At 72.2% G+C, this 222635-nt stretch carries 212 protein-coding genes and 1 pseudogene (2 of these 213 only partly in view); 101 read left to right on the forward strand and 112 right to left on the reverse strand.

Going from position 1 to position 222635, the window contains the following annotated elements:
- The 5 genes from ACVHNB_RS16800 to ACVHNB_RS16820 form a co-directional block, all read left to right on the forward strand.
- Positions 1-700, forward strand: the 3' portion of a protein-coding gene (locus ACVHNB_RS16800) for an ABC transporter substrate-binding protein (RefSeq protein ID WP_428950343.1). Its footprint begins 674 nt before the window's first position; 700 of the gene's 1374 nt are visible here — the last part of the coding sequence; its start codon lies off the left edge, out of view; it ends in the stop codon at positions 698-700.
- 152 nt (positions 701-852) lie between these two features.
- Positions 853-1815, forward strand: coding sequence for a carbohydrate ABC transporter permease (locus ACVHNB_RS16805; protein ID WP_456228485.1), 963 nt, complete (start codon positions 853-855; stop codon positions 1813-1815).
- An 11-nt stretch (positions 1816-1826) separates the two neighbouring features.
- Entirely contained in the window at positions 1827-2738 is a 912-nt protein-coding gene (locus ACVHNB_RS16810) for a carbohydrate ABC transporter permease (RefSeq protein ID WP_456228486.1), read from the forward strand.
- A gap of 142 nt (positions 2739-2880) precedes the next feature.
- Positions 2881-4530, forward strand: a complete 1650-nt coding sequence (locus ACVHNB_RS16815) for a glycoside hydrolase family 13 protein (RefSeq protein ID WP_456228487.1) — start codon at positions 2881-2883, stop codon at positions 4528-4530.
- Positions 4531-4612: 82 nt separating this feature from the next.
- Complete coding sequence (locus tag ACVHNB_RS16820; RefSeq protein ID WP_456228488.1) at positions 4613-5659, forward strand: LacI family DNA-binding transcriptional regulator; 1047 nt, start codon at positions 4613-4615, stop codon at positions 5657-5659.
- 46 nt (positions 5660-5705) lie between these two features.
- On the opposite strand, the gene ACVHNB_RS16825 is transcribed toward ACVHNB_RS16820, so the two are convergent.
- Positions 5706-6785, reverse strand: a complete 1080-nt coding sequence (locus ACVHNB_RS16825) for an AMP-binding protein (RefSeq protein ID WP_456228489.1) — start codon at positions 6783-6785, stop codon at positions 5706-5708.
- On the opposite strand from ACVHNB_RS16825, the gene ACVHNB_RS16830 reads away from it, so the two are divergent.
- Positions 6751-7179, forward strand: a complete 429-nt coding sequence (locus ACVHNB_RS16830) for an AMP-binding enzyme (RefSeq protein WP_428950337.1) — start codon at positions 6751-6753, stop codon at positions 7177-7179. The two genes, ACVHNB_RS16825 and ACVHNB_RS16830, sit on opposite strands and share 35 nt — an antisense overlap.
- A 282-nt stretch (positions 7180-7461) precedes the next feature.
- On the opposite strand, the gene ACVHNB_RS16835 is transcribed toward ACVHNB_RS16830, so the two are convergent.
- From ACVHNB_RS16835 to ACVHNB_RS16845, 3 genes are all read right to left on the reverse strand, one after another.
- Positions 7462-7866, reverse strand: a complete 405-nt coding sequence (locus ACVHNB_RS16835; protein WP_428950336.1) for an FKBP-type peptidyl-prolyl cis-trans isomerase — start codon at positions 7864-7866, stop codon at positions 7462-7464.
- 403 nt (positions 7867-8269) lie between these two features.
- Positions 8270-8947 carry an RNA 2',3'-cyclic phosphodiesterase gene (thpR, locus tag ACVHNB_RS16840; protein WP_428950335.1) on the reverse strand — a complete coding sequence of 226 codons (678 nt, stop codon included), beginning with the start codon at positions 8945-8947 and terminating at the stop codon, positions 8270-8272.
- An 841-nt stretch (positions 8948-9788) separates the two neighbouring features.
- Positions 9789-10196 carry a RidA family protein gene (locus ACVHNB_RS16845; protein WP_456228490.1) on the reverse strand — a complete coding sequence of 136 codons (408 nt, stop codon included), beginning with the start codon at positions 10194-10196 and terminating at the stop codon, positions 9789-9791.
- A gap of 142 nt (positions 10197-10338) precedes the next feature.
- Here ACVHNB_RS16845 and ACVHNB_RS16850 point away from each other — a divergent pair, with 142 nt between their 5' ends.
- The gene (locus ACVHNB_RS16850; protein WP_456228491.1) at positions 10339-10719 is read left to right on the forward strand and encodes a winged helix-turn-helix transcriptional regulator; all 381 of its coding nucleotides are present in this window, start codon (positions 10339-10341) and stop codon (positions 10717-10719) included.
- Positions 10720-10790: 71 nt separating this feature from the next.
- Here the strand turns inward: ACVHNB_RS16850 and ACVHNB_RS16855 are convergent.
- Positions 10791-11097, reverse strand: a pseudogene (locus ACVHNB_RS16855) (SDR family oxidoreductase); the annotation flags it as partial.
- Positions 11098-11394: 297 nt separating this feature from the next.
- On the opposite strand from ACVHNB_RS16855, the gene ACVHNB_RS16860 reads away from it, so the two are divergent.
- The 5 genes from ACVHNB_RS16860 (at position 11395) to ACVHNB_RS16880 (ending at position 16942) form a co-directional block, all read left to right on the forward strand.
- Positions 11395-13644 (forward strand): ATP-binding protein, encoded by a 2250-nt coding sequence (locus ACVHNB_RS16860; RefSeq protein ID WP_456228492.1) that lies wholly within the window; start codon positions 11395-11397, stop codon positions 13642-13644.
- 160 nt (positions 13645-13804) lie between these two features.
- A complete protein-coding gene (locus ACVHNB_RS16865; RefSeq protein ID WP_456228493.1) occupies positions 13805-14599 on the forward strand; it encodes an alpha/beta fold hydrolase in 795 nt (264 codons plus the stop codon).
- The gene (locus ACVHNB_RS16870; protein ID WP_456228494.1) at positions 14596-15423 is read left to right on the forward strand and encodes an alpha/beta fold hydrolase; all 828 of its coding nucleotides are present in this window, start codon (positions 14596-14598) and stop codon (positions 15421-15423) included. Before ACVHNB_RS16865 ends, ACVHNB_RS16870 begins: the two co-directional genes overlap by 4 nt.
- On the forward strand, positions 15420-16217 hold the full coding sequence (locus tag ACVHNB_RS16875) for an alpha/beta hydrolase (RefSeq protein ID WP_456228495.1): 798 nt from the start codon (positions 15420-15422) through the stop codon (positions 16215-16217). Before ACVHNB_RS16870 ends, ACVHNB_RS16875 begins: the two co-directional genes overlap by 4 nt.
- A 254-nt stretch (positions 16218-16471) precedes the next feature.
- A complete protein-coding gene (locus ACVHNB_RS16880) occupies positions 16472-16942 on the forward strand; it encodes a Dps family protein (protein ID WP_456228496.1) in 471 nt (156 codons plus the stop codon).
- Between the two features lie 245 nt (positions 16943-17187).
- Here ACVHNB_RS16880 and exaC read toward each other — a convergent pair whose 3' ends face one another.
- From exaC to xylB, 6 genes are all read right to left on the reverse strand, one after another.
- Positions 17188-18711 carry an acetaldehyde dehydrogenase ExaC gene (gene exaC, locus ACVHNB_RS16885; protein WP_456228497.1) on the reverse strand — a complete coding sequence of 508 codons (1524 nt, stop codon included), beginning with the start codon at positions 18709-18711 and terminating at the stop codon, positions 17188-17190.
- 76 nt (positions 18712-18787) lie between these two features.
- Positions 18788-20056: a GAF domain-containing protein gene (locus ACVHNB_RS16890; protein ID WP_456228896.1), complete on the reverse strand. Its 1269-nt coding sequence runs from the start codon at positions 20054-20056 to the stop codon at positions 18788-18790.
- 111 nt (positions 20057-20167) lie between these two features.
- Positions 20168-20782, reverse strand: a complete 615-nt coding sequence (locus tag ACVHNB_RS16895) for an N-acetylmuramoyl-L-alanine amidase (protein WP_428950332.1) — start codon at positions 20780-20782, stop codon at positions 20168-20170.
- A 92-nt stretch (positions 20783-20874) separates the two neighbouring features.
- Positions 20875-21303 (reverse strand): hypothetical protein, encoded by a 429-nt coding sequence (locus ACVHNB_RS16900; RefSeq protein WP_456228498.1) that lies wholly within the window; start codon positions 21301-21303, stop codon positions 20875-20877.
- 248 nt (positions 21304-21551) lie between these two features.
- Positions 21552-22745, reverse strand: a complete 1194-nt coding sequence (locus ACVHNB_RS16905; protein WP_428950330.1) for an ROK family protein — start codon at positions 22743-22745, stop codon at positions 21552-21554.
- A 90-nt stretch (positions 22746-22835) separates the two neighbouring features.
- Entirely contained in the window at positions 22836-24272 is a 1437-nt protein-coding gene (gene xylB / locus ACVHNB_RS16910) for a xylulokinase (protein WP_456228499.1), read from the reverse strand.
- Positions 24273-24433: 161 nt separating this feature from the next.
- On the opposite strand from xylB, the gene xylA reads away from it, so the two are divergent.
- The 3 genes from xylA to ACVHNB_RS16925 all read left to right on the forward strand — a co-directional run bounded on the left by xylA (position 24434) and on the right by ACVHNB_RS16925 (position 26595).
- Positions 24434-25600: a xylose isomerase gene (gene xylA / locus ACVHNB_RS16915; RefSeq protein ID WP_428950328.1), complete on the forward strand. Its 1167-nt coding sequence runs from the start codon at positions 24434-24436 to the stop codon at positions 25598-25600.
- 76 nt (positions 25601-25676) lie between these two features.
- Positions 25677-26090 (forward strand): hypothetical protein, encoded by a 414-nt coding sequence (locus ACVHNB_RS16920; RefSeq protein ID WP_428950327.1) that lies wholly within the window; start codon positions 25677-25679, stop codon positions 26088-26090.
- Between the two features lie 43 nt (positions 26091-26133).
- Positions 26134-26595 carry a VOC family protein gene (locus ACVHNB_RS16925; RefSeq protein WP_456228500.1) on the forward strand — a complete coding sequence of 154 codons (462 nt, stop codon included), beginning with the start codon at positions 26134-26136 and terminating at the stop codon, positions 26593-26595.
- A 20-nt stretch (positions 26596-26615) separates the two neighbouring features.
- On the opposite strand, the gene ACVHNB_RS16930 is transcribed toward ACVHNB_RS16925, so the two are convergent.
- A complete protein-coding gene (locus ACVHNB_RS16930; protein ID WP_456228501.1) occupies positions 26616-27974 on the reverse strand; it encodes an esterase-like activity of phytase family protein in 1359 nt (452 codons plus the stop codon).
- Between the two features lie 257 nt (positions 27975-28231).
- Between ACVHNB_RS16930 and ACVHNB_RS16935 the strand changes: the two genes are divergently transcribed.
- Both ACVHNB_RS16935 and ACVHNB_RS16940 read left to right on the forward strand, forming a co-directional pair.
- Positions 28232-28723 carry a GNAT family N-acetyltransferase gene (locus ACVHNB_RS16935; protein WP_428950324.1) on the forward strand — a complete coding sequence of 164 codons (492 nt, stop codon included), beginning with the start codon at positions 28232-28234 and terminating at the stop codon, positions 28721-28723.
- A gap of 82 nt (positions 28724-28805) precedes the next feature.
- Positions 28806-29924, forward strand: coding sequence for a substrate-binding domain-containing protein (locus ACVHNB_RS16940; RefSeq protein WP_456228502.1), 1119 nt, complete (start codon positions 28806-28808; stop codon positions 29922-29924).
- Here ACVHNB_RS16940 and ACVHNB_RS16945 read toward each other — a convergent pair.
- The 7 genes from ACVHNB_RS16945 to ACVHNB_RS16975 all read right to left on the reverse strand — a co-directional run bounded on the left by ACVHNB_RS16945 (position 29893) and on the right by ACVHNB_RS16975 (position 38194).
- Positions 29893-32385: a polysaccharide lyase 8 family protein gene (locus ACVHNB_RS16945; RefSeq protein ID WP_456228503.1), complete on the reverse strand. Its 2493-nt coding sequence runs from the start codon at positions 32383-32385 to the stop codon at positions 29893-29895. The two genes, ACVHNB_RS16940 and ACVHNB_RS16945, sit on opposite strands and share 32 nt — an antisense overlap.
- 122 nt (positions 32386-32507) lie before the next feature.
- On the reverse strand, positions 32508-33902 hold the full coding sequence (locus ACVHNB_RS16950; RefSeq protein WP_456228504.1) for an NADP-dependent succinic semialdehyde dehydrogenase: 1395 nt from the start codon (positions 33900-33902) through the stop codon (positions 32508-32510).
- Between the two features lie 93 nt (positions 33903-33995).
- On the reverse strand, positions 33996-34472 hold the full coding sequence (locus ACVHNB_RS16955; protein WP_428950320.1) for an NUDIX domain-containing protein: 477 nt from the start codon (positions 34470-34472) through the stop codon (positions 33996-33998).
- 75 nt (positions 34473-34547) lie between these two features.
- Positions 34548-35075 carry a GAF domain-containing protein gene (locus ACVHNB_RS16960; RefSeq protein ID WP_428950319.1) on the reverse strand — a complete coding sequence of 176 codons (528 nt, stop codon included), beginning with the start codon at positions 35073-35075 and terminating at the stop codon, positions 34548-34550.
- A 130-nt stretch (positions 35076-35205) separates the two neighbouring features.
- Positions 35206-36744, reverse strand: a complete 1539-nt coding sequence (locus tag ACVHNB_RS16965; RefSeq protein ID WP_428950318.1) for an MFS transporter — start codon at positions 36742-36744, stop codon at positions 35206-35208.
- Positions 36745-36907: 163 nt separating this feature from the next.
- The gene (locus tag ACVHNB_RS16970; protein WP_428950317.1) at positions 36908-37510 is read right to left on the reverse strand and encodes a sigma-70 family RNA polymerase sigma factor; all 603 of its coding nucleotides are present in this window, start codon (positions 37508-37510) and stop codon (positions 36908-36910) included.
- Between the two features lie 63 nt (positions 37511-37573).
- The gene (locus ACVHNB_RS16975; protein ID WP_428950316.1) at positions 37574-38194 is read right to left on the reverse strand and encodes a hypothetical protein; all 621 of its coding nucleotides are present in this window, start codon (positions 38192-38194) and stop codon (positions 37574-37576) included.
- A 166-nt stretch (positions 38195-38360) separates the two neighbouring features.
- Between ACVHNB_RS16975 and ACVHNB_RS16980 the strand changes: the two genes are divergently transcribed.
- Positions 38361-39776: a PepSY-associated TM helix domain-containing protein gene (locus ACVHNB_RS16980; RefSeq protein ID WP_456228505.1), complete on the forward strand. Its 1416-nt coding sequence runs from the start codon at positions 38361-38363 to the stop codon at positions 39774-39776.
- A 25-nt stretch (positions 39777-39801) separates the two neighbouring features.
- Here the strand turns inward: ACVHNB_RS16980 and ACVHNB_RS16985 are convergent, their stop codons facing one another.
- The 4 genes from ACVHNB_RS16985 to ACVHNB_RS17000 all read right to left on the reverse strand — a co-directional run bounded on the left by ACVHNB_RS16985 (position 39802) and on the right by ACVHNB_RS17000 (position 44922).
- Positions 39802-41040, reverse strand: coding sequence for a cation:proton antiporter (locus ACVHNB_RS16985; protein ID WP_428950314.1), 1239 nt, complete (start codon positions 41038-41040; stop codon positions 39802-39804).
- Positions 41041-41044: 4 nt separating this feature from the next.
- Positions 41045-41530 (reverse strand): cation:proton antiporter regulatory subunit, encoded by a 486-nt coding sequence (locus ACVHNB_RS16990; RefSeq protein ID WP_428950313.1) that lies wholly within the window; start codon positions 41528-41530, stop codon positions 41045-41047.
- A gap of 115 nt (positions 41531-41645) precedes the next feature.
- Positions 41646-43193 carry an ATP-dependent DNA ligase gene (locus ACVHNB_RS16995; RefSeq protein ID WP_456228506.1) on the reverse strand — a complete coding sequence of 516 codons (1548 nt, stop codon included), beginning with the start codon at positions 43191-43193 and terminating at the stop codon, positions 41646-41648.
- A 70-nt stretch (positions 43194-43263) separates the two neighbouring features.
- Positions 43264-44922 carry a sigma factor gene (locus ACVHNB_RS17000; protein WP_428950311.1) on the reverse strand — a complete coding sequence of 553 codons (1659 nt, stop codon included), beginning with the start codon at positions 44920-44922 and terminating at the stop codon, positions 43264-43266.
- Positions 44923-45126: 204 nt separating this feature from the next.
- Here ACVHNB_RS17000 and ACVHNB_RS17005 point away from each other — a divergent pair, with 204 nt between their 5' ends.
- A complete protein-coding gene (locus ACVHNB_RS17005) occupies positions 45127-45564 on the forward strand; it encodes an SsgA family sporulation/cell division regulator (RefSeq protein WP_428950310.1) in 438 nt (145 codons plus the stop codon).
- On the opposite strand, the gene ACVHNB_RS17010 is transcribed toward ACVHNB_RS17005, so the two are convergent.
- Positions 45512-47083, reverse strand: coding sequence for an MFS transporter (locus ACVHNB_RS17010; protein WP_428950309.1), 1572 nt, complete (start codon positions 47081-47083; stop codon positions 45512-45514). The genes ACVHNB_RS17005 and ACVHNB_RS17010 overlap by 53 nt on opposite strands.
- Positions 47084-47136: 53 nt before the next feature.
- A complete protein-coding gene (locus ACVHNB_RS17015) occupies positions 47137-47760 on the reverse strand; it encodes a chloramphenicol phosphotransferase CPT family protein (protein ID WP_456228507.1) in 624 nt (207 codons plus the stop codon).
- 79 nt (positions 47761-47839) lie between these two features.
- On the opposite strand from ACVHNB_RS17015, the gene ACVHNB_RS17020 reads away from it, so the two are divergent.
- Positions 47840-48388, forward strand: a complete 549-nt coding sequence (locus tag ACVHNB_RS17020; protein ID WP_428950307.1) for a YciI family protein — start codon at positions 47840-47842, stop codon at positions 48386-48388.
- Between the two features lie 85 nt (positions 48389-48473).
- Entirely contained in the window at positions 48474-48668 is a 195-nt protein-coding gene (locus tag ACVHNB_RS17025) for a hypothetical protein (protein ID WP_428950306.1), read from the forward strand.
- Here ACVHNB_RS17025 and ACVHNB_RS17030 read toward each other — a convergent pair whose 3' ends face one another.
- On the reverse strand, positions 48669-49448 hold the full coding sequence (locus ACVHNB_RS17030) for an ABC transporter permease (RefSeq protein ID WP_456228508.1): 780 nt from the start codon (positions 49446-49448) through the stop codon (positions 48669-48671).
- Positions 49449-49559: 111 nt separating this feature from the next.
- Here ACVHNB_RS17030 and ACVHNB_RS17035 point away from each other — a divergent pair, with 111 nt between their 5' ends.
- Both ACVHNB_RS17035 and ACVHNB_RS17040 read left to right on the forward strand, forming a co-directional pair.
- Positions 49560-50645 carry an S-(hydroxymethyl)mycothiol dehydrogenase gene (locus ACVHNB_RS17035; RefSeq protein ID WP_428950304.1) on the forward strand — a complete coding sequence of 362 codons (1086 nt, stop codon included), beginning with the start codon at positions 49560-49562 and terminating at the stop codon, positions 50643-50645.
- On the forward strand, positions 50645-51292 hold the full coding sequence (locus tag ACVHNB_RS17040) for an MBL fold metallo-hydrolase (RefSeq protein WP_428950302.1): 648 nt from the start codon (positions 50645-50647) through the stop codon (positions 51290-51292). Before ACVHNB_RS17035 ends, ACVHNB_RS17040 begins: the two co-directional genes overlap by 1 nt.
- Positions 51293-51398: 106 nt before the next feature.
- On the opposite strand, the gene ACVHNB_RS17045 is transcribed toward ACVHNB_RS17040, so the two are convergent.
- The 4 genes from ACVHNB_RS17045 to ACVHNB_RS17060 all read right to left on the reverse strand — a co-directional run bounded on the left by ACVHNB_RS17045 (position 51399) and on the right by ACVHNB_RS17060 (position 54386).
- Entirely contained in the window at positions 51399-51800 is a 402-nt protein-coding gene (locus ACVHNB_RS17045; RefSeq protein ID WP_428950301.1) for an ATP-binding protein, read from the reverse strand.
- Positions 51801-51805: 5 nt separating this feature from the next.
- Entirely contained in the window at positions 51806-52408 is a 603-nt protein-coding gene (locus tag ACVHNB_RS17050; RefSeq protein WP_456228509.1) for a VanZ family protein, read from the reverse strand.
- A 39-nt stretch (positions 52409-52447) separates the two neighbouring features.
- Positions 52448-52735, reverse strand: coding sequence for a hypothetical protein (locus tag ACVHNB_RS17055; protein ID WP_428950299.1), 288 nt, complete (start codon positions 52733-52735; stop codon positions 52448-52450).
- An 88-nt stretch (positions 52736-52823) separates the two neighbouring features.
- Positions 52824-54386, reverse strand: coding sequence for an FMN-binding glutamate synthase family protein (locus ACVHNB_RS17060; RefSeq protein ID WP_428957437.1), 1563 nt, complete (start codon positions 54384-54386; stop codon positions 52824-52826).
- A 132-nt stretch (positions 54387-54518) separates the two neighbouring features.
- On the opposite strand from ACVHNB_RS17060, the gene ACVHNB_RS17065 reads away from it, so the two are divergent.
- A complete protein-coding gene (locus tag ACVHNB_RS17065; protein WP_456228510.1) occupies positions 54519-55223 on the forward strand; it encodes a DUF2470 domain-containing protein in 705 nt (234 codons plus the stop codon).
- Here ACVHNB_RS17065 and ACVHNB_RS17070 read toward each other — a convergent pair.
- From ACVHNB_RS17070 to ACVHNB_RS17090, 5 genes are all read right to left on the reverse strand, one after another.
- Positions 55204-56298, reverse strand: a complete 1095-nt coding sequence (locus ACVHNB_RS17070) for an acyltransferase family protein (RefSeq protein ID WP_456228511.1) — start codon at positions 56296-56298, stop codon at positions 55204-55206. The two genes, ACVHNB_RS17065 and ACVHNB_RS17070, sit on opposite strands and share 20 nt — an antisense overlap.
- Before the next feature lie 233 nt (positions 56299-56531).
- Positions 56532-57323, reverse strand: coding sequence for an SDR family NAD(P)-dependent oxidoreductase (locus ACVHNB_RS17075; protein WP_456228512.1), 792 nt, complete (start codon positions 57321-57323; stop codon positions 56532-56534).
- 8 nt (positions 57324-57331) lie between these two features.
- Positions 57332-58006 (reverse strand): TetR/AcrR family transcriptional regulator, encoded by a 675-nt coding sequence (locus ACVHNB_RS17080; protein WP_428950296.1) that lies wholly within the window; start codon positions 58004-58006, stop codon positions 57332-57334.
- A gap of 60 nt (positions 58007-58066) precedes the next feature.
- Positions 58067-59107, reverse strand: a complete 1041-nt coding sequence (locus tag ACVHNB_RS17085; RefSeq protein WP_428950295.1) for a thiolase family protein — start codon at positions 59105-59107, stop codon at positions 58067-58069.
- 87 nt (positions 59108-59194) lie between these two features.
- The gene (locus tag ACVHNB_RS17090; RefSeq protein WP_428950294.1) at positions 59195-60016 is read right to left on the reverse strand and encodes an MmyB family transcriptional regulator; all 822 of its coding nucleotides are present in this window, start codon (positions 60014-60016) and stop codon (positions 59195-59197) included.
- Positions 60017-60465: 449 nt separating this feature from the next.
- Here ACVHNB_RS17090 and ACVHNB_RS17095 point away from each other — a divergent pair, with 449 nt between their 5' ends.
- Positions 60466-61023, forward strand: coding sequence for a hypothetical protein (locus ACVHNB_RS17095; RefSeq protein WP_428950293.1), 558 nt, complete (start codon positions 60466-60468; stop codon positions 61021-61023).
- A gap of 13 nt (positions 61024-61036) precedes the next feature.
- Here the strand turns inward: ACVHNB_RS17095 and ACVHNB_RS17100 are convergent, their stop codons facing one another.
- Entirely contained in the window at positions 61037-62227 is a 1191-nt protein-coding gene (locus ACVHNB_RS17100; RefSeq protein WP_456228513.1) for a DUF4032 domain-containing protein, read from the reverse strand.
- 165 nt (positions 62228-62392) lie between these two features.
- Between ACVHNB_RS17100 and ACVHNB_RS17105 the strand changes: the two genes are divergently transcribed.
- Positions 62393-62608, forward strand: coding sequence for a hypothetical protein (locus tag ACVHNB_RS17105; protein ID WP_456228514.1), 216 nt, complete (start codon positions 62393-62395; stop codon positions 62606-62608).
- A gap of 132 nt (positions 62609-62740) precedes the next feature.
- Here ACVHNB_RS17105 and ACVHNB_RS17110 read toward each other — a convergent pair whose 3' ends face one another.
- Together ACVHNB_RS17110 and ACVHNB_RS17115 are read right to left on the reverse strand one after the other, a co-directional pair.
- Complete coding sequence (locus ACVHNB_RS17110; RefSeq protein ID WP_456228515.1) at positions 62741-63667, reverse strand: Gfo/Idh/MocA family protein; 927 nt, start codon at positions 63665-63667, stop codon at positions 62741-62743.
- On the reverse strand, positions 63664-64563 hold the full coding sequence (locus ACVHNB_RS17115) for a DMT family transporter (RefSeq protein WP_428957435.1): 900 nt from the start codon (positions 64561-64563) through the stop codon (positions 63664-63666). Before ACVHNB_RS17115 ends, ACVHNB_RS17110 begins: the two co-directional genes overlap by 4 nt.
- Before the next feature lie 116 nt (positions 64564-64679).
- Between ACVHNB_RS17115 and ACVHNB_RS17120 the strand changes: the two genes are divergently transcribed.
- From ACVHNB_RS17120 to ACVHNB_RS17130, 3 genes are all read left to right on the forward strand, one after another.
- Positions 64680-65573, forward strand: a complete 894-nt coding sequence (locus ACVHNB_RS17120; RefSeq protein WP_428950289.1) for a LysR family transcriptional regulator — start codon at positions 64680-64682, stop codon at positions 65571-65573.
- Positions 65574-65709: 136 nt separating this feature from the next.
- Positions 65710-67173: an MFS transporter gene (locus ACVHNB_RS17125; protein ID WP_456228516.1), complete on the forward strand. Its 1464-nt coding sequence runs from the start codon at positions 65710-65712 to the stop codon at positions 67171-67173.
- Positions 67174-67177: 4 nt separating this feature from the next.
- Positions 67178-67807 (forward strand): TetR/AcrR family transcriptional regulator, encoded by a 630-nt coding sequence (locus ACVHNB_RS17130; protein ID WP_456228517.1) that lies wholly within the window; start codon positions 67178-67180, stop codon positions 67805-67807.
- On the opposite strand, the gene ACVHNB_RS17135 is transcribed toward ACVHNB_RS17130, so the two are convergent.
- The 9 genes from ACVHNB_RS17135 to ACVHNB_RS17175 form a co-directional block, all read right to left on the reverse strand.
- Entirely contained in the window at positions 67795-69666 is a 1872-nt protein-coding gene (locus tag ACVHNB_RS17135) for a DUF2264 domain-containing protein (protein ID WP_456228518.1), read from the reverse strand. The two genes, ACVHNB_RS17130 and ACVHNB_RS17135, sit on opposite strands and share 13 nt — an antisense overlap.
- A complete protein-coding gene (locus tag ACVHNB_RS17140) occupies positions 69663-70643 on the reverse strand; it encodes a hydroxyacid dehydrogenase (protein ID WP_456228897.1) in 981 nt (326 codons plus the stop codon). Before ACVHNB_RS17140 ends, ACVHNB_RS17135 begins: the two co-directional genes overlap by 4 nt.
- A gap of 23 nt (positions 70644-70666) precedes the next feature.
- A complete protein-coding gene (locus ACVHNB_RS17145) occupies positions 70667-71539 on the reverse strand; it encodes a carbohydrate ABC transporter permease (RefSeq protein ID WP_456228519.1) in 873 nt (290 codons plus the stop codon).
- Positions 71536-72519, reverse strand: a complete 984-nt coding sequence (locus ACVHNB_RS17150) for a carbohydrate ABC transporter permease (RefSeq protein ID WP_428950284.1) — start codon at positions 72517-72519, stop codon at positions 71536-71538. Before ACVHNB_RS17150 ends, ACVHNB_RS17145 begins: the two co-directional genes overlap by 4 nt.
- 31 nt (positions 72520-72550) lie before the next feature.
- Positions 72551-73903, reverse strand: a complete 1353-nt coding sequence (locus ACVHNB_RS17155) for an ABC transporter substrate-binding protein (RefSeq protein WP_428950283.1) — start codon at positions 73901-73903, stop codon at positions 72551-72553.
- A gap of 103 nt (positions 73904-74006) precedes the next feature.
- Entirely contained in the window at positions 74007-75158 is a 1152-nt protein-coding gene (locus tag ACVHNB_RS17160) for a substrate-binding domain-containing protein (protein WP_456228520.1), read from the reverse strand.
- An 87-nt stretch (positions 75159-75245) separates the two neighbouring features.
- Positions 75246-76034, reverse strand: coding sequence for an arylamine N-acetyltransferase family protein (locus tag ACVHNB_RS17165; RefSeq protein ID WP_456228898.1), 789 nt, complete (start codon positions 76032-76034; stop codon positions 75246-75248).
- A 19-nt stretch (positions 76035-76053) separates the two neighbouring features.
- On the reverse strand, positions 76054-77343 hold the full coding sequence (locus tag ACVHNB_RS17170; protein WP_456228521.1) for a cytochrome P450 family protein: 1290 nt from the start codon (positions 77341-77343) through the stop codon (positions 76054-76056).
- A gap of 92 nt (positions 77344-77435) precedes the next feature.
- On the reverse strand, positions 77436-77693 hold the full coding sequence (locus ACVHNB_RS17175) for a hypothetical protein (protein ID WP_428950280.1): 258 nt from the start codon (positions 77691-77693) through the stop codon (positions 77436-77438).
- A 112-nt stretch (positions 77694-77805) separates the two neighbouring features.
- Between ACVHNB_RS17175 and ACVHNB_RS17180 the strand changes: the two genes are divergently transcribed.
- Positions 77806-78549 carry an MgtC/SapB family protein gene (locus tag ACVHNB_RS17180; RefSeq protein WP_456228522.1) on the forward strand — a complete coding sequence of 248 codons (744 nt, stop codon included), beginning with the start codon at positions 77806-77808 and terminating at the stop codon, positions 78547-78549.
- 236 nt (positions 78550-78785) lie between these two features.
- On the opposite strand, the gene ACVHNB_RS17185 is transcribed toward ACVHNB_RS17180, so the two are convergent.
- Positions 78786-80228: a cytochrome P450 gene (locus ACVHNB_RS17185; RefSeq protein WP_428950278.1), complete on the reverse strand. Its 1443-nt coding sequence runs from the start codon at positions 80226-80228 to the stop codon at positions 78786-78788.
- Positions 80229-80369: 141 nt separating this feature from the next.
- Here ACVHNB_RS17185 and ACVHNB_RS17190 point away from each other — a divergent pair, with 141 nt between their 5' ends.
- The 3 genes from ACVHNB_RS17190 (at position 80370) to ACVHNB_RS17200 (ending at position 82938) form a co-directional block, all read left to right on the forward strand.
- A complete protein-coding gene (locus ACVHNB_RS17190; RefSeq protein WP_428950277.1) occupies positions 80370-80996 on the forward strand; it encodes a TetR/AcrR family transcriptional regulator in 627 nt (208 codons plus the stop codon).
- Positions 80997-81064: 68 nt separating this feature from the next.
- On the forward strand, positions 81065-81520 hold the full coding sequence (locus tag ACVHNB_RS17195; protein ID WP_428950276.1) for a MarR family winged helix-turn-helix transcriptional regulator: 456 nt from the start codon (positions 81065-81067) through the stop codon (positions 81518-81520).
- The gene (locus tag ACVHNB_RS17200) at positions 81517-82938 is read left to right on the forward strand and encodes an MFS transporter (RefSeq protein WP_456228523.1); all 1422 of its coding nucleotides are present in this window, start codon (positions 81517-81519) and stop codon (positions 82936-82938) included. The genes ACVHNB_RS17195 and ACVHNB_RS17200 overlap by 4 nt, the downstream gene beginning before the upstream one ends.
- On the opposite strand, the gene ACVHNB_RS17205 is transcribed toward ACVHNB_RS17200, so the two are convergent.
- Together ACVHNB_RS17205 and ACVHNB_RS17210 are read right to left on the reverse strand one after the other, a co-directional pair.
- Positions 82898-83719, reverse strand: coding sequence for a slipin family protein (locus tag ACVHNB_RS17205; RefSeq protein ID WP_456228524.1), 822 nt, complete (start codon positions 83717-83719; stop codon positions 82898-82900). The two genes, ACVHNB_RS17200 and ACVHNB_RS17205, sit on opposite strands and share 41 nt — an antisense overlap.
- A gap of 99 nt (positions 83720-83818) precedes the next feature.
- Complete coding sequence (locus ACVHNB_RS17210) at positions 83819-84547, reverse strand: 2OG-Fe(II) oxygenase (RefSeq protein ID WP_456228525.1); 729 nt, start codon at positions 84545-84547, stop codon at positions 83819-83821.
- 300 nt (positions 84548-84847) lie between these two features.
- Here ACVHNB_RS17210 and ACVHNB_RS17215 point away from each other — a divergent pair, with 300 nt between their 5' ends.
- Positions 84848-85669 carry a putative protein N(5)-glutamine methyltransferase gene (locus ACVHNB_RS17215; protein WP_456228526.1) on the forward strand — a complete coding sequence of 274 codons (822 nt, stop codon included), beginning with the start codon at positions 84848-84850 and terminating at the stop codon, positions 85667-85669.
- 46 nt (positions 85670-85715) lie between these two features.
- Here ACVHNB_RS17215 and ACVHNB_RS17220 read toward each other — a convergent pair whose 3' ends face one another.
- The 4 genes from ACVHNB_RS17220 to ACVHNB_RS17235 all read right to left on the reverse strand — a co-directional run bounded on the left by ACVHNB_RS17220 (position 85716) and on the right by ACVHNB_RS17235 (position 89512).
- A complete protein-coding gene (locus ACVHNB_RS17220; protein WP_428950271.1) occupies positions 85716-86357 on the reverse strand; it encodes a DUF4230 domain-containing protein in 642 nt (213 codons plus the stop codon).
- 48 nt (positions 86358-86405) lie between these two features.
- Positions 86406-88328, reverse strand: a complete 1923-nt coding sequence (otr(A), locus tag ACVHNB_RS17225; protein WP_456228527.1) for a tetracycline resistance ribosomal protection protein Otr(A) — start codon at positions 88326-88328, stop codon at positions 86406-86408.
- Between the two features lie 135 nt (positions 88329-88463).
- Positions 88464-88898 (reverse strand): protein-tyrosine phosphatase family protein, encoded by a 435-nt coding sequence (locus tag ACVHNB_RS17230; RefSeq protein ID WP_428950269.1) that lies wholly within the window; start codon positions 88896-88898, stop codon positions 88464-88466.
- Entirely contained in the window at positions 88895-89512 is a 618-nt protein-coding gene (locus tag ACVHNB_RS17235; protein ID WP_428950268.1) for a TetR/AcrR family transcriptional regulator, read from the reverse strand. The genes ACVHNB_RS17230 and ACVHNB_RS17235 overlap by 4 nt, the downstream gene beginning before the upstream one ends.
- A gap of 125 nt (positions 89513-89637) precedes the next feature.
- On the opposite strand from ACVHNB_RS17235, the gene ACVHNB_RS17240 reads away from it, so the two are divergent.
- Positions 89638-90537, forward strand: a complete 900-nt coding sequence (locus ACVHNB_RS17240; RefSeq protein ID WP_456228899.1) for a DMT family transporter — start codon at positions 89638-89640, stop codon at positions 90535-90537.
- On the opposite strand, the gene ACVHNB_RS17245 is transcribed toward ACVHNB_RS17240, so the two are convergent.
- A complete protein-coding gene (locus tag ACVHNB_RS17245) occupies positions 90528-91682 on the reverse strand; it encodes a dihydrofolate reductase family protein (protein WP_456228528.1) in 1155 nt (384 codons plus the stop codon). The genes ACVHNB_RS17240 and ACVHNB_RS17245 overlap by 10 nt on opposite strands.
- 36 nt (positions 91683-91718) lie before the next feature.
- The gene (locus tag ACVHNB_RS17250; protein ID WP_456228529.1) at positions 91719-92717 is read right to left on the reverse strand and encodes a glutathione S-transferase family protein; all 999 of its coding nucleotides are present in this window, start codon (positions 92715-92717) and stop codon (positions 91719-91721) included.
- Positions 92718-92864: 147 nt separating this feature from the next.
- On the opposite strand from ACVHNB_RS17250, the gene ACVHNB_RS17255 reads away from it, so the two are divergent.
- Positions 92865-93407 (forward strand): SRPBCC family protein, encoded by a 543-nt coding sequence (locus ACVHNB_RS17255; RefSeq protein ID WP_456228530.1) that lies wholly within the window; start codon positions 92865-92867, stop codon positions 93405-93407.
- On the opposite strand, the gene ACVHNB_RS17260 is transcribed toward ACVHNB_RS17255, so the two are convergent.
- Positions 93347-93979: a PAS domain-containing protein gene (locus ACVHNB_RS17260; RefSeq protein WP_428957431.1), complete on the reverse strand. Its 633-nt coding sequence runs from the start codon at positions 93977-93979 to the stop codon at positions 93347-93349. The two genes, ACVHNB_RS17255 and ACVHNB_RS17260, sit on opposite strands and share 61 nt — an antisense overlap.
- A 196-nt stretch (positions 93980-94175) precedes the next feature.
- On the opposite strand from ACVHNB_RS17260, the gene ACVHNB_RS17265 reads away from it, so the two are divergent.
- Positions 94176-97352, forward strand: a complete 3177-nt coding sequence (locus ACVHNB_RS17265) for a cytochrome P450 (protein ID WP_456228531.1) — start codon at positions 94176-94178, stop codon at positions 97350-97352.
- A 15-nt stretch (positions 97353-97367) separates the two neighbouring features.
- Here the strand turns inward: ACVHNB_RS17265 and ACVHNB_RS17270 are convergent, their stop codons facing one another.
- Together ACVHNB_RS17270 and ACVHNB_RS17275 are read right to left on the reverse strand one after the other, a co-directional pair.
- Positions 97368-97796 (reverse strand): pyridoxamine 5'-phosphate oxidase family protein, encoded by a 429-nt coding sequence (locus ACVHNB_RS17270; protein WP_456228532.1) that lies wholly within the window; start codon positions 97794-97796, stop codon positions 97368-97370.
- Between the two features lie 58 nt (positions 97797-97854).
- Complete coding sequence (locus ACVHNB_RS17275; RefSeq protein ID WP_428950262.1) at positions 97855-98493, reverse strand: peptidoglycan DD-metalloendopeptidase family protein; 639 nt, start codon at positions 98491-98493, stop codon at positions 97855-97857.
- A 124-nt stretch (positions 98494-98617) separates the two neighbouring features.
- Here ACVHNB_RS17275 and ACVHNB_RS17280 point away from each other — a divergent pair, with 124 nt between their 5' ends.
- Together ACVHNB_RS17280 and ACVHNB_RS17285 are read left to right on the forward strand one after the other, a co-directional pair.
- Positions 98618-99208 (forward strand): N-acetylmuramoyl-L-alanine amidase, encoded by a 591-nt coding sequence (locus ACVHNB_RS17280; RefSeq protein WP_456228900.1) that lies wholly within the window; start codon positions 98618-98620, stop codon positions 99206-99208.
- A 66-nt stretch (positions 99209-99274) separates the two neighbouring features.
- Positions 99275-99511: a hypothetical protein gene (locus tag ACVHNB_RS17285; protein ID WP_428950261.1), complete on the forward strand. Its 237-nt coding sequence runs from the start codon at positions 99275-99277 to the stop codon at positions 99509-99511.
- A gap of 81 nt (positions 99512-99592) precedes the next feature.
- Here the strand turns inward: ACVHNB_RS17285 and ACVHNB_RS17290 are convergent, their stop codons facing one another.
- Both ACVHNB_RS17290 and asnB read right to left on the reverse strand, forming a co-directional pair.
- Positions 99593-99982, reverse strand: coding sequence for a VOC family protein (locus ACVHNB_RS17290; protein WP_456228533.1), 390 nt, complete (start codon positions 99980-99982; stop codon positions 99593-99595).
- A 129-nt stretch (positions 99983-100111) separates the two neighbouring features.
- Positions 100112-101953 (reverse strand): asparagine synthase (glutamine-hydrolyzing), encoded by a 1842-nt coding sequence (gene asnB / locus ACVHNB_RS17295; RefSeq protein ID WP_428950259.1) that lies wholly within the window; start codon positions 101951-101953, stop codon positions 100112-100114.
- 333 nt (positions 101954-102286) lie between these two features.
- Here asnB and ACVHNB_RS17300 point away from each other — a divergent pair, with 333 nt between their 5' ends.
- Positions 102287-102517: a hypothetical protein gene (locus ACVHNB_RS17300; protein WP_456228534.1), complete on the forward strand. Its 231-nt coding sequence runs from the start codon at positions 102287-102289 to the stop codon at positions 102515-102517.
- On the opposite strand, the gene ACVHNB_RS17305 is transcribed toward ACVHNB_RS17300, so the two are convergent.
- Together ACVHNB_RS17305 and ACVHNB_RS17310 are read right to left on the reverse strand one after the other, a co-directional pair.
- Positions 102462-103145 carry a flavin reductase family protein gene (locus tag ACVHNB_RS17305; RefSeq protein WP_456228535.1) on the reverse strand — a complete coding sequence of 228 codons (684 nt, stop codon included), beginning with the start codon at positions 103143-103145 and terminating at the stop codon, positions 102462-102464. The two genes, ACVHNB_RS17300 and ACVHNB_RS17305, sit on opposite strands and share 56 nt — an antisense overlap.
- An 84-nt stretch (positions 103146-103229) precedes the next feature.
- Entirely contained in the window at positions 103230-104177 is a 948-nt protein-coding gene (locus ACVHNB_RS17310) for a helix-turn-helix domain-containing protein (RefSeq protein ID WP_428950256.1), read from the reverse strand.
- 91 nt (positions 104178-104268) lie between these two features.
- On the opposite strand from ACVHNB_RS17310, the gene ACVHNB_RS17315 reads away from it, so the two are divergent.
- Positions 104269-108504: a S8 family serine peptidase gene (locus tag ACVHNB_RS17315; RefSeq protein WP_456228536.1), complete on the forward strand. Its 4236-nt coding sequence runs from the start codon at positions 104269-104271 to the stop codon at positions 108502-108504.
- A 75-nt stretch (positions 108505-108579) separates the two neighbouring features.
- Here the strand turns inward: ACVHNB_RS17315 and ACVHNB_RS17320 are convergent, their stop codons facing one another.
- Complete coding sequence (locus ACVHNB_RS17320) at positions 108580-109755, reverse strand: TIGR03364 family FAD-dependent oxidoreductase (protein ID WP_456228537.1); 1176 nt, start codon at positions 109753-109755, stop codon at positions 108580-108582.
- Between the two features lie 127 nt (positions 109756-109882).
- Here ACVHNB_RS17320 and ACVHNB_RS17325 point away from each other — a divergent pair, with 127 nt between their 5' ends.
- Positions 109883-110674 carry a GntR family transcriptional regulator gene (locus ACVHNB_RS17325; RefSeq protein WP_428950253.1) on the forward strand — a complete coding sequence of 264 codons (792 nt, stop codon included), beginning with the start codon at positions 109883-109885 and terminating at the stop codon, positions 110672-110674.
- Positions 110671-111357 carry a phosphonatase-like hydrolase gene (locus tag ACVHNB_RS17330; protein WP_428950252.1) on the forward strand — a complete coding sequence of 229 codons (687 nt, stop codon included), beginning with the start codon at positions 110671-110673 and terminating at the stop codon, positions 111355-111357. The genes ACVHNB_RS17325 and ACVHNB_RS17330 overlap by 4 nt, the downstream gene beginning before the upstream one ends.
- A gap of 6 nt (positions 111358-111363) precedes the next feature.
- Here ACVHNB_RS17330 and pgm read toward each other — a convergent pair whose 3' ends face one another.
- The 4 genes from pgm to ACVHNB_RS17350 all read right to left on the reverse strand — a co-directional run bounded on the left by pgm (position 111364) and on the right by ACVHNB_RS17350 (position 119393).
- A complete protein-coding gene (gene pgm, locus ACVHNB_RS17335) occupies positions 111364-112986 on the reverse strand; it encodes a phosphoglucomutase (alpha-D-glucose-1,6-bisphosphate-dependent) (RefSeq protein WP_456228538.1) in 1623 nt (540 codons plus the stop codon).
- 73 nt (positions 112987-113059) lie between these two features.
- Positions 113060-113779 (reverse strand): Clp protease N-terminal domain-containing protein, encoded by a 720-nt coding sequence (locus tag ACVHNB_RS17340; protein WP_428950250.1) that lies wholly within the window; start codon positions 113777-113779, stop codon positions 113060-113062.
- A gap of 66 nt (positions 113780-113845) precedes the next feature.
- Positions 113846-114880 carry an aldo/keto reductase gene (locus tag ACVHNB_RS17345; protein WP_456228539.1) on the reverse strand — a complete coding sequence of 345 codons (1035 nt, stop codon included), beginning with the start codon at positions 114878-114880 and terminating at the stop codon, positions 113846-113848.
- A gap of 199 nt (positions 114881-115079) precedes the next feature.
- Entirely contained in the window at positions 115080-119393 is a 4314-nt protein-coding gene (locus tag ACVHNB_RS17350) for a discoidin domain-containing protein (RefSeq protein WP_456228540.1), read from the reverse strand.
- 153 nt (positions 119394-119546) lie between these two features.
- On the opposite strand from ACVHNB_RS17350, the gene ACVHNB_RS17355 reads away from it, so the two are divergent.
- The 3 genes from ACVHNB_RS17355 to ACVHNB_RS17365 all read left to right on the forward strand — a co-directional run bounded on the left by ACVHNB_RS17355 (position 119547) and on the right by ACVHNB_RS17365 (position 122492).
- Positions 119547-120344, forward strand: coding sequence for an alpha/beta fold hydrolase (locus ACVHNB_RS17355; protein WP_456228541.1), 798 nt, complete (start codon positions 119547-119549; stop codon positions 120342-120344).
- 71 nt (positions 120345-120415) lie between these two features.
- Positions 120416-121972, forward strand: a complete 1557-nt coding sequence (gene murJ, locus ACVHNB_RS17360) for a murein biosynthesis integral membrane protein MurJ (protein WP_456228901.1) — start codon at positions 120416-120418, stop codon at positions 121970-121972.
- Between the two features lie 22 nt (positions 121973-121994).
- Positions 121995-122492 carry a cupin domain-containing protein gene (locus ACVHNB_RS17365; protein WP_456228542.1) on the forward strand — a complete coding sequence of 166 codons (498 nt, stop codon included), beginning with the start codon at positions 121995-121997 and terminating at the stop codon, positions 122490-122492.
- Positions 122493-122767: 275 nt separating this feature from the next.
- On the opposite strand, the gene ACVHNB_RS17370 is transcribed toward ACVHNB_RS17365, so the two are convergent.
- Genes ACVHNB_RS17370 through ACVHNB_RS17390 form a run of 5 tightly spaced genes read right to left on the reverse strand, consistent with a single transcriptional unit; the run spans position 122768 to position 128898 of the window.
- Positions 122768-124201 carry a cellulose binding domain-containing protein gene (locus tag ACVHNB_RS17370; RefSeq protein ID WP_456228543.1) on the reverse strand — a complete coding sequence of 478 codons (1434 nt, stop codon included), beginning with the start codon at positions 124199-124201 and terminating at the stop codon, positions 122768-122770.
- Positions 124198-125763: a beta-N-acetylhexosaminidase gene (locus tag ACVHNB_RS17375; RefSeq protein ID WP_456228544.1), complete on the reverse strand. Its 1566-nt coding sequence runs from the start codon at positions 125761-125763 to the stop codon at positions 124198-124200. The genes ACVHNB_RS17370 and ACVHNB_RS17375 overlap by 4 nt, the downstream gene beginning before the upstream one ends.
- A gap of 24 nt (positions 125764-125787) precedes the next feature.
- Complete coding sequence (locus ACVHNB_RS17380) at positions 125788-126624, reverse strand: carbohydrate ABC transporter permease (protein WP_456228545.1); 837 nt, start codon at positions 126622-126624, stop codon at positions 125788-125790.
- The gene (locus tag ACVHNB_RS17385) at positions 126621-127589 is read right to left on the reverse strand and encodes a carbohydrate ABC transporter permease (protein ID WP_428950242.1); all 969 of its coding nucleotides are present in this window, start codon (positions 127587-127589) and stop codon (positions 126621-126623) included. The genes ACVHNB_RS17380 and ACVHNB_RS17385 overlap by 4 nt, the downstream gene beginning before the upstream one ends.
- 37 nt (positions 127590-127626) lie before the next feature.
- The gene (locus ACVHNB_RS17390; protein WP_456228546.1) at positions 127627-128898 is read right to left on the reverse strand and encodes an extracellular solute-binding protein; all 1272 of its coding nucleotides are present in this window, start codon (positions 128896-128898) and stop codon (positions 127627-127629) included.
- A 185-nt stretch (positions 128899-129083) separates the two neighbouring features.
- Between ACVHNB_RS17390 and ACVHNB_RS17395 the strand changes: the two genes are divergently transcribed.
- Entirely contained in the window at positions 129084-129944 is an 861-nt protein-coding gene (locus tag ACVHNB_RS17395) for a GntR family transcriptional regulator (RefSeq protein WP_428950240.1), read from the forward strand.
- Positions 129945-129996: 52 nt separating this feature from the next.
- Entirely contained in the window at positions 129997-130437 is a 441-nt protein-coding gene (locus ACVHNB_RS17400; protein WP_428950239.1) for an OsmC family protein, read from the forward strand.
- Positions 130438-130461: 24 nt separating this feature from the next.
- On the opposite strand, the gene ACVHNB_RS17405 is transcribed toward ACVHNB_RS17400, so the two are convergent.
- Both ACVHNB_RS17405 and ACVHNB_RS17410 read right to left on the reverse strand, forming a co-directional pair.
- A complete protein-coding gene (locus ACVHNB_RS17405; protein ID WP_428950238.1) occupies positions 130462-130599 on the reverse strand; it encodes a hypothetical protein in 138 nt (45 codons plus the stop codon).
- Positions 130600-130712: 113 nt separating this feature from the next.
- Positions 130713-132422, reverse strand: a complete 1710-nt coding sequence (locus ACVHNB_RS17410; protein WP_428950237.1) for a chitinase — start codon at positions 132420-132422, stop codon at positions 130713-130715.
- A 218-nt stretch (positions 132423-132640) separates the two neighbouring features.
- Here ACVHNB_RS17410 and ACVHNB_RS17415 point away from each other — a divergent pair, with 218 nt between their 5' ends.
- The gene (locus ACVHNB_RS17415; protein WP_428950236.1) at positions 132641-132937 is read left to right on the forward strand and encodes a DUF1905 domain-containing protein; all 297 of its coding nucleotides are present in this window, start codon (positions 132641-132643) and stop codon (positions 132935-132937) included.
- Positions 132938-132941: 4 nt separating this feature from the next.
- On the opposite strand, the gene ACVHNB_RS17420 is transcribed toward ACVHNB_RS17415, so the two are convergent.
- On the reverse strand, positions 132942-133439 hold the full coding sequence (locus ACVHNB_RS17420; RefSeq protein ID WP_428950235.1) for a mycothiol transferase: 498 nt from the start codon (positions 133437-133439) through the stop codon (positions 132942-132944).
- A gap of 246 nt (positions 133440-133685) precedes the next feature.
- On the opposite strand from ACVHNB_RS17420, the gene ACVHNB_RS17425 reads away from it, so the two are divergent.
- From ACVHNB_RS17425 to ACVHNB_RS17440, 4 genes are all read left to right on the forward strand, one after another.
- Positions 133686-134099: a hypothetical protein gene (locus ACVHNB_RS17425; RefSeq protein WP_428957428.1), complete on the forward strand. Its 414-nt coding sequence runs from the start codon at positions 133686-133688 to the stop codon at positions 134097-134099.
- 104 nt (positions 134100-134203) lie between these two features.
- On the forward strand, positions 134204-134563 hold the full coding sequence (locus ACVHNB_RS17430; protein WP_428950234.1) for a hypothetical protein: 360 nt from the start codon (positions 134204-134206) through the stop codon (positions 134561-134563).
- Positions 134564-134605: 42 nt separating this feature from the next.
- Positions 134606-135088: a hypothetical protein gene (locus ACVHNB_RS17435; protein WP_428950233.1), complete on the forward strand. Its 483-nt coding sequence runs from the start codon at positions 134606-134608 to the stop codon at positions 135086-135088.
- Positions 135089-135127: 39 nt separating this feature from the next.
- Positions 135128-135502 (forward strand): peptidase inhibitor family I36 protein, encoded by a 375-nt coding sequence (locus ACVHNB_RS17440; protein WP_428950232.1) that lies wholly within the window; start codon positions 135128-135130, stop codon positions 135500-135502.
- A gap of 23 nt (positions 135503-135525) precedes the next feature.
- Here ACVHNB_RS17440 and ACVHNB_RS17445 read toward each other — a convergent pair whose 3' ends face one another.
- Positions 135526-136758, reverse strand: a complete 1233-nt coding sequence (locus ACVHNB_RS17445) for a GNAT family N-acetyltransferase (protein WP_456228547.1) — start codon at positions 136756-136758, stop codon at positions 135526-135528.
- Positions 136759-136924: 166 nt separating this feature from the next.
- Positions 136925-137542, reverse strand: a complete 618-nt coding sequence (locus tag ACVHNB_RS17450) for an RNA polymerase sigma factor (protein WP_428950230.1) — start codon at positions 137540-137542, stop codon at positions 136925-136927.
- 155 nt (positions 137543-137697) lie between these two features.
- Here ACVHNB_RS17450 and ACVHNB_RS17455 point away from each other — a divergent pair, with 155 nt between their 5' ends.
- On the forward strand, positions 137698-138690 hold the full coding sequence (locus tag ACVHNB_RS17455) for a MerR family transcriptional regulator (protein ID WP_428950229.1): 993 nt from the start codon (positions 137698-137700) through the stop codon (positions 138688-138690).
- On the opposite strand, the gene ACVHNB_RS17460 is transcribed toward ACVHNB_RS17455, so the two are convergent.
- Together ACVHNB_RS17460 and ACVHNB_RS17465 are read right to left on the reverse strand one after the other, a co-directional pair.
- A complete protein-coding gene (locus ACVHNB_RS17460; protein WP_428950228.1) occupies positions 138665-140038 on the reverse strand; it encodes a cryptochrome/photolyase family protein in 1374 nt (457 codons plus the stop codon). The genes ACVHNB_RS17455 and ACVHNB_RS17460 overlap by 26 nt on opposite strands.
- 497 nt (positions 140039-140535) lie before the next feature.
- Complete coding sequence (locus ACVHNB_RS17465) at positions 140536-142491, reverse strand: hypothetical protein (RefSeq protein ID WP_456228548.1); 1956 nt, start codon at positions 142489-142491, stop codon at positions 140536-140538.
- A 166-nt stretch (positions 142492-142657) separates the two neighbouring features.
- Here ACVHNB_RS17465 and ACVHNB_RS17470 point away from each other — a divergent pair, with 166 nt between their 5' ends.
- Positions 142658-143107, forward strand: a complete 450-nt coding sequence (locus ACVHNB_RS17470) for an ATP-binding protein (protein ID WP_428950226.1) — start codon at positions 142658-142660, stop codon at positions 143105-143107.
- Between the two features lie 25 nt (positions 143108-143132).
- On the opposite strand, the gene ACVHNB_RS17475 is transcribed toward ACVHNB_RS17470, so the two are convergent.
- Entirely contained in the window at positions 143133-144002 is an 870-nt protein-coding gene (locus ACVHNB_RS17475; RefSeq protein WP_428950225.1) for a SigB/SigF/SigG family RNA polymerase sigma factor, read from the reverse strand.
- 143 nt (positions 144003-144145) lie between these two features.
- Here ACVHNB_RS17475 and ACVHNB_RS17480 point away from each other — a divergent pair, with 143 nt between their 5' ends.
- Positions 144146-145531 (forward strand): FAD-binding oxidoreductase, encoded by a 1386-nt coding sequence (locus ACVHNB_RS17480; RefSeq protein WP_428950224.1) that lies wholly within the window; start codon positions 144146-144148, stop codon positions 145529-145531.
- 27 nt (positions 145532-145558) lie between these two features.
- On the opposite strand, the gene ACVHNB_RS17485 is transcribed toward ACVHNB_RS17480, so the two are convergent.
- Positions 145559-147973 (reverse strand): GH92 family glycosyl hydrolase, encoded by a 2415-nt coding sequence (locus ACVHNB_RS17485; RefSeq protein ID WP_456228549.1) that lies wholly within the window; start codon positions 147971-147973, stop codon positions 145559-145561.
- A 273-nt stretch (positions 147974-148246) separates the two neighbouring features.
- Here ACVHNB_RS17485 and ACVHNB_RS17490 point away from each other — a divergent pair, with 273 nt between their 5' ends.
- On the forward strand, positions 148247-149530 hold the full coding sequence (locus ACVHNB_RS17490) for a hypothetical protein (protein WP_456228550.1): 1284 nt from the start codon (positions 148247-148249) through the stop codon (positions 149528-149530).
- 64 nt (positions 149531-149594) lie between these two features.
- The gene (locus ACVHNB_RS17495; RefSeq protein ID WP_428950221.1) at positions 149595-150470 is read left to right on the forward strand and encodes a universal stress protein; all 876 of its coding nucleotides are present in this window, start codon (positions 149595-149597) and stop codon (positions 150468-150470) included.
- Between the two features lie 22 nt (positions 150471-150492).
- Here the strand turns inward: ACVHNB_RS17495 and ACVHNB_RS17500 are convergent, their stop codons facing one another.
- The 4 genes from ACVHNB_RS17500 to ACVHNB_RS17515 form a co-directional block, all read right to left on the reverse strand.
- Positions 150493-150690, reverse strand: a complete 198-nt coding sequence (locus tag ACVHNB_RS17500) for a ferredoxin (protein WP_428950220.1) — start codon at positions 150688-150690, stop codon at positions 150493-150495.
- A 5-nt stretch (positions 150691-150695) separates the two neighbouring features.
- Complete coding sequence (locus ACVHNB_RS17505) at positions 150696-151943, reverse strand: cytochrome P450 (protein ID WP_456228551.1); 1248 nt, start codon at positions 151941-151943, stop codon at positions 150696-150698.
- Positions 151944-152252: 309 nt separating this feature from the next.
- Entirely contained in the window at positions 152253-153068 is an 816-nt protein-coding gene (locus ACVHNB_RS17510) for a family 1 encapsulin nanocompartment shell protein (RefSeq protein ID WP_456228552.1), read from the reverse strand.
- Complete coding sequence (locus tag ACVHNB_RS17515; protein WP_456228553.1) at positions 153065-154060, reverse strand: Dyp-type peroxidase; 996 nt, start codon at positions 154058-154060, stop codon at positions 153065-153067. The genes ACVHNB_RS17510 and ACVHNB_RS17515 overlap by 4 nt, the downstream gene beginning before the upstream one ends.
- 794 nt (positions 154061-154854) lie before the next feature.
- Here ACVHNB_RS17515 and ACVHNB_RS17520 point away from each other — a divergent pair.
- The 3 genes from ACVHNB_RS17520 to trpS all read left to right on the forward strand — a co-directional run bounded on the left by ACVHNB_RS17520 (position 154855) and on the right by trpS (position 158504).
- The gene (locus tag ACVHNB_RS17520) at positions 154855-155895 is read left to right on the forward strand and encodes an NAD(P)-dependent alcohol dehydrogenase (RefSeq protein WP_456228554.1); all 1041 of its coding nucleotides are present in this window, start codon (positions 154855-154857) and stop codon (positions 155893-155895) included.
- Between the two features lie 134 nt (positions 155896-156029).
- Positions 156030-157253 carry a cytochrome P450 gene (locus tag ACVHNB_RS17525; protein WP_428950215.1) on the forward strand — a complete coding sequence of 408 codons (1224 nt, stop codon included), beginning with the start codon at positions 156030-156032 and terminating at the stop codon, positions 157251-157253.
- 183 nt (positions 157254-157436) lie between these two features.
- Complete coding sequence (trpS, locus tag ACVHNB_RS17530) at positions 157437-158504, forward strand: tryptophan--tRNA ligase (RefSeq protein ID WP_456228555.1); 1068 nt, start codon at positions 157437-157439, stop codon at positions 158502-158504.
- Between the two features lie 39 nt (positions 158505-158543).
- Here trpS and ACVHNB_RS17535 read toward each other — a convergent pair whose 3' ends face one another.
- The 7 genes from ACVHNB_RS17535 to ACVHNB_RS17565 all read right to left on the reverse strand — a co-directional run bounded on the left by ACVHNB_RS17535 (position 158544) and on the right by ACVHNB_RS17565 (position 164920).
- Positions 158544-159809: a cytochrome P450 gene (locus tag ACVHNB_RS17535; protein WP_428950213.1), complete on the reverse strand. Its 1266-nt coding sequence runs from the start codon at positions 159807-159809 to the stop codon at positions 158544-158546.
- Positions 159806-160423, reverse strand: coding sequence for a GTP-binding protein (locus ACVHNB_RS17540; RefSeq protein WP_428950212.1), 618 nt, complete (start codon positions 160421-160423; stop codon positions 159806-159808). Before ACVHNB_RS17540 ends, ACVHNB_RS17535 begins: the two co-directional genes overlap by 4 nt.
- A complete protein-coding gene (locus tag ACVHNB_RS17545; RefSeq protein WP_428950211.1) occupies positions 160404-160763 on the reverse strand; it encodes a DUF742 domain-containing protein in 360 nt (119 codons plus the stop codon). Before ACVHNB_RS17545 ends, ACVHNB_RS17540 begins: the two co-directional genes overlap by 20 nt.
- Positions 160760-161179, reverse strand: a complete 420-nt coding sequence (locus tag ACVHNB_RS17550; RefSeq protein WP_428950210.1) for a roadblock/LC7 domain-containing protein — start codon at positions 161177-161179, stop codon at positions 160760-160762. Before ACVHNB_RS17550 ends, ACVHNB_RS17545 begins: the two co-directional genes overlap by 4 nt.
- A 104-nt stretch (positions 161180-161283) precedes the next feature.
- Positions 161284-162966, reverse strand: coding sequence for a sensor histidine kinase (locus tag ACVHNB_RS17555; protein ID WP_428950209.1), 1683 nt, complete (start codon positions 162964-162966; stop codon positions 161284-161286).
- Positions 162967-163322: 356 nt separating this feature from the next.
- Positions 163323-163514, reverse strand: coding sequence for a hypothetical protein (locus ACVHNB_RS17560; RefSeq protein ID WP_428950208.1), 192 nt, complete (start codon positions 163512-163514; stop codon positions 163323-163325).
- Positions 163515-163768: 254 nt separating this feature from the next.
- Entirely contained in the window at positions 163769-164920 is a 1152-nt protein-coding gene (locus ACVHNB_RS17565; protein ID WP_456228556.1) for an ROK family protein, read from the reverse strand.
- A 151-nt stretch (positions 164921-165071) separates the two neighbouring features.
- Between ACVHNB_RS17565 and ACVHNB_RS17570 the strand changes: the two genes are divergently transcribed.
- Positions 165072-166268 (forward strand): Gfo/Idh/MocA family protein, encoded by a 1197-nt coding sequence (locus ACVHNB_RS17570; RefSeq protein WP_428950206.1) that lies wholly within the window; start codon positions 165072-165074, stop codon positions 166266-166268.
- A gap of 15 nt (positions 166269-166283) precedes the next feature.
- Here ACVHNB_RS17570 and ACVHNB_RS17575 read toward each other — a convergent pair whose 3' ends face one another.
- A complete protein-coding gene (locus tag ACVHNB_RS17575; protein ID WP_428950205.1) occupies positions 166284-166577 on the reverse strand; it encodes a zinc ribbon domain-containing protein in 294 nt (97 codons plus the stop codon).
- Between the two features lie 241 nt (positions 166578-166818).
- On the opposite strand from ACVHNB_RS17575, the gene ACVHNB_RS17580 reads away from it, so the two are divergent.
- Positions 166819-167316 (forward strand): peptidylprolyl isomerase, encoded by a 498-nt coding sequence (locus tag ACVHNB_RS17580; protein ID WP_428950204.1) that lies wholly within the window; start codon positions 166819-166821, stop codon positions 167314-167316.
- Between the two features lie 195 nt (positions 167317-167511).
- The gene (locus tag ACVHNB_RS17585) at positions 167512-168840 is read left to right on the forward strand and encodes a S28 family serine protease (RefSeq protein ID WP_456228557.1); all 1329 of its coding nucleotides are present in this window, start codon (positions 167512-167514) and stop codon (positions 168838-168840) included.
- A gap of 29 nt (positions 168841-168869) precedes the next feature.
- Here the strand turns inward: ACVHNB_RS17585 and ACVHNB_RS17590 are convergent, their stop codons facing one another.
- Positions 168870-171050, reverse strand: a complete 2181-nt coding sequence (locus tag ACVHNB_RS17590) for an FUSC family protein (protein WP_428957427.1) — start codon at positions 171048-171050, stop codon at positions 168870-168872.
- 387 nt (positions 171051-171437) lie between these two features.
- Between ACVHNB_RS17590 and ACVHNB_RS17595 the strand changes: the two genes are divergently transcribed.
- Positions 171438-172565, forward strand: a complete 1128-nt coding sequence (locus ACVHNB_RS17595; protein WP_456228558.1) for a glycoside hydrolase family 88 protein — start codon at positions 171438-171440, stop codon at positions 172563-172565.
- Positions 172566-172654: 89 nt separating this feature from the next.
- Entirely contained in the window at positions 172655-172855 is a 201-nt protein-coding gene (locus ACVHNB_RS17600; RefSeq protein WP_428950201.1) for a hypothetical protein, read from the forward strand.
- On the opposite strand, the gene ACVHNB_RS17605 is transcribed toward ACVHNB_RS17600, so the two are convergent.
- Positions 172849-174474 carry a penicillin-binding transpeptidase domain-containing protein gene (locus ACVHNB_RS17605; protein ID WP_428950200.1) on the reverse strand — a complete coding sequence of 542 codons (1626 nt, stop codon included), beginning with the start codon at positions 174472-174474 and terminating at the stop codon, positions 172849-172851. The genes ACVHNB_RS17600 and ACVHNB_RS17605 overlap by 7 nt on opposite strands.
- Positions 174475-174678: 204 nt before the next feature.
- On the opposite strand from ACVHNB_RS17605, the gene ACVHNB_RS17610 reads away from it, so the two are divergent.
- Entirely contained in the window at positions 174679-175926 is a 1248-nt protein-coding gene (locus ACVHNB_RS17610) for a hydrolase (RefSeq protein WP_456228559.1), read from the forward strand.
- A gap of 46 nt (positions 175927-175972) precedes the next feature.
- On the opposite strand, the gene ACVHNB_RS17615 is transcribed toward ACVHNB_RS17610, so the two are convergent.
- Both ACVHNB_RS17615 and ACVHNB_RS17620 read right to left on the reverse strand, forming a co-directional pair.
- Positions 175973-176848 carry an SGNH/GDSL hydrolase family protein gene (locus ACVHNB_RS17615; protein ID WP_428950198.1) on the reverse strand — a complete coding sequence of 292 codons (876 nt, stop codon included), beginning with the start codon at positions 176846-176848 and terminating at the stop codon, positions 175973-175975.
- Positions 176849-177420: 572 nt separating this feature from the next.
- Positions 177421-177582 (reverse strand): hypothetical protein, encoded by a 162-nt coding sequence (locus ACVHNB_RS17620; protein ID WP_456228560.1) that lies wholly within the window; start codon positions 177580-177582, stop codon positions 177421-177423.
- A 166-nt stretch (positions 177583-177748) separates the two neighbouring features.
- Between ACVHNB_RS17620 and ACVHNB_RS17625 the strand changes: the two genes are divergently transcribed.
- Positions 177749-178153: a tautomerase family protein gene (locus ACVHNB_RS17625; protein ID WP_428950196.1), complete on the forward strand. Its 405-nt coding sequence runs from the start codon at positions 177749-177751 to the stop codon at positions 178151-178153.
- A 469-nt stretch (positions 178154-178622) separates the two neighbouring features.
- On the forward strand, positions 178623-178832 hold the full coding sequence (locus tag ACVHNB_RS17630) for a hypothetical protein (protein ID WP_428950195.1): 210 nt from the start codon (positions 178623-178625) through the stop codon (positions 178830-178832).
- A gap of 4 nt (positions 178833-178836) precedes the next feature.
- Here ACVHNB_RS17630 and ACVHNB_RS17635 read toward each other — a convergent pair whose 3' ends face one another.
- Positions 178837-179745, reverse strand: coding sequence for a LysR family transcriptional regulator (locus tag ACVHNB_RS17635; RefSeq protein ID WP_456228561.1), 909 nt, complete (start codon positions 179743-179745; stop codon positions 178837-178839).
- A gap of 100 nt (positions 179746-179845) precedes the next feature.
- On the opposite strand from ACVHNB_RS17635, the gene mdlC reads away from it, so the two are divergent.
- The 4 genes from mdlC to ACVHNB_RS17655 all read left to right on the forward strand — a co-directional run bounded on the left by mdlC (position 179846) and on the right by ACVHNB_RS17655 (position 185912).
- Entirely contained in the window at positions 179846-181426 is a 1581-nt protein-coding gene (gene mdlC / locus ACVHNB_RS17640; protein ID WP_456228562.1) for a benzoylformate decarboxylase, read from the forward strand.
- Between the two features lie 2 nt (positions 181427-181428).
- Positions 181429-182886, forward strand: coding sequence for an aldehyde dehydrogenase family protein (locus ACVHNB_RS17645; RefSeq protein WP_428950192.1), 1458 nt, complete (start codon positions 181429-181431; stop codon positions 182884-182886).
- A 103-nt stretch (positions 182887-182989) separates the two neighbouring features.
- Positions 182990-184213, forward strand: coding sequence for an MFS transporter (locus ACVHNB_RS17650; protein WP_456228563.1), 1224 nt, complete (start codon positions 182990-182992; stop codon positions 184211-184213).
- Between the two features lie 160 nt (positions 184214-184373).
- Complete coding sequence (locus ACVHNB_RS17655) at positions 184374-185912, forward strand: DHA2 family efflux MFS transporter permease subunit (RefSeq protein WP_456228564.1); 1539 nt, start codon at positions 184374-184376, stop codon at positions 185910-185912.
- A gap of 73 nt (positions 185913-185985) precedes the next feature.
- Here ACVHNB_RS17655 and ACVHNB_RS17660 read toward each other — a convergent pair whose 3' ends face one another.
- Positions 185986-186798 carry an alpha/beta fold hydrolase gene (locus ACVHNB_RS17660; protein ID WP_428950189.1) on the reverse strand — a complete coding sequence of 271 codons (813 nt, stop codon included), beginning with the start codon at positions 186796-186798 and terminating at the stop codon, positions 185986-185988.
- Between the two features lie 168 nt (positions 186799-186966).
- On the opposite strand from ACVHNB_RS17660, the gene ACVHNB_RS17665 reads away from it, so the two are divergent.
- Both ACVHNB_RS17665 and ACVHNB_RS17670 read left to right on the forward strand, forming a co-directional pair.
- On the forward strand, positions 186967-188088 hold the full coding sequence (locus ACVHNB_RS17665; RefSeq protein ID WP_456228565.1) for an ROK family transcriptional regulator: 1122 nt from the start codon (positions 186967-186969) through the stop codon (positions 188086-188088).
- 70 nt (positions 188089-188158) lie between these two features.
- A complete protein-coding gene (locus ACVHNB_RS17670; protein WP_456228902.1) occupies positions 188159-188947 on the forward strand; it encodes a Cof-type HAD-IIB family hydrolase in 789 nt (262 codons plus the stop codon).
- Positions 188948-189003: 56 nt separating this feature from the next.
- On the opposite strand, the gene ACVHNB_RS17675 is transcribed toward ACVHNB_RS17670, so the two are convergent.
- Positions 189004-189525: a hypothetical protein gene (locus tag ACVHNB_RS17675; RefSeq protein ID WP_428950186.1), complete on the reverse strand. Its 522-nt coding sequence runs from the start codon at positions 189523-189525 to the stop codon at positions 189004-189006.
- Between the two features lie 41 nt (positions 189526-189566).
- Here ACVHNB_RS17675 and ACVHNB_RS17680 point away from each other — a divergent pair, with 41 nt between their 5' ends.
- The 5 genes from ACVHNB_RS17680 (at position 189567) to ACVHNB_RS17700 (ending at position 194339) form a co-directional block, all read left to right on the forward strand.
- A complete protein-coding gene (locus ACVHNB_RS17680) occupies positions 189567-190040 on the forward strand; it encodes an HIT family protein (RefSeq protein ID WP_456228566.1) in 474 nt (157 codons plus the stop codon).
- A gap of 195 nt (positions 190041-190235) precedes the next feature.
- Positions 190236-191390 (forward strand): S1 family peptidase, encoded by a 1155-nt coding sequence (locus ACVHNB_RS17685; RefSeq protein WP_456228567.1) that lies wholly within the window; start codon positions 190236-190238, stop codon positions 191388-191390.
- A gap of 180 nt (positions 191391-191570) precedes the next feature.
- Positions 191571-192338 carry an NPP1 family protein gene (locus tag ACVHNB_RS17690; protein WP_428950183.1) on the forward strand — a complete coding sequence of 256 codons (768 nt, stop codon included), beginning with the start codon at positions 191571-191573 and terminating at the stop codon, positions 192336-192338.
- A gap of 196 nt (positions 192339-192534) precedes the next feature.
- A complete protein-coding gene (locus ACVHNB_RS17695; protein ID WP_428950182.1) occupies positions 192535-193860 on the forward strand; it encodes a lipase family protein in 1326 nt (441 codons plus the stop codon).
- 68 nt (positions 193861-193928) lie between these two features.
- The gene (locus tag ACVHNB_RS17700; RefSeq protein WP_456228568.1) at positions 193929-194339 is read left to right on the forward strand and encodes a RidA family protein; all 411 of its coding nucleotides are present in this window, start codon (positions 193929-193931) and stop codon (positions 194337-194339) included.
- A gap of 62 nt (positions 194340-194401) precedes the next feature.
- On the opposite strand, the gene ACVHNB_RS17705 is transcribed toward ACVHNB_RS17700, so the two are convergent.
- The 7 genes from ACVHNB_RS17705 to ACVHNB_RS17735 all read right to left on the reverse strand — a co-directional run bounded on the left by ACVHNB_RS17705 (position 194402) and on the right by ACVHNB_RS17735 (position 201948).
- On the reverse strand, positions 194402-195856 hold the full coding sequence (locus ACVHNB_RS17705) for a SulP family inorganic anion transporter (protein WP_456228569.1): 1455 nt from the start codon (positions 195854-195856) through the stop codon (positions 194402-194404).
- An 8-nt stretch (positions 195857-195864) separates the two neighbouring features.
- Positions 195865-196446 (reverse strand): carbonic anhydrase, encoded by a 582-nt coding sequence (locus tag ACVHNB_RS17710; RefSeq protein ID WP_428950179.1) that lies wholly within the window; start codon positions 196444-196446, stop codon positions 195865-195867.
- Between the two features lie 75 nt (positions 196447-196521).
- Positions 196522-196902 (reverse strand): hypothetical protein, encoded by a 381-nt coding sequence (locus ACVHNB_RS17715; protein ID WP_428950178.1) that lies wholly within the window; start codon positions 196900-196902, stop codon positions 196522-196524.
- Between the two features lie 231 nt (positions 196903-197133).
- Positions 197134-198771 (reverse strand): ABC-F family ATP-binding cassette domain-containing protein, encoded by a 1638-nt coding sequence (locus ACVHNB_RS17720; protein WP_456228570.1) that lies wholly within the window; start codon positions 198769-198771, stop codon positions 197134-197136.
- A gap of 314 nt (positions 198772-199085) precedes the next feature.
- A complete protein-coding gene (locus tag ACVHNB_RS17725) occupies positions 199086-199577 on the reverse strand; it encodes an HPP family protein (protein WP_456228571.1) in 492 nt (163 codons plus the stop codon).
- Positions 199578-199692: 115 nt separating this feature from the next.
- Complete coding sequence (locus tag ACVHNB_RS17730) at positions 199693-201414, reverse strand: MFS transporter (protein WP_456228572.1); 1722 nt, start codon at positions 201412-201414, stop codon at positions 199693-199695.
- Between the two features lie 75 nt (positions 201415-201489).
- A complete protein-coding gene (locus ACVHNB_RS17735; RefSeq protein ID WP_456228573.1) occupies positions 201490-201948 on the reverse strand; it encodes a MarR family winged helix-turn-helix transcriptional regulator in 459 nt (152 codons plus the stop codon).
- 115 nt (positions 201949-202063) lie between these two features.
- On the opposite strand from ACVHNB_RS17735, the gene ACVHNB_RS17740 reads away from it, so the two are divergent.
- The 3 genes from ACVHNB_RS17740 to ACVHNB_RS17750 are packed head-to-tail and all read left to right on the forward strand — an operon-like array spanning position 202064 to position 205978.
- Positions 202064-202936: an ABC transporter ATP-binding protein gene (locus tag ACVHNB_RS17740; protein ID WP_456228574.1), complete on the forward strand. Its 873-nt coding sequence runs from the start codon at positions 202064-202066 to the stop codon at positions 202934-202936.
- Positions 202933-203907: an ABC transporter substrate-binding protein gene (locus ACVHNB_RS17745; RefSeq protein WP_428950173.1), complete on the forward strand. Its 975-nt coding sequence runs from the start codon at positions 202933-202935 to the stop codon at positions 203905-203907. The genes ACVHNB_RS17740 and ACVHNB_RS17745 overlap by 4 nt, the downstream gene beginning before the upstream one ends.
- A gap of 4 nt (positions 203908-203911) precedes the next feature.
- Positions 203912-205978, forward strand: coding sequence for an iron ABC transporter permease (locus ACVHNB_RS17750; RefSeq protein ID WP_456228575.1), 2067 nt, complete (start codon positions 203912-203914; stop codon positions 205976-205978).
- An 11-nt stretch (positions 205979-205989) separates the two neighbouring features.
- On the opposite strand, the gene ACVHNB_RS17755 is transcribed toward ACVHNB_RS17750, so the two are convergent.
- A complete protein-coding gene (locus tag ACVHNB_RS17755; RefSeq protein ID WP_428950171.1) occupies positions 205990-206463 on the reverse strand; it encodes a peroxiredoxin in 474 nt (157 codons plus the stop codon).
- A 209-nt stretch (positions 206464-206672) separates the two neighbouring features.
- Here ACVHNB_RS17755 and ACVHNB_RS17760 point away from each other — a divergent pair, with 209 nt between their 5' ends.
- The 4 genes from ACVHNB_RS17760 (at position 206673) to ACVHNB_RS17775 (ending at position 210262) form a co-directional block, all read left to right on the forward strand.
- Positions 206673-207476: an isocitrate lyase/PEP mutase family protein gene (locus ACVHNB_RS17760; RefSeq protein ID WP_456228576.1), complete on the forward strand. Its 804-nt coding sequence runs from the start codon at positions 206673-206675 to the stop codon at positions 207474-207476.
- Positions 207477-207556: 80 nt separating this feature from the next.
- Positions 207557-209614, forward strand: a complete 2058-nt coding sequence (locus ACVHNB_RS17765) for an ATP-binding protein (protein WP_456228577.1) — start codon at positions 207557-207559, stop codon at positions 209612-209614.
- Positions 209615-209676: 62 nt separating this feature from the next.
- Complete coding sequence (locus ACVHNB_RS17770; RefSeq protein ID WP_428950168.1) at positions 209677-209925, forward strand: hypothetical protein; 249 nt, start codon at positions 209677-209679, stop codon at positions 209923-209925.
- A 109-nt stretch (positions 209926-210034) separates the two neighbouring features.
- Positions 210035-210262, forward strand: a complete 228-nt coding sequence (locus tag ACVHNB_RS17775) for a hypothetical protein (protein ID WP_428950167.1) — start codon at positions 210035-210037, stop codon at positions 210260-210262.
- Positions 210263-210338: 76 nt separating this feature from the next.
- Here ACVHNB_RS17775 and ACVHNB_RS17780 read toward each other — a convergent pair whose 3' ends face one another.
- A complete protein-coding gene (locus tag ACVHNB_RS17780) occupies positions 210339-211085 on the reverse strand; it encodes an IclR family transcriptional regulator (RefSeq protein ID WP_456228578.1) in 747 nt (248 codons plus the stop codon).
- A gap of 202 nt (positions 211086-211287) precedes the next feature.
- On the opposite strand from ACVHNB_RS17780, the gene ACVHNB_RS17785 reads away from it, so the two are divergent.
- The 11 genes from ACVHNB_RS17785 (at position 211288) to ACVHNB_RS17835 (ending at position 218371) form a co-directional block, all read left to right on the forward strand.
- Entirely contained in the window at positions 211288-212418 is a 1131-nt protein-coding gene (locus tag ACVHNB_RS17785) for an amidohydrolase/deacetylase family metallohydrolase (RefSeq protein WP_456228579.1), read from the forward strand.
- A 45-nt stretch (positions 212419-212463) separates the two neighbouring features.
- Positions 212464-212859, forward strand: a complete 396-nt coding sequence (locus ACVHNB_RS17790; protein WP_428950164.1) for a hypothetical protein — start codon at positions 212464-212466, stop codon at positions 212857-212859.
- Between the two features lie 23 nt (positions 212860-212882).
- A complete protein-coding gene (locus ACVHNB_RS17795; protein WP_428950163.1) occupies positions 212883-213251 on the forward strand; it encodes an SFCGS family glycine-rich protein in 369 nt (122 codons plus the stop codon).
- Entirely contained in the window at positions 213248-213583 is a 336-nt protein-coding gene (locus tag ACVHNB_RS17800) for a DUF4312 family protein (RefSeq protein WP_456228580.1), read from the forward strand. Before ACVHNB_RS17795 ends, ACVHNB_RS17800 begins: the two co-directional genes overlap by 4 nt.
- 4 nt (positions 213584-213587) lie before the next feature.
- Positions 213588-214376, forward strand: a complete 789-nt coding sequence (locus ACVHNB_RS17805; protein ID WP_456228581.1) for a DUF4311 domain-containing protein — start codon at positions 213588-213590, stop codon at positions 214374-214376.
- Between the two features lie 13 nt (positions 214377-214389).
- A complete protein-coding gene (locus ACVHNB_RS17810; protein WP_428950160.1) occupies positions 214390-215142 on the forward strand; it encodes a DUF4310 family protein in 753 nt (250 codons plus the stop codon).
- A 29-nt stretch (positions 215143-215171) separates the two neighbouring features.
- Entirely contained in the window at positions 215172-216272 is a 1101-nt protein-coding gene (locus tag ACVHNB_RS17815; protein WP_456228582.1) for a DgaE family pyridoxal phosphate-dependent ammonia lyase, read from the forward strand.
- Positions 216269-216532, forward strand: coding sequence for an HPr family phosphocarrier protein (locus tag ACVHNB_RS17820; protein ID WP_428950158.1), 264 nt, complete (start codon positions 216269-216271; stop codon positions 216530-216532). Before ACVHNB_RS17815 ends, ACVHNB_RS17820 begins: the two co-directional genes overlap by 4 nt.
- Positions 216533-216564: 32 nt before the next feature.
- Positions 216565-217170 carry a bifunctional 4-hydroxy-2-oxoglutarate aldolase/2-dehydro-3-deoxy-phosphogluconate aldolase gene (locus ACVHNB_RS17825; protein WP_456228583.1) on the forward strand — a complete coding sequence of 202 codons (606 nt, stop codon included), beginning with the start codon at positions 216565-216567 and terminating at the stop codon, positions 217168-217170.
- A 75-nt stretch (positions 217171-217245) separates the two neighbouring features.
- On the forward strand, positions 217246-217767 hold the full coding sequence (gene msrA, locus ACVHNB_RS17830; protein WP_456228584.1) for a peptide-methionine (S)-S-oxide reductase MsrA: 522 nt from the start codon (positions 217246-217248) through the stop codon (positions 217765-217767).
- Positions 217768-217960: 193 nt separating this feature from the next.
- A complete protein-coding gene (locus ACVHNB_RS17835; RefSeq protein ID WP_456228585.1) occupies positions 217961-218371 on the forward strand; it encodes a hypothetical protein in 411 nt (136 codons plus the stop codon).
- A 17-nt stretch (positions 218372-218388) separates the two neighbouring features.
- Here ACVHNB_RS17835 and ACVHNB_RS17840 read toward each other — a convergent pair whose 3' ends face one another.
- Positions 218389-219003 (reverse strand): TetR/AcrR family transcriptional regulator, encoded by a 615-nt coding sequence (locus ACVHNB_RS17840; protein ID WP_456228586.1) that lies wholly within the window; start codon positions 219001-219003, stop codon positions 218389-218391.
- Between the two features lie 193 nt (positions 219004-219196).
- Between ACVHNB_RS17840 and ACVHNB_RS17845 the strand changes: the two genes are divergently transcribed.
- A complete protein-coding gene (locus ACVHNB_RS17845) occupies positions 219197-219931 on the forward strand; it encodes an SDR family oxidoreductase (RefSeq protein WP_428950153.1) in 735 nt (244 codons plus the stop codon).
- A 113-nt stretch (positions 219932-220044) separates the two neighbouring features.
- Here ACVHNB_RS17845 and ACVHNB_RS17850 read toward each other — a convergent pair whose 3' ends face one another.
- Positions 220045-221409, reverse strand: coding sequence for an FAD-dependent oxidoreductase (locus ACVHNB_RS17850; protein WP_428950152.1), 1365 nt, complete (start codon positions 221407-221409; stop codon positions 220045-220047).
- 211 nt (positions 221410-221620) lie between these two features.
- On the opposite strand from ACVHNB_RS17850, the gene ACVHNB_RS17855 reads away from it, so the two are divergent.
- Together ACVHNB_RS17855 and ACVHNB_RS17860 are read left to right on the forward strand one after the other, a co-directional pair.
- Positions 221621-222070: a GNAT family N-acetyltransferase gene (locus ACVHNB_RS17855; RefSeq protein WP_428950151.1), complete on the forward strand. Its 450-nt coding sequence runs from the start codon at positions 221621-221623 to the stop codon at positions 222068-222070.
- Positions 222071-222132: 62 nt separating this feature from the next.
- Positions 222133-222635, forward strand: partial view of a maleylpyruvate isomerase N-terminal domain-containing protein gene (locus ACVHNB_RS17860; protein WP_428950150.1) — the 5' portion only. Its footprint extends 154 nt past the window's final position; only the first 503 of its 657 coding nucleotides appear in the window; it begins with the start codon at positions 222133-222135; the stop codon falls past the right edge of the window.

Raw genomic sequence — 222635 nt, forward strand, 5'->3', positions numbered from 1 at the left:
CGACGTCGCCGAGCAGCAGTCCGACGGGACGTGGAAGGCCGACTTCGACAACGCCACCGGCCGCGCGGTCCTCCAGCAGCTGCACGACATGCGCTGGACCGACAACTCCATGGGGCAGCGCCAACTCCTCGAATGGGCCGACCTGTTGCAGATGATGGGCTCGGGCAAGCTGGGCATGTACCTGGCCACCTCCGACAACATCACCACCATCGCCGCGCAGTACAAGGGCGACCCGAAGGAGTACGGCCTCGGCCCCATGCCGGAGGGCAAGGGCACCCTGGCCGGCGGTGGCGGGTTCATGTTCAACCCGAAGAACACCGCGGCGCAGACCAAGGCCGCTCTCGCCTGGATCATGTTCAAGTACGAGAACCCGGACCGGATCACGCTCGGCCAGAAGCGCGCCGCCGACCACGACCAGCCCGTCGGCCTGCCCGAGCCCAACATCTGGGCCGGTGCCGCGCAGAAGACCAAGGCGGCGGCCGACAAGAAGTACGCGAACCAGCCCGTCGCCAACTACGCGCCGTTCGCCGCCTCGATCGGCAAGGTTCCGCTGAAGCTGGAACCGCCGCAGGCACAGAAGGTCTATGCCGTGCTGGACACCGCCATGGCCAAGGTCCTCACGCAGAAGGGCGCCGACATCGACAAGCTCCTCGAGGACGCCTCGAAGCAGGTCGACTCGCTGCTCGCCGCCCAGCAGTAGCGGCCCGTACGTCACTGACAGGGCCGTGCCGCCGCCCTGACCCGCGGCACGGCCCCCGCGGATCCACCACCAGCGCACCCGATGTGTCCGACCCGAACAGCCCTGAACAGCCCTGAACAGCCCTGAACCACCCTGAACCACAAGGAGAACCCATGGCGACGTCCCTCGCGCCGCGTCGCAGCGAGGTCCACCCGCCCGCGCCCGCCGACATCGCGGCCGGCCCGCCCGGCCGGTGGCCCCATCTGCGCCGACGGATCACGGACAACGTCTGGGCCTACGGCTTCCTCACGGCAGGGATCCTCAGCTTCGCCTACTTCTCCTGGTACCCGCTGGTCCGCGGCATCGTCCTCAGCTTCCAGCGGGACAACCTCATCACCGACCCGCAGTGGATCGGCCTCGGCAACTACCGCACCCTGTTCGCCGACCCGCTGTTCTGGACCGCGTGGAAGAACACCGCCGAGTTCACCGGCCTCGCCCTGGTCTTCGGCTACGCGATGCCGTTCGTCATCGCGGTCCTCCTCAACGAACTGCGCCACTTCAAGGCCTATTTCCGCATCGCCGTGTACCTGCCGGTGATGCTGCCGCCGATCGTCAGCGTCATGCTCTGGCAGTACTTCTACGATCCGGGGCAGGGCCTCTTCAACACCCTCCTGCACGGCGCGCACCTGCCCACGTCGCAGTGGGTGCAGTCCCCGCACACGGCGATGATCTCCCTCGTCCTCGTCTCGACCTGGGCGAACATGGGCGGAGCCACGCTGATGTACCTCGCCGCGCTGCAGTCCATCCCCGGCGAGCTGTACGAGGCCGCCGAACTGGACGGGGCCGGCATGTGGGCCCGGCTGCGCCACGTCACCGTCCCGCAGATGCGGTTCGTGATGCTGGTCCTGCTGCTGCTCCAGATCATCTCGACGATGCAGGTGTTCATCGAGCCGTTCCAGATGACCGGGTTCACCAACCCCTCGACCATCACCGTGATGACGCTGATCTACCGCTACGCCTTCGCCGTCAACAACGACTTCGGCCTGGCCGCCGCGATGAGCGTCCTCCTCTTCGTCGTACTCGCCGTCTTCGCCGCCGTCTACCTGCGCCTGACCCGCGACGGCGACCAGGGCTGAGGGAGAAACACATGTCCAGGGCCACCCCCTCCGCCGAGCCGGCGCAGCGCAGCCTGATCTCCGCCAAGGAGCTCGCACGCCCCCGCAACCGGCGTCTCTACTACGCGATCCTCACGCTCACGGTGCTCGCCTTCGCGGCCGCGTTCCTCTACCCGCTGTACTGGATGGCCAGTGCCGCGCTGGAGACACCCCGGCAGTTCGCCGAGCAGACTCCGACCCTGCTGCCCGAGTCCGTCCACCTCAGCGCCTACAAGGACGCCTGGACACAGATGGACATCGCCCACTTCTTCCTGAACACCGTGTACTACGCGGCCGGGGGCTGGGCCATCCAGATGGCGGTCGACGTCTGTGCCGCGTACGCGCTGTCGAAACTGCGCCCGGCCTTCGGCAACATCGTCTTCGCCGGCATGCTCGCCAGCCTCATGCTCCCGGCCGCGGCGCTCCTCGTGCCCGCCTACCTGACGGTCAACGACCTGCCGCTGCTCCACCTCAACCTCATCAACACCCCCTGGGTGCTGTGGCTGCCCGGCGCGGCCAACGCCTTCAACATCTACGTGCTGCGGCGCTTCTTCGACCAGATCCCCACCGACATCCTCGACGCCGCGGCCATCGACGGCGCCTCCCGCCTCCAGGTGCTGCTGCGCATCGTGCTGCCCCTGTCCCGCCCCGTGCTGGCCGTGGTCTCGATCTTCTCGGTCGTCGGTATGTGGAAGGACTTCCTGTGGCCGCTGCTGGTCCTGCAGGACCCGGACAAGCAGACGCTGTCCGTCGCCCTGCACCGGCTGTCCACGTCCACCACCCAGGTCCCGCCCACCGAGATGATCGCCGGTCTGGCCATCGCCGCCGTCCCGATGATCGTGCTGTTCCTCTTCTTCCAGCGCCACATCATCAGCGGCCTGTCCGCCGGCGCCCTCAAGGGATGACCCGCACCCGACGCCCCGGCAGCCGCGGGCACACCCCCGGGCTGTCCCGGTCGCGTGGGCACATCCCGGGCCGCTCCGGCGCGCGGGCACACCTCAGACCTCCCACACCTCATCCGCACTTTGCATCCAAGGAGTCTGCTCCGTGGTCCGATCCGCCGACGCCCACGACGAGTGGTGGCGCCACGCCGTCATCTACCAGGTCTACCCGCGCTCGTTCGCCGATGCCGACGGCGACGGCGTCGGCGACCTCGCCGGTGTCCGCCGACACCTGCCCTACCTGGCCGAACTCGGCGTCAACGCCCTCTGGTTCAGCCCCTGGTACGCCTCGCCGCAGGCCGACGCCGGCTACGACGTCGCCGACTACCGGCGCATCGACGCCGCCTTCGGGGACCTGGCGGAGGCCGAGGCCCTCATCGCCGAAGCGCATGACCTGGGCCTGCGCATCATCGTCGACATCGTTCCCAATCACGTGTCCGACCAGCACGCCTGGTTCAAGGAGGCCGTCGCCGCGGCGCCCGGCGCCGAGGCCCGCGACCTGTTCTGGTTCCGGCCCGGCCGGGGCGAGGACGGCGAACTGCCGCCCAACGACTGGCAGTCCGTCTTCGGCGGCCCCGCGTGGACACGCGTCACCCACCCGGACGGAACGCCGGGGGAGTGGTACCTGCACCTCTTCGCGCCCGAGCAGCCCGACGTGAACTGGAACAACCCGAAGGTCCGCGAGGAGCACGAGGACGTCCTCAGGTTCTGGTTCGACCGCGGGGCCGACGGCGTACGCATCGACTCGGCCACCATGCCCGCCAAGGACCCCGCCCTGCCCGACTTCGACGCGGACGCGACACCGCCCGACCACCCCTACATCGACCGGGACGACGTCCACTCCATCTATCGCTCCTGGCGCGCCATCGCCGACGGCTACCGGCCGGCCCGGGCTCTCATCGGCGAGGTCTGGCTCGCCGACCCCGAACGCTTCGCCCGCTACCTGCGCAGCGACGAGATGCACACCGCCTTCAACTTCGACTACCTCAACAGCCCCTGGGAGCCGGGCGCCCTGCGCACCGTCATCCAGGACACCCTCGACGCCCACGCCGGCGTGGGCGCCTCGCCCACCTGGGTGCTCTCCAACCACGACGTGACGCGGCACGTCACCCGTTACGGCCGCGCGGACTCCTCGTACGGGCACGCGCTGCGCCAGCACGGCACCCCCACCGACCTCGCCCTCGGCACCCGCCGGGCCCGCGCGGCCCTGCTCCTCGCCCTGGCCCTGCCGGGTGCGCACTACCTGTACCAGGGGGAGGAACTGGGCCTGGGGGAGGTCGAGGACATTCCCGCCGGGCTGCGGCAGGACCCGATCTTCCACCGCACCGCGGGCCGGGACATCGGCCGCGACGGATGCCGCGTCCCCCTGCCCTGGTCGGGCCAGGAGCCGCCGTTCGGATTCAGCCCCACCGCCACGGCGCGGACCTGGCTGCCCCAGCCCGCGGACTGGGCCGGCCTCACCGTCGAGGCCCAGCAGGCCGACCCCGACTCCATGCTCGCCTTCTACCGGGGCGCGCTCGCGGCCCGCCACCACCACGCCGCGAGCCTGCGCGGCGACGGCTTCCGCTGGCTCGACGCGGACCCACACGTCCTCGCCTTCCAGCGCGACGCGGGCCTCGTCTGCGTCACCAACCTGTCCGCCGCCGAACAGCCCCTGCCGCCCCACAGCGACGTCCTCCTCAGCAGCGCGACCGGCGCCGCCTCCTCCGACCGCACGGTGGCTCCCGACACCACGGTCTGGCTGCGCACCGGATGACACCGCACGCCGTCGGGGCCGGTGACCGCCGGCCCCGACGGTGCCCTCACATCCAGCGTCACCTACAGAAGGCACCCCTCTCATGGCTCGTAAGCTCTCCGAAGTGGCCCGCCGCGTCGGCGTCAGCGAAGCGACCGTCAGCCGCGTCCTGAACAGCAAACCCGGAGTCTCCGACGCCACCCGCAAGGCCGTCCTCACCGCCGTCGACGTCCTCGGCTACGAACGGCCCACCCAACTGCGCGGCAGCAGCTCCCGCCTCGTCGGACTCGTCCTGCCCGAGCTGCAGAACCCCATCTTCCCCGCGCTGGCCGAAGTCGCGGGCGGCGCACTGGTCCAGCTGGGCTTCACTCCCGTGCTCTGTACGCGGACCGCCGGCGGCCTCACCGAGGCCGAATACGTGTCCATGCTGCTCGACCAACAGGTGAGCGGGGTGATCTTCTGCGGAGGCCTCAACGCGCAGGAGTACGAGGCTCTCGCGCAGCGCGGCGTGCCCGTCGTGCTGCTCAACGCCGCCGTCAGCCAGCCGCCCGCGAGCCAGGGCGGCCCGGGCTTCCCCCAGGTCTCCACCGACGACGCCACCGCGGTCGAACAGGCCTACGCACATCTCACCGCACTCGGCCACACCCGGATCGGTCTCCTCGTCGGCCCCTCCGACCACGGCCCCTCACGCCGGAAGGCCGACGCCTTCGCACGACTGACAGCACGTCACGCTCCGCACCTCCGCGAACAGCTCGTGGGGCACGCCCTGTTCTCCTTCGAAGGCGGACAGGCGGCGGCCCACGAACTCCTGCGGCAGCAGATCACCGGGCTCATCTGCGGCAGCGACATCCTGGCCCTCGGCGCCATCCGGGCGGCCCGCCGCGCGGATCTGTCCGTCCCCGAAGACCTCTCGGTGGTCGGCTACGACGATTCCGCGTTCATGAACTACACCAACCCGCCTCTGACGACCCTGCGCCAGCCCATCGACGCCATGTCCCGCTCCGCCGTCACCCTCCTGGCCAACCAGATAGGGGGAGTCCCCACCAGCTCCAACGAACTCCTGCACGAGCCCGAACTGGTGGTGCGCAACTCCACCGCACCGCCGTCACGCCAGCGCAGGATGCGCCCCGTCTCAGGGGTGGCCAGTTGAGGACCTCTCGCAGGGCTCGGCTGATGAGGGAGCACGGTCCGCTCCGTCAGACCACAGGACGTGCGGGCTGCTCGATCACGATGGCCCGCTTGAGAATCTTGCCCGTGGCCCCCTTGGGCAGAGCGTCGACCAGCCGCACGATCCGGGGGTACTTGTACGCCGCCACCCGTTCCTTGACGTGGGAGCGCAGCGACTCCGCCGTGGTGGCGGAGCCCGGCCGAAGGACCACCACGGCGGCGATCTCCTCGCCGTGCGTGGGGTCGGGCACACCGACCACCGCGGCTTCCACGACGTCCGGATGGCGGTACAGGACCTCCTCGATCTCGCGCGGATAGACGTTGTAGCCCCCGCGGATGACGAGGTCCTTCGTGCGGTCGACGACGAAGTAGTAGCCGTCCTCGTCGACCCGTGCGAGATCGCCGGTGCGGAACCAGCCGTCCCGGAACGCGAGCCGGGTGGCGTCGGGGCGATTCCAGTACCCCTTCATGACGTTCTCGCCCCGGACGGCCAGCTCGCCGACCTCGCCCGGGCCGACGACGCGGCCGTCCTTGCCGACGAGCCGCAGCTCGACCCCGTGCACCGGGAGCCCGATGGAGCCGGCCTTGCGCGGTCGATCCGGGGGATTGAAGCAGGCCACCGGCGATGTCTCCGAGAGACCGTAGCCCTCCAGCACGGTGACGCCGAGCTCTCGTTCGGTGGAGTGCAGCAGCTCCACGGGGAGCGAGGCACCGCCCGAGACCGCGAGACGCAAGTGCGGCATCGCGCCCGGGACGCCTGCCTGAAGCAGCGCGGTGTACATCGTGGGCACGCCCAGGAAGACGGTCACTGCGTCCCGGCGCAGGGTCTCCAGGGCCCTCGCCGCGTCGAAGCGCGGCAGCAGTGTCAGGCAGGCCCCCGAGGCGATCGCGGTGTTGAGGGCGCAGGTCTGGCCGAACGCGTGGAACAGCGGGAGACCACCGAACAGAACGTCGTCGGGTCCCACCCGCAACAGGGTCCGTGCCGTCGTCAGCGCGTTGGTCACCAGATTGCGGTGCGTCAGCTCCGCGCCTTTCGGGGTGCCCGTCGTGCCGGACGTGTAGAGGATCACCGCGGTGTCGCCGTCGGCTGCCTCGACCGCCCCGGCCATCGGCGGCGTCGCCCGCAACAGCGCGTCGAACTCCTCGGGAACGGCGACCAGGCACGCGGCTCCGGCCCGGTCCGCCGCCGACGTCGCCTGGCCCGACGGCCGCTACTACATGCCGCTGTTCGTCGTCCCCGCGGACGGAGAACGGTTCGACGACACCCTGCGCGCCGAGCTGGTCAGCGCGATCAGACAACACCTCTCTCCCCGCCACGTACCCGACACCATCGTCCCCATCGCGGCCGTACCCCGCACACTCACGGGCAAGAAGCTGGAGGTCCCGGTCAAACGCATCCTCCAGGGCGCGAGGATCACCGACGTCGCCGCCGAGGGATCCGTGACCAGGCCCGACATGCTGAACTGGTTCGCGAACTTCAGCGCCGAACTGGGCCACCTCTGAGGAGGCGCACGCACGGACCCCGGCTGCTTCGCGCTGTACGAAACAAGAAGGTTCTTCGCCTGCTGGTGGCACAGCGGCTGCACCCAGCCTGACCGGTGAAAACGGCCGTAGCTGTGGTTCTCGAGAGGTTGCTGGTCCGGAGATGGTCCGGATCTTGGCGCGTGTGGCGCTGGGGAGGGCAGGCTTCGGGCGCAGAGGGGCGACCGGTCGGGCACGCACGGGTCAGCGGAATCCCCGGAGCGTCCGCGAAGGATCCGACGGTCTCTTCCGTGCCGCAGGGGGCTAGGCGTTGCTCCACCCGGCTGTGCTGGAATACGAGTCAAGCAGGTCCACGACGAAGACGAGGGTCGAGCCCGCCGGGATCAACGGTGATGGCGACTGATTGCCGTAGCCGAGACGTGGGGGAATGATGATCTCGCGTCGCCCGCCGACCTTCATGCCCTTCACTCCCCGGTCCCAGCCCTTGATGACCCTGCCACTGCCCAGGGCGAACTTGAACGGCTGGCCCCGTTCCCAGGAGGCGTCGAACTCCTTCCCGGACTCGAAGGCCACCCCGACGTAGTGGACCCTGACCACCATGCCCGGCTTCACCTCGACCCCGTCCCCGACGACCAGGTCCCGGATGGTCAACTCGGTAGGAGCGTCACCCTCCGGAACGTTCACCTCGGGCTTCGTCAGTTCACTCATTGCACCCTCATAGCTCTCCGCCGAATGCCCTCCGCACAGGCCGGATGGACACATGGACACCCCATGCGGCAGAGGGACACGCTATCGGGAATGCCGAATCCGCCTGGAGGCAACTTCCCATGTGGCCGGCAACCCCGCTCGGCGCCCCCCGGCCAGGGACAGACGTGTCGGACCGTTCAGCAGTCGACTAGGTGATTGCGGAATTTCTGACGGACCAGGAGCAAGCGGCGGCGCCGTAGCTCATGCCGGCTGGCCTGCGAGTCGTACGCCTTATCGCCCAGGACGGACTTGGACCGCCGTCGTGGCCGTCCGGCGACGGACCGGTTGCGGCACCCCCCTCTGCAACCAGAGGCACATGCGATGGCCGGACTCCCTGACTGGCGGGATGACCGTCTGAGCGGGCTCAGGGCGCGTTGGGTCGAGGCGGCATCATCTTGAGGCCCGAGGCGTCCTTGTGCTCATGCACAGCAGTCTGTGGCGGTTTCGGATCGGAATGCTCTTGCCCAGTGACCAGGCCCCAGGCGTCGATGTCCTGATAGCGCCGTGGGCCCGGGTGGCCTTTTACCGTACTGCCGACCAGGTGGAGGCGTTCGGCCTGCCAAGGGCGTCCAGTAAAGCCGTCGAGGCAGGCGGCCGCCGCCGTCACGGACGCGTTGTCGTAGCGGCGAGCGCGGGCCAGCGTGAGGTGGGGACGCAGCGGACGTTCGGCGAAGACGACGTCGCAGTCCCTGATCCGCGCACGTACCGCTTCGGCCAGCTCGTGCAGTCTGTCGAGATCGCCCTCGATGCCGCTCCACAGCACTCGCTCGTCGAAGTGTCCGCCACCGAGCAGCGCCAGTTCGGGAGACGGGCGGGCAGCCGCCAGGTCGGCGAGGGGTGCACGAAGCCGCTGAACGGCCTGTACCGGCAGCTCGCCCAGGAACGCCAGGGTGATGTGCCAGTCCTCGATGCGGTTCCAGCGCAGACCGGGATAGGCGGCGTAGGCCGGGCTCAGCGCGTGCGCCAGCTCGTTCTTCGCATGGTCGGGCGGCGCGAGGGCGACAAAGGCGTGCTGGGTGGCGGTCTGGGGTGGTTCTGTCACGGATGTTTTCTTACCTCATGCGTTCACCCGTTCTCGTCGAAGGCCAAGGCCGGGAAACTCGCCGACGGCTCCAAGCATCAAGGAGCGGGCTGATACGAGTACGCCCTTCGTGTCCGCCGGAGGCGCCGCGAGGTAGAGCGAGAAACCCCATCGACGACAGACGGTAGGCACCCAAGCGGGTTGTCTGGAGGGGGTCACCGAAACGCAGATCTGTGAGCAGCACGGTGCGTACGGTATGGCGCTCATCGGCATCGGCAGCTTCACGGAAGCCCTTCTCCTCGACGTAGTAACCCACAGAGATCCAGTGCTGCAACGAGGCTTCCCCCAGGGTGAGAGGCGCGTTGCCCCTGAACGGGCAAGCTTTGCCCTGCTGCTCGACACCGCTCGTACCCGAGGGTGGATTCAGACGGACGCCCATGACTTCATGGCGATCGGTCGTGAGTATCGAAACCTCGTCCACCTCCGCAAGCAACGAGAACGCGGCGTATCCCGGACCGAGACACCGTCGGCATGTGCTGGGGACCAGTCCTCGCGGTGCTCAACGACCTCGAGACCACCCGTGAGCACATTGCCGTGTGATCACGCCCGCCACGCGACGTCGTCTGCTCTTCGTCGCATGCTTCGCACCACTGAGGCCGCCGCAACGTAGCGCCCCAGTTGGCCCGTGGCTGGTCCGGGACGGCTCTAGAAGAACCCAAGTTTCTTTGGGCTGTACCAACGAAGAACGTTCCTCGTCTGCTGGTGGTACAGGCTCGCCGTAGCCGACCAACTCGGCGCGGTCCCAGTCAGATCCGCCCGTAGCCACAGGCCGGTTCGAGCCCGGACCGATCTGGACCGGAGCTCAGTCGAGGACCGCGATCGCTTCGATCTCGACCAGATGCTCGGGTACGTCCAGTGCCGCGACGCCCAGCAGCGTCGCCGGTGGGACCGGCGTGGCGCCGAGTCTCGAGGTTGCCCGGGACATCCCTTCCAGGAGCAGAGGCATTTTGTCGGGCGACCAGTCCACGACGTAGGCGGTCAGTTTGGTCACGTCGTCGAAGGAGCCGCCGGCCGCGGCCAGTGCGGTGGCGATGTTGAGGTAGCACTGTTCGACCTGTGCGGTGAGGTCGTGCTCGCCGACCGTGGTTCCCTCAGCGTCCCAGGCGACCTGGCCGGCGACGAAGACCAGTTGCGTTCCGGATGCGATCGCCACCTGCCGGTAGATGTCGATCGTGGGCAGTCCTTCGGGGTTCATCAGAGTGACGGGCATGGCGCCTGCCTCCTTGTCGTAGAGCCGGTGGCTCGCTGCCACCGGCTCCAGGGCTGTTCCTGGTCTCTTGTGGTGACTCAGGAACCGTAGGAGAGTGACGCGCGACGTGGAAGAACGCACTTTTCGGTGACGGGGGAACCTCATGGTGACCAAGCAGTTCGCGGGCTCGCCCGACGAAGCGGACCTTCGGCGGGCCGACTCCCTGGCGCGGGAGATCTTCTCGGACATCGCCAACAAATGGGCGTTCCTGATCATCGAGGCGCTGGGGGAGGACACCCTGCGCTTCAGCGAGCTGCGGGACGCGATCGAGGGCATCAGCCACAAGATGCTCACGCAGAACCTGCGCATGCTGGAGCGCAACGGGCTGATCGACCGGACCGTGCACCCCGAGGTACCGCCACGCGTCGAATACACCCTCACCGCGCCCGGCCGGGCCCTTCGGGCCACCATCGACGGGATGTGCGACTGGACTCACCGGTACGTCGGTGACATCGAGAACTCTCGTCGCCGCTTCGACAGTTGACCAGCGCGGTGTCGCCCCGCCGGCTGAGGTGAACCGCGCGGACCCACGGCTGATGCACAGGGTGACCGAGGTCAGTTCTGGGCGGTGGGCCGGACCACGACCTCGTTCACGTCGACGGTCGCGGGCTGCTCGACGGCGAACGCGACGGCCCGGGCGATCGCCTCGGACGGGATCGCGATCCGATCCCGCATCTCGGTGATCTCTGCCCTGACCCGCGCATGCGTCGACGCCTCGGCGAAGCCGGTCGCCACGGGACCCCGGGGAGACGATGGTGACGCGCAGGGAGTCGCCCGCTTCCTGCCGTAGCCCTTCGCAGATGGCGCGGACCGCGAACTTCGTGCCGGCATGGACGACCATGGCGGGCACCATGCGATAGGCGTGCTGTCGCGCTGGTCCGCTCCAACAACCAACCCCATGCAGCCTGATGCCGCGGCATGCTCGGACCGGCCCGCATCGGCGGGTGAGGGCGGCCTCGATCGTCGCTGGGGCCGAGGGAGTCACCTGAACGTCGAATCGGGGTGCGGCTTCCTGGTTGATGTGTCGGAGAACAACGAGCGCGGCTGAGCGTCCTCCGAGCAGCGGCGTTCGTGGCCCGGTTCCACTGGATCGCCCCTCGCCGAGGACCGCCGGGCTCACCTAGGATCGGCTCGATCGGTCGATCGAGCGGGGGGGCTCATGACACTGGGGAAGCGGCTGCGGCAGTTACGGCGCGTGGCCGGGATGACCTTGGAGGAGCTGGCCGAGGCGTCGGGGGTCAGTGCCCGGGCCATCAGCGACATGGAGCGGGGGCACAGCCGGGCGCCGCAGCCCCGGACGCTCGCCGCGCTCGCCGGCTCGCTGGGGGTCGCTGAGGACGAACGCCGGCGGCTGGAGGAGGATGCCCGCGCGCTGCGCCGGAGTTCGGCCGCCGCGCGGCCGGGCCCGTGCGAACTGCCCCGTGCGGTACGCGATTTCACGGGCCGGGTGCGTGAACTGGACGTGCTCCGCCGGGCGGCGGCCGACGGTGCCCGCGGCGGGCCGACACCGGTCGTCCTGGTGCACGGGCAGGCCGGCGTCGGCAAGACCACTGTCGTGCTGCGGGCCGCCGAAGCGATACGCGACGATTATCCCGGTGGCTGCCTCTACGTCGATCTGCGTGGTGTCGATCCCGCCCCGCCCGCCGCGGGTGATGTCGCGGTACGGCTGCTGCGGGCCCTGGACATCTCGGCCCGCGCCGTCGCGGCCTCGGACGAGGAGCGGTGCGCACAGTTGCGGGCGGTACTGCGTGAGCGGCGCTGCCTGGTGATCCTGGACAATGCCGCCGACGAAGCGCAGGTGCGACCGCTGTTGCCGGGCGAGGGGGCCGGGCTGGTGCTGATGACCTGCCGACGCGTGCTCAGCGGCCTGGAGGGCGTCCGGCGGCTGGCTCTTTCTCCCTTCACGCCGCAGGAGTCGGCGGCCCTGCTGCGGACGGTCGCCGACCAGGCGGCGGAGCCCTCGGCCGCAGACGACGTCGCGGAGGTGTCCCTGCTCTGCGGGCACCTGCCGTTGGCACTGCGCATCGCCGGCACCCGCTTGTCCACCCGGTCCGGCTGGTCGGTGCGCCACTTGGTCGAGCGGCTTGCGGGGGAGGACCGGCGACTGGCCGCCCTGCGCAGTGGTGACGTCAGCGTGGTGGCCGCCTTCACGCTCTCCCACACCCAGCTCTCCATCGCGGCACGCCGGGTGTTCCGGCGGCTGGCACATCTCCCGGGCCCGGACTTCTCCGCCCCGCTGGCCGCCCTGGTGACCGAGGACGGCCTGGCGGACACCGTGGATGTGCTGGATGAACTCGTGGAGCTGGGGTTGCTCCAGCCGCGGGGCGCCGACCGGTACCAACTCCACGACCTGCTGCGGCTGTTCGCCGGAGAGCGTCTGCGGGGCGAGGAGCCGGAGGGGGAACGCGCAGCCGTCCGGCTCGACATGGCCCGGCGGCTGCTGGACATCACGGTCACCGCGGGCCGCTGGTTCGAACCCGGTCACGGCGCCCCGCCCGCGGACTGGAGAGGACCGGTCCCGCTGGCCACCTCCGACGAGGCCGCCTACTGGCTGCGGGCCGAGGCGGAGAACTGGCTCGGCGCGCTGCGGATCGCCGCCGGGGCCGGTGAGCACCGGCGGGTGGTGGAGACCGCTGAGGCGCTGCACTGGTACTCCGACATCACCATCGCCTGGCGCGGTTGGTACGAGGTGTACGGGCTCTCCCGGGCGGCGGCCGCAGGGCTGGGCGACCGCCGTCTGAAGATCGTGCACCTCAATTACCTGTCGTGGGCCGCCTCGAATTGCGCCCGCCGCTGGGAGGAGGGACTGCAGTCGGCTTTGGCGGCGCGGGATCTCGCCGCGGAAGAGGGTGACCTGAAGGAGGAGGCGTGGGCGCTGCAGTACGCGGCGGACGCCCTGAATCGTGCCGGGCGGTACGCCGAGGCGCTGGAAATGGTTCGCGCGGCTCTGCTCCCGGCCGACCTCGCCGGCGACCACGACGGGTACGTCCAGTTGTTCATCCGCATCGGGGCGATTCACATGCAACTCGGTCGCCTCGAGCAGGCTCTGGCCACCTATCAGGAGGGACTGCGTGAGGTGGCGGCCCGCCCGGTGGCGGCACGCCCGCGGCTCAGCGCGCAGGCTGGGGCCCGGGTGCACGCCGCGTATGCGCTGGCCCTTCTCGGCCGGTGGACCGAGGTGCTCGACGAGGCCGCGCGTGCGGAGCCGCTCGCGGCCGCATGCGGCGTTCCCGCACTGATCTGCCGTCTCCACCTCGCCAGAGGGCTCGCCCTGGCCGGCCTGGGCCAACACGACCGAGGAAAAGCGGAGTTGACGCGGGCACAGGAGGTGATCGCCGGCCACACGTGGCATCCGGTGGCCGGTGAGGTGCGCTCGGCACTGGGGAACCTCACCGCGCCGAGCGGCTGAGGACCGGCCGGGGCGAGCGATCCCCGGCGCGGGTCGGCGCTGCGGTTCTGCGTGCCGTTCTGCATGGTCCGGCGGGGCGGGCGCTGATTTCCTCGTCGTACGGCCGCGCAGGCCGCTTTCCGAGAGAGCCCGGATGCCCGAGAAAGGGGCGCGTTCCCTCATGCCTCCTCCTGTTACCCGTAGAACCGTACTGGCCGGAGCAGCCGCTGCCGCCACGACCGTCGGCGTTGCCGGCGCGGCCGCAGCAACCGGCCGCTCCGCGCGGCCGAAGCCGACGATCGTGCTGGTCCACGGCGCCTTCGCCGACGCGAGCGGCTGGTCCCGGGTGATCACGTGCCTGACCCGCGACGGCCACTCCGTCATCGCCCCGCCCAACCCGCTGCGCGGCGTGCACGCCGACTCCGCCTATCTCGCCGCCTTCCTCGACAGCCTGCCCGGCCCCCTCGTCCTCGTCGGGCATTCCTACGGAGGCATGCTGATCACCAATGCCGCCCACGGCAACGAACGGGTACGGGCGCTGGTCTATGTGGCGGCCTTCGCCCCCGACGCGGGCGAGACGGTGCCCGACCTCCAGACGAAGTTCCCCGGCACCCGGCTCACCGAGGCCGCGCTGGACTTCCGCCCCCACCCGCAGGGCGTCGACGGTTACGTGAAGCGGTCCGCGTTCCGCGAGGTGTTCGCCGGTGATCTGTCCCGGTCGGAGGCCGACCTGCTGTGGGCGACGCAGCGGCCCGGCGACACCGCGACCCTCTCCGAGAAGTCCGGCCCGCCCGCCTGGCAGACCGTTCCGTCCTCCTACCTGGTCGCCCGCGACGACAACCTCATTCCGGCCGCCGCCCAGCGCTTCATGGCCGAGCGGGCCGGCGCGCACACCGTCGAGGCCGGGGCCTCGCACGTCGCGATGATCTCCCAGCCGCGGACCACCGCCGCCCTCATCGGAAAGGCAGCACGATGACAAATGTGACCACCTCCGACGGCACCCGGATCTTCTACAAGGACTGGGGGACCGGACGCCCCGTCGTGCTCAGTCACGGCTGGCCGCTGAACTCCGACAGCTGGGAGGCGCAGCAGCTCTTCCTCGCCGAGCACGGCTATCGCGCCATAGCCCACGACCGCCGTGGCCACGGCCGCTCCACGCAGACCTGGCACGGCAACGAGATGGACACCTACGCCGACGACCTCGCCGCCCTTCTGGACCACCTGGACCTCCAGGAGGTGACCCTGGTCGGGTTCTCCACCGGCGGCGGCGAGATCACCCGCTACATCGGTCGGCACGGCACGGCCCGAGTCGCCCAGGCGGTGCTGGTGGCCGCGGTGCCACCGCTGATGGTCCGCCGGGACGACAACCCGGGCGGGGTGCCGGTGGAGGTGTTCGACGGCCTGCGCTCCGGCTCGCTCGCCGACCGCTCCCAGCTCTACAAGGACCTCGCCGACGGCCCGTTCTTCAACCACCCCACCACTCCGGTCTCCCAGGGTGTCCGCGACGCCTTCTGGCTGCAGTCGATGGCCGCCGGACACCGCAACGCCTACGAGTCGATCGCCGCCTTCTCCGCCACCGACTTCCGCGCCGACCTGGCCCGTTTCGACGTGCCCACGCTGGTGATCCACGGCGACGCCGACCAGGTCGTGCCGTTCGAGGTGGGCGGCAAGGCGTCGGCGTCGCTGGTCAAGGACGCCGAACTGCTCGTCTACCCGGACGCGCCGCACGGCCTGACCGACACCCACAAACAGACCCTCGGTGAGGACCTGCTCGCCTTTTTGGAGGGGTACGGAAAATGAGCACGATCGTGCTGATCCACGGACTGTGGGTGACCCCGCGCAGCTGGGAGCGGTGGATCCCGTACTACGAGGCGAAGGGGCACACGGTGCTCGCGCCGGCGTACCCCGGCTTCGAGGCCGAGGTGGAGGCGCTGCGGGCCGACCCTTCCCCCATCGCGTCGCTGACCGTGCCCGAGACCGTTGCCCACCTGGAGAAGGTGATCACCGCGCTGCCGGAGAAGCCGGTCCTCATCGGTCACTCCTTCGGCGGGGTGCTCACCCAGCTCCTGCTCGACCGGGGCCACGGCTCGGCAGGAGTCGTGATCGACTCGGCGCCGCCCCAGGGCATCCGCGTCAACCCGCCCTCACAGCTCCGTTCCCTCTTCCCGATCCTCAACAACCCGGCCAAGCGGCACCGGGCGGCGGGCTTCACCCCCGAGCAGTTCCACTACGCGTTCACCAACACCCTCCCGGAGGACGAGGCACGAACGGCCTACGACCGCTACGCCATCCCCGCTCCGGGCAGCTGGGTGTGGACGTACGGGCTGATCGCCAACCTCACCCCCGGCAGACGGGAGACCTGGGTCGACTTTCACAATCCCGACCGGGCCCCGCTGCTCTTCATCGCCGGGGGGCGGGACCACATCATGCCGCCCGCGGTGAACAAGTCCAACGCCCGCCACTACAAGGCACCAGGGACTGTCACGGACTACCACGAGTTCCCCGAGCGGTCCCACTGGACGTGTGCGGAGCCGGGCTGGGAAGAGGTCGCCGACCGGGCGCTGGACTGGGCACTGCGTCACGCAGAAGCCTGAACCGAGCCGCTGACCCGGGCACGGAGGCTCTCGGCCCGGGCCGCGCGGCCGGCCCCTCCCGACCACAAGCACGGCGCCGGGCCATTCCTCAGGCCCGGCGCCGCCATCTCCTACGCCTTTGCTCCTACCCGGAAGGGGCGCGCCTGGCCGCGACACCTTCCGGCACGGCAGCGCTGCACTCCTGCCCACTGACTTCCGCACGCCCTCGACGCGCAGGGCGTGCCCACCTTCGACACTCACGCCAGCGAGGACTGATGGCCATGCCCGACGTCAAGAACGACCGCAAGATCGCAGGTGACGCCCTGCAAGGTGCTCTGGTGGACCTCCTGGACCTGTCGCTGCTCGCCAAGCAGGCCCACTGGAATCTCTACGGCCCACGGTTCCACTCTCTCCACCTCAGGCTCGACGACGTGGTCGCCATGGTCCGCACCCGAGCCGACGAGGTGGCCGAACGCGCCGCGACCATCGGAGTGAGCCCGGACGGGCAAGCAGCCACCGTCGCCGCCACCAGCGTCCTGTCCGCCTTCGCCCCGGGCTGGATCAAGGACACCGAAGCGCTCACCGCCCTCAGCTCGGCGTTGTTCACCGTCATAGGTCGCATGCGGGACCGGATCACAGTCTTCGGCGCCGCTGATCCAGTCACCCAGGATCTCCTGATCGGCGTCGTCGCCGACCTGGAGAAGCACCACTGGATGTTCCGCGCCGAATCAGGCATCCCCGCATAGAGCTCGTGACACGATCACGCTCCGCGATTCTTGAGGCGTCTCCACGCAGGAACGGGTCGCCGGCGGCGGGCACGATATGAGTCAACAACCACCAAGGCAATGGGCCGCTTGGCCCGCCACTGGTCCGGGAGAATCCGCTCAAGACGTCAATCGTGTCGCGAGGCACCCGGGCGATCGCAGAGGACAGTACACGTGTACAGGTTGCCTGGAGTGCAACGGAGCCTCCAGGCAACCGACTTGAGGCTCTAGAAGAACCCAAGCTTCTTCACGCTGTACGACACCAGAAGATTCTTCGTCTGCTGGTAGTGCTCCAGCATCATCTTGTGGTTCTCCCGTCCGATCCCCGACTGCTTGTACCCGCCGAACGCCGCGTGCGCCGGGTACGCGTGGTAGCAGTTCGTCCAGACGCGGCCCGCCTGGATCGAACGGCCCGCGCGGTAGGCCGTGTTGATGTCGCGGGTCCACACGCCCGCGCCGAGCCCGTACAGCGTGTCGTTGGCGATCTTGATGGCGTCGTCGTAGTCGGCGAACGAGGCGACCGAGACGACCGGGCCGAAGATCTCCTCCTGGAAGATCCGCATGCGGTTGGAGCCCTCGAAGATGGTCGGCTGGACGTAGTAGCCGCCCGCCAGTTCGCCGTCGTGCTCGATGCGCTGTCCGCCCGTGAGGACCTTCGCGCCCTCCTGCTGGCCGATGTCCAGGTACGAGAGGATCTTCTGCAGCTGGTCGTTGGAGGCCTGGGCGCCGATCATCGTGTCGGTGTCCAGCGGGTGGCCCGGCTTGATGGCCTCCGTGCGGGCGATCGCCGCCTCGAGGAACTCGCTGTAGTGGCCCTGCTGGATGAGTGCCCGGGACGGGCAGGTGCAGACCTCGCCCTGGTTGAGCGCGAACATCGTGAAGCCTTCGAGGGCCTTGTCGCGGAAGTCGTCGTCCTTCGCCCAGACGTCGTCGAAGAAGATGTTGGGGGACTTGCCGCCGAGTTCGAGGGTGACCGGCTTGATGTTCTCGGACGCGTACTGCATGATCAGGCGGCCCGTCGTGGTCTCGCCCGTGAACGCGACCTTCGCCACGCGCGAGCTGGAGGCCAGCGGCTTGCCCGCCTCGACGCCGAAGCCGTTGACGACGTTGACGACGCCCGGCGGGATCAGGTCCGCGACCAGGCTCAGCCAGAAGTGGATCGAGGCGGGTGTCTGCTCGGCCGGCTTGATGACGACCGCGTTGCCGGCCGCGAGCGCCGGGGCCAGCTTCCATGTCGCCATCAGGATCGGGAAGTTCCACGGGATGATCTGCGCGACGACGCCCAGCGGCTCGTGGAAGTGGTACGCGACCGTGTCGTCGTCGATCTCGGAGAGGCTGCCCTCCTGCGCGCGGACCGCGCCCGCGAAGTAGCGGAAGTGGTCGATCGCGAGCGGGATGTCGGCGGCGAGGGTCTCGCGGACCGGCTTGCCGTTCTCCCAGCTCTCCGCGACGGCGAGCTGCTCGAGGTTCGCCTCCATCCGGTCGGCGATCTTGAGGAGGATGTCGGCGCGGGCACCGGCGGAGGTGCGGCCCCAGGCGGGCGCGGCGGCGTGCGCGGCGTCGAGGGCGGCCTCGACGTCCTCGACGGTGCCGCGCGCGATCTCGGTGAACGGCTGTCCGTTCACCGGGCTCGGGTTCTCGAAGTACTGGCCGCGGGCGGGCGGCACGTACTCGCCGCCGATGAAATGGTCGTAGCGGGCCTGGTAGGAGACGACGGAGCCCTCGGTGCCGGGCGCGGTGTAACGGGTCATCTTGGCTGGCCTCCAGTGCGGGCTGCCCGCCGTTGGGCAGCTTTCGCCCGGGAGGCTAGGGACCAGGACGTTGCAGCTACGTTGCGTACGGGTCCGGGGCGCGCTGTTCCTCGTCCAGCGCCGCGAGGCGGGTCAGGACCGGCGGAGTCGGACGGGCCGCGGCGAGCGCCTGCCAGACGGCGAGGTCGTCCTCGCCCCAGGGGGCGTGCGCCCAGTCCGCGAGCAGGTCCGGGTCACCCCGCGCGATGAGCGCCGCCCGCAGCCCGTCGGCGAGCCTGCGTCGTATACGGGCCACCGCCGGCGCCTGCGAGGCCGGCAGCAGCGGACCCGTGTACGCGGACGCCGCCGCGGTCACCGCGCCGGAGCCGAGGCGCCGCTCCACCGTGGTGAGGTCCGAGTCGACCGGGACGGCGAGGCGGTAGGGGCGGGACGTGAGGACATCCGGGCCCAGCACTCTGCGCAGCCGGGCGAGTTCGGCCCGCAGGGTCACCGGCGTGACCCGTTCGTCGTCGTACAGGAAACACATCAGCTCGTCGCCGCTCAGGCCCTCCGGATGGCGGGACAGGAGGACGACCAGTTCGCTGTGGCGGCGGCTCAGGCGGATCTTGTGGCCGGATGCGGTGACCAGCAGCGCCTCGTCGCGGCCGAGCGCGTTCAGCCGCAGACCCGGCCCGGCCGTCGGTCCGGGGGCGAGCAGCGCGAGCTGGGACTCGGCGGCGCGGGCCACCGCCTGCACGAACGCGAGGCTGTGCGGATGCGCGAGGCCGTCCCCGCCGGTGATGTCGACCGCGCCGAGCAGCCGCCCGGAGTGCGGATCGTGCACGGGAGCCGCCGCGCACGTCCACGGCTGCACCTCGCGGATGAAGTGCTCGGCGGCGAACACCTGCACCGGGCGGTCCACGGCGACCGCCGTCCCCGGCGCGTTCGTCCCCATCGCCGACTCCGACCAGCGGGCCCCCGGCACGAAGTTCATCCCGTCCGCCCGCCGCCGGGTGGCCGGATGACCCTCGACCCACAGCAGCCGGCCCTGCGCGTCGCACACGGCCAGGAGATGCTCTCCGTCCGACGCGAACGTGCCCATCAGCTCGCGGAACAACGGCATCACCCGGGACAGCGGATGCTCCGCGCGATACGCCCCGAGGTCGCCGTCGGTCAGCTCCACCGCCGCCGACGCGTCCGGGCTCACGTGCGCCCCGGCCGAGCGGCGCCAGGAATCGGCGACCACCGGACGCACCGGACGGGCGACGGTGCCCGCCGCGGTGAACCGGTCATGGGCGTGACGCAGCGCCCGCACCCGCTCGGAGGGATCGGCGCCCGGCTCCAGGGCGACCCAGGGATCGGTCAACTCGGCCTCCAGACGGCGATGCGGTGGGGACATCGTCGCTCCGGCGGCGCGGGTCGACAAGGAGCCGGGCACGGATCGTCCGAGGTGGCACATGCCGCCCCGGACGCGGCGTCAGGCGAAGTTCACCATCCGGATGTAGCGCGTCCAGTCCCAGTACGGGCCCGGATCGGTGTGGTCGGTGCCGGGAACCTCCACGTGGCCGATGATGTGCTCGCGATCCATCGGAATGCCGTACCGGGCACAGATCGACGCGGTCAGCGCCGCCGACTGCTCGTACATCGCGTCGGTGAAGTACTCGGGCTTGTCGACCCAGCCCTCGTGCTCGATACCGATGCTGCGCGTGTTGTAGTCCCAGTTCCCCGCGTGCCAGGCGACGTTCTTCTCGCGCACGCACTGCGCGATGTGTCCGTCGGCCGAGCGCACGAGATAGTGCGGGGAGACCTGCTTCGCGGAGTTCTTGAAGATGGCGACGGCGTCGGCATAGGTCTCCTGCGTGACGTGGACGACGACGTAGTCGACGGGATACGACGACGGGCGGCTGGACACGGTGTAGTTGGAGGTGCTCGCGGGGACGGACTCGGCCGGCGGGTAGTCGACCGCCTGTGCCCCGGCGCCGGCCCGGCCCGCTGGCAGCAGCGCGGCGGGCACCGCGGCCAGCGCCCCGGCCTGGAGCAGACGGCGGCGGCTGGGGCGGCCGGGGGAGTGTGCTCCTCTTGCTCGGTCCATGACGATCCTGCCTCTCGAATGGCTCGGACGGTGGGGGGAACCGGCAGCGCCTGGACGCTGCCGCAGAGCTCGGGGCTGCGGTGCCCGGTGGTTCAACGCTCGGGGCGCGGCAGGGTCGCCGTGCTCTCGCGCGGCCGTGCGTGCAGTCCGCGGTGCGTCTCGCGCGCCGGCGGCCGCTCCTCGCGGAGCTCGGCGACGCAGGTGTCATCGGTGTCGCAGACGTTCGCCAGCGGTGACCCGACGGTCCGCGTGGCGAACCGGTGGGCGTCCAACTCGCTGACGCCGTAGTCCCGTACGAGCCACCGCACCAGGTCGAGCCGGGACACCCGGAAGGCGTTCTCCAGCCCGGCCAGGCGTGGCGGATGACGTCGCGTCGGCACGAGCCGGACGACGACCCCGAGGGCGAGCCAGGTGCCGACGACGGGACCCGCGTACGGAACGGGGGCGGGGATGCCCGCCGCGGACAGCAGCGCGGGCACGAACGCGACGGTCCCGAGCAGCGGGCACAACAGGTGCTGCACAGGACTGCTTCCGATCGCCAGCCTCTGGTCTCCGACGGCGTCCCCCGACACAGGAATCCCCTTCCCGTGCGCACGCCGCCACCCGTCGGACGGACAGGAGTCCGGCGCCTCGCGTGAAGTACGGTACGGCGCCCGCAGGTTGGCGCGAAAGAGGGCGCGACGCCCCTGTGGAGAACCCACGGAATGTGCACAACCGCACGTCAGAGGTCCGAACCACTGGCAGCGGCGGGCCCGGCCGGGGCGGCGCGCTACGCCTCCTGCGCGACTCCCATCGGGTCGTCGAGCACCGCCCGCACTACGGAATGCGCCGCGCCGAGCAGCGGCCCGTCCGAGCCGAACCGGGAGACGGCGACCCCGTCGGCCGGAGTCGCCGTGCGGCGCGTCAACTCACGCTCCAGGGACGGCAGAAGCCACGGCGCGAGACGGGACAGCGCGCCGCCCAGCACCACCGCGCGCGGATCGAGCAGATTCACCGCGCCGGTCAGCGCGATGCCCAGCGCGGTGCCGGCGCCGCGCAGCGCACGGCGGGTGGCCGTGTCGCCCGCCTCGGCCCGCTCGGCCAGCAGCGACACCCGGTCCGCGCCCGGCGCGACGCCCGCCGCCCGCAGCACCGCCTCCTCGCCCGCGTACTGCTCCAGGCAGCCGCGCCCGCCGCACGGGCAGGCCGGACCCTCGGGGCGTACCGGAACATGCCCGAGCTCGCCCGCGAACCCCCTTGCCCCGCGCAGCAGTTGACCGTCGACGACCAGGGCGGCGCCGATACCGATCTCCGCCGACACATGAAGGAAGTCCGCCGGGGACTCCGCGGCGAGCCACAGCTCGGCGAGCGCGCCGAAGTTCGCCTCGTTGTCGACGCTCAGCGGCACCTCGCAGGGCAGCAGCGCGGCGACGTCCGTGTCGTGCCAGTCCAGGTTGGGGGCGCGGACGACGGTCTGGGTGCCCCGCGCCACGAGTCCGGGCACCGCGACGGCGAGCCCCGCCGGGCGCAGCCCCTCCGCCGCGGCCTCCTCGGTCACCTGCCGCACCAGCTCCGCGAGGTCGAGCAGCACGGGGCCCGGCGCGCGCCCCCGGTTGCCGACCCGCAGCTCCGCGCGCGCCCGCACCTCGCCGCGCAGGTCCACCGCGCACACCGCGAGATGGTCGACGCCCACCTCGGCGCCCAGCCCGGCGGGGCCCCGGCCGCTGACCGCGAGCGCGGAGCCCGGCCGGCCCACACCGCCGGGCCGCTGCGGCCCGAGCTCCTCCAGGAGACCGGCCCGGATCAGCTCGTCGACGAGCGTGGAGACGGCGGCCCGGGTCAGCCCGATGCGGCCCGCCACCGACGCCCGGGACAGAGGGCCCGCGGCGGCGACCGCGTGCATCACGCGGGACAGGTTGCGGCGGCGCATGCCCTGCTGGGTGTCGGGCGTCCCCGGCCGGGGACGGTGCAGTGGTGCGGTCATGCGGTCATGCTCCCAGGATGTGCGACGGGCGATGCGCGCAGGTCGACGTGAGCGGCCCGGCCGCGCGGCCGGGCGGGCACGGCGTCCCGGTCACGGCCGCTCCAGCAGCGGCGCCGCGCCCGCCAGCACCCCCGAGAGCCGCTCCAGGGTCGCCTCGTCCCGTTCCACCGCGTCGAGGACAGGACCGCGCGCGGTCTCCCAGCGCCGGGCCACGGCCCCCGGGTCCTCGCCGGTGAGCAGGCCCGCGGCCTGCGCGGCGGCGCCGAGCGCCACCAGCTCGCGGGCCTCGGGGACCTGGACGGCCCGCCCCGACAGCCGGCGCACGGTCTCCTGCCAGGCCGTGCCGCGCGCGCCGCCACCGATCAGCAGCAGGGGAGCGGACCGGTCGGCCTCGTCGTCCAGGACCCGGTCGAGGGCGCCGAGCAGCGCGTGCACCGCCCCGTCGTACGCCGCCTGCAGCAGCTGCCCGCCGGTCGTGTCGTGCCGCAGACCGGTCAACAGGCCGGAGGCGTGCGGGAGATCGGGGGTCCGCTCGCTGTCGAGGTAGGGCAGGATCGTCGCGGTGCCGCCCGTCTCGACGGCCTCCCGGTCCAGGCCGAGCAGCGCGGCGATCCGGTCCACGGCGAGGGTGCAGTTCAGCGTGCAGGCCAGCGGCAGCCAGTCGCCGCGCGCGTCCGCGAACCCGGCGACGGTGCCGCTCGCGTCCGCGGGCCGGCGCCGGGACACCGCGTACACCGTGCCGGACGTGCCGAGGCTCAGTACGGGCGTGCCCGGCAGCAGGCCGAGGCCGAGCGCGGCGGCGGCGTTGTCCCCGGTGCCGGCGGCCACCAGCGTGCCCTTGGAGAAGGGCAGTCCGTCCGCCGCGTCGCGGACCGTGCCCGCGACCTCGCCGGGCGCGACCACGCTGGGCAGCAGCGCGGGATCGAGCCCGACCCGCCCGAGGATGTCCTCGTCGTACGCCTCGGTCGCCGACGCCCACCATCCCGTACCGGACGCGTCGCCCCGGTCCGTCGTGCCCGCACCCGTCAGCCGCCCGGTCAGGTAGTCGTGCGGCAGCCGCACCGCCGCCGTCGCGCGTACGGCCTCCGGCTCGTGCTCGGCCAGCCACGCCCACTTCGACACCGTGAAGGAGGCCCCGGGTACGCTCCCGAACCGGTCCGCCCACACCTTCGCCCCGCCCAGCTCGTCCACCAGACGGCGGGCCTGCGGCGCGGAGCGCACGTCGTTCCACAACAGCGCCGGACGCACCGGCCGCCCCTGGGCGTCGAGCGTCACCAGGCCGTGCTGCTGCCCGCCCACCGACACGGCCGACGCGCGGCGTGCCGCGTCGCCGCACTGGGCGAGCGCCGAGGTCAGCGCGGTGTACCACTCCTCGGGGTCGCTCTCGCGGCCCGCGCCCGAGGTCACCGTGTGCGGCGCCTGCCCGCTGGCCACGACCGCGCCCGTGGCGACATCGACGACCAGGGCCTTCGTGGACTGCGTGGAACTGTCGACCCCGACGACAAGGGGGCCCTCGGCAGCTGACATGCGGCTCTCCTGATTTCCGGTGATCCCGTGATCGTGAAAGGTCCGATCCGGGTCGGCTCTTCCCAGCGGCGTGCCCGCATACTAATTTGTAAAGCGCCATGACGAAATAGGCGGGCGACATGACATGCCATGCCGCCCGCGATCGGCGAGGGAGCCGCGAGATGACGTACCAGCCCACCCCCGACGACAAGTTCAGCTTCGGCCTCTGGACGGTCGGCTGGCAGGGCCGCGACCCGTTCGGCGACGCGACCCGCCCCGCGCTCGACCCGGTCGAGTCCGTGCAGCGCCTGGCCGAGCTCGGTGCCTACGGCGTCACGTTCCACGACGACGACCTGATCCCCTTCGGTGCCTCCGACACCGAGCGCGAGTCCCACATCAAGCGCTTCCGCCAGGCACTCGACACCACCGGCCTGGTCGTCCCGATGGCGACGACGAACCTCTTCACGCACCCGGTCTTCAAGGACGGCGGCTTCACCGCCAACGACCGCGACGTGCGCCGCTACGCGCTGCGCAAGACCATGCGCAACATCGACCTCGCCGCCGAGCTGGGCGCGCAGACCTACGTCGCATGGGGCGGCCGCGAGGGTGCCGAGTCCGGCGGTGCCAAGGACGTCCGGCACGCGCTCGACCGGATGAAGGAGGCCTTCGACCTCCTCGGCGAGTACGTCATCGAGAAGGGCTACGACCTCAAGTTCGCCATCGAGCCCAAGCCGAACGAGCCCCGCGGCGACATCCTCCTGCCCACCGTCGGCCACGCCCTCGCCTTCATCGAGCGCCTGGAGCGCCCGGAGATGTACGGCGTGAACCCGGAGGTCGGCCACGAGCAGATGGCCGGCCTGAACTTCCCGCACGGCATCGCCCAGGCCCTGTGGGCGGGCAAGCTGTTCCACATCGACCTCAACGGCCAGTCCGGCATCAAGTACGACCAGGACCTGCGCTTCGGCGCCGGTGACCTGCGCTCCGCCTTCTGGCTCGTCGACCTCCTGGAGACGGCCGGCTACGCGGGCCCGCGGCACTTCGACTTCAAGCCGCCGCGGACCGAGGACTTCGACGGTGTCTGGGCGTCCGCCGCGGGCTGCATGCGCAACTACCTGATCCTCAAGGACCGTGCCGCCGCCTTCCGCGCCGACCCCGAGGTGCAGGAAGCGCTGCGCGCGTCGCGCCTGGACGAGCTGGCGCAGCCGACGGCGGCCGACGGCGTCGCCGCGCTCCTCGCGGACAAGAGCGCCTACGAGGAGTTCGACGTGAACGCCGCCGCCGAGCGCGGCATGGCCTTCGAGCGCCTGGACCAGCTGGCCATGGACCACCTGCTGGCCGCCCGCGGCTGACCGCACACGGGTCAGGGGAGACCACAACTTCCCTCCGGGGGTCGCGTGTTGGACCGTCGACGGGGACCCTGGGGGTATGTCCGTACCCCCGCCCCCGTCGCAGCCGCCCCCGCCGCCCAGCGATCGACCGCCCTCGGGCGACGGGTTCGGCCCGCCGCCCGGGGGCTCCTACGGTGCACCGCCACCCGAGGAACCGCGGCGCCCCGGGCGACGCCCCCTCCTCCTGCTCGCCGTGCTCGTCGCCCTCGTGGTGATCGTCGGCGCCGTCGTGCTCGTGGCGACGCGCGACACCGGCGGCGACGGCCGGCCCTCGCCGGCCAGCAGCAGCCAACGAGGCACGCCCTCACCGTCGTTGAGCATCCCGAGCGAGCTCCCGAGCGCGCTGCCCAGCGAACTTCCCAGCGGCCTGCCGTCCGGGATCCCGACCGAACTGCCCAGCGAGCTCCCCAGCGGCCTGCTGCCGAGCGACGTGGAGTCCCTGCTGCCGTGACGCTCCGCCCGGAGGACCGGGACGGGTGTTACAGGATGGACGGATGACTGCCTTCTACCATGTGTGCTTCGCCGTTCCCGACATCGAGCCGGCGATGCGGGACCTCCAACGGGCGGCCGGGGTGACCTGGAGCGACCCGGTGTCCGACCGGCTCGGCGCGTGGGACTACCGCATCGCCTTCACCCAGGGCGGGCCGCCCTTCATCGAGCTGATCGCAGGCGCGCGCGGCAGCCCGTGGGACGCTGCCGCGGGACCCCGGTTCGATCACCTGGGCTTCTGGTCGAGCGATGTCGACCGAGGATCCCGTCGCCTGACGGACGCCGGTTTCTCCGTGGACTTCTCGGGCTGCCCCTACGGCCGGCCCTTCGCCTACCACCGGATGGACAGCATCGGTGCCCGCGTCGAACTCGTCGACCTCGGCCGCCAGTCCGGCTTCCTCCGCGCCTGGCATCCGGACGGCGCACCGATGCCGGCCATCGACGAGACGGCCGGCGAACAGCCCTGAAGCAGTGACCGGGGCGCTCGTCAGAGAGCGCCCTTCGGCAACTTCACGTACGTCACGCGCGTCTCGATGCCGCTGTCCACGAGCCGCCCGTTCGCGTCGAACGCGCCCGCGCCGTCGGTCATCCCGAAGTCGTTGTCGTTGATCAGAGCGAGCGTGCCGTGCCCGGCGAGCGCCACGCCCTCGATCTTGTCCTGCACCCCCTCGACCGTGTTCAGGTCCACCACGAGCCGCTTGCCGAGCACCGGCACCCCGGAGGCCGCCGGGTCCTCGAGCTGCTCCAGCGACGGTGACGTACCGGCGTCGTCCCACGCTCCGCCCAGGATGTCCGCGCGACGGGTGAGCCGGACCTCCTGGAGGCGGGCCGCCTTGTCGGTGCGCTCCTCCACCAGCAGCCGGTCGCGGCCGAGCGCCACCACGGAGGAGATCTTCAGCTCGGAGGTGTCGTCCTCGCCCGGGTCGACGTCACCGACCGCATCGAAGCGGTACGCGTACTCGGCCGTGACCGCCTTCTTCTGCGGCGAGAAGCGGAAGAGCCGCGTGGTGCGCGAGGCGTCCCCCGCATCCCCGTCGGGCAGCGACAGCGGGCTCTGCAGGGCCAGCACCAGGTCACCGCCCGGCAGTTGGGCGAGCCCCTCGAAGCCTCGGTTGATCTTGCGGTGCAGCAGCACGGACGGCAGGGACTCGACGACGGGGTAGTCGGCGCCCTTCAGGTTCAGGCCCTTCGGTACGTGCCGGGCGAGCACCTTTCCGTGCGCCGAGACGTGCACCAGCGACGGCCCGTACTCGTCGATGAGCCAGAACGTCCCGTCCGCGGCCCGCACGATGCCCTCGGTGTCGAGCCCGTTCGGGTCGTACGCGAGCGGGGACCCCGCGTCGTACGTGTACGGCTTCTCGTCGCGGCCCTCCTGGTTCGACAGGCCGGTGACGGGCTTGCCGGACGTCGTCGTCAGCGGGATCGACCGCAGGACCTTCACCCGGTCGCCGGTGACACGGATCTTCACGATCGCCGGGTCGAAGCCGGGGACGGGGAAGGTGCGGCGCTTGGTGCCGTCGACCTTGATCTGGCCGTTCGGGCCGCGGTCGGTGACCGTCCAGTAATCGCCCTCGCGTCCCGCCGGGAAGATGTCGGAGCCGATGCCGCCCAGGTCGACACCGCGGTCGTCGTCCACCGTGCCCGGCAGCAGACCGTTGCTGAACGTGCCCAGCGGTATGTCGCCGAGCGTCGCGCTGCCCGTCACCTCGGCCGTGCGGGACCCGCCGTGGCCGGCCGGGGCACCCGTCGCGGTCCCGGCCACGGCGATCGCGGCCAGCGCGGCGAGCGGCACCCCCGCGGCGACGGTGCGGCGGACGCGGCGCTTGCCGGTGACGTGCGGGGACATGGAGCCTCCTGAGGCGCTGAAAGGTGAACTGCGCACACGGTCGGCCCCGGCGCCGAACTCCCGGTGACGGCGAGGTGAATGCGGGTGAACGCACGGACGGCGTGTGCCCGTACCGGCTCAGGCTCGCGCTTTTCGTGTACGCGAGGCGCACGCGGGCGAGAGCGTGCGGATGTGCGCGGACCGGTCCCGTTCCTCGATGGTGGACACCATGCGAGACCGGGTCGAGGAGGTGCGCGAGGGTCTGCGAGACTGCGGAAGTGAACGACAGTGCGAATCCTGCCGCCCTCCCCGCCTGGGAACTGCGCCCCGCCCTCGTCGCCGACATCGAGGTCATCGTCGAGTTGCGCGCCGCGGTGATGCGCGCCGATCTCGAACGGCTCGGGCGGTACGACCCGCACCGTGTGCGGCAGCGGTTCCGGGACTCCTTCGCCCCGATGCACACCCTCGTCGTCGAGGCCGACGGCGCGTTCGCGGGCTGCGTCACGCTGCGACCCGACGGGGACGACCTTCGGTTGGAGCACTTCTACCTCGCACCGGTCCACCAGGGCCGTGGCCTCGGGTCGGCGGTGCTGGGCGCCCTCCTGGACCGGGCGGACGCCGACGCCCGGGCCGTCCGCCTCGACGTGCTGCAGGGCAGCGCCGCGCGACGGCTGTACGAGCGGCACGGCTTCACCATGGAGTCACAGGACCCGGTGGACGTCCACATGATCCGCAAGCCCAACTCCGGCCCTCCCGCCGGATCGTTGTGAGCGCACTCGATCGATACGATGACGCGGCCGACGCCGACGGCGCGCTGATCGGGGCAGGGGACCACGGGGAGGGGCCGGAACCATGCGGCTGCACGTCGACCGGCGCCACGCGCGCGTCCTCGAACTGCTCCGGGAACGCGGCACCCTCCGCGTCGCCGACCTCGCCCACGAACTGGGTGTCTCCCCGGTCACCCTGCGCCGTGACGTCGAGTCCCTCGCCGCCCAGGGCAGACTCCACCGGCTGCACGGCGCCGTCGTGTGGCCCGGAGAGACGGGGGAGCTCCCGGAGCAGACGGGCCGGCCGGCTGAGGGAGTCGTCGTCGGCATGGTGGTGCCGACCACCGAGTACTACTACGCGGAAGTGGTGCGCGGCGCCCGGGAGGCCGTGGAGGAGCGCGGCGCCCGCCTCGTGGTGGCGCTCTCCCAGTACCTGCCCGGCGAGGACTCCGTACAGGTCGACCGGCTGCTCGCGGCGGGCGTCGACGGGCTTCTCCTGACGCCCAGTTGGGACCGCGGGGTACCGGGTCCGGGGGAGGGGCTGCGGATCACCGAGCGGCCCGTGCCGACGGTCCTCGTCGAGCGGTCGGCGCCGCACGGGCACCCCGCAGCCGCCCTCGACCGGGTCCGTTCCGACCATGCCCACGGCGCCGCCGAGGCCGTCCGGCACCTGGCCTCGCTCGGTCACCGCACCGTCGCCCTCGCGGCCCAGGAGTCGCCCACCAGCGCCCAGTTGAGGCGCGGCTACGAGGCGGCCGTGGAGGCGCTCGGCCTGCGCCCCGCACCCGAGTCGTCGCTCGCGCGGCGGCCCGCGGCCACCGAGGCCGAGCGTTTCGAGCGGACCTTCGCGTTTCTGCGCGATGCGGTCGAGGAGCACGGGGTGAGCGCGGCGATCCTGCACAGCGACGCCGACGCGATCGTCCTCGTCCCCCGGCTGCGGGCACACGGCGTGCGCGTGCCCGAGGACCTGTCCGTCATCACCTACGACGACGAGGTCGCCGCGCTCGCCGATCTGCCGCTGACGGCGGTCGCCCCGGCCAAGCGGACCGTGGGGCGTCGCGCCGCGGAGCTGCTGCTGTCCCGGCTCGCCGAGCCGTCAGGCACCCGCGAACCGGGACAACACCTCGACATCCTCCCGGAGTTGAACCTCCGGGCCTCGTGCGGCGCGCCGGTCAGCCGAGCCGGACGGTCACCTTCTGCGTGAGGCCGCCGGTCGCGCTCAGGTCGCCGAACGTGAGCTTCAGCTCCCGGCCCGGCTCGGCGCCGGTGACCGTCCCCGGCTTCGACGTCACCGACCGGACCGGGCGCCGCCAGGTCAGCGTGGCCGCCTTCACCGCGCGGTTCGGGTCACTGACCGACACCGTCGCCGTGCCGTCCCGCTTCTCCCGGATCTGCACGATCAGCGGCGCGTCCACCGTCACCCGGCCCACCGATCCGGGCTCCCAGAACGTCACCCCGGTGAAGCCGAGTGACGGCACCCGAACGCCCTGCCGCGCACCGGAGTTGACGTCGACGTCCAGCCACCCCCGGTCCAACGCCCGCGCTGCTGTGCGCAGTTCGCTCGCGCCGGGCATGAGGATGTAGGCGTACGCCGCGTCCGAGGGGTCGGTGCCGTGGTCGGCCAGCAGGGTCACGTACCGTCGCGTCACCGGATCGGTCGAGCCGCCGCCGTTGATGCTCCGCCACGTGCCCGTACGCTCCTCGCGCAGCGTCGTCAGGGAGGTGCCGCCGGGGAAGACGTAGCCGCCGTGACCCGCGACATGGGCCCAACGGGCGTGCGGATGGGCAGCGTTCCAGGGGTGGCTCGTCGGCTGCGGGCGGCCGTCGACCGTCAGGCGCGCTGTGCCCGCAGCCCCGAGGTTGCGGCTGTCGAAGACGCTCTCCACCGCGGCGCCGTCCGTGCTCGTGATGCCCGCGCCCAGGCACACCACCGCGTCGTCGAGGAAGAACCACGACTTCTTCGCCCGAAGCGTCGACGACAGGCCGCGCACGTCCTGCGCGAGGGCCGCGTACGTGCCGTCCGTCGCGCCGCCCACCCACGTCGTGTCGGGCCTGGCCGCACCCCATGTCCCGCCCTCGGCGTCCGCGAGCTGCTTGCGGGAGACCGTCGTGCCGGGCAGCCGGTAGGGGTCCGCGGTGGGCCAGTAGCCGTCGCTGTACTGGCCGCCGCCGTCGCTGTCGTCCGCGGCCCACCAGGAGAGCATGCCCGAACCGGTGTGCCAGCCGCGGACGTTCTCGCCGTTGCCGTTCTCGTAGAACGTGATCGCCTTCGAGGACATCGACACCGACGCCGTGAACCGCTTCGTGCGGTGGGTGGCCCGCGCCATCGACGGGAAGACGTGGTGGCCGGTCGGTTCGGCCGCCGGTTTCACGGTGGAGTCGTCGAGCAGCGACGTCACGCGGGACAGCGCGGCGACACCGAGCGTGCGGCCCGTCGTCACGTCGCTGTAGTGGTCGCGGGTGAACCAGCCCTTGGCGAGCGCCCGCCACCGCGCGTTCTCCTCGGCGCTCGCCCCCAGACCGAGCAGCACGATCGAGGCGATCACCCCGTGCCCGCGCGCGTGGTCGTCCTGCTGGATCTTCAGCGGATCGGTGGCGACCAGGCCCCGGCTGATCGCCCGCCCCGACACGTTGTCCATCATCAGCCCGTCGTGCAGGAACGGCGCGTACGCGTCCTCCACGGAGTCCAGGAAGATCTGCCGTCCGCTGTCGGTGATCGCCCAGGTGGAGTCGCCGAGCAGCGCGAACAGCTTGCTCAGGCCGTCGATCAGGACCGCGCCGTACGAGCCCGTGTACGGCACGTACGTGTGCTGGATCAGCGAGCCGTCCGCGTACAGGCCGTCGCCCGAGGTGACGTACGGGAAGACCGGCGACACGGCGTCCCTGGCCAGCGCGACCTTCGCCGCGGTGCCGTCGAGGATGCCGCGCAGCGCGAGCACGCGGCACAGGTCGATGCGGTTGGCGCCGGTGCTGGTGCCCGTGTACTTGGCGACCAGCGAGTCCGGTACGAAGTGGTCGATCGCCTCGACCGCCGCCGTCAGCTGCTCGGCGCTCAGGTGCTCGTACATCAGGATCGCGATGTCGAGCAGCCGCTGCGGGGCGCCTATCTGGAAGTTGTACCAATTGCCGTACTGGGCCTGGGACTTGTTGTAGACCTGTGTGCCCAGGTGGTCCACGGCGGTCAGGACGGCCGTCTTGAGGGACGCGTCGCCGGTGAGGCCGGTGCCGGGCTGGCAGAACGCCTCGGCCATGGCCCGCACGCGCTCGTAACTCGTCTGGATCTTCTCCGAGTAGCCGTACGACTCGGTGTCCGTGTCGGGGTCCGGGTCGCCGAACACGGCGTCCGGCCACAGCGAACCGTCCGTCGGGGCCATCGCGTCGTGCCAGGACTTCGCCTGCGCCCCGAGCGTCGCGAGCTTCGACTTGAACGGCTCGGCGGTCGGGCTGAAGCCCTCGCCGAGGTACAGCGTCCGCCACTTCGCCCGCAGCGCCGCGAACTCGTCGTCGGCCGCGGCCGCGCCGCCCGCGCCGGCGGCCACGGCCTGCTGGGGGAGTCCGACGGCGAGCGCGGCACCGGCGGCCGCGGTCGAGGCGAGGAAGCCGCGACGGGACCAGGAGGGAGCCGACGGGAGGAACGAGGGCGAAGGGGGTGTCTGCGACGTCATGAAGGGCTCCGGGATGCTGGAGTGACCGCTGGGAGTAAGCGGTTTCTAGCACCCGGAGTTTCAAACGCTCAAGAGGATCGCCCAAGTTGAGCGTTTCGATCGTTCTGTGGAGGTGGATGAACTCAGGCGCCGATCCACACCGTCGTGATGTTGCAGAACTCCTTGATGCCGTGGTCCGCGAGCTCCCGGCCGTACCCGGACCGTTTGGCGCCGCCGAAGGGAAGCGCCGGATGCGAGGCCGTCATGCCGTTCACGAAGACGCCGCCCGCCGCGCTGTCGCGGGCGAACCGCTCGATCTCGTCCTCGTCGCCGGTCCACAGATTGGAACTCAGCCCGAAGGATGTGTCGTTCGCGACGGCGAGCGCCTCGTCCAGGTCCCCGACCCGGTACAGCGTGGCGACCGGCCCGAACGTCTCCTCCTGGTGGATGCGCATCTGCGGCGTGATGTCGGCCAGCACCGTCGGCTCGTAGTACCAGCCGCGCTCCGCGAGGCCCTTCGGCCGCTGACCGCCGCACAGCACGGTGGCCCCGGCCTCCACGGCGTCGTCGACCAACTCCTCCAGGTCGGCCCGGCCCTGCTCGCTGGAGAGCGGGCCCACGTCCGTCGACTCGTCGAGCGGATCGCCGACGCGCAGCGCCCGCATACCGTCCACGAAAGCGTCCCTGAACTGCTCGAAGACGTCCTCGTGCACGATGAACCGCTTCGCCGCGATGCACGACTGGCCGTTGTTCTGCACCCGGGCCGTCACGGCCGTCCTCGCCGCCTTGGCGACGTCCGCCGACGGCATGACCACGTACGGGTCGCTGCCGCCCAGCTCCAGGACCGTCTTCTTCACCTCGTCACCGGCGATCGCGGCGACGGACCGCCCGGCCGGCTCGCTGCCGGTCAGCGTCGCCGCGGCGACCCGCTCGTCGCGCAGGATGCCCGCCACGGCGCCGGACCCCACGAGCAGCGTCTGGAAACAGCCCTCGGGGAACCCGGCCCGGCGGAACAGGTCCTCCAGGTAGAGGGCGGTCTGCGGGACGTTCGAGGCGTGCTTGAGCAGGCCCACGTTCCCGGCCATCAGAGCGGGCGCCGCGAACCGGACGACCTGCCACAGCGGGAAGTTCCACGGCATCACCGCGAGCACCACGCCCAGCGGCCGGTAGCGGACGTGCGCCCGGACCGCACCGGAGTCCTTCACGTCCTGCTCGGCCGGGTGCTCGTCGGCCAGCAGCCGCGCCGCGTTCTCCGCGTACCAGCGCATCGTCCGCGCGCACTTCGCCGCCTCCGCGCGGGCCGCCGCTACCGGCTTGCCCATCTCCGTCGTCATGACGCGCGCGATGTCCGGGGTGTCCGCGTCCAGCAGATCGGCGGCCTGCTGGAGCAGCCTGGCCCGGTCGAAGAACGTCGTGGTGCGGTACGTGTCGAACGTCCGGGCCGCCAGGGCCACCTTCTGCTCGATGTCCTCGGGGGAGAGGGCGTCGTACGTCCTCAGCGTCTCGCCGTTCGCGGGGTTGACCGTCGCGATGGGCATGGGGGCGACCTCCTGTGCGCGGTTCCTTCGACCTTCCCGCGCGGCGCGGGGCCGCGCAACGCGGGGTCCTCCGCGTACCCGGACGGACCGGTGTCAGACCTGCTCGGCCAGCCGGTCCAGGAACACCGTCTGCGCCGTGACGACGACGGCCCGCGCCGCGTCCAGGCCGAACCACGCCACCCGGTCCAGCTCGGGGAACTCGGCGGTGCGCCCCGAACCGCGCGGCCACTCCATCGTGAACGTGCCGGGCACCACGTCCGCCGGGTCGAGGTCCGCCTCCACGGCCCACACCGTGACGTGCTTCCCGCCGGACTGCACCGTCTCGCCGAGCGGCAGCGGCGTGCCGTCCGGGGCGGGCAGTCCCAGCTCCTCGCGGAACTCGCGGCGTGCCGCGTCCCAGGGCGGCTCGTCCGGCCCGTACTCGCCCTTCGGGACGCTCCACGCCCCCGCGTCCTTGTGCGCCCAGAACGGGCCGCCCATGTGACCGAGCAGCACCTCGGGCCCCGCGGGGGTGCGGCGGAAGAGGAGCAGACCCGCGCTGCGTTTCGTTCGCTTCGTCCCGTCAGCCATACCGCCAGTCTCGGTGCAGATGCCGGACGACCGCGAGGGCACGGCGGTCCCGGGGATCCACGGTCCGGGCCGGGTTCAGCAGCGGGTGAGAGGCCGGATGCCGAGGGCCGTGGCGTCCGCCAGGTGCTGGCCCAGGCGCAGTTGCAGCGGTCCCGGCGGGCCGGCCCGCTCCGACAGCAGGCTGAGCGAGCCGACCGCCCGTTCCGCCGTGCGCAGCGGCACCGCCACCACGCACGCGAAGCCCAGCGAGCGCGCCATCGCCGTGTACGACGGCCAGTTGGCCCGCGCGTACGGATGCGCCAGCGGCACACCGCGGATCGGCTGCTCCGAGGCCCGGCAGTCCGCTCCGGGGCCCTCGCCCCAGGACAGCGAGGCCCGCTCCAGACGCAGCCCCCGAGGGTCGGAGGCGGCCATCTCGACCCGCCCGGTCGGCGGCTTGAGCACCGCCGCCGCCGAGGGCACGCCGAGCAGGGACACACAGCAGCCGACCAGGGCGGACAGGGCCTGCGATCCGCCCTGCGCGGCGGCGTCCGCCACTTCGACGAACGCCGTCGCGAGCCGCTCGCTGTCCACCTGGTACGCCTCGTACGGCACGCCGCGCATGGTCGGTCCCCCTTGACCCTCGCCCCTGATTCCGCCACCCCGCGCAAGCGCCGTCGCCCGCCCGGCACACGGCCGGGCGGGCGGACTTTGCAGAAGGGGTATGCCCCGTGGATGGGCGGCCCGAACCGTCTCACATGTGGACGGCGCCCTCGGCCGAAGCCGACGCCGACTTCGGTACGCCCGGCCGGTACAGCACCAGCGTCACCACGAAGCCCACCGCGAAGAACAGCGCCGACCACGTGAACGCGGTCGAGTAGCTCTCCATCGACGCCTGCGCCTGCACCTGGGGCGAGGGCTGCTTGCCGGAGAGATAGCTCGTCGCGGCGCTCGTCGCGAGCGTGTTCAGCAGCGCCGTGCCGATCGAACCGCCCACCTGCTGGCTGGTGTTGACCATCGCGGAGGCCACGCCCGCGTCGTGCGCGGCGATTCCCGCCGTGGCCAGGTTCATGGCGGTCGCGAAGATGAGACCGAGGCCGATACCGGCGACGAGCAGCGGCGGCAGCACATGCGCCGCGTAACTGCTGTGCAGGTCGAGCGCGGTGAGCCAGGCCATGCCGCCGGCCGCGAGCGCCATGCCGAGCGGCACGATCGGTTTCGGCCCGAGCCGCGGCACCAGATAGTTCGTGGTGACGATCGACGAGAACACCATGCAGGCGACCATCGGCAGGAACGCCACACCGGTGATCACCGGCGAGTACGCGAGGATCTGCTGCAGGTAGTACGTCAGGAACAGGAACACGCCGAACATGCCCGCGCCGGAGATGAACATCGCGAGGTACGACGCCCCGCGGTCCCGGTCGAGCACCACGCGCAGCGGCAGCAACGGGTGCGCGGCCCGCGTCTCCCACCAGGCGAACGCCACGAGCAGCAGCGCGCCGACCACGAGGAAACCCCACGTCTGCACATCGCCCCAGGCATGCGTCTCGGCGTTCGAGAACCCGTAGACGATGCAGAACAGGCCGACCGAGACGAGGATCGTGCCCGGCACGTCCAGCTTCGGCCGGTCCGCGGGGCGGCCGCCGTGCAGCAGCCGCATGCCGCCGAGGATCGCGACGACCGCGAACGCCAGGTTCACGTACAGACACCAGCGCCAGTCCAGGTACTCGGTCAGCACACCGCCCAGCAGCAGGCCGACCGCGCCGCCGGCGCCCGCGATGGCGCCGTAGATGCCGAACGCCTTGGCGCGCTCGCGCGGGTCCGTGAACGTCGTGGTCAGCAGTGACAGCGCGGCCGGCGCGAGCAGCGCGCCGAACACGCCCTGCAGGGCCCGCGCGAACACCAGCATCCCGAAACTCGTCGCCGCGCCGCCCAGCGCCGAGGCCGCCGCGAAGCCGATCAGACCGGCGATGAAGACGGCCTTGCGGCCCACCAGGTCGGCGATGCGGCCGCCGAGCAGCAGCAGGCTGCCGAACGCGAGGGCGTAGGCGGTGACGATCCACTGCCGGTTGCCGTCCGTGAAGCCCAGGTCCTGCTGGGCGGAGGGCAGCGCGATGTTCACGATCGTCGCGTCGAGAACGACCATCAGCTGAGCGATGCCGATGACGGCGAGGATCAGCCATCGGTGCTCATGGGCGCCACCGCCCGCGTACGGCGCCGAGCCGCCGTCGGGCGGCGTGGTCCGTATGCCGGATTCGGCTGATGCCTCGGCGGAGTCGGGCGAGCGATCCATGGTGGCCTCCAGACAACCAGGTGCACCCCCCGATCTACCTCGCCCACCACGCTAAGCGCCCGGCTCACGGACGGCGACCGGGAGAGAACGGGACCGTTCACGGGGCCCGCCGCTGTCCGTGCCGCTCCGGTCCCCGTGCGCCACGGGGACCGGAGCGGCGGGATCAGGCCGTGTGCTCGGCCGCGGACAGCAGGGCCGTCACGTGCGCACGGGCCCGGGAGACCCGCGAGCGGACCGTGCCGACCGGGCAGCCGACGGCCGCCGCCGCGTCCTCGTACGGCAGCCCGGCCAGCTGGGTCAGCAGGAACGCCTCCCGGCGCGGCGCGTCGATCCGGGCCAGCAGATCGAGCAGCGCGACCCCCTCGTCGAAGCCGGGCAGACCGGGCGCCTGGGCCCGCTCCACCGCCGCCTGCCAGTCGTCGGTGTCGGCGATCCGCGGCCGGGCCGCCGCCGAGCGGAACCGGTCCGCGACGGTGCGCCGCGCGATCGACAGGAGCCAGACGCGGGCGCTGGAGCGCGCCGCGAACCGCGGCAGCGCTGTCAGCGCCCGCAGATAGGTCTCCTGCGTCAGATCGTCGGCGCCGTGCACGTCGCCGCTCAGGTGCAGCACATAGCGGCGCACGTCCTGACGGGTCGCGAGCACGAAGCGCTCGACCGCCGGCGGATCGCCGTCCCGCGCGGCGAGCGCGAGCGCGGTGATCCGTTCGTCGTCGGCCGCGCGCGCCGCGGCCGGCGGGGGAGAGGGGTGTACGAGGGCAGGGGTCATCGCCGGACGTCCTTCGGTGGTGCGGGCGTGGGGAAGCCGCCCGTCACCCCGAGGCGCGAGCGGTCACATGAGGACGGGCGAGCGGGGCGGCCCCCGACGCGAGACGACGTGCTGCAGCAACACCGTGCGCAGCCGCCGCGGCGCCGCGAACAGGCCCGCGCGCGGCGGCCGTCCGGGCACCGCGACGACCCGCGGCACCCCGAGCGCCCGGCGCAGCGGTACGAACAGGGCGGCGGCGAGCGCCCGCCCCGTCCGGTACGCGGCGGCTTCTCCGCGCCACAGCCACAGGCCGCACACCACCGCGGCGGCGACGTGGGCGAGGAACATCCCGGTCGTCGAACCCGGCGACATGAAGGCGAGGTGTCCGTGCGCCTCCGGCATGGGCATGGCGCCCATGTCCGTCATGGGTGAGTCCGCCGTCGGGGCCGTCAACTTCTGGGCGAGAGCGAACAGTTCGTGCAGCGTCAGCTGGGTGACCACGGTCGCCCCGGTCACCGCCCGGCCGCCGCGTTCACGCCCGGTCAGCCACCACGCGGCCGCGGTCGTCGCCGCGCCCGCGTATCCGACCGCCCACCAGGGAAGGGCGGTCGCGGACATCAGGGCGTGTCCCGTCGCCGTCGCCGACACGCACACGGCCGCGAACACGGCGGCGCGAGCGAGGCGGAAAGCGGGCCCTGACGTCATGGCGAGCATCGTGCCAGGAGCCTGCCCAGCGCGACCGGCCACCTCCCCAACTCCCGCCCGCCCGGCCGTAGATGTGACGCACACCACAAGAGGCGCCGGGAACTCAGGGCTGAACCGCCCCGACTCCTGACCCGTACCGACCCGAAGCCCCGAGGAGTTGCCGCCCATGTCAGCACCGCCGACGACGCCACCCCTCACCGAAGGCGTCCCGCCCGTCGCCCGCCGCGGCGCCCTGCGCACCCTGCGCCCGATGGTGCGCCGCCTGCACTTCTACGCGGGCGTCTGCGTCGCCCCCTTCCTGCTCGTGGCGGCCTTCTCCGGATTCCTGTACGCGGCCTCCTTCCAGGCCGAGAAGGTCGTGTACGCGCATGAGCTGCGGGTGCCCGAAGGCGACCGCAAGCTCTCGGTGTCGCGCCAGGTGGCCGCGGCCCGCGCGGCGCACCCGGAGGGCACCGTGGCGGCGGTCCGCCCGTCGCCCGAGCCCGGCGCCACCACCCGCGTCCTGCTGGCCGGGGTACCGGGCGTCGCCGCGGACCACACCCTCGCCGTGTTCGTCGACCCGTACAAGGGCACCGTGCGCGGAGCGCTGGAGCAGTACGGATCGACGGGCGCGCTGCCCCTGCGGACCTGGATCGACGGCCTGCACCGCGACCTCCACCTCGGTGAGAACGGGCGCCTCTACGGGGAGTTCGCGGCGAGCTGGCTGTGGGTCATCGCGGGCGGCGGAGTGGTGCTCTGGTGCGGCCGGGCCCGCGCCCGACGCAAGGTGCGCGGCAGCACGGGCCGACGCCGCAGCCTCGGCCTGCACGGGACGGTCGGGGTGTGGGCGGCCGTGGGCCTGGTCTTCCTGTCCGCCACGGGCCTGACCTGGTCGACGTACGCGGGCAAGAGCATCGAGGACCTGCGGGTGGCGATCGGGCAGACGACACCCGCGGTGACGGCCACCGTGCCGGGGTCGGATGCCGGCTCGGGTACGGGCGCGGGTTCGGGCGAGCACGCGGAACACGGCGGGGGCGCTGCGGCCGGTGCCCCTGTCGAGGGCGTCGGGGTCGACCGGGTCCTGGCCTCCGCGCGGGCCGAGGGGCTGGGCGACCCCGTCGAGATCGTGCCCCCGGCCGACGCGTCGTCGGCGTACGTCGTCAAGCAGATCCAGCGCAGCTGGCCGGTGAAGCAGGACGCGGTCGCGGTCGATCCGGCCACCGGGAAGGTCACCGACGTGCTGCGGTTCGCTGACTATCCGGTGCTCGCCAAGCTGACCCGCTGGGGCATCGACGCGCACACCGGCACCCTGTTCGGCCTCGTCAACCAGATCGTCCTCGCCGCGCTGGCGCTGAGCGTGATCTTCCTGATCCTCTGGGGCTACCGCATGTGGTGGCAGCGCGGCAGGGGCTCCCGTTTCGGGAAGCCCCTGCCGCGTGGCGCCTGGCAGCACGTGCCGCCGTACGTCCTGGTGCCGTCGATGGCGCTGATCGCCGTCCTCGGCTACTTCGTCCCGCTCCTGGGCATCCCCCTGGCCGCGTTCCTGGCGGTGGACATCGCACTGGGCGAGATCGCCTACCGGAAGGGGAAGGCGCGCGCCTGAGCGGCACGGCCCGGGGGCCGGGCGGTCAGCCGATCTGTTCGTCGACCGGCGTCGTGTTCTCGGAGGCCCGCGGTGCCGGCACGGTGCCCGCCGCGGGCGCCGCCGCCCGCTGCCGGGGGAACAGCCGCTGGGCGATCGGCTCCGTGTACCGCGCGGTCAGCGGGCCCACGATCACCAGGATCAGCACGTACGCGGTCGCCAGCGGACCGAGCCGCGGCTCGATCCCGGACGTCACCGCGAGGCCCGCGATCACGATGGAGAACTCGCCGCGCGCCACGAGCGCGCCACCGGCCCGCCAGCGCCCCTTGACGGAGACACCGGCGCGGCGGGACGCCCAGTACCCGGTGAAGATCTTCGTGCAGGCCGTGACCACGGCGAGCAGCAGCGCGGGCAGCAGCACCGGCGGAATGCTCGCCGGATCGGTGTGCAGCCCGAAGAAGACGAAGAACACGGCGGCGAACAGATCCCGCAGCGGGGACAGCAGCGTGTGCGTCCCCTCCGCGACCTCACCCGACAGCGCGATACCGACGAGGAAGGCGCCGACGGCGGCGGAGACCTGGAGCTGCTGGGCGAGCCCGGCGACGAGAATCGTCAGACCGAGCACCACCAGGAGCAGCTTCTCGGGGTCGTCGCTCGACACGAACCGGGAGATGTGCCGCCCGTACCGCACGGCCACGAACAGGACGAGGCCCGCCGCACCCAGCGCGATGGCCAGCGTCAGACCGCCCGCCGCCCAGCCGACCCCGGCCAGCAGCGCGGTGATGATGGGCAGGTACACCGCCATCGCCAGGTCCTCCAGGACCAGGATGCTCAGGATGACCGGCGTCTCCCGGTTGCCGAGCCGCCCGAGGTCCCCGAGCACCTTGGCGATGACGCCCGACGACGAGATCCAGGTGACACCGGCGAGCACGACGGCCGCCACCGGACCCCAGCCCATCAGCAGCGCGGCGGCCGCGCCGGGCAGCGCGTTGCACGTCATGTCGACGAGCCCCGCCGGGTACTGCGTCTTCAGATTGCTGACGAGGTCGCTCGCCGTGTACTCCAGGCCGAGCATCAACAGCAGCAGGATCACGCCTATCTCGGCGCCGATCGCCACGAACTCCTCGCTCGCGCCGAGCGGGAGCAGCCCGCCCTCGCCGAACGCCAGCCCCGCGAGGAGATAGAGCGGGATGGGCGAGAAGCGCAGCCGCCCGGCGAGCCGGCCCAGCAGGCCGAGCGCCAGGATGATCGCCCCGAACTCGATGAGAAAGACAGCGGAGTGCATCCGATCACTCCCGACCCAGGATCGTGGCCGCCGCCTCGACGCCCTCGCGGGTACCGATCACGATGACGGTGTCGCCGCCCGCCAGCCGGAAGTCCGGGGTCGGCGACGGGATCGCCTCCGCCCGGCGCAGCACGGCGACGATCGACGCGCCGGTCTCGGTGCGCATCTGCGTCTCCCCGAGCAGCCGGCCGTTCCAGTGCGACACCCCCGGGATCTCGATGCGCTCGGCGACCAGGCCCAGATCGGTGGTGTGCAGGAGGTTCGGGCTGTGGTGCGACGGCATCAGCGCGTCGATCAGATACGCCGCTTCCCCCGAGGTCAGCTTGAGCGACAGGGCGCAGGCGTCGGGATCGTCGGCCTGGTAGGCGTTGAGCGTGCGACCCCCGTCCCGGTGCGCGACGACCGACAGTTGGCGTTGCTCTCGCGTCGTGAGGTCGTAGCGGAATCCGATCCCCGGCAATGGTGTCCTGCTCAGGCGTGAAGCGGGCACGTCTCTCCCCTTGTCCGTGCATGTCCGGGCGGCGGTCCCGGCGGCCGTTACGTGGCTGATGCATCTTTCAGTGCGGGTGTCACCCTATACGGCTCATGTTTTGGCAAAGAAATGCTCAGGCGTCGAGGGCGGGGTGGGCCGCCAGCACCGTTGTCACGGTGTCCGCCTGTTCGGCCGTTTTGTCCTCGCGATAGCGCACCACGCGCGCGAAGCGCAGCGTGACGCCCGCCGGATAGCGCGAGGACCGCTGCAGCCCGTCGTACGCGATCTCGACAACCAGCTCGGGCCGCACCGTCACCACGTGCCCGTCGTCGCCCACGGCCAGCTCCCGCAGCCGCTCGGTCTGCCAGGTGAGCAGCGCGTCGGTGAGCCCCTTGAACGTCTTGCCGAGCATCGCGAACGAGCCGTCCTCGCGGCGCGCGCCCAGGTGCAGGTTGGACAGCTTGCCGGTGCGCCGCCCGTGCCCCCACTCGGCGGCGAGCACCACCAGGTCGAGGGTGTGCACCGGCTTCACCTTGAGCCAGGACGCGCCCCGCCGCCCGGCGCTGTACGGCGCTTCGAGGCCCTTGAGGACGACGCCTTCGTGCCCGCGCTCCAGCGTCGCGGTGAAGAAGTCCTCGGCCGCGGCCCGCTGCTCCTGGTCGGCGGCGTCCTCGACGACGGTCCGCCGCACCCGCATCGGCTCGGGCACGAGCCGCGTCAGCCGCTCGTGCCGCCGGGCGAACGGCAGATCCAGCAGGTCGACCCCGTCGACGTACAGCACGTCGAAGAAGACGGGCGAGACGGGCAGGGCCGCGGCTGCCCGTGCCACGTCCACCCGCGATCCGACCCGCCCGGCGACCTCCTGGAACGCCTTCGGCCGCCCGGCGTCGTCCAGCGCGATCACCTCGCCGTCCAGGATGAACCGATCGCTCGGCAACTCCCTGGCCACCGCGATCACTTCGGGCAGCCGGTCGGTGATGTCGTCGAGGGTGCGGGTGTAGACCCGGATCTCTTCTCCGTCCCGGTGTACCTGGACGCGGATGCCGTCGAGCTTCTCCTCCACGGCGCACGCCCCCAGCTTGTCCAGGCCCTCGCCGACCGAGCCCGCGCTGTGGGCGAGCATCGGCAGCACGGGGTGCCCGACGGTCAGCCGGAAGTCCGCGAGCGCGGCGGGCCCCCGGGAGAGCAGTGCCTGCGCGACCGGCTGCAACCCGCCCGCCAGCATCACCGCACGCCGTACGTCCGCCGGGGGAGCGTCGGTCGCCCGGGCGAGCCCTTCGAGCGCGACCGCGTCCAGGGCGCCCTGCCGCACCTCGCCGGTCACCAGGCCGAACAGGAACCGCTGCTCGTCCTCCGTCGCCGCCCCCATCAACTCGCCCACCAGGCGCCGCCGTTCGGCTTGTGACCCGGCGCCGGACACATCGCCCAGCACGGTCAGCGCCGCGTCGACGTCCTGCACGCTCAGCCGTGGTTCGGCCGTGGGCTCCACCCGCTCGCCCAGCACGCGCCAGCCGACGCCGAGCCGCCCCTGGGGGAGCCGACCCGCCAGATACGGGATGACGATCGGCACGTCGTCGGGCTCCGCTCCCCGGAACAGCTCGGCGAGCAGCTCGATCTTCCGGGACCGCGCCGAGGTGGCGGCGACCTCCTGTGACACCTGTGCGAGCCGGGCGAACAGCATGCAGCCATGGTGCAACGCGGGGGAGCACGGCGCACCAGTACGGTCCTGTCGCCGCCCGGGGCGCCCGTGGTCAGCCGAAGTGGCACACGTAGATCGGACCCAGCCAGGGTTCGCAGGCCGGAGCGGGTTCAGTCGGTTCAGCGGGTGCACTGGGCTCGGCCGGCTGGGTCGGTTCGGTGGGCTGCGTCGGCGGGGTGGGGCCGGTGGGCCGGGCGGGTTCCGTGGGCTGCGGCGGCTGGGTGGGTTCGGCCGGTTCGGTGGGCTGTGTGGGCTGCGTCGGCTGGGCGGGTCCAGTCGGTTCGGTGGGTGTCGTGGTCTCGGGGCCGGTGGGTGCGGGCGGTGTCGTCGGGGATGTGGCGCTCGGCGGCGGGGCCGCGGGCGCGGTCGGGGTGGCCGGGGCTGCCGGTGTGTCCGGTGTCTGCGGCGGAGCCGCCGGGGCCTCGGGTGCCGTCGGCTGGACGGGAGCCGTCGGAGTCGCCGGACCCTGTCGCTGCGCTGGAGGCCTGGGTGCCGTGGACGCGGTCGGTTGCCCGGGCTCGGCCGGTGCGGACGGTCGGTCCGGCGGCTTCGGAGCACTCGGTGCCGCGGGCGGGTCCTGCCGGGAGTCAGGAGTTACAGGATCAGGAGCAGCGGACCCGGGCGAAGGGGGAGTTGACGGCGCGGGCTGCGCCTGGCGCGGGGCCGGTGCCTGCGTTCCCTCCCGATCGGCGGCGGGGCTGTCCGCGACCGTCGCCGCACGCTGCGGCGGCACCGGGTCGCCGGGCCCGCTGAACACGAGCCCGGCTGCGACGGCCGCCCCCGCGACCGAGACCCCGAGCACCCCGGCCACCGCGCCCGGCGCTTTGGACCCGCCGGTCAGGACGTGCCGCATCCCGTGCAGGAGGCCGGACCCGTGACCGCCGGACGCGACGCCCGCCCCCGCCCCGGTCGCCAGTGGCAGCAGGAACGTGCCCGCGCCGCCGAGCGCGAAGACCAGCAGCGCCGGACCCGCCAGAGCGGGCAGCCGGTCGTTGGCGCGCAGCAGGACCGCGAGCCGTGCCCGGCAGTCGTCGCAGGTGTCGATGTGCGCGAGGAGCTTCTCCGATTGCCGTGCGGACGCCTCGTCGCGTACGTGCGCGGGCATCCTGTCCCAGTGGGCCTCGCAGGCCGGATCCTCAGGGGTGCCGGGATGGGCCCGCAGGAACGCCTGGCGCATGCCCTCCCGCGCCCGGTGCAGCAGGACCGCCGTCGCCCCGCTGCCCGCGCCGATGCGCCGGCCCACCGCCTCCAGCGGCTGCCCCTCCGCCTCGGCGAGCCACAACGCCTTCACCCAGCGCTCGGGGAGCTGGCCCAGCACCCGGGCCAGCAGGTCCACGCCCGCCGCCCGCACGGCCGGGTCCTGGTCCTCGTGCGCGCCGAAGGCCGCAGGCGCCGACTCCACGCCGTCGTGCGGATCGAGCGGTGTCTCGCGGGCGGCGCCGCGCCCCGCCGTCGCCGCGAGATGACGCACGGTCGTCGTCAGATAGGCGGCCACGTTGTCGATGGCGTGCCCGGCGGCGAGGCGTCGCCACACCCGGAAGTGCGCCTCGGCGACGAGATCGTCGGCGAGCCAGGGGTTCGCGGTCAGGGAGCGGGCGTACGCGACGAGGCGCGGCTGCTCCGCCTCGTAGATCCGGGCGTACCCGGCCGGGCTGAGGCCGCCCTCCGTGGCGGCTGCGGATATCGGCGCGGCGGCGGGGCCGTCGGTCATGGCAGGACTCTTCCGTCCGACGTCAGCGGAAAGGCCCGACTGCGATCGGGCGGGCGGATTGACACGTTAATTGACGAATGTCGGATTATGGAGGGGTGAGTGGCGCAGGTCACATCAACCTCTCCGGGCTTTGCCGTAATGCGTCGCCCCACTGCCGCGTCGAACGGGTATCAGGAACCACGCAGCGCAGAAAGAGAGCCCGCCATGCCGACCACGCTGCCCGTCACTCTCGAACAGCCCGCTCGCGCCCGCCTCGTCACCGCCGAGGGGCCGGGCGGCCCGGAGCGCGCGCTGACCGTCACGCTCCGCTACTCCTCCGCCGACCCGCTCGCGATACGGCTGGTGTTCCCGGCTGCGGCCACGCTGGCCGGTGCCGAGGTGACGTGGGCGTTCTCGCGCGCCCTCCTCGACGAGGGGCTCCGCACCCCGACCGGCACCGGTGACGTGCACGTCTGGCCGTGCGGTCGCGCCCGCACCGTCGTGGAACTGCACGCGCCGGAGGGTCTCGCCGTGGTCCAGTTCGACACCTCGGCCCTGCGTCGCTTCCTGCGGCGCTCGTACGCCCTGGTGCCTGCCGGCGACGAGGACGTCACCGCCGTCGTGGACCGCGCGATCGCCGCGCTGCTCGGCCGTCAGGAGTGAGGGACGCCCGGCGGTCGTCACCGGACTCCAACGCCGGTGCGCAGACGCCGAGATGGGACCGGCACTGCGGCTGCGGGGCCTCGGCGATGCGGGGCCGCACGTGCCGTGGCCGCACGAACAGGGCCGCCGTCGCGGACGCCAGGACGAACAGCAGGGCGCAGCCGTACGCCGCCCGGTGGAACGAGGTGTTCACGGCGGCGGGCCGGGTGTACGCCTCGCCCGACAGTCCGACGGCGAGCGGCAGACCGGCGACGACCAGCAGCTGCGCGACGCGTGCCGCTGTGTTGTTCACACCGCTGGCGAGCCCGGCGCGCTCCGGCTCCACCGACGCCAGGACGGTCGCCGTCAGCGGGGCCACGAACAGGCTCATGCCGAGCCCCAGCACGGCGACCGCGGGGAGCACCTCCGTGACGTACGAGGCCCCTGGCTCGATCCGCAGCATCAGCAGCACCCCCACCGCGGCGACGAGCGGGCCGGTCACGAGCGGCGGTGTCGGCCCGACCCGGCGCGCCAGATCACCGGCCCGGGCGGACAGCAGCAGCATCAACGCGGTCACCGGCAGCGTCGCCGTCCCGGCCTGCAGTGCGTCGTAGCCCAACGTGGTCTGCAGCTGCACCGGCAGCAGGAAAAGGATGCCGCCGATCCCCGCGTACAGGCAGAGCGTCATCCCGTTCGTGGCGCTGAACAGCCGCGAGGAGAAGAGCGAGAGCGGCAGCATGGGGGCGGCCCGGCGTCGCTCGACCAGCACGAACGCGACACCGGCGACGACGCCCAGGAGCGCGGGAAGCCCGGTGGACACGGCGGACGCGCCGCCGGACGAGCCGATGAGCGCGTAACTCACGCCCGCCAGGCACAGCGCCGCGAGTGCCGCGCCGGCCACGTCGAACGGCGTGTCGGCGGCGTGGGCATCGCGGCTCTCGGGCACGAACCGCAGCGCGACCACGAGCACGGCCGCGGCGATCGGCACGTTGATGAGGAAGATCCACCGCCACCCGGGCCCGTCGATCAGCCAACCGCCGAGGAACGGTCCGAGCGCGCCCGCCACCCCGGTCAGCCCGGACCAGGCGCCGACCGCCCGCGCCTGGTCGTCCGGATGGAACACGGACCGCACCAGCGCCAGCGACCCCGGGGTCAGCAGCGCGCCCCCGACGCCCTGCAGCGCACGCGCCGCGATCAACGTCCCCTCGTTCGGGGCCAGGCCGCACAGGGCCGACGCTGCCGCGAACCCCGCGACCCCCAGCACGAGCGTCCGCCGTCGGCCGATCCGGTCGCCCAGCGCGCCGCCCCACAGCAGCAGCGCGGACAGCGTCAGCATGTAGGCGTTGACGACCCACTGCAGGGTGGACAAGGAGGCCCCGAGGTCGCGCCCCATGGTCGGGAGCGCGACGTTCACGACGGTCCCGTCGAGCATCGCCATGCCGGAGGCGAGCACCACGCACGCCAGGATCCACCGCCCGTGCGCGGAGGAGAGCCGTACGCCCGGGGCGGCGCCGGGTCCGTGATGCGCCGTCGCAGTCATCGCGGCCCATTCTCGGGGACGGGACCCGCGGCCGCGACCCCCACGGCGGCGACTCAGCCGTGCCGGCGTCGCGGCGGCAGGGCGGCGATCTGGTCGCGCCCCGGCCCCGGCGGCTCCTGGCTCTGCGCCGGGCGGCGCCCCCGCAGGCGCGTGAAGGCGGTCGGGCTGGGGTGCACCGGAAGGAAGTCCCTGATCCGCTCGGCGCAGGCGCGCGGACTCGCCGTACCGGTGTCGCACTCCAGGTCGTAGTCGCCGTGCCGGTGCACCAGGTGGTACTGGTGCGCGGCGAGGCCCGGCGGGCGGTCGCCCCGCGCCCGTTCCCGGCGGGTCAGTTCGTCGAGGGGGCAATGGACGCCGACGAACAGCACGTTCTCCGGGGGCAGTACCGCGAGGCAGTCGAGCAGTCGCCACGGCTCGCTGAGCACATGGTCGACGACGACGTCGTTGCCCACCTCGGACATGGCCGCGACCGAGCGGTGGAAGCCCATCCGGGTCCGGCGCAGCGCGGCGTCGAGTTGCTCCGGATCGAGCTTCCGCTTCGTGCGCATCGCGTTGAAACCGTCCACCGCCAGATGGAAGAACACACCGTCGTCGAGGATGTCGAGCAGTTCCCGGGCGATGCTCGACTTTCCCGAACTGGACGTCCCGTTGAGGAAGATGATGCGGCCCGCTGTCATCCCCGCATGCTCACACGGCGACGCTCGCGGCAGGAAAACCCGATGCGGGTTCGCCGCCCGTTGGGGAGAGTCTGGGGCCATGGAGTTCTTCTGCTACCACCGTGACCGTCCCGGCTCCCTCGAACTGCGCGACGAACTGCTGGAGGACCACTGGTCCTACATGGACCGGTACGCCAAGGAGCTGATCGCGCGCGGCCCGACCTTCGCCGAGGACGGCGAGACGCCCACGGGCAGCGTGCACATCGTCGACCTGCCGGATGCCGCCGCCGCCCGCGCGTTCGCCTTCGACGAGCCGGGCCACCAGGCGGGCGTGTACCGGGACGTGCTGCTGCGCCGCTGGCGCAATCTGCTGGGGCGCACCATGTGGGAGTTCCCCGGCGGCCTGACCGGCGGCGATCGGTATCTGGTGCTGGGCCTCGGATCGGGCCGGGCGGCCGACCTCGACGTGCCGCCGGACCGGGACGAGCTCCTCGCGTACGGCCCGCTGCTCTCCGACGACGGCACCACCTGGCTGGGCACGGCGGTGCTGCTCCGGGCCCCGGACCCGGACACGGCGCGCGCCGTCCTGACCGCGGACCGGTATGCCGACATCGAGGTCCACGACTGGGAGTGCGGCGGGCGGCGGTGATCCCAGAGTGGCGGCAAGCGCGGAGGGGGAGGGCGTGGCGCGTGTCGTTTGCACAGAAAATCGAACACGCGCTCTAATTGGTTGTATGCGGAACACGATCACGGAGGACCTCGTACAGACGCGGCGGGAATGGGACGCGACCTATCGGCAGCTCGCCGAGCAGCCCGGCCGCACCGCACTGCGACGGCGTCTCCTGCACCTGTCGCGGGTGCTCGCCGGAGAGCGGCTGAGCCCGGCGGCGAAAGCCGAGCTGCGCCGGCGGGCACGGGAGAGCCGCTGATCAGGAGCGGCGCAGCCGGCCTCGGGCCACCAGCTCGACCGTCGTCGCCACCGCGATCGTCTGGACGGCCAGCAGCGCCACGAGAACGAACAGCTGGGCCGCGCCCGCCATGAGCGGGGACGCGCCGCCCAGGAGCATGCCGACGAACGCGCCGGGCAGCGTGACCAGGCCGACCGTGCGGGTCTGGTCGAGGCCGGGGAGCAGCGCGTCGGACGCCGCGGGCCGGGCGATCTCCAGACGGGCGTCGTGCGGGAGGAAACCCAGGGCCAGACAGGCCTCCACCTCACCGCTGCGCACGGTGAGTTCGTCCAGGGCGCGCCGCCCCGCGAGCACGGTCGCCGTCAGCGCGCCGCCGATGAGGATCCCGGTCACCGGGATCACGGCGATGCCACGGGGTGGCAGCAGACCCGAGGCGACGAGTGCGCCGACGACCGGTGCCACCGGCGCCGCGATCGGCAGCGCCGCCCACACCCCACTGCGATGCGGGGTGACACGGCGGCCCGCGGTGATCGCCGCCACGCAGAACATGAGCAGGATGAACGCGAGCAGCGCCGCACCGTGCCGGATCACCCAGCCGATCAACAGGGAGACCACGCCCAGTTGGACCGCCGCGCGCACGCCCGCGACCGCGACGTCCCGGGCCCGTCGCCACGAGCCGTCCGGCGCGAGCCGGAACACCGCCGCCACCGCCACGGCCACCAGCAGCAGGACGACGAGCGTCACCGCGAGGACGCCGTTGACGGGCAGGAGGGTGGACGCGGCCACCGTTCGGTCAGGCACCCACGCAGCCTAGAACGCTCCGACCTGGGCACCGGTGCTGTCCCGCGCTCCGCGCGTGCGCGACCATGGGTGCGTAGAGAGACGACGCCGAGAGAAAGAAGGCTGACCGTCATGGCACAGCAGGTGCAAGGTGTGATCGCGCGAGCCAAGGGCGCACCGGTGGCGATCGAGACGATCACGGTGCCGGATCCGGGGCCGGGCGAGGCCGTCGTGAAGATCCAGGCGTGCGGCGTCTGCCACACCGACTTGCACTACCGGGAGGGCGGGATCAACGACGAGTTCCCGTTCCTGCTCGGGCACGAGGCGGCGGGCGTCGTGGAATCGGTGGGCGAGGGAGTGAGCGAGGTCGCCCCCGGCGACTTCGTGATCCTCAACTGGCGTGCGGTGTGCGGCCAGTGCCGTGCCTGTCGGCGCGGCCGGCCCCAGTACTGTTTCGCCACGCACAACGCGAAGCAGAAGATGACTCTCGCCGACGGCACCGAGCTCAGCCCCGCGCTCGGCATCGGCGCGTTCGCCGAGAAGACCCTGGTCGCCGCCGGACAGTGCACCAAGGTCGACCCGGCCGCCTCGCCGGCCGCGGCCGGTCTGCTCGGCTGCGGTGTGATGGCGGGCCTCGGCGCCGCCATCAACACCGGTGAGGTCGGACGGGGCGACTCCGTCGCCGTCATCGGCTGCGGCGGCGTCGGGAACGCGTCGGTGGTCGGGGCCCGGCTGGCCGGCGCCGCGAAGATCATCGCCGTCGACATCGACGACAAGAAGCTGGAGACGGCCCGCTCGCTCGGCGCGACGCACACCGTCAACTCCCGCTCCACCGACCCGATCGAGGCCGTGCGCCAGCTCACCGGCGGCTTCGGCGCGGACGTGGTCATCGACGCGGTCGGCCGCCCGGAGACCTATGAACAGGCCTTCTACGCACGCGACCTGGCGGGCACGGTGGTCCTCGTCGGTGTGCCCACGCCCGAGATGCGGCTCGAACTGCCCCTGCTCGACGTGTTCGGACGCGGTGGCGCGCTCAAGTCGTCCTGGTACGGCGACTGCCTGCCCTCCCGCGACTTCCCGATGCTCATCGACCTCTATCTGCAAGGACGTCTCGACCTCGACGCGTTCGTCACCGAGACCATCGCGCTCGAGGACGTGGAGAAGGCGTTCGAGCGGATGCACCACGGCGACGTGCTCCGCTCGGTGGTGATGTTCTGATGGCCGGCTCCACGGACGGCGGCGCCCGCATCGAGCACCTCGTCACCTCCGGCACGTTCTCCCTCGACGGCGGCACTTGGGACGTCGACAACAACGTGTGGATCGTCGGTGACGACTCCGAGGCCGTCGTGATCGACGCGGCGCACGACGCCGACGCCATCGCCGCGGCCGTCGGGGACCGACGCCTCGTCGCGATCGTCTGCACCCACGCCCACGACGACCACATCGACGCCGCGCCCGCGCTCGCCGCGCGGACCGGAGCGCCGATCCTGCTGCACCCCGCCGACACGGAGCTGTGGAAGCGGACGCACCCGGACCGCGCACCCGACGCCGAGCTGGCGGACGGGCAGCGAGTGAGCGTCGCGGGCGTCGAGCTGACGGTCCTGCACACCCCGGGGCACTGCCACGGGGCGGTCAGCCTGTACGCGCCCGCGCTCGGGACCGTCTTCACGGGGGACACCCTGTTCCAGGGCGGTCCCGGGGCGACCGGGCGCACGTTCAGCGACTTCCCGACCATCGTCGAGTCCATCCGCGAACGGCTGCTGACCCTGCCGGCCGAGACCGTCGTCCGCACCGGGCACGGTGACAGCACGACGATCGGGGCGGAGGCTCCGCACCTGGAGGAGTGGATCGCCCGCGGCCACTGAGCCAGGGCACCGGACACGTCGGGCCGGACGGCAGGCCGAGCGCTGCCGCCCGGCCCGACGAAGTCTCTCCCCGTCACGCCTTCGGGCCCGAATGGCGGAGGACCCGTCAGGACGGCGTCAGCACCGCGCGCACCGTCTTGCCGCCCCGCGGATCGGGCTCGATGCTCCACCGCTCGGCGAGTGCGTGGACCAGAGCGATGCCACGGCCCGACTCGGCCGAGTCCGACGCGGGCTTGAGACGGGGCAGGCCCGGACCGTCGTCGTGCACCGCCACGGTCAGCTCGCCCGCGTCGAGCCGCAGACTCATCCGGCAGCGGCTGTGCGACGCCCGGTTGGCGTTGGTGACGAGCTCCGACACCACCAGTTCGGCGTCCGCCGCCGTCTCGCCCGGGCGCCCGGCCAGGAACGACCTGGTCAGGCGACGGGCCCAGCGAGCAGCGCCGGTGCCGTGCGGCATCAGGTACTCCACGCGTGCGGCACGCCGTTCGGCGCCCCTGGACGCACGCATGTCGATCACTTCCTCTCGTTGTCTCCTGCATGGGTCTTGTCCCGGTAACGAGCCCCATTCCCGCGGAACATGATCCGCAAGCGGCTCTGCTCCTTCGGTCCCGCCAGCGCGTGGTACCCGCGACCGATGCGCCGGCCGACCAGGAGGTACGCGATCAGCGCGCCCGCCGTGTTGAGGATGACGTCGTCGATGTCGAACGCACGGCCCTGGACGAGGGCGCCCTGCGCCAGCTCCACGAGCACCATGACCGTCCCGGTCAGCAGCAGGACCCGCACCATCCGCATCCGGCGCGCCACGAGCACCGGCAGCAACAGCCCGAACGGCGCCCCGAGCAGAAGATTTCCGCCGATCTGCTTGCACGCGCCCAGGAAGGTGTACGACTCCGCGTACTGCCGCAGCGAGGCGCCGGGCCGCAGATTGGACCCGGCGATCTGGTCGGACGCCGGCGACGGGGTGAGCGTGAGCCGGGCCAGCACGGCGGAGAACAGCACGAGGCCGAGAAACGCGACGAGCGCGACCACGGCCCGTACGAGCATCCGCCCCCAGCGTCTCGTGGGGGTCCGCTCCGCCTTCGTGGGCCGTGCCGTCACCGTTGTCATGAACTGCATGTGCCCCGGCAATGCGGGATCACGCGGAGTGACCGTGCGTCAGTCTCCCTCGCTGGGGTGCGCCAGCGTGTCCAGGAACCGCTTCAGCGCGGGCGAGGACGCGTCGGCCCCGCAGCGCGCCCGGTCGACCTGCGGTATCGACAACTTCCCGAAGTGCAGGGCCTGGGCCTCGATCGCCTCCGTCAAGTGCAGTTGTTCGAGAGCTCGTTCGGCAGCCGTGCGGCACACGTACTCGACGACCGTCACGCCCAGATGATCGGCGTGCCTGCTGACCGCGTCGTATTCGTCGGGCGTGAAGAGCTCCCGCAGAAGCGCAGTACCGTCCATGGCGGGCATGATGCCTCTCCGGATCCCGGCGCGGGGGCGGATGGCATATTCACCCCTCGTTCGCGTGGAGTTGGGACATGCGGGTGGCTCAGAAGCGGTCGGGGTGCGCGGCGGCCCAGTCGGCGGCCCAGGACGCGGGCGGTTCGTCGAGCAGCCGGCCCGGCTCCAGCCACTCGTAGAGCCGCGCGTACGAGAGCACCTCGTGCGGCGCGATACGGCGCATCAGCAGGTCGGGGCGGAGCTGCCGGGGGTCCTGGACCCCCATCGCCGCCATGATCTGCGCCGCGCTGCGCACCGTCGCCCGCTGGTAGTCGCGGACCCGGGCGGCCTTGTCGGCGACGTCCAACGCCCGGGCGCGGCGCGGGTCCTGGGTGGCGACCCCTACCGGGCAGGTGTTGGTGTGACAGCGCTGCGCCTGGATGCAGCCGACCGCGAACATCATGGCGCGGGCCGCGTTCGTGAAGTCGGCGCCCTGAAGCAGGCGCTTGACGATGTCGGCGCCGGTGGCGACCTTGCCGCTCGCGCCGATCCGGATCCGGGGCCGCAGTCCCGTCCCCACCAGGGCGTTGTGTACCGTGATCAGCCCTTCGGTGAGCGGCGCGCCGAGGTGGTCGGCGAACTCGAGCGGCGCGGCGCCCGTGCCGCCCTCCGCGCCGTCCACGATCACGAAGTCCGGCGTCACCCCCTCCTCGAGCATCGCCTTGCACACCGAGAGGAACTGGACCCGGGAGCCCACGCACAGCTTGAACCCGACCGGTTTGCCGCCGGTGAGGCTTCTCAGTTCGGCCAGGAAGAGCACCAGTTGGCGTGGCGTGCCGAACTCCCGGTGGTACGGCGGGGAGATCACCGTCTCGCCCTCGGGCACGTCCCGCACGCGCGCGATCTCCGCGGTCACCTTGCCGCCCGGCAGCACCCCGCCGATACCCGGCTTGGCGCCCTGCGACAGCTTCAGCGACACACATCTGACCTGCGCGCGGGCCGCCTTGTCGGCGAACTCGGCGCGGTCGAAACCGCCGTCGGCGGTGCGGCACCCGAAGTAGCCCGTGCCGATCTCCCAGATCAGATCGCCGCCGGGCGCCAGATGGTGGTCGGACAGGCCGCCCTCGCCGGTGTCGTGCGCGAACCCGCCCAGGGCGGCGCCCTTGTTCAGGGCCCGGATCGCGGGCGCCGACAGAGCACCGAAGCTCATCGCCGAGACGTTCAGGAGCGCCATGTCGTACGGCTGCGTGCAGTCGGGCCCGCCGATCCGCACACGGGGAGGCTGCTCGGGCGTGTCGCGCGGGCGCATCGACGGCACCAGGTACTCGTACCCCTCCTCGTACACGTCCCGTTCCGTGCCGAACGGCTCCTCCGCCTCCTCGCCCTTCGCCCGCTCGTAGACGATGCTGCGCACGTCCCGGTCGTAGGGCCGCCCGTCGTAGTTGCGCTCCACGAAGTACTGCTGGACCTCGGGGCGCAGGGCCTCCATCAGGAAGCGGAGACGGCCGAGCAGCGGGTAGTTCCGCAGCACCGAGTGGCGGGGCTGGGCCAGGTCCCGCACCCCGAGCGCGGCGAGCGCGAGCAGCGGGCCCGCCGCGCACCACCACCAGGGCGAGAGCAGCAGCGACAGGACCAGCGTCCCGGCCGCACCGGCGACGACGAACAGGAACACGAGAAAACGGCGCACCCGGCGAGTCAATCGCACCGGGGACCACACGGCTCGCCGACGACACCGGGCGATGGGGTGGACCCCCACCGACGATCTCCGATAAGTTAGGCAAGGCTTACCTAATGGAGGTTCGGGATGGGTGTCCGACAGATCGCTAGCGCCGTGCCCACCACGGCGGTCCGCGCACGCTCCGTACTCGCCGCCGCGTGGACCTGCGGCGTCACCACCGACGTGGGACAGGACGACCTCGTCGGCGCGCACTGCGTCACCGACGGCGGCACCGTCCGGATCGCGCCGCCCCCGGACAGCGTGCTCGCCGCCGCCGTTCTCTGCTCACCGCACGGCAGGCCCACGGCCCTCCTGGAGTTCGCCGACGCCGCCCCCGTCCCGGTGCGCGACCGGGTCCGCGCCCGGCTGTGGCTGTCGGGCGAACTCGTGCCCGAGGGCCCCATCGGCTCGGAGATGGTGCTGCACCTGCGGCGCGCCGTGCTGCAGACCCGCACCGAACGCATCGGCGTCGAACTCGACGAACTCGCCGCGGCCGCACCCGATCCGCTGGCCCTCGCCGAGCCCCGCCTGCTGACGCATCTCGCCGACGCACACCCCGAGGCCATCGAGCAGCTCACCCGGCTCATCACCCCCGACAGCCTGCACGGCGTCGTCCGCGTCCAGCCGCTCGCCGTCGACCGGCACGGCCTGACGCTGCGTCTGGAGCGCACCCGCGGACAGGCCGACGTGCGTATCCCGTTCCACAGCCCCGCCGACGACCTGACGGCGCTCACCGAGCGCATGCACTGCCTGCTCGCCTCGGCCCAGGCGGTCAGCCGCCGCCGGAGGTGACCGTCTCCCGCTCGGCCGGCCGCTCGGCACCGGGCCGCGGCCGGGGCCGCCGGAACGCCCAGTCCATGCGCGGCTCGACCACGAAGTGGAAGACCCGTCGCACCGGATTCGTGCAGAGCAGAGTGATGCCGGTGACCGCCGTCGCCGTCACCGTCAGCTCACCTGCCGGGGTGTGCAGCCACGGATGGTCGTACCAGCCCCCGAAGCGCGAGGACTTGATGACGAAACCGTGCAGCAGATACGCGTAGATGGTCCCGGTCCCCAGGGCCGTGAACCACAGCCTGCGCCCCGGCACCCACGCCAGGAAGCAGGCGGTGAGCACGAGCGCGAGGACGAACAGGGTGGGTGTCGCGAACAGCCCCGCCCACGCGGGCACCCCGCGGCCCACCACGCTGCCGCGGTGATAGAACCAGCCCGCGTCGAACCACGGCGCCACCCAGTACGCCGCCCCCACCGCGACCAGCGCCACCGGCGCCGCCGCCGCGCGCACCCGCCAGGTGCGCAGCCGCGCGAAGTGCTCGGGCCGCAGCACCAGACCCACCACGAAGAACGGCAGGAACTGGATCACCCGCTGCAGGGCCAGGTCGCCGCCCGCGTCCGGCATCATCGACACGCCCGTCGCCAGCGCGAGCGACACGGGCACGGGGTGACGCATCTGCAGCCACAGCGGCGTCGAGAGCCGCCAGATGAACAAGGCGGCCAGGAACCACATCAGATACCAGGGGTCCAGCAGGCTGATCGGATACCCGGGATCGTCCTGCGCCCACCGGTAGAACAGCGTGTACGCGACCTCGAAGACGACGTACGGCACGACGACCCCGGTCACCAGCCGCTTCAGCCGCCCCGGAGCCATGTCGAAACTGCGGGAGAAGTACCCCGACACCAGCGCGAACGCCGGCATGTGGAAGGCGTACACGGTGAGGTACACCGCCGTCACCGCGCGACTGCCGTACGTCAGCGGTTCCCATGCGTGCCCGCACGCGACGAGCACGATGGTCAGGAACTTCACGTTGTCGAAGTACGACTCGCGTGCCTTGCCGCCGCCCGATGCCCCTTGCGCTGCCTGCCGTTCCATGGTGCCCCCGCGCCCCTCCTCGAGCTGATCCACGCCCCCCCGCCTGCCCGACACCGACGGTTCCATTACTCATGCCGTGACACAAGCGCCTTGACGTGACGCGTGAGACATAAGGGGATCCGGCCGCAGAACGACCACAACGGTGCCGGAGAGCCGAACGGGCTCCCGGTGACGCATTCGAGAGCGTCACCGGGAGCCCATCAGGAGAGCTGTGCCGCCGGGGCGGAGGCGGCTCACACGGCGGTGTAGGCGCCGTCCACCAGGTGGTAGCTGCCCGCGATGAACGAGGCGCGGTCCGAGAGCAGGAACGCGATCAGCTCGGCGACCTCCTCGGACTGCCCGAGCCGGCCCGCCGGGTGCAGGGAGACGAGCCCGTCGTAGGCGGCCTTGTCCATCTCCTTGAGCAGCGGGGTCTCGATGAAGCCCGGGCCGACCGCGTTGACGCGGACGCCCTTCGCCGCGTACTCGGCGGCGGCCGCCTTCGTCAGGCCGACCACGCCGTGCTTGGCGGCGACATAGGCGGGGGAGCCCGCGAAGCCGACCGAGCCGAGGATCGAGGCGACGTTCACGATCGCGCCGCCCTGGCCCGCGGCCTCGATGACGGGGAGTTCGTAGCGCATCGAGTAGAAGACGCCGTCGAGGTTCGTGCGGACGACCCGGTTGTACACGTCGATGTCGTACTCGCCGGTGGGGGCGCTGGCGCCGCCGATACCGGCGTTGTTCACGGCCAGGTCGAGTCCGCCGAACGTGTCGACGGCGAACTGCACGGCCGCCTCGACGGAGGCGGGCTGCGTCACGTCGAGCGCGACGGCCGCGGCCTCGACGCCCTCGCCCTTCAGCGTCTCGGCGGCCTCCTTCGCGCCCTGCTCGTTGTAGTCGGCGATGACGACGTTCGCGCCGCCGTGGCCCAGGCGGCGGGCGGTGGCCAGGCCGATGCCGGAGGCGGCGCCGGTGACCAGGGCGGTCTTTCCGGCGAACTCGGCGGCGTACTCGGTGATCTGACCGGTGGTGGGGGTGGTGCTCATGGTGCGTGTCACTCTCTGGTTGCGATGTCGGAGGTCGCCGCCGATCGGGCGGCCTCCCCGATGAGGGCGTCGTAGGCCCGCGCCACCAGATCGGCGAGGTCCTCGGCGTCCGTGCCCGTGCCGCCGCGCGCCCAGGTGCGCAGCGCGGCGGTCAGCACGCCGGCGGCGGCACCGACGACGACCTCGGGACGCAGGTCCCGGGCCGGGTCGGTGCCGAGCCGGTCGGCGATGATGCGGACGGACTCGTCCTGGGCGTCGACCCGGATCCGCTCGTACGCGGCGAACAGGGCGGGTTCCTCGTCCACGGCGGCGTACAGCTCGCGCAGCCGCGGGCGGTGGTGCCAGCCCGGGGTCTCCCGGTCGGCCAGCCAGTCCGCGACGGCCCTGCGGTACGCGAGGAGCGGGGGTTCGTCCCCGGGCCGGGCGCGCAGCGCCGCGTTGATGCGGGCGCCGTCCGCGCGGGTGAAGTCCAGTGCCGCGTCCTCCTTGCCGGCGAAGTGCCGGCTGAAGGTGCGGCGCGTGACGTCCGCGCGCTCGGCGATCGCCTCGACGGTCACGTCCCCGAGCCCACGCTCGAGCACCAGCTCGACGGCCGCCTCCGCCAGCGCCTCACGCGTCCGGCGGGCCTTGACCTGTCGACGGTCCTCGGGGAGCCGGGTGGGAGTGGGCTCGTTCGCCTTCATGCCCCCAGGGTACACCTTTGTGTCCCGGTGGGACATGAGTCCCGGCGGGACATTCTTGGCTCAGCCGTGCCAGTGGCCGTGCAGGGCTGCCGTGGTGAACCCGGGGCCGTAGGCGACCATCGTGCCGCGGGAGCCCGGCGCGGGGGGTTCGTCGTGTGTGCGCTCCAATATGCGGAGCACGCTCGGTGCGCCCAGGTTCCCTTCGTCGGCCAGGGTGGCCGTCGAGTGACGCGCGTCGACCCCGGACAGGCCGAGCGCCGCCGCCGTGTCGGCGATGATGCGGGGGCTGCCTGGATGAATGACGGGAAAGTCGGTGTGCCGAGGGCCGAGCCACGTGACCAGTGACGGCAGGACGTCGTCCGCGGCCGTCAGCGCCTCCTTGGTGGAGTCGAAGTGGAAACCGTCAGCGGCGATGCGCCCGCTGTAGCGGTCGACGCTTTCCGGGAGGAGGTACTCGAAGCTGTCCTCGATCGCCAGGCCCGGCGTCAGGGGTTGCGAGGTGACGACGGCGGCGGAAGCCGAGTCGCCGAAGAGGACCTTGTAGACCATCGACTGCATGCTGGTGTCGCCGTGGTGGTAGACGCCGGAGATCGCCTCGGCCCCGACGACGAGCACCTTGGCGGACGGTCGAGCGGTGACGTGGTCGGCCGCCAGTATCAGGGCCTGGGTGCCGCCTGCGCAGGCCAGTGTGGTCAGGGCCAGGCGGCGGACCGTGGGACGCAGCCCCAGCCGCCCCGCGAGATGCACGTCGAGATTCGGCACGGACCACCCCGTGGAGTGGGAGGTGATGACGGCATCGATGTCGAGCGCCGTGAGCCCGGCCGAGTCGAGTGCCGCTGCGGCGGCCCTCTCCGCCAGGTCCAGGGCGTCCTGGAAAGTGGCTCGAGCACGTTCGCCGACATCGGCGGTGCCCGACACGGTCGGTGACTGCAGCGGCCTGGCGAAGAACCGTGTGCGGACACCGCAGTTGTTCACCACGCGCACGATGGCGCCGAGGCGCGGATGCTCGGCGTGGTGGGAGCGGATGTCGTCGACTATCTCGGCGGTACTGATCTTGTGGGCACCGAAGACTGTCCGAGGTCTGGATATGTAGGCGGGCACGGAGCGACTCCCACTTGGCTGAGATGGGGTGTGGGGGGTAGCGCTCAACGTACTTCACGGTAGTGGAGTGCTGACCAGGGCCTGCGCTCAGGTGAACCGGAGGTTGGGCGCCCGCAAGTGTGATCGCTGGGCCCCGGGGTGGAACACGAGGATGATCAGGCGGGCCCCGGGAGCCGTGAGCGGCTGCGCCGCGCACGTGGTGACCCAGCCCGGTCCCCGCTCCGCGTGCAGCAGCGGACGCTCGTCTCCGTCGGGGTGGACGGATGCGCCACCTGCCTCGTACATCTGGGCCGTCTCCTGGTCGGCGAGGATCTCCTTCTCGATCTGGAGCAACGTGTCGTCGTCCGGCCGTGACGCGATCGCCGCGCGCAACTGAGGCATGACCAGAGGGGCCCACGCCGTGTGCCAATCCGTGAGGGACGAGCGCGCTTCCCGGTCGAGCAGCATCCAGCGCATGGTGTTCGACGGCACGCGCTGTCCCGGGAACAGCCTCGCGAACGGCTCGTTGCAGGCCAGCAGATCCCACGACGCGTCCGTGACGTAGGCCATGTGACCGATGCTCTCCACCGCTTCCTGCCAGACGCCCGGGACCTCCTTGCCCGACGAAAGGTGCAGAGGCCCAGGAGGATCCTGCAGCACGGCGTATCTGCAGAGCAGCACCCATTCCGTCTCGTTGAGGCCGAAAAGGTGCGCCACGTCGCGCAGGAGATCGGTCGGCGGATTCGGGTAACTCCCCGACTCCAGCCGGTGATACGTCCCCAGCGTCCGGTGCAGCAACTGGTCGACCTGGTGCTGCGACAGGCCGGGCGCGCGGCGGCCCTGCCCGGTCGGGCGGGTGAAGCCGTGGGACTCGGGGGCTATGAGGGCGCGCCGTTCACGGAGCAGGGCGCGGAGCGCCTTCTTGTTCATGGTGGGTAATCCCTCTTCGTACACGCCGAGTTGAGCGTGAGCAGTCTAAATACTCCCATCGTCTTTGGTAATAAACATTGCCCGAAGAAAACGATCAGACGGTCCGTCATGATGGGGCATGCGGGGCTACCCACCTGCCGGTTTCATCGTCTGTGAGCACGTAGGCACAGCGATGTGGCACCTGTGCCAGGCCGCTCGAAAATGGCCGAAATTTCCCGGCGTCGGGTATCCCACGCGCCTTCGGGCTGTTTGCGGGAGAGAGCGGGACCGGGCCACCCAATTGTTCGATGTGGCCGGAAAATGCGTTGCACGACGCACGTCCCGCGCTGGCCCGTGAGCGGCACCCGGGGGTCACTGGCTGCGGCCGGTGCCGTCACTCGCCATTACGTAGCGGCCACGGCACCGGCCGCGCCCGGTCCTGTGCGACCGCCCCGGGCATACTCGGGCCCATGACCATACGAAGACCCCTCGCCGCTGCCTGTCTCGTGCTCACGACGGGCCTGTCCCTCGTCGGCTGCGGAGACGAGAAGGCCGCCGACACGGCCCGCGCCGTGGCCCCCTCGACACAGCCGCCCTCAACTCCGGCGCCGTCCGCGACCGCCGCCGACTGCGCGACTCCCACGGCCTCGGGCCCACCTGCCGAGCAGCCCTCGGCGGCCGGCGACGCCAACCCGAAGTACCGCGAGAACCATGCCTTCCAGAGCACGCTCGAACTCAAGGGCGCCTCCTTGTGCACGGCCCTCCGGGAGGAGGAGCGAGTGAAGGGGGCGCTCGCGAGACTTGCCGGTAAGGGCGGAGTGACCAGCACACAGGTCACGTCGGCCCTGACGAAACTCGGCTACGCGCCGGACAAGGTGAGCACGACGGGCAGCGGCGGCCTGGTGGCCTACGTCGTCGATCTCTCCCCGGTGTGCGTCGAGGGCTCCGTCGGCGACGTGGTGAACGTCGAGACGCACGGCGTGTACATCGAGGGCACCGGCTGCGTGAAGCCGCAGGGCGGGCACTGACCCCGGACCGGCGTCAGCCCTGCTTGGACATGCTGCGTACGTAGTCCTCGGCCGCCGCTTCCAGCCCGATGTCGTGCTGGGCGCGCTCCGACAGGTACCAGCGGTGCTCCAGCAGCTCGTGGTACAGCTCGGCCGGATCCGTCGGAGCCGGGAGACGGTCGCGGACCGCGCGGACCGTCGGCCGGAACACGTCGCGCACCCAGCGATGGGCGAGGACCTCGGGCCGGGCGCCCTGCGCGTCGTCCTGTGTCGCCATCCAGCTCTCCAGATCGCCGAGCAGCCGCCGCGCCTGGTTCTCCTCCGCGTCCAGGCCGGTGAGGCGCAGCAGCTGGCGCTGGTGGTGCCCGGCGTCGACGACCTTCGGCACGAACGTGACCGTGTCGCCGTGCGGCGAGCGCGATATCTGCATCTCGGCCACGTCGAAGCCCAGGTCGTTCAGCCGGCGGATGCGGCGCTCCATGTAGTGGTGCTTGCCCGCCGGGTACACCGACGTGCGGGTCAGCTCGCTCCACAGGTTCGTGTACCGCTGCCCGATCTCCGTGCCGAACTCGATCGGGTCGATGGACGGGTGCAGGGCCCCCGACGCCTCCAGGTCGAGCATCTCGCCGCTGATGTTCACCCGGGCCAGATCGATGTCGTACTCGCGCTGCCCCTGACTCAGCTTCGGATGCAGCTCGCCGGTCTCCGCGTCCACGAGGTACGCGGCGTACGCGCCCGCGTCGCGCCGGAAGAGGGTGTTGGAGAGCGAGCAGTCGCCCCACGCGAAACCGGCGAGATGCAGCCGGACCAGCAGCACGGCCAGCGCGTCCATCAGCCGGTGGACCGTGGACGGGCGCAGCGTCGTCTCGAACATGGAGCGGTAGGGCTGGGAGCCGCCCAGGAACCGGGTGATCAGCACCGGTTCGAGCGGGCTGCCGTCCGGCTGTTCGCGGCCCGTGACGACGGCCAGCGGGTCGACCGAGGGGATCCCCAGCCGGTCGAGGGTGCGCAGCAGTTCGTACTCGCGCAGGGCCGGTCGCTCGGCCAGCTCCTTCACGGCGACGACCTCGTCGCCGGCGCGCGCGTAGCGGACCACGTGTCGCGAGATGCCGCGCGGCAGCGGCACCAGGTACTCCTCGGGCCACTCCTCCAGCGGAATGTGCCACGGCAGGGCGAGCAGGAGCACCGGGTGCTCGGGGTTGGTGGCGCTGATCTGGAGCGGCATGGTCACCAGCGTAAAGGGCCCGAGCCAGGGCCCGTCATGCGTGGGAGGCGCTGGTGGGCGGCGTTCTTGAGTGCCCGGCACGCTGTCGCTCTTGGAGACCGACGCGCAGGGGGAGTGCGTCGTCCCGTCCCGACGAGGCCTGTTGCGGCCCGGCGTGCTCGACCTGTGCCGACGGCTGGGGCCGCCCGACGCCGCACCCGCGCGGTTCACCGCGGCACCCAGCCGGTGTACGCCGTCGACGACGGGCACGCCCCGACGCTGTTCCCCGCCGCGGCGGTCGGGGACGGCATGCGCGAGGCCCGCGTGCTGGAGTTCCTGCACGGCCGACTTCCCGTCGCCACGCCGGAGTTGCGCGCCGCGGGGGAGTGCGAGAACGCATGACGCTTCGCCGCGGCGTACGGACGCACCGTCGACCCGCGCACCGCCATGGCGTACACGCTGCTCCCCGAGTACGCCGATCTCCCTTGGTATCTGCTCGAGTTGCCGCCGCCGCAAGGGGTGAGCGAGCTCGATTCACTCGCCGATGTCTGGTTCGGTACCGGATGAGGACAGGGACCGCTCCGCCGTCGCGAGGATCTCCGTGAGCCGTAGGCCGAAGCGTGCGTCGCACGCCGACGGCACGCCCGTACGGGCCGATTCCAGCAGGGTGTCGACGGCCAGGGCGAGGGACTCCTGCGCCGCGCCGCCCGTCGGCATCGTGAACACCCCGGCCGCGCCGCGCAGTTCGACCGAGACGCCGCCCGCGGCCTTCGGGGTCGTCAGGCTCAGGGCCGCCGTGCTGGACGCGCCGTCCGCGTGCCGCAGGACGAGATGCACGGTGTCGCCGGGGCCGCGGCGGGCCGTCACCGCCACCGCGTCGCCGAGGACGGGCAGCAGCACCGACAGGGCGTGCGGGCCCACGTCCCACAGGGCGCCCCGTTCGGCCCGCCACGGTGTCGAGGCCCGGACCTCGGCGTCGTCGCCGGGCGTGTACAGCGCGCCGTACCAGTCGGCGCGGCCGGTGAACCAGCCCTCCACAGCGGCCTGTTCGGCGATCCAGGCCGAGGCGGCGGGTGCGTAGCGCAGGGTGCAGAAGACGGCCGAGGCGACCCCTGCCGCGTCGGCGGCCTCGACCACGGCGCGGGCCGCGGCCGGCTCCGTGGCGAGCGGCTTGTCGAGCAGCAGGTGACAGCCGGCCGTCGCGGCCCGGACCGCCAGCGGTGCCTGCACGTCCGGCGGCACGGCGAACGCCACCGCGTCGCACGCCGCGAACAGCGCCTCCACGTCGTCGTATGCCGTCGTGCCGTACTCGCCCGCGAGCTCGGTGGCGGCCTGCGGGCGGCGCCCCCAGACACCGGTGAAGAGGGCGTGCGGATGGGCGGCGAGCGTGGGGGCGTAGGTCCGCCGGGCCCAGGGGCCCGTGCCGACAAGCCCGAAGCGGAGCGCGTCAGTCGAGGTCATGATCGGCAGTATCGCCCGGACGCGGCGGCAAGCGAAGGCGTCCCGGCGCCCGTCGCGCGGCGGGTCAGCGCCACTCCGGCCAGCACCACCGCCATGCCGGCGATCACCCGGGGCGACAGGGCCTCGTCGAGCACCAGGGCGCCCAGGCCCACCGAGACGACCGGCAGCAGATAGCCGACCGTCGCCGCGCTGGTCGGCCCCTCGTCCTCGATGAGCCGGTAGTTGAGGTAGAAGGTGACGCCCGTGCCGAGGACACCCAGGATCAGCACCGCCGCCACACCGGTCACGTCCACCGAACCGGGTGCCCCGATGCCCGTCACCGGCAGCGCCGACGCGGTCAGGCCCGTCGCCGTGAGCAATTGGGCCGCCGACACCGCCACGGAGCCCGCGCCGTGCCCGGCCAGCTTGCGGCCCATGTACGCGAACGCCACCGCGTAGCTCACCGCGGCGGCGAGCAGGGCGAGGGCGCCCCAGCTCGCCAGGCCCGCACGCTGCCACGGAGCGAAGATCAGGGCGGTGCCGCCGAAGCCGAGGACGAGCCCCGCCAGCCGGGCCGGCGACAGTCCGCGCTCCGAACCGAGAAGCAGCCCGATCAGCAGCGACCACAGGGGAGTCGTGGCATTGAGCACCCCGGCGACACCCGAGTCGACGGTCTGCTCGCCGATGCTGAACAGCGCGAAGGGCAGCGCGTTGCAGAACAGTGCGGCCACCACCAGCCGCCCCCAGACGGTCCGCCCGCGCGGCAGCCGCTGACGCGCCCCCAGCGCCAGGACCAGCAGTGTCACGGCGCCGATCGCACAGCGCAGCACCGTCACCTCGACCGGCGAGAAACCGTGCTCCAACGCCACCTTGATCCACAGGAACGCCGAACCCCACAACAGGGCCAGCACCGCCATCCGCACCCCGACACGCACGTCCGCCTCCACATCCCTCGTCCGGTGCGTCCCACGCTGCCTCCCCGCACCTGACAGGACAAGTGAAAAGTAATGCAGCCACTGTTAACCTTTGCTGCATGCTCGACGTACGACGCATGCAGGTGCTCCGGGCCGTGGTCACCAGCGGCTCCGTCACCGCGGCCGCGGCCAACCTCGGCTACACCCCGTCCGCGATCAGCCAGTCCGTCGCGGCACTGGAGAAGCAGGCGGGCACCGCCCTGCTGGAGCGCATCGGCCGCGGGGTGCGGCCCACCGAGGCCGGACGGCTGCTCACGCGGTACGCGGAGGAGATCGGCCGGCAGGTCTCCGAGGCCGAGACGGCGCTCGGCGACCTGCGCGCGGGCCGCAGCGGACGGCTCACCGTGCGCTATTTCCCCACCGCCGGGTCCGCCCTCGTCGCCCCCGCGCTCGCCCGCCTGCGCGCTGAACACCCCTCCGTCGGCGTCGATCTGGCCGCCGCCGACCCGGACGATCCGCTGGCCGAGGTGCAGCGGGGCGACGCCGACCTGGCCGTCGTGGTGCGCACCGCGGACGGGCCGCGGGCCGGTGTCCGCCTCCTCGACCTCGTCGCGGACCCGTACCGCGCGGTCCTGCCCAAGGGGCATCCGCTGGCCGCCCGGCGCGTCCTGGACCTGGCCGACCTCGCCGACCAGCCGTGGGTCGGCACCGAGGGCCCGGCCGGCCCCTGCCACGTCCTCGTCACCGAGGCGTGCGGCGCCGCCGGATTCACCCCGGACGTCGTGGTGGACAGCGCCGACTACGCCACCGCGCAGGGCTTCGTCGCGGCCGGCATCGGCGTCGGACTGATGCCGCTGATGGGGCTTGCCCACCGGCATTCCGACGTCGTCGTGCGCACGGTCCGCGGCCCCGAGCCGGTGCGCCGGATCTGCGCGGCCGTGCGCGACACCGCTCCCGCACAGCCCGCCCTGACCGCGCTCGTGTCGGCGCTGCGCGCGGCGGCCGAAGCCTGACGGGCGCCCGGGATCCGCGGGCGCAGACAACGGGGCACCTCATGGTGAATACTCATTCACCAGCCGGGTGAATGCCGATTCACCCGACCTTCACGACGCGCCGGCCGTCCGCCCGCCGTCCCCGAGCAGGAGACCCATGGACCCCGCCCCGCTCCCGATACCCGAGCCGCCGCGCCTGCGCGACCGCCTCACCGTGCCCGTGCTGGCCTTCGGCGGCATCCTCATGGCGGTCATGCAGACCGTCGTCGTGCCGCTGCTGCCGGATCTGCCACGGCTCACCGGCGCGTCCCCCGCGGCCGTCTCCTGGATGGTCACCGCCACGCTCCTGGCGGGCGCGGTCCTCACCCCCGTCCTCGGCCGGGCCGGAGACATGTACGGCAAGCGGCGCGTCCTGCTGATCGCTCTCGGCCTGATGACCGGCGGCTCCGTGCTGTGCGCGCTGACCTCCGACATCCGGATCCTGATCGCCGCCCGCGCCCTGCAGGGCGCCGCCGCGGCCGTCGTGCCGCTGTCCATCAGCATCCTGCGCGACGAACTCCCGCCGCACCGCACCGGCTCCGCCGTCGCCCTGATGAGCTCAACCGTCGGCATCGGCGCCGCCCTCGGCCTGCCGGTCGCCGCGCTCATCGTCCAGTACGCGAACTGGCACGTGATGTTCTGGGCGACCAGCGCCCTCGGCGCGCTCGGCCTCGCGCTCGCCTGGTGGGCGGTGCGCGAATCGCCCGTCAGATCTCCGGGCCGCTTCGACGCCCTCGGTACGCTCGGCCTCGCCGCGGGCCTGAGCAGCCTGCTGCTCGGCGTCTCGCAGGGCGGGCAGTGGGGCTGGGGCAGCGCGCGGATCCTCGGCCTCTTCGGCGGCGCCGTCGTGATCCTCGCCCTGTGGGCGTGGCAGCAACTGCGTGCCGCCCGCCCGCTGGTGGACCTGCGCCTGGCCGCCGGCCGCCGCGTCGGACTGCCGCACGTCGCCGCACTGTTCACCGGCTTCGCGTTCTACGCCAACTCGCTCGTCACCGCGCAGCTCGTGCAGGCACCCGTCGCCACCGGCTACGGCCTGGGCCTGTCCATCGTCGCCACCGGTCTGTGCATGCTGCCCAGCGGCGTCATCATGCTGCTGTTCTCCCCGGTCTCCGCCCGCGTCTCCACGGCCCGCGGCCCCCGCGTCACCCTGGCCATCGGCGGCATCGTCCTCGCCCTCGGCTATGTCGTGCGCATCGTCGACAGCACCGACCTGTGGGTCATCCTCGTCGGCGCGGCCGTCGTGTCGACCGGCACCACCCTCGCCTACTCGGCGCTGCCCACACTGATCCTGCGCGCCGTCCCCTCGGAGGCGACCGCCTCGGCCAACGGGGTCAACGTCCTCATGCGCACCATCGGACAGGCCGTCTCCAGCGCCGCCGTCGCCGCCGTCCTCGTGCACCACACGACCCGCGTGGGAGACGCCGAGGTGCCGACCCTGCCCGGCTACCAACTCGCGTTCGCCCTGGCGGGTACGGTCGCCCTGGTGGCCACGGCCGTCGCCCTGGCCGTCCCGTCCGACACCGCGCAGGAGAGCGTGGGCGCGGGCGTTCCGGCTCACGTGGCGACGACGAAGGGAGCCTGACGCGATGACCACGGCGTACGCCGACGAGCAGGAACCCGGCACGGGCCGACGCGATGCCGAGGCGACCAAGGCCGCCATCGTGCGGGCGGCCCGGCACCTGCTCGCCCGGCACGCGCACGGCGACATCACGCTCAGGGCGGTCGCCGACCGGGCCGGGGTCAGCCCGCCGCTCATCCTCAAGTACTTCGGCAACAAGGACGCCCTGTTCTCCCGCGTCATGAACTTCGAAGCCGACGTGGAGTCCTTCCTCGACGCCCCCCTCGCGGAACTCGGCCCGCACATGGTGCGCCACGTACTGACCGGGCAGGCCGAGCGCGGCGCCGACCCGATCCTGCGCATCGTCTTCGCCCCGCTCCACGGCGAACAGGGCGAGATCCTGCGGGCCAACTTCCGCGCCCAGGTCAGCGGCCGCCTCACCGAACGCCTCACCGGCGAGGACGCGGGCCTGCGCGCCGAACTGGCCGTGTCGATGCTGCTCGGCCTCGGCGTCATGTACGGCATCGCCCGCGGTCCGCATGTGCGGGCCGCGGACGTCGACGCGGTGGTGGCCAGGTACGCCCCGGCCGTTCAGGCACAGCTCGATCCATCAGGGGCGCGAGGAAGCGCGCGACCAGCCCCCGCTCACCGGCACTGAACGCGCAGCGGCTCGAACCCGACGGCAGACTCGAACCCGTCGGCCCACCGCACCCTCAACTCCCCGTCATGGACGGAAACATCGGCCACGGCATCAGCGAGCGGGACATCGCACTCCCCGCCGAGAGCGGCCAGCGCCACGAAGATCCCGCCCCCTTCGACACCCGCCGAGAGCCGCGGCACCCGCACCCACGCCTCGTACGCCGTCCCCTCCGGCGCCCGCACGGAGTCCGGCTCACCCCACCCGTACAGCCCCACCAACTCCGAGCGGAGCGCCTCCGTCGGCCACCCGGTGAGCGTCACGCGGGCCCCGTGCGGGGCGCCCACGACCCGGTGGACCCGCAGTTCGTGCCGGCCCCGCACCACGGTCACGCTCTCGACCCGCAGCCCCGGCACCATCGGCGGCCCGGACGCGAACACCGGGCGGTGCCAGGACGCCGCCCAGCCCCACCCGTCGCCCTGCCCCGCGCCCAGCGGACGGATCCGGCGCCGTACGCTCGCGGCGCCGCCGACCTCGACCGACAGATGGTTGTCCGCGACGTTCGTCAGGGACGTCGGGCCGGTGTGCGTGGAGTATGCCTGGCGGCCGTAGAGCGGGTCGTCCTGCGCCGCGAACTCGCCCTCGTGCGGGCGGACATGGTCGCTGCCGTGATTGTGCAGCCGCACGATCCCGTCGTCCTGCGTCGACTGCACGAGCAGGCCCGGCGCCGGCAGCGCGAGCACCCGGTCGGGGCCCTCGCTCGGGGCGGGCTCCTCCGTCGCGGTCCACAGCGGATGGTCCTCCGGCGCGAGCAGCGCCACGAAGCCCTTCGACGCCCAGTACGGGGACGCGGGCCCGGAGTACGGCTGGAGCGTCGCGCTGTGCGGGCCGTGCCAGCCCAGGCTGAGCAGGCCCTCGTCCGTGACGCCGCCCCGGTCCAGGAAGTAGCGCAGACTGCCGCTGATGAGGCGGCGCGACGTGCCCGGCGACAGCGGTGTGTGCCCGGTGACGGCGCCGACGCCGATCGCCGCCGACGCCGCGAAGCGGTACGTCAGCGAACGGCCGAAGTGGATCGGCGCGCCGTCCCCGCCGAAGAGCAGCGAGAAGCCGTCCAGGTGCTCGCGCAGCCGGGGACCGAACCGGGCCGACAGCGCCGTGTCGTCCGACAGATGGGCGTGCAGCAGCGGATACAGGTGCAGCGCCCACCCGTTGTAGTGGTCGAAGGCCCGCCCGTCCCCGTCCGCGTACCAGCCGTCGCCCCGGTACCACGTCTCCATCAGGTCCAGGGCCCGCTCCATGGCGCGCGTCGTGGCCCCGTCGCCGCGGCCCACCGACTCCAGGAACGACGCCACCATGAAGGGGAAGAGGTACCAGTTGTTGGGCGCGGGCGTATGCGTGATCGCGCCGCGCAGCCACTTCTCCGCCCGGTCCTGCACGTCGCCGTCGAGCCGGTCCCACAGCCACGGCCGCGTCAGCATCAGACCGAGCGCCACCGACGCCGATTCGACCATCGGCTGGCCCTGCACATGGTGGTCCAGGATCAGCGGCCACGACTCGGCGTCGTCCGCGCCGGGCGTGCGGGTACCCGCCGTCAGGCCGCTCGCGTACCGCTCCAGCCAGCCGTGCGGATCCTTGCCGTCGGCGCCCGCGACCCGGAACCCGGCCGCCAGGAACGTACGGGCGAAGCCCTCGAGGCCGTCCGAGCGGACCCCCGACGCGGACGGCCGGCCCGGCAGGTCGAGCAGCGCGCCCTGCGGCGTGGCCCAGCGCCAGGCCGCGCCGAGCAGCCCGTCGGCGACGGCTTCCCAGTGCGCGCGGGCGTAGCCGGTGTACGGGCTCAGCTCCCGGTTCTCCACGGGAAGATCGAACGGAATGCTCATGCCAGGAACGCCAGCCTTTCGCGTCGTACGGGATGGGCGAAACCGTCGCCCGCGGCCCACCGCGCCACCTCGCCGACGGCCGTGTCGGCGAGCCGCTCCCACTCGCTGCCCTGGGAACCGGCGAGGTGCGGAGTGATCAGAGCGTTCGGGCAGTCCCACAACGGGTGGTCGGCGGGCAGCACTTCGGGATCGGTGACGTCCAGCACCGCCCGGACACGGCCCGCGCGCACCACGTCGGTGAGCGCCTCCTGGTCGACGACGGCGCCGCGCGCGGTGTTGATGAGCGTGGCACCCGGCCGCATGGAGGCCAGCAGGTCACGGCTGACGAGACCGCGTGTGGCCGGCAGCAGCGGCGTGTGGATGCTCAACAGGTCGCTGCGCGTGAACAGTTCGGGCAGCTTCACCCACTCCACGCCCAGTTCGGCGGCCTCCGCCTCGGTGACGTACGGGTCGTGCAGCAGGACCTCGAAGTCGAAGGGCCGCAGCAACTCGATCACCCGGCGTCCGATGAGGGAGGCGGACAGCAGGCCCACCGTGCGCCGGTAGTTGCCGACGGCGTGCGAGGTGAGCAGCCAGTCGTCGCGGTCCTGGGTCTGCCGGAACTCGCGGGCCCGCTCCAGCACGTGCTTGCCGTGCAGCAGCAGCATCGCGAGCGTGTACTCGGCGACGGGCAGTGCGTTGGCCGCGGCCGCCGAGGTCACCTCGATGCCCCGCTCCCAGCAGGCGTCGGTGACGTGCCCGCGTACCGAACCGGCCGCGTGCACCACGGCCTTGAGCCGGGGCGCCGCCGCGAGGACGTCCGCGTCGAGGCGCGGACACCCCCATCCGGTGACGAGGAGCTCGACGTCGGCGAGGACCTCTCGGGCCCGCGCCGTCGTCAGGTCGTCCAGTACGGGCAGGGGCGCCAGGTCGCAGACCTTCGTGAGCGCGGCCGTGGACCGGGGCGTGAAGACGGCCGCCGCGGCCTGGGGGGACATGGCCAACGCCACGCGGGGCAGGGTCACTTGACCGCCCCCGCCGTCAGACCGGACCGCCAGAACCGCTGGAGGAGGATGAACGCGAGAATGAGGGGGAGGACCGCGAGAAGCGAACCCATGATCACCACCGGGTAGTACTCGGGAGAGACGGACGCCTGGCTGTTCCACTGATAGAGGCCCAGGCTCACCGGATACAGGTCCTGGTTCGACAGCATCACCATCGGCAGGAAGAAGTTGTTCCAGATCGCGGTCAGCTGGAAGAGGAAGACCGTGATCAGACCCGGGCCGAGCATACGCAGGGCGACCCGGACGTACGTCGTCAGTTCACCGGCGCCGTCCACCCGCGCGGCCTCCAGAACCTCGTCGGGTACATAGCCCTGGGCGAAGATGCGGCCCAGATACACCCCGAACGGGTTGAAGAGGACCGGGACGAACACCGACCAGAACGTGTTCACCACGCCCGTCTCGGACGCGATCAGGTACAGCGGCAGCGCCAGAACCGTCTGCGGCACCATGACCGCCGCGAGCACCAGGCCGAACAGCTTCTCCTTGTGCCGGAAGTGGTACTTGTCGAAGGCGTAGCCGCAGGCGACGCTGATCAGCGCTCCGATCGCCGCGCCCAGGACCGCGTAGAGCAGGCTGTTGCCGTACCAGCGCCCGTACAGACCGCCGTCCATCGCGAACAGGTCCTTGATGTTCTGCACCGGCGAGAAGTCGCTGAACGACAGGATGTTGCTGCTGAACAGGGCGTCGCGGGACTTCGACGATGCGAGCACCAGCCACAGCACCGGGAGCAGCGTGTACAGGACGGAGATCGTGACGACCACGTTGACGGTGGCCCGGCCCAGCAGACGCGGGCGCAGCAGGGTGGAGTTCATCGGCTCGGCGGTGCTCATCGGGCGTTCTCCTCGGCCGCGTCGACGCGGTTGGTCCAGCGGGTGACGCCGTAGGAGAGGGCGATCGTGATGATCAGGAGGATCACCGACGCGGCGGCCGCGAGCGAGTAGTTGTTGCGGCTGAAGGCCGCGTCGTAGATGTACATGCTCGGCGAGAACCGCGAGTTGATCATCTGGGAGGACTGGTGGAGCAGCATCGGTTCGGTGAACAGCTGCAGCGCCCAGATCAGCGTGAACATCGCGACCATGACGATCGAGGAGCGCACGAGCGGCGTCTTCACCTGGAGCGCGGTGCGTACCGGGCCGGCGCCGTCGACCACGGACGCCTCCAGCACCTCACGCGGGACCGCCTGCAGGGCCGCGTAGAAGACGACCATGTTGTAGCCGAGGTTGCTCCACAGGGCGATGTTCACGATCGACGGCAGTGTGGTGTGCAGACCCAGGAAGTCGACCGTGATGTCGGCCTTGCCGAGGACCTCGATGACCGGGCTGATGCCGGGCGTGTACAGATACAGCCAGATCAGCGAGGCGATGATGCCGGGCACGGCGTGCGGCAGGAACAGGCCCAACTGGGCCCAGGCGCGCAGCCGTACGACCCCCGAGTCGAGCAGCAGCGCCAGCGCCAGGGAGCCGATCACCATCAGCGGGATGTAGATCACGCAGTACAGCGCGACCGTGCCGAGCCCGGACAGGAACGTCGGGTCGGTGAGCACCGCGGCGTACGAGCGCAGCCCCACGAACACGGTCCGCTCGGGGCCGAAGCCGAGTCCCGGCTGGTCGTCGCTGAAGAAGCTCAGCCACACCGCCGTGCCGACCGGGATCAGGAAGACCAGGGTCAGGAGGATGAAGAACGGCGTCATCAGGATGCCCGCGGCGCCGTTGCGCCGGCGCTTGGCCGCCCGGTGCGCCTGCTGCGGGGAGACGCCGGCCGTCCGGGGCGGCGCGGTGGTCGACGAAGGGACGTGCGTGGTCGCGGTCATGGAGGTCACCTGCCTTTCGGGGTGCGGGCGGTCATGTCGAGTGCTGGGTGGTGGCGAGACCGAGCGCCTTCAGGTCGGGCATCGTGCCCTCCTGCGCGGCGCGCACGGACGACAGGACGGTGCCCGAACCGGCGCCCGCGCGGGCGAACGAGTCCTGCATGACGGAGGCGGTGGCGGTCATCCGCGGACCCCACACCCAGCCGTCGCGGATCTTGTGGGCCTCCTCCTCGAACAGCGCGTAGATGTCCTGGCCGCCGTAGTACGTCCGGTCGAACGCGGCGCGGCCCACCTCGATGAGCTCGGTCGCCGCCGGGTACTGACTGCTCGCGCCGCTCGACAGCCGCGCCTTGAGGGCGTCGGGGTGGGAGACCTGCCACTCGATGAACTCCAGGGCGGCCTCGGGGTGGGAGCTGTTCTTCGTCACGGCGAACGTCGAGCCGCCGTGCGTGCCGAGCGAGGGCCGGTCGGGGGTCCACTGGGGCAGTGGTGCGATCCGCCACTTGGCCTTCTGCTCCGGCCGGGCGTTCATCTGCGCTCCCGCGTCCCACGCGCCGCTGAGCCGGGTCAGGACCAGGCCGTTGCCGATCTGCGCGTCGTAGAGACGGGCGGTGGAGGAGTTGACGTAGACGAGGTCCTCGTCGATGAGCCGCTGCCAGTAGGCGGCCACCTTCCGGGTCGGCGCGTCCGCCATGGAGACGTTCCACGCGCCCTTCGACGTGTCGAACCACGTGGCCCCCGCCTGCCAGGACCAGGCGGCGAACTGCGTCATCCCGTCCGTGGGGAAGGTGGCGATCCTGCGGCCCCCGCCGGTACGGCGCACCTTGCGCGCGAGCTCGGCGTACTCGTCCCAGGTGGTGGGGACGTCGAAGCCGTAGTGGCCGAAGAGGTCCTTGCGGTAGTGCATCACCATCGGCTCGATGTCGAGGGGCACGCTGTACGTGTGCTTCTCGAACGTCGTCTGGCCCAGCGACTGCGGCAGCAGCTTCGAGCGCAGCTCGTCGCTGATCATCGAGGTGATGTCCCGTGCGACACCGTCGATCGCGAACCCCGGCAGCTGCGGGTACTCGATGGTGGCGACGTCGGGGGCGTTGCCCGCCCGTGCCGCGTTGCTGAGCTTCAGGTACCCGCCCTGCGTGCCGGAGGGGATCTGCTCGAAGACGACCTTGATGTGGTCGTGCGTCTTGTTGAACGCGTCCACCACTTCCTGGCTGCCGCGCAGCGCGGACCAGAACGTGATGGTGGTCGTGCCTTTGGTACCGGACTTGCTGGTGCTCCCGGATCGAATGGACGCGCTGTCGTTCCCGCCGCAGGCGCTCAGGGCGCCCGTCAGCGGCAGCGCGGTGATCGCGGCGAGCACGGATCGACGGCTCTGTCGACCAGGCATGGGCGCCTCCCGCGGCTCCTGCGTGTTCGAGTCACGGGAATACTGATCGGCTGAGCGGACCTGGTCAATAGATCGATCAGAAGAAAATGAAACGGTCAAACGCTCATTCCGAAGCGGGAGTTGACGCCGGGACGGCGGAGGTGCCCGGCGCCCGGGTCGTCGAGCCGCGGACCTCCAGCGCCGGCAACAGCTCCAGACGCCGTACCGGACCCGCGGAGCCGCCGGCGGCGCTGCGGTCGGAGAGGCGGCGCAGCAGCAGCTCCGCGGCCGCCCGGCCGACATCCGCCTTCGGCGGCGACACGGCGGTCAGCGGGGTACTGCCGAGCGCCGCGACCACATCGTCGTACGCGATCACGGAACAGTCCTCCGGGACCCGCACCCCGCCGTCCCGCAGCGCCTGTACCAGCATCAACGCGTCCACGTCGCCGTGCAGCAAGGCAGCCGTCGCCCCCAACTCGGCCAACAGAGCCGGGAGTTCGATCGCCTTCTCCGCGCTCTCCGCTCCGGGATCGGGGGCCGCGCCGGGCGAACTGAGGGCCACCGCCCACTTGTCGACGTCCCCGTGCTCCGCCGTGATCTCGGTGAACGCCGCGCGGATGGCCCGCGCCGTCGGGCTGTCGTCGCGCGCGGCGAGCACGATGCGCCGGTGACCGAGGCCGGTGAGGTGCTCGACGGCGAGGTGGACGCCGTACCAGTGGTCCGTGCAGACGGTGTCCACGGCGTGCAGCGCGCTGCCGCGCCGCGGCCTGCGCTCCATCACGACGGCGGGTACCTCCAGGCGCGACAGCCAGGCGTAGTCCGCCTCCTCCGTCGCGCTGCTGCGCCAGCGCGGGGCGATCAGCAGACCGCGCGCACCCTCGGCCAACGCCCGCTCCACGATGGGCTGTTCGGCTCCCGGTGCGGTCGGTGCGATATGCAGCGCGATCCGGACACCGGCCCCCTCGAAAGCGGTGCGCGCGCCGTGCAGCGCCTCGTACAGGTAGGCGTGCCGCTCGGGGACGACGAGCGCGACGGGGCCGCCGTCCGCGGTGGGCGGCGGCGCGGGGACCGCCGCCCGCTCGGTCTCCGGCAGGACCGGGCGGGCCACTCCGTGCCCGCGGCGCAGTTTGCCCTCGCGGGCCAGCTCCTCCACGTCGCGGCGGAGCGTCACCACCGACACCGCGAGCTCCGCTGCGAGATCGCTGACCCGGGTCGCGCCGCGCGACTGCACGACGGCGAGGATCCGCTGCCGCCTGAGATCGACCGGTTCGCGCATGCTGATGGCCCCCTCGTCACCCGCTGTTCGTTTGAGCGCTTTGCTGAACGCTTCGGCGGCAGCATAACCAGCGGGGGCCGGACGAGGTCAGCCCTCGGCGATGTTCGGTTCCCCCGGGAGGCGGTCCAGAGCGATGCCGAAGTGCTGGTCGTAGGCCTTGAGCACCGCGGTGTCCGTGGGCAGTTCGCTGCGGGTGCGCTCCTCGCCCACCGTCGTGGTGAGCGTATGACCGCTGAGGGTGATCCGCCCGTCCTCGGTCAGCAGCGAACAGACCAGGGACCGGGTGAAGTGCGAGGCGGGTGAGGTCCGGTGGTACCAGGCGCCCGCGTCGAAGTCCCGCAGGGCGCGGGGGCGCTGGTCGAGCAGGTACTGCGGCTCCCCGTCGCGCAGCACGAGCAGATCGCCGTCGGCGGCGTCCTCGACGCGGAAGACGCCGCCGGGGTCGCTCTGGTCGCCGCGCTCCGCGTACGCCAGCGGGAAGTGCGTGTGCGTGCCGAATCCGATGTCGGCGAGCCAGTCGGCGCCCTCGGCGTCGCGCACCCGCAGCGCCATGTGGTCGTACGGGATGCCGAGCGTGCCGCCCTCGCCCACGACACGCGCCTGCAGCAGGGTCACCTCGAAGCCGAGGGCGGTGAGCAGCGCGGCGAACGCGCCGTTGAGTTCGTAGCAGAAGCCGCCGCGTCGCCGGTCGACCAGTTTGGCGACCAGCTCGTCGGTGTCGAGCGTGATGTCCTCGCCCAGGTGCACGGAGAGGTTCTCGAACGGCACGGTGCGCAGATGCGCCAGGTGCAGGGCGCGCAGCGCCTCGCCGGTCGGGGCGGCCGGGCGTGCCGACCCGATGCGGGCCAGGTAGGCGTCGGTACGGGGGTGATCCATGTGGTCCATGCGGACAGTGTCACCGCCCGTCGGCGTCGGCCTCGGCGTCGGGTCCCGGCCGGACCGGCAGCCGCCGCACGCTGTTGCCGATGAAACCCGAGTTCGCGGGCAGCTCCTCCCGTGGCACGGCGAGATCGAGAGCGGGGAACCGGGTGAACAGCCGCTCCAGCGCGACCGTCGCCTCCATCCGGGCCAGCGGCGCGCCCAGGCAGTAGTGCGCGCCGTGCCCGAGCGAGAGATGCCGGCTCTTCGCGGGGCGGGTGACGTCGAACCGGTCGGCGTCCGGACCGTGCGCGGCCGGGTCGCGGCCCGCGCCCGAGTACCCCGCGAGCACCGGGGTGCCCTGCGGGATCACCGTGCCGCCCACGGTCAGGTCCCGGGTCGGGTAGCGGAACGGGAAGTAGCTGACCGGGCTGTCCCAGCGCAGCGTCTCCTCCACGACGTCCGACCACGTCGCCGTCCCCGCACGCACCAGCGCGAGCTGGTCGCGGTGCGCGCACAGCGCCCGTACCGCGTTCGTGATCAGGTTCAGCGTCGTCTCGTGACCGGCGATGACGAACAGGATGAGTGTGCCGATCAACTCCTCCTGGCCGAGCCGGTCGCCGTCCTCCTCGCGCGCCGTGATGAGGGCGCTCGTGAGGTCGTCCCCGGGCTCCTTCGCCCGGGCCGCGGCGACCTGGGCGAGCACCGCCACCATCTCCTTGTTCGCGTCGAGGGCTTCCTGCGGGGTCGTGTCCGTGGAGACGATCTGGCTCGACAGGTGATGCAGACGGTCCCTGAACTCCTCGTCCACGCCGAAGAGTTCGCAGATCACCCGCATGGGCAGCGGCAGCGCGAACCGCGACCGCAGCTCCACCACACCGTCGGCGGCCGCCTGCTGGGCGACGCTGTCGAGCAGCTCGTCGACGAGCCGCTCGATACGCGGCCGCAGTCCCTCCACCCGGCGCACCGTGAACGCGCGGCTCACCAGCGACCGCAGTCGCCGGTGGTCCTCGCCGTCCGCCGTCGTCATGCCGCGCACCGTCGCGAACGTGCGCAGCGGCCAGCCCGGTGGTATCCGGCCCTCGGCCAGCGCCGTGAAGTGGCGGGCGTCCTTGGCGACGTCGGGGTGGGCGAGGAACTCCCTGAGCGCGTCGTGGCCGAGGACGACCATGCCCGGCACGTCGCCGGGGAGCACGACCGGCGCGACCGCGCCGCGCTCCAGGAAGCGGGCGTTGCGCGCGTGCGGGCAGCCGCCCGCCGGGTCGAGGCGGTAGGCGGGGGAGCCGGCGGCCCCGAGGGGACCGGTGGCATCGTCGATGGAGGTCAACTGGGGCTCCAGACAGGTCGGGTGACGAGCACGGGGGAGTGCCCGGCCCTGACCGGCCCGTCGACTCCCCCCAGTGCGACGGCCCTCGGATCCTACGGTGCCTGCGGCCCGAGGCCCAGGTCGTAGATCCGATCCAGCAGCCACCCCTCGTTGCCCGCGAGACCGGCGCGCAGGAGTGCCTCGTCGGCCTCCGCGATCGGCACGGCGAGCACGGACGCGGTCGCCGGTGGCTCCGTGCCGGAGAGCGCCGCGCGCGCCGTGTGGAGCAGCCGCAGGCACGCCTGTGCCGCCGCCACCTCGTGGTGCTTCGTCTGCTGACCCTGCTTGCCGAGGTTCCTGATCCCGTTCATGCCTCCCACTCTTGCGCACGGGTCTGACAATCCCTCTCCAATGGGGCGGGACTAGCCTCGTGAGTGCCCTGAGCCGCGCGCCAGGGTGAGAACGGAAAGGAAGGATCCGCTTTTGTCGTCGCTCGCAGTTCCCCTGTTCGATCCCGCTGCGGGCCAAGGCGCCCGGCAACTGGCCGAATTGGGGCTCGCACTGGTGCTGTCCACCCTGATCGGTGCGGAGCGCGCCGTCCAGCAGAAGAGCGCGGGGCTGCGTACGCACACGCTCGTCGGCGTGGGCAGCGCCCTGTTCATGGAGGTGTCCCAGCACGGGTTCAACTCCGTGCTCGGGCTCGACGGCGTGTCGTTCGACCCGTCACGGGTCGCCGCGCAGATCGTCTCCGGCATCGGGTTCATCGGCGGCGGGCTCATCTTCGTCCGCCGGGATGCCGTACGCGGTCTCACCACCGCCGCGACGGTCTGGCTGACCTGCGCCATAGGGATGGCCTGCGGCGGCGGTCTGCCTCTGCTCGCCCTCGCGGCGACCGCCTGCCACTTCCTGGTCGTGCGCGGTTACCCCTGGCTGAGCCGGCGCGTGCCCGCCCTGGCCACCGAACGGCGCTCGGGTCTGCATCTCGCCTATCGGGTCGGCAGCAGCGTGCTGACCCGCGTCCTGGAGGAGTGCACGAGCCGCGGCTTCCGCGTCGTGGAACTGCGCACCGACCGCACCGAGTGGGAGGAGCGGCCCGACCGGCCCGGCACCATGGCCGTGCGCATGGAGATCGAAGGCGCCGCAGGAGTCCCCGAACTGGTCGCCGTCCTGGCCGAACTCGACGGGGTGCTGGACGTGGCGTCCATGGAGTCGGCGGCGGACGAATAGCGCCGGCCGGTGCGCGGTCGGCCGCCCCGGGGCGCCGGACCGGCCCGGCGGCCCAGGGCGAAAGCCGCTCTCGTGCACCCGCGGGCCGCACGGGATGATCCGAGCATGACCGAACCCGTCAGCGCACGGCCCTGATGGGCGGTACGGGCGGGCTCGCGATGATCGGCCCCGGGGCGACGGTGGCCGCGACCGGGCGCCCGGACCGACTCCGCGCGCCCGCCCGCTCGCCGGAAGAGTCAGCGGCGCGTCAGACGCAGCCGCAGATCGTGCGGCATCAGCGTCAGTCGCTCGGTGATCCTCAGCCGGTAGTCCGGCTCCGCCCGCAGGTCGTAGCGGCGCAGTAGCAGCCCCAGCACCAACATGCTCTCGTGCAGCGCGAACTGACGGCCGATGCAGGCCCGCGCCCCCGTGCCGAACGGCTTGAAGACGTGCGCGGGGCGCCCGCGCACCGCCTGCGGCGCGAACCGCTCCGGGTCGAACGACTCGGGGTCGTCGCCCCACGCCACCGGGTCGCGGTGCAGCATCGTCGTCAGGACCAGCGCCCAGGCGCCGCGCCGCATCGGGTGCGTCCCGCCCAGCGTCGTGTCGGCGACCGCCTCCCGCGCGAACGCCGGAGCCGTCGGCCACAGCCGCAGCGACTCGTCCAACACCCGGCGCAGGTAACGCAACTTGGCCACCTGCTCGTACGCGGGCGTGGGCGTGTCGCCCCACACCCGGTCGACCTCCTCCTGCGCCTTCGCGAGCACGGCGCGGTCCTGCGCGAGATAGTGCAGCGCGAACGACAACGCGCCCGACGTCGTCTCGTGCCCGGCCACCAGGAACGTGATGACCTGGCGACGGATGTTCTCCGGTGTGAGGCGCTCGCCCGTCTCGGGATGTGCCACGTCGAGCATCCGGTCGAGCAGATCGCCGGGGCCGCCGCCCGAGGCACGGCGCGCGGCGATCACCTCGTCGACCGTCCGGTTCAGGTACGCGCGGTCCGCGGCGTTCCGCTTCTCCGCGCCGCGCAGCAGCACCGACAGCAGCGGCGGCACGACGTTGCGGCGCTGGGCGAAGGACAGCGCGCCCACCATCGCCGTCACGAACGGATGGGGGCGCTCGCGTTCGAACGACCCGAAGTCGTGCCCGAACCCGGTCCGCGCGATGGTCTCCAGGGTCAGCTTCGTCATGTCCCCGGGCACGTCCACGGTCCGCCCGGCCGCCTCGCTCGCGTCCCACGCGGCCGTCAGCTGCCCCGCCACGTCCAGCATCAGCGGGTGGTAGCCGGCCATCGCCTCACGGCTGAAGCCGGGCGCCAGGATGTCGTGCGCCAGCTGCCAGTTGGGCTCGTGGTTGTACGCCGTGAACAGTCCGTCGCCGGCCACCGGCCGCAGATTCGCGACCCCGAGCCCGACGTGCTTGGCGAACCGCGACTCGTCCGCGAGCTCCGCGGCCAGCTCGGCGCCCGCCACGAACACGATCTCCTTGCCGAACCCCTTGCGCCGGAAGATCGGCCCCAGCTCGGCCGCGATCCGCATCGAGTCCTGCAGCGGCGTGCGGACGTTGGCGCCCACCACATCGCCGATCAGCGGCACCCGGCGCGGCGGGTGCGGGATCCGGTCCAGGCGCGGCCAGCCCTGCTCGGCGCTGCGAAAGCCCCGGGGCAGCACGCTCCCCGCCGTCTGCGTCACCTGCGCCATCGTGCCCATCTCCCCTGCGCGCGCGGCTGGTTGAGACCGCATCCGCACCTTGTTAGACGTGGATTCAATAATGCGCCACAGTGTGGTCCCGTTGTTGAACCGACGTCAAGTAAGCGGACGGACGTCCAGTAAGGTGCCCGCATGAGCGCAGAGCGAGGGGGAGCGCGGACGTCGGGGGAGCGGACCCGGCGCAGGCTGAGCACCGAGGAGCGGCGGGAGCAACTGCTGTCCGTGGGGTCCACGTTGTTCGCGCAGGATCCGTACGACGACGTCTGGATCGAGCAGGTCGCCGAGATCGCGGGTGTTTCGCGCGGACTGCTGTACCACTACTTCCCGACGAAGCGGGATTTCTTCGCCGCCGTCGTCCGCCGCGAGAGCGCCAGGATGCTGCGGCTGACCGCGGCCGTCCCCGGCGTTCCGGTCCGTGACCAGCTGGGGACCGGCCTGGACACGTTCCTCGAGTACGTCGCCTCGCACGCGGAGGGTTTCCGGGCCTTCCACCGCGCCGAGGCGGCGGGCGATCCCACGGTGCGCACCGTGTACCGGGAGGGTCTCGCCGCCCACGAGGCACAGATCATGGCCGCCATCGAGGCCGACCCGCAGCTCGTGGGCCGGCTCCCGGAACCGGCCGTGCTGCGCCTGGCCGTGCGCGGCTGGCTGGCCTTCCTCGTCGCCGTCTGCCTGGACTGGCTCGACGGGCGGGAGCTCACCCGGGCGCAGGTGCGCGACCTGTGCGCACGGACCCTGCTCGGCGCGCTGGAGCCCTGACCTCAGGGAATCGCGGGGATCGTAAGGAAAACTTGCAAGGCTGCCTGTCTATCTCCTACGGTGGAGGCATGTCAGGAACGCAGGGACCCGCGGCCGCCGAGCCGCCCACCGAGCGGATCGCCGCCGACCTCGCCACCGTCGTCGGGCGGCTCTCGCGCCGACTGCGCAGCGCGTCGCCGGACAGCCTCCTCACCCCCACCCAGCGCACGGTCCTGGCGCGCCTCGGCACGGAAGGGCCCGCCACCACAGCCGCGCTCGCCCGCTCCGAGTACGTGCGCCCGCAGTCCATGCGCCTGACGATCGGTGCCCTGGAGGAACAGGGCTTCGTGACGCGCTCGCCGGATCCGAACGACGGGCGGCAGTCCGTCATGTCGATCACCGACAGCGGCCGGGCCACCCTGGACTCCGTGCGCGCCGCGAAGCACGGCTGGCTCGCCCAGGCCCTCTCCTCCGAGCTCGACGCCGCCGAGCGCCGCACCCTCGCCGAAGCGACCCTGCTCCTCGAGCGGCTGGTGCAGAAGTGAGCGGTGACGCGAGCGACATAGCCGCCACCCGCGTCACCGTCCCCCGGGAGTCCGCCCCGGCGGAGACCGGATTCCGGGCCCGGCTCACCGCCCCGCTGCTGCTCGGCTCGGTCCTCAACCCGCTCAACACCACGATGATCTCCACCGCGCTGGTGGCGATCGGGCACCACTTCGGGATCGGCGCCGCCGACACGGCCTGGCTGATCTCCGTCCTCTACCTCGCCAGCGCCGTCGCCCAGCCCGTCCTCGGCAAACTCGCCGACGCCCTCGGCCCGCGCCGCGTCTTCCTCGCCGGACTCGTCGTCGTGTGCGCCTCCGGGCTCGTCGGCGCCCTGGCCCCCACCTTCGGCTGGCTCATCGTCTCCCGGCTGCTGCTCGGCATCGGCACCTCCGCCGCCTACCCCGCCGCGATGGCCGTCCTGCGGGACGAGGGGCGCCGCGTGGGCCGCCGCCCGCCGCGGCCGGTCATGGCCCGGCTGTCCTTCGCCGCGCTCGGCAGCGCGGCCGTCGGTCCGACGCTCGGCGGACTGCTGGTCACCGTCGTCGGCTGGCGCGGCATCTTCGCGGTGAACGTGCCCGTTGCCGCCGTCGCGTTCGCCTGCGCACTCGCCTGGATCCCCGCCGACCCGCCCCGGGCCACGGCCAGCGGCCCGGCCCCCAGGCTCGCCCTCGACCCGCTCGGGATCGGCCTGTTCTCCACGGCGCTGACCGTGCTGGTGTTCTTCCTCCTGGACCTCGCCCACCCCATGTGGTGGCTGCTCGCCCCCTTCGCCGTCCTCACGGCCGCACTGCTGTGGTGGCAACTGCGCTGCCGCACCCCGTTCATCGACATCCGGATGCTCGCCGGCAACGGCCCGCTCGCCCGCACCTACCTGCGCCACGGGGTGAGCTACCTGCTCATCTACTGCGTCATGTACGGATACACCCAGTGGCTGGAAGAGGGGCGCGGCTACTCCTCCGGGCACACCGGCCTGCTGATTCTGCCGATGTCCGTCGCCGCACTGGTCTGCTCCCTGCTCGGCGCCCGCACCAAGGGCATCCGCGCCCCGCTCACCGTCGCGTGCGTCCTGCTCACCGCGGGGGCGGGCCTGCTCACCCTCGTGTCCGGGGACACCCCGCTCGCGGTCCTGCTCCTCGCGGGCGCCTGCTTCGGCATCCCGCAGGGCCTCATCGGGACCAGCAACCAGGCGGCGGTCCAGGAGTACGCACCCGCCGCCGACATCGGCGCCGCCGCGGGCCTGCAGCGCACCGCCCAGTACATCGGCGCCATCACCGCCTCCAGCCTGATCGCTCTCGCCTACGGTCAGCGGGCCGACGACGCCGGACTCCACCTGATGGCGACCGCCTCGGCCGTCCTGGGCGTCCTGCTCGTGGCCCTCACGGTGACGGACCGGGCCCTGCGCCGGGCGGGCCGGTAGGAGGCGCCACGCCGGACGGCTGCTGCTGAGCGCGTTCCAAGAACCGCAGCAGCTCCACCGGGAAGGGCAGCACCAGCGTCGAGTTCTTCTCGGCGGCGACCGCCACCACGGTCTGGAGCAGCCTGAGTTGCAGCGCGGCGGGCTGCTCCGACATGACCCCGGCGGCCTCGGCGAGCTTCTTCGACGCCTGCAGTTCGGCGTCGGCGTTGATGACGCGGGCCCGCCGTTCCCGGTCGGCCTCCGCCTGCCGGGCCATCGACCGCTTCATCGACTCGGGCAGCGACACGTCCTTGATCTCGACGCGGTCGATCTGTACGCCCCAGCCGATGGCCGGGCTGTCGATCATCAGCTCCAGGCCCTGGTTGAGCTTCTCGCGGTTGGAGAGCAGGTCGTCGAGGTCGCTCTTGCCGATGATCGACCGCAGCGAGGTCTGCGCCATCTGGGAGACGGCGAACCGGTAGTCCTCGACCTGGACGACCGCGTTCGCCGCGTCGACGACCTTGAAGTAGATGACGGCGTCCACCCGTACGGTGACGTTGTCCCGCGTGATGCCGTCCTGCGCGGGCACCGGCATCGTCACGATCTGCATGTTGACCTTGCGCAGCCGGTCCACCCCGGGCACCACCAGGGTGAACCCGGGCGAGCGCACACCGCCCGACAGCCGCCCCAGACGGAACATGACTCCGCGCTCGTACTGCTTCACCACGCGGGCCGCCGCCGCGACGTACACCAGACAGGCCGAGCCGGCCGCCGCGCCCGCGATCAGGAGTTCCTGGACCATGGCGACCCCCAGCCGTCCGATTCATCCGCTTAAGCAACGATATGTCCGACCGGTCGGCAAAAGCGAGCGTCGCTCATGGGGGGCATGCTCGGAGCACGGTCACTCGGCGTCGTGGAAGACGAGCCCCAGCGTGTGCCGGCGGCCTGTGCGGACCGTGCTCACGCCGTGCCGCATGGGGCCGTTCGCCCAGCCGCGCACCGAGCGCACCGGCCGGTCCCGGGTCGTGAACACCAGCGCGTGCCCCCGTGTCAGGGTCGTCGCGAAGCCCCGCGACTGGGCGCGCGGCCGCTGCTCGGTCATGAGGAACTCGCCGCCGCGGTAGTCCACGCCCGGTTCGTCGAGGCCGATCACGACCTGGAGGGGGAACACCAGCTCGCCGTACAGGTCCCGGTGCAGGGCGTTCCAGTCGCCCGGCCCGTAGCGCAGCAGGATCGGCGTCGGCCGGGTCTGGCCCGCCGCGTGGCAGTGCTCCAGCCAGGTGCCGAGGTCGTCCGGCCAGGGCGCGGGCCGGTTCAGCCGCCGGGCCCAGGACCGCGCGATCGGCAGCAGCCGCGGATAGAACGCGGCGCGCAGCTCCCGGACCGGCTCGGGCAGCGGGTGACCGAAGTACCGGTACTGGCCCCGGCCGAACCGGTACCGGGCCATGTCGACGGTCGAGCGGAACCGTGCCGCGTCGTCGTAGAGAGCGGCGACGGACCGGCACTCGTCCGGAGCGAGCACCGGCCGCGACGTCAGGGCGCTGCCGAACTCGTCCAGTTCTCCCGCGAGTTCGGCCCAGTCGAGGGCGTCGAGCCGGTCCTGTGCCGTGCCGAGAGAGGTGCTGGTCATGGGAGGCGTTCCTGTTCCACTCGCACAAGGGTCGGTCCGGGACCGTGCGTCCGCTGACGGTCTCCACACTGGTCGCGGCCGCGCGAGGATGCCGGCGGAAATCGGACGCGGAGTCCGGTGAGGTAGTGTGACCGGGCCCAACAGCGCCACGAGGGAACGAGGAGGTGAGTCCGATCACCGCTGTGTCAGGTCGGGAGCTCCCTTCTCCTGTCGTACGAGCCCTCCGTTCGCTCTGAGCGGGACGGCGGCCGTGCGGCGCCCGGGAGCCCCATCGGTATCCCGAGAGGTCACCCACCAGCCATGTCGCTTCCGCCGACAACCCCGTCGCCCCGTTCCGTGCCGTCCTCCGATGTCCCCGCAGACCCTTCGCCGGTCGTCGCGACCCTGCGTGCCGCGGGCTGCGTCTTCGCCGAGGACGAGGCCCGCGTCCTGCTGTCCAGCTCCCGGGACGCGGCCGAACTGACCGCCATGGTCGAGCGCCGCGCCGCCGGACTGCCCCTCGAACACGTGGTGGGGTGGGCCGAGTTCTGCGGCCTGCGCATCGCGGTCGACCCAGGCGTCTTCGTACCCCGCCGCCGCACCGAGTTCCTGGCCCGCCAGGCACACGCGCTCACCCCGCCGGGCGCCGTCGTCGTCGACCTGTGCTGCGGGAGCGGCGCCGTCGCCGCCGCGCTCGCCGACCTGCGCCCCGCGCGGCTGCACGCGGCGGACCTCGACCCGGCCGCGGTGCGCTGCGCCCGGCGCAACATCGAGCCGCTCGGGGGAGAGGTCCACGAGGGGGACCTGTACGAGCCGCTGCCGCCCGAGCTGGCGGGCCGGGTCGACATCCTGATCGCCAACGGCCCGTACGTCCCCACGGACGACGTGCCGCTGCTGCCGCCCGAGGCCCGCGACCACGAGCGGCGCATGGCCCTGGACGGCGGCGCCGACGGACTCGACATTCTGCGCCGGGTGGCCGCCGGGGCGCCGCGCTGGCTGGCGCCCGGCGGCCGGCTGTTCGTGGAGACCAGCGACCGCCAGGCCGCGGCCGCCGAGGCGGCCGTCCGCTCCGCCGGTCTGCGGCCACGGGTGGCGCAGGACGACGACCTCTACGCGACGGTGATCATCGCGACGCGCGCCTGAGGGCCCGTTCCCGGAGGGCGGGGCGTCGCCCGCGAGGGCGCCGGGCTCACGTTCCGAAGGACACCCGCACGTCCTTGAACCCCAGTGAGCGCAGCAACCCCTTCAGCATGTCGGTCGTGTTGCGCTCGGCACGTCCGGTGAGGCCACTGTCCCGCGCCGCCTCACCGATGTGCCGGGCGGCGAGCTTGCGCACGGCCCGCTCGTCGTTCGGGTTGTCGGAGAACAGGTCCCCGAGCCGGTCGAGGAGACCGCGCTGCTTCGACACGGCGTAGGACCGGTCCGTGTCGAGCGCGGGGTCGCCCAGCCGCGCATGCGGCAGCTTGAGCGTCGCCGACGTCCGCTCGTCGTTCACCTTCACGTCCCCGGAGCCGACCTTTCCGAGGTCCACGTACGCGTCCACGCTGCCGGCCCCGATGTACAGGGTCCGGGTCCCGCGGATCGCGTCCGGGAGGTACTTGGTGTCCTTCTCCAGGTCGACCACGACCTGGAAGTTCCCGGACGCGGCATCGTAACGGCTCAGATCTCGCACCGACTTGAGCAGCGCGGGTCCCGACCGGTCGTGCGTCTCGGTGCCGAACACGTCCAACCGGTCCACCAGGCGCAGCCCGGTGAAGACGAGCACCAGCACCACGACAAGTACACCCACGGCTTTCGCCCAACGGGGCAGTGGCAGAGCCCTCGACGTCATGACGGATACCTCCCTTCCCAGGAGGTCTAGTTCCACCGTATCGACGGATCACGCCTTGGGCAGCGCCCCGGGCGTGCGGACGAGCCGGTCGCCCGACACCCGGGACCACCACACTCCCTCGCCGCGCGTGAGACCCGGCAGGGCCAGTTCCATCTCCCGCACCCTGCGCGCCGTCAACTCCCCGGTGATCAGCCACGTCTCCCGGCCGCCCGTGGTCTCACCGAACTCGGCTCCGAGTGCGGACAGTCGGGCGGTCACCGGTGCGAGCGTGTCCAGCGGCACCTCGACCTCGAAGGAGTGCACCGGCTCGAAGACCCGGGTCCCGGCCCGCTCCAGGGCCCGGCGCACGACGAGCGCGGTCACGGTCCTGAAGTCGCCGGCGACGCTCACGGGGGAGTCGAACCCCGAGCGGATCAACGTCACATGACAGTCCGTCACCGCATGGCCCTGCGGCCCGCCGCGGGCGAGGATCGCGTGCACCGTGTCCTCGATGGCCTGGTGGAACGCCCTGGGGAGAGCGCCCAGTTCGGTCGCGTACGAGAAGACGCGCCCGGAGCCGAGCGGTCCCGGTGCGACCCGGAGCCCCACGGTCGCGGGCAGCCCGGTCGTGCTGCGGTGCCCCATCTCCTCGACCGCCTCACCCGTGCCGGCGGGCCGCTCCAGGCAGCGGACGCGGCTCGACCGGAACTCCGCCTCGATGCCGTACTCCTGGGCCAGAGTGGCCCCGAGGACCTCCTTCTGGACCTCCCCGTAGAGGAGGAGCTCGGTGCTGCCGTCGGGTTCCGGGCGGGCATGGATCAGCGGGTCCTGGTCCGCGAGTTCGAGCAGCGCCGCCCGCAGCGCGGCACCCTGCCCGGGACGGACCGCCCGGGCCACGGTCTCGAGCGTCGGCGGCGCGAACCGCGCCCCGTCACCGGTGAGTTCACCCAGCCGGTCGCCGACGCGGATCCCGGCCGTGGCGCGCACCTCGGCGATCTGGCCGGGCCCTGCGATGTCGCCGCCGGGGCCGACGACCTGGAGCCCGGTGAGCCGTCCGGAGATCCGCTCCGAACCGCCCTCGGCGTCACGCCTGAGGAACGTGACCTTCTGACGTGCCCTCACTTCACCTCCGTACAGGCGCAGATAGCCGATCCGTTCGCCGACGGGCCCGCGCCGCACCGCGAAGACCGTGCCGGTCGGCTCTGCCGGCGCGGGCCCGGACCGTGGGGCAGCCGGGAGGAACGCCCGCACCGCATCCACCAGTTGGGTGACTCCCTGGCCGCCGATCGCCGAACCGAACAGCAGGGGGTGGACCGTGCCGTCGCCGGTCCGTGCCGCCAGCGCGGCGCGCACGGTCGCGGTACTCGGCGGCGGCCCGTCCACCAGTGCCGCCAGGATCGTGTCGTCCACCTCGGCGAGCGTCCGGGCGGCCGCGTCCCGCACCGCCGGGTCGTCGAGAAGGCGGGCCGTGACGGCGGCGCGCGGCGTACCGGCATCCCGTACGTCGCTCAGCGGCACCACGTGCGGGGTCAGCCGGCGGCGGATGTCGTCGAGCAGCGGGGCGACGCGGGCACCCGCCCGGTCGATCTTGTTGACGAACACGAGCGTGGGCAGCCCCATGCGCCGCAGCGTCTTGAGCAGCACGCGCGTCTGCGCCTGCACACCCTCCACGGCGGAGATCAGCAGGACGGCCCCGTCGAGCACCGCGAGGGCCCGCTCGACCTCGGCGATGAAGTCGGAGTGGCCCGGGGTGTCGATGAGGTTGATCTGGGTGTCGCCGACGGTGAACGCCGCGACGGCCGAGCGGATCGTGATGCCGCGCTGCCGCTCGATCGCACCGGTGTCCGTGCGGGTGTCGCCGCCGTCGACGCTGCCGAGCCGGTCGATGGCACCCGTGTCGAACAGGAGCCGCTCGGTGAGGCTGGTCTTACCGGCGTCGACGTGGGCGAGAATGCCGATGTTCAGGGTCGTGCGAGCCTGCGGGGTCTGCATGGAAGGTCGAGTCCTCGAAAACGATGGTCCGGCGGGGTCGCTGAACTGCTTCGAGGAATCGGCGCATGCGGGTCTCCTGAACGGCGAAAGGTGTGACCCGCCTATGGTGCGCAGCGGGTCACGGCGCGGCGCAACTCAATTTTCCGGGACGGTGAACCGGCGGACGTAGCGCTTCTGCCACGGTGTCTCCACGGCGCGCCGGTCGTAGTTCCGGCGCACGTACGCGACGGCCTCGGCGGCCGGCACCCCGTCCAGCACCGCGAGGCAGGCGAGCGCCGTCCCGGTCCGGCCCCGGCCGCCCGCGCACGCCACTTCCACGCGTGCGTCGGCACACCGCCGCCATGCTTCGTGCAGGACGGCGCGGGCGCGCTCGGCATCGGACGGCAGCCGGAAGTCCGGCCAGTGCAGCCAGGCCGACTCCCAGTCCACGGGCGGCGGCCGACGGCCGAGGAGGTACACGCCGAATTCCGCGCGCGGACCGGGCGGCAGCGGGGCGCGCAGCCCCCGGCCGCGCACCAGCCGCCCCGAGGGCAGGCGCAGCACGCCGGGCCCGTCCGGCTCCCAGGTCATCGCGCCTCCTGCGCGGCGGAGAGCAGGAACGCCGCCAGACGGCGCGCCCGCCCGAACGCGTCCGGGAAGACATCCAGACCGTCCGAGACCAGCGCACCCTCGTGCAACAACATCAGCGAACGCCCCAACTCCCGTGCCGCGTCCGGCGATACGTCCTGGGCGAGCCGGGTGAACAGCTCCAGCGTCCACTGCTTCTGCCCGGCGATCACCGCGTACGCGGGATGTGCCGGATCGCTGATCTCGGCGTGCGCGTTCACCATGCTGCAGCCCTTGCCGCTGTGGGCCGCCATCCACTCCTTCGACGCGTCGAAGACGGCCAGCACCCGCTCGGACGGGCTGAGCGCGGCCGGGTCGTGGTGCGCCGCGAGGAAGGCCCGCCAGCGCGCGTCCCGCGTGGCCAGGTAGTCGACGACGATCTGCTCCTTGGAGCCGAACCGGTCGTAGAGCGTCTTCTTCGTGACGCCCGCCTCCGCCGCGATCAGGTCGACGCCCACGGCATGGATGCCCCGCTCGTAGAAGAGCCGCGATGCGGTGTCCAGGACGCGGCGCGCGGCCGGGGTGAGGTCGGGGCGGTCCGGATCGACGGTCGGCGGGCCTGAGGTCTTCGTAGGCATGCCTCCAGAGTAAACCGATCTGTATAGTGACGTCAGGTAAACAGATCTGTATACCTCTGCTCGACATCGACATCGACATCGACATCGACATCCGATACCCGCGCTCACAAGGCGGTGCCCACGCCATGAACGTCCTTCTGTCCCTAGGTTTCGTCCTGACCTGGAGCTCCGGTTTCATCGGAGCCAAGCTCGGGGCCGACGAGGCGGCCGCCGTGACCACGCTGATGTGGCGGTTCCTGCCGCTCGCGCTGGTCCTCGGCGCCGTCGCCGCGACGGCGGGGCGGCGCTGGTGGCGCGGCCTGTCGCTCCGCGACGCCGGACGCCAGATCGTCGTCGGCGTCCTCTCCCAGAGCGGCTATCTGCTGACCGTCTACTACGCCATCCAGCTCGGCGTCTCCAGCGGCACCACCGCCCTGATCGACGGCACCCAGCCGCTCGTCGCGGGCGCGCTCGCCGGACCGCTGCTGCGCCAGTACGTCACGGCGCGTCAGTGGCTCGGACTGTGCCTGGGGGTGGCCGGGGTCGCCGTCGTCACCACGGCCGACGCGGGGGCCGTCACCGGCGTCGCCGGGTGGGCGTACCTGATCCCCTTCCTCGGGATGCTGGCGCTGGTGGCGGCGACGTTCGTCGAGAGCCGCTCGCCCGCGCCCGTCGAACCGATGGCCGCCCTGACCGTGCACTGCGCCACGAGCGCCGTGATCTTCACCGCCCTGGCCGCCGCCACCGGTGGCACGGCGCCGCCCGCCGCGCCGTCGTTCTGGCTGGCGATCGCCTGGCTCGTGGGCCTGTCGACGTTCGGCGGCTACGGCCTGTACTGGATCGTGCTGCGCCGGCGGGGACTGACGCAGGTCAACACCCTGATGTTCCTGATGGCGCCGGTGACCGCGGTATGGGGAGCGCTCATGTTCGGCGAACCGTTCGGCGTGCGCACCGTGCTCGGGCTCGCCCTGGGGCTCGCCGCGGTCGTGGTCGTCCAGCGGGGCGCGGCAGGTCGGCGGCGAACTCCCGCGGCCCGCTACTCCTGATGTCCGGCGGTGACCAGGTGCCGATTGGGGCGCACGGCAGCCTCGGCCAGCTCGGGCACCTCCGCGACCACGACGCCCGCCCCGGCCAGCACCCCGATCCCGTCGGCGCCCGGCACGAACGTGTCGGGCTCCCGCCACGCCGTCACCACCCGACGCACCCCCGCGTCGACGATCAGCCGCGCGCACGGTTTCGGCCGCGACGCCCGGCGGGCGCACGGCTCCAGGCTGCTGTACACGGTGGCGGTCGCCAGGCGCGGATCGTCGGCGGCGAGCTTGCCGAGCGCGGCCTCCTCGGCATGCACGACCGGGTCGCCGGCCTCCCGGGAGTGGCCCCGCGCGAGTTCCGTGCCGTCGGCCGCCACGATCACCGCGCCGACGCTGAACGCGGTCTCGGACGGCGGGCAGTCGGCGGCCAGCTCGCAGGCGAGCCGCAGCCAGTGCCGGTCCGCCGCCGTCGCCGCGTCCGTGGCGCCGGGCACGGTCGGCGCGTAGCGCGTCACGATCACGTCGCCCACCTGCTCCGAGTCCAGGAGCCGCATCCGCCCGCGCGGGCCGCCCGGATAGGCGCCGGGCCCGAACAGCCGTGGCGCGTCCGGCGCGCCGACCACCAACGGCGCGACGGCGAGCCGCAGTTCGTCCGCGAACCCGAGCTGCAGCAACTGCGTGTGCACCCGCGCCCCGCCCTCGACCATCAGCCGGCCCACGCCCCGCGCGCCGAGGTCGTCGAGCAGCGCCGCCCAGTCGACCACCGGGCCGAGCGGCACCACGTCCGCCACCTCGCCCACGCGGCTGCGGGCCGGCGGGGCGCCCTCGTCCGTCGTGTACAGCAGCCGCTCGCCCCCGGTCGTCCAGAACGGGTCCCCGGGGTCCAGGTCACCGGACGCGCTGACCGTCACCTTCAACGGGTACGCGGGGCGCCCCTCGCCGACCCGCCGGGCACGCCGCTCGGCGGAGTTGACCAGCAGCCGGGGCCGGTCCGCGCGCAGCGTCCCCGCGCCGACGAGGATCGCGTCGCTCGCGGCCCGCACCGCGTCGACCCGGTCGAAGTCCTCGGGCCCCGACAGCAGCAGCCGCTCGGGCCCGGTGTCGTCGAGGCAGCCGTCGAGCGAGACGGCGGCGGACAACAGCACGTAAGGGCGGGACATGGCGGCTCCGTGACCTGGGTGGCGTACGCCCCGACCCTACCGAGGCGCGGGCGGTGTCCCGTCGCCGAAGGGCCGCCCGCCCAGCCGCTCACGTCCGTGCGGCGCCCGCCAGCCCGAGAGATCCGGCCCCAGCGGCACGATCCCCGTCGGATTGATGCCCGAGTGCACCTGGTAGTAGTGCCGCTTGATGTGGTCGAAGTCGACCGTGTCGCCGAAGCCCGGCGTCTGGAACAGATCCCGCGCGTACGCCCACAGCACCGGGTCCTCGGTGAGCTTGTTCCGGTTGCACTTGAAGTGGCCGTGGTAGACGGCGTCGAAGCGCACCAGCGTCGTGAACAGCCGCACGTCCGCCTCGGTGATCGTGTCGCCGACGAGGAAGCGCTGCCCCGCCAGCCGCTCGGACACCGCGTCCAGGCGTGCGAACACATCCCGGTACGCGTCCTCGTACTCGCTCTGCTTCGTCGCGAACCCGGCGCGGTACACGCCGTTGTTCACGTCCCGGTACACGTCCTCCATGACCGCGTCGATCTCCTCGCTCAGCGGCTCCGGATACAGATCGGGAGCGCCGGCGCGGTGCAGCGCGGTCCACTCGGTCTCCAGGTCCAGGGTCAGCTGCTGGAAGTCGTTCGTGACGAGCTCGCCGGACGGTACGTCGACGATCGCGGGCACGCTGACACCGCCCGGATAGCCGGTCTCCCGGGCGTCGTACGCCTCGCTGAGGTAGCGGATGCCGAGCACCGGGTCGCGGTCGTCCGGGTCCAGCGTGAACCGCCAGCTGCGGTCGTCCTGGATCGGATCGGTGACGGCCAGGGACAGCGCGTCCTCCAGGCCGAGCAGCCGCCGCACCACCAGGGCGCGGCTCGCCCACGGACAGGCGAGGCTCACGACGAGCCGGTAGCGGCCCGCCTCCACCGGCCAGCCGTCCCGGCCGTCGGCCGTGATCCGGTCCGCGAAGTGACTGCGGGACCGCTTGAAGCCCTTCTTTCCGTACGCGTCGTTGCCGTTCACGGAGTCTCCCTCCAGAGCCGGATCCATGGGTGGGCCACGGTGTCGAGCCTGCCCGGGAAACGGCCCCCGTACCACCGCACCGCGAGCGCCGGCCGGCGCCCGGTGAGAGGCTCGCAGGACCTGGGGCACCCCGGAACGCGGGGACGTCCCGCGCGGACCACGGAAGGCGCAGGCATGACGACCCTCACCGGCACCTACCTCACCCTGGACGACGGGCGCCCCGCCGTCCGCCTGACCCGGACCTACGCGCGGCCGGTCGAGCGCGTCTGGCGGTACGTCACGGACCCGGCCGAGCTGCGGCACTGGTTCCCGTCCCCGTTCCGGGCGGACGAGCTGAAGCCCGGAGCCACCGTTCTCTTCTCCGACGCCCCGGACGCGGCGCAGCAAGGGGCTACCGGCACCGTCCTCGCCGCCGACGCCCCGCGCAGCCTCGCCTACACCTGGGGAGGCGACGAACTCCGCCTCGGCCTCGAACCGCTCGACGACGGAGGCACCCGTCTCACCCTCACCAATGTCCTGGAGACGGCCGACGGCGCCGCACGCAACGCCGCAGGCTGGGAGGTCTGCCTCACCGCCCTCGACGGAGCCGACCGCGGCCAGGCCCCCGACGGGCCGCACACCGGGGCGAGCGCGCCGTGGAAGGAGCTGTACGACGCCTACATCACCGCCGGATTCCCCTCCGGCGCACCGGTGCCCGGCCTCGACGACCTGACCTGAGGCGGCCACACGCCCGGCTCCAGAATCCCCAACGCGTAAGCGCGGGCTACCAGTTCGGTCCGGTTGGACGCGCCCCAGCGCTGCGACAGGCGCCGCAGGTGGTACGTGACACCGTCGGTCGTCAGACCCGTCTCACGCGCCGCCCTGGCCGTCGTCGCGCCCGCCGCGAGCAGCGCGAGGATCCGCTCCTCGTTCGGATGCAGCACCACCGGGGCCGGCGCAGGACGCGGCGCGGACTCGCCCGTCACCCGCAGCATCACCAGCAGATCGGGCAGCGCGTTCGGGGTCTCGCTCACCGGGTCGACCGTCAGCTCACCGCTGCGCCCCGCACCGTCGGCGGCCCGCCAGGTCACCGCAACGGTGTAGCGCGAACGGCGCCGCAGCTTCAGCGCCTCGACGATCCGGTCGACCTGCGTGCCGTCGCGCGGCGCGAACAGCTCCAGCAGGTCGCGGCCCTTGAGCCGCCCCGGGGTCGTGCCCCACTCGGCGGCGAGCGCGGCGTTGACGATGCGCACGACCCCGTACGGGTCGCACACCGCCACCGGCATCGGAATGCGGTCGAAGAGGACCATCGCGCGATTGCGCCACACCACCGCGTCCACCGGCCCGCACCTGCCTCTCGTCCCTGCCACGAATGCGGGCCGGGCACAAGCCCGCCACGCCGTCACCCGCTACACAATCATGTAGCGGAGCGGCGCTGACCAGCGGGGGAGCGGGATCAAGCTGGAAGCGCCGATCCCCCCACCCGCGAAAGGCAGTTGCCGCACCATGCCGCACCCCACGCTGCTCCCGCCGCCCCCCACCGACGGCCTTCCGCTCATCGACATCTCCGCCACCGGCCCGGGCCCCGCCCCGCTGCAGCAGGTCATGGGCCTGATGCGCGAGCACGGCCCGGTCCTGGTGCGCCGCCTGCACGGCCGCGACGCGCTGTTCGTCGCCGACCTCGACCTCGTCACCGAACTCGCCGACGAGTCCCGCTTCACCAAACACATCGGTCCCGCCCTGGAGAACGTCCGCGCGTTCGCCGCCGACGGCCTGTTCACCGCCTACAACGACGAGCCGAACTGGGCGCGCGCCCACGACATCCTGATGCCCGCCTTCGCGCTCGGCTCCATGCGCAGCTACCACCCGGTGATGTACCGCGTCGCCCGCCGGCTCGTCGACGCCTGGGACCGGGCCGCCCACGACGGCCGCCCCGTGGACGTCCCCGCAGACATGACCCGGATGACGCTCGACACCATCGGACTCGCCGGATTCGGCTACGACTTCGGGTCCTTCGCCGGCACCGAACCGCACCCGTTCGTCGAGTCGATGGTGCGCTGCCTGGAGTGGAGCATGAAGCGGCTCGCCCGCACCCCGGGCGGCGACCACACGGCGGCCGACGCCGCCTTCCGCACCGACGCCGACTACCTCGCACAGGTCGTCGACGACGTCATCACCGCCCGCGTGCGCGGCGGCGAGCAGCACACCGACGACCTGCTCGGTCTGATGCTGACCGCCGAACACCCGCAGGGCGGCGGCACGCTGGACACCGCCAACATCCGCAACCAGGTCATCACCTTCCTGATCGCCGGACACGAGACGACGTCCGGCGCGATGTCCTTCGCCCTGTACTACCTCGCCAAGAACCCGGCGGTCCTCGACCTCGTCCGCCGCGAGGTCGACGACCTGTGGGGCGACACCGCCGACCCCGAGCCGGACTTCGACGAGGTCGGCCGGCTCACCTACACCCGGCAGGTGCTCAACGAGGCGCTGCGCCTGTGGCCCACGGCGGCGGCGTTCAGCCGGGAGGCCCGCGCCGACACCCTGCTCGGCGGGCGCGTGCCCGTGCGCGCCGGACAGGGCGTCACCGTGCTCACCCCGATGCTGCACCGCCGGCCGGTGTGGGGCGACAACCCCGAGCGGTTCGACCCGAACCGGTTCACGCCCGAGGCCGAGGCGGCACGCTCACCGCACGCCTTCAAGCCCTTCGGAACCGGTGAACGCGCCTGCATCGGCAGGCAGTTCGCGCTCCACGAGGCCACCATGCTGCTCGCGATGCTGGTGCACCGCTACCGGCTGCGCGACCACGCCGACTACCGGCTCACGGTGAAGGAGACCCTCACCATGAAACCGGACGGCTTCACCCTCGAACTCGCCCCGCGCACCCCCGCCGACCGCCGTCATACTCCGCTCCCCGGCCACACCGCGGCGCCCGAACAGGTCCGCGACACGACGGAGCTGCCGGTACAGGTCCGGCCCGGAACACGCGCCCTGTTCCTGCACGGCAGCAACTACGGCACCTGCCGGAGCCTGGCCGCCCAACTCGCCGACGAGGCCGCCGCCCTCGGCTGCGCGACCGACGTCGCCCCGCTCGACACCTACGCGGGAGCACTGCCCACCGACCACCCGGTGATCGTCGTCGCCGCCTCCTACAACGGACAACCCACCGACGACGCCCGGGAGTTCATGACCGCCCTGGACCGGGCCGCGGACGGCTCCCTCGACGGAGCGGTGCACGCCGTGCTCGGGGTCGGCGACCGCAACTGGGCCGCCACCTACCAGCACGTCCCCACCCGCATCGACGACCGCCTCACCGCCCTCGGCTCCGAGCGGCTCTGCGAGCGCGCCGCCGCCGACGCCTCCGGCGACCTGACCGGCACCGTGCGCACCTTCACCGCCGGACTGCGCGCCGCACTCCTGGAGCGGTACGGCGACCCCGACGCCACCGGCACCGGGCCCGCGCCCACGGCGACGTACGACATCCGCGAGGTCACCGGCGGCCCCCGCGACCTCGCCGCCGCCCGGCACGGACTCGCCCCGCTGACCGTCACCGAGGCCCACGACCTCACGGCCCCCGGCCACCCGCGCACCAAGCGGTTCCTGCGGCTCGCGCTGCCCGACGGGCAGACCTACCGCACCGGCGACCACCTCACCGTGCTCCCGGCGCACGAACCCGCCCTCGTCGACCGCGCGGTGCGCGCACTCGGCGTCGACCCGGACACCCTGCTCGACATCCGCACCGACCGGCCACGCCGCGACACGCTCCCCGTCGACCGCCCTCTGACGGTCCGTGAGCTCCTGTCCCGGCACGTCGAGTTGCAGCACCGCCCCAGCCCCGATCACGTCGCCGCGCTCGCCGCCGCGAACCCCTGCCCGCCCGAGGCCGCCGCGCTCGCGGCACTGCCCGCCGACGATCCTCGGACGTTCCTCGAACTGATCGAGGACCACCCGGCCCTGCGCGGCGCCCTCACCTGGCCGCAACTCATCGACCTGCTGCCCCCGTTGAAGCCGCGCCACTACTCGGTCTCCTCCAGCCCGGCCCTGCTGCCAGGCCACGTGGACCTGATGGTGTCCGTGCTCGACGCGCCCGCCGCCTCCGGCACCGGCCGCTACCGGGGCACCGGCTCCACCCACCTGGCGGCCCTGCGCCCCGGCGACACCGTCCTCGGCCGCGTCCAGCCGTGCCGCGACGCCTTCCGCATCCGGCCCGACGCCCCCGGACCCGTCGTTATGATCGCGGCCGGAACAGGACTCGCACCGTTCCGCGGCGCGATCGCCGAACGACTGGCAGCGGCCGGCCAGGGCGACCGACTCCCGCCCGCCCTGCTCTACTTCGGCTGCGATCACCCGGACCGCGACCTCCTGCACGCCGACGAACTGCGCGCCGCCGACGCCGCCGCGGCTATCTCCCTGCGCCCGGTCTTCAGCGAGGCCCCCGTCGACGGACACGCCTTCGTGCAGCACCGCATCGCCGCCGAGGGAGCCGAACTCTGGGCACTGCTCGACGCCGGTGCCCGGGTGTACGTGTGCGGAGACGGCGCCCGGATGGCGCCGGGCGTCCGCGCCGCGTTCCGGGACCTGTACCGCGCGCACGTGCCCGGCGCCGACGTGACCGCGGCCGAACAGTGGCTCGCCGCACTCGTCGTCGACGGCCGCTACGTGGAGGACGTCTACGGGGGCTGACGGCGCAGGAGAACCTCAGTTCGCCCCGAGGTCCGCGCTCAGCCAGTGCTCCGGATGCAGCTGCACGAGGAGCAGGCCCTCGGGGCCCGACCTGCGGAAGGAGTTCTCCACGTACCCGGCCAGCACCTCCGGCGCCAGGTACCGGCCGGCGACCTCCTTCAGGTCGTCGGCCGTCGCCGTACGCAACGCCACCGGCCCCTCCGCCGCCACATAGCGGTACGACGGCTCGACACGCTGCACCAGGAACGTGCACCGCCCCGCGGCCGCCAGCAGATGCGCCTTGCGGCTGTCGCGTCCGGTCACTGCGGTGAACGCGCCACCCGGCCGGTACGCGTACCAGATGGGCACGTTGAGGGGACCCCGGCCGCCCCGGGCGTCCACCGCGACGCACGCGGGATGCGTGGCCGCGAGGAACTCGTCGCGCTGTTCTTTCGTGAGCGGCATGAACTCTCCTTGGAGAAGCGCGAGTTGTGGTGGTGCCGGCGCCTGCCTGCTGCTCGGTCTACTTGGCGGGCATCTTGAGCTTCTGGCCGACCCGGATCAGATTCGGGTCCGCGATCCCGTTGAGCCTGGCGATCTCGCCGTAGCGGCTCGCGCTGCCCAGCTTCGACTGCGCGATCCCGGACAGCGTGTCGCCCGCCCGGACCGTGTACGCCGCCGGGGCCGCCGCCTTGCGCGCCGTGGCCGTCGCCGCCTTCTTGCGGGGCGCGGCGGCCTTCTTCGCGCCCGCCTTGCCGACTCCGTGCCCGGCGAGATAGGCGAGCGGATCGGTGTGCCCGTTGTACTCGTTGCGGGTGCGGGCCTCGAAGTGCAGATGAGGTCCGGTGACATTGCCGGTCGCGCCCGAGAGCCCGAGCCGCTGGCCACCGGTCACCGACTGGCCGGTCTTCACGTCCAGCGAGTTCAGATGGGCGTACAGCGTGAAGCGGCCGTCGCTCATCTTCACGATCACCGCGTTGCCGTACGCGCCCTGGTTGCCCGCCGTCACGACGGTGCCGGGCCCCACGGACTTCACGGGCGTGCCGGTGGGGACCGCGAAGTCGACGCCGGTGTGGAAACCGGCCGCCCAGCCGCCGGGCTGGCGGTACTTGGCGCTGACGCGGCCCTTGTCGACGGGCATGCTCCAGGTTCCAGTGCTCATGGTTCCGTTGTACCGGCCGCACCCCGGTACCGCATGCGGCGGACCGCCCGCCCTGTCCCGGCGGCAAGCCTCCGACCTGCGGCGGAGCCGAATTCTTTCTAGGCTCCGAGACATGGCAGAGCCGATGAGCGCGGATCAGTTCGCGGCCGCACTGCGCGCCGAGGGCGGGTCCGTCACCGAGTGCGGGAACTGGCGCGACCACCACCGCAACGCCAAGGGGGCCTGGGGCCCGGTGAACGGCGTCATGATCCACCACACCGTCACCCGCGGCACCGAGGCGACCGTGCGACTGTGCCGCGACGGGTACGAGGGGCTGCCGGGCCCGCTGTGTCACGGCGTCATCGCCAAGGACGGCACTGTCCACCTCGTCGGCTACGGCCGCGCCAACCACGCCGGCCTCGGAGACCCCGACGTGCTCAAGGCCGTCGTGGCCGAGACGGAACTGCCGCGGCGGCAGCAGGCCACCGTCGACGGCAACCGGCATTTCTACGGCTTCGAGTGCGAGAACCTGGGCGACGGCAAGGACCCGTGGCCCGCCGCTCAGCTCGACGCCGTCGAACGGGCCGCCGCCGCGCTCTGCCGCCACCACGGCTGGAACGCCCGCTCCGTCATCGGCCACAGCGAGTGGCAGCCCGGGAAGATCGACCCCACCGGGTTCACGATGGCGTCGATGCGGAGCCGTATCGACGCCTGTCTCGCAGATCGCCCGAGGTAGGTCCCGCGAAGACCACTCCTGCCGCCGGGCTAGCGCGATGGCCGAACTGGCCGCAGAATCAGACGTATGTCCTTTATGTCCGCGGGTGTGACGTGGCTCGGACTCGGCCTGACGCTCACTACGGCCGGTCTGGTGACGTATGGCCTCGCGGCGCTTCCCTGTTCGGCCTCCGTCCGCCAGGAGGACGCCGAACTGGTCTGCCGCCCGGCGCGGCGGACGGCTCTGGGGCTGGGGGCGCTGGGGGCTGCGGCCTTGGTCGTGGGAACGGTCCTGCTCGTTCTCCATGTGACGGATTTCCGCTGAGCGCAGACAGACAGATCGAGGCACACAGGTAGGCGTACGGAGCAGGGCCGCGTCGACGACGCGACCCCACCGCCTGGCGTGTCAGTCCTCCCCGCCGCCGTAGGGGCGGGTGATGACTTCCATGCCATGGCGCACCGGATCCATGAAGTACACGCCGCGACCGCCGTCGTTGTGGTTGATCTCGCCCGGCTGCTTTCCGTGCGGATCGGCGTAGTACGTGATACCGGCGTCCTTGATGCGCTGGAAGATGCCGTCGAACTCCTCCTCGGTGACGAGGAAGGCGTAGTGCTGGGTGACGATGGACTCTGCCGGAATGGACGCGAAGTCCAAGGTCACACTGTTACTCAGGTCGAGGGCGACGAACGGACCCCATTCGGCCCCGACGTCCAGACCCAGGATGTGGGCCAGGAACTCGGCGGATTCCCGGTTGTCCCGGGCGTGCACGATGGTGTGGTTGAGCTGAACTGCCATGGGGGATTGCCTCCAGAAGGCAACTCCGGCACCTCCATGCCTCACCCGGACGGTGACCGGCACGCGATGCTGCCGCGGATACTAGGCACACCGCGGGCCGGTCCGCCAGTTCTTTCGGGCCGGACGGGCTCAGTCCAGGGCCAGCTCCGGGTTGTACATGTCCAGCCACAGCGCCAGGTCAAGGGTGCGCTCCAGGCCACGCCGTGAGGCCTGGGTGATCTGGGGTGCCTCACGGTGCGCGGCGCGGGCGACGCGCGCGTGGTCGACGAGGTCGAAGACGCGGTGCGAGGGCCGGGAGAGCAGGTCCTTCGCGTGGTCCTGGAGAGCGACCGCGTACTTGGGGTCCTGCGTCGACGGGTAGGGGCTCTTGACCCGGTCGTACACCGACTTCGGCAGCACGTCCGCGGTCGCCTCGCGCAGCAGACTCTTCTCCCGGCCGTCGAAGGACTTCAGCGCCCACGGGGTGTTGTACACGTACTCGACGAGCCGGTGGTCGCAGAACGGCACCCGCACCTCCAGACCCACCGCCATGCTCGCCCGGTCCTTGCGGTCCAGCAGGACCCGCACGAACCGGGTCAGGTGGAGGTGACAGATGCGCCGCATCCGGTACTCGAAGTCGCTCTCGCCGTCGAGACGCCGGATGCCCTTGACCGCGCCCGCGTAGCTGTCGGCGACGTAGCCCTCCAGGTCGAGCCGCTTGCCGAGGTCGGGGCGGAGCACGTCCGCGTCGTCACCGAAGTGCCGGCCCATCCGCACCAGCCAGGGGAACGTGTCGGCGTTGCGTGCCTCCTCGTCGAAGAACTGCAGATAGCCGCCGAACACCTCGTCCGCCGACTCGCCGGAGAGGGCGACCGTGGAGTGCTCGCGGATGGCGCGGAACAGCAGGTAGAGCGAGGCGTCCATGTCGCCGAACCCGGCCGGGATGTCACGGGCCCGGATCACCTTGGCCCGCACCTCCGGGTCGGCCAGCGCATGCGAGTCGAGCACGATGTCGCGGTGGTCGGTGCCGGCCGAGCGCGCCACGTCGTGCACGAAGGGGGTGTCGGGTGTGCCGCGCAGCTCGTCCGCGACGAAGTTCTCCGCCTGACCGACGAAGTCGACCGCGAAACTCCGGACGGTCTCGCCCTGCCCGGCCAGCTGCCGCGCCGCGATCGCGGTCATCGCCGAGGAGTCGAGACCGCCCGACAGGAGCGTGCAGCGCGGCACGTCCGAGACCAGCTGGCGGCGCACGATGTCGTCGAGCAGGCCGCGCACCGTGGCGATGGTCGTCTCCCGGTCGTCGGTGTGCGCCCGTGTCTCCAGCGTCCAGTACGCGCGGCGGCGCAGCCCGGACCGGTCGACGGTGACGACGGTGCCCGGCTCGACCTCGTGCATCCCGTCCCACACGGCATGTCCGGGAGTCTTCACGAACGTGAACAGTTCGCGGAGTCCCTCGAGGGTGACCCGGCCCCTGGCGAGCGGGTTGGCGAGGATCGCCTTCGGTTCGGAGCCGAACAGCACGCCGTCCGCGGTCTCGTAGAAGTAGAAGGGCTTGATGCCCATCCGGTCGCGGATCATGAGCAGCTTGTCGACGCGTCCGTCCCACACGGCGAAGGCGTACATGCCGTTGAGCCGCTCGGGCAGTTCCTCGCCCCATTCGAGGTAGCCGCGGAGCACCACCTCGGTGTCCGAGTCGGTCCTGAACTCATGCCCGCGAGCGGCGAGTTCGGCGCGCAGCTCGGTGTAGTTGTACGTCTCTCCCGAGTACACCAGAGCGACCGTGCCGCTCGGTGTCGTCGCGGTCATGGGCTGCCGGCCGCCCGGCAGATCGATGATGGCGAGCCTGCGGTGACCGAGCGCCGCGGGACCCTCGATCCAGGTGCCGCGGTCGTCGGGGCCGCGGCACTCCATCGTCCGCGTCATCGCATCCAATGCGTCGGCCGAGGCCCGCAGGTCGCGGTCGAAGGAGACCCAGCCGGTGATGCCACACATATGCTTCCTCCTGCTTCCCGTTCCGCCGTGGGCAGCCGGACACGGCCGCGTTGACCTGCGGTGACGCAGGCGCGGGTGCCGTCGGGGCCGAGTCGGTTGTACACGGCATCTATATGTCGAGCGTGTGTCATGGCGGCGGGCCGGGTCAACGCGGCCGTAACGTGCCGGGCGGCGCGACCCGGAGGATTTCGGCCGCGCCGCGCCGGACCGGCCGGAGTGATCCCCTTCGCAAATCCCTTGCTGTGCGGGCTTCCCGGCTTCGGTTGCCTCGGGCGACCAGTGCGATCCGGCCATCGGCAAAGGTTTGATCAATCCTGCCGGCATCGTCGGCGGATGACTCCCTGGGAACGCGCGGAGCGACTCGACGCCGACCGCTTGGCCGACGCCCTGTGCGCGCGGACGGGGACGCGACTGACCGCGGAGGGTCCTGTTCCGGCGGGCAGGTGGGCGCTGCGGCCGGCCTGGGCGCACATGCGCCTGCGCATGACGGACCGGACGATCCGTCACTTCACCCCCGACGAGGTGGAGCACTGGCTCGACCTCGCCGAGCGGCGCCTCGACTGACCCGCGCCGCACCGGCCGTCTCGCTGCGGTACGTGTGCCCGAGCTCGGGCCCGAGGCCGAAGTAGTGGCGGAAGTTGTAGACGAGCGGACTCCACGCCACCGGGTCGATGTGGTCGGTGCCGGGCACGACGATGTCGGACGTGGCGTGCACCTGGCGCACCGCCGCCTCGACGACGACGAAGTCATCGCCCGTGTCGGGCCGTACGGCCATGGCCCGCGCCTCCAGTTGCAGCGGGCACTCGGCGACCCGCGGCGGCCGCACCGCGACCGACGGCTGCGGCGTCAGGCCCGCCGCCGCGAACTTGTCCGCCTCGAAGCGGCAGCCGCGCGGCTTCGAGGCGGGCACCGGGTCCCGGCCGGTGAGCGGGGCCAGCCGCTCGACCGCCTGCCACAGGCCGGGCCCCGGCAGGCTGACCACCACATCGGGGCGGGTCGCCAGGTTCCGTGCGGTCTGCCCCTCGGCGCCGAGCCCCAGCACGAGCGTGCGGCCCAGCGCCCACGCCGAGGACATCGGGGCCAGGTTGAACGTGCCGTCCGGATTCTCCGTCGTCAGCAGCACCACGGGCGTGCCGAAGTACAGGACGCCCGGCTCGACGGACAGATGAGGCAGCGAGGTCGCGGTGGTCATGGACGGGAGCGTAGGCAGCGATCGGTTCGGCGCCCGCCGAAAGGTGCCGGGCCGGTCCCGCCCCGGGGGCGGCCGTGGTCCCGGTCAGATCCACCCGCGGCGCTGCGCGATCACCCCGGCCTGGAAACGGTTGGCCGCGCCGAGGAGTTCGTGCAGCCGGCTCGTGCGGCGCCGCATGGTGCGCACCGACCAGCCGAGCTGACGGGCGATCGCCTCGTCCTTCAACCCGCTCACCAGCAGCGACAGCATCAGTCGGTCGTCCGCGTCCAACGGACCCTCGGCGGGCGCGTCCAGCGGCTCGGCCGCGGCCCAGCACAGCTCCCAGTGGTCGATGAGCGCGTCGAGCAGTGCCGAGGGCCGGATCACCGCCGCCCGCACGTCGGACAGGTCCAGGGAGAGGGGCAGCAGCGCGATGCGGTCGTCGGCGATCGCCAGCTTCACCCGCAGCCCGGACAGCACCCGCGCCTGCTCCCCGTGCGCCACGAGCCGCCGGATGTCGTCGAGCACCCCGGGCCACTCCAGCGCCTCGGGCGCGTACACGGCGCGATAGCCGACGCCCTCGGCGAGCGCCGTCTCCTCCACCGGGTTCGCCGTGGTCAGTGCGTACGGCGGCCGGTCCAGGGTGCGGACCTGGTGCCGCGCCTCCTGCTGCAGGCGGACGAACCAGCGGCCCAGCGCCTCGCTGCCGTGCACGATCTCGACCTCCTCACCGCCGCCGTGCCGGCCCGCCGAGAACAGCCGGGACAGCTCGGCCGCCGTCGACCGGACGCGGTCCAGCTCGGCCGCGCGCGTGCGGACCAGCGCGTCGACGGCGTGCTCGGGGTCGATCGCCGCGTACCGCCGGCGCGTTCCGGACAGCCGGCCGACCAGCCCCAGGTCGTGCAGCCGGGCCAGGGCGCGGCCCACCCGGTCCGCGGAGCACGCCAGTTCGTCGCCGAGCTGCCCCGGCGAGGCGGCCTGGCGGGTGAGCAGGGCACGGTAGACGGCCTCGTCGAACGGGTCGACGCCGACGGCAGCGAGCTGATCGGTCATGCCGGGATCCTGGCCCATGTGTGCCAGCGGCAGCAATGGGCCGCGGTGATCCATTGTGCGGGCATCGGCCGGGCGACTACCAAGTGCACGCATGGGCAACCACATACGACACACACGACGCGGCGTCCGAAGACCCCTGCACGCCGCGCTGACCGCCGCCGTGCTCGGCGGGCTGCTGGGAGCGGCGCCCGCCGCCGAGGCGGCCGGCGCCCCCGCGCGCACCCGCGTCATCGTCGAACTCGACGGCGCCACCGCACTGGAGGCGCCCCGGGGCGCCACCCGTGACGCACGCGCCGCCGACGTCCGGGTGGCTCGCGCGAAGATCGACGACCGGCAGGACACGGTGATCGAGGCGGCCGAGGACGCGGGCGCGGCCCCGAAGGCCGTACGCCGCCTGGGACTTGCCCTCAACGCGGTCGCCATGACCGTCGACGAGGACACCCTGACCCGGCTGCGCGCCCTGCCCGGCGTCAAGGCCGTCGTCCCCGACACCCGGATGAAGGTGCAGGCCACCGACGCCCACGAACTCGTCGGCCTCCCCGAGGTCTGGCAGCGCCCCGCGCCCGGCGGAGGGAAGGCCACCGGCAGGGGCGTGACCGTCGCCGTCGTCGACTCGGGCGTCGACTACACGCACCCCGACCTGGGCGGCGGCCTCGGCGAGGGCCACAAGGTCGTCGGCGGCCACGACTTCGTCAACAACGACGACGACCCCATGGACGACAACGCCCACGGCACCCACGTCGCCGGCATCATCGCGGCGAAGGCGGCCGGGAGCGGCGGCGTCACCGGCGCGGCGCCGGACGCCCAGCTTCTCGCGTACAAGGTGATGGACGCCGACGGCTACGGCGACACCTCCGCGATCGTCGCGGGCATCGAGGCGGCGATCGACCCCGCCAACCCGCACCGCGCCGACGTCATCAACCTCAGCATCGGCGGACCCGGCGACGGCACCGACCCGCTCGGCCTGGCCGCGAGCGCCGCCGTCGACGCGGGCGTCGTGGTCGTCGCCTCCGCGGGCAACGAGGGCCCCGGGGCGTACTCGGTCGGCAGCCCCGCCGCCGCCCGGGGCGTCCTCGCGGTCGGCGCCTCCACCAGCGGGATCGCCGTGCCCGAACTCCGCCTGGCCGGACAGCGGGAGACCCTGGAGACGTACCGCGGACTGGTCTCCGCCAACCCGCCGGACACGCCCGTGACCGGCGCCCTGGTCGACATCGGCACCGGCAGCCCCGAGGACTGGGAGCGGGCCGGGGACGTACGCGGCAAGACCGTCCTGTACGCCTTCCCGCCCGCCCGCGGCGAGGGCGACACCGTCTACGCGGACGACCTCGCCGTGTACGAGCAAGCGGAGAAGCGCGGCGCCGTCGCCCTGGTCGGCGGTGTCGCGAACAGCGGCGGACCGGTCGTCGCCGGCGGCAGGGAGCAGCAGGAATCCGACGGCGCGCCCGTGCCCGCGGACAGCGGACGGCGCCTGGCCGGTTCGGGCGGCGACCTGCGCATGGACCACCTCGTCGTGACCGGAGTCGACCGCATCCAGGGCCAGGAACTCACCGAACTCGCCGCCCAGGAAGCCAAGGTGACGCTCTCCGGCCGGGACTCCAGCGACGAGATCGCCTCCTTCTCCTCGCGCGGCCCCGACCAGAACCTCGGCCCGAAGCCTGACCTCGTCGCCCCCGGCGTCGAGATCCGCTCGACCGTGCCCAGGAGCATGGTGGCCTCCGGCGCCTGGCGCATGTCCGGCACGTCGATGGCCTCGCCCCTCGTCGCGGGCTCCGCGGCCCTGCTGCGCCAGTTGCAGCCCGACCGCCCCGCCATCGAGATCGGCGCGGAGCTGACCGGAACGGCCCACCGCCTCAAGGGAGTCGACACCATCGCCCAGGGCGCGGGACGGCTCGACGTCGCCGCGGCCGCGGCGGCCGCACTGACCGCGTCGCCTGCCAGTGTCTCGTTCGGCCTCGCCGACATGGGCGGATCACGCGTCACCGGTACCCGCACCGTCACCCTGCACAACACGTCGAAGCGCACCGTCAGCGGATCGGTGTCCGTCACCGGCGACGCTGCGCGCGTGAGCCCGCGCCGGGTCACCGTCCGCGCCGGAGGCAGCGCCACCGTGCGACTGACGGTCGACGCGCGCCGCCCCGACACCACCGTGCACCTCTCCGGAGCGATCAGCGTCACCGGCCGCGGCGCTCCGTCCCTGACGGTGCCGTACCTCCTGGAAGCGGCCCCGCTGTACGTCGACGCCAGCCCCGACCCGTCGTCGGGCGCGAGCACCGCATACGTCTACACGCCGACCCCGCTGACCGCGCCGCCCGTCCTCACGGTCGACCCGCCGCGCGGCCGTACGTACACCAAGGCCACGCGCGCGACCGGCAACCCGCACTACTTCGCCGCCGACCTCACCGGCACGACGGCCGGGACCTACCGGATCACCGCGCGCGCCACCGCCACCGGCGGCCAACGCCAGTACGGCAACGGCGGGTTCGAGGTCACGCAGGAGAACGCGGACGGGGCGACCTGGCAGCCGGTCGGACCGAACAGCGCCGACGGACGCGTCACCCTGGCCCCGGGTGCCCCGAAGCAGGCGGTCATGACGCAGGGCGGCAAGCCGGGCGCCTGGCTCACCACCGACGCCGGCCGGACGTGGACGGAGCGCAGCCGCACCCCGTTCACGGGCGCCTCCACCGGCGAGCCCTCGCTCGTCGTCGACGCCCACGACCCGGACCGCTGGTGGTCCGCGATGACCGCCGTGTCCTGGTCGGTCGCCGCCGGTGGCATCCTGCGCACCGAGGACCGGGGGCGGACCTGGGAGCGCCTGAACGCGCCCGACACGTCCTACGACGAGCTGGTCGCCGACGCCGACACCCATGTGCTGGCGGCCCTTTCGAGCGACGGTCTCCTCGTCAGCCGCGACAAGGGCGACAGCTGGCAGGCCGAGGACCTCGGGCTGCCGGGGGACGTCCTGCAGATCGCCATGGGCGGCGACGACCTGTACGCGTGGTCCGGACGCGCCCTGTGGGTCGTGCGCGGCATGGCCGGCGACGGTCCGAAGAAGGCCGAGCGCATCTACTCCGCGGCCGAGGACGGCTCGCAGGTCCTCGCGGGCTTCGACGCCGACGGGCCGCTCGTCGCGGTGCGTGTGCTCGGCAAGGGCGGCGGCCTGTTCATCAGCAGTGACAGCGGCCGGAGCTGGGGCGCCGGCCAGGGCGACGGCCGCGGGCTCGTCACCGTGAGCCGCGGCGAGATCCTGCGGGACGGATCGGACGGCACCGTCCGCGTCAGCAAGGACGCGGGCGCCACCTGGCAGGAGATCGGCAAGCCGGTGTCCGGCACGGTGCTGTACGACTACGACCGCTGGGCCGACGGCAGTTACACCGTCAGCGCCGCCTCGGCGGGCATCTACCGCGGCGGGGACGGGAGCCCGGGACAGCGGCGGATCGGCGTGCAGGGCGAGGGCGTACCCGCGCTCGCCGTCGCCGACGGGTCGCTGCTCGCCGGGACGAGCGTCGGCATGTACCGCACCGCACTGCCCGTCGCCTCCCCGGAATGGGGCCCGGGCGAACACGAAGGCACCACCGGTACCCAGGTCACGGCGATCCGCGCCTACGCCCGCGACAGCAGGATCGTATGGCGCACCTTCGAGAGCCTCGCCGGGCTCTCCGTGCAGAAGAGCACGGACGGCGGGCGCACCTGGGAGGAGAAGGGGCAGCTCGACGGGAACGCGCTCGCCCTGCTGGTCGACCCGCGCGACCCCGACCGCGTCGCCGTCTCGTACGCCCGGATCGACGGCCCCGGCGTCTACACCACCACCGACGGCGGAGCCCACTGGAAGAGCCTGCGCAAGAACGACGAGTTCCGCGCGCTGACCGCCGACCCGGACAGGCCCGGACGGATCTGGCTCGGCGGATACGGCGGGCTGTCCTACTCGGACGACTTCGGGAGGACCCTGACGAAGGCGGCCGACGGTGAGGTGTCCGCGCTCGGCACCGACGGCGACCGGCTGATCGTCGGCGGCACCGCACTGCGCTGGTCCTCCGACGGCGGCCGCACCTTCCACACCGCCGACCACGGCGGCCTGCGGATCCAGGTGTCGGGCGTCGTCAAGGCGGGCGGTGCCTGGTACGCGGGCACCACTGGGCGCTGGGTTCCCGGTGAAGTCCCGTACGGTGCAAGGGGAGTTCTGAAGTCCACCGACGGCGGACGCACCTGGCGCAACGTCTCCGGAACCCTCCAGAACACCGACGTCCTCTCACTGGCCGCCACGCCGGACGGGCGGAGCCTCTACGTCGGGACGCAGCTGGGAGGAGTGCACCGGCTGGGTCTGAAGTGAGCCGGGGAAGGGGGCCCCATGTGAGGGGAGGGGCCCCCTTCCTCATCCTTCTCAGGCCGCCTCGCGCCGTCCTCCTCAGGCGGTGGCGCGCAAGGTTCCGTCGAACGTCGCGGCGGCCAGGCCGAACGACAGCGTCATCCCGACACCCGACGTCACGGAGAGGGCCCGCACGCCCGGTGCCAGGTCCCGCACGAGCAGCGGCCCGCGCGCGCTGCTCGCGTACACGCCCTGCCAGCGCTCGGTCACTCGCACGTCCCGCACCCCGAGGACCCGCGCCACCTCGCGCAGCAGCAATGCCGACACCGCCTCGTCCTGGAACGGGATCTCCGTCGTGTCGTACGCGTGCGAGTCGCCGACCAGCACCGTGCCGTCGGGCAGCCGCGTGAACATCACGTTGGCCCCGATGTCGAGCAACTCGGCGCTGTGACCGATGACTTCGTCGCGCAGTGCGGCCGCGGAGGGCGTCGCCGTGAAGGCGTCGTAGCGCAGCATGGACGTGGCGGTCAGGACCGCCGCGTCGGTCCGGAACGCCGCGGGCGCCTCGACGCGGGCCATCGACAGGCGGCAGCGCTCGATGCCGTGCGCCTCGGCCTCCCGCGGGTAGAGGCGGTCCAGATCGTGGCCGACGCAGACGAGGAGCTGGTCGCCGTGGACCGGGCCGCGGCTGGTGTGCACGGTGCCGGACTCGACGCCGGTCACGTTCGTGCCCCACAGGACGCGCACGCCGGGCTGCTCCGCGAGCCACGCGGCGATCCGGGGCGCCGCCTCGCGCGGATTCACCCGCAGATCGGCCGGCAGCAGCGCGCCTCCGGCCAGGTCACCCCGCTCGTCCGCGGGCCGGCCCAGCGCGTCGCCCACCTCGTCGCGCGTGCGCAGCCGCACCGCGTCCGTGCCGCGCTCCTCGCGCAGCTCCTCCAGGACGGCCAGCTCCGTCGCCGACCGGGCCACCACCAGGGCGCCCGCCTCCGGCGCCCACAGGCCGGCCCGGGCCGCGGCGTCCAGCCAGCCCGTGCGCGAGCGGGTGGCGAGGTCGAGCAGTTCCCCGCGCTGGGCGGTGACGCAGCAGTGCCCGAAGTTGCGCACGGAGGCGCCGACCGGCCGCCGGTCCCGCTCGACCACCGTGACGCGCAGGCCGCGGCGCACCGCTTCGACGGCGTGCGCGAGACCGACGATGCCGGCGCCGACCACGACGAGGTCGCTGCGGTCGCGCGGCAGAGTGACAGGCGTGGAGGGTGCGGTAGTGATGCTCATGCCGTCCAGCCTGCGCAGCGGTGATCGACTCCGACAAGAGCTGTCTATACAAGTTTCCTGGATGTTTACCTGCTGGGCAGCGGATCGAGCCTTGCGTCGCGCGGCGCGAGGCTGCGAGACTCAACTTGTGAAGACAAGTGAGGACGGGCCGCTGCACCAGCGGCTCGGAGCGGAGTTCCGACGGCGGATCGAAGCGGGGGAGTGGCCCGAGGGGCATCCCGTGCCGAGCGAGGCCCAGCTGTGCGAGGAGTTCGGCACCTCGCGCGGCCCGGTCCGGCAGGCGCTGGCGCAGCTGCGCGCGGAGGGACACCTGGTCGGCGGCCGCGGCAGACCGCCGCTCGCCCGCCGGGTCACGCCGTCCCAGCCGTTCGCCTCGCTGATGTCGTTCACGCAGTGGGCGCACTCCATCGGGCGCACCCCGGGACAGGTCACGATCGAGGTCGCCCGCCGGCGCGCGACACCGGACACCGCCGCCCGCCTCGGCCTCGACGAGGGCGCCCCGGTCGTCGATCTCGTGCGGCTGCGGCACCTGGACGGGGTCCCCGCCATGATCGAGCGCTCCACGTTCGTCCTCGACGCGGGCACGCATCTGTTCGCGGTCGACCCCGACGCGGGGTCCGTCTACGAGGCCCTGACCTCCCGCGGCGTCGACCTGCACCACGCGCGCCACACCATCGACGCCATCGCCGCGGACCACGCCGACGCCGGTCTCCTGGACGTGACGGAGGGTCAACCTCTGCTGCGGGTAAGGCGGTTGGCGTTCACGAGTGACGGCGCGCCCGTGGAGTACGCGGACGACCGCTATCTGCCGTCCATGGCCACCTTCACCATCGAGAACACCGTCGGGGGCCGCACCGTCGCCGGTCGCGACCGCTCCGACGGCGCATCGCCCCGACCCACCGATAAGGAACCCCAGTGATCGAACTCGCCGTCTTCGACATGGCAGGCACGACGATCGAGGAGCACGGCGCCGTGTACGAGGCGCTGCGCCACGCCGTCGAGTCCACCGGCGTGGCCGTCGCCCCCGCCGACCTCCAGACCTGGATGGGCACCGACAAGCGCGAGGCCATCGCCGCACTCGTCCGCATCGGCGGCGGCACCCCCGACGCCGACCTGGTCGAGCGGCAGTACGGAGCCTTCCGCACGTTCCTCAAGAAGCGCTACGAGGACGTGCCGCCGCAGCCGATAGCCCACGCCGACACGGCACTTGCGGAGCTGCGCGCCCGTGGCGTCAAGGTCGCGCTCACCACCGGCTTCAGCGACGACGTCGCCCTGCCGCTGCTCGCCTCGCTCGGCTGGTCGACCGGAGAGGGCGGGAACCTCGACGCCGTCGTCACCTCCGACGAGGTGCCGCGCGGCCGGCCCGCGCCGTACATGATCCACCGCGCGATGGAGAAGACGGGCGTCGCCGACGTGCGCAAGGTGCTCGTCGCGGGCGACACCGTCGTCGACCTGGAGGCCGGGACGAACGCGGGGGCGGGGGTCGTCGTGGGCGTGCTCACGGGCCAGCTGACCCGCGAGCAGCTCGAAGCCCACCCGCACACCTACGTGGTGAGCGGTGTCGCGGACGTCCCCGGTCTCCCGGAGGCCGCCCGCGACTGAGGCCGCTCAGGCGAGGGCCGCGTCCACGATCGCCTGCGCCTCGCTCTGCACCTGCGCGAGATGCTCGGCACCGCGGAACGACTCGGCGTAGATCTTGTACACGTCCTCCGTACCGCTGGGCCGCGCCGCGAACCACGCGTTCTGCGTGGTCACCTTGACGCCGCCGATCGCCGCGCCGTTGCCCGGAGCCTCACTGAGCCGGGCGGTGATCGGCTCCCCGGCGAGGGTGTCCGCGGTGATCGCGTCCCCCGTGAGCCGGGACAGCCGGGCCTTCTGCTCCTTCGTCGCCTTCGCGTCGATCCGCGCGTACGCGGCGCCCGACGCCCCGTACTCCGCGGCGAGTTCGGCGTAGTACACGGACGGCGTCTTCCCGGTGACCGCGAGGATCTCGGCGGCCAGCAGGGCGAGCAGAATACCGTCCTTGTCGGTCGTCCAGGTGGCGCCGTCCTTGCGCACGAAGCTCGCCCCGGCGCTCTCCTCGCCGCCGAACGCCACCGAGCCGTCGACCAGACCCGGCACGAACCACTTGAATCCGACGGGCACTTCCACCAGATCGCGGCCGAGCGACGCGGCGACCCGGTCGATCACGGCGCTCGACACGAGGGTCTTGCCGATCGCGGCGGACGCCGACCACTGCGGCCGGTGCGAGAACAGGTAGTGGATGGCGACGGCCAGATAGTGGTTCGGGTTCATCAGGCCCGCGTCCGGGGTGACGATGCCGTGCCGGTCGGCGTCCGCGTCGTTGCCGGTGAGCAGGTCGTAGTCGTGCCGCCGCGCGAGGACCGACGCCATCGCGGGCGCCGACGACGGGTCCATCCGGATCTTCCCGTCCCAGTCCAGCGTCATGAAGCGCCACGTCGGGTCGACCGCCGGGTTCACGACGGTGAGGTCCAGCTCGTACATGTCGGCGATACGGGACCAGTAGTCGACGCTCGCGCCGCCCAGCGGATCGGCGCCGATCCGCACGCCCGCCGCGCGGATGGCGTCCACGTCGATGATGTTGCGCAGGTCCTCGACGTAGTGCTCGCGGAAGTCGTACGGCTCCGGGGCCGGTTCGTCGACCGTGCGGGGCGTCCAACTCGCGTCCTCGAGCAGGGCGTTGGCGCGGTCCGCGATCCAGGACGTGGCCGTCGAGTCGGCGGGGCCGCCGTGCGGCGGGTTGTACTTGAAGCCGCCGTCGCGCGGCGGGTTGTGGCTGGGCGTGATGACGATGCCGTCGGCCCGGTCGGCCGGCTCCGTGCGGTTCCAGCGCAGGATCGCGTGGCTGAGCGCGGGGGTCGGCACGAAGCCGTCGTGCGCGTCGGCCATGACGCGTACGCCGTGCGCCGCCAGCACACCCAGCGCGGTCTTGAGCGCGGGCTTCGACAGGGCGTGGGTGTCCGGGCCGATGAACAGCGGCCCGGTGATGCCCTCGGCCGTGCGGTGCTCGACGATGGCCTGGGTGATCGCGGCGATGTGCTTCTCGTTGAAGGCGCCGTCGAGGCTGGAGCCGCGATGGCCACTCGTGCCGAAGACGACGCGCTGTTCCGGGCGCGCGACGTCGGGCTCCCTCGTGTAGTAGGCGTCGATCAGCTGGTCGAGGTCGACGAGATCGTCCGGCCGGGCGGGGGTTCCTGAGCGGTCAGTCATGGGAGCAGTTTCCCACCCGCCGCTGTGCGCCCGGCCGGGGACCTGGCCGTCCGCTGCGTATGTCGCGCGGTCCTCAGTCGTGCTCGGTGAGCGAGGCGAGCGCGGCGGAGATGGTCGCCTCGGCCTCGGCTTTGCCGATGCCCAGGTCCGCGAGGACGCCCGACCCGTTCTCCTGCTCCAGGAGCGCGAGCAGGATGTGCTCCGTGCCGATGTAGTTGTGCCCCAGGCGCAGCGCCTCACGGAACGTCAGCTCCAGCGCCTTCTTCGCCTCGGCGTCGAACGGCACCAGGGCCGGCATGTCGTCGCAGGCCGCCGGGAGCAGCGCGGTCGCCGCCTGCCGCACGGTGTCGAGCAGCACGTCCTGCGCGAGGATCGCCTTGGCGCCGAGGCTGTCCGGCTCGTGCAGCAGGCCGAGGACGAGATGTGCCGTGCCGATCGTGTTGCTGTTCGCGGCCCGCGCCTCGTTCTGCGCGTTCACCACCACGTTCCTGGCGCGCGGGGTGTAGCGGTTGAAGCCCTGGCTCGGGTCGAGGTCGTTCTCGGAGCCCTTGGGCACGAAGCGCTTCTGCGCGGCCTGCCGGGTGACCCCCATGCTCTTGCCGATGTCGGTCCAGGAGGCACCGGAGCGGCGGGCCTGGTCGACGAAGTGCCCGATCAGGTGATCGGCGACGTCGCCGAGGTGGTCCGCCGCGAGGACGGCGTCCTGCAGCTGGTCGAGCGCGTCGGTGTGGACCTTCTTGATGGCCTCGATCAGGTCGTCGAGGCGGACGTTCGTGCCGACTGGATTCGTCATGAGGCAACCGTAGGTTGACAGTGTCCGGGTGTCAACGTCGGGTTGACACCCGGATGCGGTGGTCGCTCACACGGTCGGCGGGTTCAGCTGCCGGAAGCCGTCCTGGGTCCGGTACGGGTAGTACGGGTACGGCACCTTCACCTCGCTCGCCGCGTCCAGCTTCGCGACCTGGTCGGGCGTCAGCTCCCAGCCGACCGCCCCCAGGTTCTGCTTCAGCTGCTCCTCGTTGCGGGCCCCGATGAGGACCGACGAGACGGTGGGGCGGCGCAGCAGCCAGTTGATGGCGATCTGCGGGATCGCCTTCCCGGTCTCCTCGGCGATCTCGTCGAGCGCGTCGACGACCCGGTACAGGTGCTCGTCCTCGATGGGAGGCCCGAACTGCGCTGTCGCGTGCAGCCGGCTGTTCACCGGGAGCGGCTGCCCGCGCCGGATCTTCCCCGTGAGCCGGCCCCAGCCCAGCGGGCTCCACACCAGCGCGCCCACGCCCTGGTCCTGGCCGAGCGGCATCAGCTCCCACTCGTAGTCGCGGCCGACGAGCGAGTAGTACACCTGGTGCGCCGCGAAGCGTGGGCGCCCGTGCTTCTCCGCCTCCGTGAGGCCCTTCATCAGCTGCCAGCCCGAGTAGTTGGAGACGCCGGTGTAGCGGATCTTGCCCGCCTCGACCAGGTCGTCGAGCGTCGAGAGGACCTCCTCCACCGGCGTGCCCGCGTCGTAGGCGTGCAGTTGGAACAGGTCGATGTAGTCGGTGTCCAGGCGGCGCAGTGCCGCCTCGGTCGCCTTGATCAGGCGTGAGCGCGAGACCCCCGCGTCGTTCGGTCCCGTGCCCGTCGGCAGGGCCGCCTTCGTGGAGATCAACGCCTGGTCGCGGCGGCCCTTGAGTGCCGCGCCCAGCACCTCCTCGGACGCCCCGTCGGAGTAGACGTCGGCGGTGTCGAACAGGGTGACCCCGGCTTCCAGGCTCAGATCGACCATGCGCCGGGCCTCGTCCACGCCTGACGTGCCCCAGGCCGAGAACAGGGGGCCGCGCCCGCCGAACGTCCCGGCTCCGAAGCTGAGTGCGGGGACCTTCAGGCCGGACGTCCCCAACTGTCGGTACTCCATGTCGATCCCCTTGATGGTCGGTCGTGTTGCCTCGTCGAACTCGCTAACGGGTCGTGCGTTCCGTTAGTTCGTGACGTAACCGTACCAGGGGAGGGGTCCGTAATGGAACCAGGGCCCCTTTAGGTGTGAGAGGGGCGGCGAGAAGGGGGTGACCGGGCCCGCGGCCCGACCACCCCCTTCTGCTGTGCCGTGTGACGCGCTACGGCTGAAGGTTGATCTTGAACGTGGACGTCGTGTTGCGGACGTCCACCGCGTTGTCGCTCAACTTCAGGTTCTTGAAGGTCACTTCACCGACCGCCGGGCCCTGACCCGACTCCGGCATCTCGTTCGCCCACAGGCCGAAGCCGGACTTCGCGTCGTACGCGTCGCCGCTCTTGCGTGCGCCCGAGATCGTGACGTCGGTCAGGATCGTGTCCTTGATCGGGAACTGAGGCTGTCCTCCTACGTAGTTGGTCTGGAACATGATGCCGCTGTAGGTCGGGTCGACGATGTCGACGTCGTTGACGCGGATGCCCTGGAACACCTTCGAGGCCGAGAACATCCAGATCCCCGGGAACGTCTGACCGTTCCAGAAATGGCCGCCGGAGCGGACGATCGAGGTGTTCTCCAGGGCGGTCGGACCCGTGCCGAACCCGTTCATCGGATACCCGAAGTCCAGCGAGCTGATGGTGACGCCGGAGTAGACGAGGGTGTCCGCGACGAGGATGTTGCGGAACGTGTTGTCGTACCCGCCGTACACGGCGATGCCCGCCGCCCGCCACGTCAGCAGCGAGGTCAGGTTCTCGAACACGTTGTTCTTCTCGTCCGCGCCGCCCGCGTCGATCGCCGAGAACAGTGCGAAGCTGTCGTCGCCGGTCGCCCGCGACTCGTTGTTGACGACGTGGTTGTCCGTCGAGCCGTTCGTCATGTTGACGCCGTCGGCGAAGGTGTCCCGGATCCGGGAGTTCTTGACCGTGATGCGGTCGGTGTTGGCGCCCCAGTACAGGCACACCGTGTGCTCGTTCCACACGTCGTCGATGGTGATGTCCGCGACGTTCGAGAAGTCGAAGACCTTGCCCGGGCCGTCGATGCGGGACGTGTAGTTCCCGAAGAACGAGAAGTGCGCGAACGTCGACCCGTTCGCACTCGCCTCCGCGCGGAACCCGGCGTCCGTGTTCTCCTGCGACGACGGCGTGCGGAACCGGGTGAACCACGGCCCGGCGCCGACGACCTTCACCGCCTTCCCGTAGACCTGGAACTTGTTCGACGTCTCGTAGTCACCGGCCGGCAGGTAGACCCCGACGAGCTTGCCCGTCGTGTCCATGCGCACCTTGTCCAGCGCGTCCTGCACGGCCTGCTGCGAGAAGCCGGTCGGAACCGCGTAGGTCGCCGGGTCCGGGTTGGGCAGCGCGGTCGCCTGCTCCAGGTTCACGAAGTCGATCGCGTACGTGGTGTCGTTCGCGGCGTCCTTCTGCAGCCGGATCTTGCTGCCCTGCGGCACGGTCTGCCCGAGCAGCAGGTTCGCCTCGTCGTAGATGTGCCGGGGAGCGCCCGCGCTCGGCGCGTTGCCGGGCCCGGTCTCCGCCCCGTACAGCCAGGCGTACTTCGAGGTCAGGTCGATGGCCTTGAGGAACTTGCCGTCGACGTACACGTTGAGCGTGGAGTTCTTCCCGCCGCCACCGGCGGCGTCCGGGATCGAGAAGCGCGTGACGAGCGTGTTCGTCGGCGCCTTGGTGGTGAACTCGACGTAGCTGCCGGTGCTGTCGAGCGTGACGGCCTTGCGGCCCGAGGCCTCGCCCGCCAGGTCGCCGACCGTGCGGTTGGGGCCGAGGACCTTCGCCCCGCCGCCGACCGTGCCGTCCTCCGCCTCGTACATGTCGTACGGCATGCTCGCGCCGCGTCCCACGAACAGCGGCTGCGACGACGTGTTGTTGTCGCGCTTGACCGGCAGCTCATTGGCGTCGGCGGCGATCACGGTCTTCACCGTGAACTTGCCCTTGCCCGCCGTCCACGTACCGAGCTTCACCGCCGCGGTCGTGGCGCCGGCCGCGATCGCACCGTCGTAGGACCCGGTGAGCGTCTTCACGACCGTGCCACCGGAGTCGGTGACCGTGAGCGTGATGCCGTGGCTGCCCGCCGAACTCGCCTGGTTCCCCTGGTTCTTGAGGACGGCGGAGAAGGTGACCGTGTCGCCCTCGCCCGGTGCGCTCGGCGACCAGGACACGGGGGAGGCCACCAGGTCGGCGCTGGTCACCGGCTTGACGACGAGGCCCGTCGGGCTCGTGTAGGCGTTGTTGTTCTCGTCGCGCTCGACGACCTTGTTGCCCGGGTCGACGACCGCGCCGACCTGGTACGTGCCCGCGTCGCGCGTCCCGATGTCCGCGCTGACGGTCGCCGTCGCACCGGCCGCGAGGGCGCCCACGGAGGCGGACCCCACCTTGTCGGAGCCGAGCTTGAAGTCCAGGTCGGTCGCGGTGCTCGGCTGGGTGCCCGCGTTGCGCACCGTCGCCGACAGCGTGATCTTGTCGGACTCCACCGGCGACGCCGGGTTCGAGGTGATGCCCGTGACCTGGAGGTCCGGGTTCGGCGCCGGCTCACCCAGCACCTGGAACTCGGCCAACTGGCCAGCCGGAGCACCGGAGTTGGCGGTGAAGACCAGGCGGACGTCCGCGACGCGCCCGGTGACCGGCACCGTCACCGAGTTCCCGCTCGACGGGTTGAACGTGTAGTCCTTCGCAGCGGCCAGCGTCGTGAAGGACGACGCGCCCTGCTCGCGGCCCTGCACCTCGATCTTCTGGGTGCGGGTGGACCACGCGGCGTCCGGGTTCAGCTTCAGGACGAGCGAGGAGACGTCCGCGTTCGCGCCGAGCTTCACGGTCAGGCTGTTCGGGTAACTGCCCCCGCCGCCCTCCCAGTACGTGCTGGTGTCGCCGTCGACCGCGTTCTCGGCGACGTACGTGAACGTCGAGGACGAGGCCGTGATCGGCTTGCCCACGGCCAGGTTCACCTGGTCGCTCGTGGAGCCGTTGCGGGTCACGGAGTTGGAGCTCGCCGACTGGTTGCCCGCCGCGTCCTTGGCGCGTACCGCGTACGTCACGGTCGCCGAAGCGGGCTGCGTGTCGGTGTACGAAGTGACGTCCCCGGCAACCGACTTGAGCAGGGTGCCGTTCGCGTAGATGTCGTAGGCGGTGACCTTCACATTGTCGGTCGACGCCTGCCAGGTCAGCTTGACCTGCCCCTTGGTCGCCTCGGTGAAGGCCAGATTCCCGGGCGCGGTCGGCGCCTGCGTGTCACCCGAATCGCCCTTGCGTGTCACCGAGTTGGAGTTGGCCGACTGGTTGCCTGCCGCGTCCTTGGCGCGCACGAAGTACGTGAGCGTCGCCGACGCGGGCTGGTTGTCGGTGTAGGTGAGCGTGTCACCGTCGACCGACGCGCGCAGCGTCCCGTCCGCGTAGATGTCGTAGCCGGTGACCTTCACATTGTCCGAGGCGGCCTTCCAGGTCAGCTTGATCTGACCGGTCGCGGGCTCGGTGTAGGCGAGGCCGCTGGGCGCGCCCGGCGCCTCGGTGTCGCCGGTCGTCGGCCCGAACACCTCCAGCTCGGAGAGCTGGCCCGCCGACTGCCGCGTGTTCGCGGTGACCTGCACCCGCACGTACCGAGTGGTGACCGTGTCGAAGGACAGCGTCTGCGTCTGCCCGTTCGACGCGCTGAACTCGTACGCCTTCGACGCGACCAGATCGCTGAAGTCCGTGCCGTTCGTGCTGCCCCGCACCGTCAGCGTCTGCGTCCTGGTCTCCCACCCGGACGGCAGCCGCAGCACCACCCGGTTCACACGTACCGAAGCGCCCAGATCCACCTGGACCCATTGCGGCAGCGCGTCGTTCTGGGACTCCCAGTAGCTGGCGATGTCGCCGTCACCGGCGTTCGCCGCCGTGTACATCTGCGTGGTGGAGCTCGCCGTGAACGTCTTGCCGCGGGCCAGGTTGACCGACGAGTCGCCCGTGCCGTGCACCTCCAGCTCCGACAGCTGCGCCGCCTGCCAGCCGGTGTTGGCGCTCACCACGATCCGCACGAAGCGGGTCTGCGTCGCCGGGAAGGACACCGTCACCGTGTTCCCCGAGCCGGGGGCGAAGGTGTACTGCGCCGACGACTTGAGCGTGTCGAAGGAGGTGCCGTCCGCGCTGCCCTGCACCGCCAAGGTCTGGTTCCGGCTCTCCCACGATCCCGGAAGGCGCAGCACCACCTCGTCGACGCGGGCCGTCGACCCCAGGTCGGCCTGCACCCACTGCGGCAGGCTGGAGCCCGAACTCTCCCAGTACGTACCGGCGTTGCCGTCGACCACGTTCGCCGCCTTGTACTCCGCATTGGCGCTGCTGGCCTTCGTCGCCGCGCCCGCGGCGAGATTCGGGCCGCCCGCGGCATGCCCGGCGACCGCCGGCAGGCCGAGGAACGCCAGCGCGAGAGCGAGGAACGCGACCGTGAGGCCGCGTCTTCTGCTTCGCCATCTGGATCTGAGCAACGACTGTCCGAACATGCTTCCCCTGTCCCTGCACAGGTCGTGCAGTGAAGCGAGCGATCTCAAGGACCGCATCAGGTTCTTGCGTTTAGTTGTTGGAGAATTGCAGAGTGATGTTGTCGAGTCCACCGTTTGAACAGAGGTAGTTGCGATGAGGAAGAATCGTCGACCATGTCCCACGCACAGGCGGCCGACGGTGCCGCGCTCCACTACCAAGTCCGCGGCAGCGGCGCCCCGTTGGTGCTGCTGACCGGACAGTCGAACGACCACCGCTGGTGGGACCCGGTGCTCGACCGCTTCGCCGCGGCCTTCACGACCGTCGTCCTCGACTGGCGCGGCACCGGCGACAGCGACCGGCCCGACACGGACACCTACAGCACGGAGAACTTCGCCCGTGACGTCGTCGCCGTCCTCGACCACGCGGGCATCGACCGCGCCCACGTCTACGGCACCTCGATGGGCGGCCGCGTCGCCCAGTGGCTCGCCGCCGACCACGCCGCACGCGTCGACCGCCTCGTCCTCGGCTGCACCTCCCCGGGCGCACCGCACGGCGCCGAGCGCGGCCCCGCCGTCCGCAAGGCCCTCGCCGACCCGGACCCGGCCGCCGCCCGCGCGGCCCTGCTCGACCTGATGTACACACCCGCGTACGTCGCCACGCACCCCGGCCCGTTCCACACGCTCGGCGACCCGACGATGCCCGCGCACGCCCGCCGCCGTCACCTGCGGGCCAGCGCCCGCCACGACGCGTGGGACGCGCTGCCCCGGATCACCGCGCCGACCCTCGTCGTGCACGGCACGGACGACGACTTCAACCCGACCGCCAACGCGCCGCTGCTGGCCGAGCGCATCCCCGACGCGCGCCTCCTGCTGATCCCCGGCGGCCGGCACGCCTACTTCGAGGAGTTCGCGGACGACGCGACGCCCCCGGTCGTCGACTTCCTGAACGCGCGGACGGAGGAGGCCCGTTGACCAAGACCGCCCGAATACCCGGGCAGCAGGCCGAGCCGAGGGAGGCATCGCTCGTCCGGTCCTCGTTCCTCATGGCGATCGGCACGCTCGTCTCCCGCGCCACCGGCCTGATCCGCCAGGTCCTCCAGGCCGCCGCGCTCGGCACCGCCCTCTACGCGAGCACGTACAACACGGCGAACACCGTCCCCACCAGCCTGTACACCCTGCTCATCGGCGGCGCCCTGAACTCGGTCCTGGTGCCGCAGCTGGTCCGCGCCCGCGTCGAGCACGCCGACGGGGGCCGCGCCTACGAACAGCGCCTCGTCACCCTCGTCGTCTGCGTCCTCGGTCTCGGCACCGCCCTGGCCGTGTGGGCGGCGCCGCAGATCGTCGGCATCTACATGAACGACACGCCCCGAACGCACGCCGCGTTCGAGCTCACCGTCGTCTTCGCCCGATTCCTGCTGCCGCAGATCTTCTTCTACGGACTGTTCGCCATGCTCGGACAAGTCCTGAACGCACGCGGCAGGTTCGGCGCCATGATGTGGACGCCTGTCCTCAACAACATCGTCCTCATCGGCATGTTCGTCGCCTACCTGTCCCTGATGACGAGGCCCGCCGACGTCACCGACGTCACCATGACCCAGGTCCGCCTCCTCGGTGCCGGCACGACCTGCGGCATCGCTGTCCAGGCCCTCGCCCTGATCCCGTTCGCCCGCGCGGCCGGGTTCCGGCTGCGGCCCCGCTTCGACTGGAAGGGCACGGGCCTCGGCGGAAGCATCCGGGCCGCCCGCTGGACCCTCCTGTTCGTCCTCGCGAACCAGGCCGCCCTCGCCGTCGTCACCCACTTCGCGAACTCCGCCGACGGCGCCCTGCCGCATTCCGGCGTCGGCTACACCGCGTACACCTACGCCCAGACCATCTGGCTGCTGCCCCAGTCCATCGTCACCGTCTCCCTCGTCACCGCACTGCTGCCCCGGATGAGCGCCGCGGCCGCCGAGGGCCGCGTCGACGACATCCGCGCCGACCTGTCCCGCGGTCTGCGCGCCACCGGCGCCGTGATCGTGCCCGCCGGATTCCTGTTCCTCGCGCTGGGACCGCAGATCGCCGCGCTGCTGTTCGGACACGGCGCCGCCGACCCCGGACCGCTGGGCCACATGCTGCAGGCGTTCGGCCTCGGCCTGATCCCGTTCTCCGCGCAGTACCTGATGCTGCGCGGCTTCTACGCGTTCGAGGACACCCGCACCCCGTTCCTGACCGCCGTCTGGATCGGAGCGATCAACGTCGCGCTCGCCTGTGCCTGCCACTGGCTGCTGCCCGTGCGCTGGGCCGTCACCGGTATGGCCGCGGGCTACGCGCTCTCGTACGGCATCGGACTGCTGCTCACCGCGCGGCTGCTGCGGAGCCGTCTCGACGGCCGCCTCGACGGACGGCGCCTGGTCCGCAGCTACGGGAAACTGGTCGCCGCCGCCGGGCTCGCGGCGGTCGCCGGCTGGGGCGCGGCCCGCGGATGCGCCGACGCGGCCGGTACCTCCGCCACCGGCACCGCGGTCGCGCTGGCCGCCGGGACCCTCACCATGGCCGTCGCCTTCCTGGCCCTCGGCCGGCTGCTGCGCATCGCCGAACTGCGTAGGCTGCCGTTCGCCTGACCACCAGGGAGGAACGATCGCGATGCCCGCAGCCCATGTCCTGCTCACGGAGCTCCTGGAGGCGGCCGACCCGGCCGCGACCGGAGCGTTGTGGCGCCTCGGCGGCGCGGCCCGGCAGCTCGACGCCAACGTGATCCGCGTACGGCCCGGCGCGCGCGGCGACGCCTACGTCGAGAACGACCTCGACGTCCTGCTCGTCGTCGCCGAGGGCCACGGGACCCTCCACCGGGCCGGCACCGACGAGGAACTGGCGCCGGGCACCCTCGTGTTCGTGCCGCGCGGTGAGCGGCGCGCCGTCAGCGCGGGCGAGGCGGGCCTCGTCTACATCACGGCGCACCGCAGGCGGCCCGGCATGACCATCGGCCGGGCCGCCACCGCGGTGACCGCGGAGGGCGGCGAGGCGGCGTGTCTGCTGCCCCGCGTCTGCGCGGAGTGCGGCCGGGCCGCCGAGGAGGCCGCGGCGCGCTTCTGCAGCCGGTGCGGAGAGCGCTTGCCCGCGGAGACTTCCGGCCGTAGTTGAGTGCGAGCAATCAAGCCAGACGGCGGGTTCCGCGCCCTCGGTACCTGCGTGCCGCAAGGGCTCAGGAGCTTCCCTTCCGTCACTTCTCGCCACTGATTCAACACGCAAGGTTACTGAAAGACGGGGGTCCGGGATGAGTTCCCCGGCCGCCCACGGCAGACTCTGGCGCAGGCGGCCGCCTACTCCCGAGGCGGTCGACCTGGGGAGGGGAAGCACCCCAGGGGGAGTCCGTGTGTGTGGGGCGCGCGGACTCCCCGTTTCCCCTCAGCTCCCGGTCAGGAAGCCGGCACCGTGTCCTCGAACGTGGTGCCCGCCGAGCGGTATGCGGTCACCTTCGCCGCCACCTGCGCCGGGGTGAGCACCTGGTCCTTGACGTGCAGCACATAGTCGACCTGCTGGTCGTAGGCGCGCGCGGTGGTGCTCGTCTGGCCGGCCAGGTCGATCAGCCACTGGTTGAAGTTGATCGACATGGGCCGCTCCGGCAGGTACGCGGCGTCGTGCGTGCCGAAGAGCTGCCCGTCGACGTAGTACTTGATGGTGCTGTTGTCGATGGTGAGCACCAGGTCGTGCCAGCCGCTGTAGCTCTGCCGGCTCTCCGTGTGCTGGTTCACCGCCTGCCACGGGTCAGGGTTGTAGGTCTCCCAGGACGTCGTGTACAGGATGTTCGACGGCTCGCCCCAGCCGCCGTTGGGCAGGTACTCGAAGTCGTACTCGGCGTAGTCGTCCGCCATCGGCGCCTTCAGGTCGTTGATGGTGAAGAACGTCTGCACCAGGTGGTCGCCGTCCGGACCGCTCTTCGGCGCGTCACTGAACTTGACCCGCGCCGCGTACGTCCCGTTCTTGAACTTGAGTGCCTTGGTGAGGACCTCGGTCTGCTTGGTGCTCTCGCCCGTACCCGCCGTCGACGTCTCCAGGTTCATCACCGAGTTGCCGCCGGAGGACGGGAACGTCACGTTCTGCGGCGCCCAGGTCGCGCCCGGTACGCCGGGGCCGCCGGAGTTCGAGCGCACGCTCCAGCCGTTCGCGGAGATCTTCGGGTCGTTGTAGCCGCTGTAGTTGAAGTCGTCGAAGAGCGTGGCCCCGTCGCCGGGCGGATCGGTCGGATCGGTCGGGTCCGTGGGATCGGTCGGATCGTTTCCCTCGGGGGCCGTGCCCCAGACGACGGCTCCGTCGAGCTGCGCGGTGACCTTCGACCAGTTCGCGTACGCCGACTGGGCCGCGCCGAACGAGTAGTCGTCGGCCTGGTTCAGCGACTGCCAGTCCGCTCGGTAGAAGCGCAGCTGCAGATCACCGGTGTCCGCGCCCGCCGCGAGCGAACCGGCACCCGACGTGAAGCCGACCTCCAGGTAGCGGTCGGCGGTCGCGGTCGGGTGGGCGAGGGTGCCGAACGTGCCGGTGACGTTCCCGCAGCCCTTGACGGCCCACGAGCAGGCGAAGCGGTAATTCGCGCTCGCGGTGTCGGACTTGAAGTAGTAGCGGACCTTGACCGAGCTGAGCGGCACGCTCGCGCTGCCGGTGTTGCGTACCTTCAGCCAGGGCTCGGCCTGGTCGCTGCCGGTGCTGCCCGTGTGGTACTGCACCGTCAGATCGCCGGCGGCGGCGGAGGCGCTGGACGGGAGCGCGAACAGGCCCGCGCAGCCGAGGGCGACGGCCACGGCGCAGGTGGCCGATCTGTTGAGGGCGGTCTTTCGCGTGGTGGATTTCTTCATGTCGGTTCCTTTCCGGAACGGTGGGGGACGGTGAGGTGCGGATCGAGGGGGCCGTGCCGCACGCCGAGCGCGGCGAGCCGGGACGTGTGCGCGGCGACGCGGTCGCGGAAGCCGGGCCAGGACGGAGCTCCGTGCCAGGCACGGTCGGCGAACGCGCACAGCCGGGGGAAGGACAGGCGGTCGACGTGCTCGGCGGCCGGGACGAACTCGGTCCACAACTGCGCCTGCATGCCGATGAGCTGTCCTGCGACGTCGGTGTCGTCCGGTGGCTCGTGGTCGTGGACCGCGCGCAGGTCGACCACGGCACCCGGCTGTGCCTGCGGTTCGGCGGGGGAGTGGGACTGCGCGTAGTCCAGGTAGCTCGCCCGGTGCTGGCCGCTGATCACGGTGTGGCCGCGTTTGAGGGCGATGCGGGTGTGCTCCGGGTCGCGCCACGTCATCACCGTGAAGTGCGGCGGCAGCCCCTCCCCGGTCTCCGCCCAGGCCGTCGGGACGCGGCCGCGATCGGTCAGGAGCTCCCCGATGCGGCCCAGGAACCAGCCGCGCAGCGCGGCCGTGTCCGGCAGCCCCTCGGCTGCGGCCCGGGCCCGCGCCGCCGGGCTCCGCGCCCACTCCGTGGTGGGGCACTCGTCGCCGCCGATGTGCACGTGCGGCGAGGGGAACACGTCGAGGACCTCGTCGAGGACGGCACGGCAGAAGTCGAGCACCGGCTCGTGCACGCCGAGGACGTTCTCGCACACACCCCACCGCGTCCACACGCCGAGCGGCCGCCCGGGCACGTTGCCCAGCTCCGGGTAGGCGGCGAGGGCGGCCCGTGCGTGCCCCGGCATCTCGATCTCCGGCACGACGGTGACACCGCGCGCGGCGGCGTACGCGACGAGCCCGCGTAACTCCTCGCGCGTATAGGCGCCTTCGTGCGGCACCCCGTCGAAGAGGCGGCTCCCCGCGGGGCCCACCATCGACTCGGCCCGCCGCCCACCCACCTCGGTCAGGCGGGGATACGCGGCGACCGGCATCCGCCAGCCCTGGTCGTCGGTGAGATGCAGATGCAGCACGTTCAGCTTGTGCAGGGCGAGCAGATCGACGTACCGGCGCAGCAGCGACACCGGCTGGAAGTGCCGTGCCACGTCGAGCATGAAACCGCGCCAGGAATGCCGCGGCACATCGGTGATCTCCGCGCAGGGCACGCGCCAGGCGACGCCGGGCCGGGCCGTCCCCGACAGGGCTTCCGCCGGCAGCAGTTGGCGCACGGTCTGGATGCCGCGGAGCAGCCCGGGCAGGCGCGCGGCCCGCAGCAGCACCGCGTCCGGCGCGACGGTGAGGCCGTACCCCTCTTCGCCGAGGCCGCCCAACTGGGGATCGAGCGCGAGCACGAACGGCCCGTCGGGGGAGGCGGCCAGCGGCAGTCCGGTGGCGGGCGCGAGGAGCGTACGGAGCAGGTCGGCGGCCGGTTCGGCGCCGGGGGAGACCCGGACCGTCGTGCCGGGACGGAGCGTGAAGTGGCCGGGGCGAAAGGAGAGGTGCGTGGGCAGAGGGATCAGAGAGGGGCGGTGTGCGGGCACTGCGGACCTCCGGACAGGGGTGGCTCAGCCCTTGACGGCGCCGGCCGCGAAACCGGACGTGACATGCCGCTGCAGCACGAGGAAGATCATCAGCGCGGGCAGCGCGAACAGGGTGGAGGCGGCCATGGTGGCGCCCCAGTCGGTGCCGAACGTGTTGTGGAACGAGGACAGCCACACCGGCAGCGTCCGCTGGTCCTGCTGCTTGATGATGAGGAAGTTGGCGTACGCGAACTCGTTCCACGCCGTGATGTAGCCGAACAGCGACGTCGCCATCAGACCCGGCGCCAGCAGCGGGAACGCGATGTGCCGGAACGCGCCGACCCGGGTGCATCCGTCGACCTGCGCCGACTCCTCCAGCTCGGCCGGGATCGTCGCGATGAAACCGCGCAGCACCACGATCGTGAACGGCAGCGTCATCATGAAGTACACCAGCGTCAGCGTCGGCAGCCGGTCCAGCATCCCGGTGTCCCGCGAGATGATGTAGACGGGAATGATCAGCGATTCCCACGGTGCCATCTGCGCGACGAACACCATGAGCATGAACTGCCGCCGCCCGCGCCAGCGCATCCGCGCCACCGCGAACGAGGCGCCGAGCGCCACCAGCAGCGCGAGCAGGACCGCGCTCACGGTCACCAGCAGGCTGTTGCGCCAGAACAGTCCGAACCCGTCGGCGTCGATCGCCCGGCGGAAATGGTCGAGCGTCCAGCTCTGCGGCAGCAGCTGGGGGTGCTCGGACTGGATGTCGCGGCTCGGCTTGAAGGCCGTCGCGACCATCCAGTACACGGGGAAGAGGCAGACGACCACGGTGAGGGTCGCGGCGACATGGATCGGGATGCGGCGCAGCGCACGGGGGGTCGTCACCGTTCCGCCTCCTGTCGGAACATCTGCCGGAAGTAGGCCACGAGCACGCCGGACATGAGCAGCACCGTCAGCATCGACGCGGCCGATCCCAGGTCGTAGCGCTGCTGGGCCAGGGCCGTCTGCACCGCGTACACCGGCAGGATGGTCGTCGCGTCGCCCGGGCCGCCGCGGGTCATCACCCAGATCTGCACGAACGCCTTGAACGTCCAGATCACCTCGAGGGACAGCACCAGCATGAAGATCGGCCGCACGATCGGCAGCGTGACCGAGCGGAAGATACGGGCGCCGGACGCGCCGTCGATGCGAGCGGCCTCGTACAGCTCGGACGGCACCGTGGTGAGTGCCGAGTACAGCGTGATCGCCGCGAACGGGACCGACTGCCAGACCACGAGCGCGACCAGGATGGCGAACGCCGCCGGCCCGTGCGCCAGCCACGGATACCCCTCGTACGACGAGAACCCGAGGCCGGTCAGGGCGTGGTTGACGATCCCGAACTCCGAGTGGAACAGCCACTGGAACACCGTCGTCGCCGCGACCACCGGCATCGCCCAGGTCAGCACGAGCGCGCTGAGCACGGCCGTGCGCCAGAGCCGCCCGAGCCGCTCCACCATCAGCGCCACCAGCGTCGACAGCCCCATGATCAAGGCGACGTTGACCGCCATGAACAGGAACGTGCGGCGTACGACGGTCCAGAACCGGGCGTCGGAGAGCAGCGTGGTGTAGTTGTCGAAGCCGGTGAAGTGCGCGTCACCCAGGATGAGTTGGCGCAGCCCGAAGTCCTGGAAGGAGATCAGGACCGTGCGGGCCAGCGGATAGACGAGCAGGTACAGCATGCCGAGGAGGGCGGGGGCCACCAGCAGGTACGGCCAGGCGCCGGACGTGGTGGCGCGGCGGGCGGGGTCCCGTGGGCGCCGGGGCGGCCGGGTGAGGGGGCGGGGTGCGGTCCGCTCGCGGACGACCGACACGGCGCTCACTCCTTTCCGTCGTGACGAGGGGAGAGGGTCAGGATCCGGACTTCATCGCCGCGGTGATGGCGTCGGACGCCTTCTTCGCCTCCGAGGCCGCGTCGCCGCCCGCGAGGACCGCCGTCAGGTAGTCCTTGATCGGGTTCTTGGCCTCGACGGCCGCCCAGCCCGGCGTGTTCGGTGTCGCGTGCCCGACGGCCGCGCCGACCGCCATCGCCGAGGCACCCGGGTCCTTGGCCACCGCGCCCGCGAGCGTCGTCTTGTTCGGTACGTAGCTCATCGCGACGGCGAGCTTCTTCTGCCAGGCGTCGCCGGTCAGTTCCTCGATGAAGGTGTACGCGGCGTCGTGGTGCTGCGACACCGTCGGGATCACCAGGTCCGAGCCGCCGGTGAAGACGGCGCCGGGCGTGCCGGCCGTCTTGCCGGGGATCGGGAAGAACCCCAGCTTGCCCTTCAGCTCGGGGTTGTTCTGGGTGACGACGTTGGCGCCGCCGGGGGTGCTGATGATCTGCGCCACCTGTCCCTTGGCCATCACCTCGGCCTGCGGCGGCTGTGCCTCGTCGGAGTCCTTGGGGCCCTTGCCGAGGGCCTGCAGCTTCTTGTAGAAGGCCATGGCGCGCAGCGCCTCGGGGGAGTCCAGGGCGCCCTTCCACTGTCCGCCGGACTCGGTGGCCAGGTCGCCGCCCTCGTCCCAGACGAAGCCGGAGAGGGCGTACCAGTTCTGTCCCGGCAGGTAGATGCCCTGCTGCGCCCCGTTGTCGAGCTTCTTCGTCGCGTCGATCCACTGCTCGCGCGTCGTGATCGACTTCGCGTCGACGCCGGCCTTCTCGAACAGGTCCGTGCGGTAGATGACGACCCGGTTCGCCGCGTAGTACGGGATACCGTACTGCTTGCCCTCGTACGCCCCCGGCTCGGCGAGGCCCTTCAGCCAGTCCTTGCCGCCGAGCGCGTCGACCTTGTCGCTCAGGTCCAACAGGCCGCCGCTCTGGGCGAACTGGGCGACCTGGGTGTTCCCGGTCTCGATGACGTCGGGCGCGTCGTTGCTGGCGAGGGCGGCCGTGACCTTCTCACCGATGCCGTCCCACTCCTGGATCTGGACGCGCACGTCGATGTCCGGGTGCGCTGCCTCGAACCCCTTCTCGAACTCCTTCTGGAAGGCGGCCGAGACGCTGTCGCGCATCAGCCACACGTCGATGGTGGTCCGCCCGCCGTCACCCGATTCCCCGTCACCGGAGCCGGACGAACTGCAGGCACTGAGCCCGGCGACCGCGACGAGCGCGGACAGACCGGCGAGCAAGCGGAGCTTCACGGTTCACCTCTGGGGCGCCGGACCTGACCAGTTGTGCAACTGGTCAGGTGACCTCTGGTGGTGGAGAAAGCTGGCATAGACCACTGGACACGTCAAGCCCCCAGGAAATGCTGGGTAGTTGTCGATCAAGCCCGGGCCGTGGTCAACTGGTAAGGCAACTGGTCGTACGGCACGAGGGGGCGGAAGTGAACGCCGACGCGAACAGGGACGCGCCGGGGGCGGTGCTCAAGCGCGAGCGGGTCCGCGACCACATCCTCGAACTCATCGAGTCGCAGCGCCCCGGCGACGCGATCCCCTCCGAGCGCGCACTCTGCGCCCGGCTGGGCGTCTCGCGTCCCACGCTGCGCGCGGCCGTCGACGAACTCGTCGCCGCGGGCCTTCTCGTCCGCGAACACGGCCGCGGCATGTTCGTCGCCCCGGAGAAGATCACCCAGGAGCTCGTCGCCCAGGAAGAGGCGCTGACGGTGCCCCAGGCCGCCGGGGCCTGGACCAGCCGGCTGCTGGAGTTCACCACCATCCAGGCGGGCGCCCGGGTCGGCCGCAAGCTGCGCCTCTCACCCGCCGCGAAGATCGTGTACGTGGCCCGACTGCGGCTCGTCGACGGGGCGCCGATGGCCATCGAGCACCTGCACATCCGCGCCGACCTGGTCCCGGGCCTGAGCGCCCAGGAGCTGGAGAGCGGCGACCTGTACGCGCATTTGCGCGAACACCACGACGTACACGTCCGCGAAGCCGTCCAGGCCATCGAACCGACCGTCGTGACCCGCGCCGAGGCCGACCTCCTCGACGTCCCCGAACTGTCCCCCGCCCTGCTCTTCGAGCGGCTCACCTCGGACACGTCGGGGCGGCCCGTCGAGTACGTCCACTCGCTGTACCGCGGCGACCGCTACCGCATCGTCTCCCGCCTCACCCTCGGCCCCACGGCGACCGCCTCGGCCGTCGCCGTCCCGGAGGCGGGCCACCACCCCGGCATCCCGCCCGGCGACTTCGCGCACCGCGACACCGTCGCCTCCTCCACCCGGGGCGATGTCCAGCAGGCACCCTGACACACGCCGGCGCCTGCGCGGCGCGGGCCCCGGACCTGGTTACGGTTCCGCCATGGCCGACTACCGCATCGAAACCGTCCGCAACGGCGAGCGCGACTGGACCGCCCGCAACGACCGCGGCGCCGAGGTCCGTATCGCTCCCGCCGACTCCGACGGGGCCCAGCCCTCGTTCACCCCCGTCGAACTCCTCCTCGCCGCGCTCGGCGGCTGCGGCGGCCTCGTGGTCGACCGCACCGCCCGCACCGTCGACCACGACGCCCTGCGCATCGTCGTCGAGTCGGTCTCCCGGCCCGAGGACGACGGCCGCGTCGGCGCCGTGCGCGTCTCCTACGAACTCGCCCTGCCCGAGGGCGACACCCGCGCCGCCGAGACCCTGGAACGCGGCATCCGGCTCACCCACGAGAAGTACTGCACGGTCAGCCGCACCGTCGAACACGGCGCGCGCGTAGAGGCGTTGGGCCCCGACGGCACGATGCTCTTCATGGGCGGCTGACGGGGCGTCCCGCGCCCGGTCGGCTCAGCGTGCCCCGTCCGCCGACCGGAACCGCGCCGCCTCCAGGCGCACCGACTCGACGTACTGCCCCGGCGTCATCCCGGTCTCCGTGCGGAACGGCCGGGCCAGATGCCGGACGCTCTCACTCGGGCCTTGCGCCACGAAGTGCCGCCGGACGATCCGGCGGCACTCCTCAGCTTCCGCCTCCGCGGAGACGGGCGTCTTGGCTGTGGGGTCAGGTGTCCCACAGATGCGCAGATTCGGACACGGCCTGGTCAGGGCAGGTTGTGCACCTTCGGGCCGACCGAGTTCGACCAGGCGGAACCGGCCGTCGCGTCCCAGTTGGTCGACCAGGTCATCGCGCCGCGCAGCCCCGGATAGGTCTTCGCGGGCTTGAAGGAGCCGCAGCCCGTGCCGCGCGCCAGGCAGTCGAGCGCGTTGTTCACCACCGACGGGTCCACGTAACCGCTGCCCGCCCCGCGCGTCGACGCCGGGACGCCGAGACCGACCTGCGACGGGTCGAGGCCGCCCTCCAGCTGGATGCAGGCGAGTGCGGTCAGGAAGTCCACCGAGCCCTGGCTGTACACCTTGCCGTCGCAGCCCAGCATCGAACCGCTGTTGTAGTACTGCATGTTGACGACGGTGAGGATGTCCTTCACGTTGAGCGCGGTCTTGAAGTACTCGCCCGACGTCGACTGCATGTCGATGGTCTGCGGCGCCATGGTGAGCACCAGCTTCGACCCGGCCTTCTGCGACAGCTGGCGCAGCGCCTTCGTCATGTACGTCGAGTTGAGGCCGTTCTCCAGGTCGATGTCGACGCCGTCGAAGCCGTACTCCTGCATGAGCGCGTACGCGCTGTTCGCGAACGCCGTCGCGGACGCGTCGCTGTTGACCGAGATGCTGCCCTTCTCGCCGCCGACCGAGAGGATCACGGACTTGCCCGCGGAGTGCTTGGCGGCGATGTCCGCCTTGAAGTCGGCGGTGGAGGCGTAGCCGACGGCCGGGTCGAGGTTGAAGGTGATCTGCCCCGGGGTGGTCGTGGCGTCGGCGAACGACACCGCGATGATGTCGTACTGCGACGAGACGTCCCGCAGCTTCTGCACGGTCGCGCCGTTGTCGAAGTTCTGCCAGTAACCGGTCAGCGCGTGCTTGGGCACGGTGCCGCCGCCTCCGCCGCCCCCGGAGGTGGCTGTCTTCGCCGTCACGGCCGCCGACTTGGCGGACTCACCGGCCGCGTTCGTCGCGCTGACCTGGAAGCTGTACGAGGTGTTCGCCGTCAGGCCGGTGACGGTCGCCGAGGAACCGGAGACCGAGGCGACCTTCGTGCCGTCCCGGTAGACGTTGTAGCCGGTGGCCGTGGAGACCGGGGTCCAGGACAGGTCGACGGAGGACGACGTCGTCGCGCCCGCGGCGAGGCCCGCCGGTACGCCCGGAACGACCACCGGGTCGGTGCCGCCGCCCCCGTCGGGTCCGAAGACGCTAACGTCGTCCACGTAGTACGGGCTCTGCCCGTACCAGCCGTGCGTGTAGACCGTCACCGACGTCGTGTTCGCGCCTGTCTTGAAACTGGTGGTGAGCTGCTGCCAGGACGAGCTGCCCGGCGTCCAGGTCGAGACATCGGTGGTGCCGGTGCCGCTCGCGCCGAGGTAGGCGTAGCCGCCCTGTACCCAACTGCTCAGCGTGTACGTCGAGTTGGGCTTGACCGCGACGGTCTGGGTGCACTTGGCGTTGTCCTGGCCCGCGGGGGTGCCCTTCAGCGCCTTGGCGCCGCCGTGCACGGGCGAGGAGACGGTCGCGCCGCTGCCCGCGGTACAGGTCCAGTTGCTCAGATCGGACTCGAAGCCGGCGTTCTTGGCGACGTTGACGTCCGCGGCCTGGGCGGGAGCGGCGAGCGCGGTGACGCCGAGCGCCGCGGCCGAGGTGACGGCGAGTGCGGCGCCGAGCCGGCGCCGGGCGCCGGGTCTGCCATGACGTGCACGGTCCACGGGAGTGCCTCCGGGGGAGAGGTGAAGGGCGGATGTGAACGGTGGCCACCGCTGTGCGTCAGAATTGGTCCAGGCCAATCGAGTTGTCAAGACCTCTGGAGTGCCCGGCCCGCGGAAGTCCCCGGCCTCGTGGAGTGCGACGAGTCCCGCCGCGCGGCAAGGTCGTAGCAGGGGGCGGGGCAGGAGGCCCCGCCGCACACCGGCCGTCGGAGGTCACCATGGCAGCGCGCCCGGACGCGGCGACGGCGCTGAACAAGCGTTTCAGCGCCGTGCTGGAGAAAAGCCCGAACCCGGGCGGATGGACCTACGTCGTCTGGCCCGAAGCGGCCGCGTTCTTCGGTACGCGCGGACTGGTGAAGGTGCGCGGCACCGTCGACGGGCACCCTTTCCGCAGTTCCTTCATGGCCCTCGGCGACGGCCGCCACAAACTTCCCGTGAAGGCGGACGTGCGACGCGCGATCGGAAAGGATGTGGGCGACACCGTGACCGTCCTGCTGGAGGAGCGGCTTTCCTGAGCGTTCAGAGCAGTCCGCGCACGTAAGCGGCCTGCCCCACGTGCTGGAGGTCGTCCGACAGCACACTGATGAGCCGCACGCCCAGGGTCACCGGCGGGTCCCAGTTCTCGTCCACGACGCGGTCGAGCGCGGCGTCTTTCAGGTCACCCAGAAAGCCCAGCGTCTGCTCGTGGACCGCGTCGTAGTAGCCGAGCAGCAGCGTGCCGGAATCGACCTTCACCTGGCCGACCTGCTGGGACGTATGGCCGTATCCGGTGTCCGTCGCCGGCAGGCGCAGGCCGAACCGGTCGGCCCAGCCCCGCGCGAGCCAGACCTGCTCGAACCCGGCCGCATCGGCGAGATGGTCGTCCTGCACGCGCGTGAGATGCCAGATCAGCCAGGCGACGGAATTCGCGCCGCCGGGGCGCGCGTGGAGATCGTCGGGGGAAAGGCCCTCGACCGCCGCGTGCACTTCCTCCTGAATGCGGCCGTAGCCGTCGATGAGTACGTCGTGTGAGTGCATGGGGTGCAGTTTCGTCGACCGTCTGCATTTCGGCCAACGGAGCGCCCGAATATGCCAGGAGACTGGCGCGAAAAGCATGGTGACAGTGCGCACGAAGTGCCGATACTCGTCGGGTGAGACGGTTGAACTTTGTTCGATGCGGCATATCGCGGATCAATGACCTTGATCGGCGCGGCCGTCGGGATCGGATCGCTGATCAATTACCGACCAGTTAGTGATCAATGGTGCCAGGCAATGGGGGAGATCGTGCACGACGAATTCCTGTGCCACGTCACCGCGTACGGAATCTGCGGTGGACGGCGCGTCGGAGTTCCGCTCGGTACCTACCGCGCCCCCACCCTGCCGCTCGCCCTGTGGTGGCTGCGCGACCGTGCCACCTGGATCGCCGAACGGCTCGACCCCCGCCCCGGACTGTCGCACGTGCCGGAGGGCGCCCTGATGCCGATCGGCGACGACACCCCGGACGTGCCCGACCTGCTGCGGGCCTGGTGCGCGGACACCGCTCAGCAGGAGTGCGTCGCCGAGGAGTTGGCGGGCGGCCGGCTCGTCCGCGTCGCCACCCGCGACGACACCACCGAGTACGAGCTCCTCGCCGAGTCCGTGGACGCCGTGCGCATGGCCCGCACGGCCGCGCGCGCCCGGACCCACGCCTCCGTATGACAGTCATGACTAGTAACCGACACGAGTGAAGCGGCGATTGCCTGAGCGAACACCCGGGGAGTGTGGTCACGCACGGTAATCACGACCACCTCGGGGCCGCCTGAATGAAGAGCACGTCCGCACTCACCGTCACGCTCCTGGCCCTCGCGGCCGCCCTCGTGCCGAGCGCGACCGGCGCCCAGGCGGCAGGGGGTCCGGGCCAGGTCTGCTTCTGGACCGAGCCGGGCCAGCACGGCCAGGCCTGGTGCTACGGGCCACCCGGCTACGCCGAGGCGGAGAACGGCACACAGCGTCACGCCTACTCCTTCGAGTCCCGCGTCGCGGGCAGCGTCTACGCCATCAGCTACACCGCCTCCAACTGCCTCTACCGGGAGATCCGGCGCGACGACTACTCCGAGAACTGGGAGTGGGCACAGAAGATCGACGGGGTCAGCGACAACACCATGGGCTGTGAGCGGGGCTGACCGACCATGCGATCCCGACCACGGCCGTGGAGGCTCGCCCTCGTGACGGGCCTGCTCCTGCTCACCGGGTGCGCGGGCCGCCCCGCACCACCGGCTCTCTCGCCCGACGACACCATCAGGGCCGCACAACAGGTCCTCACCGACCGCTGCCTCACCCGCCAGGGGCTCACCCCGCCCCGGCCCGGGCAGCGCGGGGTGAGCGCCGACGAACAACAGCGCGTCGCCGCCGCCCTGTTCGGTCGCCCGCCCGCCGAGCTGTCCCTGACCCTCGCCAACGGCGTCCCCGTACGCGCCCACACCGACGGCTGCCTGGCCGCGGCCCAGCGCAGCCTCTACGGGGACGAGAAGCGCTGGTTCCAGGTCTCGACCGTCGTCAACAACCTCCGGCCCGAGGCCGCCTACCGGGAGCGCAGCCTCGCCTCGGTGCGGGCGCGGCACCGAGCCGAGGTCACCGAATGGCGCCGGCTGAAGGCGCACGCATTCGATGCGTCGGCCCGCGTGCTGCATGCCGCCGGCCACCGCTGACACACGGCACCAGCCGAAGAACACACCACAAGGAGACACATGACCCTGAAGCACCCCCTCGCCCTGCTCGCCGCCGCCGTCATCGCCTTCGGCGGCGCCGCGGTCACCACGACCGCGTACGCCGCCCAGTGCCCCAGCGGCGAGTTCTGCGCCTGGACCGACGCCGACTACTCCGGTCAGCGCTGGAACTGGTCCGGCGACGACGGCGACTGGGAGCCCGGCATCCAGGACGAGGACTCCTCCTGGGCCAACCACGGCATCTCCGGACCCGGTATCAAGGACCACGTCCAGGTCTACGAGAACCCGGGCTGGGTCGGCTTCGGCACCGTCTGTCTCGCGCCGGGGCAGGAGATCCCGTCCGACGGCTGGGGCAACGACAGCGGTGACTCCCACACCTGGAAGATGAGCTGCTGAACGCCCCGCGCCGCGGCGGGAGTTCAGAACCCGTCGGGCGTGTGCGGCAGTAGCTCCGTGTACAGCGCGGCGTCGAGCATCGACGCCGCGCCCGGCGTGTGCTCGGTGACCAGCCCCGCCTGCACCAGCGACCGCACGGGCGTCGCGCCCATGTAGGCGGCGGCCAGGTCGCGCGCCTCCAGCGACAGATCCGGCGCGTCCCCGGTCGGCGCGTACGAGAACCCGTCCGGCGACGCGATCAGCCGGTACGAACCCGCATTGTCCGGCCGCTGCTCGTCACGGACCGCGAGCACCACGTCGACGGGGGCCGCCCAGGAGCGTGCCGCCAGTGCGGCCCGCACGTCGACGAGCCGCACCCACAGCGACGGGAACGAGCCCGTCACCCGCACCTGGTCCCGGTCCGCCGCGAACAGCAGCAGCGGATCGTCCAGCGGCCGGACCCAGGCCCGCACCTTCCCCGTCAGGTCGATCGCGGTCAGATAGCTCCACAGCGCGGCGGCCTCCTCGGGACCATCGGCCTCCAGGTCGTCGACGCGGACCAGGCCCGGCGTGTTCGCGTCCTCGTCACCCGCCTTGGTCCGGTAGATCGCGTACCCGGCGAGCGGGTCGCCCAGCGTGACCACCCGGGGCGGCGACATGTCGTCGTCGTCCTCGTCCTTCTCGACCAGCCACTCGTCGCGCCACCAGGCCTCCGTACGCGCCTGCCGGCCCGCCCGGTGCGCACGCGTGCTCTCGAAGTAGGGGTCGAGCAGCGCGGGGGCCGACTCCGGGTCGACCAGGCGCAGGGGGCGGGGGTCGGGCGCGATGCGCAGCGCCAGTGGACGCCGCGAGTCGATCTCCACGGTCGCGCCGTACGTGCCCGCGCCGAAGCCGAACCGCCCATAGATCGACGCCTCCGACGCCCACAGGGCGACGAGCGGCGCGCCCTGCCGGGCACAGCGGGCGAACAGCTCGCCCATCATCGCGGAGAGCACGCCGCGCCGCCGGTGCGTCGGCGCCACCGACACGAACGTCAGGCCGGGACAGGGGAGTTCACCGCCGCCCGGCACGGAGACGGTGAAGGGGTGCGCCGCCGCGAACCCGATCAGATCGTCACCGTCGTAGGCGCCGATGCGCAGAAGGTCGGCCAGGGTCTCACGGTGGTGCTTGCGCCGGTCGTCCTCCGGTGATTCGTGGAAGACGAGGTAGGCGAGCGCGAGGGCGCGCTCGATGTCGGATTCGGGCAGCTCACGGATCTGGACGGATCGGGCATTCATGATCACAAACCCTAACGGGGAGCTGCCTCTCGCGCCGCCCGTGGGGCCTCCGTGGGCAGCGCCATGGGGCGCCGCCCACGGCGACAGGCCTCGGCGGCGCCGACTCCGTCGAGGACGGGCAGGCGGCGGGGGCCGGGCCACCCCGCCGTCCGACTGCGAGGATGCGTCACACAAGCCTGTCAGGTACTTCCGGCATCCTGCCCGGGGCGGATGCGCCCGCGCCGCGATTTCTGCTGCACTCCCGCAGGCGCGCACTCAGCCGTTGCATGCCGCGCCGGGCATGACTCTTGACCGTACCCAGAGGCCACCCCGTGCGGTCCGCGATCTGCGGCTGGGTCAGATCCTCGTAGAACGCGAGCCACAGGACCGTGCGCTGGGGCACCGGCAGCCGCGCCAGCTCCTGGGACACCAGCACCCGGTCGAGCGCCGCCTCCGTCTCCTCCACCACCACCGTGCACTCGGCGGTCACCCCGTCGAGCACGGCCGCCCAGCGGCTGCGCGAGGCCAGCGCGTCCGCGATGTGATGCCGGGTGATCCCCGTCAACCACGCGGCTGGGGAACCGAGTTCGGGACGATAGCCGGCCCGTCCGCGCCATGCGGCGAGGAACACCTGCTGGGTGATGTCCTCCGCGTCACACGTGTCGCCCAACGCCCGCCGGGAGAGCCGCAGCACCAGAGGCGACCATCGCCGGTACAGGTCCGCCAGCTGTGCCGCGTCCGTCCGAGCTCCCGTCTCGGGCGACTCGTACACCCCCGGCGTAACAGGCCGGACCGCTGTGCTCATCGGTGCCTCGTCAACTCCTCGGCCCGTACCCGAACGTGACGTTTCCCGAACGGAAGTGGACGGATGGGCCGCGTCTCCGTCCACGGACCGGTCATCCTGGAAACCCGTACGGCCGAACGGCAACTCGCATCGTTTGTGCGTCGTATCGTGAGCCGATGGACGAGGAGCGGGACACAACGCGAGACGCGCACGGCGACGTAGCGACGGAACCGGGGGTCACCACCGGCGCCCTCGCCCGGCGCCTGGGAGTGTCACCGACGACCCTGCGCACCTGGGACCGCCGCTACGGGCTCGGACCCGCAACGCGGTCCGAGGGCCACCACCGCCGCTGGTCGGCGGAGGACATCGCGGTCGTCGAGGAGATGTGCCGCCTCGCCGCGACGGGACTGCCGCCCGCCGAGGCCGCGCAGATGGCCCGCAAGCGCCAGGACCCGGTCCTTCCCGTCGTCCTCCCGCAGCCGCGCCGGGAACCGGCCCGGCTCCCGGAGACCACGCTCGAACGGCAGCGGCGCGGTCTGGCGCGCGCCGCCACGCGCCTCGACGCACCAGCCGTACACGAACTGCTGACGCAGGCGGTGGCGCGGCACGGCCTGGTCGGGGCCTGGCAGGACGTGATGGCGCCGGTGCTGCACGCGATCGGCCGTAAGTGGGAGGAGGCGGGCGACCGCTACGTCGAGGTCGAACACCTGCTGTCCTGGCATGTCGCGCGCATCCTGCACCGCGGCAGCGTCGCGCCCGTCACCGTCGCCGCCCCGCCCGTCGTGCTGGCCTGCGTGCCGGCCGAACAGCACGCACTGCCGCTGGAGGCGCTCAGCGCGGCGCTGGACGAAATCGGCCTGCCCCAGCGCATGTTCGGAGCGGCCGTGCCCGTCGAGGCGGTCACGGCGGCCGTGCGCAGGACGGGGCCGCGGGTCGTCGTCCTGTGGGCGCAGGCCCGGTCCACCGCGAGCGTGCCGCTGGCCAGGCACCTCGCCGAGACCCGATGGGGCGTGCGCGGGGCCCGCGGCAGGTCCGCCGTGATGCTCGGCGGACCCGGCTGGGCGGGGCACACGGTCCGCGGCACCCTGCGCCCGACGTCGCTGCCGGATGCCCTGACCCGCATCGAGCGGCTCTACCCCGAGCTCACCGCACGCTTCGAGCCCGTTTGAACCGGGCCAGTCCGTCGGGCAGTTCCAGCAGCGGCTCCGGGTAGTCGTACGCGGCCCGGTCCTTGCCGCTCAGCTTCCACGGTTCGTGCACCGCGGGCCCGTCCAGCCCGGCCAGCTCCGGGACCCAGCGCCGCACATACGCTCCGTCCGGGTCGTAGCGCTTGGCCTGCGTCACCGGATTCAGCACCCGATTGGGGCGGCTGTCCGTTCCGGTGCCCGCCATCCACTGCCAGTTCATCTGGTTGTTGGCGACGTCTCCGTCCACGAGGTGGTGGAGGAAGTGCCGGGCGCCCACCCGCCAGTCGACGTACAGCGTCTTGGTGAGGAAGCTCGCTGTCAGCAGACGGGCGCGGTTGTGCATCCAGCCTTCGTGCAGCAGCTGCCGCATTCCCGCGTCGACCACCGGATATCCCGTGCGCCCCTCCCGCCATGCGTCGATCTCCTCGCCCGCCGACCGCTCGGAGCGCCACCGGTCGTGGTGGGTGCGGTAGTCGTCGTGCGCCGCGGCCGGGCGGGCGGCCAGCACCTGATGGTGGAAGTCCCGCCAGGCCAGCTGCCGGACGAACGCCTCGGCGCCGGAACCGCCCGCCGCCCGCGCCCGGGTGACCGCCTCGACCGGGCTGACCGTGCCGAAGTGCAGATCGGGGGAGAGCCGGGAGGTCGCGTCGCCCGGCAGGTCGTCGTGCCGGTTCTCGTAATCGGCGATCCCGGAGCGCAGCCAGGCGGTGAGCCGCGCCCGGCCCGCCTGCTCCCCGCCCTCGGCGAGACCCGGTGACACCCCGGGGACGGCGCCGCGCTCGGGCAACGGCTCGGAGCCGATGCCGTCGGGCACGGTGACGGCGCGCGGGGCCCGGCCCACCGTGCGCGTCTGATGCTGCGCCCAGTGCCGGTGGTACGGCGTGAACACGGCGAAGTGGTCCTTGGCCGCCGGGGTGACCGCACCCGGCGGCACGCAGGTCACCACGGCGTCATGGGCGATCACCTCGCAGCCGATGCCGTGCAGCGCCGCCCGCAGCGCCTCCTCACGACGGCGGGCGTAGGCGCTCACGCCTCCCGCCAGATGCAGCGCGCACGCGTCCGTCTCGGTCACCACCTTCGCGACCTCCTCCGCGATGTCCCCCGACCGCACCACGAGCCGCCCGCCGCGCTCCCGTAGCGCCGCGTCGAGATCACGCAGGCAGTCGGCGAGGAACGCCTCCCGGTTCGGAGCGGGGAACCCGGTCGCGTCGATCCCCGCGTCCCGGACGAACAGCGGCACCACCGCGTCCGACGCGTTCAGAGCGGCCCGCAGGGGCGGGTGGTCGTGGACCCGCAGGTCCGAGGTGAACAGGACGACACGGACACGCACGGAATCACTCCTGGCTGATCGAGGGGGGCTGTTCGGGGAACGGGGTCCGGCCGAGCGTGCTCAGCCGTTCCCTCAGTCCCTTCCGGCCCTGGGACGTGCACGGATGCATGTATTCCATGGCAGCAGGGGCATCCGTGCATGATCACCCCAGGAGGGGGCAAGCGCAGCTCAAGGGACGACGGACGGTCACCGGGCGGGGACCGTCCGTGCGGTGTCGACGGTGTGGAGGTGCCGGCGAAATGCGGGCGAAGGTGTTGCGACGGTTTCCCGCGGGGGCGCCCCGCGGATCCTGGCCGGCGGAGGAGTACGCCGCACGGCTGCGTGCCCAGGGACGGTCCGCGAGGGTGGTGATGGACCTGGATTCGGACACGTTCCTGGTGGTGGCCGGGGACGCCGAGGTACCCGGCTGACCCGGGCGTCGGCCCGCGCCAGGGCAGCGCGGCGAGCCGACCGCCACACAGTGAGCCCCCGTTCACGCGGACGGGGGCTCACTGGTGTCAGTAGCCGACCTGCTTCAGCTTCTCCCCGGTGTCCAGCCGCGCCGTCACCCGTACGGCACCCCGCTCGGGCGCGCGCACGGCGAGCGACCGGCCGGACCGGGCGGCATCGACCGCCCCGCCCACCGAGATCCCGGTGACCGCGCGGCTGCCCGCCGCCACCAGGTACCAGTGGCCCTTCGGCGACTTCCACCGACCGGAGGCCACCACGTGCTGCCCGAACCGGCTGCAGGCGGCCGTGTTCCTCGCCGTCCCGACGAGCCGGGCGGGTTCGGTGGTCGACGAGGCGGGGGGCCGCAGCAGCAGGGCCACGTCCCCGGGGCCGCGCCAGGTCGAGGCGCGGGCGCACGTCCACACCGCGTGGCCGCCGCCCTCGGGCAGATCCTGCTCGGCGAAGTCCCACGCGTTGACCGCGCGCACCGCGCCGCCGCGCCAGGGCTCCAGCCGGCAGGCGGACCGCGCCCACACCAGCAGGGCCTGCGTGCTGGTCGCCTCGCGGGGCTGGCGGGCCGGTGGCGTGCCGTGGCCGGGCAGCGGCGTGTACGTGAGGTGCACCGGCGAGAGCCCGCCGAGATCCGCGACGATGAACGCGTGGTGCTCCACGATCCGCGAGGAGGACCGCAACTGCATCACCGGCCGCCGGTCGCAGCCCGTCGCCGGGGCGACCGGAACGGGATCGGTCACGCCGTCGTCCGAGAGATCGAGCGGCCGGCCCGGGGTGTCGGGTCGCAGCAGATCCCGTGTGGTCGCCTCGGTGATCCACGGAGCCGTCAGATACCGCGCGGAGCCGTCGCGACGGGACAGGACCACCGCGGCCGCGGTGGTCACGTCGGCGTCGTCGACGCGGGCCAGGTCGAGTGCGGCGCGCCCGCTGCCGTCCGGCTCGCTGTAGCGGGCCAGCCGGTCGCCGTCGCTCAGCAGCACGACGTCGTGCCCGTCGACACCTCCGGCGAAGAGCAGCTGGGGTGTGCGGGGCGGTGCGTCCGTCGGGGTGCCGGGCGTGGCCGTCACCCGGACCGCGTCCGAGCGGGTGCCCCAGGAATCGAGCGCCCGGGCCAGCAGCGCCTCGTCGTCGGCCCGGTCGCCCCGGGCGGGCCAGGCCGTGAAGTCGACCCGGGAGGTGTCGGCCCACGCGTCCGGCGCCGTGCGGGTCAGCCGGGCGGAGTCGAGGATCCCTTTGGCCGCCGTGCTCGACCGGACCTCCGGGCGCTCCACGGGGCTGCCGCCCGGCAGGACGAGGACGACCGCCGACACCGCGGCCAGCGCGCCGACGGCCAGGACCAGCCGCTTGCGTCGGGTGCGCCGCACGAGGTCCGTGGGCCGGGTCTGCACCGAGCAGGCGTCGAACTCCTGGGAGCGCAGCAGCGCCTCGGCGGCCGGTCCGGCATCGGCGTCCAGACCGGCCGCCTCCCGCACGGCCCGCTCGGGGGCCTGCACCCCGGCCGCGCCCAAGAGGTCGGCGACGCGCCGGGAGGTGAAGCCGTCGATCTTGCGGAGGACGAACGCGGCCCGGGCCGGAGCCGACGCGCCGGACAGCGCCTGCCCGAGCGCGATCTCCTCGGCGCCGCCGGCCCGCGGGAACAGGCGCAGCCCCCACACCACGGGCAGCCGCGGCAGCAGCGTCCGGGGCGGCGGCAGCCTGGCGGGCCAGCCGGCCGGGCGGTGCGCCCCGGCGAGGGCGGCGCGCAGCACCCGCACCCGCAGGACGTCCTCCGGGCCACCTGGGCCGTCACCCGCCGTCCGCGGGCCCGGCACCCGGGCCGGCCGGGTCCCGGGCAGTGCGGCCTGGGCCGCCGCGTGGGCCATGAGCACCCGTCGGTGCCGGGACAGCGAGGCGGGAAGGGTCAGATAGGCGAGCCGGACGAACGCGGTGTACTGCTCGACGAGGGCGGCCTCGGCCCGGTCGTCGGCTATCCGGGTGCGCAGGGCCGGGCGGCCGCGGCGAAGGGTTGGCATGGTCGGGTTCTCCCGCGTCGAAGTACGAAACGTGCTCAGCCCTGCAAACGACCGGACCGTAGGACAGTCACACGGGGATCCACAGGACTGCCGCGCCCCACGCGGGGTATCAGCAAGGCTGCGGGGGCCTGATCGACAGAAGCAGGCCTGGTCGAGAGAGACACGGATGATCGAGTACATGGACGGGACAGTGATCCCAACTGGCTTCGACGCACCTGTCGAGCCGCTGCGGCGGGTGACGCACTATTCCGGCGAGCCGGGCTGCATAGCGCAGGCCCGGAGCTTCGCAGAGACGTTTCTGGCGCAGCTGACGCAGGAGTGGTGCGTTCCCGTGGACCGACGGGCCGCGGGTGATGTCCTGCTCGTCGTGAGCGAACTCGTCACCAACGCGGACCGGCACAGCCACGGCCCGTACGTCCTCGAGCTCGAGGGGACGGCGGAGCGGATCGCCGTCACCGTCTACGACAGCAGCGCCCGGGTCCCGCTGCGCTACCCGCGGGACCCGTCCCGGATCGGCGGGCACGGCCTGGAGATCGTGGACACCCTCGCCGACGTCACGGTCGAACGCGTCCCGGTCGGCAAACGCGTCAGGGCCGTCCTCACACTCCCGACGTGAGGACGGCCCCGGTTCGCCGGGCGGGTCACACGAGGTCGGTGCCCGCCAGCATCCCGGACTTCAGCCGGGCGATCAGCTGCTTGATGAGTCGTGAGACGTGCATCTGCGAGTAGCCGAGCCGCTCACCGATCTCCGCCTGGGTCAGCTCCTCCACGAAGCGCAGATGCAGCAGCTGCCGGTCGCGGTCGGGCAGCTGCGCCACGAGAGGCGCGAGCGCGTGGAAGTCCTCCACCAGCTCCATCGCCTCGTCCTCCACCCCGATGAAGTCGGCGAGCACCGACTCGCCGTCCTGACCGTTGTCCGTGGTCAGGGCCGCATCGAGGGACGCGGACGTGTAACCGTTCGAGGCCAGCTGGGCCTCCACCACCTGGGACTCCGGCAGGTCCATCAGGGTCGCCAGCTCGGCGGTCGTCGGATCGCGGTCCAGACGGCTGCACAGTTCCTCGCGCGCCTTGGCCAGCTCGAGCCGGAGCTCCTGCAGCCGGCGCGGCACGTGCACGGCCCACGTGGTGTCGCGGAAGAACCGCTTGATCTCGCCGGTGATGTAGGGCAGCACGAACGAGGTGAACTCGACCTCGCGCGAGATCTCGAACCGGTCGATCGCCTTGATCAGGCCGATCATGCCGACCTGGACGATGTCCTCCATGTCGTCGCCGCGGTGCCGGAAACGCCCCGCCGCGAAGCGGACCAGCGACATGTTCATCTCGATCAGGGTGTTACGGGTGTACTGGTACTCCTCGGTGCCCTCCTCGAGTTCCGCGAGCCGCCGGAAGAAGTGCCGGGAGAGTTCCCGCGCGTCCAGCGGTGCCACCTGGGTGGGGTCCGCGATGTAGTGAAGAGACGTCTCACCATCCGTGGTCCGGGTCCTGTCCGCAGTGACGTCCGTCCCGCTCATGGTGGTTGCCACCATCCCTCCCGCGCCGTGAGGCGACGCACAGCCTTGTTCCATCATGGTGTTCGGCAGTTACCCGCGAACTGGCCGGTCATGCACACTCGTTCTGGAGGTACGACATCAACACGGCAGAAACAGCAGACACGGTGCGCGAACTGGCGGCCGTGCTTCCCGGCAGCACCCTCGTCACCGACGCGGACGTGCTCGCCTCGCTCGGCCGTGACGACGCCGAGTGGGCGCCCGTGGGACGGCCGCTCGCGGCGGTGCGTGCCGGCTCCGCCGAGGAGGTGCAGGCGGTGGTGCGGGCGTGCGCGGCCCGGGGGATACCCGTCGTCACCCGGGGCGCGGGCACCGGCCTGTCGGGCGGTGCCAACGCTGTCGACGGCTGTGTCGTCCTCGACGTCTCCCGGATGAACCGCATCCTGGAGATCGACGCGGAGAACCTGCTCGCCGTCGTCCAACCGGGGGTCGTCAACAACGACTTGAAGGCCGCCGTCGCCGAGCACGGCCTGTGGTACCCGCCGGACCCGGCCAGCGCCCCCTGGTCCACGATCGGCGGCAACGTGTCGACGAACGCGGGCGGCCTGTGCTGTCTCAAGTACGGCGTCACCCGGGACTACGTCCTCGGCCTGGAGGTCGTCATGGGCGGCCCGGCGGGCGAGTACGGCAGCCGGGTCCGGTTCGGCCGGCGCACCACCAAGGGCGTCAGCGGCTACGACCTGACCGGCCTCTTCGTCGGCTCCGAGGGCACGTTCGGCGTCATCACCGAGATCACGCTGCGGCTGCGGCCCGCGCCCGCCGCCGAACCGCGCACGGTCGTCGGCAACTTCGACAGCCTGGTCGCCGCCGGAGCCGCGGTCGCCCTCGTCACCCGCCGCGGGCTCGCGCCCGCCGCCCTGGAACTGCTCGACCGCGCCTGCATGGAGGCCGTCGAGGACTGGAAGCACCTGGGCATCGAACCCGGCGCCGAGGCCATGCTGCTCGCCCGCATCGACGCCCCGGGGGACGCGGGCGCCGCCGAGGCCGACGCGGTGGCCGCCGCCTTCCGGGAGGCCGGTGCGCTGTGGGCGGAGCAGTCGACCGACGCGGTCGAGGCCGAGGCGCTCTTCGACGTACGGCGCCTCGCCTATCCCGCGCTCGAACGGCTCGGGCCCGTCCTCACCGAGGACCTCTGCGTGCCCCGCTCGGCGGTGCCCGAGATGCTCGCCACCATCGAGAAGATCGGCCGCCGGCACGGTGTGCGGATCGCCACCATCGCGCACGCCGGGGACGGCAACCTGCATCCGCTGCTGATCACCGAGCCCGGCGACGAGGCGGCCCGCGTCGCCGCGCAGGCCGCCTTCGAAGAGCTCCTCCAGGCGGCGATCGCCGCGGGCGGCACCGTCACCGGCGAGCACGGCGTCGGGCTGCTCAAGCGGGGCGGCATGCGCAGCGAACTGGGACCCGCCGTCTGTTCCGTCCAGCGCGCCGTGAAGCAGACCCTCGATCCGCTGGACCTGTTCAACCCGGGGAAGGTCGTCGGCGAGGACTGATCGCCCCGGCCTTCCCCGGGTGCGGGATCAGTGCGGCAGGTCCGCCGGGTCGGTGGCCCAGGTCGTGTCGGGCCGGTCGACGAGCCGGTAGGCGAGCGTGCCGCCCCGCCGCAGGAGTTCCGCGTCCGTCCACGACCGCGTGCGGTCACGTCCGTCGAGGCGCACCCCGGCGACGTAGGCGTGCGTGGCATCGGCCGCGGGCGCCTCGACCACGATGTCGGCGCGGCCCGGCCGGTCCACCACCGCGTGCGGGAACAGCGGCGCCCCGAGCAGCAGATCGGCGCTGCCCGGTGCCTTCGGGTACAGGCCGAGCGCGGAGAACACGTACCAGGCGGACATGGTGCCGAGGTCGTCGTTGCCGGGCAGTCCCGAAGGACCGGTCCCGTACACGGAGTTGACGATCTCGCGCACCGTGGCCTGCGTCTTCCAGGGCTGTCCGAGCGCGTTGTAGAGCCACGGCGCGTGGATGCCGGGCTCGTTCGTCGGGTCGTAGCGCAGCGCGTCGCCGCCCTTGACCGACCAGGAGCCGTCCGCCTTGTGGAAGAACCCGTCGAGCCGCGTCGCCGCCTTCTCGCGGCCGCCCATCGCCTCGGCGAGTCCCTGCACGTCCTGCGGCACCATCCAGGTGTACGTGGCGCTCGTGCCCTGCGCGAAGCCGCGGTCGCTGCCCGGGTCGAACGGGGTCACCCAGGAGCCGTCCAGGTTCCGCGCCTGGATGTAGCCCGTCGCCGGGTTGAAGACATTGCGCCACCAGGTGCCGCGCTCGGTGAAGTACGCGGCCTGTGCGTCCCGGCCGAGCAGCTTCGCCCAGGAGCCGAGCGCGGAGTCGGCGACCGAGTCCTCCAGCGTCTCGGCGGCGCCGCCCCAGCAGTGGCATACGTCCTGCGCCGCGTAGTGCGAGCTCAAGTACTGCGCCAGGTTGGGTCGTTGGCCCTCGCACTGGCCGGGGCAGCCCGCGTCCGACAGGCCCGCGTCACGTGGTTCGGTGGCCTGCCGGGCCAGGGAGTCGAAGGCGCCCTCGTAGTCGAAGTTGCGCACGCCCATCGCGTAGAAGGTCGCCAGGGTCGCCGCCGACGGGTCGCCGGTCATCACGTGGGTCGCGCCGTTGACGTGCACCCAGCGGTCCCACACCCCGTCGTTCTGCTGCGCGAAGTTGTACAGCGACTGGGCGAAGTCCCCGGCGACCTTCGGTTTGAGCAGGGCGAGCAACTGGATCTGGGCGCGGTACTGGTCCCAGCCCGAGAAGTTGCTGTACTGCGCGCCCTGCCCGCGGGCGAGGCGGTGCGGCTCGCCGTCCATGCCGGGATAGCGGCCGTCGGTGTCGCTCACGATGTTCGGCTGCATCAGGGAGTGGTAGAGCGCGGTGAAGAAGGCCGTGCGCTGCGCGTCACTGCCGCCGCCGATCCGCACGGAGCCCAGCTCCCGGTCCCAGTCGGCGCGCGCCTGCGCCGCCACGTCGTCGACGCTCGCGCGGGGCGCTATCTCCTTGCGCAGGTTCGTCTCGGCGCCCGCGAGGGACACGTAGGAGATCCCGAGCCGCATGTGGACATCGTTGTCAGAGGACGGGTCGAAGCCGACCCATCCACCGGAACCACGGCCCGCGCGGTCGGCGCCGGTCGCGTACCCCTCGCCGCCGCCGGTGCTGGTCGTGCCGGGGGAGAGGGTGGCGTCCTTCCAGGTCCCGTACGAGGAGAAGGCGCGGTCGAAGGAGGCGCTGAAGTACAGCCGGTAGTAGCTCTTGCGGTTGTTCACCCCGCCGTTGGCCCGGCGTCCGCAGAACGCGCCGGTCAGCACCCAGCCGGTGACCTTGCGGTGCGCGCGGTCGATGTCGATGTGCGCGTCCTCGCTGCCGTTCAGCGAGTTGGAGACACGGAACAGGAGGGAGGCCTGCCGGTCGGCCGGGAACGTGAAGTCGGCGACGCCCGCCCTGCGGCTCACCGCCAGGTCGGCGGAGGCGCCCGAGTCGAGGCCGAGGGTGTAGCGGCCGGGGACCGCCCGCTCGTTCGCGTGGCTGAAGCTCGACGCGTACACCGCGTCCTTGGTGTCGGCCGACGGCGACGACGTGACGTCCCCGGCGAACGGCATGATCGGCACGTCGCCCGCGGCGCCCGGGTTGCAGCCCGCGCCGTTGACGTGCGTCAGGCTCAGGCCGCGGATCCGCGTCGCGTTGTACTCGTAGCCGTTCGCGGCGCCGGTGCTGGTCTGGTCGCCGGTGGTGCTGGTCGGGGACCAGGCGATCATGCCGTAGGGGCGGGTGGCGCCGGGGTAGGTGTTGCCGCCGTTCGTGGAGCCGATCAGCGGATCGACGTACGCGGTGGGCCGCTCGGGCGGCGCCGCGGCCGAGGCGAGCGGGCCGGGCAGCGTCAGGGCGAGGGCGCTCGCCAGGCCGACCGCTCCCGCGCGGCGCAGCAGCGCCGTGGGTCTGGACAGGACGTCGAACACGTCGCGGAACCTTTCGGAGTCGGGACAGATGCCGTGGCGGGACGGATGCCGTCAAGGCGCCGCCGAGCGTAGATCGTTGAGGCCCCGCGGGGAACGCCGCGGCGCGCATCCGGGATGAACGCCCGGTGAAGCCCCGGCCCCTTGGCGAGGCTTTTGCGCGGCACGCCGACCTAAATGTGTCATTTGTCCGTTTATCGGTTCTACGGTGCGGGGGTCGGTGTCCGTGTGGGGGGACACACAACGCGCCCACACGCGGCGCGGGTTGGGATGTCCATGAGTGGAATCAGCCGCAGAGGCGCGGCACGCCTGGGGCTCGGTGTCGGTCTGGGTGCCGCGGCCGCGACGCTCGCCGGGTGCGGCAGCGGCGAGGAACAGGGCCGGCCCCCGGCGGGACCGGGCCGCCACCCGGACCGGCCGGCCGCCCCGCCGAAGAAGGCCGCGCTGCGGCTGATCGGCGACGGTTCGACGGCGTACACCGGCAAGCAGCCGCGTCAGCCTGGCGCGGCAGCCCCGCTCGAAGTCGGCCAGACGCCCCCGCAGTTCGTGGTCTTCTCGTGGGACGGCGCGGGCGAGGTCGGCAACGGCCTGTTCCCCCGCTTCCTGGAACTCGCCCGCGAGCACGACGCCCACATGACCTTCTTCCTCTCGGGCCTCTACCTGCTGCCCGAGGCGAAGAAGCGCCTGTACCGCCCGCCGAACAACCCCGTCGGCGCCTCCGACATCGGCTACCTCACCGACGGGCACGTCAAGGAGACCCTGAAGTACGTCCATCAGGCCTGGCTGGAGGGCCACGAGATCGGCACGCACTTCAACGGACACTTCTGCGGCGGCTCCGGATCCGTCGCCAACTGGAGCGCGGCGCAGTGGCGCAGCGAGATCGAGCAGGCCCAGTCGTTCGTCAAGACCTGGCGCACCAACACCGGTTGGCACACGCACCCGTCGCTGCCCTTCGACTACGACAAGGAACTCGTCGGCGGCCGCACCCCCTGTCTGCTGGGGCAGGAGAACCTGCTGCCGGTCGCCAGGGAACTCGGCTGGCGCTACGACTCCTCGTCGCCCGGCGGCCTGCAGCGCTGGCCGGACAAGAAGCAGGGCGTGTGGGATCTGCCGTTGCAGGGCATCCCGTTCCCCGGCCACCGCTTCGAGGTCCTGTCGATGGACTACAACATCCTCGCCAACCAGTCGAAGAACTCGACGCGCGCACCCTCGTACAACTATCCGGGCTGGCGGAGACAGGCCACGCAGTCCTATCTGGCCGGTTTCCAGCGGGCGTACGAGACGAACCGGGCCCCGTTCTTCATCGGCAACCACTTCGAGGAGTGGAACGGCGGCATCTACATGGACGCCGTCGAGGAGACCCTCAAGCAGATCGCCGGGAAGAAGGACGTGCGGCTCGTCTCCTTCCGGCAGTTCGTCGACTGGCTCGACGCACAGGACCCGGCCGTCCTCGCCAAGCTGCGCGGCCTGCAGGTGGGGGAGCGGCCGCCGGGCGGCTGGAACGGGTTCCTGCGCCCGGAGAAGCGGCCGAAGGCCGGCGCCGGACAACCGGCGACATGAGGAAGGCCCGGCAGTAGGAGAAGGTAGGCGTACGAGGCAGCGCACGGACCAGGAGGAGGGCCCCATGACCCGGCCGATCACCGCGGGAGTCGACGGATCACCCGAGAGCGAGGCCGCGGCCGCGTGGGCGGCGCGCGAGGCGGTGCGGCGGGGACAGCCACTGCGCCTGGTGCATGTCGGGACGCCCGTGCCCGAGGCGCTGGCCCTCGCCGCCGACGCGGACGCGCAGGCGCGGTGGGCCCGGGACCTGCTGGCGGAGACCGAGCAGGAGATCGCCGACCGGCATCCCGGGCTCGCGGTCACCACCGACATCCTCGACGACGAGGGCGCCGCCGCGGCCCTGCTCGCCGCGGGCCGCGACGCGGAGCTCCTCGCGCTCGGCTCGCGCGGCCACGGCCCGCTGCTCGGATTCCTGCTCGGTTCCGTCGGCCAGCAGGTCATCGCCCGCAGCGAGCGGCCCGTCGTCCTGGTCCGCGCGGACGACCGGGCCACCGCAGAGGCGGCCGGACCCGACGTGGTCGTCGGGCAGGAGGGCGACCCGCAGGACAGCGCCGCCGCCCTGGAGTTCGCCTTCCGCACGGCGGCGGCCCGCGGGGCGACGGTCCGGGCCGTGCGCGCCTGGAGTCTGCCGCCCGTCTTCGCGTACAGTCCCGCCTCCCTGGAACTCCTCGACGAGTCCGGCGGCATGGAACCGTACGAGAAGAAGGCGCTCGGCGAGGCCCTCGCGCCGTGGCGCGAGCAGTTCCCCGACGTGCCCGTCACCGAGCACGTCGAGATCGGCAGCGCCGGGCAGGTCCTGCTCTCGGTGGCGCCGCAGGCCCAGCTCCTGGTCGTCGGCCGCCGCGCGCGCCGCACCGCCGTCGGCGCCCGGATCGGTTCGGTCGCCCACGCGGTGCTGCACCACGCGCCGTGCCCGGTGGCCGTGGTGCCGCACAGCTGAGCGGACGGGACGCGGGCCGGTGTCACTCCTCGGTGAGCGACACCGCCCCGACCGGGCAGGCGCGGACCGCCTCCTTCACCATCGGGTGCTCCCCGGCCCGCTCGGCGCGGCCGGGGAGCACCTCGCTGAAGCCGTCGTCGTCCTGTGTGAACACGTCCGGCGCCGTCAGCGCGCACATGCCCGCGCCCACGCACCGCTCCTTGTCGACCTGGACCGTCATGGCGCTCACCACGTCAGGGGCAGTTCGAGCATGCCCTGGATGGTGTCGCCGGGTTTGAACGGGATCTCCTCGGCGGGCGCCGCGAGCCGGAGCCCCGGCAGCCGTTCGAAGAGGGTGCCCAGCGCGATCTCCAGCTCGGCGCGGGCGAGGTTCTGGCCCAGGCACTGGTGGATGCCGAAGCCGAACGCGAGATGATGACGCGCCGAGCGGTCCCAGTCGAGGGTCTCCGGCGTGGCGAACGTGTCGCCGTCCCGGTTGATCAGCGAGGTGGAGAAGACGATGCCCTCGCCGGCCCGGATGGTCTCCCCGGCCACCTGGAGGTCCTCCTTCGCCACGCGCAGCAGCCCGTCCGCGATCGACAGGTAGCGCAGCAGCTCCTCCACCACGACGGCCGTCGTGGCGTCGCCCGCGCGCAGTGCCGCGAGCTGCTCGGGGTGGTTGAGCAGGGTGAACGTACCGAGCGAGATCATGTTCGCCGTCGTCTCGTGCCCGGCGACGAGCAGGATCACCGCGAACGCGATCAGCTCGTCACGGTCGGGCGGCCCGTCCGCCGACTCCCGGTGGATCAGCTCGTCCAGCAGGCCGTCGCCCGGCTCGCGCCGCTTGCGGTCGATCAACTCGCCCAGATACGCGTCGAGTTCGTCCCGGGCCCGCTCCACGTCGGCCGCCGCGGGCCCGCGCAGCAGCCGCCGGGAGCGCTCCTCGAAGAACTCGTGGTCGGCGTACGGCACACCGAGCAGGGCGCAGATCACCATCGACGGCACGGGCAGCGCGAACGAACCGACGAGTTCGGCCGGCGCCCCCTGCTCCTCCATGGCGTCGATCAGCCGGTCCACGGTCTCCTGGATCCGGGGGCGCAGCGCGGCGATCCGCTTCAGCGAGAAGCTCGGGATCAGCATGCGGCGCTGGGTGTTGTGCTCGGGATCGTCGACGCCGAGCAGCGCCACGCGCCGGGCCCCGGCCTGCGCGAACCGTTCGGTCGGTGCCGGGAACCCGGGCCGCTGGCGGTTGCTCGACAACCGGGGGTCGGCGAGCAGCTCGCGGGCCAGACCGTGGCCGGTGACGGCCCAGACGGTGCGTCCGTCGTAGAACGTGACGCGGCTCAGCGGTCCCGCCTCGCGCAGCGGGGCGTAGGCGGCGGGCGGGTGGTAGGGGCAGCCCCGGTCCTGCGGGAAGGGGACCGGGGCCTCGGCGACGGGTGTGGGGGTGGGGTGCAGGTCCTGGCGGGCCGGTTCCGTCGTGGATTCCGTCATGGAGCGGATCGCCTCGCAGTGCTCGTCCGTGTGCGCGGAGCATGTTTTTTTCCGCGCTCCTCGACCATTGGATGCCCCAGGCATCTACCGGGTCCACGGCAAGACCAGCCAGTTCCCGCGGAAGGCCTATCTGGCCGGGGCCGTTCGTACACGTTCGAGCCCGGCCGCGTTCGTCCAGCTCGGGCAGGGGTCGTCGCGGGCCGGCGCTCGGGCGAGGGGACGGCCGACGGCCGGAATCCTGCGGCACAGCGACCGGAATCATGCCGTCCGTGCGGGCCCCGGGTGCGTCCGCCGGGCTGACGGGGCCGCTCAGGCCCGCAGCGCGACCACGGCCTCGTCCGTGTAGGGCAGGAACGTCAGCGTCTGGTGGAAGTACAGCTCGATGCCGCTCGCGTCGTGCGCCGTGTAGCCGATCGCCAGGTCCTGCCCGAGGCGCAGCTCGAAGTCGCCGCCGCGGGTCGACAGGACGAACGCGCCGTTCAGGGCCGGGGCCCAGATCAGCTCGCCGTCCAGGATCCGGCTCAGATGGTTCGCGACCGGATAGCCGTGGTCGGAGGTCTCGCTGACCGCCGTGTACGCGTCGGCGCCCAGCAGCAGCGCGTACGGGCCGTCGACACCGGCCAGTCGCAGCGCGGTGAGGGCGCGGCTGATCGTGTCCGGATAGTCGCGCGGCTCGGCCGGCAGGCTCAGGACCGGGTTCGAGGTGCGCTCGCGCAGTCCGTCGATGCCCGCCGCCGCGTACCCGTCGAAGATCGCCTGGTCCTCGGCGAAGGCCATGGCCCGCGCGGCGTCCTTCACCGGCTGCCAGTCGGAGTCCTGCGCCCCGCGCTCCACGTCGTCGACGGCCGCCCGGCTCACGGTGAACGGGACCCGCAGCTCGACCAGCGGCTGCACCTCCCGCAGCCGCGCCGAGACCCCCGGCGCGGGCGGCGTGACGCCCCCGAGGTGACCGGTGCCGACACCCGACAGCTCCGGACCGTCCGGACCGGTGACGTCCACGACGCGGCGGCCCGCGACATGGCGCTGGAAGGTGCGCGCCGCCTCCTCCTCGATCTCCGCCCACGCGGCGGGTGTGATGGGGGCCAGTTCGCGATGGAGGTTGGTGCTCGGGGCGGTACTGCTCATGCTGATCGGACTCCTTTGAGGCTGCCGATGCGCAGCGAGCCGTCGACGACGTCGGCCGCTGCGGGCGGTGGGTCGGGCAGGTCGTCGAGGAAGTCGGCGCTCGGCACATGGAAGAGGCACCCGGTCACCGCGGTGGAGAAGTCGAGGATGCGGTCGTGGTTGCCCGGCGGATCGCCGAGGAACATGTTGCGCAGCATCCGCTCGGTCACGTCCGGGGTGCGCGCGTAGCCGATGAAGTACGTGCCGAACTCGCCGCGCCCGAGGCTGCCGAACGGCATGTTCTCGCGCAGGATCTGCCGCTCGGTGCCGTCCTCGTCGACGATCGTGTTCAGGGCGACGTGCGAGTTCGCGGGCTTGACGTCGTCGTCCAGCTCGACGTTCGCGCTCTTCGTGCGGCCGATGACCCGCTCCTGCTCCTCGGCGGGCAGCGCCTCCCAGGCCGCCATGTCGTGCACGTACTTCTGCACGATCACATAGCTCCCGCCCCGGAAGTCCGGGTCCTCGTCGCCCACGAGCACCGCCTCGGCGGCCGCCTGCCCGGTCGGGTTCTCGCTGCCGTCGACGAAGCCGAGCAGATCGCGCTCGTCGAAGTACTTGAAGCCGTGCACCTCGTCCACGACGGTGACGGCGGAGCCGAGCCGGGCCATGATCAGACGGGCCAGCTCGAAGCAGAGGTCCATGCGCCGGGCCCGGAGATGGAACAGCAGATCGCCGGGGGTGGCCGGAGCCAGATGCCGGGGACCGGCGAGGGCCTGGAAGGGGTGCAGCCCGCGCGGGCGCGGCCCGTCGAAGAGCCGGTCCCAGGCGGTCGAGCCGATTCCCACGACGCAGCTGAGGCCGTCGTCGGGGGAGCGGAAGCCGACCGAGCGCCGGAGCCCGGCGAGATCCTCGAGCGCGTCCCGTACGGCAGCCTCCCCGCCGGGTGCGACGGTCACCACCAGAAAGACGGCGGCCTTCGCGGGCGGGATGAGAAGGGACTGCGACTCGACCACAGGGGCTCCCGTCGGACAGGGGGTGGGGCGCTGGGGCACGCGCCGGCGCACCTTATGTCACTTTATGGGCGCTCCGTCGTGACGGCATGTGGTCGGGTGCATGCGTCGTGAGGTGCGACTGTGGCGCACTTCACGGCGGGGTCGACCCCGGTTCGGTAGGGCGCACCATTGGTTCTTCGTTAAACTATGAGCAGACCCCGACCGTTCTCCCCCGTACGGTCGGGGTCACTTGCGTTCCGGGGTGTCCTGTCCGGATCGACGCGGGGCGACGCCCGGCCAATGGACGCGCCGACAGTCCTGGCCGCGCGACGTTGTCCGGCCGTACGGCCCCGCTCCGCAGCGGCGTGCATAGCCTCCGCAGCACTGTCTCCCCGCTGCCGGAGGTCCCCGCCGCCCCATGGACGCCCACCCGCGCACCCCTGAGCCCGGCCGAGTCCCGCTGCGGCAGCTGGCCCCCGCGCTCGCCGGTCACCGGCCGCCTCCCTCGCCGGGCACCTGGGCATCTCCGTCGACTGCGGCGTCACGGTCATCGCCGTCGAACCGCGCGAGCCCGACCCCGGTGACGGCCAGGACACCGGTCCGCGCAGCGACCGCTGCGCCGAGATGGTCGCCCCGGGCGCCGGCTCGCCGCGATGCGCCGCGGCTGCGGCTGTACCGCGACCGGCCCGGGACGGGTGGCCCCGGCGCCCTTCCCCGATGAGATACGCGTCTCAGAGGGACATGTGTCTCATTGGGACATTAAGAGCTATCCTGGAGGCACGGGGGTCGGACATAAGCGACGAAGGAGTCGAGTCATGAAGGCGCTTCAGTACCGCACCGTCGGGTCTGCACCCGAGGTCGTCACCGTTCCCGATCCGGAGCCGGGTCCGGGGCAGGTCCTGCTGAAGGTCACCGCCGCCGGCGTCTGCCACTCCGACATCGCTGTCATGAGCTGGCCCGCGGAGAGCTTCCCGTACGAACTGCCGCTGACCCTCGGCCACGAGGGGGTGGGCACCGTCGCCGGTCTCGGCGCGGGTGTCACCGGACTGAAGGAGGGCGACTCCGTCGCCGTCTACGGGCCGTGGGGTTGCGGCACCTGCGCCAACTGCGCGCAGGGCAAGGAGAACTACTGCCTGCGCGCCGACGAGCTCGGCATCCGCCCGCCCGGCCTCGGCGCCCCCGGCTCCATGGCCGAGTACATGATCGTCGACGACCCGCGCCACCTCGTGCCGATCGACGGCCTCGACCCCGTCGCCACCGTGCCGCTCACCGACGCGGGCCTCACCCCGTACCACGCGATCAAGCGTTCGCTGCCGAAGCTGGTGCCCGGCTCCACCGCCGTCGTCATCGGCACCGGCGGCCTCGGCCACGTCGCCATCCAGCTGCTGCGCGCCATGACCGCCGCCCGCGTCATCGCCCTGGACGTCTCCGAGGACAAGCTCGCCCTCGCCCGCACCGTCGGCGCACACGAGGCGATCCTGTCGAACGCCGAGGCCGCCGCGAAGGTCAAGGAGCTGACCGGTGGCCGCGGCGCCGAGGCCGTCTTCGACTTCGTGGGCGTCCAGCCCACCGTCGAGACCGCCGGCGCCGTCGCCGCCATCGAGGGCGACGTCACCCTCGTCGGCATCGGCGGCGGCACCCTGCCCGTCGGCTTCGGCGCGACGAACTTCGAGGTCAGCGTCACCGCCCCGTACTGGGGCAGCCGCGGCGAGCTCATCGAGGTCCTCGATCTCGCGCGGGCCGGCGCCGTCTCCGTGCACACCGAGACGTACTCGCTCGACGACGCCCCCAAGGCTTACGAGCGGCTGCACGAAGGCAAGATCAACGGGCGCGCGGTCATCCTGCCCAACGGCTGAGACCGGCCCCGAAAGGTCGATTTTCGGCCACAGAATTCGTGCAGCGCTCAACTGTCGGCGAGGAGGGGGCTGTTCCGGGTGACGGGTGATCAATAGCCTGAGGCGGACCGCCCGTCACCCATTCAGGGAGCCCCATGTCCACCGCGCAGGTCCCCGACATCCTCTCGCCGGAGTTCGCCGCGAACCCCTACCCCGCGTACCGCGTCATGCGTGAGTCAGCGCCCCTCTTCTGGCACGAGGCCACGCAGAGCTGGATCGTCTCGCGGTACGCCGATGTCGAACGCGTCTTCAAGGACAAGGAGGCGCAGTTCACCACCGACAACTACGACTGGCAGCTGGAGCCCGTCCACGGCAAGACGATCCTCCAGCTCAGCGGCCGCGAGCACGCGGTGCGCCGGGCCCTGGTCGCCCCCGCCTTCCGCGGCAGCGACCTCCAGGAGAAGTTCCTGCCGGTCATCGAGAACAACTCCCGCGCCCTGATAGACCAGTTCCGCGCCACCGGCTCCGCCGACATCGTGCACGACTACGCCACCCGGTTCCCGGTCAACGTCATCGCCGACATGCTCGGCCTCGACAAGGCCGACCACGCCCGCTTCCACGGCTGGTACACCGCCGTCATCGCCTTCCTCGGCAACCTGGCGGGCGACCAGGAGGTCGCGGCGGCCGGCGAGCGCACCCGCGTCGAGTTCGCCGAGTACATGATCCCGATCATCCAGGCCCGCCGCGAGAACCTCGGCGACGACCTGCTGTCCACGCTCTGCGCCGCCGAGGTCGACGGCGTACGGATGAGCGACGAGGACATCAAGGCGTTCTGCAGCCTGCTGCTCGCCGCCGGCGGCGAGACCACCGACAAGGCCATCGCCAGCATCTTCGCCAATCTGCTGGTCAACCCCGAGCAGCTGGCCGCCGTCCGCGAGGACCGTTCGCTGATCCCGCGCGCCTTCGCCGAGACGCTGCGCGTCACCCCGCCCGTCCACATGATCATGCGCCAGTCCGCGGTCGACGTGGAGGTGTCGGGCGGCACGATCCCCGCCGGGGCCACCGTCACCTGCCTCATCGGCTCCGCCAACCGCGATGCGGACCGCTACAAGGACCCCGACCGCTTCGACATCTTCCGCGACGACCTGACGACCACGACGGCCTTCTCGGCCGCCGCCGACCACCTCGCCTTCGCCCTCGGCCGGCACTTCTGCGTCGGTGCGCTGCTCGCCAAGGCGGAGGTCGAGATCGGCGTGAACCAGTTGCTCGACGCCATGCCGGACGTCCGGCTCGCCGACGGCTTCGACCCGGTCGAGCAGGGCGTGTTCACCCGTGGCCCGCAGTCCCTGCCGGTGCGGTTCACGCCGGTCGGAGCCTGACGCCAGACCTTTTACGGGTGTAGTATCTCCGTATGCATCGTTCTTCGTGTCTGACCTGGTGGCGCCTCACTTAGAGGCGGCCACAGTCATGCACGTACAGGGCCGTCCCCGGACGGCCCTTCTTTCTTGCCTCCCGCGGAGGTCATGCCGTCCCGAGGGCGCCCGTGACCATCGGGAGAGACCATGAGCACGACCGACACGCTTGGCACCACCACCGCACAGGCCCGCAGCGCCGAGCTCGAGAAGCTGATCCAGAAGGAGCCCGGCCGGTTCCGCGTCCTCACCGGCGACCGTCCCACCGGCCGACTCCATCTCGGCCACTACTTCGGCACCCTGCACAACCGCGTCAGACTCCAGGACCTCGGCGTCGAGACCCTGGTCCTGGTCCCCGACTACCAGGTGCTCACCGACCGCGACATCGCCGAGAACCTCAAGGAGTACGTCGAGGAGCTCGTGCTCGACTATCTGGCCATCGGCATCGACCCGGAGCGCTCCACGATCTTCGCGCACAGTGCTGTGCCCGCGCTCAACCAGCTGCTGCTGCCGTTCCTCAGCCTCGTCTCGGTCGCCGAGCTGAACCGCAACCCCACCGTCAAGGACGAGATCGCCCACTCACGGCAGGCGGCCGTCAGCGGCCTGATGCTCACCTATCCCGTCCACCAGGCCGCCGACATCCTCTTCTGCAAGGCGAACGTCGTGCCCGTCGGCCAGGACCAGTTGCCCCACCTGGAGATCACCCGCACCGTCGCCCGCCGCTTCAACGACCGCTACGGCAACGGAGGTTCGGTCTTCCCGCAGCCCGAGGCGCTGCTGTCCGCCGCACCGCTGCTGCTCGGTACCGACGGAACCAAGATGAGCAAGAGCCGCGGCAACGCCATCTCCCTGTCCGCCGACGCCGACGAGACCGCACGTCTGATCCGCGGCGCGAAGACCGACGCCGAGCGCCACATCACGTACGACCCGGCGAACCGGCCCGAGGTCTCCTCGCTCGTCCTGCTCACCGCCCTGTGTGAGGACGGCGACCCGCGGCAGGTGGCCGAGGAGATCGGCGCCGGGGGCGCCGCGGCGTTGAAGCGCCGGGTCACCGAGGCGGTCAACGGCCACTTCGCGCCGATCCGGGCCCGCCGGGCCGCCTACGCACAGGACCGGCGCCTCGTCAGGGACGTGCTGCGGACCGGGAACGAGCGGGCGGGCGCCCTCGCCGACGCGACCCTGAAGGAAGTACGCGCCGCCATGCACTGCGACTACTGAAGGACGGGCCGTGCACCCGCGCGGCGGGTGCACGGCGGCTCACTGCACGACCGGCGTGAAACTGACCGGCAGCGACGTCAGACCGCGCATCCAGATCGACGGCCGCCACCTCAGCTCCGCCGGGTCCACGGACAGGACGATGTCCGGCAGCCGGTCCAGGAGCGTCTCCACCGCCGTGCGCGCGATCACGTCGGCCAGCAGGGGAGCGGGGTAGGGGCAGCGGTGCTCGCCGTTGCTGAACGACAGGTGCGCCGCGTTCTCCGCGCCCACGTGCGCCTCCGGCCAGATCTGTGGGTCCGTGTTCGCGGCGGCGAGCCCCAGCACCACACAGTCGCCGGCCCGGATCTGCCGGCCGCCCAGCTGCGTGTCGCGCACCGCCCAGCGGCCGATGAAGTTCTGCGTCGGCGTGTCCAGCCACAGCACCTCGTTCAGGGCCTCGCCGACACTGAGCCGCCCGCCCGACACGTTCAGCGCGAACCGCTCGTCCGTCAGCAGCAGACGCAAGGTGTTGCAGATCCAGTTCGCCGTCGGCTGCTGGGCCGCCGCGATCACCGAGATCAGGTCCTGCACGATCTCCTCGTCGGTGAGACCCGCCGGGTCCTGGATCATCCGGGAGGTGACGTCGGGGCCGGGCCGCTCCCGCTTCTCCTTGACCAGCTTCTGGATCCGCTCACCGACGCGGACGTACGCGGCGACCGGATCGTCGCCCTCCGCCGCGTCCAGCGAGATCCGCAGGTCGTCCACCAGGTCCTGGGTGTCCGTGCCCGCGTGCGGCATCCCGCACATCTGGACGGCGGCCACCATTGGCAGCGCGTGCGCGTACGCGTCCATCAGCTCGGCCTGCCCGCTGCCCGCGAACGCGGCGATGAGCCGGTCGGCGATGAGCCCGCAGTCCCGGGCCAGCTCGAACTGGTCGACCTGCTCCAGGGCGTGCGTGATCACCCCGGCCCGCCGCTGGTGCTCCGCGCCCTCCGTGAACAGGACCGAGGGCTGATAGCCGACGAACGGCAGCAGCGGCCAGTCCTCGGGGATGTGCTCCCACTGGTTCCAGCGCCGCGAGTCCCGCGCGAACAGCTCGTCGTGCGAGGTCACATAGCTCAGCTCGGAGTAACCGAGGACCAGCCACGCGGGCACGCCCCCGTCGAGCAGCACCGGCGCGACCGGGCCGTGCTCACGCCGCAGCGAGCGGTACAGCTGCGAGGGCGTCTGCTGGTACTCCAGACCGCTGAGCGGCACCGCACCCGCGTGGGCGGGGCAGCCGGCGGGAGCGCCGCTGGGGGAAGGGGTCGGGCTCTGCTCGGTCACGGTGTCGTCTCCTGGGCCATGGCCATTGCGTAGAGGTGGTCCACGAGGGTGATCAGCACGTCCTTGCCGGAGGACCTGACGCGGGCGTCGCAGTCGACCATCGGCACGTGCTCCGGCAGCGCGAGGGCCTGCCGGATCTCGTCGAGCGAGTGGCGCACGGGCTCGTCGTCGAACCGGTTGACCGCGACCACGAACGGCGTGCCGTGGTGCTCCAGGCGGTCGATCGCGTACCACGAGTCGTCCATCCGGCGCGTGTCGACGAGGACGACCGCCCCCAGCGTCCCGGAGAACAGCCGGTCCCACAGGAACCAGAACCGCTCCTGCCCCGGCGCCCCGAACAAATACAGCACCATGCGGTCGTTCAGGCTGATGCGGCCGAAGTCGAAGGCGACGGTGGTCGTGGTCTTCGCCGCCACGCCCGTCGTCTCGTCGACGCCCACGCCGGCCTGCGTCATCACCTCTTCGGTGTTCAGCGGCCGGATCTCGCTGACGGAGCGGACGAGGGTCGTCTTGCCGACCCCGAACCCGCCCACCACGACGATCTTCAAGCCGGTGTCCGCGAGGGCGCCGAGCGGTGAGCGGTGCGCGGGCAGTTCAGAGGTTGCGGAGCCCATGGAGCACCTCCTTGAGAAGGGCGGAATCGGGGAGGGCCGCGCCGGCCGAGGCCGGGCGCGGATGACGGGCGGTGACCTTGCCGCCGGCCAGCAGATCACCGAGCAGGATCCGTACGACGGTGATCGGGAGCTTCAGCTCCGCGGCGATCTCCACGACGGCCGTGGGATCCCGGCACAGTTCGAGGATCCGTACGTGCTCGGACTGCATCCCGGCTGTCGGCTCGCACTCACTGACCACCAGCGTCACCAGGTCGAACGACGTGTCGTCGACCCGGCTGCGGCCCCCGGTGACCGTGTAGAGCCGGTCCGGGTCGCCGGTGTCCACCGGCCGGCGCGTCACGAGGCGCCGCCCCCGGCGGTGGACTCGCGCGGTTCGGCCCGCAGGTGCTCCCCGATCTGCTCCACCAGCTCCGTCATCTGGTGGCCCACCACACCCGGATCGGCGTCCTCGTCCGCGACGACCGCCAGATGCGCCCCCTCGCCCGCGTCCACGATGAAGAGCAGGCCGCCGTGGAACTCCGTCATGGAGTGCCGTACACCGCCGCTCCCGTCGCCGAACTCCACCGACGCGCCCTGCGCGAGGGCCTGGATGCCGGAGCAGATCGCCGCGAGCTGATCGGCCTGGTCGAGCGTCAGATGCTCGCTCCAGCACAGCTTCAGCCCGTCCCGGGACAGGACGAGGGCGTGCCGGGTGCCGGGGGTGCGCTCCAGCAGGCTCTCCAGGAGCCAGGTCAGGCTGGTGTCAGTGGTCTGCATGGCGGGGTCGGGCGGTGCTGCGTCCGGCACTGCCGGACACCGCCCGTGCCTCCAATCTCACGGTGTAGAGCGGGGGTTGAGGGGTCCTTCGGGAGCGCGGCGGCCTACTCGGGCCGATCGCCTTCCTTGGCCTTGCGGGCGCGGTGGAAGGCGCCGAAGCGGGAGCCCGCGTCCCGGCCGGGCTGGGTGGCCCGGTCGGCGGCGGGCGCGGGCGTGGCTCGTCCGCGCTCCTGGTCGGCGGCGGCCATCGTGCGGCCGGGCGGGCGCACCGGCAGTCCGTTCGGGGTCGCGGCGGCCGGCTGTGCGGGCTGCGGCACACCGGCCCCGGTCTGCTCGGGCTGAGCTGTCTGCCCGGTGAGCTCGACGGGTTCGGCGCGCTCGTGGGTCTCCGTGGTCTCCGTCCGCGCGGGGGCCGGGCGCGGCGCGGGCACGGTCTGGGGCTGCACGATGTCCCGCTGCTGGGCGAGGAGCTGGGGCGGCAGCAGGACGACGACGCCGGTTCCGCCGCGCGAGGACGGGCGGAAGTTCACGTCGATCCGGTACTTCGCGGCGAGCCGGCCGACGACGGCGAGGCCGAGCCGGGTGCCCTGGAGCGACGCCAGGTCGGTGACCTGACCCGACACCGCCTGCTCCGCGCGGCGCATCGCCGCGTCGGCCATCTTCAGGCCACTGTCCTCGATGGTCACGACGAGCCCCGCGGACCGCTCCTCGACGTAGACGTGCACCTCGTCGATGGGCGGCGAGAAGTTCGCCGCGTTGTCCATCAGCTCGGCCAGGAGGTGCATCACGCCCTCGGCCGCGAACCCGGCGATCGCCGCGCCCGTGGCGCAGTGCAGCCGCACCCGCTGGTAGGCGGCGATCCGGCCGACGGCGCCGCGCAGCACGCTCTCCATCACGATCGGCTTGTTCCAGGCGCGGCTGGAGCGACCGCCCATCAGGAGCGCCAGCCGGTCGGTCATCAGGCCGAGCTGGGAGGTGGAGTGGTCCAGGCGCAGCAGATCGCCGAACACTTCCTCGCCGTGCCGCTCCTGCATGCCGCGCAGCTCCGCCAGCATGCTGACGGACTTGGCCTGGACGCGGCTGAGCGCCTTGGCCGAGGCGGCCTGGGCGGCGGCGGCCCGTCGCTCGCTCAGCGCGAGTTCGCGCAGGAACCCTTCGGCCGGAACCCTCAACAAGGGGTTCTCCGGCCAGGTCAGCTCGGCGAGCACGGTCTCGGCGGACGAGCCCTCGCGCAGCCGGGCCACCGCGGTGGGGAACGTCTCGGCCGTGAGCCGGTCCAGTTCCTGGCCGGCCCGCTCCAGCACGCCGCGGGCGGCGTCCCGCTCCGCCGCGGCGTGCACGGCCTCCCGGACGGACGTCTCGACGGTCGCCGTGAACTCTTCCATGATCCGGCGCAGTTGGGGATCGGACGGTGCCATCGCCGGTCCCGCGCTCGCCGTCTCCCGCAGCTGCCGCACGACGCCGGGCAGCGTCACGTTCACCAGTTGCGCGGCCTCCGCCGCCTGCTGGGCCAACCGGCCCTGCGCCTGGGCGAGGTCCTGCCGGGCGCGTACGGTCTCCCGCCGGGCCCGGCCGAGCAGGACGATGCCCGTCACGACGGCGACGGTCAGGCACACCCACGCGATCGCGGCCGTCCACACGGCCCAGGTGCGGGCGCCGGACGGGGCGAGAGCGGCAGCGGCGCCGGCGGCGGCCGCCGCCACCACCAGCACGGCGAGTGCCGCGCCGAGGGAGGTGCGCCCCGCCCTGGCTATCGCTTGCGGGCTGGGGGGTGCAGGCACTGACATTCCGCGGGTCCCTCGGTCCTTGAGTGGGGAAGCGACGAGCCGACCGGTCATGTCGGCTGCGGATCCGGTCAGCAGGCATCGAAGGGGACGCCGATCTTCCGGACCGTTTGAGCGTTCATGCTAGTCATGCCGACGGCCGAGATGGCCGGACAAGCCGGGCAGTCCGCCTAGCCGAGAAGTTCGTCGTGAACTCGCCGTCAGGTGGCCGGTTCGTGCTAGCGCCTGAACTGGCCATCTCAGCCTTACAAAAGCGGATGTTCGGGAGATCATCTCGGGACCGCAGGCCCCTGTGCAGGAAGCGGACTGCGAGCCGCGAGCGCTTCAACGCCCGGGTCGGCGAATGTTTTCGGCCATCATCAGTCGGCTTCCGTGACGTGCCATCGGCCTACTTCCGCGTACTGGGAGTCATGGATCGCCGAGCCGTCACCGGGCGTCAGGGCGAAGTGGTGGAGGTTGCCGCCCCAGTACCGCAGGATCCGGCCCAGCTCGCGGGCCGCGTCGCCGTCGAACGCGGAATCGCCCATGTCGACCTCGAGAAGGAATTTCATGCCTTCCACTGTGTCATTGAACTCCAGTTTGAGACTTTTGCGGGACCCGTAGCTGCCGCGCAGGAACGGTCCTTCGAAAGTCGGCTCCGGACATGCATGCTCCGGCTGATCCCGGGAACCAGGAGGGTGAGCAGCTCAAGCAGCCCACCCCCCCCCGGGCGCTCGAGCCTGTGGCCCTGTCGCCTCCTCTCCCCCCCCTGTGAGGCGACGGGGCCGTCTCATGTCCGGGGCCCCCGGGCGCGCGGAGCGCGTTCTCAGACGCCCTGCTTCGCCCCGAGCACCAGCACCTGGATCGCGAGCACGGCGGCACCGCGGGCCCACGCGTGGAAGTCGGAGACCTCGGTCTCCAGCACGACGGGCTCGGCGTCGGGGTGGCGCCGGGCCCGGACCGTGGCGGCCACGACGTCGCCGGCCACCTCCATGAGCCCGACGCCTTCCCCGGCCAGCAGAATCTTCCGCGGCAGCGCGAGATCGGCGATCTGCGCCACCATCACGCCCAGTGCGCGGGCCGCCTCCGTGACGACCCGGGCGGCCGCCGGTTCCCCGGCCGCCGCCGCGGTCAGGATCTCGGCGTACGTCGCGGGCCGCCCGGTCGCCGCCTGCAGCTGGTAGCGGATGCTCGGGATGGTCAACAGGGAGGCGGCGCTGCCCCGTTCGCCCTCGGGGGTCAGCGGGCCGCAGGGGTCGACGATCCAGTGCCGGCCGATGCCGCCCCCGCCCGTACGGACCGGTCGGCCGTCCAGGACGAGTGCGTAGCCGATGCCCGCCCCTATGGTGAGCAGCGCGAACCGGTCGAGGCCGCGGCCCGCGCCGAACCAGGCCTGTGCCTCGGCCAGGGCCGCCACGTCGTTGTCGACGACCACCGCGAGCCCGGTGCGCTCGCCCACCAGGTCCGCCAGCGGCACCTCGGACCAGCCGAGGAAGGGGTTGTCGACGACCACGCCGCGCTCGCGCACCGGACCGGCCACGCCGATCCCGATCCCGGCGAGCCGGGCGAAGCGCGACGCGAAGTCGCCGGTCAGGTCCGCCAGCAGCGCGGCTACGCGCCCCGGGTCATGGGTGTCGAGCGGCACCGAGCGCCGGGCGACGACCTCGCTGCGCAGCGTCGTGACGACTCCGTGGACGGCGTCACCCGTGATCTTGAACCCGGCGAAGTGCCGCGACCCCGCGACGACGGCGAGCGGCTGCGAGGGGCGGCCCTGCCGGGGCTGAGCCGTCGCCGCCTCCTCGACCAGCAGGCCGGAGTCGATCAGCGGCCGGGTCAGCCGGGTGAGGCTGCCCGCGGAGAGGCCGAGTCGCCGGGACAGTGCGGAACGGGACAGCGGGCCGTGCGTGAGCACCTCGATGGCCACCGCACGCTCACCGGGGCTCAGCGGCGGCCAGCTCTCCTTCTCGGGTGCGCTCATGACCGGAAGAATTGTTCCGCGACGGAAGCAAAGTCAAGGCGGGGGAGGGGAGTTGAGGAGTGCGGGCGAGACGCGGTGTCGTCTTGACGGGTGGATCCTTCCGCCCCAAAAGTAATCGGAGGTATCCGTCGCCTCCGGAAAGGGGTCCGCCGTGACCTTCTCGCTCGGCATCGTCGGCGCAGGACAGTTCGCCGGCCAGTTCGCGAAGCTGTTCCACGCGCATCCGGGGGTCGGCGCGATGTACGCCACCGATCTGATCCCGGAACGGGCCGAGGAGCTCGTCGCCGGTGAGGGGCTGACCCGCACGTTCGACACGTACGACGCGATGCTCGCCGCACCGGACGTCGACGCCGTCGCGATCTTCACCCAGCGCTGGACCCACGGCCCACTCGTCCTGCGGGCCCTGCGCGCCGGCAAGCACGTCTACTCGGCGGTGCCGATGGCGATCACCGAGGAGGAGATCGGCGCGATCATCGACGCCGTCCGGGAGACCGGCCTCACGTACATGATGGGCGAGACCAGCCAGTACAACCCGGCGACCGTGCACGCGCGCCGGCAGATCGCCGACGGCGCCTTCGGGCGTCTCTTCTACGCCGAGGGCGACTACGTCCACGACATGGACCTCGGGTTCTACGAGGCCTACCAGTACAGCGGGGGCGCCGACTGGAAGGCCACGGCCAGCTACCCGCCGCTGCTCTACCCCACCCACTCCGTCGGCGGCGTCCTCGGAGCCTGGGACACGCACGCGGTGAGCGTCTCCGCGATCGGGGTCCGTGACGCACGCGGGGACGGCGTCTTCGACAAGGACGTCAGCCGGTTCGGCAACGACGTGTCGAACGCGACCGCGCTGTTCGAGGTCGCGGGCGGCGGATCGTTCCGCACCAACGAGTTCCGCCGGGTCGGCTACCCGTCGCACATCCGGGAGTCCCGCTTCCGGTTCTTCGGGACCGACGCGAGCATGGAGCAGCTCGCCACGGTCAGCCTCTGGCAGGACAAGAAGGGCGTCACGGACATCTCGGAGCTCCTGCGGCCCAAGCCGACGGTGGCGCCGGACGACCCCTCCCTCGCGAACGTCGCGCCCGCCCTGCGTGCCGCGTTCACCTCGGGCTCGGCGCCCGTGCACGACCGCGCCCGGCTGCCCCGCGTCTTCGACCGGCTGCCCAACGGCCACGAGGGCAGCCATCACTTCCTGGTCGACGACTTCGTCACCGCCGTCGCCACCGGCGACCACCCCCCGGTCAACGCCTGGGTCGCCGCCCGCTACACCCTGCCGGGCATCGTCGCCCACGCGTCGGCGCAGCGCGACGGCGAACGCCTGCGCGTCCCCGACTTCGGCGACGCGCCCTGATCCGCCGGACGGGTCCTAGCCTTGGTGGTGGTGCTGCTGCGGGGCGCCGCCCTGCGGAGCACCGCCCTGCGGAGCGGTGGCCTGCGCGAGCATGGCCTCCGCCTGATCCTTGGGTACCTGGTGCTCGACGCCGCAGAAGGTGCACTGCGTGCGGAACTTCGTCGAGATGGGGAACAGCGGGACGAAGAACAGCGTGAACTTCGTGACGTACTTGCGCACTGTGTGAGCCGCGGGGTTCCCGCAGTTCCCGCAGACGAACGTGAGTATCGCGAGCTGAAAGGCGTAGCCCCGCGTACCGAAGATGATCATTCCTGGCCCCTCCCGTGCCGTGGCCACCGCCGAGGGTTCGTGGCCGGAGCGCCATCGTAGGCGGCGCGCGTACCGGCCTCACAGGGCGTATCCCCGTACGGAGTGCTCCCGCCGCGCCCGACGGCCCGGGAACGGGAGGAACCCGTCGCTTTCCGGCACCGGAGTGTCACGGAACGTACGGACACGGCCGTGCGGCCGGGCCGAATCGGCAATCCGGGGGTCGTGATGCAAGGATTGCCGCATGGCAATCAAGACCTACTTCGACATCACGATCAACGACGAGCCCGCCGGGCGGATCACGTTCAACCTCTTCGAGGACGTCGTCCCGAAGACCGCGGAGAACTTCCGCGCCCTGTGCACCGGCGAGAAGGGCTTCGGCTACGCCGGTTCGTCCTTCCACCGCGTCATCCCGCAGTTCATGCTGCAGGGCGGCGACTTCACCGCCGGCAACGGCACGGGTGGCAAGAGCATCTACGGCGAGAAGTTCGCCGACGAGAACTTCCAGCTCAAGCACACCAAGCCGGGCCAGCTCTCCATGGCCAACGCGGGCCCGAACACCAACGGCTCGCAGTTCTTCATCACGACCATCGTCACCGACTGGCTCGACGGCAAGCACGTCGTCTTCGGCGAGGTCGCGGACGAGGCGAGCATGGAGCTCGTGAAGAAGATCGAGGCCCTCGGCTCGCGCAGCGGTGCCACCTCGGCCAAGATCACGATCGCCGAGTCCGGTCAGCTCTGACCGACCTCGCACGGAGCCGGGGCCCCCGCCGTACAGGCGGGGGCCCCGGCTCCGTCGTTTCCCGCCCGCGCGGCAGCCGGACAGTGACGGGACAGTAAGACGACGACCCCAACTCCCCGCCGGGCGGCTCGGGTTAAGGTCTCGGTCGACGGACCAGTGATCCAGTTCACCGTTTCCTCGACCCGGGAGGCCTCCGTGCGTCTGCGCACCTTGCCCACGCTGCTCTTGTCCGCCGCCCTCACGGCGGGAGCCCTGGCCGCCACCGCGGCACCGGCCGCCGCCTCCACCGCCTCCGCGGCGTCCTTCGAGGAGCGGCTGCGCGCCATACCGGGGGTCACCGTCACCGCGGTCACGGACAAGGAGGGCTTCCCGCTCTACTCCCTGTCGATCACGCAGCCGATCGACCACGACAAGCCGTGGTCGGGCACCTTCCAGCAGCGGTTCACCCTCTGGCACAAGTCGACGGCCAAGCCGGTCGTCTTCTACACCGGCGGCTACGGCCTGTCGTCGACCACCCGCGAACCCACCACGATCCTCGACGCGAACCAGCTCAGCGTCGAGCACCGCTTCTTCGGCCCGTCCGTCCCGGCCGGCGCCACCCCGTGGCAGAAGATGACCGTCCAGCAGGAGGCCGCCGACGAGCACGCCATCGTGCGGGCCGTCAGACCGCTGTACGAGAAGTCCTCGAAGTGGCTCGCCACCGGTGGCAGCAAGGGCGGCATGACTGCGACGTACCACTACCGCTTCTACCCGCGGGACTACGACGGCGTGGTCGCCTACGTCGCCCCGAACGACGCGAACAACAAGGACGACAGCACCTACGACCGCTTCTTCAGGACGGTCGGCACCAAGGAGTGCCGCGACGCGCTCGCCGCCGTGCAGCGCGAGATGCTCGTGCGGCGCGACACGCTCCTGCCGAAGTTCGAGAAGACCGCCGAGGACGCGGGCTACACCTTCACCGACACGCTCGGCACCACCGACCGCGCCTACGAGTTCGCGGTCCTCGACCAGGTGTGGAACTTCTGGCAGTCGGGCACCGTCGACAACTGCCCGACGGTGCCCGACGCGAAGACCGTCTCCGACGACGCGCTGTACCAGTGGTCGCTCGACCACGGCCTGTCCATCTACGAGGACTCCACGCTCGGCGCCAACGGATCGGGCCCCTACTACCGGCAGGCCGCCGCCCAACTCGGCTGGGCCGACCTGAAGTTCGAGAACCTCAAGGGCGTCCGCCACTACCCGGACATCTACCAGCCGAACTCCGTGCTCCCCGCCGACATGCGCACCGGCTACGACGGCGCCGTCATCAAGGGCGTCGACAAGTGGGTGCGCACGGAGTCGCAGCGCATGCTGTTCGTGTACGGGCAGAACGACCCGTGGAGCGCCGAGCAGTTCACGCCCGGCAAGCGCGACTCGTACAAGTACATCGTGCCCAACTCCAACCACGGCGCCCGGATCTCCGCCCTGCCCGCCGACCAGCGGGACGCGGCCACCGCCACGATCCGGCGGTGGGCCGCGCAGTAGCCGCACGCACGGGGGCCGGTGGGCCCTCGCTACTTGCGCGGGCCCACCGGCACGTCCAGGGGCCTGGCCAGGCCGGTGATGCCCTCGTCGAGGCGCTGCAGATGACGCAGCACGCGGAACGTGACGGTGTTCGCGGCCGGGACGCCGAGGCCGTCGGTCTCCAGCATCGCCGCGATGCTCGCGCCCGACTCGACGCTGCCCGTCGTGTCCGTCTCGGTCACGTGCGCGACGAGCACGTCGATGTTGTGGGCGATGCGCCGCGCGGCCCGGCCCAGGCGCGGATCGGCACCCACCCGCTTGCTGTACGGCACGAGTTCGGCGGTCGCCGCCAGCGACCGGGCGTGGTAGGCCGACGTCTCCAGGAGCGCCACCAGGTAGCGGGCCGTCTGGCGCCGCTCGCGCAGCGGCGTGATCGGATGGGTCAGCGGCTGCGTGGACGCCCGCAGGTCGTCGAGCGCGGTGTCCAGGTCCCGCGCCTTGTCCAGGAGATCGACCGCCGGTCCGCCGCTGAGCTGCTCCACCGCGCCCGCCACGACCTCGCCGAGCCGCTCCAGGACCGTGCCGAGCAGTTCGTCGGTGCGGCTGTCGGTACGCACCGGCAGCACCAGCACCGCCGCGATGATGCCGCACGCCGCGCCGAGGGCCGTCTCCTCGATGCGCAGCACGAGCACGTCGAAGCTGTAGGTGTTCAGGAGCGTGTACAGCAGGCCCAGCATCGCCGTCACGAAGAACGACATCAGCGCGTACGACAGCGGAGCGGTGAAGAACATCGCGAACACGCACAGCAGGACCAGCACGAACGCGAGCCAGGTGTGGTGACCCACCGCCCCGGCCAGCGCCACACCGGCGACGACCCCGAGGACCGTGCCGAGCAGCCGTCGGTAGCCCTTGACGACGATCTCGCCCGTGGACGCGGTGTTGAGGAAGACGACCCAGCAGGTGAGCACCGCCCAGTACCAGCGCTGGCTCGACAGGAACTCGCCGCCGACGATGGCGAGCGCCGAGCCGACGGCGACCTGGAACGCGGCGCGGGTGGTCGGCCGCTTGAGCCCGTCGGGTTCCTCGGCCTCCTCCTCGGCGGGTGCCTCCTTCTCCGCCGTGATGGACACGTCCTCCGCGTCGAACTCCTCGCGTGACCGGGTCGTGGCGGGGGAGTCGTCGGACTCGTCCTGCGGCCCGTCGAGCGCGAGCCTGAGGCCCATGACGGCGCGCGCCGCCTCACCGATGCCGCGGAACACGTCCTGCGCGGCGAGCGTGGCCCCCGGCGGGATGCGCTCCTCGTCGCGGTAGCCGAGCAGACGGTTGCGTACGTGGGCGACGGCGGTGCCCCGGTTGGCGTCGGCGGGGCGCGCCACCATCAGGTGCAGGGCGCCCAGGTCGCGGCGGAGCGTGGCCGTCGCCTCGTCCTCGCGGGGCAGCAGCGCGCCGGCGGCCGGCACCGGCGCGCCCGGCAGGTGCAGGGTGAGGGTGTCGGCGCGCTCGGCACTGCGCGCGTTCAGGAGCAGCATGCCCAGGCGCTCGGCGGCGACCTCGGCGTCCGCGACACGGCGCTGGATCAGCGCGGCCGTGGCCGCGTCCCGGGTGCCGTCCTCCAGACGGCCCTGGATCATCAGCGCCGCCTCGTGCAGACGTGCCGTGTGCCGGCGCAGGTCGTCGAGGACGTCCTCGAGCTCCTCGGGCGGGGCGTCGAGCAGCCGTGTCTGCGCGGTGACCAACTGGGCCAGCCGCGCCCGGAACGCCTCGCGCAGCCGCCCGAGCACCAGCTGGGGCGTCTCCGGCACGAGCACGAAACGGGCCACCGCACTGCACACGAACGCGATCGCCAACGTTCCGAACAGGAGGGGCAGTTGATCCACCGACGCGTTCACGAACAGGGACACGAAGTAGACCTGGAAACCGATCAGCCCGAGCGCCGTGCCCCGGTCGCCGAATCTGCGACTGTAAACCGCGCCGAAGATCAGCGCGATGAAGAACAGGTCGCCCACCACCACCCGGCTGTGCAGCAGCGCGCCGAGCGACATCGCCGCGAGCGCCACCGGCAGGCCGAGCGCCAGCGTGGCCGCCTGCCCGCGCACCGTCTTCTCGCGGATCGCGAACGTGCCGACCATCGCGGCCATCGCGCCCGCGACCATGTGCGTGACATCGGTTCTGAGCAGCGAGAGCACGGCGAGGGCCAGGCCGATCGCGGCGACGGTCCGCAGTCCGGCCATCAGTCGCAGCAGCCCCGGGTCGGACGCCACGAAGCGGTCCCACGTCCGGGTCAGGGCCGGCCGTCGTGCCACCTGGGTCACCTGTGTCACTCCAAGATCGATCCGTCGTTCGTGCCCCCGAGCATACGAGGATGCGAACGCGGCCTTGACGTGAGCATGGCCTAGTCCTTTACTGCTCCTGCCGTGATTCACGTTGATACGCGATGTTCACACACCTGAACTTCGGCTCTGTGTGGCCGAGTTGACCCGAACCAGGATGTGAGGCACGGAAGTCGATGAAGCGATGTGTCTGTTCGCCGACCGTGGTGTCCGAAGGGCTGCTCCCGCCGCGCCCGTGCCCGCATCCGCGCCCGTTACCCGTACCCGCACCCGAGAGAAGGCCCCCACATGCGTAGACGCCACTTCCTCTCCGGCGCCGCCGCCCTGACCGTGACGACCGCGCTCGCGCCCCTGGCCCACGCGGCTCCTCCACCCGCGGCGCTGCCGCCCCGCACCGAGATCGTCACGGTGCTGCGCCGCGTCGCCGACCACTGGATCGCCGCCCACAGCGACTCCGGCGACAACCTCTGGGCCAACGCCACCTTCTTCAGCGGCCTGCTCGCCCTGCGTCGCCTGACCGGCGACACCCGCTACCTCGCCTATGCGCGCAACTGGGCCGAGCGGCACGACTACGCCCTCAACGGCGGCGCCACCACCCGCCACGCCGACAACCAGTGCGCAGCGCAGGCCTACCTCGACCTGTACGAGGCCGAACCCGAGGACGCGAAACTCACCGCCCTCGAAGCCAACCTGCACCGCATGACGTACACCGACCAGCCCGACAAGAACGACGACTGGTGGTGGGACGACGCCCTGCACATGGCGATGCCCCCGTTCGCCCGTCTCGGCGCGCTGCGCGCCGACCCCGCGTACGCGCAGAAGCTGCACCGCCTCTACAGCCACACCAAACACACCGAGGGCGGCCCCGGCCTCTACGACGACGCGACCGGCCTCTGGTACCGCGACAAACGCTTCCTGCCCGGCGGCATCGTCGCGCCTTCCGGCAAGCCGGTCCTGTGGTCGCGCGGCAACGGCTGGGTGGCCGGCGGCCATGCCAAGACCCTGAAGGCGCTGCCGAGCGCGCACCCCGACGCCCCCGAGTACCGCGCCACTCTCAAGCGCCTGGTCGAGGCGGTCGCCGCCGTCCAGCGAACCGACGGCTTCTGGAACGTGAACCTCGCCGACCCGACGCACCTGCCGGGCCCCGAGACGAGCGGCACCAGCTTTTTCCTGTACGGCACCGCGTACGCGATCCGCGCCGGACTCGTCGACCGGGCCGCGCTGCTGCCCGTCGCGGCCCGCGCCTGGAACGGCCTCGTCGGCAAGGCCGTGCACCCCGACGGCTTCCTCGGCTACGTCCAGAAGGTCGGCGACCGGCCCGAGTCCAGCCAGCCGATCACCTACGACAGCACGGCCGACTTCGGCGTGGGCGGCTTCCTCCTGGCCGGGACGGAGCTCGCCGCACTGGCCGCGTGACGTGCGCGGACGGGGCCAATCGGTCGGACTCGGCGAGGCGCGTCGGGCACGTGCGCCGGGTCCGGCCGTCGCCGTCGGACGATGATCGGATGATCGATGTAGTGGTGTTCCTGTGTGGAGTCATTGGCGTCGCCCTGCTCACCGAGGCCGCGTGGACGATGCGGCGCAGCGTGCAGGAAGGGGGTGACACGACCGCGGTCGTCGCGAAGGCCGTCAGCATCGCCATGGCCGCCTCGCTGTGCGGGGCCCTCGGCCTGACCGCGGTCCTGGTCTTCGCCGTCTCTCACTGACTCCCGTCGACCGACCGGAGAACGGCCGCCACGAGCGGCCCCGACGACTCCCCGCCCCGGCCGCCGCGCTGCATCACGGCGGCCGCGGCGAGGTCACCGTGCCAGGCCGCGAACCAGCCGTTGGGCTCCTTCTGCCCGATGACCTCCGCCGACCCGGTCTTCGCCCCGATGTCCCCGCGCAGCCCCAGCATGGAGCCGGCCGCCGAGCCGGACGTCGCCGTCGTGTGCAGCAGATCCCGCAGCTGCTCGTGCGCGGCGCGGTCGAGCGTCCGCCGCGCCGTGGCGAGCGTGCGGTGATCCACGGAGGGCGCGACGAGATACGGCTGCCTGAACTGCCCCGTCCGCGCGGTCGAGACGACCGACGCCATGGTCAGCGGGTTCATCCGCACCTCGCCCTGCCCGATCATCTGGGCCGCCTTCGACGCGGCGTGCTCGACCGGCACGGACCCGTCGAACGCCGTGACACCGACCGACCAGTGCTCACCGATCCCGAAGACGTCACGGGCCTGGCGGGACAGCTCCTCGTCCGCCAGCTTGCCCGCCTGCGTGATGAAGGCCGTGTTGCAGGACGCCGCGAAGTCGGCGCGGAACGTGCCGCCGGGGATGTCGAAGTCGTCGACATTGTGGAACTGCCAGCCGCCGTACGACGCGGTCTTCGGGCACGGATGCGGCTTGTCCGGGTCGGCCAGCTTCTTCTCCAGGAGCAGCGACCCCGTGATCATCTTCATCGTCGAGCCGGGCGCGAGCCGCCCCTCCAGGGCCGTGTTCGGGCCGTCCGCACGCGAGTTGGCGACCGCCAGGATCTCCCCGGTCGACGGCTTGAGCACCACGATCGAGGCATCGGCGCGCCGGGCGACCTCGCGCTCGGCCGCCTTCTGCACCCGCGCGTGGAGCGTCGTGCGCAGCCGCCCGGGCGCGCCCTCCGGGACGGACAGCAGCGCCGTGCCGCTCGGCGGCTCCGCGTCAGCACCGGCCGCGGCCGGTGGCACGATCCGCAGCTCGACGCCGGGCCGACCGCCCGCCGTCTTCCCGTACGTGCGCCGCAGCCCGTCCACGACCGGGCCGAGCGAGGGGAACGCCCGCGTGTCCAGCGTCCGCCCGTCCCGGTCGACGGCACGCACCGGCGCGGCCCCGGCCTGCTGCGCCACCAGCCGCTTCCCCTGCCCGAGCCGGGGGTGCAGCACCCGGGGCTCCCAGCGCACGACGGCCTTCCCGTCCCCGGCCCGGCGCACCACGGTCAGCGCGGTCTCGTACGTCAGGGGCGCGCGGGCCCCCTCGTAGGAGAACTCGGCCTTCACCGAGAACGGGACCCGCGTTCCGGCGGGGGTGCCCGGCACGAGGTCCCGTGCCGTGAGGCGGGCGTGCTCCCTGTAGTCGCGCAGTGCCGCTTCGGCCGCCCGCGCGTCGTTCGTCCGGTCCGCGGCCGCGCCGGTGTCGCCGTCGGCCCACGCGCCGAGGAACCCGGTGGCCGCCGAGCGGACCTCCGCCGCCGACAGCGGCCCGGTCCGCGGGGCCTCCTGCCCGCCGAACGCGACCCAGGCGCCCACCCCCGCGCCGACCAGCCCGAGCGACGCCGCGCCCGCGATCCAGAGGTGCCGTCTCCTGCGCTCGCCGCCCACGGGGCCTCCGCCCTGCCGCTGGTTGTTCCCGACGCCTCACAGTAGGGCGGCCGACGCCCGCGCTCCCTGTCGGAATGCGCCGTTCAGGGGCTGCTCCCCTTATGTGGCCCAGGCGCGCTGCGGACCCGTACCGGGGGATACCCCCAGCGCGCCCGGCGGGCCTGCCGGATGGTGCGGCCCCCGGCGCCCGGCCAGCCTCGGACCATGGACGAACACGGGACCACCGCACGCATCGGACTCGGCCGCCGCTCCGTACTGGCCGCGGGCTCCGCCCTGTTGGCGCTGGGCGCGACACCCGCGGCGGCCGCAGCCAGGGCTCCCTCGGCGGACCGGGCACGGCTGCGGCTGCCCGCTCCGACGGGCCCCTGCCCGGTGGGCACGACGGCGCTGCACCTGGTCGACCGTGCCCGACGCGACCCCTGGACGGCAGGTGCCGTACGGGAGTTGATGGTGGACGTGCGGCACCCGGCCCGCCCCGTGACCGGGCACCGCCGCGCCGCACAGATGACGAGACGGGAAGCGGCCGGATTCGACCGGCTCAACAACTTCGCCGGGCTCCCCGCGGGCCGCGTCGACTGGGCCGCCACGCGCACCTTCGCCCACGCCTCGGCGCCCCTGGACCGGAGCGCGCCGCACCCCGTGGTGCTGTACTCGCCCGGCGTCCTCGACCCGCGCGGCCTGGGCACCACCCTCACCGACGAACTGGCTTCCTGGGGCTATGTGGTGATCGCGATCGACCACACCTACGACGTGTCGGCCGTCGAGTTCCCGGGCGGCCGGGTGGCCGGGAGCCGGCTCCCGGCGGAGTTCACGGCGGCACAGGAAGCGGGGCCCGCCGCGGTGACCGCGCTCCTGGAGAAGACGGCGGCGGTACGCGTCGCCGACCTCCGCTTCGTCGTCGACACCGTCACCCGGGCCTTCGCGGACGGGCGCCTGCGGCGGGCGCCGATCGGCGCCTTCGGCCAGTCCGCCGGCGGCTTCGCGGCCCTCCAGGCACTCCACGACGACCGCCGCATCGCCGCGGCGGCCGATCTCGACGGGGTGCTCGCGTACGTCCAGGACGACCACGACGAGGGCCGGCTCACCACGGTGGCGGCCGAGGGCACCGACCGGCCGGTGCTCCTGATGGGCAGCGAGGGCAACGACCGCCTCACCGTTCCCTCCTGGCGCGAGTTGTGGCGGCACAGCACCGGATGGCGCAGGGACCTGACCCTGAAGGGGTCACGGCACGCCACGTACACCGACGCCACGACGCTGCTCCCGCAGGTCGCCGCCCGCCTCGATCTGCCGCGCGAGACGCTCACCGACTGGGTCGGCACGGTGCCCGCGCCCCGCGCGGTCGCGGCCCAACGGGCTTATCTGAAGGCATTCTTCGACCGTCACCTGCGCGGCCGGGACAGCCGTCTTCTCGACGGGCCCTCGGCGCGTTTCCCCGAGGTCGACTTCACGTAGCCGGGCGCGCGGCGCCCCGCGCGCCCGGCCACGGTGCCGCCCGCGGTCAGCGCAGGCCGAGCGCGTCGATCGTGAGGTCCGCCATGGCCGACTCGCCGAGCGCGTTCGGATGCACGGGGACGAAGTTCGTGCCGAACAGCGCCGGTTCGACCCAGCGCTTCCCGGTGGCCTGGCACGCGTCGTGCCCCTCGGACGCCCGGGACAGATCGACGTAGGTGGCCCCGGTCTCCGCCGCGGCCCGCTGCACCGCACTGTTGAGGTGGATCTGGATGTCGCGCACGTACGGCACGTCGCCGGACGCGATCGGCATCTTCACGAAGCAGCCCGCCTGCGCCTTGGCCGGCATGATCCACGGGTAGCCGAGGATCGCGACGCGGGCCTGCGGCGCCTTGTTCCTGACCGCCTGCAGCGCCGCCTTCACCGCCGGGTAGGTCTTGGTGTCGATGTCGTCGCCGAACTTGTCCCCGTACAGGGACTTGCACGGATGACCCTGGCCCGCCGAGGCGATCCCGGCCGACGCGCAGGCCAGGATCGTGCTGATGAACGTGTTGTTGTCGTTGCCGCCGATCGTCATGGTCACGAGGCGGGTGTCCGCGCCGAGCGCGTCCAGCTGCGGGGCGACGCCGGGGTACTGCGACCCGGCGAAGTCCTTCGTCTGGGCTCCGCCGCACGTCACGTCCTTGAGGGCGGCGCCGGTCCGCTCCGCGATGACGTGCGGGTAGTTGGCGGTGGAGCGGGCGCACAGCAGGCTCGCGGACGGATCGAGGGGGAGGACGCCGGAAGCGGCGCTGTAACTGTCGCCGAGTGCGACATAGGGGAGGGGCTGCGGGGTCGCCTGTGCCGGGACGGTCAGGCCGAGGCCCGCCGCACCCGTCGCCACGGCCACGGCCGCGAGACGCTTCCTGAACGCGCGAATCGCCATCTGTTGCTCCTTCGAAACCGGCTCGGCTCATGGCCAAGTTCCTTGTGAGGCAGGGGACTTCAGCGCTGTGAGTTGAAGCTACCGACGAGTTTGAAAATGAGTCAATAGGCGTGCACGGGGTCGTGACCTGGGAATTGCGCGCACTCGTGGGGCGCACCTCGCGGGACCGGCTGCCGGCTTCGGCGGGCGCGCGGCCTCGGGGGAGCGGGTGAGGGACGGGAAGGGTGTTCCGCGTCACGGCCGGGCGTCACGGCCCGGGCGGGTGCCAGGGGATGCACGCGGACCGCAGGAGCGAGGCGCTCGACCGCAGTGGGTGCGTGGGCATGTCGGACACGGTGATCTTCGCCACGGTCGCGGCGCGCGGCGAGCGCTCGGGGCGACGGGGATGTCCGCCGAGCCCGCCGGGTGCGCCCGAGATGGAGTGAGCAGGTTCACGCCCGCCGGTCGGGATCGACAGCGGCGCGCGCACGATATGCCGGGATCGTCCCCGGCAGCGAATGCGGTGCGGCGCTGTGCGTGGAGCGTGCTCCCGGTCGCCGTGCGGGGCGACCCGGGGGCCTTGGGGGCCGCTCTCAGCCTGCCTGCGGGGCGTCCTGGGCGTGGCCGAAGTCGAGGACGTCGTCTGCGGTGCGCTCGGCCTGCTGCGCGGCCTCGCGGGCGTCGGCGAGGACGTCGCCCTGCTCGTCGACGAGACGGTCGTAGATGGGCGCCGGGGCGGTGGACGGTGCGGGCACGGTGCAAGGCTCCTGATCGTTGCGGTGTCGATACCGCTGGTGGTTCGGGACAAAGGGGGACCCTACGCGGACCGGATGTGCCGCGGCCAGTCGGGGTCCGTCCAGGACCACGCCTTCTGTAACTACTAGTATGCACAGACATTGCTCGCCATCGAGGAGTACGCCCATGCCTCTGGTCCGGATCGACGCCCTGAACGCCGACAGTGATCGGCTCCACGCTCTGGGGCGTGCCGTGCACGACGCGCTCGCCGACACCATCGGCTCCCCGCCGGACGATCTGTTCCAGGTGCTCACGAGTCACGACGGCGACCGCAGCGTCCTGCGCTACGACGGTTACCCCGGGGTCTCGCGCGACGACGGTGTCGTGTTCGTCGGGATCACCCTGCGCGCGGGCCGGACGCCCGATCAGAAGCGTGCGCTGTACCGGCGGATCGCGGAACTCGCCCACGCGTACGCGGACACGGAACCTCGCAATGTCCTTGTCACCCTCACCGAGAACGCGTCGATCGACTGGTCGTTCGGCCACGGACTGGCGCAGTATCAACTCGACGAAAATCAGGGGGAGTTGTAACGCGATGCCCTGCTGAACTCGTTGAACGGTGCCGGTATCCCCCGGCGGTGTCCGAGTCCAGGCGGCACCCTCGCGGGGCGTGGCGGCGGCAGCCTCCCGCGATCTCGGGCGGGTTGTTCTTCGACCTCATCGGCCGTCGCGTGGCCGTTCCGGTGAGCGAGAGGGCCGGTGCTCCCGGCGCGGGCGCTGTCGCCCGCCACACCCTCGGCCTGCCTCGCGCCACTCGCGCCACGGCGGTCCGCGCGACCGTCCGAGGGGTCGGAAAAGCCGCGGCGGACGAGCGCGAATACGGCTGCCACCAGCAGGAACGGGAGTCCGCGCCGGTGTCGTGGCGAGGGCGGCGCGCCGCCCGGATCGGAAGCCGCGGGCATATTCGCGCCAACCCTGCACAAGGCGCGGACACGCACCCGGCGGTCCCGTACACAGGAAAGGAGTGGCGGGGCCGCGGTGGAGCGGGGAGGGCCGTCGGATGATCACGGTAAGTGTCGCACTATTACTGGCTGTCATCGCCTTCATGCTGCTGCGGCGCCCGGTCGGCCCGAGAAAGAGGGGCGACACCTTCTTCACGATGCTGGTCGCTCTCGTGCTCGGCGTGCTCATCGCTCCCACCGCCCTGGGGCAGGGAATCACCGACGTGATGAGTCAACTCGCCAACGCCATCTCGCAGATCGGACAGTAGGCGCTCAGTCCGCGACGGCGTCGACAAGCGTGTCCCGCAGGAAGTCGACGAGCCAGTGCTGGGCCGGAGTGCGCGCGTGGGCGTGCCGGGCGTAGACAGAGACCTGGGCCGGTTCGATGTCGAAGGGCAGTTCCAGCAGGCGCACCCGGTGGTCCGCGGCGAACATGCGGGCCACCAACCTCGGCGCCATGGCGATGAGTTCACTGTCCTGCACGAGATACGGCAGCCCCGCGAACCGCGTCACGTCGAGGGCCACCCGGTGCAGCAGCCCATGGGCCTCCAGTGCGCGGCGCGGCCCGTCGTGACCGGCCGGGCCCGAGACGGTGATGTGCCGCTCGGCGCCCAGTCCCGCCAGGTCCACCGCGTGGCCGCGCAGCCGGGGATGGTCCCGGGCGGCCACGGCCACGTACCCCTCCGAGAACAGCGGGATCCGCGCCACCCGGGGCGACCCGAGCGGCGGTGTGGCGATGAACGCGTCGATCTCGCCGCGCCCCAACTGGTCCGTGACCTGGGCGACATCGAGGTGCCGGACCGTGAGCGTGGCGCCCGGCGCGTGCCGCGGCAGCGCGGCCATCACCCGCGGCAGCAGGGCGACCTCGCCCAGGTCCGACAGGCACACCGTGAACGCGGCGCGCGCCGTAGCCGGATCGAACAGGCGGACTCCGCTGACCGCGGCCTCGATCTCCGACAGGGCGCTGTGCAGCGGCGCGTACAGCGCGCGGGCCGTCGTCGTCGGCGCCAGCCCCGCGCCGGTGCGCCGGAACAGCTCATCGGCGAACCGGCGGCGCAGCTTCTGCAGGCCGTAACTGACCGTGGGCTGCGTGACATGCATCGCCTCCGCGGTCGCCGTCACGCTGCGCGTCTCGTAGAGCAGCACAAAGGTCCGGACGAGATTGAGGTCGAAGTCCCGCATTATCGATCCTGTCTATGAAGCTGCTCGGCAACATTGATTGGAGCACGGTCGGCTTCCTCCCTACGCTCTGCGGCACACAGCCGGTCAAGGAGGACCCTGTATGCCGACCGCACGCCGGATCGCCCATGAGTTCCTGGAGCGCCGCGGGCTGACGACGATCTTCGGCAATCCCGGCTCGAACGAACTGCCGTTCCTGGCCGGGCTGCCCGACACCTTCCGTTACGTTCTCGGTCTCCACGAAGGCGCCGTGGTCGGCATGGCCGACGGATACGCCCAGGCCACCGGCGACCCGGTCCTGGTCAACCTGCACTCCGCCGCCGGCTCGGGCAACGCGATGGGCGCACTCACCAACGCGGTCTCCGCCCGCTCCCCGCTCGTCCTCACGGCGGGCCAGCAGGTCCGCTCCGCCATCGGCCTCGAGGCGATGCTCACCAACGTCGAGGCCACCCAGCTGATGCGGCCGCTCGTCGGCTGGGCCGGCGAACCGGCCTGCGCCGCCGACGTGCCCCGCTCCCTCGCCCAGGCCGTCTTCGAGGCCGAACTGCAGCGCCGCCCGACGTATCTGTCGGTGCCCTACGACGACTGGGCCGCCGAGGCCGAGGACACCTCCGTCCTGGACCGCCGGGTGCGGCGCGGCCTCGTACCGGACGACGGCCAACTGGACGATCTCGTACGAGAGATGGGCGAAGCCCGTGCCCCGGTCCTCGTCCTCGGCGGCGACCTCGACACCGCGGGGCTCCTCGACCGGGCCGTGGCCTGTGCCGAGCACCTCGGCCTGCCCGTGTGGGTGGCGCCGTCGCCGCACCGGCTGCCGTACCCCAACCGGCACCGACTGCTGCGCGGCGTCCTGCCCGCGGGGATCGGCGCCGTCTCGGACGCGCTGGCCGGACACGACCTCGTCCTGGTCCTCGGGGCGCCCGTGTTCCGCTACCACCAGCACGTCCCGGGGCCCTATCTGCCCGACGGCGCCCGCCTGTTCCAGGTCACCGACGACGCGGGCGCCGCCGCCCGCGCGCCGATGGGCGAGGCCCTCGTCGCCGACCCCGGACCCGTCCTCGACGCCCTGATCACCCGGCTCCCCGCGCGCCAACAGGCGCACGGGGACAGTCAGTTCATACCCGCGCCCGAACCCGCCACCGCCGACGGAGCCCTCCACCCGGAGCAGGTCTTCGCCGCCCTGCGCGACACCCAGCCGCCGCACACCCGCTACGTCGTCGAGTCGACCTCCACGAACGCCGCCTGGTGGCGGCAGATGGACCTGCGCCACCCGGGCTCGTACTTCTTCCCTGCTTCCGGCGGTCTCGGCTTCGGTCTGCCCGCCGCGGTCGGCATGGCGCTCGGCGACCCGACCCGGCCGGTCGTCGCGGTCGTCGGCGACGGCTCCGCCAACTACGGCATCACCGCCCTGTGGACCGCCGCCCACTACCAGGTGCCCGTCACCTTCCTGATCCTGCGCAACGGCACGTACGGCGCCCTGCGCTGGTTCGGGCGGCTGCTCGGCACCCCGGACGTGCCCGGCACCGACATCCCCGGCATCGACTTCACCGCGCTCGCCACCGGATACGGGGTCCCCGCCACCGCAGTGCGCGAACTGGACGAACTGCGAGCCCAGTTGAAGACTCCCGCCGCCGCCGGACCCCGCCTCGTCCAGGTCGACACCCACCTCACCACACCGGAGTGACGATGCCCCTTCTCGAAGACCCCCGCTGGCACGACCGCATCCACCTCGGCGGCTGGACCCCCGGCTCCGGCGGCGCCACCCCCGTCGTCGAACCCGCGACAGGGCGAGGTCTCGGCTCCCTGGGCACCGCCACGCCCGAGGACGTCGCCCGAGCCGCCGCGCAGGCCGAACAGGCGCAGCGGGCCTGGGCCCGCACCGCGCCCGCCGAACGCGCCGCCGTGCTGCGCCGGGCCGGTGACCTGTGGGCCGCCCACGCCGACGAAGTCCAAGGCTGGCTCGTCCGCGAGGCCGGCTCCGCCCGCGCCAAGGCCGCGCTGGAGACCGAGATCGCCGCGGGGGAGTGCCACGAGGCGGCGGCCCTGCCCACGCATCCGCTCGGTGACGTGCTCAGCAGCGGCGAACCGCGCTGGTCCTTCGCCCGCCGCATCCCGGCCGGAGTCGTCTCCGTCATCGCCCCCTTCAACTTCCCGCTGATCCTGGCCATCCGCTCGGTCGCCCCCGCGCTCGCCCTCGGCAACGCCGTCCTCCTCAAGCCCGACCCGCGCACCGCCGTCTCCGGAGGCGTCAGCATCGTCCGCGTCTTCGAGGAGGCCGGCCTGCCCGAAGGGCTGCTGCACCTGCTGCCCGGGGACGCCGAGGTCGGCGCGGCCGTCGTCGAGGCCCCCGAGGTGTCGGTCGTCTCCTTCACCGGCTCCACCGCCGCGGGCCGCCGGGTCGGCGAGGCCGCGGCCCGCCACCTCAAGCGCGTCCACCTCGAACTCGGCGGCAACAACGCGCTCGTGGTGCTGCCGGGCGCCGACCTCGCCGCGGCCGCGTCGGCCGGCGCGTTCGGCTCGTACCTCCACCAGGGCCAGATCTGCATGTCCACCGGTCGCCACCTGGTCCACGAATCCCAGGCGGACGCCTACCTCTCCCTGCTCGCGGAGAAGGCCGCCGCTCTCCCCGTCGGCGACCCCGCGACCGCCGACGTCGCGCTCGGCCCCATCATCGACGCCCGCCAACTCGCCCGCATCGACCGGGTGGTGACCGACAGCGTCGCCGCCGGCGCCCGCGTCGTCGCGGGCGGCAAGCCCGACGGCCCCTACTACCCGCCGACCGTCCTGACCGACCTCGACGACACCACCCCGGCCTGGCGCGAGGAGATCTTCGGTCCCGTCGCCCCGGTGCGCACCTACCGCGACCTCGACGAGGCGGCCCGCGTCGTCGACGACTCCCCGTACGGCCTGTCGGTCGCGATCCTCGGCGACGTCGGCGCCGCCATGACCCTCGCCGACCGCGTCCGCTCCGGCAAGGTCCACATCAACGAACAGACCGTCCTCGACGAACCCGCCGCACCCTTCGGCGGCACCGGCGACTCCGGCAACGGCTCCCGCTTCGGCGGCGCCCGCGCCAACATCGACGCCTTCACCGAGACCCAGTGGGTCACCGTGCGCCCCGAGATCGCCCCCTACCCGTTCTGACCCCCCGTTCCCCTCCGTCCCCCTGTCTTCCCCGTCTCCTCTCCTCTCCTCTCCTCGCTTCTCCTCCCCGTCCCCATCCGCTCATCCCGCTAGGAGTACGGCAATGACGACGTCTCCCCGGGGAGCCACCACAGCGCTGCTGTGCTGGCTGACCGTCCTGCTCGAGGGATACGACCTGGTGGCGCTCGGCGCGACCATCCCGACCCTGCTGAAGACGCACCACCTCGGCTTCACCCCGGCCGACGCCACGGCGGTCGCCACCGTGTCCCTGGTCGGCGTCGCCGTCGGCGCGGCCGGACTCGGCCCGCTCACCGACCGGTTCGGGCGGCGCGGCATGCTCATCGGCTCGGTCCTGCTGTTCTCGGTGTTCACCCTCGTGACGCCGCTCGCGCCGAACGTGGCGGTGTTCGGCGCCCTCCGCTTCCTCGCCGGCCTCGGCCTCGGCGCCTGTATGCCCGTCGCCCTGACCACCATGTCCGAGAACCTGCCCGAGCGCCGCAGGGCCGCGGCCAGCACCTTCACCATGACCGGCTACCACGTCGGCGCCGTCCTCACCTCCGTCCTCGCCCTGTCCGCCGGCGACGACTGGCATCTGCTGTTCTACGGCGGGGGAGTCGCGGGGCTCCTCGTCGTCCCCCTGATGTGGTGGCGGCTGCCGGAGTCCGCCGCCTTCCTCGCCGCACGCACCGGCCCCGAGGGCGAACGCGTCGGCGCCCGCGACCTGCTCGGCCCCCGGCTGCGCCGCACCACCCTCGCCGTCTGGGGCGGCTCCTTCATGGGCCTGCTGCTCGTGTACGGCCTCAACACGTGGCTGCCCCAGCTGATGCGCAGCGCGGGCTATCCGATCTCCCGCTCGATCGCGCTGCTCCTCGTCCTCAACGTCGGCGCGGTCATCGGTCTCGTCGTCGCCGGACTCGTCGCCGACCGGTACGGGATCCGCCGCGTCGCCCGCATCTGGTTCGCGGCCGGTGCCGTGCTGCTGGCCGTACTGAGCCTGCGGATCGCGAACAGCGTGCTGCTCAACGCCCTCGTCCTGCTGACCGGCGTCTTCGTGTTCTCGGCGCAGGTGCTCATCTACGGGTACGTCGCCCAGGTCTTCCCGGCCCGGACCCGCGGCACCGCCCTGGGCCTGGCCTCCGCGGTGGGCCGGCTCGGGTCGATCACCGGACCGTTCGTCACCGGCGCACTGGTCACCGCGGGCATCGCCCACCCCTGGGGGTTCTGGTTCTTCGCCGGAGTGGCGGCGCTCGGCCTCGGCGCGATGCTCCTGCTCGCCGCACCCGCGGCCGAACCGGCCGCGGCACCACGGACGGTCCCGGCCGGATGACCCCGTAAGCGCCCGGCACCGCGCCACGCGGCGCCGGTTCGCACCCCCATGTGCCGCGCGCTCCAGGGCGGTTCCACCGGGGACACCCGTCCGGGTTAGGGTTACCTAACCTGTGGGGTGTCCCCGGTGTTCCCCCGCGCCTGCCCATGAAGGAGCCCGCATGACGGCGACGCCCGCCGCCGAGCAGCCGCCCGCCCTCGCGTCCGACCGGCCCAAGGACCCGCGCCGCTGGCTGATCCTCGGCGTGATCTGCCTCGCGCAACTCGTCGTCATCCTCGACAACACCATCCTGAACGTCGCCGTCCCCACCCTCACCGCCGACCTCGGGGCGAGCACGGCCGACATCCAGTGGATCATCAACGCGTACGTCCTCGTACAGGCCGGACTGCTGCTCACCGCGGGAGCCGCCGCCGACCGCTACGGCCGCAGGCGCCTGCTGCTCAGCGGTCTCGCGGTCTTCGGCGCCGGCTCGCTCGCGGCCGGACTCGCCCAGAGCGCGGGCCAGTTGACCGCCGCCCGCGCGGGCATGGGTGTCGGCGGCGCGCTCCTGCTGACCACCACCCTCGCGGTCGCCGTGCAGGTCTTCGACGAGGACGAACGAGTCCGCGCCATCGGCATCTGGGCCGCGGTCAACGCCCTCGGCTTCGCCGCCGGGCCGCTCGTCGGCGGTGTCCTCCTCGACCACTTCTGGTGGGGCGCCCTCTTCCTCGTCAACCTGCCCGTCGTGGTGCTCGGCCTGTGTGCCGTCGCCTTCCTCGTGCCGGAGAGCAGGGCCGAGCAGAGCCACCGCCCCGACCTGTTCGGCGCCCTGCTGTCGACGGTCGCCATGACCGCCCTCGTGTACGCCGTCGTCTCCGGGCCCGACCACGGCTGGGCCTCGCCGCAGGTCCTCGTGGGCGCGGCTCTCGGTGTCTGCGCCCTGGCCGCGTTCGTCGTCTGGGAGCGGCGCTTCCCGCACCCGATGCTGGACATGAGCTTCTTCCGCAACCGGACCTTCACCGGAGCGGTGTTCGGGGCGCTGCTCATCACCTTCGGCAGCGGGGGCGCCCTGTTCCTGCTGACGCAGCAGCTCCAGTTCGTCCTGGGCTACGGGCCGTTGGAGGCGGGACTGCGCACCGCCCCGTTCGCCCTGACCGTCGTCCTGTTCAACTTCACCGGCCTGTCGGCCCGGTTGAGCACGCGGCTCGGCATCCCGGGCGCCGTCGCGCTCGGAATGACCCTGCTGGCCTGCGGGCTCGCCGCGGTCGCCGTCGCCGGGCGCTTCGCCGACGGATACGGCGGGCTGCTCGCCGGGCTCTTCCTCATGGGCGTGGGCTGCGCGTTCGCCAACCCGGCGATGGCCGTGGCCGTCCTCGGCTCCATGCCGCGCGAGAAGGCGGGCGCGGGCGCGGGCATCGAGGGCACGGTCACCGAGTTCGGCAGCGGCCTGGGCGTCGCCGTCCTCGGTGCCGTGCTCAGCGCCCGCTTCTCCGCGCTGGTCCCGGTGACCGCGGCCTCGCTGCCCGCAGCCCTGGCCGCCGCGGACTCGGCCGCCGAACGCGGCACGGTCACCCGGGCCTTCGGATCGGCCCTGGAGACCGGTCAACTCGTCGGCGCGGCAGCCGTGCTGACCGGAGGACTCGTCGCGGCGACCCTGCTGCGCCGGGCCGAGCGCGAGGGAGCACCGGCACCGGCCGCCGCCGTCACGGATCCCGTGTGAGCCGAGCTTCCTCCGCGGGACACGCGCGCACCGAGGAGGAAGCCGCTCGCGGTGCGGTGCACCGGCGCGTCCGCTACGAAGCGGGGCAGCGCGTACGCAGGAAGTCCAGCAGCACGTCGGTGAACCGCTCGGGCTGCTCGACGCCCGGCAGGTGCCCGGCCTTCTCGATGACGGCCAGTGTCGCGTCCGGGACGAGCCCGGCCAGGGACTCGGCCTCCGCGACCGGCGTGTAGACGTCGTCGGCGCCGACCACGACGAGCGCGGGCACCCGGGCCGCGGCCAGGCTCTCCCGGTAGTCCGGCCGCTCGGCCCGCCCGCGCAGGGCGGCGGCCGCACCCCGCGGGTCGGTGGCCCGCATCATGCCCAGGACGTGCTCGGCGACATCGGGCAGCGCCGTCACGTTGTAGGCGGCGAGCATCTTGTCGATGACCTCGTCGGCGTACCCGCCCATGCCTTCGGCGAGCAGCCGGTCGGCGAGCCGGTTGCGGAACGCCTTGCCCTCCGCCGTCTCGGCGGGCGCGGACGTGTCCGACAGGACGAGGGCGCGGGTGCGCCGCGGGTGACGCAGATGGAACTCCATGGCGATCTGCCCGCCCATGGAGACCCCGCCGACCACCGCACGCCCCACTCCCACGTGGTCGAGGAGCGCGGCGACATCGTCCGCGAAGCGGGACAGCAGGACGCTGCCCGGCGTGACATCGCTCTCCCCGTACCCCCGCAGATCCGGTGCGAGCACCCGGTACCCGGCGACGGCCAGCGCCTCGGCCTGCGGACGCCACAGCGTCCGGTTGAAGGGATGCCCGTGCACCAGCACGACCACGACCCCCTCCGCCGGTCCGAGGTCGTCGTACCGAAGGACGGCGCCGTCCACCCTGACTCGGTCCATCGAGAGCACTCCTGACGTGGTCGGTCGCCGCTGGGCCGGTGGCCGCACGGTAGGTCGCGTCCAGCGCCCCGATCAAGGGGATTACGCGTCAGGGCCGACCGCCTTTGCCGACGGGCCCCCGCGGAGCCGGATCCCCTTTGGTCAGGACTCCTTACTAGACTGGTCCGCATGGCCCCGAGACCCTCACTGGAGATGCTCCGCGCGCTCACCGACGAGAACGTGCTGCGTGCCCTGATGTCCGAGGCCCGGCTGACGCGCGCGGAGATCGCCGCGCGCACCGGCATCTCCAAGCCCACGATCTCCGACAGCGTGCAGCGCATCGGAGCGGCGGGGCTCGTCGTCGACACCGGCGAGCGGACCACCGGACGGGGCCGCGTCGGCTCCTACTACGCGCTCGCCCCGGGGCTCGGCACGGCGCTCGTCGCCGGGATCACCCAGCACCGGGTGACGGTCGAGGCGGTCGACGCCCTCGGCCGCGTACAGGCACGGGAAGCGGTCGGACTCGGGCCGGGGGCCGGCCCGGAGGCGGCCGCCGACGCCCTGGCGGCAACGGCGGGCCGGCTCGCCGGACGGACCCCGGGCGGCCTGCGGAACGCGGTGGTCAGCGCCGCCGATCCCGTCGACCGCGCCACGGGCCGGCTGGTGCGACTGCCCGACGCACCCTTCCTCATCGGCGACCTCGACCCGCCCGCCGCGCTCGCCCCGCACGTCACCGGACCGGTCCTCGTCGACAACGACGTCAACTGGGCGGCCCGCGCCGAACACACCGACGGCTGCGCGCGCGACATCGACGACTTCGTCTACCTCCACCTCGGCGAAGGGCTCGGCGGCGCCGTCGTGACCGACGGGACGGTGCGCCGCGGCCACCACGGGTTCGCCGGGGAGATCGCCCACCTGTACACCGTCGGCCCCGACGGCACGGCCATGGCGCTGACCGAGGTGTTCGCCGCGCTCGGCCTGCGCCGGGCCGGATCCACCGCCGTGGACGTCGCCGCGCTCCGGGACCGCCTGGCCGACGGCGACCGGACGAGGACCGTGCTGGCCCGCGCGATCGGCGGGGTGCTCGCCGCCGCGGTCGCCCTCGTGGACCCCCGGATGATCGTCATCGGCGGTGCCTGGGGCCCGGCCCTGGCCGACGCGATCGGCGCGCACTTCGCGCGCGACCCGCGCCCCGTCCCCGTGACCGCCACCACGCTGACCGACCCCGAACTGACCGGCGCCCGCACCCGTGCCGTCGAGGAACTCCGTTCCCTCGTCGTCCGCTCGGCGCGCCCCGCTCCGTCCCCCTGATCGACTCCCGTACCGAGGAACGACCTTGACCACGCACCACCGCCCCGACATCCGTCTCGTCGTCACCGACATGGACGGCACCCTCCTGGACGCCGACGGACGCGTCCCGGCCTCCCTGTGGCCGCTGCTCGCCGAACTGAACCGCCGCGGCATCGTCTTCTGCCCCGCCAGCGGCCGCCAGTACGCCACTCTCGCCGACCAGTTCGCCGCCGTGGACGACGGCGGCATGGTGTACATCGCGGAGAACGGCACCTACGTCGTCCGCGGCGGCGCCGAGATCAGCTCCGACCCGCTGGATCCGGCCATCGCCTCCTGGATCGTCAAGGAGGTGCGTCAGCTCACGGACAGCGGGGTCGACGCGGGAGCCGTCGTCTGCGGCAAACGGTCCGCCTACGTGGAGCGGTCCGACGAGCGCTTCATGACCGAGGTGCGCAAGTACTACCACCGTCACCGCATCGTCGAGGACGCCACCGCCGTCGACGACGACGTGATCAAGGTCGCCCTCTTCGACTTCGGCAGCGCCGAGCGGACCACGGCCCCGGCCCTGGCGCCGCTCGTCGACTCCCACCAGGTCGTCGTCTCCAGCGAGCACTGGGTCGACGTCATGAACCGCACGGCGAACAAGGGCGTGGCCGTACGCCGGCTCCAGCGCGAACTCGGCATCACCGCCGCCCAGACCATGGTGTTCGGCGACTACCTCAACGACCTGCAGATGCTCGACGCCGCCGACTGGTCCTACGCCATGGCCAACGCCCACCCTGACGTGCTCCGCCGGGCCCGCCACCAGGCACCGCCGAACAGCGAGAACGGCGTGGTCCGCACGATCCGCGAGGTGCTGGAACTGCCCGCCGACGTGTGACACGCGCCGTGCCGGCGGCCGGTCCGGACCCCGTGACACGAGCCGCCGGACAGGCGTCAGTGCCCCGCGACGAGCTTCACCGCGACCACGCCCACCCCGATCACGGCGTTGAGCGCGGCCGTGAGCAGCGCAGCGAGCGGTCTCGCGCCGACCCGCCGGCCGCCGGTGAAACCCCACGCCGCCAGCGCCGCGACCTCGCTGCCCACCGAGATCCACAGCGCCGTGGTCAGCTCCATCACGCCCGCCGCGGACAGGCCGATCAGCAGCAGCGGACCGGCCGCGCTGGTCAGCAGCGGGCTGCTGGTGAACAGCGTGTGCCGGATCTCGGGGAGCCGGGGCATCCGGCCGTGCGCCACCGGGTGCGCCTGGAGATCCGCGACGAGCGTCGCCAGCCACAGACCGAGTGCGGTGACCGCGACCGAGACCACCGCTCCGACATGCGTCGGGTGGCCGCTCTGCGCCAGACCCACCAGGACGGCGAGCAGGGTGAGGGAGGCGTAGATGCGTTCCTTGAGCCGCTCGCGCAGCAGGTCCGCGCGCTCCTGGGCCACTGCGTCCGGCGACATGCTCTCGGTCATGGGCGCACCCTAAGCGTGAACCCGTGCGGGATCGTGGACCCATGACACAGGGCACCCCGCACGACTCCCCTGACTCCGGCGACTGTTACTCCTGCGGAACCGAGGCCCGGTTCGACGAACTGCCGCCGCGCGAACGCGTCGCCTTCGACCGGCACTGGCGCGTCGCCCACGCCCTGGGCAGCGCGCTGCCGGGCTGGCTGGTCCTGCTTCCGCGGCGGCATGTCACCGCTGTGCACGACCTCACCGAGGCGGAGGCCGCCACCTTGGGCCGCTGGCAGGTGAGGCTCTCCCGGGCGCTGCGCGAGGAGACCGGATGCGTCAAGACGTACGTCGTCCAGTTCGCGGAGGCGGCGGGCTTCGGCCACGTGCACTTCCACATCGTGCCGCGCGCACAGGACCTCCCCGAGTCCCGACGCGGCACCGGTGTCTTCGAGTTGCTCCGACGCCCTGAGCGGGAGCAAGTGACCGCCGAGCAGGCCGACCTGCTGGCCCACGCCCTGCGTGCCCGGCTGTGATCGTCCGGACCCGATAGACCCGACGGCCGTGACCGAGGGCGCCGGCGCGGGCCGGAACAATGCCCGGATCACACCGCTCCATTGGCATGGACCTGCCCATGATCCCTCGCTAGGCTCCCCAGCGGCATGCCACGGGAGCGCTCCCAGGCTTTGCTGTTCCACCCCCACCACACGGGAACAACGAAGGGCCTACCCATGCGACGTACCAGACCCATACGTGCCGTCCTGTCCGCGCTGCTGGTCACCGGAGCCTGTGCCACGGCCGGTTTCCTGCCGGCCCAGTCGGCCGGCGCGGACACCCCGCGGGCCGAGCGCGCCGCCGCCTCCGACGGCCTGCTCACCGCGATGCAGCACGACTTCGGCCTCACGAAGCCGCAGGCCGAAGCGCGACTGGCCGCCGAGAAGCAGGCGACCGCCACCGAGAAGAAGGCCCGCAAGGCGGCCGGATCCGCCTACGCCGGGTCCTGGTTCACGCCGAAGAGCGAGCGGCTGACCGTCGCTGTGGCCGATAGGGCCAAGGCCGCCGAGGTCCGGGCCACCGGTGCGGCCGTGGAGGTCGTCAGCCACAGCGCCGCCCAGCTCGACGCCGCCAAGAAGCGCATCGACGCGCTCGACGCCCCGGCCGGCGTGAGCAGTTGGCGCGTCGACTGGAAGGCCAACCGCGTCGTCGTCGAGGTCCTCGCCGACCAGCAGGCTGACAACGATGTCACGTCCTTCCTCGCCCGAGCCCGCGCCGCGGGCCCCCTGACCGTGCGCACCACGGACCACGCCCCGTCCACCCTCGCGGCGGGCACGGTCGGCGGGGACCCGTACTACACCGGCAACGTCCGCTGCTCGATCGGCTTCTCCGTCCAGGGCGGATTCGTCACGGCCGGCCACTGCGGCGGCGCGGGTCAGTCGGTCAGCGGCTGGGACGGCTCGTACGTGGGCAACTTCCAGGGCTCGTCGTTCCCGGACAACGACTACGCCTGGGTCAACGTCGGCAGCGGCTGGTGGACCGTTCCGGTCGTCCTGGGCTGGGGCACCGTCTCCGACCAGTTGGTCCGCGGCTCGGCCGAGGCTCCCGTCGGGGCCTCCATCTGCCGCTCGGGTTCCACCTCGCACTGGCACTGCGGCACGGTCCTCGCCAAGAACGAGACCGTCAACTACAGCCAGGGCGCCGTCCATCAGATGACCAAGACGAGCGTGTGCGCCGAACCGGGCGACTCGGGTGGTTCGTTCATCAGCGGCGACCAGGCCCAGGGCGTCACCTCCGGCGGCTGGGGCAACTGCACGAGCGGCGGTGAGACCTGGTACCAGCCCATCAACGAGATCCTCGGTCGCTACGGCCTGACCCTGCACACGGCCTGACCGGCTCCGGTGCGGCGGCCTTCCCCGCGCATCCGCCGCCGCACCGGTGTGCACCGTTCGCGCCTCCGCCGGTTCCGTCAATTCGCCGCGGATTCATGTGTGTTGCACGCGCGAGTCTCCTGCTGCTGTCGGGGGCATGACATCACTGTCGTGACCCCCACAGTGACGCAGGAGACCCCAGTGAATCCGACCGCAGTCATCCGCAGAGCCTCTCTGGCCACCGGCGGCGCCCTCGCCCTCGTGATCGCCTTCGCGGGCGCCGCCCTCGCCGCCCCGCCCGGGGCCCTGCCCGGCAACGCCGACGCGACGGAGCAGACGTTCCAGCCCGCGTTCGACTACGACACCGACGGCTGCTACCCGACACCCGCCATCGGGCCGGACGGCACCGTCAACGGCGGCCTCCAGCCGAGCGGGGCGCTCAACGGGCAGTGCCACGACGCCTCGGACCTGGACAACACCAATGGGTACGCGCGCTCCAAGTGCAACAACGGCTGGTGCGCCGTCATATATGGCCTGTACTTCGAGAAGGACCAGGCGGTGGCCGGCAGCGGACTCGGCGGACACCGCAACGACTGGGAGCACGTCGTCGTCTGGGTGCGCGACGGCCGGGCGGAGTACGTCGCCACCTCCGCCCACGGCGACTTCAACATCTATCCGCGGGACCAGATCCGCTGGGACGGCAGCCACCCCAAGGTCGTCTACCACAAGGACGGCATCGGCACCCACTGCTTCCGCCCCGCGAACTCCAACGACGAACCCCCGGAGAACCACCGCGGCACCTGGCAGTTCCCGACCCTCGTCGGCTGGAACGGGTATCCGGCCGGTCTGCGGGACAAGTTGAGCGCCTACGACTTCGGCAGCGCCACCTTCGGCCTGAAGGACGCGAGCTTCGCCAGCCATCTCGCCGCCGCGCTGCCGTCCGGGGTTCCCTTCGACGTCAACGCGTGAACATGATTGACCGGCAAGTAAGTTACTGAACCGTAACCTCCTGGGTGCTACCGGCGGTAATGGCGTCCTCGATACGGTCCCGGCGACGCGTGGGGCCGGTGGGACGACCGGCCGCGCGCATCGTCGGCCTGCCCGCATCCCGGCCGTCCGCCGCCAGGTCCGGAGTCCGACTCCGCCTGCACTCAGGAGGTTTGCCATGCCCGCCCCCACCCGCCTGCTGGCCGCCGCCGTCGTCACCGCCACCTGTCTCGGAGCACAGGCCGTGCCCGCCGCGGCGACGACCGGATCGCAGAACGAGGTCTCGCGAGGCGTCACGATCCCCGCCTTCTACAACCCGCCCGCCGAACTGCCCGACGCCAACGGCGCGCTGATCCGCAGCGAACCGCTCCCGCTGGCGCTCAGCCTGCCCTCGCTGCACGGCCCGCTGCCCGGCACGGCGACCCGCATCATGTACCGCACGACCGACGCGAACGGCCAGGCCGCCGCGGTCACCGGTGCCTACATCGAGCCGGCGGCGAAGTGGCGCGGCGACGGCCCCCGGCCCCTCGTCGCGCTCGCCCCCGGCACCATGGGCCAGGGCGACCAGTGCGCCGCCTCGCTCGGCCTGGAACACCCGCTGCGCCTCAACGGGCAGACGGTGTCCGTCGGATACGAGGACCTGGCCGTCTACCGGCTCCTGGCCAAGGGCGTCGCGGTCGTCGTCACCGACTACGTCGGCCTGGGCACGACCGACCGCCTGCACACCTACGTCAACCGTCTCGACGAGGCGCACGCCGTGCTCGACGCCGTCCGCGCCGCCCGCGCGCTCGAAGGCGCCACCGTGACCGCCGGTTCGCGCGTCGGCCTGTTCGGCTACAGCCAGGGCGGCGGCGCGACCGCGGCCGCCGCCGAACTCCAGCCGACGTACGCCCCCGACGTCACCCTCTCCGGCACGTACGCGGGGGCGCCGCCCGCCGACCTGACCGAGACGACGAAGGCCATCGACGGGACCGACCTCGCCGGCGCCCTCGGCTGGTCCCTCAACGGATTCCTGCAGTCCGAACCCGAACTGCGGGCCATCGCCGACGCGCACCTGGGCGACAAGGGCCGCGCGGCGCTGAAGGATCTCTCGACGATGTGCGTCGGCGACGCGATCCTCGGCTACAACTCCGCACGCAGCTCTTCCTGGACCAACGACGGCAAGACCCTCGCCGAGATCATCCAGGCCGAGCCGCGGCTCCAGGAGTTCCTCGCCGAGCAGCGGATCGGCACGATGAAGCCGGCCAGCCCCGTGCGGGTGGCCACCGGCGTCAGCGACAACCTCGTACCGCACGGCCAGGCACGCCAGTTGGCCGTCGACTGGTGCGGCCGCGGCGCACAGGTCACGTACAAGCCGGTGCGGCTGCCCGACGTCGGGCGCGCGCTGCTCAACCACTTCGCCCCGCTGCTCACCGACCAGGGCAGCGCCGTCACCTGGCTCACCGACCGCCTCTCCGGCGAGCCCGCGGGATCGAACTGCGCGACCCTGCCCGCCCAGCCGTGATGTGACAACATGACCGGACTCGGCTCCGGTCGTTCCCGTTGCCGCCGTCAGAAAGGGGCCAGAGGCCCATGGTCCGCGCCGTCACCCTCATCCGCTCCGACGCGCTGTCGGACGTCGCCGAATACGCGTACGCGAGCACGGCACCGGCCGAGGCGCGGCTCGTCTTCCTCGCCGGCTCCTGCCCGCTGGAGAAGGACGGGTCGACCGCGGCGGTCGGTGACTACGCGGGCCAGGCGGCGAAGTGCGTGGAGAACATGCGGGTCGCCCTCGCCGCGGCCGGCGCGGACCTGAAGGACGTCATCAGCACCCGGGTGCTGGTCGCCTCGACACAGCAGGCGGATCTGGTGACGGCCTGGCAAGTGGTCCGTGACGCCTTCGGGGAGCACGACGTGCCGAGCACCCTGATGGGGGTCACGGTGCTCGGCTACCACGATCAGCTCGTGGAGGTCGAGGCGGTCGCGGCCGTTCTCGACGACTGACCCCGCGCGGAAACGGGCCCGCCCACCGTGCACCTGCACGATGGGCGGGCCCGCTCCGTCCGTCAGTTGGCGGTGACCTTCACCGGCTCCGTCTCCGCGGAACTGTGCCGCTCCGCCCAGCTCTCCAGCGCGGTCCGGCACGCGTGGTCGAGATGGTGGAGGCCTGCCAGGTGCAGCTCGACGGGACGATTCTTCGGCAGCGCTTCCAGGCTGTCGAGGATCTTCGGCAGCCGCAGGAACGTCGCGTTGCCCGTGAGGTACGCCTGGACCGGCCCGGCTCCCTTGTCTATGACCTCCAGCTTCACGTGCGAGGCGTCCCAGGCCGTCTTGACGACGGACAGGGCGACACCGACGAGCACGCCCTCGAACATGCTGACCGCGACGATGGACACCGCGGTGACGACCAGGATCAGCGCCTCACCGCGGTGTTCGCGCCACAGCGTCACGAGCGCCCGCACCGGGATGAGCTTGGCCCCGGCGTGCACCAGCACACCGGCCAGCGCCGGGATCGGGATGTACGCCAGGGCGGCCGGCAGCAGCGCCGCGAACAGCAGGAGCCAGACGCCGTGCAGCACGCGGGACGCCTTGGTGCGCGCCCCGGCCTGCACGTTGGCCGAGCTGCGGACGATCACCGCGGTCATCGGCAGCGCGCCGAGCACACCGCACACCGCGTTGCCCGCGCCCTGCGCCACCAGTTCCTTGTCGTACGCGGTCCGGGGCCCGTCGTGCATCCGGTCCACCGCCGCGGCGCTGAACAGTGACTCGGCGGACGCGATGAGCGTGAACGCCACGACGGTGCCGATCAGCCCGAGGCCCGCGAGTTCGCCGAAGGCGTCCAGGGACGGCGGCTGGATCGACCCCAGCAGGCCGTTGACCTCGACGTTCGCCACGGGGGCGTCGAACACGACGGCGGCGGCGGTCGCCAGGCCGACCGCGGCCAGCGGGCCGGGAACGACCCGTACCCGCTGGGGCAGGTGCTTCCACAGCACGAGAACGGCGACGGTGCCGGCGCCGAGCGCCAGCGAGACGAGTGCCTGCGTGCTGCTCAGGGAGTCGACCAGGGCCCCCGGCAGTCCGGCTATTTTCCCGAGCCCCGACTCCGGGGCCTCGGCGGCCACCATCGCGTACAACTGCCCCGCGATGAGGACGAGTCCGATGCCGGCGAGCATGCCCTCGACCACGGAGACCGAGATGGCCCGGAAGTAGCGGCCCAGCTTCAGGGCGCCCATGCCGATCTGGAGCAGGCCGGTCGCCAGCACGACGACGCCGAGGACCGGCAGCCCGAACTCGTCCACGGCCTCGTACACGAGCACGGTCAGCCCGGCCGCGGGGCCGGAGACCTGCAGGCTGCTGCCGCGCATCAGGCCTGTGACGATGCCTCCGACGATGCCGGTGACCAGGCCGAGCTCGGCGGGGACGCCCGAGGCGACCGCCACGCCCACACACAGCGGGAGCGCGACCAGGAAGACGACGAGTGAGGCGGTGAAGTCCGCTTTGATGTGGGGGTATTTGGTCATCACGGCGCTCACAGGACCTCGAACGTGTCGGTGTCGGGACGGTGTTCGCGTACGCCTCCGGTGTGGACCTCGTAGTACCAGCCGTGCAGACGCACCCGGCCGTCCGCGAGGCGCCGCTCCACGCACGGGTACGAGCGCAGGCGCAACAGCTGGGTGAGCACGTGTTGTTGGACCGCCGACGCGACGGTCGGGTCCGCCGGGTCGTGTGCGGGGGCCTCGCCCGCGGCGTGCGCGAGCCAGTCGCGCACGGCGGGCACCGCCGCGAGGTCGTCGCCGCGCACCAGCGCGCCGACCGCGCCGCAGTGCGAGTGACCGCAGACGACGATGTCCTGGACGCCGAGCACCTCCACGGCGTACTCGATGGTGGCGGTCTCCCCGCAGGGGTGACCGGTCGAATGGGCGGGCACGATGTTGCCCGCGGTGCGCAGCTCGAAGAGTTCCCCGGGGCGGGCGCCGGTGATCAGGGCCGGCACGACCCGCGAGTCGGAACAGGTGATGAACAGGACCTGGGGGGACTGGCCCTCGGCGAGCCGGGCGAACTCCTCAGGGCGTTGTCCGAACGTACGGGCGTTGTCGATGAGGGGCTGCATGATGTGGTGATTCCTCCTGGCGCGCCGTGGGGGGCGCGTCGGGCTGGCAGGACAGAGTGGACCGCGATGTCCCTGTCAGCAGCGGAAGACCTGAAGGGTCGCCGCCGTGAGATCCGGCACGGATCTGCTCGGGCGGACGAGGACGTCTCCGGCCGGGGCGGGCGGGACGACGGCCGTGGCTCGCTGCTTCGGTGACAGCGGTGCGGGGTAAGGGAGTTGGGTGCTGCCGGAGGCCGCGCGGTGCCGGTCCCGGGTGCGCGACACCTCGACGGGATCGCGAGGGTGGGTGTGGTCGCCGGGGCCGGCCGTCGGTACCTGTCCGGCGGACGCGGACACGCCTTGCCGGTCGGACTCATGTGCGGGAGCGAACGCACGTACGGAAGTGAACAACGACAGGGCCAGTACCGCGGCGACGACGAGAGTCAGCCAGGCGCGGGCCTTCCCACCTCGGAACACGCGCCCTCCTCCCGATCGTCCGCACGTCAAGGCGAAACCAACGATTGGTCAACCGAAGGTCAAGGAGAAGATTAGCTGTGCAAAGGTGATCGCCGGGTTAACAGGGCGTTGCGGTCCCGAGGAAGCGTGAAAAGTGCGGTCGATTGGCGTGAACGACGCGGTGGGGCGCGGTGGGTGACCACGCCCCACCCCTTTACCGGGACCGATCAGTGCCCGTTTTACCCGGGCCGGTCAGCGCCCGTCCGCGTCGAGCCGGAGCTCGCGGCCCTGCCAGCGCCCGCGCAGCCACCGGTCGTGACTGGCGACGACGATCGCGCCGGGACCGGTGCCCAGGGCGTCCTCCAACTCGTCGCACAGGCGCGGGGACAGATGGTTCGTCGGCTCGTCGAGCAGCAGGAGGCCGGGCGGGCTCGCCACGAGGAGGGCGAGCGCGAGGCGCCGCCGCTGTCCGACGGAGAGGTGGCCGACCGGCTTCTCCAGATCGCCGTCGTGCAGCAGGCCGAGTGAGCGCAGCGGCACCGCGTCGGCCCGCTCGAACCCGAGCGCCCGTGTGTAGGTCTCCCGCACGGACCGGTCCGGCCGGGAGAACTCGGAGTCCTGGGCGAGCAGCCCCACCGTCACCCCTGCCCGCCGACGCACCTCGCCCTCCGCGGGCAGCCGTCCGGCGAGCACGGCGAGCAGCGTCGACTTGCCGGAGCCGTTGGCCCCGGTGACGAGGAGGCGGTCGGTGGGCGACACGTCGAGGCGGGTCGGGCCCAGGCGGCCGGGCACGCGCACGTCGCGCAACGCGACGAGAGGGGCCTGTGGGTCCGACGTCTCCGGCGCCGCCGCCCCCAGTTCGACGGGCCGGAACCGCAGCGGACGCGGCGGTTCGCCGACCTGGCGGCGCTCCAGGTCCTCCAGCCGCCGCGCGGCGTTGCGCACCCGGCGGGAGATCTGGCTCTGCACCCGGTTCGCCCGGACGCCGTAGCCCATCTTCTCGTTGTCGCGGGGCCCCCGGTCCGGGGCGACGCGATGAGCCGTCACCCCCGCCGCGTGCCGCAGCTCGGCCAGTTCCTCCTGCTCCTCGGCGTGCCGCCGCTCCCAGCGCTCACGTTCGGCCCGCTTCTGCGCCAGGTAGGAGCTGTAGTTGCCGCCGTACCGCACGGGACCGTCGACGGCCGGATCGAGGTCGATCAGATCGGTGCAGACGGCGTCGAGGAAGGCCCGGTCGTGGCTGGCCAGCACCACGGCGCCCGGCAGCGTCCGCAGTTGGTCCTCCAGGAACCGGGCGGCGCCGTCGTCGAGATGGTTGGTGGGCTCGTCCAGGAGCAGCGCCGAGGGGCGCCGGACGAGAAGCGCCGCGAGCGCAAGACGGCCCCGCTGTCCGCCCGACAGGGACCGCAGGGTCCGGGCGCGTGGGACCGCGTCGAGGCCGAGGCCGGCCAGTACCAGGGCGGCTCGCCGGTCGGCGTCCCAGACCTCTCGGGCCTGGGCGCTTTCGAGGCGCCGCCCGTAGGAGTCGAGCAACTCCGCGTAGGCGGGGCTGTCTTCCGCGGTCCGGGCGAGGAGGTCGCCGAGGCGTTCGAGTTCCGCGAGGTCGTCGCGGGCCTCGCGCAGCGCGTCGTCCACGACGTCGGCGAGCGTCCGCTCGGCGTCGTACGGCATCTCCTGGTGCAGGAAACCGAGGTCGGGCGGGCGGACGACGGTGCCCGCGTCCGGTGCGTCCGCTCCGGCGAGCAGGCGCAGCAGGGTCGACTTGCCGACACCGTTCTCCCCGATCAGCCCGATGCGGTGACCGGGGGAGGCGGTGAGGGACACGCCGTCCAGGACGCGGCGGGTGCCGAGGGTGCGGACGAGATCGTGGGCGAGCAGGGCCGGTTCAGACATGGACGCCCGCCCCCTCGACGCGCGTCCGGGACGGCCGGGCGGAGGGCGGGATCGGGCAGAAGACGGATGTGACCGACACGAAGGAAGACCTCTGGTGAGAGACGGGCGGGCCCGGAAGGGCTCCCGGAACAGGGAGAAGGGGACGACTTCGAGGCCATGACGGCGATGCTCAGCAGCACCGGCCGATGGCCTGTCGGGTCCGGGTATCACCCGGAGATGTCGTCGTCACCCGCCATGTTCGGACTCCTCGACTCACGCGGAAGGTCCAAGGACGCTATCAGCAAGGGTGCCCACGGCGCAGCCGGAGCGGACGGTCACCAGGTCAGCGGGTAGCGCACCGGGTGACCACCGATACGGCCCGGCAGCAGGCCGATCAGCACCAGCAGCGCGGTCGCGAGCGCAAGCAGAGGAAGGAACGCGAGCGGGTCCGGGGCCTGCAGCACGACGATCACCGCGGTGGCCGCGGCGGGGGAGTGCGAGAGGTGGGTCAGCATCATGGCGCCGAGGGACAGGCCCGCGGCGACGGCGGCCCCCCAGCCGTTGCTTCCCGTCACCGCGAGCGTGGCGAACCCGAGGACGGCGGAGATCAGCTGGCCGCCGACAAGGTTGCGCGGCTGGGAGATCGGCAGTCCTGGCGCACCGTGCACCAGCGCCGCGCTGGCCGCCAGCGGAGGGATCAGCAGCGGCTGGTGCAGCAGGACACCGACGCCGACGAGCAGGAGGAGGGCGCCGATCGCGAAGACGGTGGCCCGCAGGGCGTGCAGGGGATGCGGCCGTTCGGTCGCGGTGGGCGGGGGCGTGGGCATGGAGGCTCCGGGCAGGGCGAGGCAGGGCCCTTGATCGTAAACAGACTGTTGAATGGTGGATGAATCTTTTGCCTCTGAGGCACATTTCTGTGTCCGGCCCGGTGTCCGCCGTGGATCAGGCGCTGCCGGTGCGCAGCTCGGCGAGGGTGCTCGCGCTGAGCGCGCGCGGTGGTGTCGCCGGGTCGACGAGGACGACCGTGCAGGTCGCCGCATGGGTGAGCGCGGTGGTGAAGCTGCCGTCGGCGAACTGGGCGAGCGGGCCGCGCGGCGAGTTGCCGACGGCCACGACCCGGGCGCCGATGTCCGCAGCGTGCCGGGCGAGGACGCGGCCGGCGGCGGCGTGGTCGCCGACTCCCGTCAGCAGCTGGCCGGTGGCGGGCAGGCCCCGGGCCGCGAGCCGGTCCAGGTGTGCGGTGACGGCGGCGCGGCCCGCCGCGAGGTCCTCGGTGTCGACGGCCTGCTCCTCGACGACGGCGGTCTGCCGGACGTGCACCACCTCCAGCGGGCTGTGCGTGTCGCGGGCGATGCGCGCCGCGGCGTCGACGATCGCGGCCGCCCCGTCGTGCGCGCCCACGGCGACGACGACCGGTGAGGTCCCGGTCGGGGCCGGCCCGCCGACCGGGGTGAGCGAGGGCGCGACCGGTTCGCTGCCGCCGGTGTCCGACTCGGCCCGGCGCAGCAGGCGGTGGCCGCTGGCGAGGACGGGTATCGCGAGCAGGAACGTGGCGGCGCCGAGGTAGAAGGGGACGCTCAGGTCCGTGGCGTCGGCGAGCTTGCCGGCGACGTAGGGCGCGAGTCCGCCGCCGATGAACCGCAGGAAGCCGTACGAGGAGGAGGCGACGGGCCGCTCCACCGGGGAGACCAGCATCACGGCCTGGGTGGTGAGGGTGTTGTTGATCCCGATGAAGGCGCCGCTGACGATGACCGCCACGATCACCACGGCCGGCGTGGCCACACCCGCGGCGATCACGGCCATGACGATGCCGAGGCCGAGCAGATTCGCGTACAGCACGGGTGCGGTGCCGTACCGCGCCTGCAGCCGCGGCGCGAAGAAGACGCTGAACGCGGCGACGAGCAGCCCCCACCCGGTGAACACCAGGCCCAGCTGGTGGGCGCTCAACTCCATGGGGTACGGGGCGTATCCGAGCATGGTGAAGAAGCCCCAGTTGTAGAGCAGCGCCATGAGGCCCATGGTCAGCAGGCCGCGGTGGCGCAGCGCCTTGAGCGGTGCGAGGGGCGAGGTGGGGCGCGCCGGTTTGGGCATGCTCGGCACGAACGCGACGGTGGCGAGCAGCGCGACGGCCATGAGCGCCGCGACACCGAAGAACGGCCCGCGCCAGCTGATCGCGCCCAACTCACCGCCGAGCAGCGGTCCGACGGCGATGCCGAGGCCGAGCGCCGTCTCGTACAGGATGATCGCCCCGCCGAAACCGCCGCTCGCCGAGGCGACGATGACGGCCAGGGACGTGGCGATGAACAGGGCGTTGCCCAGGCCCCAGCCCGCGCGGAAGCCGACGATGCCGTTGATGGAGTCGGTGGAGCCGGCCAGCGCGGCGAAGACGACGATGACCGCGAGGCCGATGACCAGGGTCCGCTTGGCGCCGAAGCGGCTGGAGAACCAGCCCACGAACAGCATCGCGACCGCGGTGACGATCAGGTAGCTGCTGAACAGGAGGGACACCTGGCTGGGTGTGGCGTGCAGGCTGTCGGCCAGGGCGGGCAGGATCGGGTCGACGAGCCCGATGCCCATGAACGAGATGACGCAGGCGAACGCGACGGCCCAGACGGCCTTCGGCTGTGCGAAAGGGCTGGCGGTCCTGGCGTGTGGAGCACTCATGTGCGGTCTCTTTCGCGACGTCGGGGCGTGAGGTGCGAGAGGTGCGTGAGGTGCTGACGAGGGCGGGCGGCCGCCTCAGGTGCGGGCGGCGCGGTCCTGGATGACGCGGGCGAGGGCGGGCAGGGCGACCTGCACCGCGCGGCGCTCGGGCTCGGTGAGGCCGTCGACCAACTCCTGGAGCGCCAGGGTGCGTTCGGCGCGGCGCCGGTGGAAGACCTCCGTGCCGGTGCCGGTGATCTCGACCAGCACGCCGCGTCCGTCGCTGTTGTCCGCGACGCGGCGCACCAGGTCGGCCCGTTCCATCCGCGTGACGAGCTGCGTCATGTTCGGCTGCGAGACGCCCTCGGCGCGGGCCAGGTCGGTGAGCCGGTGCGGACCTTCACGTCCGAGCCGGGCCAGCGCCGAGGAGGCCGCTGTGCTCAGTCCGCCGGCGACGGCGCTGCGCCGTACGTACCGGACCATGTGCTCCAGGGCGATGTTCAGGTCCTCGGGCGACACCGACGTGTCCTGGGAGTCCATGACCGGCTTATGCATAAGCGCATTATGCATGTATGTGTACGTTGAAACAAGATGCCGCCCGGGCTGACGGGGCGAGTTCGGGGGAGGGGGGTGGTTCTCGGACGAGTAAGGTTAGGCTAACCTTCACGCCGTGAGATCTGGTGAACGCGCAGGCAGCGCCCCACGTCCGCGCGGTCACGAGCTGTCGGCCGCGCAGGTGACCGTGTCGTACGACGGCGTCGACGTCGTCCACGACGCGGCCCTCGTCCTCAGGCCCGGTGAAGTGACCGCCCTCGTAGGGCCCAACGGCAGCGGCAAGTCCACCTTGCTGCGCACGATCGCCCGGCTGCAGGCCGCGCGACTCGGCAGCCTGACCCTCGACCCCGGAACGGCCGACGCCGCCGACGGCTTCGACCTCACGGCGCGTCAGTTCGCCCGCCGGGTGGCCCTGCTGACCCAGGGGCGTCCCACGCCCGGCGGGCTGACGGTGCGCGACGTGGTGGAGTTCGGCCGCTACCCGTACCGCGGACGATGGGGCCGTACGGACCCCGACGGCGCCGCCGTCGTGGACCGGGTGCTCGCCCTGACCGGCGTCCACGAACTCGCCGACCGCGGCGTCGACCAGCTGTCCGGCGGCCAGTTGCAGCGGGTGTGGCTCGCCGGCTGCCTCGCCCAGGAGACCGGTGTGCTCCTGCTGGACGAGCCGACGACCTATCTCGACCTGCGCTACCAGATCGAACTCCTCGACCTCATGCGCGACCTCGCGGACGACGACGGCATCGCGGTCGGCGTCGTCCTGCACGACCTCGACCAGGCCGCGGCCGTCGCCGACCGGATCGCCCTGCTGCACGCCGGGCGCATCATCGCCGACGGACCGCCCGAGGACGTCCTGTCACCGGAACGCCTCTCCGAGACGTACGGCATCCGGATCGACGTCGACACCGACCCCCTCACCGGCCGACTGCGCACACGCGCGATAGGCCGGCACCACAGCAGAAGCGAAAGGCTCCACAGCACGTCATGAGACGCTCCCTCCTCGCCGCGGCCGCCGGCACCGCCGTCGCCCTCCTCCTGTCCGCCTGCGGTACGTCCGAGCCCGCCAAGGACGACGCCGCCGCCAAGTCCGAGAAGATCACCCTCACCGACGCGAACGGCGCCAAGGTGAGCCTGGACCGCCCGGCCACCAAGGTCGTCGGTACCGAGTGGAACGTCGTCGAGTCGCTCGTCACCCTCGGCGTCGACCCGGTGGGCGTCGCCGACGTCAAGGGCTACACCGCTTGGGACACGGCCGCGCCGCTGACCAACTCGCCCAAGGACATCGGCACCCGCGGCGAGCCCAGCATGGACACCATCGCGGGGCTCGCCCCCGACCTCATCGTCACCACGACCGATCTGTCGGCGTCCGCGGTGAAGCAGATGAAGAAGATCGCCCCGGTCCTCCAGGTGAAGTCGGCCGACGGCGCCGACCAGGTCGGGCAGATGAACGACACCCTCGATGTCATCGCCAAGGCCACCGGCACGGAGAGCAAGGCCAAGGCCGCCGAGGCCTCGTACGAGGCCAAGCTCGCCGCGGGCCGCAAGGCCCTGAAGGACGCCGGAGCCGACGGCGCGAAGCTCGCCTTCGCCGACGGGTACGCCGCCTCCAACCAGGTGTCCGTCCGCGCCTACACCGGCGACTCCCTCGTCGGCGCCGTCAACGAGGACCTCGGCCTGAAGAACGCCTGGAAGATCAAGGGCGACAAGGACTACGGCCTGGCCACCACGGACGTCGAGGGGCTCACCGGGCTCGGTGACGACGTGCAGTTCGCCTACATCGGCAACAAGGCCGAGGACGACGTGTTCACCAAGGACCTCGCCGGCAACTCCGTCTGGAAGTCGCTGTCCTTCGTCAAGTCCGGTGACGTGCACCGGCTGGACGACGGCATCTGGATGTTCGGCGGACCGAAGTCGATGGAGAAGTACATCGACGCCATCGTCGGCGCCCTGACGAAGTAGCGCCATGGCCGTCACCGCAACCCCCGCCGCCACGCCCGAGCGCACGGCCACGTCCCCCTCGGGCGCGGTCGCGGTGACGGCCGGTCTCGTGCTCCTGGTCGCCGTCCTCGCGGTCGTCGACATCACCCAGGGCACCGCCTCCGTCGGCGCGAGCCAGGTGTGGCGGGCCCTCACCGGCCATGCCGAACAGGGCGACGCCTCCGTCGTCGTGGCCTCCCGGCTGCCCCGGATGATCGCCGGGATCCTCGTCGGCGTCGCGCTCGGCGCGGCCGGCGCCGTCCTGCAGGCCGTCAGCCGCAACGTCCTGGCCGCCCCCGACACCCTCGCCGTCAACGCCGGCTCATACCTCGCCCTCAGCGTGCTCACCGTCACCGGCGCGAGCCTGCCGCTGCTGGCGTCGTCGTCGGTGGCGTTCATCGGCGGCCTCGCCGCCGCCGCGGTCGTCCTCACGCTGGCCGGGCGCGGTACGGGCACCGTCCGTCTCGTCCTCGCGGGCAGCGCCCTCGCCCTCGGGCTCTACGCCGTCACCGACGGACTGCTCCTCCTCTTCCCCGAACAGACCGACGGCCTCTACCAATGGGCCCAGGGCAGCATCAGCCAGAACGGCTTCGACGGCGTCGCCCGCATGGCGCCCGTCGTCCTGGCCGGGCTCGCCGGCCTCGTGCTCGTGTCCCGCCGCGTCGACGCCCTGGCCCTCGGCGACGAAGCGGCACGCGGTCTGGGCGTCTCCGTGCGCGGCACCCGGATCACCGCCGTCGTCCTCGCCTCGCTGCTGTCCGCGGCGTCGGTGACGCTCGCCGGCCCGATCGGTTTCGTGGGACTGTGCGCACCGGCACTCGTCCGGCCGCTCGCCCGCCGCATCCGTCCCCTCGTACGGCACCGGCTGCGCATCCCCGTCGCCGGGCTGGTCGGCGCGGCACTCGTCCTCGGCTCCGATGTCCTGCTGCGTGCCGTGACCTCCGCCGAAACGGCGGTGACCGTGCCCACGGGCGTCGTCACCAGTGTCGTCGGCGCCGTCTTCCTCGTCGCGATGGCCCTGCGCATGCGCGACGGCGAGGCCGCCGCGCCGCCCGACCGGCTGCGCATCCCGAGCCGGGCCGCGTTCACGGTCACCGTGGTCGTCCTCGGAGTCGTTCTGGTCGGCGCGACCATCGCCGCGGTCCTCGTGGGCGACAGCACGCTGCTGCTCGGCGATGTCGTCAACTGGGCGCGCGGGCAGGCCGGGCAGGCCGTCACCTTCGTGCTCGACACCCGCGTGCCCCGCGTCCTCGCGGCCCTGTGCGCGGGCGCGGCGCTCGCCCTGTCCGGCACCCTCGTGCAGTCCGTCACCCGCAACCCGCTCGCGGAACCCGGTGTCCTCGGCGTCTCCGGCGGAGCGGCGCTCGGCGCCGTGCTGATCGTCACCAGCGCACCCGGCACCGGGGCGTGGGGTATCGCCGGGGCCGCGTTCGCGGGCGCCGCGGTCAGCGCCGCGCTCGTGTTCGGGCTCGCGGCGAAGGGCGGCTTCCGGCAGAGCAGGCTCGTCCTGATCGGCATGGGCGTCGCCACCGGAGCGACCTCGCTGATCAGCCTGCTGATCGTGGTCACCGACCGGTTCAGCGCCACCAAGGCCCTGATCTGGCTGTCCGGTTCGACGTACGGGCGCACCGGCCCCGACGTCCTGCCCGTCGCCGCCGTGCTCGTGCTCGCCACCGTCGTGACGGTCGCCCGGCGCAGGGAACTCGACCTGGTCTCCCTCGACGAGGACACCCCGCGCCTGCTCGGCCTGGACCTCGCCCGCGGCCGGCTCGGCTTCCTCGCGCTGAGCGTCCTGCTCAGCGCCACCGCGGTGGCCGCCGCCGGCACGATCGGCTTCGTCGGCCTCGTCGCGCCGCACGCGGCCCGCGCGCTGGTGGGCCGTCGGCACGTCCGGGTCGTCCCCGTCGCGATGCTGCTCGGGGCGACGCTCGTGTGTGCCTCCGACCTGCTGGGGCGGACCGTGATCGCCCCGGCGCAGCTCGGCGCCGGGCTCATGACGGCGGTCATTGGAACGCCGTACTTCGTGTACCTGTTGGTGCGCAGCCGGCGCTGAGCCGACGGCCGCTACCGGGCGTCGGCGCGCAGGGCCGCCAGCGCCCGGTCGGCGTGCGCGCTCATCCGGAACTCGCTGCGCACGATCTCCAGGACGCGCCGGTCGGTCCCGATGACGAAGGTGGCCCGCTTGGTCGGCAGCGGCCCGAAGCCGCGGGCCACCCCGAACAGGCCACGGACGACGCCCTCGGGGTCGGACAGCAGCGGGAACCCGAGGGTGTGCAGCCCGGCGAACTCGCGCTGGCGCTCGACGTCGTCCGAGCTGATCCCCACGGGCCGGGCGCCGACCGCGGCGAACTCGGCGGCCAGGTCCCGGAAGTGGCAGGCCTCGGCGGTGCAGCCGGGCGTCATGGCGGCCGGGTAGAAGAACACGACCACCGGACCCTCGGCGAGCAGGGACGACAACGACGTGGGCGTGCCCGTCTCGTCCGGCAGGGTGAAGTCCTCGACTACGGAACCGACTTGGATGCGGGGGGACGCGGACACAGGGGCTCCCGGCGGCGCTGGTACGGATCGGAACAGGACACCAGAGATCGTACTCGGCGGTAAGAAAGGTGGCGCGCGGCAGGGGACGAAGCCCGCCCCGGGGTGCCGTGAGCCTCGCCCCACGTCCTCAGGCGGGGCTCGTATCCCGTGTCACGCAGGTGTCGGATTCCTGCCGGACCGCGGCCGGGCGGCGCTGCTTGACTCCCGGTATGACCAGCACGCAGCAGACCAAAGCCCGACTGTTCCGCGAACTCCACACGTCCGCCCGTCCGCTCGCACTCGCCAACGTCTGGGACGTCGCCGGCGCGCGCGTGGTGGAGAGGGCGGGCGCCCCCGCCGTCGCGACGACCAGCGCCGGTGTCGCCTGGTCGCTGGGCCGCCCCGACGGCGACGTCCTGTCACGCGCGGAGGCGATGGGCGCGATCGCCCGGATCGCCGCCGCCGTCACGGTGCCGGTCACGGCGGACATCGAGGCCGGATACGGCGACGACGAGGCGGGCGTGGCGCAGACGGTGCGGGAGGTCCTCGCGGCCGGGGCCGTCGGCGTCAACATCGAGGACGGCAGCCGTCCTCCGGCCGTCCTCGCCGCACGCCTGGCGACCGCGCGGGCCACCGCCGAGCAGGAGGGCGTCGACCTCTTCCTCAACGCCCGTGTCGATACGTATCTGAAGGGCCTCGGCGCCGCGGAGGACCGGCTGCAGCAGACGCTGGAGCGGGCGCGCACTTATGTCGACGCGGGCGCGGACGGCATTTTCGTCCCCGGTGTCGTCGACCTCGAGACCGTCGCGGCCCTGGCGGCCGGGATCCCCGTACCGCTCAATGTGATGGCAGGTCCGGGCGCCCCGTCCGTGGCCGAGCTGGGGGCGGTGGGGGTGGCCCGGGTCAGTCTCGGAGCCGGTGTGGCGCAGGCGGCCTACGCCACGATCGGCCGGGCCGCCGAGCAGTTGTTCGGGCCGGGCGGGTACGGCGGTGTCGCGGACGGCGTCGATTTCGCCGAGCTGAACACACCGTGATGTCACGGATGAGGCCACTCGTGCGGGCGGATTAGTCACAACAAGGCGCCTTCGCGCCAGTGTTGAGGAAGACTTGGACCGTGCTGAGGAACCATCCGGACGAGACGAACACCTTTGTGGGCCGGACCGAGGAGCTGGACCGGCTGGCGGGGGCGCTCCGCCATGACCGGCTGGTGACCGTCGTCGGCGGTCCCGGGACGGGAAAGTCACGGCTCGCCCTGCATGCCGTGTCCGGTGAGGCGTCACACGGCTTCAGCGGGGTGTGCTGGGCGGATCTTTGGCCTCTGCAGGGCGACGAGTTGCTGGCGGCCGTCGTCGCCGACGCCCTCGACCTGTCGGACCACACGCCGCGCATGATGGCCGACGTGCTGTGCGCCTGGGTGGGGGACCGCCGGCTGCTGATCGTCCTGGACTCCTGCGAGCATCTGACCGCCGCGTGCCGGGACCTGGTGGCCGTGCTCCTGGCGGCCTGCCCCCGTCTCACGGTGCTGGCCACGAGCCGCGAACCCCTGGATCTGCCCGGCGAGGTCCTCGTCGACATCGGGCCGCTCGATCCGGCGACGGACGCCCTGACCCTGTTCGAGGACCGTGCGGCCCGGGCGGGGCGCCCCCTGCGCGGCGCCGAGGACCGGCTGTTCGCCACGTTCGTCTGCGACCGCCTCGAGGGCGTGCCGCTGGCACTCGAACTCGCGGCGGCCCAGCTGAGCCACCACTCGCTGGAGGAGACGGCCACCCGCATCCGCGCGGGCCTCGACCTGCCGGACCAGCCCGACCTGCGTCCGTTACGGCACCGGGCCCTGCGCACCGCGGTCGGCTGGAGCCACGAACTGTGCCACCCCGTCGAGCGGTTGCTCTGGGCACGGCTCGCGGTCTTCCCCGGCCCGTTCGACGCCGAGCTCGCCGTCGAGGTCTGCGCGGGCGGTCCGCTGACACCCGACGACGCGCGGGACGCCCTGGCGGGCCTGGTCCACCGGTCCGTCGTGGTCCGGGACCGGGATGCGTACCGCATGCTCGACACCGTCCGCGCCTACGGCCGGATGTGGCTGCGCAATCTCGACGAGGAGACAGCCGTCGAGGCCCGGCACGCCGCCGCGATCCTGGAGCTCACCCGACGCGCCCGCCGCGAGTGGCTCGGCCCGTCCCAGTCCTACTGGTACGCGCGGATGCGGGACCTCTACCACGACGTGTGCGCCGCGGTGTCGTTCCTGCTCGGCTCGGACGATCCGGCGGCCCTGGAAATGGCGGGCAACGTCGCCTTCTTCTGGGTCTGCTGCGGGCATCTGCACGAAGCGATGTACTACGTGGAACTCGCGCTGGAGCACGCCGACGACGAGGACCCGCACCGGGCCCGCGCCCTGTGGTCGCTGGGTCTCGCGCGCATCCTCCAGGGAGACCACCCCGAGGGGCGGGCCCTCGCCGCCGAGAGTCTGCGGGCGGCCTCGGCCCTGGGCGATCGTGAGGGCGTGCGGCAGGCCACGTATCTGGAGGGGCTGGCCGCGCTCCTCGACGCCCGCCCGATCCTGGCCCTGCACCGGGCCGACGACGCCCTGAGCGGTGTTCCGGCACCGCGCACCGAGGACGACGCGCGTGCGGAGGCGGCGCGGTCGGCGCCGACCTTCGGCACCATGCTGTGCCAGCTCGTACGGATCTTCGCGCTCACCAGCAGCGGCCATCTGGAACAGGCACGCGAGGACGCCGAGGCGCTGCGCGGCACCTGCCTGCGCCTGGGCGAGTACTGGACGCGTTCCTACCTGGACTATCAACTCGCGCTCATCGCCCTGTTCCAGGACCGCACCCGGGCCGCGGGCGCGCACGCGCGGAACATGCTCGACGCCAAGCGCCGCATCGGTGACCAGTTCGGCATCGCGATGGGCCTGGACCTGCTGGCGGCGAGCTGCGCCGAGCAGGGGGAGGTCGAGCGCGCGGCCACGGCCTTCGGGGCGAGTGTCGAGTACTGGCGGGCCGTCGGCCTGTTGCAGCGCGGCACCCCCGAAGTCGAGCCTCTGCGCCGCCAGACCGAGGCGACGGTGCGGGCCAAGCTCGGCGACTCCGCGTACGAGGCGATGCTGCGGCACACCGAGGGAGTCGCGCCCGAGGCGCTGCTGCTGTCCGCGCTCGGTGACAAGCACGATGCCTGACGACGGGACGAAGAGGGCGCGCGGAGGAGTTGAGGGGGCGCACGGCTGGGTAGGCGCCGCCCATGAACTCGCATGATCAGAACGTCGAGACGGCGGCGGCCGCTGCCGAGTTCCTGGCCGGGCAGCAGGTCACCGAGAAGCAGTGCGGGGGCTGCGGCACGGTCGTCGCCGGGGTCAACGGCCGCTACGCCTGCGGTGCTTGCGGCTGGATCAACCATTGGTCCGACGGCGACACCCACCTGCCCGACGCGGAGGACGACGAGACCCCCTTCCCGCCCCGTCGGCGCCGACGCGGTTCCTCGACCAGATAGGGCTCGCCCGGGCAGCGGGAGCGCGGTCGCGATGTGGTGCATATCTGGTGCGTGAATGGTGCTTCTGTGGTTCACTCGGAGGAAGAGTCACAGAACTGGAGGCCGCACCATGACAGGACATCCGGAACACCCGCCCAGCGAGCGCCTTTCCGTCACCTTGGCCCCGCCGGCTGTCGTCGCGGTCAACGAACTGGCCGAGACCGGGCGGGTGAGCAAGGCGGACGTCATCAACCGCGCCCTGCTGCTCCTGGGGTTCGTGGAGCGCGAGCGGGCCAAGGGTCACGAGCTGATGATCCGTACGACGGACGGCGAGCTGGAGCGTATTCACATCCTCTGACACTGGCGCCGGCGCTGACGTGCGCACCCAGGGATGCGGCCCCTGCCGGGAGGGGCGGCATCCCTTTTCGCTGCGATCACAGCCTGCGGGAGACGTCCTGCGCCGCCTGCACGACCGCCGGCGCGAACTCCGCCAACTGCCCCTCCGTGACCAGGAAGGTGAGGGACGAGACCGAGACGGCGCCGACCGCCGTGCCGTCGGCGTCGAGCACCGGCGCGGCGAGGGAGCAGATGGACTCGTCCGCCTCCTCGTAGTCCGTGGCGTACCCCGCGGCGCGGATCGCGGCCAACTCGTTGGTGAGGGCGGCGGGGTCGGTATGCGTGCGCGACGTGCGCGCCGCGAGCCCCGTGCGGCCGAGGATGTCGGCGACCTCCCCCGGCGGCAGATGGGCGAGGAGGGCCTTGCCGGCGGCGGTGGCGTGCAGGGGCAGCGGCGTGCCGACATCGGTGGCGATGCGGTAGGCGTGCCCCGGGTCGACCTTGTGCGTGTACGTCGCGTGGTCGCCGCTGAGCACGGCCAGATGGACGGCCTGGCCGAGCCGCTGCTGCAGGGCGCGCAGTACGGAGTCGATGCCCACCGCGTCGTCGGCGAGCACCTGCGCCGCGAGCGCCCGTAGTTGGACGCCGCACCCGTAGCGGCCCTCGCCGTCGGGTGCCGCGTACCCCTCCTCGACCAGGGTGGCCAGGACCCGATGGGTGGAGGCCTTGGAGACGCCGGAGCGCTCCGCGATGTCGCCCAGCCGGTGCGGCCCGTCGGCACGGGCCACCGCATGGAGCACCCGTAGCGCCTTGGCGACGGAATTCGCGGGCTTGCTCGGTTCCATTGACCCTCCGGGGAGAAGCGGGCTATGTTGCCAATCGATCCGTACAGCGGAACGTCATTCTACTCTACGGAACGCGCACATCGTCTCCTCGTGGTGCGGAGCGTGGTGCAGATCCGGCTGTCCGTCCCGGCGGCCGCTCCACGCGCACCACTCTCACGCTCGGGAAAGGCGGCCGTCCATGGCTGTACACGGATCTCCCCCCGTGCGCCCGCAACGATTCGATCTCGTGGTGACGGGCGGGCTGCTGGCCGATCCGCTGCGGCCGGAGCCCGCGCCCGGGGACCTCGCCGTCCGTGACGGCCGCATCGCGGCGGTCGGCGCCCCCGGCACCCTCACCGGCGCGGAACGTCTGGACGCCACCGGACTGCTCGTGGCACCCGGCCTGATCGACCTGCACACCCACGTCTACGAGCCGGGCACCGATCTCGGTGTCCCCGCGGACACGGTCGGCGTCGACCAGGGCGTCACCACCATCGTGGACGCGGGCAGTTGCGGCAGTGACGATTGGGACGATTTCGGGGACAACGTTGTCCGCCCGGCCGCCACCCGCGTGCTGAGCTGGCTCAACATCTCCCGGCACGGACTCGTGCACGGGAGGCAGGAGCTCTCGCGCGGCCCCGGCGACATCGACGAGGCGGCGACGGAGAAGGTGCTGCGCGCACACCCCGACCAGGTGCGCGGCCTGAAGATACGGATGAGCGCCTCGGTCCTCGGGGACAGCGGGCTCGCGCCCCTCGAGGCCGCGAAGCGCGTGGCGGCCCGGGTCGGCGTGCCCGTGATGGTCCACGTCGGCAACGAACCCCCGCACCTCGGCGACGTACTCGACCTGCTGGGGGAGGGCGACGTCGTCACGCACGCCTTCCACGGCAAGCCCGGCGGCCTGTTCGGCAGTGAACCGCAGGCGCGGGCCGCCGTCGCGCGCGGCGTCCGCCTCGACGTCGGACACGGCAGCGCCAGCCTCAACTTCGCCGTCGCCGAGCGGGCCCTGGCGGCGGGCTTCACCCCGCACACCATCAGCACCGACCTCCACAACCGCAATGTCGACGGTCCCGTGCACTCGCTCGTCGCGACCCTCACCAAACTGCTCGCGCTCGGCCTCACCCTGCAGCAGGTGATCCGCTGCTCGACCCTGCACGCGGCCCAGGTCATCGGACTGGACGGCGAGCTGGGGACGCTGCGGACCGGCGCCGCGGCCGATCTGACCCTGCTGCGGCTGACCGAGGAGGCCGTGACGATGACCGACGCCGACGGCGCCACCCGCACCGGAACCCACCGGCTCCGAGCGGCCGCGGTCGTCCGCGCCGGAGTCCCGCGGACCCTCCGGAGCCCGTGAACCGGCTTTGCGAACCACCGACCGGAACCACCGAAAGGCCCCTGCATGACCACCCCCCTGATCGAGCGGCTGGCCACGACCGTCCGGGACACCGCCCGTCCCGTCACCGACGAGGACCGGGCGGACCTGACGGCGTTCCTCCCGCTCGCCCAGGTCTACGCGGAGACGTGCGGCATCGCCTTCGACGAGACGCGCTCGCTCGCCCTCGCCGTGCACGCTCTCGCGTTCGTCCGCCGTGTCCGCGCCGCCGAACACCTCGACGCGCTCGACGACCAGCTCGCCGCCGAGGTGGCCCCCGGGCGGATGGCCGCCGTCCGGTCCCTCATCGACACCTACTGCACCCCGCGCGACTTCCCCGCACGGGACACCGAAGTCCTGCTGCTCGCCCTGCACTTCGAGGCGGCGGCACAGCTCCAGCACCAGTCCACCGCGCAGGCATGACCGACATCCCAGGGAGCACCGCCATGACAGTCAAGATCGTGATCGGACACCGGCTCGGCAAGGGCCAGGCGGTCGCCGACGGCATCCGCGCCGCCGGCGGCGAACCCGTCCTCATCGCCGGCCCCGGCGCCGACATGAAGGTGGGCGACGTGATGGCCGCCGAGGGCGCGGCCCTCGGCATCTCGTTCTGCGGCAGCGGCGGAGCCGGGGCCGTCACCGCCAAGGCCAAGTACGGCCACGACATCGAGTTCGGGATGCGCTCCGCCCAGGCCGGTGTGACCGCCGTCGAACAGGGCCGTACCGTCCTCGGCTTCGGCTTCCTCGACAGCGAGGAGCTCGGCTTCAAGGTCACCGAGGCCCTCCTCAAGAAGCTGGAGAAGGAGGCCTCGTGAAAGAGACCCGCCACACACTGCGCCTCAGCGGCACCGGCCCGACCAGGGAGAAGGCGTTCGCCACGGCCATCGGCCAGGTGCAGTCGGCCGTCGGCAAGCGCACCGACGGCGTCTGCTTCCGCGTGGAACCCCTGGAGCTCGACGTCGTCTCCGCGGTGGAACACCGGTGGACCGAACGGTTCCTCGGTCTGTTCTTCCCGCGCACCCGGCAGCGCTTCGAGATCACCCTGCGCATCGAGGTCCAGGTGGCCTCCCTCGACCTGGACGCCCTCGACTTCGCGGTGCGCGAGGAACGGCTCTCGCCGCTCCAGCACGCACTGCGCATGAGGTGACCCGATGAACCAGACCCTCACCGTCCTCCTGGAGTCGCTCGTCATCGGCGGCCTCATCGGCTTCGGCGCGAGCGCGGGCGTGGCCCGGATGTTCCACGCGCCGAAGGTCCAGGGCATGGGCGCCTTCCGTACCCTCGGCGAACTCAACGCCTGCCAGAACGACCCGGTCGCCCACTTCTCCTTCGGCCTCGGCTTCCTCTTCAACGCCTGGTCGAGCGCGGTCGGCACCGGTGCCCTGACCGGCGACGTGGACCACCGCATCGTGCCGCACTGGACCGCGTCCGCCGCGATGGTCAAGAACCGCAATCTCGCGCAGACGCTGCACAACCCCCGGCGGATGGCCCTGACCGGCACGGTCGTCGGCATGGTCCTCATCACGCTGCTCAACACGACCGCGGCCTCCATCCCGCACTCCCTGCAGGACGTCGCGGCCAAGGTGCTCGGACCGGCCTCGGAATGGCTGATCAACCCCGTCATGCCGATCATCTTCTGGATGGCCGCCGGCGACGCGGGCCGCCGCACCGGAGCCTGGGGCACCGTCCTCGGCGGTCTCGGCCACCTCGTGATGGGCAACGCGGTGCCCGGCATCGTGCTCGGCATCGTCATCGGCAAGGGCGTCGACGACCTGGGCTGGACGAAGGTCACCAAGTCGCTGGCCGGCGCGGTGATCGTGCTGTTCGCGGCCAGTACGTTCCTGCGCGGCGCCGACCTCACCCTGCTCGAGCAGATGAAGGTGGACATCCCGCACTGGCTCATGCAGTTCCACGACGCGACCGGCACCAAGCCGCAGTGAGGCAGGCAGCGACATGACCGACTCATCAGCAAGCGCGACAGCGCCCGCCGCCGCGGGCGGCATACCCGCGCAGAACTCCGGCGCGGAACAGACCAAGGGCGGCTTCCTGAGCAAGGTGCCCGGCGAGGGCAGCTTCTGGCTCTCCGAGTGGGCCTTCCCCGTCTTCGTGGCCTGCCTGGCCGCCGGAATCTTCACCGGCACGCACCTCTATTACGTCTACCACACGGGCGTGTTCAACGAGGTCGCCGTCGTCTCCATGCTCAAGGCCGGTATGGAAGGCGGCAGTTACGGCGCCGCCGCCGCGTTCGGCGCGGGATTCCTGTTCGCCCGCGTCATCGAGGGCCCGATGGTCGGCATCCTCGACATCGGCGGCTCCCTGCAGACCGGTGTCGGCATCGGTATCCCCGCCATGCTGCTGGCCGCCGGATTCACCGCCCCGCTCCAGCACTTCTGGCTGGCGATCCCGGTGGGCGCCGTGCTCGGCGCGCTGATCGGCGTCGCCATCCTCGTCATCCGCCGCGCCACCGTGAACTCCACGGGCGGCACCTCGACCTTCGGCGCCGACGTGATGATGGGCGCCGGCAACTCCGCCGGACGCTATCTGGGTCCCCTCGTCATCATCTCCGCCGCCACCGCCTCGCTCCCCGTCGGCCTCGGCTCCACCATCGGCGCCGCCCTCTTCTACGCGTGGAAGAAGCCGCTGACCGGCGGCGCGATCATCGGCGCGATGGTCGCCGGATTCTTCTTCCCGATCCCCGGCAAGTGAGCGCCCCGACCCCGTTCTAAGGACACCGCGTGCACACTCTCCACCAGGACCTGGGCGTCCCCCCGGCCGTCAACGCCAGCGGAAAGATGACGGCGCTCGGCGGCAGCGTCCTGAGCGACACCGTCATCGCCGCGATGGGCGAAGCGGCCCGCCACCACGTCGTCATGGACGATCTGATCACCGCGGCCGGCCGCGAGATAGCCCGCGCCACCGGCACCGAGGACGGCTGCCCCACCACCGGCGCCGCCTCCGGCGTCGCCATCGCGGTCGCCGCCGTCATCGCGGGCACCGACGTGTCCCGGATCGAAGCACTGCCGGACCCCGGCGACGCCCCGTGCGAAGTGATCCTGCCGCGCGGCCACTCCGTCTACTTCGGCGCACCGATCCGGCAGATGGTCGCCCTCGGCGGCGGCCGCCCCGTCGAAGTGGGCTCCGCGAACAAGGTGACCGCCGGCCACCTCGCGGGCGCGATCGGCCCGCGCACGGCCGCACTCCTCTACGTCCAGTCCCACCACGCCGTGCAGAAGGGCATGGTCTCCCTCGCCGAGACCGTCGAGGTCGGACGGCGCCACGGCATCCCGGTCATCGTCGACGCCGCCGCGGAGGAGGACCTGCGGCACTGGCCCGCCACGGGCGCCGACCTCGTCGTCTACAGCGGCGGCAAGGCGGTGGGCGGCCCCACCTCCGGAATGATCTGCGGCAGCGCCGCGCGCATGGCCGCGTGCCGCGCCCAGTACGGGGGCATCGCCCGCCCGATGAAGGTCGGCAAGGAGACCCTGTTCGGCCTGGTCCAGGCGCTGCGCGAGTACGGGACCGGCGAGTCCGCCGACCAGCGCACACGCATGGAGAAGCTCGCCGGGCGCCTCGCCGCGCTGCCCGGCATCACGACCCGGGTCGTCGCCGACGAGGCCGGTCGCGCCATCCACCGCACCGAACTCACGGTGGATCGCGAAGCGGCCGGCCGGGACGCGAGCGCTCTCGCGGCCGAACTCGCCGCCCACGGCGTCCATCTGCGGGACCACCACGCCGTCACCGGCCGCCTGTACATCGACCCGCGCCCCCTGCGCCCCGACGAGGAGGAGCGCCTCGTGGCCCAACTGACCGCACTGCTCGAAGGAGAAGCGCGATGACCGTCGTCGAGCGCCGCCTGGTCGTCACCGAGGAGGCCGGCCTGCACGCCCGTCCGGCCGCCGCGTTCGCCCAGACCGCCGCCCGCAGCGCGGCCGAGGTCACCGTCGCCCGCGAGGACGGGCACGAAGTCCCCGCCCGCAGCGTGCTGTCACTGATGACGCTCAACATCCGCTGCGGCGAGGCCATCGTGCTGCGCGCCAGCGGCGCCGACGCCGAGTCCACGCTGGACGCGCTCGCTCGAATCGCGGACCCGGCATGACGGCCGCCGCCCCCACCCTCCCGGAGTTCCCGATGAGCCCTGCCCCCGACGACGTCATCGAACGGCTGCGGCTGGCCCGCGTCACCCCGACGGTGCGCGAGGCCGACGCCGACACCGCCGACCGCGTCGCCCGCACTCTCGTCGACTGCGGCATCACCGCCTTCGAGTTCACCGCCACCACACCCGGCTGGGAGAAGCTCGTGGAGACCTGGTCGCGCGAGGCGCCCCAGGTGACGCTGGGCCTCGGCACCGTCACCTCGCCCGAGATCGCCGAACGGGCCCTGGCGGCCGGGGCGCAGTTCCTCGTCAGCCCGTTCCAGATGCCCGAGGTGCGCCCGGTGGCGGACGCCGCGGGACGGCTCCTGGTCGAGGGCGGTCTCACCCCGAGCGAGCTGCGCACCGCCGCCGAACGCGGCGTGGCCAAGCTGTTCCCCGCCGCACACGTCGGGGGCATCGCCTACCTGAAGTCGGTGCTGTCCGTCCTGCCCGGCGCCCGCATCAACGCGACGGGCGGCGTCACGGTCGACAACGCGGCCCAGTGGCTGGCCGCGGGCGCCTTCACCGTGAGCATCGGCAGCGATCTGACCCGGGGCGACGTGGCGGAGAACGTGGCACGGCTCAGGGAGGGAATCGGCTGACGCCGCCAAGCGTTGCACGGGGCGTAGACCCGTTCAGAACGGAACGGACGCACCGACGTGGGCAGGGAGCTTCGCATGACCGTGGGAACCGAGAGGGCTGTGCTGGCCGGAGGCTGCTTCTGGGGCATGCAGGACCTGATCCGCAAGCAGCCGGGAGTGCTTTCGACGCGCGTCGGGTACAGCGGCGGCGACACGCCGAACGCCACGTACCGCAACCACGGCGACCACGCCGAGGCGATCGAGATCGTCTACGACCCGTCGGTCACGAGCTTCCGGGACCAGCTGGAGTTCTTCTTCCAGATCCACGACCCGACCACCCGTGACCGCCAGGGCAACGACATCGGCCGCAGCTACCGTTCGGCGATCTTCTACACCGACGAGGTGCAGCGCGCCGTCGCGCTGGACACCATCGCCGACGTCGACGCCAGCGGCCTGTGGCCGGGCGAGGTCGTCACCGAGGTGGAGCCGGTCGGCGACTTCTGGGAGGCCGAGCCCGAGCACCAGGACTACCTGGAGCGCTACCCCGACGGCTACACCTGCCACTTCCCCCGGCCGAACTGGAAGCTGCCGAAGCGCGCGCAGTCGACGGCCGGCTGAACCGCGGCCCCATCGGCCCCGGCCCGTCACGACGGGCCGGGGCCGATCCCTGTGCTCAGGATCCGCCCGTTCCCGGTCCGGCCAGGGGGCGTTGCCGGGACCGGCGCCGCGAGCGGTAGCGTTCTGCGGGGCGCCGGTCGAGGGGACCGACCGATGGGCCCCGGTTCGGTGGGTGTGTGGGAGGGAGCCGGCAATGGTGGAGTGGAGACTGATCGGCCGAGGCGCCCGGCAGGTCCCGGAGCCGTGGGCGACGCCGCTGATCTGGACCGCCGCGTACCTGGGCGCGTTCGCCCTCGTGGGCGTCTGCCATGTGCTCGGCGTACTCGACCGTACGGGCCTCGCCCTGCTGCTGCTCTCCCTGCTGGCCGGGCTGTTGGGCATGCGGGGTCGTTTCGTCGCGGCCCCCGGAACCGCGCTCCTGTGCTGGACCTGTCTGAACGTCCTCGGCACCGAGCCGACCGGCGAGATCTCCTGGGCCGGACACCGCGATCCCGGATGGATGGCGTGCCTGCTGGTCGCGGCGGTCGTGGGCACGGTCACGGGCCGGGTGCTGCACGCGCGTGCCGCGTACCGCCGCGTGACCCCGTTCGACGAGCCGGTCTGAGCCCGCTCCGGGCGGGATCAGGTCCGTACGCCACGCAGGAGGTTGTCGACGAGGCTGAGTGCGAACTCCTGCGTGACGGGCAGGTTGGGCAGCAGCAGCCGGTGGTAGCAGGCACCCCAGAGCTGGTCGACCAGCACCTCGGGGTCGATGTCGGCGCGCAGTTGGCCGCGTGACTGCGCCCGGCGCATCGTCTCGACGGCCAGGCCGCGCCGGGGGCCGGAGTAGCGCGCGAGGAGAGCGGCGCTGAGATCGGGATCGGTCTGCGCCTGGCCGATCAGCTCGGCGATCACCCGGCCGGCCCGCGTCCCGGTCACGACGTGGACGAACGCGCGCAGCTGTGCCCGCAGATCGGCCTCGATGTCGCCGCTGTCGGGAAAGGTCAGCGCCGACTCGACAGCGTGGAAGTAGCCGTCGAGGGCCAGCGCCCCCTTCGACGGCCACCACTTGTAGAGCGTGGTCTTGCTGACGCCGGCCGCCTCGGCGACCGACTCGATGGTGAAGGTGCCCATGCCCCGGTCGAGCAGGAGAGCGCCGGCCGCGTCGAGCACGTCGGCACGTACCTCGTCGGCGGGCCGCCGACCCCGGCCGCGCCGCGCCCGCGGAGCCGCTGCCCCCTGTGCTCGCTCCGTCATCCGTGACCTCCCGCACACCGACTCCGACCGGACCGTGCCCTCACCCTGACATATGGACGGTGCGTTCACAACGTGGTTATATGGACTGAGCGTCCATAAAGGGCCCGGTGGAGCTGAGGGCCGACATTTCTCAGGGACGCGGACGAATCTCGGGGATGACGGATCTCAGGGATGCAACGAAGAGGAGCGCACCATGTCCGAGAGCACACGTGTCGCACTGGTCACCGGCGCCTCGGGTGGCATCGGCCGGGCCGTCGCGCAGCGTCTCGCCGCCGACGGCATGGCGGTCGGCGTGCACTACGCGGGGAACAAGGCCGCGGCCGACGAGACCGTCGCCGCGATCGAGGCGGCGCACGGCCGGGCGATCGCGGTCACCGGCGACGTGGCGGACGAGACGGCCATGGCCGACGCCTTCGACCAGGTGGAACAGGCCTTCGGCGGGGTCGATGTCGTCGTTCACACGGCAGGGGTGATGGTCCTCGGGCCGGTCGCCGAGTTCGACCTGGACGCCCTCGACCGGATGCACCGCACCAACATCCGCGGCACCTTCGTGGTGGCCCAGCAGGCGGCGCGCCGGGTCCGCGCCGGGGGCGCCGTCGTCACCTTCTCCACCTCGGTGACCCGGCTGGCCTTCCCGGCGTACGCGGCCTACGCGGCGAGCAAGGGGGCCGTCGAGGCGATGACGCTCGTCCTGGCCCGTGAGCTGCGCGGCCGCGACATCACGGTCAACGCGGTCGCGCCCGGTCCCACGGCGACGCCGCTGTTCCTCGACGGCAAGGACGAGGAGACCGTCTCGCGGCTCGCCGCGCAGTCCCCGCTGGAGCGCCTCGGCACACCGCAGGACATCGCCGGAGCCGTCGCCTTCCTCGCGGGCCCGGGCCGATGGGTCAACGGGCAGGTCCTGTACGTGAACGGCGGCATCGCCTGAGGAGGCGCGCCGGACCTCGACGCACGGACGCCAGGAGCCCCTGCCGCGGATCGCGGCAGGGGCTCCTGGTTCAGGCGCAGGCTCTCAGTGGGTTCGGACGACCGCCGAGGCGCTCACGCGCCGCTCGCGTCGAGCATCCCCTCGCGCTCGACGATCTTGACGCGCTCGCGGCCCTGCGGTTCACCGAGGGCCTTCTCGGCGGCGTCGAGCCGGTGCCAGCCGTCCCACGTGGTGTACCGCACGCCGCGCTCGCCGAGGAAGGCCTCGACGGCCTCGGGGGCGGGGGCGGCGGGGGAGTGCAGACGGCCGTTGGCGTGGTCGTCCAGCAGGTTGGCGACGGTCTCGTTGGCGTCGCCCTTGGTGTGGCCGATCAGGCCGATCGGACCGCGCCGGATCCATCCGGTGACGTACGTGGACTGCAGGTGCTCCCCGGTCTCCTGGATCACCCGGCCGCCCTCGTCGGGCACGGTGCCCGAGGCGACGTCCCAGGGGAGCTTGGGCAGCTCGTCCGAGAGGTAGCCCACGGCGCGGTAGACGGCGCTCACGTCCCAGTCGGTGAAGGCGCCGGTCCCCTTGACGTTGCCGGTGCCGTCGAGCGCGGTGCGCTCCGTGCGCAGTGCGGTGACCTGCCCGTCCTCGCCCAGGATCTCGGTGGGCGACTCGAAGAAGTGCAGGAACAGCTTGTGCGGGCGCGTGCCGATGTCGCGGATCGCCCAGTTCTCCAGGGTCTTGGCGACCATGTCGGCCTGCTTGTTGGCGCGGCGCGTCGCGATCGAGCCGTCGTCGTAGTCGATGTCCTCGGGGTTGACGATGACCTCGATCGTGGGGGAGTGGTCGAGCTCCCGCAGCTCCATGGGGCTGAACTTCGCCTGCGCCGGGCCGCGGCGGCCGAACACGTGGATCTCCCGCGCCTGGTTGGCCTGCAGGCCGGCGTGCACGTTCGGCGGGATCTCCGTCGGCAGCAGTTCCTCCGCGGTCTTGGCCAGGATGCGGGCGACGTCGAGGGCGACGTTGCCGACGCCGAGGACGGCGACCTTCTCCGCGTCGAGCGGCCAGGTCCTGGGGACGTCGGGGTGGCCGTCGTACCAGGAGACGAAGTCGGCCGCGCCGTAGGAGCCGTCGAGCCCGATGCCCGGGATGTCGAGGGCCCGGTCGGCGGTCGCGCCGGTCGAGAAGACCACGGCGTCGTAGAAGCTGCGCAGGTCGTCCAGGTCGATGTCGCGCGGGTAGTCGACGTTGCCGAAGAGCCGGATCTGCGGCTTGTCGAGGACCTGGTGCAGGGCGGTGACGATGCCCTTGATGCGCGGGTGGTCGGGAGCGACGCCGTAGCGGATCAGGCCGAAGGGGGCGGGCATGCGCTCGAACAGGTCGATGGACACGCCGGGTTCGGTGGCCACTGCGGACTTGAGCAGAGCGTCGGCGGCGTAGATGCCGGCGGGGCCCGCTCCGACAATGGCGACCCGCAGAGGGCGAGGCATGTTCAGGTTCCCTTCGGAGGACAGCGAGTACTCCTGGGAATCTTAAAGTAAGGCAAGCCTTAGTTGGCAGGCGGGTCGGATCTATGGGCTCATAAGGCCGAGTTATGGGTCACCATAGTGAGACTTGGGTGCCTGGCGGGCACCGCGGTCACTCGTTCCCCTCGCGATATTAACTGGGAAGTTCCAAGCGCTGTGTCTACGCTCCTTCTCCATGATCGCCAACAGGAGTGACGGGTACGTGCTCTCCACCGACCCGGACCGTCTCGACGTGGCCCTGGTTCATCAGTGGCTGTCGACCGACGCGTTCTGGGCGCTCGGCCGCACCCGCGAGACCGTCGAACAGTCGGTGCGCGGATCCCTGAACTTCGCCGTCCATGATGCCGGCGGCGCACAGGTCGCCTACGCGCGTGTGGTGACCGATTGGGCCACCTTCGCCTGGCTGTGCGACGTCTATGTCGCGCCCGCGCACCGCGGCAGGGGGCTCGGTACGTGGCTCGCGGAGGCGGTGCGCGACCATCTCGCGCCCTACCGGCTCAAGCGCCTGCTCCTCGCCACACGCGACGCCCACGATGTCTACGCGAGGGCCGGTTTCACCCCCGTCCGGGACCCGGGGAGCTTCATGATCCTCCGCCCGGCGCCGGAAGCCTCCTCCGGTCGGTGACGGGTTCGGCGTCGCACGGAATGCGCTTGTCCGGGCCGGCGCCGCGGCCTTACCGTGCCGACGTGGAACCCTTCTCGCGCTCCTGGGCCGCACTGCGCGCCGCGGTCGCCGGCCTCCCGGACGAGGACTTCGAGCAGCCGTCCGGCTGTACCGGCTGGCTCGTGCGGGATCTGGTGTGCCACCTGATCATCGACGCCCAAGACGTGCTGATCACCCTGGTCACCCCCGCCGACGCCGAGCCGACCGTCGACGCGGTCGGCTATTGGGACCTGCTTGCCGAACCCCCGACCGGTGACGACCCGCTCGACGCGCTGATTCCCCGGCTGGCCGCGGCGTACGGCGAGCCGAGGTGGCTCAAGTTCCACCTCGACGACGTCGGCTCGGCGGCGGGTCGCGCCGCCGAACTCGCCGATCCCGCCGCCCGTGTCGCCACCCAGGACAAGGTGCTCACCGTCGGCGACTACCTGTCGGCGTACGTCCTCGAATGGACCCTGCACCACCTCGATCTCGTCGCGCACCTGCCGTCGGCCCCCGGACCGCCCGCCGAGAGCCTGGCGACGGCCCG

It is taken from the genome of Streptomyces sp. YJ-C3 (genome assembly GCF_053891275.1).

Excerpts from the sequence above, each read along its gene's own strand:
- ACVHNB_RS17615 (WP_428950198.1), bottom strand. The coding sequence starts at position 176,848 with ATGGCGATTCGCGCGTTCAGGAAGCGTCTCGCGGCCGTGGCCGTGGCG.
- ACVHNB_RS17245 (WP_456228528.1), bottom strand. The coding sequence starts at position 91,682 with ATGTCCCGCCCTTACGTGCTGTTGTCCGCCGCCGTCTCGCTCGACGGC.
- ACVHNB_RS17300 (WP_456228534.1), top strand. The coding sequence starts at position 102,287 with ATGACTCCCTGGGAACGCGCGGAGCGACTCGACGCCGACCGCTTGGCC.
- ACVHNB_RS17665 (WP_456228565.1), top strand. The coding sequence starts at position 186,967 with ATGGCCCCGAGACCCTCACTGGAGATGCTCCGCGCGCTCACCGACGAG.
- ACVHNB_RS16940 (WP_456228502.1), top strand. The coding sequence starts at position 28,806 with ATGCGGCTGCACGTCGACCGGCGCCACGCGCGCGTCCTCGAACTGCTC.
- ACVHNB_RS16810 (WP_456228486.1), top strand. The coding sequence starts at position 1,827 with ATGTCCAGGGCCACCCCCTCCGCCGAGCCGGCGCAGCGCAGCCTGATC.
- ACVHNB_RS16970 (WP_428950317.1), bottom strand. The coding sequence starts at position 37,510 with ATGACCCCTGCCCTCGTACACCCCTCTCCCCCGCCGGCCGCGGCGCGC.
- ACVHNB_RS17725 (WP_456228571.1), bottom strand. The coding sequence starts at position 199,577 with ATGCCCACGCCCCCGCCCACCGCGACCGAACGGCCGCATCCCCTGCAC.
- ACVHNB_RS17775 (WP_428950167.1), top strand. The coding sequence starts at position 210,035 with ATGACAGGACATCCGGAACACCCGCCCAGCGAGCGCCTTTCCGTCACC.
- ACVHNB_RS17670 (WP_456228902.1), top strand. The coding sequence starts at position 188,159 with ATGGACGGCACCCTCCTGGACGCCGACGGACGCGTCCCGGCCTCCCTG.
- ACVHNB_RS17145 (WP_456228519.1), bottom strand. The coding sequence starts at position 71,539 with ATGAGCACCGCCGAGCCGATGAACTCCACCCTGCTGCGCCCGCGTCTG.
- ACVHNB_RS17505 (WP_456228551.1), bottom strand. The coding sequence starts at position 151,943 with ATGACGGAATCCACGACGGAACCGGCCCGCCAGGACCTGCACCCCACC.
- ACVHNB_RS17450 (WP_428950230.1), bottom strand. The coding sequence starts at position 137,542 with ATGAGCACAGCGGTCCGGCCTGTTACGCCGGGGGTGTACGAGTCGCCC.
- ACVHNB_RS17680 (WP_456228566.1), top strand. The coding sequence starts at position 189,567 with ATGACACAGGGCACCCCGCACGACTCCCCTGACTCCGGCGACTGTTAC.
- ACVHNB_RS17720 (WP_456228570.1), bottom strand. The coding sequence starts at position 198,771 with ATGTCTGAACCGGCCCTGCTCGCCCACGATCTCGTCCGCACCCTCGGC.
- ACVHNB_RS17760 (WP_456228576.1), top strand. The coding sequence starts at position 206,673 with ATGACCAGCACGCAGCAGACCAAAGCCCGACTGTTCCGCGAACTCCAC.
- ACVHNB_RS17015 (WP_456228507.1), bottom strand. The coding sequence starts at position 47,760 with ATGACAGCGGGCCGCATCATCTTCCTCAACGGGACGTCCAGTTCGGGA.
- ACVHNB_RS17120 (WP_428950289.1), top strand. The coding sequence starts at position 64,680 with ATGCTCGACGTACGACGCATGCAGGTGCTCCGGGCCGTGGTCACCAGC.
- ACVHNB_RS16930 (WP_456228501.1), bottom strand. The coding sequence starts at position 27,974 with ATGTCCCCGCACGTCACCGGCAAGCGCCGCGTCCGCCGCACCGTCGCC.
- ACVHNB_RS17655 (WP_456228564.1), top strand. The coding sequence starts at position 184,374 with ATGACGGCGACGCCCGCCGCCGAGCAGCCGCCCGCCCTCGCGTCCGAC.
- ACVHNB_RS17490 (WP_456228550.1), top strand. The coding sequence starts at position 148,247 with ATGAGTGGAATCAGCCGCAGAGGCGCGGCACGCCTGGGGCTCGGTGTC.
- ACVHNB_RS16805 (WP_456228485.1), top strand. The coding sequence starts at position 853 with ATGGCGACGTCCCTCGCGCCGCGTCGCAGCGAGGTCCACCCGCCCGCG.
- ACVHNB_RS17540 (WP_428950212.1), bottom strand. The coding sequence starts at position 160,423 with ATGGGCTCCGCAACCTCTGAACTGCCCGCGCACCGCTCACCGCTCGGC.
- ACVHNB_RS17315 (WP_456228536.1), top strand. The coding sequence starts at position 104,269 with ATGGGCAACCACATACGACACACACGACGCGGCGTCCGAAGACCCCTG.
- ACVHNB_RS16895 (WP_428950332.1), bottom strand. The coding sequence starts at position 20,782 with ATGGACCGAGCAAGAGGAGCACACTCCCCCGGCCGCCCCAGCCGCCGC.
- ACVHNB_RS17695 (WP_428950182.1), top strand. The coding sequence starts at position 192,535 with ATGCCCGCCCCCACCCGCCTGCTGGCCGCCGCCGTCGTCACCGCCACC.
- ACVHNB_RS17365 (WP_456228542.1), top strand. The coding sequence starts at position 121,995 with ATGCCCGCAGCCCATGTCCTGCTCACGGAGCTCCTGGAGGCGGCCGAC.
- ACVHNB_RS17650 (WP_456228563.1), top strand. The coding sequence starts at position 182,990 with ATGACGACGTCTCCCCGGGGAGCCACCACAGCGCTGCTGTGCTGGCTG.
- ACVHNB_RS17080 (WP_428950296.1), bottom strand. The coding sequence starts at position 58,006 with ATGAAGGCGAACGAGCCCACTCCCACCCGGCTCCCCGAGGACCGTCGA.
- ACVHNB_RS17705 (WP_456228569.1), bottom strand. The coding sequence starts at position 195,856 with ATGACCAAATACCCCCACATCAAAGCGGACTTCACCGCCTCACTCGTC.
- ACVHNB_RS17185 (WP_428950278.1), bottom strand. The coding sequence starts at position 80,228 with ATGGCGCAGGTGACGCAGACGGCGGGGAGCGTGCTGCCCCGGGGCTTT.
- ACVHNB_RS17845 (WP_428950153.1), top strand. The coding sequence starts at position 219,197 with ATGTCCGAGAGCACACGTGTCGCACTGGTCACCGGCGCCTCGGGTGGC.
- ACVHNB_RS16920 (WP_428950327.1), top strand. The coding sequence starts at position 25,677 with ATGTCCGTACCCCCGCCCCCGTCGCAGCCGCCCCCGCCGCCCAGCGAT.
- ACVHNB_RS16820 (WP_456228488.1), top strand. The coding sequence starts at position 4,613 with ATGGCTCGTAAGCTCTCCGAAGTGGCCCGCCGCGTCGGCGTCAGCGAA.
- ACVHNB_RS17685 (WP_456228567.1), top strand. The coding sequence starts at position 190,236 with ATGCGACGTACCAGACCCATACGTGCCGTCCTGTCCGCGCTGCTGGTC.
- ACVHNB_RS16985 (WP_428950314.1), bottom strand. The coding sequence starts at position 41,040 with ATGCACTCCGCTGTCTTTCTCATCGAGTTCGGGGCGATCATCCTGGCG.
- ACVHNB_RS17470 (WP_428950226.1), top strand. The coding sequence starts at position 142,658 with ATGATCGAGTACATGGACGGGACAGTGATCCCAACTGGCTTCGACGCA.
- ACVHNB_RS17595 (WP_456228558.1), top strand. The coding sequence starts at position 171,438 with ATGCGTAGACGCCACTTCCTCTCCGGCGCCGCCGCCCTGACCGTGACG.
- ACVHNB_RS17730 (WP_456228572.1), bottom strand. The coding sequence starts at position 201,414 with ATGAGTGCTCCACACGCCAGGACCGCCAGCCCTTTCGCACAGCCGAAG.
- xylA (WP_428950328.1), top strand. The coding sequence starts at position 24,434 with ATGACGTACCAGCCCACCCCCGACGACAAGTTCAGCTTCGGCCTCTGG.
- ACVHNB_RS17745 (WP_428950173.1), top strand. The coding sequence starts at position 202,933 with ATGAGACGCTCCCTCCTCGCCGCGGCCGCCGGCACCGCCGTCGCCCTC.
- ACVHNB_RS17825 (WP_456228583.1), top strand. The coding sequence starts at position 216,565 with ATGAGCCCTGCCCCCGACGACGTCATCGAACGGCTGCGGCTGGCCCGC.
- ACVHNB_RS17310 (WP_428950256.1), bottom strand. The coding sequence starts at position 104,177 with ATGACCGATCAGCTCGCTGCCGTCGGCGTCGACCCGTTCGACGAGGCC.
- ACVHNB_RS16955 (WP_428950320.1), bottom strand. The coding sequence starts at position 34,472 with ATGGCTGACGGGACGAAGCGAACGAAACGCAGCGCGGGTCTGCTCCTC.
- ACVHNB_RS17420 (WP_428950235.1), bottom strand. The coding sequence starts at position 133,439 with ATGCACTCACACGACGTACTCATCGACGGCTACGGCCGCATTCAGGAG.
- ACVHNB_RS17215 (WP_456228526.1), top strand. The coding sequence starts at position 84,848 with ATGTCGCTTCCGCCGACAACCCCGTCGCCCCGTTCCGTGCCGTCCTCC.
- ACVHNB_RS17115 (WP_428957435.1), bottom strand. The coding sequence starts at position 64,563 with ATGGCGGTGCTGGCCCTGTTGTGGGGTTCGGCGTTCCTGTGGATCAAG.
- ACVHNB_RS17810 (WP_428950160.1), top strand. The coding sequence starts at position 214,390 with ATGACCGACTCATCAGCAAGCGCGACAGCGCCCGCCGCCGCGGGCGGC.
- ACVHNB_RS17090 (WP_428950294.1), bottom strand. The coding sequence starts at position 60,016 with ATGAACAAGAAGGCGCTCCGCGCCCTGCTCCGTGAACGGCGCGCCCTC.
- ACVHNB_RS16860 (WP_456228492.1), top strand. The coding sequence starts at position 11,395 with ATGACACTGGGGAAGCGGCTGCGGCAGTTACGGCGCGTGGCCGGGATG.
- ACVHNB_RS17010 (WP_428950309.1), bottom strand. The coding sequence starts at position 47,083 with ATGACTGCGACGGCGCATCACGGACCCGGCGCCGCCCCGGGCGTACGG.
- ACVHNB_RS16965 (WP_428950318.1), bottom strand. The coding sequence starts at position 36,744 with ATGGATCGCTCGCCCGACTCCGCCGAGGCATCAGCCGAATCCGGCATA.
- ACVHNB_RS17035 (WP_428950304.1), top strand. The coding sequence starts at position 49,560 with ATGGCACAGCAGGTGCAAGGTGTGATCGCGCGAGCCAAGGGCGCACCG.
- ACVHNB_RS16960 (WP_428950319.1), bottom strand. The coding sequence starts at position 35,075 with ATGCGCGGCGTGCCGTACGAGGCGTACCAGGTGGACAGCGAGCGGCTC.
- ACVHNB_RS17630 (WP_428950195.1), top strand. The coding sequence starts at position 178,623 with ATGATCACGGTAAGTGTCGCACTATTACTGGCTGTCATCGCCTTCATG.
- ACVHNB_RS17195 (WP_428950276.1), top strand. The coding sequence starts at position 81,065 with ATGTCAGGAACGCAGGGACCCGCGGCCGCCGAGCCGCCCACCGAGCGG.
- ACVHNB_RS17280 (WP_456228900.1), top strand. The coding sequence starts at position 98,618 with ATGAGCGCGGATCAGTTCGCGGCCGCACTGCGCGCCGAGGGCGGGTCC.
- ACVHNB_RS17555 (WP_428950209.1), bottom strand. The coding sequence starts at position 162,966 with ATGTCAGTGCCTGCACCCCCCAGCCCGCAAGCGATAGCCAGGGCGGGG.
- ACVHNB_RS17465 (WP_456228548.1), bottom strand. The coding sequence starts at position 142,491 with ATGCCAACCCTTCGCCGCGGCCGCCCGGCCCTGCGCACCCGGATAGCC.
- ACVHNB_RS17445 (WP_456228547.1), bottom strand. The coding sequence starts at position 136,758 with ATGAATGCCCGATCCGTCCAGATCCGTGAGCTGCCCGAATCCGACATC.
- ACVHNB_RS17350 (WP_456228540.1), bottom strand. The coding sequence starts at position 119,393 with ATGTTCGGACAGTCGTTGCTCAGATCCAGATGGCGAAGCAGAAGACGC.
- trpS (WP_456228555.1), top strand. The coding sequence starts at position 157,437 with ATGAGCACGACCGACACGCTTGGCACCACCACCGCACAGGCCCGCAGC.
- ACVHNB_RS17475 (WP_428950225.1), bottom strand. The coding sequence starts at position 144,002 with ATGAGCGGGACGGACGTCACTGCGGACAGGACCCGGACCACGGATGGT.
- ACVHNB_RS17020 (WP_428950307.1), top strand. The coding sequence starts at position 47,840 with ATGGAGTTCTTCTGCTACCACCGTGACCGTCCCGGCTCCCTCGAACTG.
- murJ (WP_456228901.1), top strand. The coding sequence starts at position 120,416 with ATGGCGATCGGCACGCTCGTCTCCCGCGCCACCGGCCTGATCCGCCAG.
- mdlC (WP_456228562.1), top strand. The coding sequence starts at position 179,846 with ATGCCGACCGCACGCCGGATCGCCCATGAGTTCCTGGAGCGCCGCGGG.
- ACVHNB_RS17220 (WP_428950271.1), bottom strand. The coding sequence starts at position 86,357 with ATGACGTCGAGGGCTCTGCCACTGCCCCGTTGGGCGAAAGCCGTGGGT.
- ACVHNB_RS17165 (WP_456228898.1), bottom strand. The coding sequence starts at position 76,034 with ATGGATCACCCCCGTACCGACGCCTACCTGGCCCGCATCGGGTCGGCA.
- ACVHNB_RS17835 (WP_456228585.1), top strand. The coding sequence starts at position 217,961 with ATGGTGGAGTGGAGACTGATCGGCCGAGGCGCCCGGCAGGTCCCGGAG.
- ACVHNB_RS17590 (WP_428957427.1), bottom strand. The coding sequence starts at position 171,050 with ATGGCCGGACTGCGGACCGTCGCCGCGATCGGCCTGGCCCTCGCCGTG.
- ACVHNB_RS17430 (WP_428950234.1), top strand. The coding sequence starts at position 134,204 with ATGAAGAGCACGTCCGCACTCACCGTCACGCTCCTGGCCCTCGCGGCC.
- ACVHNB_RS17575 (WP_428950205.1), bottom strand. The coding sequence starts at position 166,577 with ATGATCATCTTCGGTACGCGGGGCTACGCCTTTCAGCTCGCGATACTC.
- ACVHNB_RS17305 (WP_456228535.1), bottom strand. The coding sequence starts at position 103,145 with ATGACCACCGCGACCTCGCTGCCTCATCTGTCCGTCGAGCCGGGCGTC.
- ACVHNB_RS17075 (WP_456228512.1), bottom strand. The coding sequence starts at position 57,323 with ATGAGCACCACCCCCACCACCGGTCAGATCACCGAGTACGCCGCCGAG.
- ACVHNB_RS17125 (WP_456228516.1), top strand. The coding sequence starts at position 65,710 with ATGGACCCCGCCCCGCTCCCGATACCCGAGCCGCCGCGCCTGCGCGAC.
- ACVHNB_RS17285 (WP_428950261.1), top strand. The coding sequence starts at position 99,275 with ATGTCCTTTATGTCCGCGGGTGTGACGTGGCTCGGACTCGGCCTGACG.
- ACVHNB_RS17290 (WP_456228533.1), bottom strand. The coding sequence starts at position 99,982 with ATGGCAGTTCAGCTCAACCACACCATCGTGCACGCCCGGGACAACCGG.
- asnB (WP_428950259.1), bottom strand. The coding sequence starts at position 101,953 with ATGTGTGGCATCACCGGCTGGGTCTCCTTCGACCGCGACCTGCGGGCC.
- ACVHNB_RS17160 (WP_456228520.1), bottom strand. The coding sequence starts at position 75,158 with ATGCGCGAACCGGTCGATCTCAGGCGGCAGCGGATCCTCGCCGTCGTG.
- ACVHNB_RS17700 (WP_456228568.1), top strand. The coding sequence starts at position 193,929 with ATGGTCCGCGCCGTCACCCTCATCCGCTCCGACGCGCTGTCGGACGTC.
- ACVHNB_RS17850 (WP_428950152.1), bottom strand. The coding sequence starts at position 221,409 with ATGCCTCGCCCTCTGCGGGTCGCCATTGTCGGAGCGGGCCCCGCCGGC.
- ACVHNB_RS17635 (WP_456228561.1), bottom strand. The coding sequence starts at position 179,745 with ATGCGGGACTTCGACCTCAATCTCGTCCGGACCTTTGTGCTGCTCTAC.
- ACVHNB_RS17855 (WP_428950151.1), top strand. The coding sequence starts at position 221,621 with ATGATCGCCAACAGGAGTGACGGGTACGTGCTCTCCACCGACCCGGAC.
- ACVHNB_RS17230 (WP_428950269.1), bottom strand. The coding sequence starts at position 88,898 with ATGACCTGGGAGCCGGACGGGCCCGGCGTGCTGCGCCTGCCCTCGGGG.
- ACVHNB_RS17235 (WP_428950268.1), bottom strand. The coding sequence starts at position 89,512 with ATGCCTACGAAGACCTCAGGCCCGCCGACCGTCGATCCGGACCGCCCC.
- ACVHNB_RS17510 (WP_456228552.1), bottom strand. The coding sequence starts at position 153,068 with ATGAGCAGTACCGCCCCGAGCACCAACCTCCATCGCGAACTGGCCCCC.
- ACVHNB_RS16945 (WP_456228503.1), bottom strand. The coding sequence starts at position 32,385 with ATGACGTCGCAGACACCCCCTTCGCCCTCGTTCCTCCCGTCGGCTCCC.
- ACVHNB_RS17600 (WP_428950201.1), top strand. The coding sequence starts at position 172,655 with ATGATCGATGTAGTGGTGTTCCTGTGTGGAGTCATTGGCGTCGCCCTG.
- ACVHNB_RS16825 (WP_456228489.1), bottom strand. The coding sequence starts at position 6,785 with ATGGCCGGGGCGGTCGAGGCAGCCGACGGCGACACCGCGGTGATCCTC.
- ACVHNB_RS16870 (WP_456228494.1), top strand. The coding sequence starts at position 14,596 with ATGACAAATGTGACCACCTCCGACGGCACCCGGATCTTCTACAAGGAC.
- ACVHNB_RS17805 (WP_456228581.1), top strand. The coding sequence starts at position 213,588 with ATGAACCAGACCCTCACCGTCCTCCTGGAGTCGCTCGTCATCGGCGGC.
- ACVHNB_RS16925 (WP_456228500.1), top strand. The coding sequence starts at position 26,134 with ATGACTGCCTTCTACCATGTGTGCTTCGCCGTTCCCGACATCGAGCCG.
- ACVHNB_RS17140 (WP_456228897.1), bottom strand. The coding sequence starts at position 70,643 with ATGTCCCCCCAGGCCGCGGCGGCCGTCTTCACGCCCCGGTCCACGGCC.
- exaC (WP_456228497.1), bottom strand. The coding sequence starts at position 18,711 with ATGACCCGTTACACCGCGCCCGGCACCGAGGGCTCCGTCGTCTCCTAC.
- ACVHNB_RS17550 (WP_428950210.1), bottom strand. The coding sequence starts at position 161,179 with ATGCAGACCACTGACACCAGCCTGACCTGGCTCCTGGAGAGCCTGCTG.
- ACVHNB_RS17240 (WP_456228899.1), top strand. The coding sequence starts at position 89,638 with ATGAACGTCCTTCTGTCCCTAGGTTTCGTCCTGACCTGGAGCTCCGGT.
- ACVHNB_RS17820 (WP_428950158.1), top strand. The coding sequence starts at position 216,269 with ATGACCGTCGTCGAGCGCCGCCTGGTCGTCACCGAGGAGGCCGGCCTG.
- ACVHNB_RS17580 (WP_428950204.1), top strand. The coding sequence starts at position 166,819 with ATGGCAATCAAGACCTACTTCGACATCACGATCAACGACGAGCCCGCC.
- ACVHNB_RS17210 (WP_456228525.1), bottom strand. The coding sequence starts at position 84,547 with ATGACCAGCACCTCTCTCGGCACGGCACAGGACCGGCTCGACGCCCTC.
- ACVHNB_RS17045 (WP_428950301.1), bottom strand. The coding sequence starts at position 51,800 with ATGCGTGCGTCCAGGGGCGCCGAACGGCGTGCCGCACGCGTGGAGTAC.
- ACVHNB_RS17770 (WP_428950168.1), top strand. The coding sequence starts at position 209,677 with ATGAACTCGCATGATCAGAACGTCGAGACGGCGGCGGCCGCTGCCGAG.
- msrA (WP_456228584.1), top strand. The coding sequence starts at position 217,246 with ATGACCGTGGGAACCGAGAGGGCTGTGCTGGCCGGAGGCTGCTTCTGG.
- ACVHNB_RS17735 (WP_456228573.1), bottom strand. The coding sequence starts at position 201,948 with ATGCATAAGCCGGTCATGGACTCCCAGGACACGTCGGTGTCGCCCGAG.
- pgm (WP_456228538.1), bottom strand. The coding sequence starts at position 112,986 with ATGACTGACCGCTCAGGAACCCCCGCCCGGCCGGACGATCTCGTCGAC.
- ACVHNB_RS17495 (WP_428950221.1), top strand. The coding sequence starts at position 149,595 with ATGACCCGGCCGATCACCGCGGGAGTCGACGGATCACCCGAGAGCGAG.
- ACVHNB_RS16850 (WP_456228491.1), top strand. The coding sequence starts at position 10,339 with ATGGTGACCAAGCAGTTCGCGGGCTCGCCCGACGAAGCGGACCTTCGG.
- ACVHNB_RS17625 (WP_428950196.1), top strand. The coding sequence starts at position 177,749 with ATGCCTCTGGTCCGGATCGACGCCCTGAACGCCGACAGTGATCGGCTC.
- ACVHNB_RS16865 (WP_456228493.1), top strand. The coding sequence starts at position 13,805 with ATGCCTCCTCCTGTTACCCGTAGAACCGTACTGGCCGGAGCAGCCGCT.
- ACVHNB_RS17110 (WP_456228515.1), bottom strand. The coding sequence starts at position 63,667 with ATGACCTCGACTGACGCGCTCCGCTTCGGGCTTGTCGGCACGGGCCCC.
- ACVHNB_RS17190 (WP_428950277.1), top strand. The coding sequence starts at position 80,370 with ATGAGCGCAGAGCGAGGGGGAGCGCGGACGTCGGGGGAGCGGACCCGG.
- ACVHNB_RS17370 (WP_456228543.1), bottom strand. The coding sequence starts at position 124,201 with ATGAAGAAATCCACCACGCGAAAGACCGCCCTCAACAGATCGGCCACC.
- ACVHNB_RS17710 (WP_428950179.1), bottom strand. The coding sequence starts at position 196,446 with ATGCAGCCCCTCATCGACAACGCCCGTACGTTCGGACAACGCCCTGAG.
- ACVHNB_RS16950 (WP_456228504.1), bottom strand. The coding sequence starts at position 33,902 with ATGCCCATCGCGACGGTCAACCCCGCGAACGGCGAGACGCTGAGGACG.
- ACVHNB_RS17065 (WP_456228510.1), top strand. The coding sequence starts at position 54,519 with ATGGGTGTCCGACAGATCGCTAGCGCCGTGCCCACCACGGCGGTCCGC.
- ACVHNB_RS17255 (WP_456228530.1), top strand. The coding sequence starts at position 92,865 with ATGACGACCCTCACCGGCACCTACCTCACCCTGGACGACGGGCGCCCC.
- ACVHNB_RS17055 (WP_428950299.1), bottom strand. The coding sequence starts at position 52,735 with ATGGACGGTACTGCGCTTCTGCGGGAGCTCTTCACGCCCGACGAATAC.
- ACVHNB_RS17610 (WP_456228559.1), top strand. The coding sequence starts at position 174,679 with ATGGACGAACACGGGACCACCGCACGCATCGGACTCGGCCGCCGCTCC.
- ACVHNB_RS17340 (WP_428950250.1), bottom strand. The coding sequence starts at position 113,779 with ATGACGAATCCAGTCGGCACGAACGTCCGCCTCGACGACCTGATCGAG.
- ACVHNB_RS16845 (WP_456228490.1), bottom strand. The coding sequence starts at position 10,196 with ATGCCCGTCACTCTGATGAACCCCGAAGGACTGCCCACGATCGACATC.
- ACVHNB_RS17260 (WP_428957431.1), bottom strand. The coding sequence starts at position 93,979 with ATGGTCCTCTTCGACCGCATTCCGATGCCGGTGGCGGTGTGCGACCCG.
- ACVHNB_RS17070 (WP_456228511.1), bottom strand. The coding sequence starts at position 56,298 with ATGGAACGGCAGGCAGCGCAAGGGGCATCGGGCGGCGGCAAGGCACGC.
- ACVHNB_RS17050 (WP_456228509.1), bottom strand. The coding sequence starts at position 52,408 with ATGCAGTTCATGACAACGGTGACGGCACGGCCCACGAAGGCGGAGCGG.
- ACVHNB_RS16835 (WP_428950336.1), bottom strand. The coding sequence starts at position 7,866 with ATGAGTGAACTGACGAAGCCCGAGGTGAACGTTCCGGAGGGTGACGCT.
- ACVHNB_RS16880 (WP_456228496.1), top strand. The coding sequence starts at position 16,472 with ATGGCCATGCCCGACGTCAAGAACGACCGCAAGATCGCAGGTGACGCC.
- ACVHNB_RS17005 (WP_428950310.1), top strand. The coding sequence starts at position 45,127 with ATGCCGACCACGCTGCCCGTCACTCTCGAACAGCCCGCTCGCGCCCGC.
- ACVHNB_RS17205 (WP_456228524.1), bottom strand. The coding sequence starts at position 83,719 with ATGGTCCAGGAACTCCTGATCGCGGGCGCGGCGGCCGGCTCGGCCTGT.
- ACVHNB_RS17840 (WP_456228586.1), bottom strand. The coding sequence starts at position 219,003 with ATGACGGAGCGAGCACAGGGGGCAGCGGCTCCGCGGGCGCGGCGCGGC.
- ACVHNB_RS17400 (WP_428950239.1), top strand. The coding sequence starts at position 129,997 with ATGGCCGACTACCGCATCGAAACCGTCCGCAACGGCGAGCGCGACTGG.
- ACVHNB_RS17345 (WP_456228539.1), bottom strand. The coding sequence starts at position 114,880 with ATGGAGTACCGACAGTTGGGGACGTCCGGCCTGAAGGTCCCCGCACTC.
- ACVHNB_RS17155 (WP_428950283.1), bottom strand. The coding sequence starts at position 73,903 with ATGCCTGGTCGACAGAGCCGTCGATCCGTGCTCGCCGCGATCACCGCG.
- ACVHNB_RS17660 (WP_428950189.1), bottom strand. The coding sequence starts at position 186,798 with ATGGACCGAGTCAGGGTGGACGGCGCCGTCCTTCGGTACGACGACCTC.
- ACVHNB_RS17100 (WP_456228513.1), bottom strand. The coding sequence starts at position 62,227 with ATGCCGCTCCAGATCAGCGCCACCAACCCCGAGCACCCGGTGCTCCTG.
- ACVHNB_RS16995 (WP_456228506.1), bottom strand. The coding sequence starts at position 43,193 with ATGCTGTTCGCCCGGCTCGCACAGGTGTCACAGGAGGTCGCCGCCACC.
- ACVHNB_RS17270 (WP_456228532.1), bottom strand. The coding sequence starts at position 97,796 with ATGCCGCTCACGAAAGAACAGCGCGACGAGTTCCTCGCGGCCACGCAT.
- ACVHNB_RS17780 (WP_456228578.1), bottom strand. The coding sequence starts at position 211,085 with ATGGAACCGAGCAAGCCCGCGAATTCCGTCGCCAAGGCGCTACGGGTG.
- ACVHNB_RS17320 (WP_456228537.1), bottom strand. The coding sequence starts at position 109,755 with ATGAGCATCACTACCGCACCCTCCACGCCTGTCACTCTGCCGCGCGAC.
- ACVHNB_RS16875 (WP_456228495.1), top strand. The coding sequence starts at position 15,420 with ATGAGCACGATCGTGCTGATCCACGGACTGTGGGTGACCCCGCGCAGC.
- ACVHNB_RS17790 (WP_428950164.1), top strand. The coding sequence starts at position 212,464 with ATGACCACCCCCCTGATCGAGCGGCTGGCCACGACCGTCCGGGACACC.
- ACVHNB_RS17355 (WP_456228541.1), top strand. The coding sequence starts at position 119,547 with ATGTCCCACGCACAGGCGGCCGACGGTGCCGCGCTCCACTACCAAGTC.
- ACVHNB_RS17500 (WP_428950220.1), bottom strand. The coding sequence starts at position 150,690 with ATGACGGTCCAGGTCGACAAGGAGCGGTGCGTGGGCGCGGGCATGTGC.
- ACVHNB_RS16980 (WP_456228505.1), top strand. The coding sequence starts at position 38,361 with ATGTCAGCACCGCCGACGACGCCACCCCTCACCGAAGGCGTCCCGCCC.
- ACVHNB_RS17455 (WP_428950229.1), top strand. The coding sequence starts at position 137,698 with ATGGACGAGGAGCGGGACACAACGCGAGACGCGCACGGCGACGTAGCG.
- ACVHNB_RS17095 (WP_428950293.1), top strand. The coding sequence starts at position 60,466 with ATGACCATACGAAGACCCCTCGCCGCTGCCTGTCTCGTGCTCACGACG.
- ACVHNB_RS17750 (WP_456228575.1), top strand. The coding sequence starts at position 203,912 with ATGGCCGTCACCGCAACCCCCGCCGCCACGCCCGAGCGCACGGCCACG.
- ACVHNB_RS17135 (WP_456228518.1), bottom strand. The coding sequence starts at position 69,666 with ATGAGCATTCCGTTCGATCTTCCCGTGGAGAACCGGGAGCTGAGCCCG.
- ACVHNB_RS17565 (WP_456228556.1), bottom strand. The coding sequence starts at position 164,920 with ATGAGCGCACCCGAGAAGGAGAGCTGGCCGCCGCTGAGCCCCGGTGAG.
- ACVHNB_RS17795 (WP_428950163.1), top strand. The coding sequence starts at position 212,883 with ATGACAGTCAAGATCGTGATCGGACACCGGCTCGGCAAGGGCCAGGCG.
- ACVHNB_RS17645 (WP_428950192.1), top strand. The coding sequence starts at position 181,429 with ATGCCCCTTCTCGAAGACCCCCGCTGGCACGACCGCATCCACCTCGGC.
- ACVHNB_RS17265 (WP_456228531.1), top strand. The coding sequence starts at position 94,176 with ATGCCGCACCCCACGCTGCTCCCGCCGCCCCCCACCGACGGCCTTCCG.
- ACVHNB_RS17000 (WP_428950311.1), bottom strand. The coding sequence starts at position 44,922 with ATGACCGACGGCCCCGCCGCCGCGCCGATATCCGCAGCCGCCACGGAG.
- ACVHNB_RS17520 (WP_456228554.1), top strand. The coding sequence starts at position 154,855 with ATGAAGGCGCTTCAGTACCGCACCGTCGGGTCTGCACCCGAGGTCGTC.
- xylB (WP_456228499.1), bottom strand. The coding sequence starts at position 24,272 with ATGTCAGCTGCCGAGGGCCCCCTTGTCGTCGGGGTCGACAGTTCCACG.
- ACVHNB_RS17025 (WP_428950306.1), top strand. The coding sequence starts at position 48,474 with ATGCGGAACACGATCACGGAGGACCTCGTACAGACGCGGCGGGAATGG.
- ACVHNB_RS17275 (WP_428950262.1), bottom strand. The coding sequence starts at position 98,493 with ATGAGCACTGGAACCTGGAGCATGCCCGTCGACAAGGGCCGCGTCAGC.
- ACVHNB_RS17675 (WP_428950186.1), bottom strand. The coding sequence starts at position 189,525 with ATGACCGAGAGCATGTCGCCGGACGCAGTGGCCCAGGAGCGCGCGGAC.
- ACVHNB_RS17525 (WP_428950215.1), top strand. The coding sequence starts at position 156,030 with ATGTCCACCGCGCAGGTCCCCGACATCCTCTCGCCGGAGTTCGCCGCG.
- ACVHNB_RS17250 (WP_456228529.1), bottom strand. The coding sequence starts at position 92,717 with ATGGATCCGGCTCTGGAGGGAGACTCCGTGAACGGCAACGACGCGTAC.
- ACVHNB_RS17560 (WP_428950208.1), bottom strand. The coding sequence starts at position 163,514 with ATGAAATTCCTTCTCGAGGTCGACATGGGCGATTCCGCGTTCGACGGC.
- ACVHNB_RS17150 (WP_428950284.1), bottom strand. The coding sequence starts at position 72,519 with ATGACCGCGACCACGCACGTCCCTTCGTCGACCACCGCGCCGCCCCGG.
- ACVHNB_RS17040 (WP_428950302.1), top strand. The coding sequence starts at position 50,645 with ATGGCCGGCTCCACGGACGGCGGCGCCCGCATCGAGCACCTCGTCACC.
- ACVHNB_RS16975 (WP_428950316.1), bottom strand. The coding sequence starts at position 38,194 with ATGACGTCAGGGCCCGCTTTCCGCCTCGCTCGCGCCGCCGTGTTCGCG.
- ACVHNB_RS17175 (WP_428950280.1), bottom strand. The coding sequence starts at position 77,693 with ATGAACGGGATCAGGAACCTCGGCAAGCAGGGTCAGCAGACGAAGCAC.
- ACVHNB_RS17415 (WP_428950236.1), top strand. The coding sequence starts at position 132,641 with ATGGCAGCGCGCCCGGACGCGGCGACGGCGCTGAACAAGCGTTTCAGC.
- ACVHNB_RS17440 (WP_428950232.1), top strand. The coding sequence starts at position 135,128 with ATGACCCTGAAGCACCCCCTCGCCCTGCTCGCCGCCGCCGTCATCGCC.
- ACVHNB_RS17130 (WP_456228517.1), top strand. The coding sequence starts at position 67,178 with ATGACCACGGCGTACGCCGACGAGCAGGAACCCGGCACGGGCCGACGC.
- ACVHNB_RS16905 (WP_428950330.1), bottom strand. The coding sequence starts at position 22,745 with ATGACCGCACCACTGCACCGTCCCCGGCCGGGGACGCCCGACACCCAG.